At 71.4% G+C, this 226,192-nt stretch carries 201 protein-coding genes, 8 pseudogenes and 1 riboswitch (2 of these 210 running past the window's edge); of the genes and pseudogenes, 104 read left to right on the forward strand and 105 right to left on the reverse strand.

What is annotated here, in order from left to right; genetic code table 11:
* From QF037_RS05885 to QF037_RS05895, 3 genes are all read left to right on the forward strand, one after another.
* Positions 1 to 1,669, forward strand: partial view of a SpoIIE family protein phosphatase gene (locus QF037_RS05885; protein WP_307022514.1) — the 3' portion only. 788 nt of this gene lie to the left of the window's left edge; 1,669 of the gene's 2,457 nt are visible here — the last part of the coding sequence; the start codon falls outside the window, past its left edge; the stop codon is at positions 1,667 to 1,669.
* 72 nt (positions 1,670 to 1,741) lie between these two features.
* Positions 1,742 to 4,420 carry a SpoIIE family protein phosphatase/ATP-binding protein gene (locus QF037_RS05890; RefSeq protein ID WP_307022515.1) on the forward strand — a complete coding sequence of 893 codons (2,679 nt, stop codon included), beginning with the start codon at positions 1,742 to 1,744 and terminating at the stop codon, positions 4,418 to 4,420.
* A 132-nt stretch (positions 4,421 to 4,552) separates the two neighbouring features.
* Positions 4,553 to 5,371 carry a chitosanase gene (locus QF037_RS05895; RefSeq protein WP_307022518.1) on the forward strand — a complete coding sequence of 273 codons (819 nt, stop codon included), beginning with the start codon at positions 4,553 to 4,555 and terminating at the stop codon, positions 5,369 to 5,371.
* A 24-nt stretch (positions 5,372 to 5,395) separates the two neighbouring features.
* Here QF037_RS05895 and QF037_RS05900 read toward each other — a convergent pair whose 3' ends face one another.
* Together QF037_RS05900 and QF037_RS05905 are read right to left on the reverse strand one after the other, a co-directional pair.
* Entirely contained in the window at positions 5,396 to 6,394 is a 999-nt protein-coding gene (locus QF037_RS05900) for a CU044_5270 family protein (RefSeq protein ID WP_307022520.1), read from the reverse strand.
* Entirely contained in the window at positions 6,387 to 7,040 is a 654-nt protein-coding gene (locus QF037_RS05905) for an RNA polymerase sigma factor (RefSeq protein WP_307022522.1), read from the reverse strand. Before QF037_RS05905 ends, QF037_RS05900 begins: the two co-directional genes overlap by 8 nt.
* A gap of 213 nt (positions 7,041 to 7,253) precedes the next feature.
* Between QF037_RS05905 and QF037_RS05910 the strand changes: the two genes are divergently transcribed.
* The gene (locus QF037_RS05910; RefSeq protein WP_307022524.1) at positions 7,254 to 8,618 is read left to right on the forward strand and encodes an FAD-dependent oxidoreductase; all 1,365 of its coding nucleotides are present in this window, start codon (positions 7,254 to 7,256) and stop codon (positions 8,616 to 8,618) included.
* 60 nt (positions 8,619 to 8,678) lie between these two features.
* Here the strand turns inward: QF037_RS05910 and QF037_RS05915 are convergent, their stop codons facing one another.
* Both QF037_RS05915 and QF037_RS05920 read right to left on the reverse strand, forming a co-directional pair.
* Complete coding sequence (locus QF037_RS05915) at positions 8,679 to 9,674, reverse strand: zinc-dependent alcohol dehydrogenase family protein (protein ID WP_307022526.1); 996 nt, start codon at positions 9,672 to 9,674, stop codon at positions 8,679 to 8,681.
* 70 nt (positions 9,675 to 9,744) lie between these two features.
* Entirely contained in the window at positions 9,745 to 10,380 is a 636-nt protein-coding gene (locus QF037_RS05920) for a GNAT family N-acetyltransferase (protein WP_307022528.1), read from the reverse strand.
* Positions 10,381 to 10,451: 71 nt separating this feature from the next.
* Between QF037_RS05920 and QF037_RS05925 the strand changes: the two genes are divergently transcribed.
* Positions 10,452 to 11,417, forward strand: a complete 966-nt coding sequence (locus QF037_RS05925; protein WP_307022531.1) for a DUF1152 domain-containing protein — start codon at positions 10,452 to 10,454, stop codon at positions 11,415 to 11,417.
* Positions 11,418 to 11,511: 94 nt separating this feature from the next.
* Positions 11,512 to 12,006 carry a lamin tail domain-containing protein gene (locus QF037_RS05930; protein ID WP_307022533.1) on the forward strand — a complete coding sequence of 165 codons (495 nt, stop codon included), beginning with the start codon at positions 11,512 to 11,514 and terminating at the stop codon, positions 12,004 to 12,006.
* Here the strand turns inward: QF037_RS05930 and QF037_RS05935 are convergent.
* The 5 genes and pseudogenes from QF037_RS05935 to QF037_RS05955 form a co-directional block, all read right to left on the reverse strand.
* Positions 11,990 to 12,994, reverse strand: a complete 1,005-nt coding sequence (locus QF037_RS05935; RefSeq protein ID WP_307022535.1) for a hypothetical protein — start codon at positions 12,992 to 12,994, stop codon at positions 11,990 to 11,992. The genes QF037_RS05930 and QF037_RS05935 overlap by 17 nt on opposite strands.
* A complete protein-coding gene (locus QF037_RS05940; RefSeq protein WP_307037009.1) occupies positions 12,991 to 13,353 on the reverse strand; it encodes a PadR family transcriptional regulator in 363 nt (120 codons plus the stop codon). Before QF037_RS05940 ends, QF037_RS05935 begins: the two co-directional genes overlap by 4 nt.
* 111 nt (positions 13,354 to 13,464) lie before the next feature.
* Positions 13,465 to 13,728 (reverse strand): annotated as a pseudogene (locus tag QF037_RS05945) (dienelactone hydrolase family protein); the annotation flags it as partial.
* A 505-nt stretch (positions 13,729 to 14,233) separates the two neighbouring features.
* Positions 14,234 to 14,911 (reverse strand): response regulator, encoded by a 678-nt coding sequence (locus QF037_RS05950; protein WP_307022537.1) that lies wholly within the window; start codon positions 14,909 to 14,911, stop codon positions 14,234 to 14,236.
* Complete coding sequence (locus QF037_RS05955) at positions 14,908 to 16,557, reverse strand: sensor histidine kinase (RefSeq protein WP_307022539.1); 1,650 nt, start codon at positions 16,555 to 16,557, stop codon at positions 14,908 to 14,910. The genes QF037_RS05950 and QF037_RS05955 overlap by 4 nt, the downstream gene beginning before the upstream one ends.
* 97 nt (positions 16,558 to 16,654) lie before the next feature.
* Here QF037_RS05955 and QF037_RS05960 point away from each other — a divergent pair, with 97 nt between their 5' ends.
* The 5 genes from QF037_RS05960 (at position 16,655) to QF037_RS05980 (ending at position 21,417) form a co-directional block, all read left to right on the forward strand.
* Positions 16,655 to 17,659: a Bug family tripartite tricarboxylate transporter substrate binding protein gene (locus QF037_RS05960; protein ID WP_307022541.1), complete on the forward strand. Its 1,005-nt coding sequence runs from the start codon at positions 16,655 to 16,657 to the stop codon at positions 17,657 to 17,659.
* Positions 17,656 to 18,192, forward strand: a complete 537-nt coding sequence (locus QF037_RS05965) for a tripartite tricarboxylate transporter TctB family protein (protein ID WP_307022543.1) — start codon at positions 17,656 to 17,658, stop codon at positions 18,190 to 18,192. The genes QF037_RS05960 and QF037_RS05965 overlap by 4 nt, the downstream gene beginning before the upstream one ends.
* Positions 18,193 to 19,692: a tripartite tricarboxylate transporter permease gene (locus QF037_RS05970; RefSeq protein ID WP_307022545.1), complete on the forward strand. Its 1,500-nt coding sequence runs from the start codon at positions 18,193 to 18,195 to the stop codon at positions 19,690 to 19,692.
* 14 nt (positions 19,693 to 19,706) lie between these two features.
* A complete protein-coding gene (locus QF037_RS05975) occupies positions 19,707 to 20,102 on the forward strand; it encodes a universal stress protein (RefSeq protein WP_307022548.1) in 396 nt (131 codons plus the stop codon).
* 253 nt (positions 20,103 to 20,355) lie between these two features.
* Positions 20,356 to 21,417 carry a hypothetical protein gene (locus QF037_RS05980; RefSeq protein WP_307022550.1) on the forward strand — a complete coding sequence of 354 codons (1,062 nt, stop codon included), beginning with the start codon at positions 20,356 to 20,358 and terminating at the stop codon, positions 21,415 to 21,417.
* Positions 21,418 to 21,482: 65 nt separating this feature from the next.
* Here the strand turns inward: QF037_RS05980 and QF037_RS05985 are convergent, their stop codons facing one another.
* Positions 21,483 to 22,280, reverse strand: coding sequence for a hypothetical protein (locus QF037_RS05985; protein ID WP_307022552.1), 798 nt, complete (start codon positions 22,278 to 22,280; stop codon positions 21,483 to 21,485).
* Positions 22,281 to 22,601: 321 nt separating this feature from the next.
* Between QF037_RS05985 and QF037_RS05990 the strand changes: the two genes are divergently transcribed.
* The 3 genes from QF037_RS05990 (at position 22,602) to tgmB (ending at position 24,238) form a co-directional block, all read left to right on the forward strand.
* Positions 22,602 to 22,877 (forward strand): YkvA family protein, encoded by a 276-nt coding sequence (locus tag QF037_RS05990; RefSeq protein ID WP_307022554.1) that lies wholly within the window; start codon positions 22,602 to 22,604, stop codon positions 22,875 to 22,877.
* A gap of 178 nt (positions 22,878 to 23,055) precedes the next feature.
* Entirely contained in the window at positions 23,056 to 23,247 is a 192-nt protein-coding gene (tgmA, locus tag QF037_RS05995; protein ID WP_046258248.1) for a putative ATP-grasp-modified RiPP, read from the forward strand.
* A 16-nt stretch (positions 23,248 to 23,263) separates the two neighbouring features.
* Positions 23,264 to 24,238, forward strand: a complete 975-nt coding sequence (gene tgmB, locus QF037_RS06000) for an ATP-grasp ribosomal peptide maturase (RefSeq protein WP_307022557.1) — start codon at positions 23,264 to 23,266, stop codon at positions 24,236 to 24,238.
* A 3-nt stretch (positions 24,239 to 24,241) separates the two neighbouring features.
* Here tgmB and QF037_RS06005 read toward each other — a convergent pair whose 3' ends face one another.
* Together QF037_RS06005 and QF037_RS06010 are read right to left on the reverse strand one after the other, a co-directional pair.
* Entirely contained in the window at positions 24,242 to 24,460 is a 219-nt protein-coding gene (locus QF037_RS06005; RefSeq protein WP_307022559.1) for a hypothetical protein, read from the reverse strand.
* 102 nt (positions 24,461 to 24,562) lie between these two features.
* Positions 24,563 to 25,018 (reverse strand): DUF2269 family protein, encoded by a 456-nt coding sequence (locus tag QF037_RS06010; RefSeq protein WP_307022561.1) that lies wholly within the window; start codon positions 25,016 to 25,018, stop codon positions 24,563 to 24,565.
* A 178-nt stretch (positions 25,019 to 25,196) separates the two neighbouring features.
* Between QF037_RS06010 and QF037_RS06015 the strand changes: the two genes are divergently transcribed.
* A complete protein-coding gene (locus tag QF037_RS06015) occupies positions 25,197 to 26,168 on the forward strand; it encodes a GlxA family transcriptional regulator (protein WP_307022563.1) in 972 nt (323 codons plus the stop codon).
* A 27-nt stretch (positions 26,169 to 26,195) separates the two neighbouring features.
* On the opposite strand, the gene QF037_RS06020 is transcribed toward QF037_RS06015, so the two are convergent.
* The gene (locus tag QF037_RS06020) at positions 26,196 to 26,450 is read right to left on the reverse strand and encodes a DUF5133 domain-containing protein (RefSeq protein WP_307022565.1); all 255 of its coding nucleotides are present in this window, start codon (positions 26,448 to 26,450) and stop codon (positions 26,196 to 26,198) included.
* A gap of 249 nt (positions 26,451 to 26,699) precedes the next feature.
* Between QF037_RS06020 and QF037_RS06025 the strand changes: the two genes are divergently transcribed.
* On the forward strand, positions 26,700 to 27,032 hold the full coding sequence (locus tag QF037_RS06025) for a hypothetical protein (RefSeq protein ID WP_307022567.1): 333 nt from the start codon (positions 26,700 to 26,702) through the stop codon (positions 27,030 to 27,032).
* A 14-nt stretch (positions 27,033 to 27,046) separates the two neighbouring features.
* On the opposite strand, the gene QF037_RS06030 is transcribed toward QF037_RS06025, so the two are convergent.
* Both QF037_RS06030 and QF037_RS06035 read right to left on the reverse strand, forming a co-directional pair.
* Positions 27,047 to 28,819 (reverse strand): ABC transporter ATP-binding protein, encoded by a 1,773-nt coding sequence (locus QF037_RS06030; RefSeq protein ID WP_307022569.1) that lies wholly within the window; start codon positions 28,817 to 28,819, stop codon positions 27,047 to 27,049.
* 72 nt (positions 28,820 to 28,891) lie between these two features.
* A complete protein-coding gene (locus QF037_RS06035) occupies positions 28,892 to 29,749 on the reverse strand; it encodes an aldo/keto reductase (protein WP_307022571.1) in 858 nt (285 codons plus the stop codon).
* Between the two features lie 620 nt (positions 29,750 to 30,369).
* Here QF037_RS06035 and QF037_RS06040 point away from each other — a divergent pair.
* Positions 30,370 to 31,248, forward strand: a complete 879-nt coding sequence (locus QF037_RS06040; protein WP_307022572.1) for a Gfo/Idh/MocA family protein — start codon at positions 30,370 to 30,372, stop codon at positions 31,246 to 31,248.
* A 6-nt stretch (positions 31,249 to 31,254) separates the two neighbouring features.
* On the opposite strand, the gene QF037_RS06045 is transcribed toward QF037_RS06040, so the two are convergent.
* The 3 genes from QF037_RS06045 to QF037_RS06055 form a co-directional block, all read right to left on the reverse strand.
* Positions 31,255 to 32,223, reverse strand: coding sequence for a phosphotransferase enzyme family protein (locus tag QF037_RS06045; protein WP_307022574.1), 969 nt, complete (start codon positions 32,221 to 32,223; stop codon positions 31,255 to 31,257).
* 49 nt (positions 32,224 to 32,272) lie between these two features.
* The gene (locus QF037_RS06050) at positions 32,273 to 32,587 is read right to left on the reverse strand and encodes a hypothetical protein (protein ID WP_307022576.1); all 315 of its coding nucleotides are present in this window, start codon (positions 32,585 to 32,587) and stop codon (positions 32,273 to 32,275) included.
* Between the two features lie 70 nt (positions 32,588 to 32,657).
* Positions 32,658 to 33,557 (reverse strand): GNAT family N-acetyltransferase, encoded by a 900-nt coding sequence (locus tag QF037_RS06055; RefSeq protein ID WP_307022578.1) that lies wholly within the window; start codon positions 33,555 to 33,557, stop codon positions 32,658 to 32,660.
* 218 nt (positions 33,558 to 33,775) lie between these two features.
* Between QF037_RS06055 and QF037_RS06060 the strand changes: the two genes are divergently transcribed.
* Complete coding sequence (locus QF037_RS06060; protein WP_307022581.1) at positions 33,776 to 34,864, forward strand: PP2C family protein-serine/threonine phosphatase; 1,089 nt, start codon at positions 33,776 to 33,778, stop codon at positions 34,862 to 34,864.
* Here QF037_RS06060 and QF037_RS06065 read toward each other — a convergent pair.
* A complete protein-coding gene (locus QF037_RS06065) occupies positions 34,851 to 37,082 on the reverse strand; it encodes an MMPL family transporter (RefSeq protein WP_307022583.1) in 2,232 nt (743 codons plus the stop codon). The two genes, QF037_RS06060 and QF037_RS06065, sit on opposite strands and share 14 nt — an antisense overlap.
* 141 nt (positions 37,083 to 37,223) lie before the next feature.
* Here QF037_RS06065 and QF037_RS06070 point away from each other — a divergent pair, with 141 nt between their 5' ends.
* On the forward strand, positions 37,224 to 37,430 hold the full coding sequence (locus QF037_RS06070; protein WP_307022585.1) for a hypothetical protein: 207 nt from the start codon (positions 37,224 to 37,226) through the stop codon (positions 37,428 to 37,430).
* 66 nt (positions 37,431 to 37,496) lie between these two features.
* Here the strand turns inward: QF037_RS06070 and QF037_RS06075 are convergent, their stop codons facing one another.
* The 3 genes from QF037_RS06075 to QF037_RS06085 form a co-directional block, all read right to left on the reverse strand.
* Positions 37,497 to 37,622 carry a hypothetical protein gene (locus QF037_RS06075; RefSeq protein WP_307022587.1) on the reverse strand — a complete coding sequence of 42 codons (126 nt, stop codon included), beginning with the start codon at positions 37,620 to 37,622 and terminating at the stop codon, positions 37,497 to 37,499.
* Between the two features lie 120 nt (positions 37,623 to 37,742).
* Positions 37,743 to 37,955, reverse strand: a complete 213-nt coding sequence (locus QF037_RS06080) for a hypothetical protein (protein WP_307022589.1) — start codon at positions 37,953 to 37,955, stop codon at positions 37,743 to 37,745.
* A 32-nt stretch (positions 37,956 to 37,987) separates the two neighbouring features.
* Positions 37,988 to 39,118: a sulfite oxidase gene (locus QF037_RS06085; protein WP_307022591.1), complete on the reverse strand. Its 1,131-nt coding sequence runs from the start codon at positions 39,116 to 39,118 to the stop codon at positions 37,988 to 37,990.
* 91 nt (positions 39,119 to 39,209) lie between these two features.
* Between QF037_RS06085 and sthA the strand changes: the two genes are divergently transcribed.
* From sthA to QF037_RS06100, 3 genes are all read left to right on the forward strand, one after another.
* Positions 39,210 to 40,613: a Si-specific NAD(P)(+) transhydrogenase gene (sthA, locus tag QF037_RS06090; RefSeq protein WP_307022593.1), complete on the forward strand. Its 1,404-nt coding sequence runs from the start codon at positions 39,210 to 39,212 to the stop codon at positions 40,611 to 40,613.
* A gap of 360 nt (positions 40,614 to 40,973) precedes the next feature.
* Entirely contained in the window at positions 40,974 to 42,446 is a 1,473-nt protein-coding gene (locus QF037_RS06095) for an APC family permease (protein WP_307022595.1), read from the forward strand.
* Between the two features lie 11 nt (positions 42,447 to 42,457).
* On the forward strand, positions 42,458 to 43,417 hold the full coding sequence (locus QF037_RS06100; protein WP_307022596.1) for a hypothetical protein: 960 nt from the start codon (positions 42,458 to 42,460) through the stop codon (positions 43,415 to 43,417).
* A gap of 39 nt (positions 43,418 to 43,456) precedes the next feature.
* Here QF037_RS06100 and prcB read toward each other — a convergent pair whose 3' ends face one another.
* The 4 genes from prcB to QF037_RS06120 form a co-directional block, all read right to left on the reverse strand.
* Positions 43,457 to 44,311, reverse strand: a complete 855-nt coding sequence (gene prcB / locus QF037_RS06105) for a proteasome subunit beta (protein WP_307022597.1) — start codon at positions 44,309 to 44,311, stop codon at positions 43,457 to 43,459.
* A 108-nt stretch (positions 44,312 to 44,419) separates the two neighbouring features.
* The gene (locus QF037_RS06110) at positions 44,420 to 45,355 is read right to left on the reverse strand and encodes a lysylphosphatidylglycerol synthase domain-containing protein (protein WP_307022598.1); all 936 of its coding nucleotides are present in this window, start codon (positions 45,353 to 45,355) and stop codon (positions 44,420 to 44,422) included.
* Positions 45,352 to 46,827 carry a hypothetical protein gene (locus tag QF037_RS06115; protein ID WP_307022601.1) on the reverse strand — a complete coding sequence of 492 codons (1,476 nt, stop codon included), beginning with the start codon at positions 46,825 to 46,827 and terminating at the stop codon, positions 45,352 to 45,354. The genes QF037_RS06110 and QF037_RS06115 overlap by 4 nt, the downstream gene beginning before the upstream one ends.
* 166 nt (positions 46,828 to 46,993) lie before the next feature.
* A complete protein-coding gene (locus QF037_RS06120) occupies positions 46,994 to 47,389 on the reverse strand; it encodes a YybH family protein (RefSeq protein WP_307022603.1) in 396 nt (131 codons plus the stop codon).
* A gap of 84 nt (positions 47,390 to 47,473) precedes the next feature.
* Here QF037_RS06120 and QF037_RS06125 point away from each other — a divergent pair, with 84 nt between their 5' ends.
* On the forward strand, positions 47,474 to 48,142 hold the full coding sequence (locus QF037_RS06125; protein ID WP_307022605.1) for a nucleoside/nucleotide kinase family protein: 669 nt from the start codon (positions 47,474 to 47,476) through the stop codon (positions 48,140 to 48,142).
* On the opposite strand, the gene QF037_RS06130 is transcribed toward QF037_RS06125, so the two are convergent.
* Complete coding sequence (locus QF037_RS06130; protein WP_307022606.1) at positions 48,127 to 48,498, reverse strand: winged helix-turn-helix transcriptional regulator; 372 nt, start codon at positions 48,496 to 48,498, stop codon at positions 48,127 to 48,129. The two genes, QF037_RS06125 and QF037_RS06130, sit on opposite strands and share 16 nt — an antisense overlap.
* Positions 48,499 to 48,595: 97 nt before the next feature.
* Here QF037_RS06130 and QF037_RS06135 point away from each other — a divergent pair, with 97 nt between their 5' ends.
* Together QF037_RS06135 and QF037_RS06140 are read left to right on the forward strand one after the other, a co-directional pair.
* Positions 48,596 to 49,441, forward strand: coding sequence for an NAD(P)H-binding protein (locus QF037_RS06135; RefSeq protein WP_307022608.1), 846 nt, complete (start codon positions 48,596 to 48,598; stop codon positions 49,439 to 49,441).
* A 10-nt stretch (positions 49,442 to 49,451) separates the two neighbouring features.
* Positions 49,452 to 50,042 (forward strand): hypothetical protein, encoded by a 591-nt coding sequence (locus QF037_RS06140; protein ID WP_307022610.1) that lies wholly within the window; start codon positions 49,452 to 49,454, stop codon positions 50,040 to 50,042.
* A gap of 1 nt (position 50,043) precedes the next feature.
* Here QF037_RS06140 and QF037_RS06145 read toward each other — a convergent pair whose 3' ends face one another.
* The 6 genes and pseudogenes from QF037_RS06145 to QF037_RS06170 all read right to left on the reverse strand — a co-directional run bounded on the left by QF037_RS06145 (position 50,044) and on the right by QF037_RS06170 (position 58,321).
* A complete protein-coding gene (locus QF037_RS06145) occupies positions 50,044 to 51,873 on the reverse strand; it encodes a hypothetical protein (RefSeq protein ID WP_307022612.1) in 1,830 nt (609 codons plus the stop codon).
* 50 nt (positions 51,874 to 51,923) lie between these two features.
* Positions 51,924 to 53,658, reverse strand: a pseudogene (locus QF037_RS06150) (hypothetical protein).
* 2 nt (positions 53,659 to 53,660) lie between these two features.
* Positions 53,661 to 54,563, reverse strand: a complete 903-nt coding sequence (locus QF037_RS06155) for a carbohydrate ABC transporter permease (RefSeq protein WP_307022614.1) — start codon at positions 54,561 to 54,563, stop codon at positions 53,661 to 53,663.
* A complete protein-coding gene (locus QF037_RS06160; protein WP_307022616.1) occupies positions 54,560 to 55,471 on the reverse strand; it encodes a carbohydrate ABC transporter permease in 912 nt (303 codons plus the stop codon). Before QF037_RS06160 ends, QF037_RS06155 begins: the two co-directional genes overlap by 4 nt.
* A gap of 123 nt (positions 55,472 to 55,594) precedes the next feature.
* Complete coding sequence (locus QF037_RS06165; RefSeq protein WP_307022618.1) at positions 55,595 to 56,914, reverse strand: extracellular solute-binding protein; 1,320 nt, start codon at positions 56,912 to 56,914, stop codon at positions 55,595 to 55,597.
* A 276-nt stretch (positions 56,915 to 57,190) separates the two neighbouring features.
* The gene (locus QF037_RS06170; RefSeq protein WP_307022620.1) at positions 57,191 to 58,321 is read right to left on the reverse strand and encodes an ROK family transcriptional regulator; all 1,131 of its coding nucleotides are present in this window, start codon (positions 58,319 to 58,321) and stop codon (positions 57,191 to 57,193) included.
* Between the two features lie 281 nt (positions 58,322 to 58,602).
* Here QF037_RS06170 and QF037_RS06175 point away from each other — a divergent pair, with 281 nt between their 5' ends.
* The 6 genes from QF037_RS06175 (at position 58,603) to QF037_RS06200 (ending at position 67,684) form a co-directional block, all read left to right on the forward strand.
* A complete protein-coding gene (locus tag QF037_RS06175; RefSeq protein ID WP_373463671.1) occupies positions 58,603 to 59,541 on the forward strand; it encodes an N-acetylglucosamine kinase in 939 nt (312 codons plus the stop codon).
* A 168-nt stretch (positions 59,542 to 59,709) separates the two neighbouring features.
* Complete coding sequence (locus tag QF037_RS06180; protein WP_307022624.1) at positions 59,710 to 61,644, forward strand: phosphatase PAP2 family protein; 1,935 nt, start codon at positions 59,710 to 59,712, stop codon at positions 61,642 to 61,644.
* Positions 61,645 to 61,736: 92 nt separating this feature from the next.
* The gene (locus QF037_RS06185; protein ID WP_307022626.1) at positions 61,737 to 63,410 is read left to right on the forward strand and encodes a phospholipid carrier-dependent glycosyltransferase; all 1,674 of its coding nucleotides are present in this window, start codon (positions 61,737 to 61,739) and stop codon (positions 63,408 to 63,410) included.
* Between the two features lie 71 nt (positions 63,411 to 63,481).
* Positions 63,482 to 64,405 carry a MurR/RpiR family transcriptional regulator gene (locus QF037_RS06190; RefSeq protein WP_307022628.1) on the forward strand — a complete coding sequence of 308 codons (924 nt, stop codon included), beginning with the start codon at positions 63,482 to 63,484 and terminating at the stop codon, positions 64,403 to 64,405.
* A gap of 458 nt (positions 64,406 to 64,863) precedes the next feature.
* Positions 64,864 to 65,238, forward strand: coding sequence for a hypothetical protein (locus tag QF037_RS06195; RefSeq protein ID WP_307037012.1), 375 nt, complete (start codon positions 64,864 to 64,866; stop codon positions 65,236 to 65,238).
* A 163-nt stretch (positions 65,239 to 65,401) separates the two neighbouring features.
* The gene (locus QF037_RS06200; RefSeq protein ID WP_307037014.1) at positions 65,402 to 67,684 is read left to right on the forward strand and encodes a SpoIIE family protein phosphatase; all 2,283 of its coding nucleotides are present in this window, start codon (positions 65,402 to 65,404) and stop codon (positions 67,682 to 67,684) included.
* 213 nt (positions 67,685 to 67,897) lie between these two features.
* Here QF037_RS06200 and QF037_RS06205 read toward each other — a convergent pair whose 3' ends face one another.
* A complete protein-coding gene (locus tag QF037_RS06205; protein WP_307022630.1) occupies positions 67,898 to 68,527 on the reverse strand; it encodes a peptidoglycan-binding domain-containing protein in 630 nt (209 codons plus the stop codon).
* A 170-nt stretch (positions 68,528 to 68,697) separates the two neighbouring features.
* Here QF037_RS06205 and QF037_RS06210 point away from each other — a divergent pair, with 170 nt between their 5' ends.
* On the forward strand, positions 68,698 to 71,142 hold the full coding sequence (locus QF037_RS06210; RefSeq protein ID WP_307022632.1) for a polysaccharide lyase 8 family protein: 2,445 nt from the start codon (positions 68,698 to 68,700) through the stop codon (positions 71,140 to 71,142).
* 4 nt (positions 71,143 to 71,146) lie between these two features.
* Here the strand turns inward: QF037_RS06210 and QF037_RS06215 are convergent, their stop codons facing one another.
* The 7 genes from QF037_RS06215 to QF037_RS06245 form a co-directional block, all read right to left on the reverse strand.
* Positions 71,147 to 71,962 carry a hypothetical protein gene (locus QF037_RS06215; protein ID WP_307022634.1) on the reverse strand — a complete coding sequence of 272 codons (816 nt, stop codon included), beginning with the start codon at positions 71,960 to 71,962 and terminating at the stop codon, positions 71,147 to 71,149.
* Between the two features lie 106 nt (positions 71,963 to 72,068).
* Positions 72,069 to 73,514: an HAD-IA family hydrolase gene (locus tag QF037_RS06220; RefSeq protein ID WP_307022636.1), complete on the reverse strand. Its 1,446-nt coding sequence runs from the start codon at positions 73,512 to 73,514 to the stop codon at positions 72,069 to 72,071.
* Positions 73,515 to 73,540: 26 nt separating this feature from the next.
* Positions 73,541 to 74,518, reverse strand: a complete 978-nt coding sequence (locus QF037_RS06225) for a hydroxyacid dehydrogenase (RefSeq protein ID WP_307037016.1) — start codon at positions 74,516 to 74,518, stop codon at positions 73,541 to 73,543.
* 80 nt (positions 74,519 to 74,598) lie between these two features.
* A complete protein-coding gene (locus QF037_RS06230; protein ID WP_307022638.1) occupies positions 74,599 to 75,522 on the reverse strand; it encodes a carbohydrate ABC transporter permease in 924 nt (307 codons plus the stop codon).
* A complete protein-coding gene (locus tag QF037_RS06235) occupies positions 75,519 to 76,343 on the reverse strand; it encodes a carbohydrate ABC transporter permease (protein WP_373463944.1) in 825 nt (274 codons plus the stop codon). The genes QF037_RS06230 and QF037_RS06235 overlap by 4 nt, the downstream gene beginning before the upstream one ends.
* An 852-nt stretch (positions 76,344 to 77,195) precedes the next feature.
* Positions 77,196 to 78,500 carry an ABC transporter substrate-binding protein gene (locus tag QF037_RS06240; protein WP_307022642.1) on the reverse strand — a complete coding sequence of 435 codons (1,305 nt, stop codon included), beginning with the start codon at positions 78,498 to 78,500 and terminating at the stop codon, positions 77,196 to 77,198.
* A gap of 135 nt (positions 78,501 to 78,635) precedes the next feature.
* Positions 78,636 to 79,727 carry a substrate-binding domain-containing protein gene (locus QF037_RS06245; RefSeq protein ID WP_307022644.1) on the reverse strand — a complete coding sequence of 364 codons (1,092 nt, stop codon included), beginning with the start codon at positions 79,725 to 79,727 and terminating at the stop codon, positions 78,636 to 78,638.
* A gap of 198 nt (positions 79,728 to 79,925) precedes the next feature.
* Between QF037_RS06245 and QF037_RS06250 the strand changes: the two genes are divergently transcribed.
* Together QF037_RS06250 and QF037_RS06255 are read left to right on the forward strand one after the other, a co-directional pair.
* A complete protein-coding gene (locus tag QF037_RS06250; protein WP_373463672.1) occupies positions 79,926 to 80,627 on the forward strand; it encodes a TetR family transcriptional regulator in 702 nt (233 codons plus the stop codon).
* Positions 80,628 to 80,778: 151 nt separating this feature from the next.
* Positions 80,779 to 81,192: a Zn-ribbon domain-containing OB-fold protein gene (locus tag QF037_RS06255; protein WP_307022646.1), complete on the forward strand. Its 414-nt coding sequence runs from the start codon at positions 80,779 to 80,781 to the stop codon at positions 81,190 to 81,192.
* Positions 81,193 to 81,275: 83 nt separating this feature from the next.
* Here QF037_RS06255 and QF037_RS06260 read toward each other — a convergent pair whose 3' ends face one another.
* Entirely contained in the window at positions 81,276 to 82,619 is a 1,344-nt protein-coding gene (locus QF037_RS06260; protein WP_307022648.1) for a Gfo/Idh/MocA family protein, read from the reverse strand.
* Between the two features lie 188 nt (positions 82,620 to 82,807).
* Here QF037_RS06260 and QF037_RS06265 point away from each other — a divergent pair, with 188 nt between their 5' ends.
* Positions 82,808 to 85,576 (forward strand): hypothetical protein, encoded by a 2,769-nt coding sequence (locus tag QF037_RS06265; RefSeq protein ID WP_307022650.1) that lies wholly within the window; start codon positions 82,808 to 82,810, stop codon positions 85,574 to 85,576.
* Positions 85,577 to 85,645: 69 nt separating this feature from the next.
* On the opposite strand, the gene QF037_RS06270 is transcribed toward QF037_RS06265, so the two are convergent.
* Entirely contained in the window at positions 85,646 to 86,026 is a 381-nt protein-coding gene (locus QF037_RS06270; RefSeq protein WP_307022651.1) for a PPOX class F420-dependent oxidoreductase, read from the reverse strand.
* 119 nt (positions 86,027 to 86,145) lie between these two features.
* Between QF037_RS06270 and QF037_RS06275 the strand changes: the two genes are divergently transcribed.
* The 3 genes from QF037_RS06275 to QF037_RS06285 all read left to right on the forward strand — a co-directional run bounded on the left by QF037_RS06275 (position 86,146) and on the right by QF037_RS06285 (position 89,515).
* Complete coding sequence (locus QF037_RS06275) at positions 86,146 to 87,132, forward strand: hypothetical protein (protein ID WP_307022653.1); 987 nt, start codon at positions 86,146 to 86,148, stop codon at positions 87,130 to 87,132.
* Between the two features lie 84 nt (positions 87,133 to 87,216).
* Positions 87,217 to 88,035, forward strand: coding sequence for an SAM-dependent methyltransferase (locus QF037_RS06280; protein ID WP_307022654.1), 819 nt, complete (start codon positions 87,217 to 87,219; stop codon positions 88,033 to 88,035).
* A 97-nt stretch (positions 88,036 to 88,132) separates the two neighbouring features.
* On the forward strand, positions 88,133 to 89,515 hold the full coding sequence (locus QF037_RS06285; protein ID WP_307022656.1) for a S1 family peptidase: 1,383 nt from the start codon (positions 88,133 to 88,135) through the stop codon (positions 89,513 to 89,515).
* A 118-nt stretch (positions 89,516 to 89,633) separates the two neighbouring features.
* Here QF037_RS06285 and QF037_RS06290 read toward each other — a convergent pair whose 3' ends face one another.
* Positions 89,634 to 89,792, reverse strand: coding sequence for a hypothetical protein (locus QF037_RS06290; protein ID WP_266899973.1), 159 nt, complete (start codon positions 89,790 to 89,792; stop codon positions 89,634 to 89,636).
* 137 nt (positions 89,793 to 89,929) lie between these two features.
* The gene (locus QF037_RS06295) at positions 89,930 to 91,093 is read right to left on the reverse strand and encodes an ROK family transcriptional regulator (protein WP_307022658.1); all 1,164 of its coding nucleotides are present in this window, start codon (positions 91,091 to 91,093) and stop codon (positions 89,930 to 89,932) included.
* A gap of 170 nt (positions 91,094 to 91,263) precedes the next feature.
* On the opposite strand from QF037_RS06295, the gene QF037_RS06300 reads away from it, so the two are divergent.
* Genes QF037_RS06300 through QF037_RS06315 form a run of 4 tightly spaced genes read left to right on the forward strand, consistent with a single transcriptional unit; the run spans position 91,264 to position 95,746 of the window.
* Positions 91,264 to 92,229, forward strand: a complete 966-nt coding sequence (locus tag QF037_RS06300) for a carbohydrate ABC transporter permease (protein ID WP_307022660.1) — start codon at positions 91,264 to 91,266, stop codon at positions 92,227 to 92,229.
* 16 nt (positions 92,230 to 92,245) lie between these two features.
* Positions 92,246 to 93,178: a carbohydrate ABC transporter permease gene (locus QF037_RS06305; RefSeq protein WP_307022662.1), complete on the forward strand. Its 933-nt coding sequence runs from the start codon at positions 92,246 to 92,248 to the stop codon at positions 93,176 to 93,178.
* A 10-nt stretch (positions 93,179 to 93,188) separates the two neighbouring features.
* Positions 93,189 to 94,532: an ABC transporter substrate-binding protein gene (locus QF037_RS06310; protein ID WP_307022665.1), complete on the forward strand. Its 1,344-nt coding sequence runs from the start codon at positions 93,189 to 93,191 to the stop codon at positions 94,530 to 94,532.
* 14 nt (positions 94,533 to 94,546) lie between these two features.
* Complete coding sequence (locus QF037_RS06315) at positions 94,547 to 95,746, forward strand: Gfo/Idh/MocA family protein (protein ID WP_307022667.1); 1,200 nt, start codon at positions 94,547 to 94,549, stop codon at positions 95,744 to 95,746.
* Positions 95,747 to 95,775: 29 nt separating this feature from the next.
* Here the strand turns inward: QF037_RS06315 and QF037_RS06320 are convergent, their stop codons facing one another.
* Positions 95,776 to 96,474 carry a L,D-transpeptidase family protein gene (locus QF037_RS06320; protein WP_307022669.1) on the reverse strand — a complete coding sequence of 233 codons (699 nt, stop codon included), beginning with the start codon at positions 96,472 to 96,474 and terminating at the stop codon, positions 95,776 to 95,778.
* Positions 96,475 to 96,554: 80 nt separating this feature from the next.
* Positions 96,555 to 97,952 (reverse strand): aminotransferase-like domain-containing protein, encoded by a 1,398-nt coding sequence (locus QF037_RS06325; protein ID WP_307022671.1) that lies wholly within the window; start codon positions 97,950 to 97,952, stop codon positions 96,555 to 96,557.
* Between the two features lie 62 nt (positions 97,953 to 98,014).
* Here QF037_RS06325 and QF037_RS06330 point away from each other — a divergent pair, with 62 nt between their 5' ends.
* Complete coding sequence (locus QF037_RS06330; RefSeq protein WP_307022673.1) at positions 98,015 to 99,400, forward strand: pyridoxal phosphate-dependent decarboxylase family protein; 1,386 nt, start codon at positions 98,015 to 98,017, stop codon at positions 99,398 to 99,400.
* Here QF037_RS06330 and QF037_RS06335 read toward each other — a convergent pair.
* The gene (locus QF037_RS06335; RefSeq protein ID WP_307022675.1) at positions 99,372 to 100,643 is read right to left on the reverse strand and encodes an MFS transporter; all 1,272 of its coding nucleotides are present in this window, start codon (positions 100,641 to 100,643) and stop codon (positions 99,372 to 99,374) included. The genes QF037_RS06330 and QF037_RS06335 overlap by 29 nt on opposite strands.
* Positions 100,644 to 100,701: 58 nt before the next feature.
* Positions 100,702 to 101,490, reverse strand: a complete 789-nt coding sequence (locus QF037_RS06340; RefSeq protein ID WP_307022677.1) for an SDR family NAD(P)-dependent oxidoreductase — start codon at positions 101,488 to 101,490, stop codon at positions 100,702 to 100,704.
* Positions 101,491 to 101,541: 51 nt separating this feature from the next.
* Between QF037_RS06340 and QF037_RS06345 the strand changes: the two genes are divergently transcribed.
* Positions 101,542 to 102,078 (forward strand): hypothetical protein, encoded by a 537-nt coding sequence (locus QF037_RS06345; RefSeq protein WP_307022679.1) that lies wholly within the window; start codon positions 101,542 to 101,544, stop codon positions 102,076 to 102,078.
* 2 nt (positions 102,079 to 102,080) lie between these two features.
* On the opposite strand, the gene QF037_RS06350 is transcribed toward QF037_RS06345, so the two are convergent.
* From QF037_RS06350 to QF037_RS06365, 4 genes are all read right to left on the reverse strand, one after another.
* The gene (locus QF037_RS06350) at positions 102,081 to 102,995 is read right to left on the reverse strand and encodes an SDR family oxidoreductase (RefSeq protein WP_307022681.1); all 915 of its coding nucleotides are present in this window, start codon (positions 102,993 to 102,995) and stop codon (positions 102,081 to 102,083) included.
* Positions 102,996 to 103,141: 146 nt separating this feature from the next.
* A complete protein-coding gene (locus QF037_RS06355) occupies positions 103,142 to 103,771 on the reverse strand; it encodes an MBL fold metallo-hydrolase (protein WP_307022683.1) in 630 nt (209 codons plus the stop codon).
* Positions 103,771 to 104,859 carry an S-(hydroxymethyl)mycothiol dehydrogenase gene (locus tag QF037_RS06360; RefSeq protein ID WP_307022685.1) on the reverse strand — a complete coding sequence of 363 codons (1,089 nt, stop codon included), beginning with the start codon at positions 104,857 to 104,859 and terminating at the stop codon, positions 103,771 to 103,773. Before QF037_RS06360 ends, QF037_RS06355 begins: the two co-directional genes overlap by 1 nt.
* Before the next feature lie 82 nt (positions 104,860 to 104,941).
* Positions 104,942 to 105,070: a hypothetical protein gene (locus QF037_RS06365; protein ID WP_307022687.1), complete on the reverse strand. Its 129-nt coding sequence runs from the start codon at positions 105,068 to 105,070 to the stop codon at positions 104,942 to 104,944.
* On the opposite strand from QF037_RS06365, the gene QF037_RS06370 reads away from it, so the two are divergent.
* From QF037_RS06370 to QF037_RS06380, 3 genes are read left to right on the forward strand one after another with little or no spacing between them, the layout of a single operon-like run.
* Positions 105,069 to 107,708, forward strand: a complete 2,640-nt coding sequence (locus QF037_RS06370) for a TIGR00730 family Rossman fold protein (protein ID WP_307022689.1) — start codon at positions 105,069 to 105,071, stop codon at positions 107,706 to 107,708. The two genes, QF037_RS06365 and QF037_RS06370, sit on opposite strands and share 2 nt — an antisense overlap.
* 28 nt (positions 107,709 to 107,736) lie before the next feature.
* Positions 107,737 to 109,491: an ABC transporter ATP-binding protein gene (locus tag QF037_RS06375; RefSeq protein ID WP_307022690.1), complete on the forward strand. Its 1,755-nt coding sequence runs from the start codon at positions 107,737 to 107,739 to the stop codon at positions 109,489 to 109,491.
* 38 nt (positions 109,492 to 109,529) lie between these two features.
* Positions 109,530 to 110,246 (forward strand): HAD family hydrolase, encoded by a 717-nt coding sequence (locus QF037_RS06380; RefSeq protein ID WP_307022691.1) that lies wholly within the window; start codon positions 109,530 to 109,532, stop codon positions 110,244 to 110,246.
* 25 nt (positions 110,247 to 110,271) lie between these two features.
* Here the strand turns inward: QF037_RS06380 and QF037_RS06385 are convergent, their stop codons facing one another.
* Positions 110,272 to 111,108: a (2Fe-2S)-binding protein gene (locus tag QF037_RS06385; RefSeq protein WP_307022693.1), complete on the reverse strand. Its 837-nt coding sequence runs from the start codon at positions 111,106 to 111,108 to the stop codon at positions 110,272 to 110,274.
* 185 nt (positions 111,109 to 111,293) lie between these two features.
* Here QF037_RS06385 and QF037_RS06390 point away from each other — a divergent pair, with 185 nt between their 5' ends.
* The 9 genes from QF037_RS06390 (at position 111,294) to QF037_RS06430 (ending at position 122,285) form a co-directional block, all read left to right on the forward strand.
* Positions 111,294 to 112,289, forward strand: coding sequence for a FecCD family ABC transporter permease (locus QF037_RS06390; RefSeq protein WP_307022694.1), 996 nt, complete (start codon positions 111,294 to 111,296; stop codon positions 112,287 to 112,289).
* Positions 112,286 to 113,299: a FecCD family ABC transporter permease gene (locus QF037_RS06395; protein ID WP_307022696.1), complete on the forward strand. Its 1,014-nt coding sequence runs from the start codon at positions 112,286 to 112,288 to the stop codon at positions 113,297 to 113,299. The genes QF037_RS06390 and QF037_RS06395 overlap by 4 nt, the downstream gene beginning before the upstream one ends.
* Before the next feature lie 56 nt (positions 113,300 to 113,355).
* On the forward strand, positions 113,356 to 114,171 hold the full coding sequence (locus QF037_RS06400) for an ABC transporter ATP-binding protein (protein ID WP_307037021.1): 816 nt from the start codon (positions 113,356 to 113,358) through the stop codon (positions 114,169 to 114,171).
* Between the two features lie 29 nt (positions 114,172 to 114,200).
* Positions 114,201 to 115,217, forward strand: coding sequence for an ABC transporter substrate-binding protein (locus QF037_RS06405; RefSeq protein WP_307022698.1), 1,017 nt, complete (start codon positions 114,201 to 114,203; stop codon positions 115,215 to 115,217).
* Positions 115,218 to 115,302: 85 nt separating this feature from the next.
* Positions 115,303 to 116,478, forward strand: a complete 1,176-nt coding sequence (locus QF037_RS06410) for an ATP-grasp domain-containing protein (protein WP_307022700.1) — start codon at positions 115,303 to 115,305, stop codon at positions 116,476 to 116,478.
* Entirely contained in the window at positions 116,460 to 118,160 is a 1,701-nt protein-coding gene (locus QF037_RS06415; protein ID WP_373463945.1) for an IucA/IucC family protein, read from the forward strand. The genes QF037_RS06410 and QF037_RS06415 overlap by 19 nt, the downstream gene beginning before the upstream one ends.
* Positions 118,157 to 119,347 carry an MFS transporter gene (locus QF037_RS06420; protein WP_307022704.1) on the forward strand — a complete coding sequence of 397 codons (1,191 nt, stop codon included), beginning with the start codon at positions 118,157 to 118,159 and terminating at the stop codon, positions 119,345 to 119,347. The genes QF037_RS06415 and QF037_RS06420 overlap by 4 nt, the downstream gene beginning before the upstream one ends.
* Entirely contained in the window at positions 119,347 to 121,086 is a 1,740-nt protein-coding gene (locus QF037_RS06425; RefSeq protein ID WP_307022705.1) for an IucA/IucC family protein, read from the forward strand. The genes QF037_RS06420 and QF037_RS06425 overlap by 1 nt, the downstream gene beginning before the upstream one ends.
* Complete coding sequence (locus QF037_RS06430; RefSeq protein WP_307022707.1) at positions 121,083 to 122,285, forward strand: type III PLP-dependent enzyme; 1,203 nt, start codon at positions 121,083 to 121,085, stop codon at positions 122,283 to 122,285. Before QF037_RS06425 ends, QF037_RS06430 begins: the two co-directional genes overlap by 4 nt.
* Here QF037_RS06430 and QF037_RS06435 read toward each other — a convergent pair.
* Positions 122,282 to 123,742: an aldehyde dehydrogenase family protein gene (locus tag QF037_RS06435; RefSeq protein WP_307022709.1), complete on the reverse strand. Its 1,461-nt coding sequence runs from the start codon at positions 123,740 to 123,742 to the stop codon at positions 122,282 to 122,284. The two genes, QF037_RS06430 and QF037_RS06435, sit on opposite strands and share 4 nt — an antisense overlap.
* Before the next feature lie 144 nt (positions 123,743 to 123,886).
* Positions 123,887 to 124,180 carry a hypothetical protein gene (locus tag QF037_RS06440; protein WP_307022711.1) on the reverse strand — a complete coding sequence of 98 codons (294 nt, stop codon included), beginning with the start codon at positions 124,178 to 124,180 and terminating at the stop codon, positions 123,887 to 123,889.
* Positions 124,181 to 124,352: 172 nt separating this feature from the next.
* Between QF037_RS06440 and QF037_RS06445 the strand changes: the two genes are divergently transcribed.
* Entirely contained in the window at positions 124,353 to 124,706 is a 354-nt protein-coding gene (locus QF037_RS06445; protein WP_307022713.1) for a nuclear transport factor 2 family protein, read from the forward strand.
* Between the two features lie 24 nt (positions 124,707 to 124,730).
* Here the strand turns inward: QF037_RS06445 and QF037_RS06450 are convergent, their stop codons facing one another.
* Complete coding sequence (locus QF037_RS06450) at positions 124,731 to 125,306, reverse strand: MarR family winged helix-turn-helix transcriptional regulator (RefSeq protein ID WP_307022715.1); 576 nt, start codon at positions 125,304 to 125,306, stop codon at positions 124,731 to 124,733.
* A gap of 19 nt (positions 125,307 to 125,325) precedes the next feature.
* On the opposite strand from QF037_RS06450, the gene QF037_RS06455 reads away from it, so the two are divergent.
* Together QF037_RS06455 and QF037_RS06460 are read left to right on the forward strand one after the other, a co-directional pair.
* The gene (locus QF037_RS06455; RefSeq protein ID WP_307022718.1) at positions 125,326 to 126,162 is read left to right on the forward strand and encodes a hypothetical protein; all 837 of its coding nucleotides are present in this window, start codon (positions 125,326 to 125,328) and stop codon (positions 126,160 to 126,162) included.
* A gap of 51 nt (positions 126,163 to 126,213) precedes the next feature.
* Positions 126,214 to 126,298: riboswitch (ZMP/ZTP riboswitch) on the forward strand.
* 21 nt (positions 126,299 to 126,319) lie between these two features.
* Positions 126,320 to 127,168: a bifunctional 5,10-methylenetetrahydrofolate dehydrogenase/5,10-methenyltetrahydrofolate cyclohydrolase gene (locus QF037_RS06460; protein ID WP_307022720.1), complete on the forward strand. Its 849-nt coding sequence runs from the start codon at positions 126,320 to 126,322 to the stop codon at positions 127,166 to 127,168.
* Between the two features lies 1 nt (position 127,169).
* On the opposite strand, the gene QF037_RS06465 is transcribed toward QF037_RS06460, so the two are convergent.
* Together QF037_RS06465 and QF037_RS06470 are read right to left on the reverse strand one after the other, a co-directional pair.
* Positions 127,170 to 128,060: a CU044_5270 family protein gene (locus tag QF037_RS06465; RefSeq protein WP_307022722.1), complete on the reverse strand. Its 891-nt coding sequence runs from the start codon at positions 128,058 to 128,060 to the stop codon at positions 127,170 to 127,172.
* A complete protein-coding gene (locus QF037_RS06470) occupies positions 128,053 to 128,592 on the reverse strand; it encodes an RNA polymerase sigma factor (RefSeq protein ID WP_307022723.1) in 540 nt (179 codons plus the stop codon). The genes QF037_RS06465 and QF037_RS06470 overlap by 8 nt, the downstream gene beginning before the upstream one ends.
* A gap of 105 nt (positions 128,593 to 128,697) precedes the next feature.
* Here QF037_RS06470 and ctaD point away from each other — a divergent pair, with 105 nt between their 5' ends.
* The 3 genes from ctaD to QF037_RS06485 are packed head-to-tail and all read left to right on the forward strand — an operon-like array spanning position 128,698 to position 131,117.
* Positions 128,698 to 130,299 carry an aa3-type cytochrome oxidase subunit I gene (gene ctaD, locus QF037_RS06475; RefSeq protein ID WP_307022725.1) on the forward strand — a complete coding sequence of 534 codons (1,602 nt, stop codon included), beginning with the start codon at positions 128,698 to 128,700 and terminating at the stop codon, positions 130,297 to 130,299.
* Positions 130,296 to 130,625 carry a hypothetical protein gene (locus tag QF037_RS06480; protein ID WP_307022727.1) on the forward strand — a complete coding sequence of 110 codons (330 nt, stop codon included), beginning with the start codon at positions 130,296 to 130,298 and terminating at the stop codon, positions 130,623 to 130,625. The genes ctaD and QF037_RS06480 overlap by 4 nt, the downstream gene beginning before the upstream one ends.
* A gap of 33 nt (positions 130,626 to 130,658) precedes the next feature.
* Positions 130,659 to 131,117: a MarR family transcriptional regulator gene (locus QF037_RS06485; RefSeq protein WP_307022729.1), complete on the forward strand. Its 459-nt coding sequence runs from the start codon at positions 130,659 to 130,661 to the stop codon at positions 131,115 to 131,117.
* A gap of 72 nt (positions 131,118 to 131,189) precedes the next feature.
* Here the strand turns inward: QF037_RS06485 and QF037_RS06490 are convergent, their stop codons facing one another.
* Positions 131,190 to 133,142 carry a ricin-type beta-trefoil lectin domain protein gene (locus QF037_RS06490; protein WP_307022731.1) on the reverse strand — a complete coding sequence of 651 codons (1,953 nt, stop codon included), beginning with the start codon at positions 133,140 to 133,142 and terminating at the stop codon, positions 131,190 to 131,192.
* Positions 133,143 to 133,349: 207 nt separating this feature from the next.
* On the opposite strand from QF037_RS06490, the gene QF037_RS06495 reads away from it, so the two are divergent.
* Positions 133,350 to 134,579 carry a glycosyltransferase gene (locus QF037_RS06495; protein WP_307037024.1) on the forward strand — a complete coding sequence of 410 codons (1,230 nt, stop codon included), beginning with the start codon at positions 133,350 to 133,352 and terminating at the stop codon, positions 134,577 to 134,579.
* A 53-nt stretch (positions 134,580 to 134,632) separates the two neighbouring features.
* Here the strand turns inward: QF037_RS06495 and QF037_RS06500 are convergent, their stop codons facing one another.
* A complete protein-coding gene (locus QF037_RS06500) occupies positions 134,633 to 135,280 on the reverse strand; it encodes a TetR/AcrR family transcriptional regulator (protein ID WP_307022732.1) in 648 nt (215 codons plus the stop codon).
* Positions 135,281 to 135,458: 178 nt separating this feature from the next.
* Between QF037_RS06500 and QF037_RS06505 the strand changes: the two genes are divergently transcribed.
* Complete coding sequence (locus QF037_RS06505) at positions 135,459 to 136,703, forward strand: YncE family protein (protein ID WP_307022734.1); 1,245 nt, start codon at positions 135,459 to 135,461, stop codon at positions 136,701 to 136,703.
* Positions 136,704 to 136,709: 6 nt separating this feature from the next.
* On the opposite strand, the gene QF037_RS06510 is transcribed toward QF037_RS06505, so the two are convergent.
* The 4 genes from QF037_RS06510 to QF037_RS06525 form a co-directional block, all read right to left on the reverse strand.
* On the reverse strand, positions 136,710 to 137,918 hold the full coding sequence (locus QF037_RS06510; protein WP_307022736.1) for a glycosyltransferase: 1,209 nt from the start codon (positions 137,916 to 137,918) through the stop codon (positions 136,710 to 136,712).
* Positions 137,915 to 138,703, reverse strand: a complete 789-nt coding sequence (locus QF037_RS06515) for a MerR family transcriptional regulator (RefSeq protein ID WP_307022738.1) — start codon at positions 138,701 to 138,703, stop codon at positions 137,915 to 137,917. The genes QF037_RS06510 and QF037_RS06515 overlap by 4 nt, the downstream gene beginning before the upstream one ends.
* A gap of 51 nt (positions 138,704 to 138,754) precedes the next feature.
* Complete coding sequence (locus QF037_RS06520; protein WP_307022740.1) at positions 138,755 to 140,605, reverse strand: endoglycosylceramidase; 1,851 nt, start codon at positions 140,603 to 140,605, stop codon at positions 138,755 to 138,757.
* A 93-nt stretch (positions 140,606 to 140,698) separates the two neighbouring features.
* Positions 140,699 to 142,678, reverse strand: a complete 1,980-nt coding sequence (locus QF037_RS06525) for an elongation factor G (protein ID WP_307022742.1) — start codon at positions 142,676 to 142,678, stop codon at positions 140,699 to 140,701.
* 272 nt (positions 142,679 to 142,950) lie between these two features.
* Between QF037_RS06525 and QF037_RS06530 the strand changes: the two are divergent.
* From QF037_RS06530 to QF037_RS06545, 4 genes and pseudogenes are all read left to right on the forward strand, one after another.
* Positions 142,951 to 143,420, forward strand: a pseudogene (locus tag QF037_RS06530) ((2Fe-2S)-binding protein).
* 375 nt (positions 143,421 to 143,795) lie between these two features.
* A pseudogene (locus QF037_RS06535) lies at positions 143,796 to 144,599 on the forward strand (VWA domain-containing protein); the annotation flags it as partial.
* 48 nt (positions 144,600 to 144,647) lie between these two features.
* Positions 144,648 to 145,745, forward strand: a complete 1,098-nt coding sequence (locus tag QF037_RS06540) for an XdhC family protein (protein WP_307037026.1) — start codon at positions 144,648 to 144,650, stop codon at positions 145,743 to 145,745.
* 11 nt (positions 145,746 to 145,756) lie between these two features.
* Positions 145,757 to 146,345: pseudogene (locus QF037_RS06545) on the forward strand (SRPBCC family protein).
* Here QF037_RS06545 and QF037_RS06550 read toward each other — a convergent pair.
* The 3 genes from QF037_RS06550 to QF037_RS06560 all read right to left on the reverse strand — a co-directional run bounded on the left by QF037_RS06550 (position 146,342) and on the right by QF037_RS06560 (position 147,921).
* The gene (locus QF037_RS06550; protein WP_307022744.1) at positions 146,342 to 146,710 is read right to left on the reverse strand and encodes a hypothetical protein; all 369 of its coding nucleotides are present in this window, start codon (positions 146,708 to 146,710) and stop codon (positions 146,342 to 146,344) included. The pseudogene QF037_RS06545 and the gene QF037_RS06550 sit on opposite strands and share 4 nt — an antisense overlap.
* Before the next feature lie 39 nt (positions 146,711 to 146,749).
* Complete coding sequence (locus QF037_RS06555) at positions 146,750 to 147,127, reverse strand: phosphotransferase (protein ID WP_307022746.1); 378 nt, start codon at positions 147,125 to 147,127, stop codon at positions 146,750 to 146,752.
* A gap of 287 nt (positions 147,128 to 147,414) precedes the next feature.
* Positions 147,415 to 147,921, reverse strand: coding sequence for a metallophosphoesterase family protein (locus QF037_RS06560; RefSeq protein WP_307022748.1), 507 nt, complete (start codon positions 147,919 to 147,921; stop codon positions 147,415 to 147,417).
* A 159-nt stretch (positions 147,922 to 148,080) separates the two neighbouring features.
* Here QF037_RS06560 and QF037_RS06565 point away from each other — a divergent pair, with 159 nt between their 5' ends.
* Together QF037_RS06565 and rfbC are read left to right on the forward strand one after the other, a co-directional pair.
* Entirely contained in the window at positions 148,081 to 150,033 is a 1,953-nt protein-coding gene (locus tag QF037_RS06565) for a glycosyltransferase family 2 protein (protein WP_307022750.1), read from the forward strand.
* A 4-nt stretch (positions 150,034 to 150,037) separates the two neighbouring features.
* Positions 150,038 to 150,646, forward strand: coding sequence for a dTDP-4-dehydrorhamnose 3,5-epimerase (rfbC, locus tag QF037_RS06570; RefSeq protein WP_307022752.1), 609 nt, complete (start codon positions 150,038 to 150,040; stop codon positions 150,644 to 150,646).
* A 94-nt stretch (positions 150,647 to 150,740) separates the two neighbouring features.
* Here the strand turns inward: rfbC and QF037_RS06575 are convergent, their stop codons facing one another.
* From QF037_RS06575 to QF037_RS06600, 6 genes are all read right to left on the reverse strand, one after another.
* Positions 150,741 to 151,598: a class I SAM-dependent methyltransferase gene (locus QF037_RS06575; RefSeq protein WP_307022753.1), complete on the reverse strand. Its 858-nt coding sequence runs from the start codon at positions 151,596 to 151,598 to the stop codon at positions 150,741 to 150,743.
* Between the two features lie 25 nt (positions 151,599 to 151,623).
* Positions 151,624 to 152,484 (reverse strand): dTDP-4-dehydrorhamnose reductase, encoded by an 861-nt coding sequence (rfbD, locus tag QF037_RS06580; protein ID WP_307022754.1) that lies wholly within the window; start codon positions 152,482 to 152,484, stop codon positions 151,624 to 151,626.
* The gene (gene rfbB / locus QF037_RS06585; protein WP_307022756.1) at positions 152,481 to 153,461 is read right to left on the reverse strand and encodes a dTDP-glucose 4,6-dehydratase; all 981 of its coding nucleotides are present in this window, start codon (positions 153,459 to 153,461) and stop codon (positions 152,481 to 152,483) included. Before rfbB ends, rfbD begins: the two co-directional genes overlap by 4 nt.
* Positions 153,458 to 154,525, reverse strand: a complete 1,068-nt coding sequence (locus QF037_RS06590) for a glucose-1-phosphate thymidylyltransferase (protein ID WP_307022758.1) — start codon at positions 154,523 to 154,525, stop codon at positions 153,458 to 153,460. The genes rfbB and QF037_RS06590 overlap by 4 nt, the downstream gene beginning before the upstream one ends.
* Before the next feature lie 152 nt (positions 154,526 to 154,677).
* Positions 154,678 to 154,857 (reverse strand): hypothetical protein, encoded by a 180-nt coding sequence (locus QF037_RS06595; protein WP_307022760.1) that lies wholly within the window; start codon positions 154,855 to 154,857, stop codon positions 154,678 to 154,680.
* 76 nt (positions 154,858 to 154,933) lie between these two features.
* Positions 154,934 to 157,390, reverse strand: coding sequence for a SpoIIE family protein phosphatase (locus QF037_RS06600; RefSeq protein ID WP_307022763.1), 2,457 nt, complete (start codon positions 157,388 to 157,390; stop codon positions 154,934 to 154,936).
* 198 nt (positions 157,391 to 157,588) lie between these two features.
* Here QF037_RS06600 and lanKC point away from each other — a divergent pair.
* The 4 genes and pseudogenes from lanKC to QF037_RS06620 all read left to right on the forward strand — a co-directional run bounded on the left by lanKC (position 157,589) and on the right by QF037_RS06620 (position 164,049).
* Positions 157,589 to 160,172, forward strand: a pseudogene (gene lanKC / locus QF037_RS06605) (class III lanthionine synthetase LanKC).
* Positions 160,173 to 160,230: 58 nt separating this feature from the next.
* Complete coding sequence (locus QF037_RS06610; RefSeq protein ID WP_266819479.1) at positions 160,231 to 160,344, forward strand: SapB/AmfS family lanthipeptide; 114 nt, start codon at positions 160,231 to 160,233, stop codon at positions 160,342 to 160,344.
* 82 nt (positions 160,345 to 160,426) lie between these two features.
* Complete coding sequence (locus tag QF037_RS06615) at positions 160,427 to 162,115, forward strand: ABC transporter ATP-binding protein (RefSeq protein WP_307022766.1); 1,689 nt, start codon at positions 160,427 to 160,429, stop codon at positions 162,113 to 162,115.
* Complete coding sequence (locus QF037_RS06620) at positions 162,112 to 164,049, forward strand: ATP-binding cassette domain-containing protein (RefSeq protein ID WP_307022767.1); 1,938 nt, start codon at positions 162,112 to 162,114, stop codon at positions 164,047 to 164,049. The genes QF037_RS06615 and QF037_RS06620 overlap by 4 nt, the downstream gene beginning before the upstream one ends.
* Here the strand turns inward: QF037_RS06620 and QF037_RS06625 are convergent.
* A pseudogene (locus QF037_RS06625) lies at positions 163,972 to 164,556 on the reverse strand (response regulator transcription factor); the annotation flags it as partial. The gene QF037_RS06620 and the pseudogene QF037_RS06625 sit on opposite strands and share 78 nt — an antisense overlap.
* A 234-nt stretch (positions 164,557 to 164,790) precedes the next feature.
* Positions 164,791 to 166,191 (reverse strand): S1 family peptidase, encoded by a 1,401-nt coding sequence (locus QF037_RS06630; RefSeq protein ID WP_307022769.1) that lies wholly within the window; start codon positions 166,189 to 166,191, stop codon positions 164,791 to 164,793.
* Positions 166,192 to 166,380: 189 nt separating this feature from the next.
* Between QF037_RS06630 and QF037_RS06635 the strand changes: the two genes are divergently transcribed.
* The 5 genes from QF037_RS06635 to QF037_RS06655 all read left to right on the forward strand — a co-directional run bounded on the left by QF037_RS06635 (position 166,381) and on the right by QF037_RS06655 (position 173,452).
* Positions 166,381 to 166,794, forward strand: a complete 414-nt coding sequence (locus QF037_RS06635; RefSeq protein WP_307022771.1) for a PaaI family thioesterase — start codon at positions 166,381 to 166,383, stop codon at positions 166,792 to 166,794.
* Positions 166,795 to 167,239: 445 nt separating this feature from the next.
* A complete protein-coding gene (locus QF037_RS06640) occupies positions 167,240 to 167,455 on the forward strand; it encodes a type A2 lantipeptide (protein ID WP_307022774.1) in 216 nt (71 codons plus the stop codon).
* Positions 167,456 to 167,572: 117 nt separating this feature from the next.
* On the forward strand, positions 167,573 to 168,379 hold the full coding sequence (locus QF037_RS06645; RefSeq protein ID WP_307022776.1) for an HlyD family efflux transporter periplasmic adaptor subunit: 807 nt from the start codon (positions 167,573 to 167,575) through the stop codon (positions 168,377 to 168,379).
* A complete protein-coding gene (locus QF037_RS06650; protein WP_307022778.1) occupies positions 168,376 to 170,601 on the forward strand; it encodes an NHLP family bacteriocin export ABC transporter peptidase/permease/ATPase subunit in 2,226 nt (741 codons plus the stop codon). The genes QF037_RS06645 and QF037_RS06650 overlap by 4 nt, the downstream gene beginning before the upstream one ends.
* Position 170,602: 1 nt before the next feature.
* On the forward strand, positions 170,603 to 173,452 hold the full coding sequence (locus QF037_RS06655) for an NHLP bacteriocin export ABC transporter permease/ATPase subunit (RefSeq protein WP_307022780.1): 2,850 nt from the start codon (positions 170,603 to 170,605) through the stop codon (positions 173,450 to 173,452).
* A 4-nt stretch (positions 173,453 to 173,456) separates the two neighbouring features.
* Here the strand turns inward: QF037_RS06655 and QF037_RS06660 are convergent, their stop codons facing one another.
* From QF037_RS06660 to QF037_RS06670, 3 genes are read right to left on the reverse strand one after another with little or no spacing between them, the layout of a single operon-like run.
* Positions 173,457 to 173,969: an SRPBCC family protein gene (locus tag QF037_RS06660; protein WP_307022782.1), complete on the reverse strand. Its 513-nt coding sequence runs from the start codon at positions 173,967 to 173,969 to the stop codon at positions 173,457 to 173,459.
* Between the two features lie 6 nt (positions 173,970 to 173,975).
* Positions 173,976 to 174,320, reverse strand: coding sequence for an ArsR/SmtB family transcription factor (locus QF037_RS06665; RefSeq protein ID WP_307022783.1), 345 nt, complete (start codon positions 174,318 to 174,320; stop codon positions 173,976 to 173,978).
* Between the two features lie 21 nt (positions 174,321 to 174,341).
* Positions 174,342 to 174,620 (reverse strand): alpha/beta fold hydrolase, encoded by a 279-nt coding sequence (locus QF037_RS06670; protein WP_307022785.1) that lies wholly within the window; start codon positions 174,618 to 174,620, stop codon positions 174,342 to 174,344.
* Between the two features lie 124 nt (positions 174,621 to 174,744).
* On the opposite strand from QF037_RS06670, the gene QF037_RS06675 reads away from it, so the two are divergent.
* The 6 genes from QF037_RS06675 to QF037_RS06700 all read left to right on the forward strand — a co-directional run bounded on the left by QF037_RS06675 (position 174,745) and on the right by QF037_RS06700 (position 179,473).
* Positions 174,745 to 176,247 carry an MFS transporter gene (locus QF037_RS06675; protein WP_307022787.1) on the forward strand — a complete coding sequence of 501 codons (1,503 nt, stop codon included), beginning with the start codon at positions 174,745 to 174,747 and terminating at the stop codon, positions 176,245 to 176,247.
* Positions 176,248 to 176,317: 70 nt separating this feature from the next.
* Positions 176,318 to 176,812: a methyltransferase family protein gene (locus QF037_RS06680; protein ID WP_307022789.1), complete on the forward strand. Its 495-nt coding sequence runs from the start codon at positions 176,318 to 176,320 to the stop codon at positions 176,810 to 176,812.
* A 27-nt stretch (positions 176,813 to 176,839) separates the two neighbouring features.
* Positions 176,840 to 177,847: a Ppx/GppA phosphatase family protein gene (locus tag QF037_RS06685; protein WP_307022791.1), complete on the forward strand. Its 1,008-nt coding sequence runs from the start codon at positions 176,840 to 176,842 to the stop codon at positions 177,845 to 177,847.
* Between the two features lie 32 nt (positions 177,848 to 177,879).
* Entirely contained in the window at positions 177,880 to 178,056 is a 177-nt protein-coding gene (locus QF037_RS06690; protein WP_307022793.1) for a hypothetical protein, read from the forward strand.
* A gap of 135 nt (positions 178,057 to 178,191) precedes the next feature.
* Positions 178,192 to 179,205 carry an iron-containing redox enzyme family protein gene (locus QF037_RS06695; protein ID WP_307022795.1) on the forward strand — a complete coding sequence of 338 codons (1,014 nt, stop codon included), beginning with the start codon at positions 178,192 to 178,194 and terminating at the stop codon, positions 179,203 to 179,205.
* A 70-nt stretch (positions 179,206 to 179,275) separates the two neighbouring features.
* Entirely contained in the window at positions 179,276 to 179,473 is a 198-nt protein-coding gene (locus QF037_RS06700; RefSeq protein WP_307022797.1) for a CDGSH iron-sulfur domain-containing protein, read from the forward strand.
* Here QF037_RS06700 and QF037_RS06705 read toward each other — a convergent pair.
* Both QF037_RS06705 and QF037_RS06710 read right to left on the reverse strand, forming a co-directional pair.
* Positions 179,470 to 179,727, reverse strand: coding sequence for a hypothetical protein (locus QF037_RS06705; RefSeq protein WP_307022799.1), 258 nt, complete (start codon positions 179,725 to 179,727; stop codon positions 179,470 to 179,472). The genes QF037_RS06700 and QF037_RS06705 overlap by 4 nt on opposite strands.
* Positions 179,724 to 179,933: a hypothetical protein gene (locus tag QF037_RS06710; RefSeq protein ID WP_307022801.1), complete on the reverse strand. Its 210-nt coding sequence runs from the start codon at positions 179,931 to 179,933 to the stop codon at positions 179,724 to 179,726. Before QF037_RS06710 ends, QF037_RS06705 begins: the two co-directional genes overlap by 4 nt.
* Before the next feature lie 190 nt (positions 179,934 to 180,123).
* Here QF037_RS06710 and QF037_RS06715 point away from each other — a divergent pair, with 190 nt between their 5' ends.
* Positions 180,124 to 180,492: an STAS domain-containing protein gene (locus tag QF037_RS06715; RefSeq protein WP_307022803.1), complete on the forward strand. Its 369-nt coding sequence runs from the start codon at positions 180,124 to 180,126 to the stop codon at positions 180,490 to 180,492.
* Between the two features lie 131 nt (positions 180,493 to 180,623).
* Here QF037_RS06715 and QF037_RS06720 read toward each other — a convergent pair whose 3' ends face one another.
* On the reverse strand, positions 180,624 to 181,046 hold the full coding sequence (locus QF037_RS06720; protein WP_307022805.1) for a protease inhibitor: 423 nt from the start codon (positions 181,044 to 181,046) through the stop codon (positions 180,624 to 180,626).
* Between the two features lie 324 nt (positions 181,047 to 181,370).
* On the opposite strand from QF037_RS06720, the gene QF037_RS06725 reads away from it, so the two are divergent.
* The 4 genes from QF037_RS06725 to QF037_RS06740 all read left to right on the forward strand — a co-directional run bounded on the left by QF037_RS06725 (position 181,371) and on the right by QF037_RS06740 (position 185,934).
* On the forward strand, positions 181,371 to 181,922 hold the full coding sequence (locus QF037_RS06725; protein ID WP_307022807.1) for a hypothetical protein: 552 nt from the start codon (positions 181,371 to 181,373) through the stop codon (positions 181,920 to 181,922).
* Positions 181,923 to 182,125: 203 nt separating this feature from the next.
* Complete coding sequence (locus tag QF037_RS06730) at positions 182,126 to 183,709, forward strand: purine-cytosine permease family protein (RefSeq protein ID WP_307022809.1); 1,584 nt, start codon at positions 182,126 to 182,128, stop codon at positions 183,707 to 183,709.
* An 81-nt stretch (positions 183,710 to 183,790) separates the two neighbouring features.
* Positions 183,791 to 184,960 carry a lactate 2-monooxygenase gene (locus tag QF037_RS06735; RefSeq protein WP_307022811.1) on the forward strand — a complete coding sequence of 390 codons (1,170 nt, stop codon included), beginning with the start codon at positions 183,791 to 183,793 and terminating at the stop codon, positions 184,958 to 184,960.
* Positions 184,957 to 185,934, forward strand: a complete 978-nt coding sequence (locus tag QF037_RS06740) for a 2-hydroxyacid dehydrogenase (RefSeq protein WP_307022814.1) — start codon at positions 184,957 to 184,959, stop codon at positions 185,932 to 185,934. The genes QF037_RS06735 and QF037_RS06740 overlap by 4 nt, the downstream gene beginning before the upstream one ends.
* A gap of 161 nt (positions 185,935 to 186,095) precedes the next feature.
* Here QF037_RS06740 and QF037_RS06745 read toward each other — a convergent pair whose 3' ends face one another.
* The 3 genes from QF037_RS06745 to QF037_RS06755 form a co-directional block, all read right to left on the reverse strand.
* The gene (locus QF037_RS06745; RefSeq protein WP_307022816.1) at positions 186,096 to 187,697 is read right to left on the reverse strand and encodes an RICIN domain-containing protein; all 1,602 of its coding nucleotides are present in this window, start codon (positions 187,695 to 187,697) and stop codon (positions 186,096 to 186,098) included.
* Between the two features lie 512 nt (positions 187,698 to 188,209).
* On the reverse strand, positions 188,210 to 188,587 hold the full coding sequence (locus tag QF037_RS06750; RefSeq protein WP_307022818.1) for a toxin Doc: 378 nt from the start codon (positions 188,585 to 188,587) through the stop codon (positions 188,210 to 188,212).
* 3 nt (positions 188,588 to 188,590) lie between these two features.
* Positions 188,591 to 188,836, reverse strand: coding sequence for a hypothetical protein (locus tag QF037_RS06755; RefSeq protein ID WP_307022820.1), 246 nt, complete (start codon positions 188,834 to 188,836; stop codon positions 188,591 to 188,593).
* A 157-nt stretch (positions 188,837 to 188,993) separates the two neighbouring features.
* Between QF037_RS06755 and QF037_RS06760 the strand changes: the two genes are divergently transcribed.
* A complete protein-coding gene (locus QF037_RS06760; RefSeq protein WP_307022822.1) occupies positions 188,994 to 189,731 on the forward strand; it encodes a 2OG-Fe(II) oxygenase in 738 nt (245 codons plus the stop codon).
* Between the two features lie 59 nt (positions 189,732 to 189,790).
* Here QF037_RS06760 and QF037_RS06765 read toward each other — a convergent pair whose 3' ends face one another.
* Both QF037_RS06765 and QF037_RS06770 read right to left on the reverse strand, forming a co-directional pair.
* Complete coding sequence (locus QF037_RS06765) at positions 189,791 to 192,034, reverse strand: glycoside hydrolase family 9 protein (RefSeq protein WP_307022825.1); 2,244 nt, start codon at positions 192,032 to 192,034, stop codon at positions 189,791 to 189,793.
* Positions 192,035 to 192,288: 254 nt separating this feature from the next.
* Positions 192,289 to 195,387 (reverse strand): glycoside hydrolase family 2 TIM barrel-domain containing protein, encoded by a 3,099-nt coding sequence (locus QF037_RS06770; protein WP_307022827.1) that lies wholly within the window; start codon positions 195,385 to 195,387, stop codon positions 192,289 to 192,291.
* Between the two features lie 259 nt (positions 195,388 to 195,646).
* On the opposite strand from QF037_RS06770, the pseudogene QF037_RS06775 reads away from it, so the two are divergent.
* The 4 genes and pseudogenes from QF037_RS06775 to QF037_RS06790 all read left to right on the forward strand — a co-directional run bounded on the left by QF037_RS06775 (position 195,647) and on the right by QF037_RS06790 (position 201,571).
* A pseudogene (locus QF037_RS06775) lies at positions 195,647 to 198,024 on the forward strand (SpoIIE family protein phosphatase).
* A 139-nt stretch (positions 198,025 to 198,163) separates the two neighbouring features.
* Positions 198,164 to 199,516 carry a serine/threonine-protein kinase gene (locus QF037_RS06780; protein ID WP_307022829.1) on the forward strand — a complete coding sequence of 451 codons (1,353 nt, stop codon included), beginning with the start codon at positions 198,164 to 198,166 and terminating at the stop codon, positions 199,514 to 199,516.
* An 80-nt stretch (positions 199,517 to 199,596) separates the two neighbouring features.
* Positions 199,597 to 200,241: a DUF4232 domain-containing protein gene (locus QF037_RS06785; RefSeq protein WP_307022831.1), complete on the forward strand. Its 645-nt coding sequence runs from the start codon at positions 199,597 to 199,599 to the stop codon at positions 200,239 to 200,241.
* Positions 200,242 to 200,314: 73 nt separating this feature from the next.
* Complete coding sequence (locus QF037_RS06790; protein ID WP_307037028.1) at positions 200,315 to 201,571, forward strand: arsenic transporter; 1,257 nt, start codon at positions 200,315 to 200,317, stop codon at positions 201,569 to 201,571.
* 9 nt (positions 201,572 to 201,580) lie between these two features.
* Here the strand turns inward: QF037_RS06790 and QF037_RS06795 are convergent, their stop codons facing one another.
* Entirely contained in the window at positions 201,581 to 203,458 is a 1,878-nt protein-coding gene (locus QF037_RS06795; RefSeq protein WP_307022833.1) for an RICIN domain-containing protein, read from the reverse strand.
* Positions 203,459 to 203,769: 311 nt separating this feature from the next.
* Positions 203,770 to 204,684, reverse strand: coding sequence for a helix-turn-helix domain-containing protein (locus tag QF037_RS06800; protein ID WP_307022835.1), 915 nt, complete (start codon positions 204,682 to 204,684; stop codon positions 203,770 to 203,772).
* Between the two features lie 63 nt (positions 204,685 to 204,747).
* Here QF037_RS06800 and QF037_RS06805 point away from each other — a divergent pair, with 63 nt between their 5' ends.
* Positions 204,748 to 205,554 (forward strand): phytanoyl-CoA dioxygenase family protein, encoded by an 807-nt coding sequence (locus tag QF037_RS06805; protein ID WP_307022837.1) that lies wholly within the window; start codon positions 204,748 to 204,750, stop codon positions 205,552 to 205,554.
* 89 nt (positions 205,555 to 205,643) lie between these two features.
* Here the strand turns inward: QF037_RS06805 and QF037_RS06810 are convergent, their stop codons facing one another.
* From QF037_RS06810 to QF037_RS06820, 3 genes are all read right to left on the reverse strand, one after another.
* Complete coding sequence (locus tag QF037_RS06810; RefSeq protein ID WP_307037029.1) at positions 205,644 to 206,612, reverse strand: aldo/keto reductase; 969 nt, start codon at positions 206,610 to 206,612, stop codon at positions 205,644 to 205,646.
* Positions 206,613 to 206,696: 84 nt separating this feature from the next.
* Positions 206,697 to 207,212: a flavoprotein gene (locus QF037_RS06815; RefSeq protein WP_307022839.1), complete on the reverse strand. Its 516-nt coding sequence runs from the start codon at positions 207,210 to 207,212 to the stop codon at positions 206,697 to 206,699.
* A gap of 9 nt (positions 207,213 to 207,221) precedes the next feature.
* The gene (locus QF037_RS06820; RefSeq protein ID WP_307022841.1) at positions 207,222 to 207,680 is read right to left on the reverse strand and encodes a nuclear transport factor 2 family protein; all 459 of its coding nucleotides are present in this window, start codon (positions 207,678 to 207,680) and stop codon (positions 207,222 to 207,224) included.
* 95 nt (positions 207,681 to 207,775) lie between these two features.
* Here QF037_RS06820 and QF037_RS06825 point away from each other — a divergent pair, with 95 nt between their 5' ends.
* Positions 207,776 to 208,333 carry a TetR/AcrR family transcriptional regulator gene (locus QF037_RS06825; protein WP_307022843.1) on the forward strand — a complete coding sequence of 186 codons (558 nt, stop codon included), beginning with the start codon at positions 207,776 to 207,778 and terminating at the stop codon, positions 208,331 to 208,333.
* 35 nt (positions 208,334 to 208,368) lie between these two features.
* Here QF037_RS06825 and QF037_RS06830 read toward each other — a convergent pair whose 3' ends face one another.
* Together QF037_RS06830 and QF037_RS06835 are read right to left on the reverse strand one after the other, a co-directional pair.
* Positions 208,369 to 208,560 carry a ferredoxin gene (locus QF037_RS06830; protein WP_307022845.1) on the reverse strand — a complete coding sequence of 64 codons (192 nt, stop codon included), beginning with the start codon at positions 208,558 to 208,560 and terminating at the stop codon, positions 208,369 to 208,371.
* A 12-nt stretch (positions 208,561 to 208,572) separates the two neighbouring features.
* Positions 208,573 to 209,760 (reverse strand): cytochrome P450, encoded by a 1,188-nt coding sequence (locus QF037_RS06835; RefSeq protein WP_307022847.1) that lies wholly within the window; start codon positions 209,758 to 209,760, stop codon positions 208,573 to 208,575.
* A gap of 269 nt (positions 209,761 to 210,029) precedes the next feature.
* On the opposite strand from QF037_RS06835, the gene QF037_RS06840 reads away from it, so the two are divergent.
* Entirely contained in the window at positions 210,030 to 210,659 is a 630-nt protein-coding gene (locus QF037_RS06840) for a LysE family transporter (RefSeq protein WP_307037031.1), read from the forward strand.
* Between the two features lie 3 nt (positions 210,660 to 210,662).
* On the opposite strand, the gene QF037_RS06845 is transcribed toward QF037_RS06840, so the two are convergent.
* The gene (locus tag QF037_RS06845) at positions 210,663 to 211,103 is read right to left on the reverse strand and encodes a nuclear transport factor 2 family protein (protein ID WP_307022849.1); all 441 of its coding nucleotides are present in this window, start codon (positions 211,101 to 211,103) and stop codon (positions 210,663 to 210,665) included.
* A gap of 185 nt (positions 211,104 to 211,288) precedes the next feature.
* Between QF037_RS06845 and QF037_RS06850 the strand changes: the two genes are divergently transcribed.
* A complete protein-coding gene (locus tag QF037_RS06850) occupies positions 211,289 to 211,738 on the forward strand; it encodes a nitroreductase family deazaflavin-dependent oxidoreductase (protein ID WP_307022851.1) in 450 nt (149 codons plus the stop codon).
* A 78-nt stretch (positions 211,739 to 211,816) separates the two neighbouring features.
* Here the strand turns inward: QF037_RS06850 and QF037_RS06855 are convergent, their stop codons facing one another.
* Positions 211,817 to 212,737: a cation diffusion facilitator family transporter gene (locus QF037_RS06855; protein WP_373463946.1), complete on the reverse strand. Its 921-nt coding sequence runs from the start codon at positions 212,735 to 212,737 to the stop codon at positions 211,817 to 211,819.
* Positions 212,738 to 212,882: 145 nt separating this feature from the next.
* On the opposite strand from QF037_RS06855, the gene QF037_RS06860 reads away from it, so the two are divergent.
* Together QF037_RS06860 and QF037_RS06865 are read left to right on the forward strand one after the other, a co-directional pair.
* Positions 212,883 to 213,875 (forward strand): glutathione S-transferase family protein, encoded by a 993-nt coding sequence (locus tag QF037_RS06860; protein WP_307022855.1) that lies wholly within the window; start codon positions 212,883 to 212,885, stop codon positions 213,873 to 213,875.
* 44 nt (positions 213,876 to 213,919) lie between these two features.
* Complete coding sequence (locus QF037_RS06865; protein WP_307022857.1) at positions 213,920 to 214,222, forward strand: DUF4235 domain-containing protein; 303 nt, start codon at positions 213,920 to 213,922, stop codon at positions 214,220 to 214,222.
* Positions 214,223 to 214,224: 2 nt separating this feature from the next.
* On the opposite strand, the gene QF037_RS06870 is transcribed toward QF037_RS06865, so the two are convergent.
* From QF037_RS06870 to QF037_RS06880, 3 genes are all read right to left on the reverse strand, one after another.
* Positions 214,225 to 214,617, reverse strand: a complete 393-nt coding sequence (locus QF037_RS06870) for a VOC family protein (protein WP_307022859.1) — start codon at positions 214,615 to 214,617, stop codon at positions 214,225 to 214,227.
* Positions 214,618 to 214,696: 79 nt separating this feature from the next.
* Positions 214,697 to 215,161 carry a pyridoxamine 5'-phosphate oxidase family protein gene (locus QF037_RS06875; RefSeq protein WP_307022861.1) on the reverse strand — a complete coding sequence of 155 codons (465 nt, stop codon included), beginning with the start codon at positions 215,159 to 215,161 and terminating at the stop codon, positions 214,697 to 214,699.
* A 66-nt stretch (positions 215,162 to 215,227) separates the two neighbouring features.
* Positions 215,228 to 215,935: a TetR/AcrR family transcriptional regulator gene (locus QF037_RS06880; RefSeq protein WP_307022863.1), complete on the reverse strand. Its 708-nt coding sequence runs from the start codon at positions 215,933 to 215,935 to the stop codon at positions 215,228 to 215,230.
* A 137-nt stretch (positions 215,936 to 216,072) separates the two neighbouring features.
* On the opposite strand from QF037_RS06880, the gene QF037_RS06885 reads away from it, so the two are divergent.
* The 3 genes from QF037_RS06885 to QF037_RS06895 all read left to right on the forward strand — a co-directional run bounded on the left by QF037_RS06885 (position 216,073) and on the right by QF037_RS06895 (position 221,248).
* Positions 216,073 to 217,572 carry an APC family permease gene (locus QF037_RS06885; protein WP_307022865.1) on the forward strand — a complete coding sequence of 500 codons (1,500 nt, stop codon included), beginning with the start codon at positions 216,073 to 216,075 and terminating at the stop codon, positions 217,570 to 217,572.
* A 152-nt stretch (positions 217,573 to 217,724) separates the two neighbouring features.
* Complete coding sequence (locus QF037_RS06890; RefSeq protein WP_307022867.1) at positions 217,725 to 219,365, forward strand: amidohydrolase; 1,641 nt, start codon at positions 217,725 to 217,727, stop codon at positions 219,363 to 219,365.
* Between the two features lie 179 nt (positions 219,366 to 219,544).
* Positions 219,545 to 221,248 (forward strand): hypothetical protein, encoded by a 1,704-nt coding sequence (locus QF037_RS06895; protein WP_307022869.1) that lies wholly within the window; start codon positions 219,545 to 219,547, stop codon positions 221,246 to 221,248.
* 73 nt (positions 221,249 to 221,321) lie between these two features.
* Here the strand turns inward: QF037_RS06895 and QF037_RS06900 are convergent, their stop codons facing one another.
* The 6 genes from QF037_RS06900 to helR all read right to left on the reverse strand — a co-directional run.
* A complete protein-coding gene (locus QF037_RS06900) occupies positions 221,322 to 222,572 on the reverse strand; it encodes a cytochrome P450 (RefSeq protein ID WP_307022871.1) in 1,251 nt (416 codons plus the stop codon).
* Complete coding sequence (locus tag QF037_RS06905; protein WP_307022873.1) at positions 222,569 to 223,174, reverse strand: GTP-binding protein; 606 nt, start codon at positions 223,172 to 223,174, stop codon at positions 222,569 to 222,571. The genes QF037_RS06900 and QF037_RS06905 overlap by 4 nt, the downstream gene beginning before the upstream one ends.
* Positions 223,155 to 223,526 (reverse strand): DUF742 domain-containing protein, encoded by a 372-nt coding sequence (locus QF037_RS06910; protein WP_307022875.1) that lies wholly within the window; start codon positions 223,524 to 223,526, stop codon positions 223,155 to 223,157. Before QF037_RS06910 ends, QF037_RS06905 begins: the two co-directional genes overlap by 20 nt.
* Positions 223,523 to 223,942, reverse strand: a complete 420-nt coding sequence (locus QF037_RS06915; protein WP_046256912.1) for a roadblock/LC7 domain-containing protein — start codon at positions 223,940 to 223,942, stop codon at positions 223,523 to 223,525. Before QF037_RS06915 ends, QF037_RS06910 begins: the two co-directional genes overlap by 4 nt.
* Positions 223,939 to 225,594, reverse strand: a complete 1,656-nt coding sequence (locus QF037_RS06920) for an ATP-binding protein (protein WP_307022878.1) — start codon at positions 225,592 to 225,594, stop codon at positions 223,939 to 223,941. The genes QF037_RS06915 and QF037_RS06920 overlap by 4 nt, the downstream gene beginning before the upstream one ends.
* Before the next feature lie 293 nt (positions 225,595 to 225,887).
* Positions 225,888 to 226,192 carry the 3' end of an RNA polymerase recycling motor ATPase HelR gene (helR, locus tag QF037_RS06925; RefSeq protein WP_307022880.1) on the reverse strand. It continues 1,861 nt past the right edge of the window, so only the last 305 of its 2,166 coding nucleotides appear in the window; its start codon lies off the right edge, out of view; the stop codon is at positions 225,888 to 225,890.

Here is a 226,192-nt window from a genome sequence, read left to right on the forward strand (position 1 = left end):
CTGGACCCCCGAGGTCTCCTCCGCCGCGTCCGGCGCGCGGCCCGTCAGGGGTTTCGTCCTCGATCCCGGGCCCGGTTCCGCGGCCGACGCCGCCGATCTGCTGCCGGAGGGTGTGTTCTGCCTGGACCGGCTGGGGCTGGTCACCTACGCGAATCCCCGCGCCGCCCAGCTGCTGCACCGGCCGCGGGACGTACTCCTGGGCAGCCCGCTGTGGGACGGCGTGCCCTGGCTGGCCCAGCCCGACTTCGAGGACCATCTGCGCAGCGCCCTGCTGTCACCCGAGCCGGTGCATCTGCATGTGCGGCGGCCGCCCGGCGCGGACGCCGCCTACGAGGGCGACTGGCTCGCGCTGTCCGTCTACCCCGGCCCGGACGTGCTGACCTGCACGGTCCAGCCGACGAGCCGGATGCCGGACTCCGCCGACACCTCCGAGGCCGCCCAGACCGGTACGTCGTCGCTGGCGCCGCTGTACCGCCCGATCGTGCTGGCCATCGCACTGACCGAGGCGGTCACCGCCCGTCAGGTGTCGGCCGTGGTCATGAAGGAGCTGCTGCCCGTGTTCGGGGGTCGTCGGCTGGCGATCTACCTCCTCCAGGACCGGCATCTGTACCTGGCGTGGGAGTCCGGTTTCCCGCCGGGGTTCCTCGCCCCGTTCGACGGCGTGGGGCTCGACGAGCATCTGCCCGGCGTCGAGACGCTCACCAGCGGCAAGCCGCTGTTCTTCGACTCGATGCAGCAACTCACCGACGCCTACCCCGGCATCCCGCTGGACGCGACGGAGGGCGCCCGTGCCTTCCTGCCGCTGATCGCCTCGGGGCGTCCGGTCGGCTCCTGCATCCTGGGCTTCGACCGCCCCCGCACCTTCACCGGCGAGGAACGCTCGGTCCTCACCGCGCTCGCCGGGCTGATCGCCCACGCCATGGACAAGGCACGGCGCTACGAGAGCGAGGCCGCCCTCGCCCGCGGTCTCCAACAGGCTCTGCTCCCCCGCCGTCTGACGGACCATCCGCTGGTGGAGACGGCGGGCCGCTATCTGCCGGGCACCCAGGGCATGGAGGTGGGCGGGGACTGGTACGACGTCGTCGAGGCGGGCGACGGTCTGGCCCTGGTCATCGGGGACGTCCAGGGACACGGTGTGCAGGCCGCCGCGACGATGGGCCAACTGCGCAGCGCGGTGCGGGCGTTCGCGCTCGGCGACCGGCCGCCCGACGAGGTGATGAGCGGCACGAACCATCTGCTCATCGACCTCGACCCCGGCCAGTTCGCCAGTTGCTGCTACATCCGTCTGGACCCGGTCACCGGGCTCGCCCGGGTGGCCCGCGCGGGACACCCGCCGCCCCTCCTGCGCAACGCCGACGGCAGCACCCGCGTCCTCGACCTGCCCGGCGGCGTCGTGCTCGGTGTGGACCCGGGCGCCCGTTACCCGGTCACGGAGTTGCGGATCGAGCCGGGCGCCGTCCTGGCGCTCTACACCGACGGTCTGGTCGAGCGGCCGGGCATCGACATCGACGACGGCATCAGCGCGCTGCGCGTGGCCCTCGCCCGGGCCGGGGCCCCCACGGCACGTCTGGCGGGTGTGGCGGACTGGCTCACCGCGGCGGCCCGGCAGGCCGTCGACCGGCCCGACGACATCGCGCTGTTGCTCGCCACTCGCAGGCGGCAGCGGTGAGCAGCGGTAGCCGTTCTGTCACGGTGTGTGACGCCTCTCGCCTCACGGGGCCGTGCAGTGTAGACATGGCACATGGCCCGACTCTCGCAGCGTGACGCAGGCCGGTCGCGGCGCGGGCGAGTCGCCGAAGCCCGGTCGGCACTGGGCGGGCGCAGCGTAGCCGGACAGGTGTTCGTATCGCAGGTCGTGATCGTGCTGCTGCTGGTCGTGGCCGCGGTGGTGGCGCTGGTGCTGCAGGTGCGGCACGACAGCACGACCGAGGCCCGCAACCGTTCGGTCGCGGTCGCCGAGGCGTTCGCCAACGCGCCGGGCACCCGCGAAGCCCTCGACGCCCCCGATCCCACGGCGGTCCTGCAGCCGCGGGCCGAGGCGGCGCGCAAGGCTACCGGCGTGGACTTCATCGTGGTCCTGAACACCGACGGGATCCGCTACACGCATCCCAAGCCGGACCGCATCGGGAAGAAGTTCGTCGGCACCCTGGCGCCCGCACTGGCGGGGAAGGTCGTGACCGAGGAGGTCGACGGGACCATCGGCCGGCTGGTGCAGGCCGTCGTACCGATCAGGGCGCCCGACGGGAAGGTCGTGGGGCTGGTGTCGGCCGGCATCACCACCGAGCACGTGGGCGGTACCGCGGACGAGCAGATGCCGCTCCTGCTGGGCGCCGCGGCGGGCGGCCTCGCCCTGGCCACGGCGGGCACGGCCCTGGTCAGCAGGCGGCTGCGGCGCCAGACGCACGGTCTGGGACCGCACGAGATGACCAAGATGTACGAGCATCACGACGCCGTGCTGCATGCCGTGCGCGAGGGCGTGCTCATCGTGAGCGGCGAGGGCGTGCTGCTGCTCGCCAACGACGAGGCCGAGCGGCTGCTCCATCTGCCCGCCGACGCCGAGGGCCGGCATGTCCTCGAACTCGGCCTTCCGGCGGACACCGCCGACCTGCTGGCCTCGGGGCGGGTCGCCACGGACGAGGTGCACCTGGTCGGCGACCGGCTGCTGGCCGTCAACCAGCGGCTCACGGACCTGGAGGGCGGCCCGGCCGGCAGCGTGGCGACACTGCGCGACTCGACGGAACTGCGGGCCCTGTCCGGCCGGGCCGAGACGGCACGGGAGCGCCTGAACATGCTGTACGACGCCGGGGTGGGCATCGGCACCAGCCTGGACGTGACCCGGACCGCCGAGGAACTGGCCGAGCTGGCCGTGCCCCGGTTCGCGGACTTCGTCACCGTGGACCTGTTCGACGCCGTACTGAGCGGCGGGCAGCCGGACTCGGGCACCGATCTGCGCCGCACGGCGTTCAGCGGGATCCGCAAGGACGCGCCGCTCCACTCGGTGGGCGACCGGATGCGGCTGGTCGCGTCCTCGCCGCAGATCCGCGCGCTGCACTCCGGGCAGGCCGTCCTCGAAGCGCGTCTGGCCGAGTCCCCGGGCTGGCGGGCCCAGGACCTCGAACGGACCGCGCAGGTCCTGGAGTTCGGCATCCACTCGCTGATCGCGGTGCCGCTGCGCGCGGGCGCCCTGGTCCTGGGTGTGGTCAACTTCTGGCGCTCGGAGAAGCCGGAGCCCTTCGACACCGACGAACTCGCCCTGGCGGAGGAGCTGGTGGCCCGGGCCGCGGTCTCCATCGACAACGCCCGCCGCTACACCCGCGAGCACACCATGGCGGTGACGCTGCAACGCAGTCTGCTGCCGCGCAACCTGCCCGAGCAGAACGCCCTCGACATCGCCTACCGCTACCTGCCCGCGCAGGCGGGGGTGGGCGGTGACTGGTTCGACGTCCTGCCGCTGTCCGGCGCGCGCGTGGCGCTGATCGTCGGGGACGTCGTCGGCCACGGACTGTACGCGGCGGCGACGATGGGCCGGCTGCGTACCGCGGTCCACAACTTCTCCGCCCTCGACCTGCCGCCCGACGAACTGCTGGTCCTGCTGGACGAACTGGTCAGCCGCATCGACCAGGACGAGACCCAGGACGGCGACAGCGCCCCGGTCACCGGAGCGACCTGTCTGTACGCCGTCTACGACCCGGTCTCCCGGATCTGCACCGTCGCCCGCGCCGGACACCCGCCGCCCGCCCTGATCCACCCGGACGGCAGCGTGGAGTTCCCGGACGTGCCCGCGGGTCCCCCGCTGGGTCTCGGCGGCCTGCCGTTCGAGACGGCCGACCTCGAACTGGCCGAGGGCAGCCGCCTCGTGCTCTACACGGACGGGCTGGTCGAGGACCGGGAGCGGGACATCGACGTAGGTCTGGAACTCCTGCGGACCGCCCTGGAGCGGGCCGGTGACTCGCCGGAGGACACCTGCCGGACCGTGCTCGACTCCCGGCTCACCTCCCGGGCCGTCGACGACATCGCCCTGATCGTGGCCCGCACCCGGGCGCTCGGCGCGGACCAGGTCGCCGAGTGGGACGTGCCGTCCGACCCGGTGGCCGTCGCACAGGTGCGCGCCGATGTCACCCGGCAGTTGTCCCGATGGGGGCTGGAGGAGCTGGAGTTCGCCACCGAGCTGATCCTGAGCGAGCTGGTGACCAACGCGATCCGGTACGGCGGCGAGCCCATCCGCGTGCGGGTGCTGCGCGCCCGCAGCCTGATCTGCGAGGTCTTCGACAGCAGCAGCACCTCGCCCCATCTGCGGTACGCGGCGATGACGGACGAGGGCGGTCGCGGCCTGTTCCTCGTCGCGCAGCTCGCCGAGCGCTGGGGCACGCGGTACACACCCGAGGGCAAGGTCATCTGGGCGGAGCAGCCGCTGCCGTAACCGGCACACCTTGTTCATAGGTACGAACCTTTGACGCGACGGGTTCTCATTGTGTCGTGGCTCTGATAGTAAACCTTCCTATCAGTTCACGTACGGCCAACTCCCCACCCCCCACCTCCCTTTGGAGCCGCCGTGAAACACCCCACGCACGCGTCGCGCCGCACCGTCCTCACCCTGATCGGCGCGTCCCTCGCGACAGCACCCCTGCTCACCTCCCGAGCCGCCGCGGCCCGCACGACCGCGACGGGACTCGACGACCCGGCGAAGAAGGAGATCGCCATGCAGCTGGTGTCGAGCGCGGAGAACTCCTCGCTCGACTGGAAGGCGCAGTACCGGTACATCGAGGACATCGGCGACGGCCGCGGCTACACCGCCGGAATCATCGGCTTCTGCTCCGGCACCGGCGACATGCTCGACCTCGTCGAGCTCTACGCCGACCGCCGCCCCGGCAACGTCCTCGCCCCCTACCTGCCGGCGCTCCGCCGGGTCGACGGCACGGACTCGCACGCCGGACTCGACCCGAACTTCCCCCGGGACTGGCGCCGCGCCGCCCAGGACCAGGCGTTCCGGCAGGCGCAGAACGACGAGCGCGACCGCGTGTACTTCAACCCGGCCGTGCGCCAAGGCAAGGCCGACGGGCTGCGCGTGCTGGGCCAGTTCGCCTATTACGACGCCATCGTGATGCACGGCGACGGCACCGACCCGACCAGCTTCCGCAACATCCGGGGGCGCGCCCTGAATCAGGCCAGGCCCCCGGCCCAGGGCGGCGACGAGGTCACCTACCTGCACGCCTTCCTGGACGCGCGGGTGTGGGCCATGAAGCAGGAGGAGGCCCACAGCGACACCAGCCGTGTCGACACGGCCCAGCGGGTCTTCCTGCGCGCGGGCAACCTCGACCTGAACCCGCCGCTGGACTGGAAGGTGTACGGGGACAGTTACCACATCGGCTGATCGTCCCGGAGCACCGCGGTCCGGCTACGGGCGCTGACCGATGCGGTCCACGACGCCCAACTCCTCCCGGGCACGCATCTCGTGGTACCAGTCGCGATGCTTGAACTTCCCGTCGACGACGTCCGCGGTGCTCCCCTTCAGACGCAGCCCCAGGTACGTGTAGTCCGTCGCGTCGAAGATGAACGCGAAGTCGAACTCCGGGTAGGAGACGGCCACTCCCTTGCGGCCGAGGCCGTCCACCGCCTTGCGATCGATCCGGATGCCGGGGATCCGGGCGACCGCCTCGAACGTGGCCGCCTCCAGCCCGGGCGGCATGATCCGCGGGACCACGAAGAACTGGACGGCGTTGGCGAACGCCATCCTGTCGATGTCGCCCTGACTCATCGGCGCCTCGCGGGCCTTGTCCGATCCCACCGACCACTTCACCGACGTGTCGTCGGCGCCCAAGCCCATCCGCAACCTGTCCAGGAGCTTGTCCGGGTCCGTCGGCCACTTGGCCAGCTTGGCGTACTCGGTCGGCGGCCACATCACCTCGTGCTTGCCGAGCGGCGGATCGCGGTGGATCTTGCCGTACTCCTGACGCCGGGAGGGCTTGGAGCCGTCCACGGACATCCAGCTCTCGTCCGTCCAGGTCCGGTGCTTCCCGCCCTTCACATAGGTCCGGGTGATGAACATCTTGGTGTACACGTACTGGTCGTCGCGCGGAACCGGCGTCCCGGCGCTGTCGGCACGGGATCGCGCCGCGGCCTTGTGCAGCAGCTCGGCCGCGCTGAGCGTCGCCATCCGCGAGGCATCCGCGCCCCCGCCTCCGTCGTGCCGGCCGGCCACGACCACGCCACCGGCGACCGCCGCCGTGGCGGTCCCCACCACCGCGACCCTGAGCATCAGCCGCCGGGACAGCGCGCCCGGGCGGCCGTCCCGGACGATTTCGCGCCGCAGCCGGGCGCGGGCGGCGAAACGGGCGTCGTCGGTGAGCGGGGCCACATCGGCCTCGAACTCGCGCACCACAGTGAGGTCATCCACGATCGGTCTCCTCGTTCTCCTCGTGAAGGGCTGTGGGGTCCGCCCCGCCCAGTGCGTCGCGCAGCCTGGTCCGCGCCCGGTTGAGCCGTGAGCGCACCGTGCCCACGGGGATGCCGAGGGCCTCCGCGGCCTCGGCGTAGTCGAGATCGCCCCAGGCGATCACCAGCAGCACGTCCCGGTACCGCGCGGGCAACTTCGCGAGCGCACCCGCCAGTTGAGCGCGGGAGTGCTCGGCACCGACCCTCGCCACGACCCGGTCGGCCAGCGCCTCGCCGCCGTCACCGGCCCCCGTCGAGGCGACGCGCGAGAACGCCCTCAACCGCCGCGCCTCGGCGCGCCGGTGCTGGCCGACGAGGTTGGTGACGATCCCGTAGAGCCACGGGCGGGCCTGCGGCCGTGACAGGTCGTAGCGGTGGCGCTGCTGGAACGCGATGACGAAGGTCTCGGCCATCAGGTCGTCGGCCGCCTCGACGCCGAGGCGTCGGGCCGCGTAGCGGTGGATGTCGTCGGCGTATCGGTGGAAGAGGATCTCGAAGGCGTCGGGCTCCTCCTGCGAACGCTCGACGACCGAGGCGTCGGACTCGACGCCGTCGCGGGGAACGACGTCGGGAAGGTCTGCGACGCTCGGATCGCCTGTCGATTGCATGCGGTTCCCTCGAAGTCATGGGCATGGTCGACTGCTGTTGGCCGATGCCCGCGATCGAGTTCCCGTCCGGCATGGGAGAGTGCTCACACAGCCCGTCGAGGTCATAAAGTAGCCTTATGAGCTCATAGATCGGACCCGCGTACCAGCTTAGGCTTGCCTTAGTTTAGGCTTCCCGACGAGATCGCTTTGTCGCCACTCGAAGGGAACCTGATCATGCCCCGCCCCCTGCGGGTAGCCATCGTCGGCGCCGGCCCGGCCGGCATCTACGCCGCCGACGCTCTGCTCAAGTCCGACGTGGCCACCGAGCCCGGTGTTTCCATCGACATCTTCGAGCGGATGCCCGCCCCGTTCGGGCTGATCCGGTACGGCGTCGCTCCCGACCACCCCCGCATCAAGGGCATCATCAAGGCCCTGCACCAGGTTCTCGACAAGCCGCAGGTCCGTCTCTTCGGCAACGTGGACTACGGCACCGACATCCACCTGGACGACCTGCGCGCGTTCTACGACGGCGTGATCTTCTCGACCGGCGCCATGGCGGACCGCGAGCTGAGGATCCCCGGTGTCGAGCTCGACGGCTCCTACGGCGCCGCCGACTTCGCCTCCTGGTACGACGGCCACCCGGACGTGCCGCGCACCTGGCCGCTGGAGGCCGAGAAGGTCGCCGTCCTGGGCGTGGGCAACGTGGCGCTCGACATCTCCCGCATCCTCGCGAAGACGGCCGACGAGCTGCTGCCGACCGAGATCCCGCCGAACGTCTACGAGGGCCTCAAGGCGAACAAGGCCGTCGAGATCCACGTCTTCGGCCGCCGTGGCCCGGCGCAGGCGAAGTTCAGCCCGATGGAGCTGCGCGAGCTGGACCACTCCCCCAACATCGAGGTCATCGTCAACCCCGAGGACATCGACTACGACGAGGGCTCGATCGCCGAGCGGCGGGGCAACAAGCAGGTCGACATGGTCGCCAAGACCCTGGAGAACTGGGCCATCCGCGACATCGGCGACCGCCCGCACAAGCTCTTCCTGCACTTCTTCGAGTCTCCGACGGAGATACTCGGCGAGGACGGCAAGGTCGTCGGTCTGCGCACCGAGCGCACCGAGCTGGACGGCACCGGCAACGTCAAGGGCACCGGGCAGTTCACCGACTGGGACGTCAACGCGGTCTACCGCGCGGTCGGTTACCTCTCCGACAAGCTGCCCAAGCTGCCCTGGGACATCGGCTCGGGCACCGTCCCGGACGAGGGCGGCCGCGTCATCCAGGAGAGCGGCGCGCACCTTCAGTCCGTGTACGTCACCGGCTGGATCCGGCGCGGTCCGGTGGGCCTCATCGGCCACACCAAGGGCGACGCCAACGAGACCGTGGCGAACCTGCTGGACGACTTCGCGAACGACCGTCTGCAGACGCCGGCCTCTCCCGAGCCGGAGGCCGTGGAGGCGTTCCTCGCCGAGCGCGAGCTCCGTGTCACCACCTGGGAGGGCTGGTACAAGCTGGACGCCGCCGAGAAGGCGCTGGGCGAGCCGCAGGGCCGCGAGCGGGTGAAGCTCGTCGAGCGTGAGGACATGCTCAAGGCGAGCGGCGCGTAAGCGAGTTGTTCCGTACGACGTGACGGGGCCGGGGGGCGCCCCCCGGCCCCGTCACGCGTCTCAGTGCTCCACGGTGACGACGATCTTCCCGACCTGCGAGCCCGCCTCCATGTACCGGTGCGCCTCGGCGATCTCGTCCAGGGCGAAGACGCGGTCCACGACGGGTGCGAAGACACCTGTGCTCAGACCGGCGGTGACGAACGCCTCGGCGCGGCGCAGCCGTTCGGGGTCCCGTGTCGTCTCGGGGAGGGTGTAGGTGCGCATGTTCAGCGCGGGCATGCCGAGGTCGAACCCGGGATACGGCGTAGGCTCTCCGCTCAGTGCGCCGTACAGGAACAGTGTGCCGCCGGGGGCGACCACCCGGGCCAGGTCCACCACGCCCGGACCGGCGACGGCGTCGAAGACGAACTCGGCGCCGCGCCCCGCCGTCAGCTCCAGCACCCGGCCGACGACGTCGTCCTCCGCGGTCACGATCACCTCGGCCGCACCCGCCTTCAGCAGCGCCTCCCTCTTGGCCCGGGTGCGGGTGGTGGCGACGGGGACCGCGCCGACGCTGCGGGCGACCTGGATGGCGGCCAGGCCCACGCTGCTGGACGCGGCCGTCAGGACGACGGTGTCCCCGGCCCGCGCCCCGCCGACCTCGACCAGCGCGCCGTAGGCCGTCATGTACGGCATCCACACCGCGGCCCCGGCGATGGCGTCGAGCCCGTCGGGGCGGCGCAGTACCGCCCTGGCGGGGACGACGGCGCGCTCGGCGTAGACCCCGAAGTCGTTCATGGAGAACGCCGGCACCACACTGACCTGTTGGCCGATCGCGAACCCCGTCACGTCCGCGCCGACCGCCTCGACGATGCCCGCGGCCTCGATGCCGAGCCGGGCGGGGAGCCGGGCAGGTTCGATGTACTGGCCGCTGCGGAACAGCACTTCGGCCCGGTTGAGACCGATGGCGTCCACGCGGATCAGCAGCTCGCCGGCGCCGGGTTCGCCGACCGGCACATCCTCCAGCCGCAGCACCTCGGGCCCGCCGAGTTCATGGAACCGCACGGTTCTGGTCATGACGCATTCCCCCTGAAGCCTGAAGTTCGATGATTATCGTAGTTCGACAGTCACCGTACTTCAATGGCCCCTAGAGACGGTCGAGTTCTCCCGTCGTACGTCCCAGGCAGGCGACCGGGCCGCCCAGGTTGGGGACGTCGATCTCATGGAAGCCGAGGCGGTCGTAGAAGGCGCGGGCCGGGACGTTGGCCGTCGCCATCACCAGATGCACGGCCGGCACCCCGCGGTCCCGCAGGGCCCGCAGGAAGGTCCGCATCAGCTCTCGGCCGTGACCGCGGCCCTGCCACTCGGGGAGCAGGTCGATGTGCAGGTGGGCGGGGTAGGCGGCGAGTTCGGGGACGACCATGCGCTCGGGGTGGTGCAGCAGCGGGATCATCGCCTCGTCGGGGGTGGCGGGCGGGCCGCCGCGTTCCGGGTAGCGGTCGGCGACCAGAGGGAGCCACTTCTCGCGGAAGTCGTCGGCGAAGCGGGCCGTGTCGGCGGTGCCGAGGATGTAGCCGACCGCCCGCCCTTGCCCGTCGTCCAGCACGAACACGAGGTCCGGTTCCAGTTCGGCGTAGGGAGTCGCGAAGATCACCGGAAGGATTCCGGGGTCCGCGTACACGGGGCGGCTGTCCAGGCCGTTGTGCGCGGTGCGAATGCAGATGCCCTCGAGGGCGGCTCGGTCCTCGGGACGGTACGAGCGGATCACGGCTGACGAAGTCATCGCAGCATCCTGCATAGTTGGGAGCGCTCCCACAACCCCATGGACGGAAGATCACCTGTTAGCGTCCTGCGGTGTTCTCCCTCCATGAGCCTGCCCTCTTCACGCGTCTTCGTGCCGCGCGACGGGTACTCGTCGCCGGTGCGGGCGGCGGTTTCGACATCTATGCCGGTCTTCCGCTGGCCCTCGCGCTGAGGGCGGCCGGAAAGGAAGTACATCTGGCCAACCTGTCGTTCTCGGACCTGTACGGCCTCGACACGGACGTGTGGCTGGACGTGGACGTCGCCGCCGTGCGCCCCGACACCGCCGCCCGCGGCGACTACTTCCCCGAGCGCTCCCTCGCCCAGTGGCTGGACCGCCAGGGCCTGCCCGCGACGGTGTACGCCTTCCCGCGCACCGGCGTAAAGCCGCTCCGGGCCGCCTACCGCACGCTCCTCGACCACCTCGGCCCGGTGGACGCGATCGTGCTGGTGGACGGCGGGACCGACATCCTGCTGCGGGGCGACGAGCACGGGCTCGGCACCCCGGAGGAGGACATGGCGAGCCTGGCCGCGGTGGCGGGGCTGGAGGACATACCCGAACGATTCGTGGCGTGCCTCGGGTTCGGGGTGGACGCCTACCACGGCGTCAACCACTCCCTGGTCCTGGAGAACCTGGCCGCGCTGGACCGCGAGGGTGGCTATCTGGGCGCGTTCTCCCTGCCGCGCGAAAGCCGCGAAGGCGCCCTCTACCTCGACGCGGTGGCCCATGCCCAGGAGTGCACCCCGGAGCATCCGAGCATCGTCAACGGCTCCGTCGCCGCGGCCGTGCGCGGCGACTTCGGAGACGTCCGCTTCACCGACCGGACCCGCAACAGCGAGCTGTTCATCAATCCGCTCATGGCCCTGTACTTCTGCGTCGACGCCCCGGCTCTCGCCCGCCGCAACCTCTACCTGGACCGGCTCGAGGACACCGCGCTGATGCGCCAGATCAGTTCCGTCATCGCGGAGTTCCGTGACGAACTGCCACGGCAGCGGCCGCCACGCGCGTACCCGCACTGAAGGTCACGTTTCGGGGAATCCGCCGTGATCGCACGGCAAGGCTGTATACGCTCCAGGTTCTTCTTCACTGAACCTTTACAAGGGGGGCCTTGTCATGCGTATACGCCTTGCCGCCACGACCGCCGCCGCCGCGGGCACACTGATCGCGCTCACTGCCGTACCGGCCCAGGCCACCGAGTACACGTCCGCGCTGAAGATCCGCGGTGTCCAGTACGACGCGCCCGGCAGCGACTCCAACAACTGCTCCACGGGGAACACCAAGGACGAGTATCTGACCGTCAAGAACTACTCGTCGAGCAGGACCGTGAACCTGAAGGGCTACGTCGTCGAGGACGCGGTCGGCAACTTCTTCGAGTTCACCGCGAACCACTACCTCCAGCCCGGTGACTACGTGAAGCTCCGCGGCGGCAACGGCTCCGACTCCGACGCCAAGAACGTCGTGTACCGCGACAACTGCAACTTCATATGGAACAACGACAAGGACACGATCTACCTGTACAAGCCCTCCGGCAGCCGGGCCGACGTGCACTCCTACACCAAGAGCGGCTCCGACCCGGACCGGAACGGCTACATCAAGTTCCACAGCTGAGGTCGCGCCTGGCCAGCACCCCCAGCACCACGACCAGCAGAGCGAGGGCGGCCGCCTGGGCGACCGCCCCGACGAGGAACACGGCGGGCAGGGGGAAGCCGAGCCACGGGAACAGTGCCGCCACCCGCACCGCGAGGATCAGCAGGCCCAGTACGGCCAGGGCCAGGGCACTGCTCCCGGCGCCCGGTTCCGCGCGGCGGGCACCCAGCAGCAGCCAGCCCAGGACGGCGAGCACGAAGCAGGTCGCGGGCGCCCAGGCGATGTCGGCCATGGCGGGCAGGACGGCGACAGAGGCGCCCGTGACGACGCAGCAGGCCAGGAAGGCGAGGCCGGGGGCATCGCCGGGCAGCGTGGCCTGCGGCGCGTCGCGGTGGTACGCGGCGCACACGGCGAGGGCCGGCAGCCAGGCGAACAGCGCGTTGGCGGTGGCGAACCACGGGTCGGACGCCGACCAGTCGCTCACCAGCGGCGCGATCAGCGGCCACAGCGAGGGCAGCGCGGCCAGCAGAACGGCGGCCCGGGCGAGGCGCCGGCGGTCGTGGACGAGGGCGAAGAACCCGACCGTCCACAGCAACGGCAGCACCCAGCCGGCGATGGTGACGACGGTCTCCGTCGGGCCGCCACCGGTGAAGCCCGTCAGGAACATGTCCCATTCACGCGCGCCGCGGGAGGCCGACCAGGTCACCCGCAGGATCTCGTCGGAGACGACGGCGGCGGCCTGGAGCAGTACGGCGTACAGCGCGAAACGCCGGACGGCGGCGCCGAGCAGGGCGTAGCGCCGGGGCGCGCCGACGGTGGCCAGCCTGCTGCGCACGGCGAGGGCGGCGATGCTGGCCACCTCCCCGAGCGTGGGCCTGCTCTGGTCCTGGGTGTCGCGGTCGACGTCCCACAGATAGACCTCGACCATCTCCTCCTCCCGGTCCCTGCGGTAGTAGGCGGGGAGCAGCCGCAGCACGGTGCGGTAGCGCGCTTCGAGCAGGGTCGTCATGCGAGGCCTCCCGCGAGTCCCGGTCCGGTGACGGGCGGGGTGCCGGTGGCCTTGCGGCCGTCGGCGATCCGCTGCTTGGCGGCGCTGGCGCCCGCGGCCATCCGCTCCGCCTCGGCGTCGAGGGCTCGCATGCCCTCGTCGGTGAGGCGGTAGTAGCGCCGGAGGCGGCCGTCGTGGACCTCCTCGCGGTCCAGCACGATCAGAGCGTCCGCGGTCAGCCGGTCCAGCACGCCGTACAGCGTGCCGACCCGCATCTGCACCGCTCCGGCGGAGAGTTCCTCGACCTCGCGCAGGATGCCGTAACCGTGCCGCGGTTCGTCCGCCAGGGCGGTGAGGACGAAGAACGCCGCCTGTGTCATGTTCCTCGATGCCATGGAACAGAATATATCGGCTCCCGATATATTCTGCGACACGCGGACGCCCGCGGCGGTGAAGGTCTTGTCGAGGCGGGCTGTCTGGTCGGCCGGGTTGGTGGAGTCCTGGTCGGCGTGGCCGAAGTAGAGCTCGGCGGTGATGCGGTCGGCGGGGAGGTGAGGGCTGTCCGGGGCGTCGGTGGCGAGGAGCGCGCCGTGGAAGCCGGCCGCCGCGGCGACCCGGTCGGGGTGGGTGCCGGCGGTGCGCAGGGCGAGCCCCGCGCCCATGCAGTCGCCGCTGGACACCGACCTTGCCGTCGGTGGCCAGCGGTGACCGGGCGAGCCAGTCGAGATAGAAGGTCGGGTCCCGCATGGCCCCATCCGGGGTGAGGCTGAGGGCGGCGGGGCGGAGGCTCGCCATGATCTCCGACCCCCGGCACGGCCCGGCACCACCACCGGCCAGCCTCGACCCGGCGCCACCACCAGCCGTCACCCGACCGCCGTCACCGACCCCCGGCACCAGACCAGCGTCACTGACTCGCCGTGACCACCGGCCGTCACCCACACGTCGTCACCACAAGGCCCTCCCACCAGCCGTCACCCGACCGCCGTCACCAGCCGTCCCCCACCCCCGGCACCGCCCGCCATCGCCGACCCGCCGTGACCACCGACCGTCACCCACACGTCGTCACCACAAGGCCCTCCCACCAGCCGTCACCCGACCGCCGTCACCAGCCGTCCCCCACCCCCGGCACCGCCCGCCATCGCCGACCCGCCGTGACCACTGGCCGTCACCCGACCGCCGTCACCACCAGCCGTCACCCGACCAGCGTCGCCCAGGCGCCGCCCGCCGTCACCAACCACCGCCGCCCGCCCGCCCGTTCACTCACCCGCCGTGCCAGTGATACCGGCGTTCGGGGCGGCCCGCGTGGCCATAGCGCAGGGACACCGCCGCCCGGCCTGTGACGGTGAGGTGTTCGAGGTAGCGGCGGGCGCTGACCCGGGAGATGCCGACCCGTTCCGCGCACTCCGCGGCGGACAGGGTTCCGTCGACCGCGCGCAGCGCGCGTTCGACCAGCTCCGAGGTCTCCACGCTCATGCCCTTCGGCAGCGTGGGCGCCACCGTCGGCGCGGCTACCCGGCCCAGCGCCCGGTCCACGTCGGCCTGTCCGCTCACCGTCCCGGCGCACAGGTCGCCGCGCCGGGCGCTGTAGCGTTCCAGCCGGTCCTTGAGCTCCTCGGCGTCGAACGGTTTCAGCAGATAGTCCACGACGCCCTGGCGTACGGCACGGCGCACCGCCTCCGCCTCGCGGGCGGCGCTGATCACCATCACGTCGCAGTCGTGACCGGCGGTCCGCAGCCGGGGGACGACGTCCAAGCCGAAGATGTCGGGCAGATAGAGGTCGAGCAGCACCAGGTCGGGCTCCAGCTCGGCGACGGCGGTGAGAGCCTGTTCCCCGCAGTTCGCCGTGCCGACGACCCGGAAGCCCTCGACGCTGTCGACGAATCCACGGTGGATGCGCGCCACCATGAAGTCGTCCTCGACCACGAGTACGTCGATCACCGGATCTCCTCCGTCTCCCGCTCGGCCGGCCGGCCCACGGACATCCGAGCCGTGAACACCGCGCCCGTCTCCGTGTTGGTCACCGACACCTCGCCGCCCCTGCGCGTACAGACCAGCCGGGTGAGGGCCAGGCCGATGCCCCGGACACCGCCCTGCGCGGCCTTCGTGGTGAAGCCGTGGGAAAAGACCTCCTGGGCGAGCTCGGGAGCCACACCCGGGCCCGAGTCACGGACCACGATCTCCACGCAGGAGGCGTCCTGGCTCAGCTCGACCTCCACCCAGGCGCCGTCGGCACGTTCCGAGGCCGCCGCCGCGTCGAGGGCATTGTCGACGAGGTTGCCGAGCACGGTGGCCACGTCCGCGGAGTCCATCGGCTCCAACCGGTCCAGGGCCGTGCGTTCGGAGATCCGCAGCTGTACCCGGCGCTCCGCCGCCAGCGCGGACTTGGCCATCAGCAGCGCGGCGACGGCCCGGTCCCGGACCCGGCTGGTGAGGGTCAGATCGAGCGACTCGCGGTGCTTGCGCAGGGCGCGGACATACCGTACGACCTCGTCGTGCTCGCCGATCTGGATCAGCCCGGAGATGGTGTGCAGCTGGTTGGAGAACTCGTGCGCCTGGGCGCGCAGCAGCTCGGTGCTGCTGCGGAAGGACCCCAACTCCCGCTCCATCCGAGCCAGTTCGGTGCGGTCACGGAGCGTCGTCACGGAGCCGAGGCGTCGGCCGTCCTTGGTGACCTCCATACGGTTCATCACCAGCACCCGGCCCCGCCGCACGACCACCTCGTCGCGCTGCCCGGCGCCGCGGTCACCACCGGTCCCGGCCAGGACGTCGTAGAGCCTGCCCTCGATCCCCAGATCGGCCAGGCTCATCCCGACGCAGTTCTCGGGCAGGTCCAGCAGAGCGCGGCCGACCTCGTTGACCAGCGTGAGCCGCAGCCGCGGGTCGAGGGCGACCACTCCTTCGGCGAGCCCGAACAGCATGGCCTCACGATGCTCGGCGAGACCGGCGATCTCGCGGGGTTCCAGGCCGAGGGTCTGCCGTTTGATGCGGCGGGCCAGCAGCCAGGACCCGGCCACACCGAGCACGCTCGCGGTGCCGAGGTAGGCGAGCAGATAGGAGGACGCCCCGCTCAGGCGCTGCCAGACCGACGGTGAGGCCCGTCCGATCATGACCGTGCCGATGTGCTCGCCGACATGGTCGACGTGCTCGGCGAGCACCGGCGCCTGGGCGACCAGTTCTCGGCCCCCGGCCACCGCGAGCTCTCCCGACCAGCCGCGGGCCCGCGCGACGTTCGCTCCTTCGACCGGGAGCCGGGTGCCGACCAGGGTGGGGTTGGTGGCGGCCACGATCTCGCCGTCCGCGTCGGCGACGGTGACCGAGGTGACGTTCGACCGGGTCCGCGTGGTCTGCAGCAGCGGCGCCAGCACTTCACCGGGCGCGGGCAGCACGAGCTGGGTGCGCAGCAGGGGGTTGCCGGCCATCTCCTCGGCGAGTGCGGTCACCCGGCGGCCCTCGACCCGGTCGAACGTGGCCTCGGACTGCGCCAGCGAGACGGCGGCCACCGCGACCAGCACGACCACCACGATGGCGAGCTGAAGCACCAGCAGCTCACCGGCGAGCGTGGGGCGGCGCGATCTCACGACCACTATGAACTCAACCTTCAATGGTCACACAAGGCAGACGGGGTGTTCGAGAATCCGCACAATCATGGCGCCGGACCAGCCCGAGCGAAAGAGATGAGCCATGAGAACTCGCAGAGCCGCACTTCTCGGCGCTCTTGCCACTGTGTCGATGATCGCCGTGAGCGCCTGCGGTGCGACCGCGGAGAAGGAGGACTCGGGGAGCGGCGGGTCCAAGCCCGCCACCGGTCTGCGCCTGATGGTGCCCAACACCCCGGGCAGCGGGTACGACGTGACCGCCCGGACCGTCGCCCAGGTGATGCAGGACTCCGAGGTGGCCTCCGGGGTCCAGGTGTACAACCTGCCCGGCGCGGGCGGCACCGTGGGGCTCCAGCGCCTGGTCAACGAGAAGGGCAACGGCAAGCTGGCCATGCAGATGGGCCTGGGTGTCGTGGGTGCCGCGTACACCTCGAAGTCGAAGGCGACGCTCACCGACACGACACCGCTCGCCAAGCTGATCGAGGAGGCCGGCGCGATCGTCGTGTCGAAGGACTCCCCGTACAAGACGATCGACGACCTCGTGACGGCCTGGAAGAAGAACCCCAAGAAGGTGGCCGTGGGCGGCGGTTCGTCGCCGGGCGGTCCTGACCATCTGCTGCCGATGCAGCTCGCGAAGGCGGTCGGCATCGAGCCGAAGGACGTCAACTACGTCTCGTACGACGGCGGCGGCGAGCTCCTGCCCGCGATCCTCGGCAACAAGATCGCCTTCGGTGCCAGCGGGTTCGGCGAGTTCCTCGACCAGATCGAGGCCGGGCAGGTGCGGGTCCTGGCGGTCACCAGCGAGGAGCCGATCGCGGCTGTCGAGGACGCGCCCACCCTCAAGGGTTCCGGGATCGACCTGGTCTTCACCAACTGGCGCGGCTTCGTGGCCCCTCCGGGGATCACCGACGCACAGAAGACGTCCTGGATCGACGCCCTGACCACGATGCACGAGTCGAAGGAGTGGAAGGCCGAGCTGACCAAGCGCGGCTGGACCGACGCCTTCGTCACCGGTGACGAGTTCGGCACCTATCTGAAGGACCAGGACAAGTCCGTCGCCGGTCTGCTGGCAGAGCTCGGGCTGGCATGAGCTCCCAGGTGACGGACGAACACACCGTGGCGGACGCCCGTCCGCCACGGGACGGGGACCGCGCCCAGTACGGAGTGTGCGCGTTCCTCGTCCTGCTGGGCGCCGCGGTGATCGTGGACGGGCTGGGGATCCCGCACATCACCAGCGGCACCGACCCGGTCGGACCGCGCGCGGTGCCGGTGATCCTCGGCGTGCTGCTCCTGGTGGCCGCGGCGGTGTACGCGGTCGACGTGGCCCGCGGCGGTCGCGGTGAGCCGGAGGCCGGGGAGGACGTCGACCTGTCCCGGGGCAGCGACTGGCGCACGGTGCTGCTGCTGATCACCGCGTTCGTGGTGAACGCGGTGCTGATCGAGCGGCTCGGCTGGGTGATCAGCGGCGCGCTGCTGTTCTGGGGGACGGCGTTCGCGCTCGGCAACCGGCACTACGTACGCGATCTGCTGATCGCGGTGACGCTGTCCCTCACCACGTTCTACGCCTTCGCGATCGGGCTCGGTGTGAACCTCCCGGCCGGTGTGCTGCAAGGGATCCTGTAGATGGACAACCTCGACAACCTCATGCAGGGCTTCGCGGACGTCGTCGCCCCGATGAACCTGCTGCTGGCGCTCATCGGTGTCGTCATCGGCACCGCGGTGGGCGTGCTGCCGGGGATCGGCCCGGCGATGACGGTGGCCCTGCTGCTGCCGGTCACCTATGGCATGGAGCCGGTGCAGGCGTTCATCATGTTCGCCGGCATCTTCTACGGCGGGATGTACGGCGGGTCGACCACCTCGATCCTGCTCAACACCCCCGGCGAGTCGTCCTCGGTGGTGACGGCCATCGAGGGCAACAGGATGGCCAAGGCGGGGCGGGCCGCACAGGCGCTCGCGACCGCCGCGATCGGTTCCTTCGTGGCGGGCACCATCGGGACCCTGCTGCTGGTTCTGGTCACCCCGTTCGTGGTCGACTTCGCGGTCAGTCTGGGCGCGCCGGACTACTTCGCCCTGATGCTGCTGTCATTCATCGCGGTCACCTCCGTGCTGGGCGCCTCCCGGATCCGGGGGCTGATCTCGCTGCTGCTGGGTCTGACGATCGGCCTGGTCGGCATCGACGCGGTCTCCGGACAGCAGCGGCTCACCCTGGGCATCCCCCAACTCGCGGACGGCATCGACGTGGTCGTCGTCGCGGTCGGCATCTTCGCCGTCGGCGAGGCGATGTGGGTGGCCGCGCATCTGCGGCGCAAGCCCGCCGAGATCATCCCGGTCGGCACACCGTGGATGGGGAAGCAGGACTTCAAGCGGTCCTGGAAGCCCTGGCTGCGGGGCACGGCGCTCGGCTTCCCGTTCGGCGCGCTGCCGGCCGGCGGCGCGGAGATCCCGACCTTCCTGTCGTACGCGACGGAAAAGCGGCTGACCAAACACCCCGAGGAGTTCGGCAAGGGGGCCATCGAGGGGGTGGCCGGTCCGGAGGCCGCGAACAACGCCTCCGCCGCCGGCACCCTGGTCCCCATGCTGGCCATCGGCCTGCCGACGAACGCCACCGCCGCCGTCATGCTGGCCGCCTTCCAGTCGTACGGCATCCAGCCCGGCCCTCTCCTCTTCGAGCGTGAGGCGAGCCTGGTGTGGGTGCTGATCGCCAGCCTCTTCGTCGGCAACCTGCTGCTGCTCGTGCTCAACCTGCCGCTGGCGCCCGCCTGGGCGAAGCTGCTGCAGATTCCGCGCCCCTATCTGTACGCCGGGATCCTGTTCTTCGCGTCGATGGGCGCCTACGCCGTCAACGCCCAGCCCCTGGACCTGTTCCTGCTGTTGCTCCTCGGGCTCCTCGGCTTCGGGATGCGACGGTTCGGACTGCCGGTGCTGCCCCTCATCGTCGGCGTCATCCTCGGCCCGCGGGCCGAACTGCAGGGGCGGCGCTCCCTGCAACTGTCCGGCGGCGAACTGTCGGGACTGGTGGGCGGGCCGGTCTCCTACGCCGTGTACACGACGATCGTCCTGGTGCTCGCCTGGCCGCTGGTCCGGCGATTCGTCGTGCGTCCCCTGCGTGAGCGAAGTGCCTGAGAGGAAGAGCAGACATGACCGTACTGGTCGGATACGTACCCTCACCCGAGGGTGAGGCCGCGCTAGGGGCAGGGATCGACGAGGCCCGGCTGCGCGGCGAGAAGCTGATGGTGGTGAACACCTCGCGCGGTGACGCCTATGTGGACCCGCGGTTCGCGCAGGAGCCGGAGCTGGCCCATGTCCGGGAGGATCTCGCCGCGCTCGGCGTCGAGTTCGACATCCGTCAGGTGCTGGGCGGGGGCGACGCCGCCGAGGAGATCATCGAGCTGGCGGAGCAGGCGGACGTGTCCCTGGTGGTGATCGGGCTGCGGCGGCGCAGCGCGGTCGGCAAGCTGATCACGGGCTCGGCCGCACAGCAGATCCTGCTCGGCACCGACTGCCCGGTCCTCGCCGTGAAGGCCGCGGTGTAGCCGTCGCGCACGTCGGTGGGAACAGGGTCCGCCCCAATGCGGATGGTGGGCGGACCCTGTTCGTCCCAGACATTGTGGTGCGCGGCTCGCGTCGCGGACATGGGTGAACCGTGGTCACGCGAAGTGGATCGCGCACACCCCGGGTGCGCGGTTCGCACCGGGGCGGTGGCGGGATACCGACCCCGCCCGACCGCCGCGGACCGGCGGTGACGATACTGGTGGTCGCACGGAACCCCGCCCCACAGATGGACTCATGCAGACCTCCCCCGCAGCCCTTCCCCCCACCGTGTGGCCGGCCCGCGGCCGCCACGTCGGATCCGCCGCCGCGGACGTGCTCCGCGTCAACCTCCGGCAGCTCAAGGACGGCGCGGTCGTCGACGACTTCCTGGAGCTCAAGGAGGAGCAGGTCTTCGAGGCCCGCTGGCGGGTCGACGGCGAGGTGACCGTACGGGCCCGGCTGACGCTCGGGTCCGACGGGGAGTGGGTCCTGGTCGCGGAGGCGGAACAGCCGTGGAAGGTGGCGTGGGCCTCCCCGGTCGGCATGTTCTGGCCGCTGGAGCCGGACGCGGGCTGGGACCACGACACCGTCGCCGGACTGCGCTTCCGGGACGTCAACCGGCTGCCCGAGGACGACAAGGAGTTGCGGCGACTGCTGCGGGACTGCGTGCGCGACTCCTGGGCGCTGCACATCGTCGTCCACGAGGCCATGACCCCCGACGAGGGCGGTCGCCGGCCGCTGACCGGGCATCTGCCGCCGAGTCTGCGTCACCGCGTGGTGGAGCACCGGGCCGCGCCGCATCAGCTGCGGGCCGTCAACTGGGCGCTGAAGGAGTTCGACGTCCAGGTCCCGCGCGGCGGAGCCGTCGTACTGTCCCCGCTGCCGCTCGACCGCGACACCGGCGCCGACGACTTCTCCGTCCGCAGTGTCTTCCTGGACGGCACCCCGCCCACGGAACTCATCGACGCCGTGACCCGCTTCGCCGGGCTGCCGAGGCCGCTGCCGGAGGGGGCCGAGGAGGCTCTCACCGCGCTGCGCGAGCAGTGGCGGCTGACGACCGCCGAGGAGGAGCTGGTCCGCCAGCGCGAGCTGGTCGCCATGTACGCCGAGGCGCTCGAGGCGATGACGAACTCCCGCGACCTGTACCGGGAGGCCGCCGAGCGCGCCAACGAGGCGCTGGCCGCCTACCGCGAGGCGGGCGCCGAGGCGCCGAGACCACCCGCCGAACAGCCTGGCTCGCCGTTGCAGCAGCTGACCCGGACCCTGGAACGCTTCAAGCCCCGTCGGCCCCCGCGGGACGAGAACGGCGCCGGATAGCCGCCGCGGGCGCCGCGGTCACGACGGCATCCTGGTCACCGTCGGCCGCAGCGCCCGCCGCGTGATCAGTCCGCCAGCAGACGGTCCGCCGCGCTCCGCCCCGGTGTGTGCGAGGCCAGCCGGACGACCAGGGCGGCCAGTGCCGCGAGTGCCGCGCAGACGGCGGCGAGGCCGGCGATCCAGGCCGGTGCGAGCGTGAGGTCGAGGGCCGCGGACAGCCGGCCCGAGTCGAAGCGGCTCGCGTACAGCTGGGCCGCGGCCAGTACCGGCACCGCCGGACGCACGGCCACCAGCAGACCGAGCAGCAGGCACAGCCCGGCCAGGCCGAGGACGAGGCCGTAGCGGCGCAGGGACACCCCGTCCTGGTGCACCGGGACACGGGCCGCGGCGCAGAGGAGAAGGGCCACCGCGGTGAGGCGGGCGGGCCAGACGGGAGGTCGGGCGGGCCGGCGGCGCACGAGGCCGGGGCAGGCCGCCGGGTCCCGGTGCCGGCCGGCGTCGTCCACGGGCGCCACCGCTTCCTCGACGGACCGGCCGGTGGCGGCCGCCCTGACCGCCTCCTGCCCGCGGTGCGGCTCGAGCGGTGCCTGTTGCAGCAGGGCCATCAGCCGGGTCACGTCCTCGACCGGGCGGGTCTCGGCCGCGGCACGGATCGCCTCGTCCGCGCTCGCCACGTCCCGCGGCGGCCGGGTGAGCAGGACGCACAGCCGGGTGACGTCGTCCGCGGACCGGTTCACACCGACCGCGCGGAGCGCGTCGACGGTAGCCCGTGCGTACAGGGGAGAGTGTTCGAGCAGCGTGATGAGCTGGGCCACTTCTTCCAGCGGCCGGTCGGCCACGGCGGCACGCACCAGGCCGTCCACCGGACCGCCGTAGGCCGAACCGCTTCCCCCGACGGCAACGAGGCAGTGGTCATGCGCGGCTCTCCAAGCGAGGGGATACGGCCGCTGTTGCTTTCCCGACGCGCGACACGCGACCTTACGGTGACCATTACCGGGCGTCCGCGCCAAGGGCGCCCCTCGGGTGCGCCACAGGTATGACTCGCGCTTCGACGCCCTCACCCCGCCACTCCCACTGGTGTTCGAGTGCACCGGTTTGGCCCTCGCAGGCAATACCGGCGCCCCGAGCGGGAATCCGATAATTCGCGCGCGCTTCGCGGGGCGCCCCGGAACGAGGAGGGCCCGTTGGACATCACCACCCGATGGATCGCTGTCGCCGTGCTCCTCGCGGCGGCCGTCCTCGCCGTCGCCGTCGCGGTGTTCGTACGACTGGTCCGGGCCCGGCGGGGTCTGCGGCAGGCCGGACTGCCGACCGGCCCGCGGTGGGTCTTCTGGGGAGCTCTCGCGTACTTCTTCCTGCCGGCCGACCTGGTGCCCGACCCCGTGTACCTCGACGACATCGGTGTCCTGCTGCTCGCGTTGCGCACGATGCGCAGGCACTCGGGCAGTGAACCTGCCTGACTTCACCCACGTCTCCCCCATTGTCCGGACCACGAACCGCCAACAACTACGCAGCGTAAGGAAACCAATCACCCGTTCGATTCGTATAAGTCTCAGGAAGCCGACGGGAGTCGGCGGCCCGGGCGACGGCGCAAGGTGACCATCGCTGGATCGGCGCAGGACCCACGAGGGAGAGACGATGCAACCGTTCGCGCTCAACTACGCACGTCCGGCAGCGGAGTCGGAGGTCACCGCTCCGTACGCGTACGACACCGGACTGCAGTTGAACGTGCTCTCGGACGGGCGGATCGCCGCCCACGACCACGCGCTGCTGAGAGAGTTCGGGACCACGACCTCAACGGCGGGGTCGAAGACGCACTTCGACGACTGAACACGGGCCGACACTGATGACCGTGTTGATCCTGACCTGTGAAGCGGACGTCACCGCCGACATGGTGGTCGTCCACCTCCATACGACAGGCGTTCCGGTGGTCCGTCTCGACCCCGCCGACCTGACCGAGGGGGTGGCGCTGTCGGGCGAGTACATGCACGGCTCCTTCCGGGGCCATCTGTCGGCGGGGGGCCGGCTGGTGAGCATCAACGGGCTGCGGTCCGTCTGGGTGCGCCGGCCGGGCACCGCGGCCGCCCGGGCCGCGGAGCCGTCCGGGTGGCTGACCGAGGAGTCGTCACAGGCGCTGTACGGGATGCTGCGCAGTTCGGGGGCGCGCTGGATGAACCACCCCGACGCCTCCCGCCGGGCCCGGCACAAGCCCTGGCAGCTGCGGCACGCGCAGCGCTGCGGGCTGCCCGTGCCGGCCACGCTGATCACGACCTTTCCGCAGGCCGCCCGCGAGTTCTCCGCGCGCTATCCGGACCTGGTGGTCAAACCGGTCTCCGGGGCGCATCCGCAGGACCCGCCGAGGGCGGTGCCGACCAGCCGGGTCACGCCGGACACGGACTTCTCCGCCGTCGCGTTCGGCCCCACGCTGCTGCAGCGGCGGGTCGCCAAGCGGGCGGACATACGGCTCACGGTGGTGGGCGAGACGATGCTGGCCGCGCGCAAGACGACCGCGGAGGACGACGAGGTGGACGTCCGTTTCGCCTCCGCCGCCTCTCCGTGGCGTCCCACCGACGTGCCGCCACGGGTCGCCGAAGCGGTGCGCGCGTACATGCGCGACGCCGAACTGGCTTACGGCGCCTTCGATTTCGCCGAGGACGCCGACGGGACGTGGTGGTTCCTGGAGTGCAATCAGTCGGGGCAGTTCGGCTTTGTCGAGGTGGAGACCGGTCAGCCGATCGCCCGCTCGATCGCCGAGTGGCTGGCCCGGCCCGTGCCGGACGGTGCGGGGCTCGTCAACGGCAGGGACACCGTGGTCCCCTGAGCCTCACCTCTGCCCGGGTCCGGGCAGGGCCGCCCGCTGCCACTGCGGCGCGGGCGGAGCGGAGGAGGGCAGTTCTCCGTAGTGGGAGCGGTCCATGGAGCGGAGAGGCTGCATGACGAACTCCAGTTCCCTGCTGACTCGCTCGGCCTCCCTGCGAACCTGAGTGGGAACGTCGCCGCGCTCCGCGATGAGCCGGTCATAGATGGGGGAATCCTGGAACACCCGTCAACGTGCCTTTCGTGTGACGGCCCATATGTATGGGCGCAGCTGCCGAGTCTAGGCGCCCCTGCACCCTGCGGGGTGAATTCCACCGTTCGACTTGACTCAGGCTCCCGTCGTGGAACCGGGGCGGACGATCATCAGAACGGTGACCGTGGCCCACAGCAGGTTGAAGATGCCGGTGAACATGGCGAGTTGGACCGTGTGGGCGCGCTCGACCGGCTGCCGGGCGCCCAGCTCTTCGAGAAGCTCCTCCTGACGGGGCAGCACGAAGGCGACCAGGACGCCGGCGGCCACGGCGGTCAGAGTGATGGAGGTGACGAGCCAGGCGTCCCCCAGGACACCCATCGCGAGGGCGGTGGCGAGGCCGAACACGGGCACGGCCAGACCGAAGCGGGCGTAGACGCGGCAGATGCGGTGCAGCAGGGCGACGGTGTCCGCCGCCGTCCCGGAGGGATCCGCGCGGCGCACGGCGGGCGGGAACATGCTGGCCGCGACGGTCACGGGCCCAATGGCGACGATGGCGGCCAGGACATGGAGGGACAGCAGGAACTTCGTCATGGGTGGCGTCCAGGGTGATTCGGAAGTGTGCGGCCGCCCACGCTAGGGATCTCCGTACCGGACCGCCCAGAGGCTGAAACGACAGCTTCCGACGGATTCCCGCCAACCGCTCCGACCTGGTTCTCTTGCTTCGACCCCGCATAGTGGGGCTGGCGGGAATCCGCCTATCGTGTCGTTCATGCACACGGTGGCGATCCTGGCTCTCGACCAGGTGGTGCCGTTCGACATGGCGGCGCCCATGCAGGTCTTCGACTGGACGCGGCTGCCCGACGGCCGCCCTCCCTACCGGATCCGGCTGTGCGCCGCGTCACCGGAGGTACGGGCCGACGGCGGCTTCTCACTGCGCGTCGAGCACGGGCTGGAGACGCTGGCGGACGCGGACACGATCGTCGTGCCGGGCTGCTCCCCGGCGGCCGGACCCACGCCCGCGCCCGTTCTGGAGGCGCTGCGCCAGGCGGCCGCGGCGGGCACCCGGATCGCCTCGGTGTGTGTGGGTGCCTTCGTGCTGGCCGAGGCCGGGCTGCTGGACGGGCTGCGCGCCACCACGCACTGGGTTGCCGCGCAGGAGCTGGCGCGCCGCTTTCCGGACGTACGGGTGGAGCCGGACGTCCTCTATGTCGACAACGGGCAGATCCTCACCTCGGCCGGTGCCGCCGCGGGCCTCGACATGTGTCTGCACATGATCCGCCGCGACTTCGGCTCGGCGGTCGCGGCGCACTCCGCCCGGATGTCCGTCATGCCTCTCGAAAGGGAGGGCGGACAGGCCCAGTTCATCGTCCATGACCATCCGCCCGTGCCGCGCGGCTCGACCCTCGAACCGGTCCTGGAGTGGATCGAGGACAATCTGGCCCGCGAGATCACCCTGGGCGCGCTGGCGTCCCGTTCGGGGATGAGCGAGCGGACCTTCAGCCGCCGCTTCCGCGAGCAGACGGGCACCACACCGCTGCAGTGGCTGCTGCGGGCGCGGGTGCGGCGCGCCCAGTACCTGCTGGAGAACAGCGACCACACGATCGAACGGATCGCGCAGCAGGCGGGGTTCGGTTCACCGACCGCGTTCCGCGAGCGGTTCCGCCGGGTGGTCGGCACCAGCCCGCAGGGCTATCGCTCGGCTTTCCACGGGAAGCCGGGTTCCCCGGCAGCGCGCGTCTGAGCCTGCGGACCTGGTGCCGACGAGGTCTCACACGGCCAACAGGCCGCCGCGTCCCGCCGGTTCCCCCGTCGTGGACGCCGTCCGGCCTACGCCGAGGAGGAGGGCGTCCGCCTTCGCGACCGCCTCGCGGATGCCGGTGGTGCCCATCATGACGCAGAGTGTGTAGCTGACATCCTCCAACTCCCTTGTCGTCGCGGGGTTGCCCCGCTCCGCGTCGGCGATCCGCAGCGATGCGTACCGCGTCAGCAGTTCTCTGACGACCTTCGGATCCGGAACGAGCACGGAGAGCCCCTTTCTCGATTTTCCGCTGCGTATGCCCGGGCAGGGGGAGGCCAACCTCATCTCCCGCTCTCCGACTCGCGATTGACGGGATCCTGTCGCCGAGCACCCGACTGACGCTCGAATCCCGCCGGTGCGAAACCCACAGGAGTGACGTTTCGGCGGGTACGGCGCCGACCCGCTTCCCCCGGGGCCGCCGGCAGTTGAACAGGGGGCAGCCCCTCAGCACGGACGCACGAACGGTGTACACCCATGAACTGCCCCCAGCGCCTGCTCCGCGCGCTCTACGTCAGCACGAGCTCCGGACTCGCCCTGACCACGGTCCACGAGTTCCGTCACGGCCCCTGGTGGGCCGCGGGTCTCTTCGCCGCCGCGAGCCTCGTCCCCCTGGTAGCCGTCGTCCGCGAGGCCGACCCGCGTACGCCGGTGGCCGAACGGCGACTGCGGAGCCTCGGGCCCGGTACGGACGACGACGTCGTGCGCACCGAGCTCGACGCCGCGTGCTGTGAACGCTGGTGGACGAGCTGCGGGACCGAGCACGACGCGGCCTGCCCGCACCGCGTCCCACGGAGCAGCGCCGTCTGACGGGTGCGGTGCCCTCAGGCGGCCTGCCCGCTGTGCAGCGCCCTGTACGCCCCTCCCCGGCGCAGGAGTTCGTCGTGCGTGCCGATCTCCTGGATTCGGCCGTCGCCCATGACCACGATCCGGTCGGCGCCCCGCACGGTGGACAGCCGGTGCGCCACCACGAATGTGGTCCGTCCGCGCAGCAGCCGGGCGAGCGCCTGCTGCACCAGCGCCTCGGAGCGGGTGTCGAGGGCGGAGGTCGCCTCGTCGAGCACCAGCACCCTGGGGTTCCTGATCAGGGCGCGGGCGATGGCGAGGCGCTGGCGCTGCCCACCGGACAGCCGGGCGCCCCGCTCGCCGACGAGGGTGTCCAGGCCCTGCGGCAACTGCTCCACGAACTCCAGCGCGTTGGCGTCCCGCAGCGCCGCGCGCACCGCCTGCTCGTCGGCCTCGTCCTCCATGCCGTAGGCGACGTTCTCGCGGATCGTGCCGTCGAAGAGGATCGACTCCTGCGGCACGACCGAGACGAACCGCCGGTAGGTGCGCAGGTCGAGGCTGTTCATGTCGGTGCCGTCGAGCAGCAGCCGGCCCGAGGTCGGGCGGATGAAACCGATGACGAGGTTGAGGACGGTGGACTTGCCCGCCCCGGACGCGCCGACGAGGGCGATGGTCTCCCCCGGCCGCACGGAGAGGGTGAAGTCGTGCACGGCGGGCCGCTCGCCGTCCCCGTAGACGTGGCCGACCTGCTCGAAGGCCACGGCCCCGCGCACCTCGGAGACCTCCGACCTGCCCTCGTTGTCCTCCAGTTCGGGCGCCTGGAGGACCTCGCCGACCGAGCGGACGGACTCCAGGCCCTTGGTGATGACCGGGGCGAGACCCGCCAGCGTGGTCGTGGAGTTGGTGAGCGTGGTCAGGAAGGCGCTGAGCATGACGACGTCGCCGGCGGTGACACCCCAGACGTCGTAGTACGACACCAGCGCCGCACCGGCGAGGACCAGCACGCCGACCACGTTGAGCACCACCCAGGCCAGCGAGCCGAAGCGGCCGTTGACGAGGTCGAGGCGCATCCCGGAGGTGAGCAGCCGGTGCAGGGTGCCGTCCATGCGGCGCAGCGCCTTGCCCTCCAGGCCGTGGGCGCGGGTGACCGGGATGAGCCGGGTCATCTCGGTCACCCGGGAGGACAGGGTCTCGACCTCGTGCCGGAAGTGCTCGTTGTGGGTGCGCAGCCGGGCGCGGAGGCGGGCCACGACGAGGGCGGCGGCGGGCACGACGACGAGGAAGACCGGCAGGAACTCCGGTGTGCGGATGCCGATGATGACGAGGCCGCCGATGAGCACGGTGCCCGCCCCGAGCCCGGTCTCCGCGGTCTGCTGCACCATCTGCTCCACGGTCTCCACGTCCCGCACCACCTTGGCCTGGAGCACACCGGCGCTGACGCGGGAGTGGTAGCCGATGGACAGCTGCTGCATCCGGATGCAGAGCGCGGAGCGCAGGGAGGTGCCCATGCGGCGCACACTGCCGTACAGGAGACGGACGTAGAGGATGTGCAGGGGGTAGTTGACGAGCAGGATCAGCAGGATGATCCCGGTGCTGAGCCAGAGTTCGGTGATCGCCCGGTGCTCGACGACGGTGTCGATGATGGACGCGGTGATCAGCGGCAGCAGCCAGACGGGGCTGTGCTTGACCGTGAAGATGCCGACCGCTGCGGCCAGGCGCTTGCGGTCGGCACGGAACAGATAGGCGAGGGTACGGACGGGGTGCTCGCCCCGGTAGCGGTGGTCGAGCGGTCTCTCCAACGGCGAGGCCATTGGTGGCGGTTCCTTCCGGGCGGTCGGATCATGGGGCTTTCAGCAAGCGCTTTCTCCCCGGGGTGTGCCGGATTACACCGCATCCAGCACGGCGATCTCGTCCGCCGTCAGGACCAGGTCGGCCGCGGCGACCGAGTCGCGGATCGTCTCCGGGCGGCTGGCGCCCGGGATCGGTACGACGACCGGCGACTTGGCGAGCATCCAGGCCAGGCACACACGCTGCGGGCTCACCCCGTGCTCCTCGGCGATCCGGGCGAACGGCGCGTAGGCGGAGCCCAGTTCACCGGCCCGGGAGATGCCGCCGAGGGGGCTCCAGGGCAGGAACGCGATGCCGAGCTCGTCGCACAGGCGCAGCTCGGGCTCGCTGGAGCGGAAGGCCGGGGAGAACTGGTTCTGCACGGAGACGAGTCGTCCGCCGAGGATGTCCTGGGCCTGCCGGATCTGCTCCGGGTTCGCGTTGGAGATGCCCGCCAGGCGGATCTTGCCCTCGTCCAGCAGGTCCCGCACGGCGCCTACCGAGTCCTCGTACGGCACGCGCGGGTCGGGGCGGTGGAACTGGTAGAGCGCGATGGCCTCCACACCGAGCCGGCGCAGGGACGCCTCACAGGCCTCCTTGAGGTACCGCGGGCTGCCGTCCAGGGTCCAGCTCCCGTCACCGGGACGCAGATGGCCGCCCTTGGTGGCGACCAGAACATCGGCGCCCCGGTCGTGGGAGGCGAGGGCCTTGGCGATCAGGGACTCGTTGTGGCCGACCTCGTCGGCGTCGCGGTGATAGGCGTCCGCGGTGTCGATCAGCGTCACGCCCGCGTCGAGGGCGGCGTGCAGCGTGGCGAGCGAACGGGCCTCGTCCGGCCGTCCCTCGATCGACATGGGCATCCCGCCCAGACCGATCGCACTGACCTCGACATCACCGATGCGTCGCGTGTGCATGGGCTCGTGACCTCTTCCGGGCTGTCGCGGGACGATGGGCACCGGCAAGCGGTTTCACCGCACCGGTCGCACACCAGCCTGAACCCGCCCCGGCCCGCAGGTCCAATAGAAGAACCCGAACGTATTCAGCAGCGCGAGGACTGAATCACCGCAGGCGTTCCGCCTGCCCGGCGCCCCGGAACACGGCGAGGGCGGGCGCGTCGAAACCCGTGGCAAGCTGCCGCACGGCTGGTCCAAGGTCGCTCAGGCTCGCCGTTCTCCTCCGTCAGCCAGTGCTCGTACGCGGTGACCTCGTGTGGGGCGACTTCGAGGGGCAACCGGTCAGGCTGGAGGAGCTGTTGGCGGCGACCGATCCGGCCGCCCCGCCCGGACTCCCGCCACTCTGCCCGTCACCGACTGCCCCGTCCTGTGTCCGCACCCACGCCACGCCCACGCCCCCTCATGCATCGGGCGGACCCCGGCCACGCCACCGCTCGCAACCGGGCCGACTCCGACGTATCCGGACGCTCCGGTGCCAGGCCCGGACATGTCATCGATCTTTCCCCGCATTCCGGTTGCGCGGCCCTCAGGTACGTGTGGCACTCTCGGGCTGGACCTTCGGGGTGTGGAAAGGCGGGGCCATGCGCATCGGACTGCTCGGCACGGGCTCATGGGCCGAGGGGGCGCACGCGCCCGCCCTGAGCTCACACCGCGAGCTGGATTTCGTCGGGGTGTGGGGCCGCCGTCCGGAAGCGGCCAAGGAGTTGGCGGGCCGCTTCGGCACACGGGCCTACGACGACGTCGACGCGCTGTTCGCCGACGTGGACGCCGTCGCGGTGGCACTGCCGCCCGCCGTCCAGGCCGGTCTGGCGGTGCGGGCGGCGCGGGCGGGCTGCCATCTGCTGCTGGACAAGCCGCTCGCGCCGACGGTCGAGGAGGGCCGGGCCGTGGTGGCGGCGGTCCAGGAGGCGCAAGTCGCCTCGGTCGTCTTCTTCACGACCCGGTTCCAGAGCGTGACCGAGGCGTGGATCACCGAACAGGCCGCCGTCGAGGGCTGGTTCACCGCGCGGGCCGAGTGGCTCGGCGCGGTGTTCACCACGGACAGTCCGTTCGGCGCCTCGCCGTGGCGGCGGGAGAAGGGCGCGCTGTGGGACGTGGGACCCCACGCCCTGTCGGTGCTGCTGCCGGTCCTGGGCGACGTACGGCAGGTGGCCGCCGCGGTGCACGGTCCCGCGGACACCGTGCACCTGGTCCTCCACCACACCGGCGGCGCGTCCAGCACGCTGACGCTGAGCCTGACGGCGCCGCCCGCGGCGGCGGGTGCGTCGGTCGAACTGCGCGGCGAGGGCGGGGTGACGCTCCTCCCCCGCAGCCCGGACGGTGCGGTGCCCGCGCTCGAACGGGCCGCGGACGCGCTGCTCGCCGCCGCTCGCAGCGGCCGTCCGCATCCGTGTGACGCCACGTTCGGGTTGCGGGTCACGGAGATCCTGGCGACGGCGGAGGCCCTGCTGGGTGGCTGACGCCGCTCACCACTCCCCCTCGACCGCCTCCGTCAGCCGGGAGACGGCGGCCGGATCCGGCAGGCTCGCCAGCGTGTCGACGACCTTCCCGCTCGCGAACTCGCGTTGTGCGGTGGTGGCGTCCGGATCGATCGCGCCCTCGGCCTGCACCTTGACGAAGTTCAGATCCGTCGCGAACAGCATCGAGAACGCGTCCGGGCTCCTGACCGTCGCACGGCCGCCGGCGTCCACGTACGCCCGCACGAGCCGGCGCGCGGATCCGGCGGTGAAGTCGTTGCCGCCCGCCCATGCGTACAGGACACGGGCGAGTTCGCGGTCCGCCGCGATGGGTCCGGCGTTGTCCCAGTCCAGGAGGGTCGGGCCGGCCGGGCCGACCAGGACGTTCTGCGGCTGCATGTCGAGATGCGACACCACCAGGTCACCCGGGTCGGACGGGGAGACGTACCGCGCGAGTTCGGGCGCCGTGGTGTCGATGAACCGGCCGAGCTCGTCGGCCCATGGCATTCCGGCCCGGCGGACCTCCTTGTGGAGCTCCGTCCAGTCGGTGTCCCGGGGGCACTCCTCGTACCAGACGTTCGGGGTCCCGGTCGCGCCCCGGCCCGCCCGGTGGAGGAGGGCCAGGGTCCGGCCGCACCAGCTCAGGATGTCCGGGTCGGTGGGGTCCGCCTGCGTTCCGGTGACCCAGTCGTAGAGCTTCACGGCGGACCCGTCGAGCTGCGAGACGTGCGTGCCGTCGCGGTTGGGCAGGAGCCGTGGTGCGGAGATCCCCAGACCTTCGGTGGCGTCGCGCAGGGCGATCTCGTACCGGAACTGCTCCTCGCTGCCGCCGAAGATCAGTTCCTTCACCGCCCACGAGGTGCCGTTCCCGGTCAGCTTCCAGATCTGCCCCAGGGCGCCGCGGGTGACCGGCGTCATCGTCCAGGGCCCGGCACCCAGTGCGTAGGTGTCTGCGATCAAGTCCGCGGCGCTCTGCATACAGCTCTCCTCCATACGTCTCGGCCACCCAAGATCGCAGGGAGGGCACCTACTCGTCGAAGGGTTTGTCGCTCCAGCGGAACCAGGCCCGGTCGCCCTCGATGTGCAGGAGGAACTCGGGTACCGGGCCGTCCGGCGAGGTCAGGGACACGCGTCGCCGGATCTCGTCGTAGACCCGCTCCCATTCCGCTCCCAGGTCCTCGGTCAGGGCGAGTTCGCGGACGAACAGCTCCCGCAGGGCGTCGAAGGCCGGAGCGGCCGTGAAGCGGCCCGACAGCCAGGGGAAGTCGGCCTCGTCGATCAGGATCTCCCCGACCGGGACGTCGCCGCTGTGCAGATGCCACACCTGGCCGTCGAACCCCACTACGCCTCCGTCACCCGGTGCCGACTCTCGTGGACACCTTGCCATCCGGCACTGACAGCGGCGCCCTGGCCTACCGCGCGTCCGCCGGCAGATGGAAGTTGACGCGTTCGCGTGTGACCGGGTAGCCGGCCTTGGCGAAGTGCGCGGCCATCGGGACATTGCCCTGGTCCGTCGCGGCGACGATGAACTCGGCGCCCTGCGCGACGAGGTGGTGGGTGCACTCGGTCAGCAGGTCGTAGGCGTAGCCGTGTCCGCGCTGTCCGGGCACGACGCCGATGAAGCCGACGATCGGGGCCTGGTGGTTGCGGGCCGGGATGTGGATCCCCGCCAGCTCTCCTTCCGGCGTGTGCGCGACCTGCCACCACTCGCGCGGCGACGGGCACCAGCGGAAGAAGTCGAGCTCTTCCTGCGCCGCCTTGTCGACGCCGCCCTCTTCGACGGCCTTCAGCGCGTGGGCGTCCAGGGTGGCGGAGTGGATGCGGCGCAGCGCGTCGAAGAAGACGGCGTCGTCCGGTTCGGCGCTGAAGACCAGACGTCCGGGCCGTTCGGGCAACCCGCACGCGGGGGTCCAGCGGTAGTTGAAGCGTTCGACCAGAAGCTCGTATCCGGCTGCCCGTGCGGCGGTGAAGCGGGCCCCGACCGCGATGCGCAGGGCCGGGTCCTCGCGCCAGCCGGGCGGCAGGCTGAAGTCGATGTCGACCTGCCAGGGCGCCGAGCGCAGGAGTTCCGCGGCCGCCTCCGTCTCACCGTCGGCCATGTCGAGCCGGTCGACGCAGAGCGGTTCGGTGTCGTCGGGGCCGCCCCACCAGGCGGCCCTGGCGACGATCCGGCCGTCGCGCAGCGCCACGCGCTGCCAGTCGGGGCGGTGCCGGGTCAACGGGTGCGCGGCGCGCACCCCGAGCGGGTCGGGCAGGGAGTCGAACTCATGGGCGGTGCTGTCGTCGAGCTGGCGGATGACCGTTCCGGTCATGGATTCCTCCGGGATGCTGCGTGGAGCGCTCCCGGGAAGCTCAGAGACGCACGCCGGGGGCGACGGAAAGGGAGCGCGGGATGTCGGTGTACTGCACGGCACTCGCCTCCTTCCGTCGGTCTCGGGGCGTGACGCGCTCACGCTAGAAGCTCCCGCGGGCGGCGTCCAGCGAATTTCCCCGGCGTGCGCGGCGCACCGGGTCGGAGGACCGTAGAGGCGTGGGAAAGGCGCAGGTCACACGGGACCACCGGGACCGGCGCGGCTGGTTGCACGGCGCACCGCCGCCCGGCTGGGTACGTGTGCTGCCGCCCGCCCTGCTCGCGGGGGTGTGCGCGGTGACCCTGGCCAGCCCCGGCCCCCTCGACATCGGCTTCCTGCTGGGGGCCATCCCGCCGCTGGCCGTGCTGTCCTACGGCCCCGCGGGCACCGCGCTGCTCGGCGCCCTCGTCGTGAGCGTGCTGGTCGTCCCGGCGTTCCGGCTCAACGACCCCGGCACCACCGATCTGCTGACCGTCTCCTTCGTCGCCGCGCTGAGTGTGCTGGTGTCCTACGTACGGAGCAGGCGCGACGCCCAGCTGGTCACCGAACGGGCGGTCGCCGAGGCCGCCCAGCGGGCCGTGGTGCCGCCGTTGCCGGAGCGGGTGGGGCCGGTGGGGTGTGCGGGGCTGTATCGGGCGGCGCAGCGCGGCACGCTCGTCGGCGGTGACTTCTTCGACGTACGGCGAGGCCCGCACGGTGTGCGTGCGGTGATGGGCGATGTGCAGGGGCACGGGCTGTCGGCCGTCGCGACGGTCGCCTCCCTGCTGGGCGCGTTCCGGGAGGCGGTGCTGGACGAGCCGGACCCGGAATCGGTGGCGGCCCGGCTCGACCGCAGGCTGGTGGTGGACTCCGCGGACGTGCCGCACGCCGAGCTGTTCGCCACGGCCGTGGTGCTGGAGTTCTCCGCCGACGCGCGGGCCGTGCGCATCGTCGTGTGCGGGCATCCGGCGCCGCTGCTGCTGCGTGAGGGGCGGGTGGCGGAGCTGGAGGTGACGGCGGGTGTGCCGCTGGGGCTGGGGCTGTCCGGGGCCGGCCCGGCGGTGGGGGTCACGGTGCCGTTGCGCGCCGGTGACCGGCTCTTCCTCGCGTCCGACGGTGTCTCCGAGGCCAGGGGTGCCGACGGTGCCTTCTATCCGTTGCTCGACCGGCTCACCGGGTTCGCCGATGACGATCCCGCGGTCATGGTGCGGCATGTGTGGCGCGATCTGAGGGGGTACGGCGGCACCGTCCTGGACGATGTGACGATGCTCGTCCTCAGTCCTGCCTGACCGGTTCGTGCTCCCCTTCGGCGTCGATGTGCGGCAGGATCCGGTCCAGCCACCTCGGGGTCCACCAGGCGTGCCGGCCCAGCAGCGTCATGACCGCCGGAACCATGAGCAGCCGGACGATGGTCGCGTCGATCAGCACGCTCACGGCGAGCCCCAGGCCGAGCATCTTGACCACGATGTTGTCGCTGACGATGAACGCCGCGAAGACGCTCACCATGATCAGCGCCGCGCAGGTGATGACCCTCGCGGTGATCTCCAGCGCGTGGGCGACCGACGCCTTGGCGTCCCCGGTGCGCAGCCAGGCCTCGTGCACCCGGGACAGCAGGAAGATCTCGTAGTCCATGCTCAGCCCGAAGATGATCGCGAACATCATCATCGGGACATAGCTCTCGATGGGCACCTTGCCGGAGACCCCCAGCGCGGGACCGCCCCAGCCCCACTGGAAGACGGCGACGACGACCCCGTAGGAAGCGGCGATCGACAGGACGTTGAGGACGGCCGCCTTGATCGCGACGAGCAGGCCGCGGAAGACCGCGAGGATGATCAGGAAGGCCAGGGCGACCACAACGCCGATGATGAGGGGCAGCCGGCTGGAGACGATGTCGCGGAAGTCGACCTGGGCCGCGGTCGTGCCGGTGACATAGCCCTGGGCGTCGGTGCCGGACACCGCGGCGGGCAGGGTGTCGTCGATCAGGCGGTTGGTCAGGTCCGTGGTGGCGGCGCTCTGCGGGGAGGTCTTCGAGTAGACCGTGCCGATCAGGACCTCGCCGTCCTTGGTGGTCGTCAGCGGGGTGACGGTGGCCGCGCCGGCGACGCCGTCGAGGGTCTTCTGGGCCTGTGAGGTGAGGGCGGAGCGGCTGGAGTCCGATACGGAGGTCTGGTCGATGACGACGGTGAGCGGGCCGTTGGAGCCGGGGCCGAACGCGTCGGTCATCAGGTCGTAGGCGCGCCGGTCGGTGAAGGAGGTGGGGTCGGCGCCGTCGCCGATGTGGCCGAGCTGGATGGAGAACACCGGGATGGCGAGGACGGCGACGGCTGCCACGCCCGCGGCCAGATAGCGCAGCGGGTGGTGTTCCACGCGGAGCGCGTAACGGTGCCAGGTGCCGTGCGGCTCGGCGCCTTCCCCGGCGTCGGTCTCGGCGACGGGGTGGCGCACCCGGTAGCGGTCGATACGGGTGCCGATCAGCCCGAGCAGGGCCGGGACCAGGGTGAGTGCGCCGAGCACGGCGGAGACGACCGTCACAGCGGCGGCGAGACCGAGTTTGCCGATGAACGGAACACCGGAGGCGGACAGGCCCGCGAGCGCGACGATGACCGTGCAGCCGGAGACGAGCACGGCACGGCCGCTGGTCGCGGTGGCCCGGCCCGCGGCGGTGACCGGGTCGGCGCCGTTCATCAGGTGCTGGCGATGACGGGTGATCAGGAACAGGGCGTAGTCGATGCCGACGCCCAGTCCGATCATCGTGGCCAGGGTCGGCGAGACGGTCGCGAAGGTGAACGCGGCGGCCAGCAGTCCGAGGCAGGCGAGCCCGCCGATCACACTGATCAACGCGGTCAGCAGCGGCAGACCCGCGGCGATCACGCTGCCGAAGCCGACGAGCAGGACGGCGATCGCCACCGCGAAACCGATCAACTCGCTCACCCGGTCGTCGGCGGCGGGCCGCGCCAGCTCGCCGAGCGGTCCGCCGTACTCGACGTCGGCGCCGGCCGACCGCAGCGGCTGCACCGATGCGTCCACCCCGTGCAGGTACTCGTCGCCCAGGGTGGAGGGCTGTACGTCGAAGCGGACGGTGACGTACGCCGTCTTCGCGTCGGAGGAGAGCGGTCCGACGGGCGAGGCGGTGGCGGTCAGCGGGTTCTGGACGGCCAGGACGTGCGGGAGTTTCTGGAGGTCGCCGACGGACGTCGACATCTGGGAGTCCAGCGAGGTGAGGGCCTTGTCGCCGTCGTGCACGACGATCTGGCTGCTGTAGCCGCCCGCCGCCGGGTCGTGCTTCTTCAGGACGTCCAGGCCCTGTTGGGACTGCACGTCGGGCAGGGAGAAGTTGTCCTCGTACTCCCCGCCGACGGACCGGTTCAGGACCTGGAGAGCGACCAGCGCGACCAGCCAGGCCACGATGACGATCACGAAGTGCCGGGCGCACCACTGGCCCAGCCGTCGCAATGCCCCGACGGCGACGGTCCCCTCGTGCCCTGCGGTACCTCGGGTGGGTGACATGTCCTGGACCTTTGTTCGTTCCCCCCATTACACGCCCGCGCGATCTCCTCGGCATCCCGGGTGCGGCCGCTCCGGATGCACGCGGCGCTCCCGGGGTGAATGGTGATATCGGACCCGATGACGACCCGAGGAGCAGAGATCATGCCGACGTCACAGCCCGACGCGTCCGGTCCGTCCGAGGACCGCGCCACCCCGGACGCCCTGCTCCACACCCGCACCGGCACCGAGGTGTCGCCCGAGGACCTGGTGCTCGCCGCAGGCAGGGACCTCACCCCGCGCAACCTGGAGTGGGCCAGGCGCAAGCTGGAGGCCGAGGGACCGGCCGCCATGGAGAAGCTGCTGCCCTAGCGCCTGTCCGGCGGAGCGGCCCTGGCTCCGCCACCGTCAGGGGCCCGGTGCCTTCGGCCGGGCCCGTCAGGCCGGTGCGTCCACGTCCAGACAGAGCACCGGAACCCGCTGGACCAGGTTGCCGGCGAACCCGCCCCGGTTCGACGACCGGTCCAGCGGCTGGCTGTGCCCCTCGGCGTCGGTGGCCCGCACACTCAGCAGATACTCACCGGGCGTCGCCGTCCAGGCGAGACGCCAGCGCCGCCACGCCCAGCCGGTGCCCGTCGTCCGGCTGCACCACCGTCCGGGGCCCGGTGCCTTCGGCCGGGCCCGTCAGGCCGGTGCGTCCTCGTCCAGACAGAGCACCGGAACCCGCTGGACCAAGTTGCCGGCGAACCCACCCCGGTTCCACGACCGGTCCAGCGGCTGCCTGTGCCCCTCGGCGTCGGTGGCCCGCACACTCAGCAGATACTCACCGGGCGTCGCCGTCCAGGCGAGACGCCGGCGCCGCCACGCCCAGCGGTGCCCGTCGTCCGGCTGCACCACCGTCCGGGGCCCGGTGCCTTCGGCCGGGCCCGTCAGGCCGGTGCGTCCACGTCCAGACAGAGCACCGGAACCCGCTGGACCAAGTTGCCGGCGAACCCGCCCCGGTTCCACGACTGGTCCAGCGGCTGGCTGTGCCCCTCGGCGTCGGTGGCCCGCACACTCAGCAGGTGCTCGCCGGGCGTCGCCGTCCAGGCGAGACGCCAGCGGCGCCACGCCCAGCGGTGCCCGTCGTCCGGCTCCAGTACGGTCTCGTGCCAGGTGTGTCCGGCGTCCGCGCTCACCTCGACCCGGGTCACCGGCGCCCGCCCGGACCAGGCCCGCCCCTCCAGCGGGACCTCGCCCGGCCGCACCACCCGGGTCCGTGACATGAAGTCCGGGAAGCCCGGCGGCAGCAGCAGAGCGCGCGGCGCGATACGGGTGACGGGCTCGCCCGGGTCCTCGGGGCGTTCCCGCAGGCGGTAGGCGACGGTCTGCTGGAACCCGGTGAACGGCTCGTCGACGACGCTCACGTCGCGCAGCCACTTCACGTGGGCCATGCCGTACCAGCCGGGCACCACCAGCCGCAGCGGATGCCCGTGCTGCGGCGGCAGCGGGGCGCCGTTCATCGCGTACGCCACCAGCACCTCGGGCTCGCCGCCCGTGGCGTCCTCGACGGACAGGGAGCGCTGGTAGTCCTGCTCGACCCCGCGCTCCACCCCGTGATCGGCGCCGGTGAAGACCACGTCGACGGCACCGGGCTCGATGCCGGCCTCCGCCAGCAGCAGCCGCAGCGGCACGCCGGTCCACTCGGCGGTGCCGACCGCTTCGACGAGCCAGGGCTGGCTCACCGGCCGGGGCGTCAGCAGGGCCCGCCCGTTGCCGGCGCACTCCAGCGTCACGCGGGTGGTGACCTGGGGGAACGCCCGCAGGCCGGCCAGGTCCAGGCGCAGCGGGCGGCGGACCAGGCCGCCGAGAGTGAGCTGCCACGCGGTGGCGTCGGGGATGTAGGGGATGTCGTAGTGCGTCAGCACGTAGTGCAGGCCCGGCGGGGTGAGGTCATGGCGCAGGGCTTCCAGGGGCAGTCCGTGGTTGCGGGTGGCGAGGGCGAGTTCGTCCGGGCCGATGCCCTCGTCGGGGGCGGCCAGCCGGGCGGGTGCACTCACGTCACCGAGTCGATGGCCCATGACACCAGTGTCGCGCCGCGAGCCAACCCTTGCACGCTGCTTGCCGGTTCACCCTTACGAACCGGGCCCTCGAACTGCCAGACTGCGGAAGGTGCCCGACTTCGACATGCTTGTCATCGGATCAGGTCCGGGTGGCCAGAAGGCCGCCATCGCCGCGGCCAAGCTGGGCCGCCGAGTGGCCGTCATCGACCGCCCCGACATGGTCGGCGGGGTCTCCATCCACACCGGCACCATTCCCTCCAAGACGCTGCGCGAGGCGGTGCTCTACCTCACCGGTCTCACCCAGCGCGACCTGTACGGGCAGAGCTACCGGCTGAAGGAGGACATCACCGTCGCCGACCTGACCGCCCGCACCCAGCACGTGGTGGGCCGGGAGGTCGACGTCATCCGCAGCCAGCTCTCCCGCAACCACGTCGCCCTCTACGCCGGAACCGGCCGTTTCGTCGACTCCCACACCGTCGCCCTGCGCGAGGTGACCGGCCATGAACGGCTGATCAGCGCCGAGCACATCGTCATCGCCACCGGCACCCGGCCCGCCCGGCCGGACACGGTCGAGTTCGACGAGCGGACGATCCTGGATTCGGACAACGTCCTCGCCCTGGAACACGTTCCGCGGTCCATGGTCATCGTCGGCGCGGGTGTCATCGGCATGGAGTACGCGTCCATGTTCGCCGCGCTCGGCAGCAAGATCACCGTGGTCGAGAAACGGGCCGGGATGCTCGACATGTGCGACGTCGAGGTGATCGAGTCGCTCAAGTACCACCTGCGGGACCTCGCCGTGACGTTCCGGTTCGGGGAGACGGTGGCCGCGGTCGAGCGGCACCCCCGGGGCACGCTCACCATTCTGGAGAGCGGCAAGAAGATCCCCGCCGACGCGGTGATGTACTCGGCGGGACGGCAGGGGCTCACCGACGACCTCGATCTCGACAAGGCGGGGCTGGCGGCGGACCGCCGGGGCAGGATCACGGTCGACGAGCACTACCGCACCAAGGTGCCGCACATCTACGCCGTCGGCGACGTCATCGGCTTCCCGGCGCTGGCCGCGACCTCGATGGAGCAGGGCCGGTCGGCGGCCTACCACGCCTGCGGGGAGGCCGTCGGGCGGATGCACCACCTCCAGCCGATCGGCATCTACACCATCCCGGAGATCAGCTTCGTGGGCCGGACGGAGGATCAACTCACCGAGGACAGTGTCCCGTTCGAGGTCGGCATCTCCCGCTACCGCGAACTGGCCCGCGGACAGATCATCGGCGACTCGCACGGCATGCTGAAACTGCTGGTCTCCCCCGAGGACCGCACGCTGCTCGGCGTGCACTGCTTCGGCACCGGCGCCACCGAGCTCATCCACATCGGCCAGTCCGTGATGGGCTGCGGCGGCACGGTCGACTATCTCGTCGACGCGGTGTTCAACTACCCGACGCTCGCGGAGTCCTACAAGGTCGCCGCCCTCGACGCCACGAACAAACTCCGCCAGATCGACCGGATCGGGGACTGAGGGAACCCGGCGCTCAGAGGCTGTCCGTCGGTTCCGGTGGCCTGGTGCACGTCATCGGCTCCCGCACCACGGTTCTCCGTCATGGGGCCTCGTCAAGGCCCCTGACCTGCGGCGGAGTTGGAAGCGGGAGGTTACCCTCCGGTCAATCTTGAAAGGGGATCCGGTAGGGCTATCATCACTCGCACACACGGTGTGTGACCGTCTGCCGACGCGACGCTGAACGGTGTCCGCCGCCCCCCATTGTGCCGCCGCCGGCCGAAGCCATCCCTCTTCGGTCCGAGGCGGGTTCCACCCCCCACCCCCCTACGCCGTCGAGGCCTGGTCGCCCTCGCGTCGTGCACGACGGAAAGCAGCTTCAGCATGAGCAACAGCAGGGGCAGAGGGTTGCAGGCAGGCGCCCTCGGCATGTTCGACACGGTGGTGATGGCGGTCGCGGGAAGCGCCCCGGCCTACTCGATCGCCGCCACCACCGCCGTCCTCGTCGGCGCGGTGGGTCTCGCCAGCCCGGCCGCACTCCTGTACTGCGCGATCCCGATGCTGGGCATCGCGCTGGCGTTCAGCTATCTCAGCCGCATCGACGTGAACGCGGGCGCCAGTTACTCATGGGTGGGGCGAACTCTCCACCCGTTCCTGGGCTTTCTCAGCGGCTGGGCGCTGGTGGTCTCGGCGACCATCTTCATGGTGGCCGGTTCACTGCCGGCCGGTTCGATGACGCTCGCCCTGTTCGACGAGGGCCTCGCCGACGACACCGCGCTGTCCACACTCGTCGGCGCCGCCTGGTTCGTGGTCATGCTGCTGGTCGTGCTCGGTGGCGCCCGGCTCACCGTCCGCGCCCAGCTCCTCATGTCCGGCGTCGAGCTCGTGATACTGGCCCTGTTCGCGGTCCTGGCCTTCTTCCACACGGACAACGCCCGTGCCTTCGACTGGGCCTGGTTCGGCTTCGGCCAGTTCGACGGCATGGCCGGCTTCGCGTCCGGTGCGCTGATCGCCGCGTTCTACTACTGGGGCTGGGACGTGACCAGCAACCTCAGCGAGGAGACCCGCAACAGCCGCCGTACGACCGGACTCGCGGGCCTGATCGGGGTCGGCGTCGTCTTCCTGCTGTTCGAGGTGTTCACCATCGCGGTGAACGTCGTGCTGTCCTCGGCACAGGTCCGGGAGAACGAGGCCAACGTGCTCGCGGTGCTGGGCGAGGAGATCTGGCCGGGCTGGGGCGGCAAACTCCTGATCGTCGCGGTGATGCTGTCCACCATCGCCACGCTGGAGACCACGCTGATCCAGGTCACCCGCTCGCTGTTCGCGATGGGCCGCGACCGTACGATGCCGTCCGCGCTGGGCAGGGTGCACCGCGAGTGGAACACGCCCTGGGTCGCCATCGTCGTGGTCGGCGCGGTGGCGCTGGTGATGTTCATCGCCTCCAACGCGCTCGGCTCGGTGGGCGACATCCTCTCCGACGCGATCTCGGCGATCGGTCTGCAGATCGCCGTCTACTACGGTCTGGCGGGCCTCGCGGCCGTGGTCGCCTACCGCAAGATGCTGCTGAAGTCCGCCGCCAACTTCTTCTTCGGCGGCCTGTGGCCGCTGCTGGGCGCCCTGTTCATGTTCTGGATCTTCATCGAGTCGCTGGGCGAGCTCAGCCGGACCGCCGTCACGATCGGCATCGGCGGACTCGCCGCCGGGCTGGTCCCGATGCTCTGGTACTGGAGGAAGGGCAGCGACTACTACCGGCCCGCCGCACTGGACGCCACCCACACCATCGAGGCGGACTATGTCCCCGCCGGCGCCGTGCCCGCGCAGTCCCGTGCCCACGAGGGTCTCTCCACCGACTTCTGAGGGGTGTGGCGATGACGCGGGATCGCTTCGCTCCCGACTTCGACCCCGACTGCGGGGACGTACCCCTCACCACGGCCCGCCAGGACATCGTCATCGGACGCTGGCAGGGTCTGAGGGAACTGCTGCGGGCGACCGGACCCGACTGGCCGGTCCGCGGCCACCGGGTCCGGCTGCTCGCCCAGGTCTGCGCGGGCAGTTCGACGGCGGAGTCATGGCTGGCCGCCGAACCGCACAGCGCCGACGCGCTGGTGCTGCGGGCGGCGACCGAGACGGCCCGGGCGTTCAACCTGGCTATCGCCGCGGGCCGCGGGGTGCCGATCGACCAGCACCGCGTCGACACCGCGGTGATGGCGAGCCTCCAGGCCGCCGACGCGTATCCGGAGGACCCCACCCCGTGGATCTCCCTGATCTCCGTGGCACGGCTGTACCCGGCGGGTGTCCGGAGGCAGGAACTGGCACGCTGGTGGGACGAGTTGCATCAGCGCGACCCCTACAGCGTGGAGGGTCACCTCCAGGTGCTGCACTACTACTCGGCCCGCTGGCACGGCACCCACGGCCTGATGTACGACTTCGCCCGCGACGCGGCCGGAGTGGCGCCGCCGGGCTGCGCGCTGCCGGTGCTGGTGCAGTACGCCCGGGTCGAGGAGTACCGGTTCGCGCTGGACGCGGCCAAGGGCCGGCAGTCCGCGGTGGCGCTCGCCCAGCACTGGAGCAACGACGGTGCCGTCAGCGACGTACGCCGCACCGGGCAGCGCTGGATCGCCGGCCGGCCCGAGGCCCCGGTCGCCCCCGCCGAGCTGCGTGACCTCAACTACCTGACGCACGCGGCCTGTCACGCGGGCCTCGCGGAGGTCGCGGGCCCGCTGTTCCGGATGCTGGGGCGGCGGGCCACCCGCACTCCCTGGTCCTACACCGGGGAGCCGGACAAGCAGATCGCCAAGTGGCGCAAGGAGGTGGGGCTGCGCGCCTGACGCGCTCGCCCCGGGTCCGGTCGCGGCCGGGGCGGTGTGTCAGGGCGTGGCGTTCGGGCCGTCCGGACGGCTGCTGCGCCGCTCGACCATCTCCCGGGTGAGCTGCTCCGTCTCCGATTCCGGCAGCCGCTCGAAGCCGTCCTCGGTGATGACCGAGACGATCGGGAAGATCCGCCGGTTGAGGTCGGGGCCGCCGGTCGCGGAGTCGTCGTCCGCCGCGTCCCACAGAGCCTGGAGGGCGGCGAGCGCGGCGTCGCTCCGGGACATGCCCTGCTGGAACAGCTTCTTCAGCGCGCCGCGGGCGTAGGGCGAGCCGGAGCCCTCGGCGTGGAAGTCCCTCTTCTCGTACAGGCCGCCGGCGATGTCGAAGCTGAAGATGCGTCCCTTCTCGCCGTCGTCGGCCGTGTGGTCGTAGCCGGTGAGGAGGGGGACGACGGCGAGGCCCTGCATGGCCTGGCCGAGGTTCTGCCGGATCATGTTCGCCAGGCGCCGGGCCTTGGCGTTGAGGGACATCGGCGCGCCCTCGATCTTCTCGAAGTGCGTGAGCTCGACCTGGTACAGCTTCACCATGTCCAGGGCGAGACCGACGGTGCCCGCGAAGGCGACGGCGGTGTGGTCGTCGGCCGGATGCACCTTCTCCAGGTCGCGCTGGGCGATGAGGTTGCCCATCGTGGCCCTGCGGTCGCCTGCGAGCAGCACGCCGTCGCGGTAGGTGAGGGCCAGCACGGTGGTGCCGTGCGGGAACTGGCCGGGGGCGGCACGCACTCCGTCGGGGAAGGGTCTGCGGGAGGGCAGCAGGGCAGGCCGGTGGGAGCGGAGGAACTCGGTGAAGGACGCGCTTCCCGGAGTGAAGAACTCCTCCCCCAGCCGTCCGCCGTGCTCGCTCTCCGTCATGACGCCCCCCTCGTGTCCCCGGTCCGCCATCCGAGTCCTACCAGAAGCGAACGGACGGGAAACACCCGCCCGGGATCACAACTCACGCCCGGGACGCACCTGTTGTGCTCACAGGGCCTTGCTTCGCACCAGCACGCCGAGCACCACCAGGCCCGGCACCAGCGGCAGCCACACGGTCAGGAGCCGGTAGCCGAGTACGGCGGAGGCGGCCGCGGTGGCCGGGGCGCCCGCGGTGGTGAGGGCGAAGGCCAGGGCGGCGTCGAGCGAACCGAGGCCGCCGGGGGTGGGCAGCAGGGCGGCGGCACTGCTGGCGGCCAGATACAGCAGCGCCACCCGGGCCGGCGGCAGGGGGAGCGCGACGGCCTGTGTGACGGCGATCAGGACGAGGGCGTGCAGGGCGGCGAAGGCCAGCGAACCGCCCCACAGTGCGGCTGCCCGGGGCGGGTTGGCGTGCACGGCCCGGATGTCGGCGGCGACGGCGGCCAGGGCGCGTCGGCACCGCGGCCACGCCAGCACGCCGGCCACGCAGACCGCGGCGGCGAGGAGGGCGACGAGGATGGCTCCGGACAGCTGCGGGAACCGCAGTACGCCCGGGCAGGCCAGCGCGAGCGCCACGACCAGGACGACCCGCACCACCGCGGCGGCGGTGCCCTTGACGGCGAGAGCGGTCGCCGCGCGGCCGGCCGACAGCCCGCAGCGCATGAGGAAGCGCAGGTTGACCGCGCCCGCGCCGAGCCCGGCGGGCAGCAGATGGTTGGCGGCGGAGGCGGCGAACTGCGCTGCCACGAGCCGTCCTTGGGGCAGGCGCCGGACGACCGCGCCCTGCTGCGCGAGCGCCGCGCAGACCCAGGTCGCGGCGGCGGCCGTGCCGGCCACCAGCAGCCAGCCCTGGTCGGCGACGGCGAGCCGCACGGCCCCGCGCTCGAGGACCGGCCAGTGCCGCTGGGCGAGGCAGACCGTACCCACCAGGACGACGAGGGTGAGTGCGCTGTGCCAGTAGACGCGTCTTCGGCTCGGGGCGACGACGACCGGTTCGGACGTCATGGGCCTCCGTCCTCCCCCGCGGGCCCGATCCGCACCTGGAGCCCGTCGATCCGGTACGCGGTCCAGTCGCGGGCGTACCCGGCCGGGCCGCGTTGCGCCGGGACGAGGTGGGCGACCGGGATCCGGCGGGCGGTGTCCTTGATCTCCGCCGCCGTGGAGTTGGCGTTGGAGCCGCTGACCGCCGCGGAGGAGCACCCGGCGTAGTAGGCGATGGGGAGCGCCTCTTCTCCGGTGAGCAGACAGGGCGGCCGGACGCCCAGGCGGTGCAGGTCGGCCGCGGTGCGCTCCCAGGCCTGCCGGTCGGCGGTGCTGCGGCTGACGGTGTGGTCCAGGACCGCGTACTGCACGGCCAGGTGCCCGGCCAGCCCGAGCGCGATCAGAGTCGTGGCCACCGGTCGCCACTTGCCGCCCGGTGCGGTGACCAGGTGGAGCAGCCCGTCGGCGACCGGGATGGCCAGCAGCGCGTAGGCGGGCAGGAGGAAGCGGGGGGCCGCGTATCCGATCAGGAACAGATACGGGAAGGCCGCCGACGCGGCGCAGGCCAGCGTGACGAGCGTGCGTGCGGTGCGCCCGGCCCGGACGGCGACGACGAGGCCGAGGAGGGCGAGCAGCGGAAGGACGTACCACCACAGGGTGATCGCGGGGTGGGGCATCGAGCCCGTGCACGGCCGGCACAGGGTGCGCCCGACGAGGCTGCGCATCTGGTCGTCGACGGCGAAATTCCAGCCGAGTCCGCCCTGGATGCGGGAGCCGTCGTGCAGTCGCTGCTCCAGACCGCCGTAGCTGAGATAGGCCTCCACCACCCACTGGGCGGCGCCGAGGGCGGCTCCCGTGAGGAGGGCGGCGAGCGGGCGCCAGTGGCGTTGCGCCACCGTGAGGGCGAGCAGGGGCAGGGTCACCCAGACGGCGTCGGTGGGCCGCATGAGCGCCATGAGGGCGGCACCCGCCGCGACACCCCACAGGTTGGCCGGGGCGCGCAGGAAGGAGCCGACGCAGACCAGCGCGCCGATCGCCACCCAGTAGTTGGGCATGGCCTGGGGGCCGTAGTAGACCGTCACCCACAGGGAGGCGAAGAGCGCCCCGGCGCCGGCGAGGACACGGGCCGGGAAGACCCCGCGCCAGACGCGCAGGGCGAGATAGAGGCCGATGCCCGACAGCACGGCCAGGTAGACGCGCAGCAGTGAGGTGGACGTCGACCAGGAGGCGATGGGCGACACCAGCAGCGAGATGCCCCGCGCGCGTGGCGCGCTGAAGTAGGAGGGTGGCGCCTGGGCACTGACCTGGCTGACGTACACGGTCTCGTCCCAGCCGAGGCCCATCCATGGGCGTACGAGTACCAACTGGGCGAGGACGAAGGCACCGGCCACCAGGGCGAGCAGAACGTCACCGCGCCTGCGCCAGACCGTACCGGGCACGGTCGCCGTGTCGCGCCGTCGCACACCGACGAGCGTCGAGTTCGCGCCGTGCACCATCGTCCACCCCTTCACCCCTACGCGTCGCAGGGTTTCCGAGACCCCAAGACCATGCGCTGGGGAAATAGAGAAAACACGGACAAAATAACCCGAGTCCTGTCGATGCACAGCGCAAAGTTCGGCCAGGTGCCCGATATTTCGTCCGATTATCGGCGCAACCGTCGCGTCAGTCGTGCGGGAACGAGTGGTGCTCGTGGGCGACGAGCCAGCGGCCGTCCTGTTTACGCAGCCCGAACGTCAGGCGCAGGCGGAGGCCGGGGTGTTCGGCGAGTTCCTCGGGGGTCGCGCAGCGCAGGAGGGCGTGGGCGTAGGCGACCTCGGAGCCGGCGGTGACGTCGAGGGACTCGATGTCGAAGCAGGCGCCCTGGGCCTGCCAGGCGAAGAAGGGCGGCCAGGCGGCACTGTAGGCGGCCAGTCCGTGGATGCCGTGGTGGGGCGGCGGGACGTCGTACATGACGATGTCCTCGGCGTGGTCGGCCAGTACACCGCCGAGGTCGCCCCGGTGGACGGCGTCGGCCCAGTTCGTGATCAGCGTGCGGATCTGTGCGGCGTCGTCGGGCACGGTGGCGGCTCCCTCCTGTGTCCCCTCGCCATCCTCCCCGTCGCCCTGGGTCCCCGCGCGGCGATGGGTGACACACTCTGCGGTGTGCCGCTGACATTCGACGACCTGCTCATCCGCGCCCGGGCCCTCGCGCGGGGCGACCGGCGCGCGATCCTCGGCATCGCGGGCAGCCCCGGCGCGGGCAAGACGACACTCGCCCAGGCCCTGGTGCGGGAACTCGACGCGGGCGGGGAGCCCTGGGTGGCGCACGTCCCCATGGACGGCTTCCACCTCGCCGACGTGGAACTGGACCGGCTCGGACTCCGTGACCGCAAGGGCGCGCCGGACACCTTCGACGCGGCGGGATACGCGGCGCTGCTGCGGCGGCTGCGCGCGCGGGACGAGGAGGACGGTGCCGTCGTGTACGCGCCCGGCTTCGAGCGGGTGCTGGAGCAGCCGATCGCGGGCGCCGTGCCGGTTCCGCCGACGGCCCGCCTGGTGGTGACCGAGGGCAACTACCTGCTGCTGGACACGGGCGCCTGGGTGCGGGTGCGGCAGCAGCTGGACGAGGTGTGGTTCTGCGAGCTGGACGAACAGGAGCGGATCCGGCGGCTGGTCGCCCGGCACGAGGAGTTCGGCAAGGGGCACGAGGAGGCCGTGGCCTGGGTGCAGCGCACGGACCAGCGCAACGCCGAGCTGGTCGCGGCCACCCGGGACCGGGCGGATCTGATCGTGCCGGCCATGACGCCAAAGGGCCGTCAGGCGGTGTCGTAGTCCTGCCGGGCCCGCTCGACGGCGTCGAGGTGGTCGGCGGACCACTCGGCGAGGTGCGCGAAGAGCGGGGCGAGGCTGCGGCCCAGCTCGCTGATCTCGTACTCGACCCTGGGCGGAACCTCGGGGTGATACGTGCGCACGACCAGCCCGTCCCGCTCCAACTGCCGCAGCCGCTGGGTGAGGACCTTCGGGGTGATCTTCGTGATGCGCCGCTCCAGCTCGACGAAACGCTGCCGCCCGTGCGCGTGCAGACTCCACAGGATCGGGGTGGTCCAGCGGCTGAACACGATGTCCACGACCGGGCCTATGGGACAGGCGAGTGCGGGGTCGGTCGTCGTCTCGACCTTCATGCGCATCCCTCCGGGATAGCCACTTTCCTCTAGGTACCTACTATATCCACGCTGTTAGCGTCCCTTCATCGGCAACAACGCCGGTTTCACAAGGGAGTTGTTCATGATCGTGGTGACGGGGGCGACGGGCAACGTCGGCCGGGAGCTCGTTCGGGCGCTGGCGGAATCCGGTGCCGAGGCAATCGCGACATCTCGGCGGATCACGGCCGCCGACGTTCCGGACGGCGTACGACACCGGCCGGCGGACCTGGTCGACGCGGAGAGCCTGCGCCCCGTGTTCGACGGCGCGGACGCCCTGTTCCTGCAGAACGGGGGTCCCAGCGCCCATCTGCTCGACGTCCCGCACCTCTTGGACGTCGCCAAGGCCGGCGGGGTGGAGCGGGTTGTCCTGTTGTCGTCGCAGGGGGTCGTGACCCGCCCGGAGTCCGACTCGCACGGACGCGTCGGGCGGGGCCTCGAGGAGGCCGTACGGCAGTCGGGCCTGGACTGGACGTTCCTGCGCCCGGGCGGCTTCCACTCCAACGCCTTCGCCTGGGCCGGGTCCGTACGCGCACAGCGCACCGTGGCCGCGCCGTTCGGGGACGTCGGACTGCCCACGGTCGACCCGGCCGACATCGCGGCGGTGGCCGCGGTGACACTGTGCTCGGCCGAACACGCCGGGAAGGTCTACGAGTTGACCGGCCCCGCCCGTGTCACTCCCCGACAGCAGGCCGCGGCCCTCGGCAAGGCACTGGGCGAGCCGGTCGGGTTCGTCGAGTGGAGCCGGGACGAGGCCCGCGCACAGATGCTGGGGTTCATGCCCGAGCCCGTGGTGGACACCACCCTCGCCATCCTGGGCGCCCCGACCCCCGCCGAACAGCGCGTCAGTCCCGACGTCGAGCGCGTCACCGGCCGCGCGCCGGGCACGTTCGCCGACTGGGCGCGACGGCACGCCGCCATGTTCCGGTAGGACTTACCGCATGGGGTTGGACATCACCGTGCTCGCCGTCGACTGGGAGCATCTCGAAGCCACACCGTTCGAGGAACGGCTCGGGCTGCTGGAGGGCGCCGCGCTTCCCGAGGACGAGATCGACTGGCACGCGGAACCGCGGAAGGGCTGGGTGTTCCCGGCGGCGTCGGACGTGCCGTGGTGCGGCCGCTACGAGTTCCACAGCACCACCGGCTCGTACAAGCCGCACTTCTGGGCGGGACACGCCTGGGAGGACGTACGGGACTTCGCCGGCCCAGCGCTGCGGGAGCAACTGAACGGGTTCCTGAGCCCGTTGCTCTGGGACGAGGACGAGACCGGCCTCTTCCCGGCCGACCCCGAACCTTGGCGCCCCAGGCTGCTGCTCGCCTGTCCCCCGCCAGCCGTCTCCGCGCTGACCGTCCACTGGGCCCTGGCGGAACCGCTGCTGGAGAGCCTGCGCGAACCGTTCGCCGTGCACGCCGCGTCTCCGGGCCGGTGGATCGAGGACTTCGACGAGTTCTCGGTGCTGCTGCGCGAGTGGGCGGTCGTGGTGGGCGAGGCCGACCGGCGGGGCTGGGGACTGGTCGGCCTGCCCCAGTGATTCAGCGGTGCAGGGTCAGCTCCGGTTCGCCGTGGGCGTCGCCCGCGATGTCACCGATCACGGCGGTGAACGCCTCGGTCCGGACCGTCAGGCCCTCGGCGCCCTGTTCGGCCGTCACCGTGAACGTGCCGCCGGGGCCGTAGCGCACCGCGAAGACATGCAGGTCCTCGGGGGCGTCCGGGACCGGGTCGGCCTCCAGGGCCGTCGAGGAGACCAGATGGCTCCAGCCCTCGTCCGGGTTGCCGTAGCCGCGGGGGTCGGCGGCCAGCGCGAAGGCGGCCTGCTGCTGGGTGGCCTCCGAACGGGCGTCGAAGTGGACGGCGCCCTCCGACTCCGGGTGGGTGAGCCGGAGTTCGCCGACGGAGGCGACCCGGGCCTCGGCGGTCCGGCGGACCCGGTCGTCGTCGTCCGCGGCGTACGGCATCCCGGCGAGCAGATACGGCGTGCCGGGGAGGCGTTCCACTGCGACCGTCACCCACAGGCTCGTGCCGTCGGTGACGTACAGGGACCGCACGTGCCGCAGGACGTGGTCGCGGCCGACGACCGGCTTGGTGACCAGCTTGGCCACCAGACCCTCGGCACGGACGTCACGGACCCGGACCTCGCCCATCGGGCGGCAGAACACGAAGCCGTCGACGACCGGACCGTACCCGTGCTGACGGTCGACGGCGGCGGGCAGACAGTACGTGCCGTCGGCCTCGATGACCGACGGCGTCATGTGGCTGTCGAAGGCCACCGACACGGTTCCCGCCCGGAGTTGATGACGGGCGGGCGCGGCCGACGGCGTACGGTGCCAGCGCGTGGTGTCCTCGATCTGCCAGACCAGCATCCACGCGAAGTGCCCGTCGACCCCGCCGTCCGCCTTCACCGCATGCCGGGCCCAGCGGCTGTCGCCCCGGTAGCGGCCCAGGTCGGAGCCGATCCGGGCGCCGAAGTAGCGCAGGCCCAGCACCGACTCGAACGCGGAGTGCTGCTCGCTGTAGCGGGGCCCGCCGTTGTCGAAGCCGCCGTTGGTCAGGCGGGCGTCGATGTAGCGGGCGAGGGCGTCGCCGTCCTCCGCGAAGATCTCCTCGCCGCTGACCCGATGGGCCTGGGCGAGGAAGGACAGCGAGATCGGGCCGTAGTTGTTGTCGTAGGCGCCACCGTGCTCGGGGGGCAGCAGGGCGCCGCGGTCACGGACCCGGTGGGCGCGGATCCCGTCGACGTACAGCTCCACGGCGCGCCCGCGGACCGACTCCCGTTCCGGGGACGGCAGATGGCGCGACAACATCAGCCCGCCCACGACGCAGCCGATCGCCTGGTTGCCCGCCTCCTGCGGGTTGAAGAACGTCGCCTCGGTCAGCCAGCGCCAGTAGCCGCGCGCCACCTCGACCAGTTCGACGCGCTGCGCGTCGTCGACGAGACCGTCCGCCGTGTCCAGCACGTTGACCGCCTGGAGCAGCGCCCACACCGTGCTGGGCCAGTCGCCGATGGGGTGCGCGCCGACCGCGAGGGTGTAACGGGCGTACGGCAGACCGGAGTTGCGGGCCCGCAGATTCGGGTAGCCGGGGTTGTCCTCGACGTACACCCGCTCCCGCAGATGGAAGGCGAGGCTGCGGCGGACCGCCTCCGGCAGCCTCGGGTCCTTCGTGCGCTGCCAGGCGAACGCGAGGAGCGAGGTGATGCCGAGGGAGGTGTCGCCGATGTCGTCGACACAGTCGGGGTGTTCGAGGTTGCCCTCCGGCGTGAGCCGGGCCAGGGCCTGCTCGACGACGTCGGCGAGGACGGCGTCGTACGCCTCCGGGGTGTCCGGGAGGTCGTGCAGCGGGCCGCGCTGGTGGAGGAGGTGCACGGGTGGATCAGCCCTTCATGCCGGAGATGGCCATGGCGTGGGTCGCCGGGTCACACGGGAGGTGCGGGCCGGCGAGCGCGCAGTGCGACGGTCAGCGTGTGCGGGCCGAGTCCACCGATGTAGACACGGTTCCCGGTCGTCTCATCGGTGCCGCCGACCACGGTGTAGTCCTGGCCCGGGTCGTACCGTAGTACGTCGCTCCGGTCCGGCCCGGCCAAGGGTTCGCCCGCCTCGACGTCGGCCTCGACCCGGATCTCGTCGTCGCCGACCCGGTAGGTCAGCGGCCCGGTCGTCAGGCACCAGCGTCCGTCGCCGATCGGTACGGCGCCCTCGGGCACGCCACCCGGCCGGAAGGTCAGTTCAAGGGCCCAGGGCACCGGTGGGCCGCTGATGTCGATCCGCAGGTCGGCCCCGTCCTCCCGCAGGTCGACCTCGACTCGGGTCGCGTGGGAGACCTCGTCCTGAGGGCGGTCGGGGAAGGCCATCGCCGCGGAGAAGCGGCCCTCGTCCACCAGGCGGTAGGCGCCGTCGTCGCGCCTCAGGTCCTTCGGGAGCGGCTGGTAGTAGGCGGTTGTGAGGGTTTGGGTGAGCCGGTACCGGTTGTCGGCGAGCTGTTCCATGTCGGCGGCACGGAACGGGCCCAGGTCGAAGAACACCCGCGAGAGGCGGACCGCGTCGAGGACGGCGGCACCGGCGAACAGCCGCAGGAAGGTGGGGTTGCAGGCGAGGCCCGAGCGGATGCGCCGGTGCTCGGGCACGTCGGAGCCGCCCGTACACGACGGTGTGCGCGGTGGCCGAGACGTGTGCGGCGAGGCGTGCGGTGGTGAGATACCGGTCGCGCGGGAGCTTCTCCGCGTCCGGGGCCGGCAGGGCTCGGCACAGGTCAGGGGTGAGGAGGGTCTCGGCGAGCAGGTCGGGGTCGTCGATGCCGTCGGCGGCCGCCAGGCGGGCCGCGCGGGCGAAGTCGCCCCGGCCGGTGCGGATCGCCAGCAGCCGGTAGTGCGGCAGGTAGGGCCACAGCGCGAACGAAAGCCTCTGGTCCTGGCGACGCGAGTGGACGGTCTCCACCGTGCCGTCCGGTCTGATCAGGTCCAGGGTCGCGGCGAGGTTGCGTTCGACGGCGTCCAGCAGGTCGGTACGCCCGAGCACCTCGGCCAGCAACAGCAGCGCCGGGTTGGTCACGATGGACGCGTAGACGGCGCTGCGTTCCGAGTACAGGCCCTCCGCGTCGATGTCGACGCCCTCGGCGAGCCACTCCTCGACGCGGGCGAGCAGCCGGTCGTCCGGGAAGGACCGGTGCAGCCGGGCCAGCGCCGCGGACAGCTCCCAGCGGTGGTTCGGGGTGTGCACTCCACCGGTGAGGAGACTTCCGGTGGCGGCGCCGGCGATCTCGGCGAGCGCCGCCGTGACATCGCGCAGTTCCGGACCCGCGCCGGCGGCGAGGACGTGCGCGTCGCACACGTCGTTGACGGTGAAGGCGGAGTCCGGCGGTGACTGGACGTTGTCGCCGCCCGCGAAGAGGCCGGTGCTGGTCTGCGCGGCCCGCAGGGCACGGAGGTGGGTGGTCGTCGCGGCGACGGCCCAGCCGCTGCCGTGCAGTGCCGAGTCCGGGGAGCGATAGGCCGCGATCAGGGTCTTCGCCCGGCGGGCCAGGACGCGGTGGGTCACGCCGATGGGTTCCACGTCCGGGCCGGCCGCCAGCGGGCCGGCCGCCAGCGGTGCGGCCTGCCGGTCGGCCGCGCGGGCCACCGCGCGGCCGAACTCGTGGTCGAGCGAGACGGGCAAGGTCAGTCCTTCAGGCCGGCGTTGATGTCGGCGTTCATGACGTACTTCTGGAACACCAGGAAGACGACGATCAGCGGGATCATGGAGATGACCGAACCGCCCAGCAGCACCGACCAGTTGATGTTCTGCGCACCGACGAGGCTCTGGATGCCGATCTGCACGGTGAACTTATCGGGGTCGTTCAGCATCAGCAGCGGCCAGATGTAGTCGTTCCACCGCCACTGGAACGACAGGATGGCGAGCGTCAGCATGATGGGCCGGGAGAGCGGCACCATGATCCTCAGGAAGATCGACAGCTCACGCGCGCCGTCGATGCGGGCGGCCTCGATGAGCTCGTCGGGGACCGTCAGGAAGAACTGGCGGAACATGAAGCAGCCGGTCGCGGTGAGCAGGGCCGGGAGGATGATGCCGGAGAGCGAGTTGTAGAAGCCGAGGTCGCGGACCACCAGGAACAGCGGGGCGAGCATGACCTCGGCCGGCAGCATCGTGGTGGCCAGGATGCAGAGGAAGAAGGCCTTGAGCCATTTGTTGTCGTACTTGGCCAGCGCGTAGCCGGTGCAGCAGCTGACTCCCACGGTGAGGATCGTCGCGATCACACACACGAGGGTCGTGTTGATGAAGTACTGGGCGAAGTTGGCGCTTGCCCACGCTTCCTTGTAACCCGACACGGTGGGGTTGTCCGGGAACACCGTCAGCGGAAGGGAGAACAGGTCTCCCGCCGGCTTGAAGGAGCTGAGGACGAACCACAGCACCGGAATCCCGTAGAGGCCCGCCAGGACCCACAGCAGAGTCGTCGGGGCAATCGCGCGCCGAAGCCCGCCGGTTGCCGAGCCACGGGGCCTCTTCTTGGAGACGGCCCGTACGGAGTCGGCGTCGATCTTACGCGGCATGTCTGTGGTTGTCATCGGTTCTCCACCCGCCGGTTGACCATCATCTGGATGGCCGCGACGCCCATCAGGATGAGCATGAGCACGAACGACGCGGCGCTCGCGTAGCCGATCTGGCCGGACTTGAAGCCGGTCTGGTAGATGTACTGGACCAGCAGGTTGTTCGACGTTCCGGGTCCGCCGTTGTTGAGGGAGGCGAACACCGCGTATTCCTTCATCGCGTGGATCGTGTTGAGCAGGATGACGATGAAGGACGTGGGGGCGATGCTCGGCAGGGTGATACTGAAGAACTGGCGCCACGGACCGGCGCCGTCGAGCGCCGCCGCCTCGTAGTACGACGTCGGTACGTTCTTGATCGCCGCGATGAACAGCAGCATCGAGAAGCCCGTCCAGGCCCAGGCCGCCGCCACCACGACCACGATCAGCGACAGGTCCGCGTTCGACTGCCACGGAACGGCGCTTCCGCCGACCTTCTCGATGAGGTAGTTGACCAGTCCGAAGTTCTCACCGAACAGCCACCGCCACAGGACACCCACGATGATGGGCGACAGCAGCCACGGGATGAAGAAGAAGATGCGGGCGACCGACGCGCCCTTGGCGTGCTTGCTCACCAGCAGGTTGGCGATGAGCAGCGAGAGCACGAAGTTCAGTGGGACGAAGAGCACGGTGTACAGCAGCGTGCGAGTCAGCGCGTCGTAGAACGTGGAGTCCCCGGCCAGGTTCTGGTAGTTGTCCAGTCCGATGAACTGGAACGCCCCCACACCCGTGTAGTTCGTGAAGGAGTAGACCAGCCCGATCACCGCCGGCCAGACGAAGAACAGCGCGAACAGCACGACATTGGCCGCGATGAGGACGAGCGGCGCGACGGTGTACTTGCTGCGGCTCCTGGGCGGGCTCACGGACACGTCCGAGGCGCGTTTTGTCATCTTCCTGACTCCGTGCTGGTGGATTGGATTGCGGCGGGCCCATGCCATGAGCCCGGCATCAGGTGGGCGTCCAGGGCCGGGCGGCGGGATCGACACACCGCCGCCCGGCCCTGTGGCCCACGATCAGCCGCCGACCTGCTGGTTGTAACCGGCCACGATGTTCTCCAGGGCCTTGTCGGCCGACTGCTCGCCGTTGATCGCCTTGCCGAGCTCCGCCTTGGTCGGGTCGTCGGCGAGGCTCTTGCCCTTCAGCACCCAGTTCGTCTGGGCCTTGTTGAAGTAGCCGGAGATCGGGTCGTAGAGCGGGATGGACTCGTTGTAGAGCTTGAACGCCGCCTGCGCCGCCTCGGACTTGAAGGGGTACGTCGGGTTCAGACCGGTCTCGACGGGCAGGAACCCGGACGCCTCGCACAGCGCCTGGTAGTGGGCCGGCTCGTACAGCCAGGACAGGAACTTCGTCGCGGCCTTGGCCGCGTCGGCGTTGTTGTTGAAGCCCACCGTCATGCCGCCGCTGTTGACGTCACTGGCCTGCACCGGCTGGGCGGGCGTCGGGACGCTCGCCCACTCGAACTTCGTGATGCTCTCCGCGAAGGAGGCAACCTGCCACACGCCGGACCAGTAGGCGACGACGTCACCGCTCTGGAACATGGCTGACGGGTCGGCGCCGCTGGTCCACACCGACTTCGGCATGACCTTGTCGTCGTTCCATCCGACGAAGGTGTTCACGGCCTTCTTGGTCGCCGCGTCCACCGAGAACTTGCCGGAGTCGTCGGCGTGGACGTACTGCCCGCCCTTCTCGTACACCATGGCGCGCAGCCGGGACGGCGACTGGTCGAAGGTCAGGGAGTACTTGGCGTCGGTCTTCTCCCGGACCTCGTTCGCCGCCTTGATGAACTCGTCCCACGTCCAGGTCTTGTCGGGCGAGGTCGGGTAGTCGACGCCGGCCTTCTCGAAGAGCGACTTGTTGATGAACATGCCGGACGCGGTGACGTCCGAGGGGATGGACAGCACCTTCCCGGACGAGTCCTTGGCGACGAAGTTGGCGTTGATCTTGTTGGTCTTGTTGTTGGCGATGGAGCTGAGGTCGATCAGCTTGTTCGACCAGATCGGGTCCAGCGCCGGTACGGCCGCCACGTCGGGCAGCGAGTTCGCCTGCGCGGAGTTGCGCAGCTTCGTCGTGTAGCCGTCGTAGGGGATGTTGACGAGCTTGACCTTGACGCCGGTTTCCTTCTCGTACTGCGCCACCATCTTCTTCCAGCCCGCGTCCTGCCCCGGAACCGTGGAGATCCAGAACGTCAGCGACTTGGAGGTACCGCCCGAGTCGGAGCCCCCTCCGCAGGCGGAGAGCAGCAGGGCGCCGGCCGAGGCAACGGCAGCGAGGGGAACCATGCGGCGCATGCCGCGGCCGAGTCGGCTGGAGCGCCGTACACCTACATTGGTCATCTTCGATCCCTTTTTCGTCGCAGGGGACGGAGCACGGCGCCGATCATGGCGGCACGGGTGCATTTTGCAGGAGAAGTCGCTTTCCGGGGGCGCGGCCTCGCCCGGCCGCGTCATCCTGACGGGCGAGGATCCCCGGCCTTCACGGCCGTCACCGCACGGGCACGCCCTCGTGCGGTTGCCGTACGTCGAGTACGGGCGGGACGCTCGCTCCAAGTCGGCGTCCCGGCCGACTTAGAAAGCGCTTGTCCGGACATTGGCAGACCGAGCCGGAACCCGTCAATCCTTGGCCCGCGCCACATCGGTCACGGTTTGGACTCCCCGGGCCACGGCAAGCCGGGAAGCACCCACGACGGTGCCGAGATCACCCACCGTGCTGCTGACCACCTCGGTGGGCCAGCTCAGCCGCGCCATCTCCGCCCGCACCCCCGCCAGCAGCTGGGGATCGGCGCCGGTGCTGCCGCCCAGCACGATCAGTCCGGGGTCCAGTACGGCGGTCACCGCGGCGGCCAGGCGGCCGATGTCGGCGGCGTGCCGGTCCACGACCGTACGGGCCGCCGCCCGGCCCTGCTGGGCCAGTGCGAAGAGCTCGTCCGGCGTGCGCGGGCACGGCCCGTCGGCCTCCGGCCAGGCGTCGGCGGCCCGGCGTACCAGCGAGCGGGCGCCGATGTACTCCTCCAGGGCCTCCTGACGCGGCTCCACGCCCTCGTCCCAGGGGTAGGGCAGCCGGGCGAGCTCACCGGCGGCCCCGTTGGCCCCGCGCAGCACCTGGCCCCCGACGACGATGCCGAGACCGATACCGACGCCGATCCGCAGATAGCCGAAGGAGGCGCGGCCCCGGGCGGCGCCTTCGTGCAGCTCGGCCAGCGCGGCGCAATTGACGTTGTTCTCGAGATGGACCGGGACGCCCTTCGGCAGCGCGACGGCCATGGCGTCGAAGACCGGCCCGGCCTTGGCGGTGGCGGGACGGGCTCCCGCGCCGTCCTGGTCCGCGGTGACGTCACCGACGGCGACGACGATGGAGCGCAGCGGAGCACCGTCGGGCAGCGCGAAGACGGCCTCGCGCACGACATCCGCGGCCTCGTCCCGGGAGCCGGTGGCCTGGGCCAGCAGGGTGCCGTCCAGGGCGCAGCCGCGCACCCGGGTCAGGGCGGGGCCGAGGTCGACGGCGAGCACCGCTCCGGCGGCCGATCCCAGACCGTATACGGCGGCGGAGCGCCCGGTGGCGCCGGAGGCGGTGCCGGAGTGGGCGGCGAGGCGGGCGCTCTCGAGTTCCGCGACGGCGGAGGACACCGTCGGCTTCGACAGGCCCGCCAGGCTCGCGAGCTGCGGGCGGGTAGCCGTGCCGGCCTGTGCCAGCACGGCGAATACAGCGCTGGCGCTCTCGGTCAGACGGGGGGCTTCCGCCACGTCGTGTTCCACAGTTCTCCCACGGAGGTCGAGCGCCGCGCCCCCGGGTCGAAGCGTCTTCACGGGGTGCGGCGATGGGATGCCATGACGTCACGCGTTCCCGCCCCGCAGCGGCCCTGCGGTGGTCGAGTGCGCGATTTCTCTTGACGCACTGTACTTCGTTAGTTAACTTCCTAACGAACGTCACGGTACTCGCCTGCCGTGGTCCGTCAGAGGCCCGTCCCGGGGCTTCCCTAGTGCTTCAACTGCCATTCCTCCGGCACGGTTTCGCCCGCCGTCGCATGCTTCAGCGCACCGACGAAAGAGGATCCGTGCAGGACGCCACACCCTCTGGCCCGCTCGTGGTCGGTATCGACGTGGGCGGCACCAAGACGCATTTGCGCGCCTTCGCGGGCGACACCCCGGTCGCCGACCACGTCCGCTCCAGCAGCGGCTGGCGGCCGCACGACCCCGTGACCGCCGCCGACTGGCTCGCCGCGCTGGCCGCCGACGCCCTGCCGACGGGCGCCCGCCCGTCCGCTCTGGCGGTCGGCGGACATGCCTGCGAGACCCCTCGCCAGTGCGCTCAGATCCGCACCGCCCTGCAACTCCACTTCGACGCGCCCGCGCTGGTCGTGGGCGACGCCGAACTCCTCGTGCCCGCGGCGGGCCTGGACAAGGGGGTCGGCCTGGTGGCCGGTACCGGTTCGGTCGCGGTGGGCCGCTTCCCCGACGGGCGCCCGGCTCAGGTCGGCGGCTGGGGTGCGGTCCTCGGCGACGAGGGCGGCGCCGCCGGTCTCGTCCGTGAGGCCGCACGCGCCGTCTGGGCAGCCCATGACCGCGGCGAGGAGCCCGACGCGCTCGCGCGCGGCCTCGTCGCCTCCCTCGGGGTCGCCGAAGTCCCCGCGATCGGGGCGGCGATGGAAGCCGCCAAGGACATCTCCGCCGAGTGGGGCCGGCACGCCCCGGCCGTGTTCGCCGCCGCCGAGGCGGGCTCACCGCTCGCCCTCGCGGTCATCGAGGAGGGCGGCCGGTCGCTGGCCGCGCTCGTCGGACGGCTCGCCGCACGCGGAGTCACGGTGGACGACGTGGTGATCGCGGGCAGCACCGTCCTCGCCCAGCCCGTCCTCTACGACGCCTTCACCTCCGCCCTCTCGGACAGGGTGCCCGCAGCCAGGCCACAGCCCCTGCGGGTACCGCCGGTCCAGGGGGCGGTGGCGCTGGCGCGTTCACTCCTGTGACACCCGCCGGACGCCGGGCCCACCCCCGTCCGCCACGACTCGCCCGTAGATCTTCGCTCGTAAGCCTCATGGGGCACCTCGCGGCCCGCTTCTCCTCCCGCGCCCCACGGGCTGTCATCGCACGACTCCCCCGGCCGCACGGCCGAAGAACTCAAGAGAGGCAGCAGCATGCCGTCATCCGCCGGGCCCCGCTCCACGTCGTCGGTCAGTGAACTCGCCGTGAACAGAAGGGGGTTCCTTCGGACCTCCCTCGGTGTCTCGGCCGGCGTCCTGGCCGCGCCCACCTTCGCTTCGTGGCTCGGGGCCGCGGACGCGAAAGCCGCCACCGGTGCCGCCGCGTTCGTCGACGACTACAAGACCAACATCACGGCGAACCAGACCGCCGAGACCAACGCGGTGCTGCGGATCCTCGGCGGCTTCGCCGAGATCTGGAAGACCGGCGCCGCCTGGAACACCGGCACGCCGCTGCTGCCCGAGATCCTGCGCGCCAACATGCGCTACTGCGCCCGCCTCACGCAGGCGCGCACCGAGGCGCAGGCCAAGGAGGCGTTCGTCTACGACCGCCAGCACCAGAGCTACGCGATGATCGGCGCGCTCGGTCCGCTCGCCGACCTGTACCGGTCGGGCGCCAAGGCGGTCACGTCGATCACCAGCGCGCCGGACACCACACCCGCGACCACCATCAGCGACGCCGTCCCGGCCGGTGCGCCCTCGGGGTCCGCGATCGGCGCCGGCTCGTACACCTCGGACCTCGGCCTGGTCGCCAAGCTGGTCGACACCGTGCGCGGCCCGTTCGCCTCCGGCAACCCGGCCAAGTTCGCCTTCCAGTACCCGCGTCCGTGGCGCATGAACGAGGACAGCGAGGTCGTCGACACCGGGAGGACCGACGCGCTCGGCTTCCCCGTGTACGACTCGGACGTGGTCGTCGTGACCCAGCTGCTGCGTCAGCGCGGCACCAACGCGGCCGAGGACGGCGGCTTCCCCAGCGGCCACACCAACGCCTTCCACCTGGCGGCGCTGGCGTTCGCGTACGCCGTTCCCGAGCGGTTCCAGGAGCTGGTGACCCGCGCCTTCGAGCTCAGCCACACCCGGATCATGTCGGGCATGCACTCCACGGTCGACGTCCTCGGCGGCCGCGTCATGGCCACCGCCCTGGCCGCCGCCGCCCTCGCCGACCCGGCCAACGCCGACCTCAAGGCGGCAGCCCGCGCCCAGGCCCTCGCCTACTTCGAGGCGCGGACCGGCTCGACGGCGGACACGCTCTTCGCCTACGCCCACTCCGACGCCTCGGACGCGTACGCCGACCGCGACGACAACGCCTGCCTGGTCGGGCCCAAGCTGACGTACGTCCTCACCCGTCGGGGCCGCAGCACACCGCTGACCGTGCCGAAGGGCGCCGAGGTGCTGCTGGAGACGCGTCTGCCGTACCTGGACGCCGAGCAGCGGCGCGAGGTGCTGCGCACGACCGCGCTGCCCTCCGGGTACGTCCTGCTGGACGGCTTCGAGCAGTGGGGCCGGCTCAACCTGTTCGCCGCGGCGGACGGTTACGGCTCCTTCGACATCGACGTGAGCGTCGCGCTCGACGCCTCGGCCGGTGGCTTCGGCGGGGCCGACACCTGGCGCAACGACATCGACGGCGACGGCTCGCTGACCAAGCGCGGCACCGGCACCCTCACCCTGACCGGCCACAACCGGTACACGGGTGGCACCGTGGTGCGCGAGGGCGTCCTGTCCGCCGCCTCGGCGCACGCCCTCGGCCACGGCGACGTACGGGTGTCGGGCGGCACGCTGCGGGTGGCCACCAAGTCGTCGGTGCAGATCCACGGGACGTACGCCCAGGAGTCCTCGACGCTCGACGTGACGCTGCGTTCGGGCCGCGGTCCCGCCCTGGAGGTGACGCGGCGCGCGGTGCTCGGCGCGGGCAGCGTGCTGTCGCTGCGGCTCGACGCCGACAAGCCGCCGGCGGCCGGGAGCGTGGTGCGCGTGCTCGACGCCGCGGGACTGCGCGGCCGGTTCGACCAGGTGGAGCTGAACTCCGACACGCTGCGGGCCGTACCCGTCTACACGGCGGAAGGTCTGTCGGTACGACTCCTGAAGCGGTGACCCCCTGAGGGGCGGGAGCTGATGCAGAGTAGGCGCATGAGGCGTCTCCGCATCGCTCCCGCCCCCTCGCGGCCCACGTCATCGCGGGGCGGATGATGGCGCGCGAACTGCACCCGGTCCTCGAACCGCAGACGCCCCCCGACGTACCCGCCCCGCGGCCGGCGGGACGGTCCGGCAGGCCCTGGCTCGTGCCGCTCCTCGTCGTGCTGCTGCTCGCCCAGATGGCCTTCGCCATGGTGACCACCGCCGTGCAGCAGACGCCGACCATCGACGAGCCCGTGTACGTGGGCACCGCCGCCGACTCCTTGCACGCCCACGAGATCCGCTACAACCCCGAACACCCGCCTCTGGGAAAGCTCGTCATAGCGGTCGGGGTGGCCCTCGCCGATCCGCGCTACGACCCCTCCTTCAGCGGCGATCAGGGGCAGGTCGGGCGGCATCTGCTGTACGAGTCCGGCAACGACCCCTGGCAGGTGATGCTGTGGGCCCGGCTGCCGGTGATCGTGCTGACGCTGGCGTTCGGGCTGGTGGTCCTCGCCTTCGCCCGTGAACTCGCCGGCCCTGCGGGCGGGTTGGTGGCGCTCGCCCTGTACGCCTTCTCCCCCGACGTGATCGCGCACGGCTCGCTGGCCACCCTCGACGTGCCCACGGCCGGCTTCCTGCTGACGTCGGTGTGGCTGCTGTGGCGGGCGCGCCTGCGGCCGCGGCTGTACGTGCCGCTCGCCGGGCTTGCCGCCGGGGCGGCGCTGGCGACGAAGATGAGCGCACTGGCAGCCGTTCCGGTGCTGCTGGCACTGGCCGCCTGGTCGGTGTGGCGCCACGACTCCCACGACCGTCGCAGGGCGCTCGCGCGGGCGACCGCTGCGGCGGGTGTCGTGGCGGTGGCCGCGATCGCCGTCGTATGGCTCTCCTATCTGGTGGTGGATCCGCGGCTGCGCTGGAGTCCGCAGCAGCATGTGCCCGCCGTGCACGGTCTGCGGGCGCTGCTCGTCGATCTGATGCCGTTCCCGGAGGCCTACCGGGACGGGATGCGGGTGCAGTTCGGCTTCGAGAACCATCCGTGGCAGGGGTTCCTGTTCGGGCGGCTCTACACCGGCTCCCTCTGGTACTACCTGCCGGCCGCGCTGCTGGTGAAGACCCCGCTCGGCATGCTCGCCCTGTGGGCCGCCGGCGCCGTCGCCCTCGTGGCGGTACGGCGGCTGCGGCCCGCGGCGCCCTATCTGCTGGCCCCCACCGTCGTGCTGCTCGCCGCGGCCATGACCGGTTCCCGGGACTTCGGCACCCGGTACGCCCTGTTCGTGCCGATGTTCCTGGCGGTGGCGGCGGCCGGTGTGCTCGCGGTGCGACGGCGGTGGGCCGTGGTCGCGGCGGCGGCGCTGGTGCTGTTCGTCGCGGTCAGCTCGGTGCGTACGTTCCCCTACTATCTGCCGTACTCCAACGAGGCGTTCGGCGGACCGGCGAACACGCGTCTGCGGCTGCACGACTCCAACGTGGACTGGGGCCAGGATCTGGGCCGCCTCGCCGACCGGCTGCGCGAGCGGTATCCGGCGGAGACGATCTGGCTCGTCTACAAGGGCAGTGGTGTGCCGTCGTACTACGGCATCGACGCATCCGATCCGCGCCGGGTCCCCCCGGAGGACGTGCACGGACTGCTGGTGGTGTCCGACTCCTCGGTCGCCAAGGCCACGGGCCGACTGGCCGAGTTGATCGACAGCAGCCGCTCGATCGATCAAGTCGGTCACTCGATCACGATCTATCGACGGTGACCGCACAACCCCTGGTCACAACAGTGTGTGGGCTATGTTGAGGCACTGTGGAAGACAAAGGAGGCGCACCCGTGCCATCGCCGCAGCAGGCACGCGCACAGGCATCCGCGATCACCTCGGGCAAGTCGGTTCCGGAGGCCGAGGCCTCCCCGACCTCCCAGCTCAGGGCCCTCTTCGACCGGCCCCGGCTCTCCCCGGGGCAGCGCCGTATCGCCCAGTACCTGATCGAGCACATCACCGAGGCGGCCTTCCTTTCGATCACCGATCTCGCCGAGCGGGTGGGCGTGAGCCAGCCCTCGGTGACACGGTTCGCCGCGGCGGTGGGCTTCAGCGGTTACCCCGCGCTGCGGGAGAAGCTCCAGTCCATCGCCCTCGGCACCCTGGCGGGGGGTCCGGCGGCGGCCGACGAGAACAGCGGCAACGAGTTGCAGGCCGCGGTCGACGCCGAGATCGAGAACCTGGAGAACCTGCGGCGCGACTTCGCCGACCCCGACCAGCTCATCGACCTGGGCCGCAAGCTGTCGCAGTCGACCCCGCTGACCGTGCTCGGGGTGCGCATCTCGGTGTCGCTGGCGGAGTACTTCGCCTACGCCGCACGCCGCGTCCATCCCGACGTACGGCTGGTGACCCTGGGCGGCAGCGTCGCCTACGACGCGCTCCTGCAGTCGCGCGAGGCGGGCGGCACCTGGGTGCTGGCGTTCTCCATGCCCCGGCATGCGCAGGAGACCCTCACGGCCGTGCGGGTCGCGCGCAGCGCGGGGCTGCGCGTCGCCCTCATCACGGACCTGGCACTCGGCCCGGTCGCCGACGAGGCGGACATCGTCTTCGCCACCGGCACCGGCTCCCGCCTGGTCTTCGACTCCTACGCCGCCCCCGGGGTGATGGCCGCCGCACTGCTCCAGGCCATGACCGACGCCGACCCCGAGCGGACCCAGGCCCGCCTCGAGGAGTACGAGCAGATCTCCGACCAGCACCAGTTCTTCCTGCGCGACTGACACGGCGGCCCGACACCGCCCCTCCCGGCCCTCTCCGGCCACACCCGACGAACCAGATCACCAAGGGATCAATCGCCTTATTTCACGCATGAATGTTTTCATACGTCTTGCAAACCGGACGGCATATATAAATACTGCTCACGGATCGCCCCCGGCCGCTCTCGGGGCGCGTTCCGCACCCCCGTCCCCACCCTTCGCAACAGCCCGCAGAAAGCCGACGGTCCGCCCATGCGCACGCCGCACCATCCGCCGCGCAGGCGCCGTCTGCCGTCCGGGCCCCTGCGCGAACACCCGAAGCCGCCGCCACCTACCCGCGACGGCGCCTCGGGTGTTCGGACGGGCATCGCCTCGGCGAGCGCCCGCGGCGGCCCCGGCCATCCCCTAGGCCGGGGCCGCCCATACCCGTCGGACCACCCCCTCCTGACGCCGCACACCCGGAAGAGACGGCCATGACTCCCATGACTCTGACGACCACGCGCATCAGCCCGGACTGGCCCTGCCAGGTCAAGACTCCCGGCAGCTACGACTGGGAGCGCTCGGCGGCGAAGTGGCTGCGCGAACTGGTGCCGGCCCGCTACGCCAGCTATCCGGCGCTGATCCGCCACCCCGTGCTGCTGGCCCGGCACGCGCACATCCAGGTCCAGCAGGAGATCCGGGTCGCCCGCACCGCCCTCCAGACCGCCCGCGCCGACCTTCCGGGGCTCGGGCTGCCCGAGTCGGTCATCGAACACACGATCAAGCTGTACGCGGCCGAAGTCCTTCAGCTGCAGCACATCGCCCGCAGCGTACGGGCGGTTTCCCAGGCTCTCGTCGAGCACAGCGCCGGACGTTGACCAGGGCGCACTTTCGAGTGAAACCGGTCCTGACAAGGCGGCGATCGCACCGGGCTGCGTATGCGATGCTCGTCGCGTGACGAGCGAGCCCGCCAGCCCAGCGGAGTCCGGCGCCCCCGACACGGTCGCGCTGGCCAAGATCGTCGCCCGCCAGCGTGCCGAGATGGACCGGCTGCGCGACCAGGCGGCGACCTCGGCTGTCGTGGAACGGGCCAAGGGCGCCCTGATGGCACTGACCGGGTGCTCCCCGGACGCCGCCGGCGAGGAGTTGGTGCAGCGCGCGAAGGCGGCACGCCACACGCTGCTGGAGGAGTGCTGGATCACCCTCGGCGGCCTGGTCCCGCCGGACCCGACCGCCGCCGCGGACACACCGGGACAGGACGCCGTCATCCACGCCTTCCGGGACCCGGCGGCCGACGACGCCCTCGACCTCGGCCGCCTCGGCCGGGCCCTCGCCGGCATCGGCACCCCACAGGATCTCGCCCGGTGCCTGCTCGAACATCTGACGGCCGGCACGGAGTCGGACGCGGTGATGATCTTCGCCCGGCTGCCCGCCGGGGCGCTCGAACTGGTCGGGCACGCCGGCATCGACGAGACCCTGGCCGCCCAGTGGCGCCAGGTGCCGCCGCTGAGCGGGATCGCCGCGCTCGACGCGCTGCGCACCGGGGAACCGCGCTGGCTTGAGGACATCGAGACCGACCGCGAGCGGTACCTGCTCATCGGAGATCCTCCCGAACGCTGGCTCTCCTGTGCCTGGATCCCCGTGATCACCAGGGATCGGGCCGACGTCTGCATCGGGGTCCTGCGCACCCGCGGCGCAGAGTTCACCCCGGCCGTCCGGGAGCATCTGCTCGCCGTCGCGCGGCTGTGCGCCGGCCGGCTGCGCGCGTTCGAACCACGCCGGGGACCGTCCACCGACGCCGCCGTGGACGCCGTACAGACGGTGTTCGACGCGCTGCCGGGCTCGACCATGCTGCTCACCCCGCTGCGTGCCCCGTCCGGTGAGGTCGAGGACTACCGCATCGAGGCCGCGACCGAGGAGACGTTCGACGCCCTCGGCCGTACCGGGCGGGACCTGCTCGGTCTGCGACTGCTGGAGTGCTTCCCCACGCTCGCCGGTGACCCGCTGTGGGAGGGGTGCCGGCACACGCTGGCCACCGGAGAGGCGTACGACGGAGCGCCGTTCGCACAACAGGAGGTGGTGGCGGGCGTCGCGGAGTTGTCCACCTACACCGTGCGGGTCACCCGGCTGGGCGGCGGACTGGCCGTCAGCTGGCTGCGGCACGACTCCTCCGACCGGCAGGAGCAGCGGCTGGCCGACGTCCAGCGGCTGGGGAACCTCGGCTGGGCGAACTGGAACCTGATCACGCATGACGTCAGCTGGTCGTCGCAGGTCTACACCGTGCTCGACCGGGAGCCCGCGGCCGGTCCGGTGCGCCTGACCGCACTGCGCGACCTCGCGGTGCCCGAGGACGCACCCGCCCTGACCCAGGCCGTCGGCGAACTCATGCGCCGGGGCCGGCCGTGCGCCATGCCGTTCCGGATCAGGGCCGCGGACGGGATCCGGCATCTGCGGCTCGTCGCCGAGGCGGTCACCGACGTCCACGGCACGCCCGTCGAGGTGCACGGCTTCGTCCAGGACCTGACCGCACAGCGCAGCGCCGAACTGGCCCTCGTCGAGAGCGAGCAGGCGATCGTGACCCAGCACGACGTCCTGCGCGCCGAACGCACGCTGGCCGCCCGGCTCCAGCACGCCCTGCTGCCCCTGCCGACCCGGCCCGTACAGCCGGCCGGGCTGCAGGTCGAAGTCGCCTATCTGCCCGCCCAGTCCGGGATCCATGTCGGCGGCGACTGGTTCAGCGCCATAGAACTTCCCGACGGCGACGCCCTGTTCGTCGTCGGTGACGTCGCCGGACACGGCATCGACGCCGTCGCCACGATGGCCCAGCTCCGCTTCACCGCCAAGGGCATGGTCATCACGGGCTCTTCGCTGACCGGTGCGCTCACCCGGCTCAACACCCTGCTGCTGCACTCCCGCGACACCCACGGCACGGCCACCCTGATCCTGGCCCGCTACACCCCCGACCAGCACCGCCTGGTGTGGGCGCAGGCCGGGCATCCGGCGCCGCTCCTGCTGCGCGCCGGCGAGGCCCGCTATCTGGACCGGCCCGGCGGCATGCTCCTCGGGGCGAGCTCCGCACCGCACTTCCAGGAGGCCGAGTGCGTGCTCGAACCGGGCGACCGGCTGCTGCTGTACACGGACGGTCTGGTCGAGCGGCCCTCGGAGGGCATCGACCGGGGCTTCACGCGGCTCGCCGAGGCCTTGGTGACCCACCAGGGCGATGAGTCCGGCTCCCTGGGGTCGGTGCTGGCGGACCTGCTGGACGGTGATCGGCGGGACGACGTGTGTGTCGTCGACATCCGGGTGCCGTTGGCCGACCTCTAGCACCGCTTCCGTTTTCACTCGTCGCCGCGATGACGCCAGCACCACAACGCGCCCACGACGAGGGCCAGCAGGAAGACGGCGGGCAGTACGAGGCCCGGGATGCGGGAGACGCTCATCGGCATGGCTTTCGGCTCGGACGGGTGCGTCCATCGTGAGGCCCGTCGCCGCAGGGTCCCGAGCTCTTTCCCCTTGTGTTACCCGCCGTTCGAGAGGTCAGCCCGTACGAGACTCCAGTGCGAGCCGGGTGTCATCGCCGTACACGCCGGTCTCGTCGCCCCGGATGCCGTACCAGACCTGGAAGCGGGCCACGGCCTCGGTGAGGACGGCATCGTAGGTCCCGCTGGTGGAGCCGTTCTCGTAGACGTTCGGGATACGCAGCAGGCGTTGCTGAAGGTCGGTCACCTCGGGGCCGCTGGCACCTTCGCGCAGGGTGCCGGGCCCGTCGGGGTCGGTGACGGCCGGGGTGGTCGCGGCGGAGGGAGTCGGTGTGGCGGACGGCGGGGGCGCCGCGGTGGCGTCGCCGCGGCCCGGCAGCAGGAGGGCGCAGCCGAAGCCGATGAGCGCCGCCGCGCTCACGCCGACCACGATGGCGGCGCGCCGCAGGCCGGGGCCGAAGCCGAAGGGGCGGGCGCCGTCGCCGGCGGGGACGGGCGGCAGTTCCTGTGTCTCGTCCTCGGTGCCGGACAGCCGTCGCGGCATCACCACGGACTCGTAGCGGGTGCTCTCCTGCGGCGGTTCCCTGAAGAGTTCCGCCAGGGCGTCGGTGCGACGGGGGCGCAGCACCCGGATCGGTTCCAGGGGCAGGGGGTCCCGCGGCTGACCGCGCTCGGGGGGTGTCGGCATCTCGCTCTCCTTCCGTCCCGTACCCAGGGGCCGGGTCCGTCCCCTCGCGGAGTGATACGCGGCCACGGCCCGGTGAGTTCAGCGGATCCACCCACCGACAAACGATCGATACGCTCAGCTTGGTGTGAGCTATTGAGCGTTTGATCGATACTGTGCTAGAAACCGCCGTCATGACGACTCGTTGGTCACGCCGCGGCTTTCTGGCCGCAAGCACCGGTACCGCTGTCGCTGTCGGGCTCCCGGCCCAGTCGAGCGCAACCCCCGCGTCCGTCCTCCAGGCAGCGGAGGCGGACGAGTTCACGACGCTGCGGGCGAAGTGGCGCACCCTGCTCCTCGGCGAGGGGTTCAGTCCCACCGCCGAGCCGTTCAGAAGCCGGCTCACCGAACTGGGTACCACCGCGGCCCAGTTGCAGGCCTCCATGGCGCCGGTGCCCGGTTCACTGTGGCCGGATCTGGTGTACGCCGACCCGGAGCCCGACACCGACCAGGAGTCGTACGGCTACTCGGGCAACATGAACGCGAGTTACAACCGACTGAGCACGCTCGCGCAGGCGTACCGCCAGCAAGGCACGGGGCTGACCGGCGACACGACGCTGAGGACCGCCGTCCTCACCGGCCTCGACCACCTGCACTCCGACGTCTACAACGCCGGACGGACCCGCTACGGCAACTGGTACAGCTGGCAGATCGGCGCACCGCAGGCCCTGCTCGACGTGTGCGTGCTGATGTACGACCAGCTCTCGGCGACACAGATCGCCGACTACGTCGCCGCCGTGGACCACTTCGTGCCCGACTCGGCCGTCGCGAGCTACACCGGCACCAGCACCGGGGCCAACCGCGTCGACCTGTGCCGGGTGCTGGCGCTGCGCGGCATCGTCGGCGGTTCGTCCGCGAAGGTCGCGCTGGCCCGCGACGCCCTCTCCCCCGTCTTCCCGTACGTGAGCGGCGGCGACGGTCTCTACACCGACGGCTCGTTCATCCAGCACACGACCGTGCCGTACACCGGCTCGTACGGTTCGGTCATGCTCGGCGGCCTCGGGATGCTGTTCGCGCTGCTCACCGGTTCGAGCTGGGCGGTCACCGACACGAACCGGCAGATCGTGTTCGACGCCGTGGAGAACGCGTGGGCGCCCTTCCTCTACAACGGACTCGTGATGGACGGGGTGTCCGGCCGGGCGATCAGCCGGGGCCTGTCCGCGTCCGACCCGAAGCAGATACAGCAGGACGATCACCTGCGCGGTCATCCGATCCTCGCGTCGATCGTGCTCCTCGGACAGGGCGCGAGCAGCACCGAGAACGCCCGCTGGCGCGGCCTGGTCAAGGGCTGGATGCAGCGGGACTACTACAGCCCGCCGATGAGCAACCCCTCCCTCGGCCTGACGAGCCTGGCCCGGCTCAAGGACGTCCTGGACGACACGTCCGTCACCGCGCTCGCCGAGCCGACCGCCCACCGCCTGTTCACCAACATGGCGCGGGCCACCCACCGCAGACCCGGCTGGGCCGCGTCGATCAGCATGGCCGACCGGCGCATCACCCACTACGAGACCGGCAACGGCGAGAACCTGCGCGGCTGGCACACCGGTTCCGGAATGCTCTACTGGTGGGGCGACACCTACGCCAACGGCCAGTACAGCGACGCCTTCTGGCCCACCGTCGACCCGTACCGGCTGCCCGGCACGACCGCCTCGCGCCGGGTGCTCGCGGACGCGGCCGGCGGCGACTGGGGCGCCTCCCTGCCGGACGTGAACTGGGTGGGCGGCGCAACGGACGGACAGCGGGCCGCGATCGGCCAGTACCTCAAGGGACTTCAGTCCACGCTCCTGGCGAAGAAGTCGTGGTTCTGTCTGGACGACTCGATCCTGTGTCTCGGTGCCGGCATCAGGTGCACCGACGGCACGACCGTGGAGTCGACGATCGAGAACCGCAACCTCGGCCCCACCGGCGGCCACTCCTTCACCGTCGACGGCATCGTCAAGCCGGTCGCCTATCCCTGGTCCGAGACGCTCACCGGCGCGACCTGGGCGCACCTCGGCGGCATGGGCGGCTATGTCTTCCCCGGCGGCGCGACCGTCCGGGCGCTGCGCGACGCGCGCGAGGGCACCTGGAGCGCCGTCAACAAGGGCGGCTCCACGACGGTCCTCCACCGCAGGTACCTGACGGTGTACGTCGACCACGGCACCGACCCGACGAACGGCACCTACGCCTGTCTCCTCATGCCGGGCGCCACGGCCGCCCAGACCCGGGCGCGGGCCGCCGCCACGACCTGGCTCACCGTCCTCGCCAACACCGACGACCAGCAGGGCGTGTCCGTTCCCTCGCTGGGCTTCACCGGCGTCAACTTCTGGTCCGGCGGCACGGCCGGAAGCCTCGTCGCGAGCGATCCGTGCTCCGTGATGATCACCGAGAGGAGCGACGGCACCGCGGTGATCTGCGTCAGCGATCCGAAGCGGATGAACACGAGCCTGACCCTCACCTGGAACCGGGCGGTGTCCGCGGTGGTGTCGAAGCCGTCCACGGTGACCTCGGCGACCACGGGATCCGCGCTTCAGCTGGTCTTCGGGGACATGACCACGTCGGCCGGTGCCACGCAGAAGATCACCGTCAGGCTGGGGTGACTCCTCACGCCCCGAGGAACCGGTGCAGGGACGCCTTCATCGCCGCCACGAAGGCGTCCCTGCCGCCGTCGCCCAGCGCGTCCAGGGACAGATAGGGGTTCAGGTCCTCCAGCTCGACCAACAGCAGCTCGCCTCCGGGCGCACGGCAGGCGTCGACGCGCTGGATGCCGTGGCCGATGGCGTTCCAGTCGATGAACCGGCGGGCGAACACGAGGTCGTCGTCGGTGGGTTCGTACGGTTCCAGCTGCCAGCGCCGGTCAGGGTGCGGCGCGTACAACGCGTACTGGAAGTCGTGGTCGACGAAGTAGAAGGACACCTCGTAGGCGAAGTCGATGCACGGCTGGACCAGAACGCCCTCGCCGACGAGGTCGCGCACACGGTCGCCGGTCACGATCTCCAGGCCCATCGAGTCGGCACCGAGCTTCGGCTTGACGACGTACCGGTCCGTCCGCGGCAGCCGGTGCAGGTCGTCGACGTCGTCGACCGTGGGGATCACCGGGTAGCCCGCCGCGCTCAGGTCGAGCAGATACTGCTTGCCCGCCATGTCGGCCTTGCCGGACAAGGGGTTGTAGACGCGGGCCCCGGTCGCGGTCGCCCGCTCGCGGAAGGCGTCGTAGGCGTCCTGGTAGGTGAGGACGGGCCCGCTGTTGCGGACGACGACGGCGTCGAAGGCCTCCATCAACGCCGCCGCGTCCCGCGGGTCGCACAGGGCGAGCTCGAAGTCCTCGCGCAGTCGTGAGGTGAGGAAGATGTCCTCGTCGCAGTACCGGCGCCCGCGAGCCTCGTAGGCCAGGTCGGTGACGTACAGGATGCGGGGCATGCGGGTCTCCTCGGCGGTTACAGCGAGGGGTGATCGTATGCGGCACGTCTTGGTCGCACCAAATTCCGGCCTGCGGGATCCCGCGAGGTCCGTGCGCTCCGCGCGGTCACAGTCCCGCCGTCCACAGTTCCCCGGGGCCGATTCCCTTCAGGTCGGGGAGCACGGTCCGCCGGGGCGCGGGATCGATCGACGCGTACGAGGGGACGGCGAGCACCCGGCACCCCGCCGCCTCGGCCGCCCTCACGCCGGTGGGTGAGTCCTCCACCGCGAGGCAGGCCGCCGGGTCGACGCCGAGCGCACGGGCCGCCGCGCGATAGGGGTCCGAGGCGGGCTTGGTGCGGGGCGTCTCGCCTTCGGCGACCGTCGTACGGAAGCGGTGGGCGCCCAGCACGTCGAGGGCCGCGTCCACGACGGGGCGCGAGGAGGCGGAGACCAGGGCCGCGGGGATGCCGGACTCCGCGAGGAGGTCCAGGAGGTCGAGGGCTCCCGGCAGCGGGGTGGCCTCCTGCCGGACGGCCGCCAGGAAGCGCGCCTCCAGGTCGGCGGCGAGGGTCCGCGGGTCGGCGCCGGTGCGTGTGTGCAGGTGGGCGGCGGTGTCGGCGACCGAGCGGCCCAGGACGTGGGTCACGTCGACGTCGGGTGCGGTCTCGCGGACCGTGCGCAGCCACAGCGACTCGGTGTCGACGAGGGTGCCGTCCATGTCGAGGAGAACGGCGTGCGGGCGGGCGGCGAAGGGGCGGCCGTCCAGCGACCAGTGCCGGTCCGGATGACGGCCCACGGAGACCAGCGCCTGGGCCGCGACATCCACATGGCGCACGACGGGTGGCGGCGCGCCGATGCCCGGGCCGGCCGCGATCAGCCACGCCGTGCGCTCCTCGGTCGTACGGCCGCCGTGGCCGCCCGCGTCGGCATGGCCGTGGTCGGTGACGACGAGGACGGTCCAGCGCTCGTCGGCGTACGAAGGCCGGGAACGCACCGCCGCCAGCAGTCGGCCGAGGCGGTCGTCGGCCTGCCGTATCGAGGTCTCGTACTCCTCGCCGCAGCCCAGGAAGTGCGCCGTCTCGTCGGGCGCGCCGAGGTAGACGAACGACGCCCGCATGTCCTCCTCGCCGAGCACGCGCGCGGCCGCCGTGGTGATCTGCTCGTCGCACTCCTCCCAGGCCGGCGGGGTGTCCTCGGCCGGCGCGATGTAGACGGACCGGGACGGGGCCCGGAAGAGCGGGCCGCCGCTGCGGACCTGCATCAGGGGCTGCCAGCCGGCGGCCACGAACGTGCGGCTGCCGTCCTTCTCGGCGAGGCGGGTGGCGAAGTCGGGGAAGACGTCGAGCCGGTGGCCGGTGAAGTTGTTGCTCCACACCCCGTGCTTGGCCACCGACACGCCGGTGACGACGGTCGCCCAGCACGGGCCCGACATGGTCGGGGTGTCCGCGTCCACCTCGACGGGGGTCAGGAAGCCGTCGGCCGCCAGAGCGTCGAGGTGCGGGGTGGGCAGGCGCCGCAGTACGTCGAGGCGTACGCCGTCGATACCGACGACCAGAACACGATCCTGCACGGGATGTCCCTTCGGGTGTGGGGTGTTCAGGCCGAGCGCGACAGTTCCTCGGACCCGACCTCGTGGGCGAACGGCAAGCCTTGCGCGTACCGGGAGACCTCGTCGATGGCCCAGTCGGTCATCCGGTGCAGCTCGTTGCCGAGCGAGCCGGCCATGTGCGGGGTGAGCAGCACGTTGGGCAGCGTGTACAGGGGCGAGTCGGCGGGCGGCACGTCCGGTTCCGTGACGTCGAGGACGGCGTGGACCCGGCCGGTGACCAGGTGCTCGGTGAGGGCGGCGGTGTCGACGAGGGAGCCCCGCGCGGTGTTGATCAGCGTGGCGCCGTCCCTGAGCAGTGCGATGCGGCGGGAGTCGAACATGTGCCGCGTCTCGGGGAGTTGGGGCGCGTGGATGGAGACCACGTCGCTGCGGCTGACGAGTTCGTCGAGACCGACCGGCTCCACTCCGAGGGCGCGGGCCCGCTGTTCGTCGACGTACGGGTCGTGCAGGAGTACGTCGAGGTCGTGCGGGCGCAGCAGCTCGATGACCCGGCGTCCGATGCGGGAGGCGCCGACGATACCGACCGTGCGGTGGTAGTTGCCGTGACCGCTGAAGTACGGCAGCAGGTCGGGCCGGGCGCGGGCGGTGGCGTAGCCGCGGGCCACCTCCAGGACGCGCTTGTTCGCGAACAGGATGGCGGCCAGGGTGAATTCGGCCACCGGCAGGGCGTTGGCGGCGGCCGCGGAGGAGACCGCGATGCCGCGTCGCCAGACGGCGTCGGTGACGTGGTGCTTGACCGAGCCGGCCGCGTGCACGACCGCACGCAGCCGTGGCAGCCGGTGCAGGGCCTCCTCGGTGAGCTCCGGTGCGCCCCAGTGGGTGAAGAGGACCTCGGCCACGGCGAGTTGACGGGCGTCGGCGGTGGTGAGGTCGGTGACGACCGTGGCCGTGTCGACGCGGGCGACGGAGGGGAGCCGGTCGAGGCCGCCTTCGGTCAGGAGCCGCTGGTGGATGGTGGCGCCCATGGCGAGCAGGGTGAGCGGGCGGGGCAGCGCGGCCGACGGGTGGATGCTGTTCAGGAGGGTGCCTTCCGGGGCGGGCGGCCTCACTTGACGGCGCCGGCGGTCAGGCCGGAGCGCCAGAAGCGCTGCAGGCAGACGAACGCGACGATCAGCGGGGCGACGGCGACGAGGGAGCCCGTGATGACGAGCGAGTAGAACTCGGGCTGCTGCGCGGTGGTGCTGTTCCACATGAACAGACCCAGGTTGACCGGGTAGAGCTTGTCGTCGTTGAGCATGACGAGGGCACCGAAGAAGTTGTTCCAGCTCGCGGTGAACGAGAACAGGAAGATCGTCATGAAGCCCGGGGCCAGCATGGGCAGGGAGATCCGCGCGAACATGCCCAGTTCGCCGGCTCCGTCGACCCGGGCCGCCTCCAGGACCTCGTTCGGTACGTAGCCCTCCGAGAAGACGCGGGCGAGATAGACACCGAAGGGGTTGACGAGGGCGGGCAGGAGCAGCGCCCAGTACGTGTTGACGACGCCCGCCTTGGTGGCGAGGAGGTACATCGGCAGCTGGATGACCGTGGTGGGGACGAGGACGCCGCCGAGCACCAGGCCGAAGAGCTTCTCCTTGCCCTTGAAGTCGTACTTGTCGAAGGCGTAGCCGGTGGCGACGCACAGGAACGTGGAAGCGGCGGAACCGACCACGGAGTAGAGGACGCTGTTGCCGAACCAGCGCAGATAGATGCCGTCGTTGAAGGTGAAGAGGCGCTCGAGGTTCGCGAAGAGGTTGAAGTCGCCGAACGCGAAGCCGGAGGTGGCGAAGAGGTCGCGGTGGTTCTTGGTGGCGGCGAACAGCAGCCAGCTGACCGGCATGAGCGTGTAGAACGCGGCGACGAGCAGGATGCCGTTGACGGCGCCCCTGGACAGGAGGGTGCCCGCGGAGCTGCGGCGGCGAGCGTGCGCGGGGGTGCGGGGGCCGGCCTCCTGCCGGGTGGCGGGTGCGGTGTCGTGGGTGAGGGTGCTCATGACGTGGCCGCCTTCCACCGGTTACCGAGCCGGGTGACGAGGTAGGAGAGGGCCACGCCGAGCGCGGCGAGCATCAGGGACGCGGCGGCGGCCAGACCGTAGTCGTGCTGGACGAAGCCCGCCTTCCAGATGAAGAGGGTGGGCGACCACTCCGTGTCGATGGAGGGCGCGCCCCGCTGGCCCAGGAGTTTCGGCTCGGTGAAGATCTGGATCGCGCCGACGCAGGTGAACAGAACGGTCATGACGACCGCGGAGGCGATCATCGGCACCTTGATCTGGAGCGCGGTGCGGAGGGCGCCGGCTCCGTCCACGACGGCCGCCTCGATCACTTCGCGCGGAACGGCCTGGAGGGCGGCGTAGAAGATGACCATGTTGTAGCCCATCCACTGCCATGCGCACAGGTTGACCATCGACGCGAGCACATGGTCGTTGCTGTAGAAGTCCCAGGAACCACCGAGCGCGCCGATCCCGTCGATCACCGGGCTCAGACCCGGGGTGTACAGATAGATCCAGATGATCGAAGCGATCAGTCCGGGGATGGCGTGCGGCAGGAACAGGGCGAGTTGGAAGAAGCGCTTGGCGCGGGCGAGGGCGGAGTCGACGAGGAGTGCGAGGGCCAGCGAGCCGCCGATCATCACCGGGATGTAGAGGGCGCAGTAGAGCGCGATGTGCGCGAAGCCGCTCCGGAACCCGGCGTCGCCCAGGGCGTTGGCGTAGTTGGCGAAGCCGGCGAAGACGCGCTCGGTGCCGCCGAAGCCGAGTCCCGAGGACCGCTCCTGGAACAGGCTCATCCACACCGCGTAGCCGATGGGCGCCGCCATCACCGCGGCGAACAGGACGAAGAACGGAACGATGAAGAGCGCGGCGGTACGACGCTGACTCCGGCGCAGCTTCGAGACGCCCGGCGACCGGCCCGGGGGCCGACGCACGGCCGACCGGCTCGCGGTTCGGGCGGAGGAGAGTGCCACGGGGGCTCCTTGACGGCGGGGTGGGTGGGGCTTATGCGAGGGGGGCGCGGACGAGAGGCCTGGCGGAGCGAGTACGGCCGGTCGGCCGGGACCGACGGTTGACCGGAGCGGGGCTTGAGGGCGGGGCTTGCGGGCGGCGCCGGTGCTGGAGGCGGCGAGGCCGGTGGGCCGGGGTGTAGTAGGTGCCGGAGGCGACCGGGTCGGTGGAGGCAGTGCCTGGAACGACCAGGCCGGTGCCGGAGGATGTAGTCAGTGCAGAGGGCGGCGAGCCGGTACAGCTGAGTGCCTGGAGTGACCGGGCCCGTGGCCAGACGGTGTAGTCGGTGCCGGAGGCGAACGGGCCGGTGCAGCCCAGCGCCTGAAGTGGCCGGGCCCGTGGCCGGAGGCTGCGGTCGGTACTGAAGCCGACCGGGCCGGTGCAGCTGAGTGCCTGGAGTGACCGGGCCCGTGGCCAGACGGTGTAGTCGGTGCCGGAGGGGAACGGGTCGGTGCAGTCACTGCCTGGAGTGGCCGGTGGGTGCAGTCGGTGCCGTACGTGGCGGGGCCGTGGCGCGGGTTTGGGTGCGGCTCCATGCCTGATGGGGTGCGTGAGGTGGGGAGGGGCGGGCGTTTCGGTCCAGGTGGGTCCGGTCCGTCGCGCGGTGCGTCCGGTGGGCCTGTCCCGGGCGGGACGGCTGCTGACGCGGTCGCCGTCGCCCCGGTCCGCTACTTCGCGAGCTTGAGGCCGCGTTCCGTGATGCCGGACTCCGCCTTCTCCTGGCCCGCGTCGACGCCCGCCGTGAAGCCGGACTTGGCGGTGGCGTCCTGGACGGCGGTGTAGACGTCCATCTGGTTCGGGCCCCAGGTCCAGCCGGGCACGATGGTGTCGACCTGCTCGGAGGCGAGCGCGTAGAGGTCCTGGCCGTTCAGGTACGCGGTGTCGAACTTGGCGGCCGCCACCTCACGCATCTCCGGGTTGGCCGGGAGGGCGCTGCTGGGTGATTCCAGGTCGGCGAGCCGGGCCTCGACGCCGGCCTTGTCGGTGGTGAGCCAGGTGATGAACTCGGCCGCGGCCTCGGCTTGGTCGCTGCCCTTGAGGACACCGTAGGAGGTGCCGCCGTAGTTGCCGCTGGCGGCGGTGCCCCAGTTGGGCATCGGCGCGGCGGCCCACTTGCCGGAGAGGTCGGGCATCGAGGTCTTCATGCCGCCCGCGGACCAGGAGGCGCCGAGGAAGGAGAGGGTCTTGCCGGAAGCGCGGGCCTTGGTCTCCTCGGGGCTCCAGCCGGTGAAGGTCTGGACGAGGTCGTCCTTGACCAGACCGTCCCAGTAGGCGGCGACCTTCTTGGTGTCGGCGTCGTTCACGCCGGCCTTCCACGCGTCGCCCTCGGTGGCGAACCACTTGCCGCCGGCCTGCCAGGACAGCGCGGCCAGCAGTGCCGGGTCGCTCTTGGGCATGGAGGCCAGGCGGACGTTCTTGTCCTCCTCCTTGACCTTCTCCGCGACCGTCTTGAACTCGTCCCAGGTCTTGGGCACTTCGATGCCGTACTTCTCGAAGAGGTCGGTCCGGTAGTAGTACAGCTGCGGCCCCGCGTCGTACGGGACGGTCCAGGTCTTGCCGCCGAAGGTCACGAGACTCTGGATGGACTCCGGGAACTTCGACTTGACCGTTTCACCGGCGTATTCGGTCAGATCGATCAGGTTCCCCTGGCTCGCGAACTCGGGGACCATCTGGTACTCGATCGTGGCCACGTCGGGCGCGTTGCCCGCCTTCACCGCGTTGGCCATCTTGCTGTAGCCCTCGGTGCCGCTCGGTATCTCGGTGAACTTGACCCGGATGTCCTTGTGGGTCCTGTTGAACGCCTCGACGGTCGACTTGGCGCCGAGTGTCCAGGTCCAGTAGTCCAGGGTGACCGGCTTGCCGTCGGACGCGGAGTCGGACGTGTCACCGTCGCCGCCGCAGGCGGTGGCGAACAGGCCCAGGGCTGCGACGGCGGCGGCTGCGGTGCGGAACGAACGTGAAGTGCGCGTCATGTACGTCTCCTACGAGACCTCGTACGGAAAGAGGCGGTCGGAGGACATCTTTTGTGCGCACACGATCGGAGTCAAGAGCGTTCGCGCAAGACAATCAAAATGATCGCACAACGCTCATCGATCGATCAGTCAGCTTCAACCCGCCGAGGAATCGCCACCGCAAGAGGAGCGAATCCTCAACTCCGGGAGCAGATCGAGGTGTTGACGCGGACCCGGCTGCTGACCGCTCCTGCGCTCCGCGAGCCGCTGGAGCAGCAGCCGAGCGGCCAGTTCCCCCACCGAGCGCTTGGGGGGCGCGACGGCGGTGAGCGGCACGTCGGAGAGGCCGGCCACCTCGTCGTCGTAGGCGATCAGCGCCAGGTCGTCCGGGACGCGGATGCCGCACGCCTGGAGTCGGGGCACGAGCACGATCGCGTCCTCGTCGCTGTGCACCAGTGCCGCGGTGACACCGCGCTTCTTCACCGCTTCGACCAGGTAATCGACGCTCGCCTCGTAGTCGCCGTGCTCACGCACGCTCGGGGCGGCCGTGTCGACGTCGAGCCCCAGGGACTGCACCGCCGCCCGGAAGCCCGCCGAGATCTGCACGGCGTGCGGGCCGTCCTGCAACACGGCGGTGACCTTGCGGTGTCCGAGCGAGGCGAAGTGACTCACGGCGACCGCGGCCCCGTGCGCCCGGTCGGTGCGCACCCGGTCGAGCACCGCCGCCGGGTTCGCGGGCGGCGCGGAGCGCTCCACCAGAACGGCCGGTACACCGCGTTCCAGCAGCCACTTCTCCTGGCCGTCGACGGGTACCCCGCCGAACCAGCTGGGCGCGACCAGCAGCCCCTCGGCTCCGCCCGCCACCAGGTGCTCGGCCTGGACGGCGTCCTCGGCGTCGACGTATCCGGTCACCCCGAGCACGAGCCGTGCTCCCTGCGCGGCGACGGCCTCCCGGGCGCCGCGGACGATGTCGGCGAAGATGTAGTTCGTGGTCGGAACGATCATTCCGACCACGACGCCCTCAGCACCCTCCGCCCGCTCCCGTACCTCGACCGCCCCCTCCCCCGGCCACACCACCGCACCGTGCAGCCGCTGCACCCGGCCCTGCGCCGCCAGCGCCTCCACGTCGCGCCGCAGGGTGACCGCCGAGACCCCGAGTTCGGCGGCGAGTTCGGCGACCCGGAGGCTGCCCCGCTGCCGGACCAGTTCGAGTACCCGTTCATGGCGCTGGTCGACGTGCAGTCTCATGGAATCCCCCTGGGGCGAGGCCGGACGGACGATCTACGGACCCACGCGGAGCGTGATCCCGAATCGCTCACTCTACGCCCACAATCGTATCGATCACTTCTGATCAATACGGTCGATCGTCCCTGCCTTGCGGCACTCAGTTCCCCAGGAGAGTGCACTGAGTGCTGTCCATGCCGCTCCGGTGCTACGTTCCCGTCCATGAGCGAGAAGACGGAAGCGGCCCCCACCAAGCCGCCCATGCGGGACGCCCTGATCGCGGCCGCTTTCCAGCTGTTCACGGAACGGGGGTACGAGCAGACCACGGTCGACGACATCGTGACGCTCGCCGGGGTCGGGCGACGGTCGTTCTTCCGCTACTTCCCCTCCAAGGAGGACGTGGTCTTCCCCGACCACGAGGGCTGCCTGGCCGACGTGACGGCCTTCCTCGCCGCCGGCGACGACGCGGACGAGCCGGTGCAGCGGGTCTGCGACGCGGTCCGGTTGGTGCTGCGGATGTACACCGAGAACCCGGCCTTCTCGGTGCAGCGCTATCGGCTCACCAAGCAGGTCCCCGGGCTGCGCGCCTACGAGCTCTCCGTGGTGTGGCGGTACGAGCGTGCCTTCGCCGAGTACCTCCGCGGGCGGCTCGCCGGGCGGCGCGACGGGGCCCTCCAGGCCGACGTGGCCGCGGCTGCCGTCGCCGCGGCGCACAACAACGCCCTGCGTTCCTGGCTGCGCTCGGACGGCGAGGGCGATGTGGGCACGGAGATGGACCACGCGCTCGGGTACGTCCGCTCCGCGTTCGGCGCGCCACCCTCCGACGCCGAGCGCACCGAGGACGTCGTGGTCCTCGTCTCCCGGCGCGGGGCGCCCCTGTGGCGGGTCGTCCAGGAGATCGAGGCGACGCTCGGCGAGGACTGATCCCCGGCCGACCCCCCGAAGGAACCGCCGAAAAATTCAGGGTACGCAGTACCTTTACGGGTGGCACTCAGTGCCATACATTGTTGGCGTGCACGGTGGCACAGCTAACCGGGCATGTGGGATTCCGCCCGAACGCAGGGAGTTGACCAGCGTGTACCACCACTCAGCCAGCGTTGTCCGTCAGGGATCCGGCTCCGCAGCGGGCCTGCTCGAAGCCCCGGCCCCGGCATCCGACGCCATGCAGTTCCAGCGCTGCACCTGGTGCGGCACCGCGATGTACCACCGGCTGCTGTGTCCGGTCTGCCAGGGCAGCGACCTGCGCACGGAGCGCAGCGAGGGCGTCGGGATCGTCCGTCACTCCTCGGTGGTGCACCGCAACACCCCCGCCGCGCGCAATGTGTCCATGATCGAGATGGCCGAGGGGTTCGTCGTACGTGGCCGGGTCATGGGCCCGCTCATCGGCATCCACAGCGGGGACCGGGTTCGGCTGTCCGCGGCCAAGGACCCGGTGCGCGGCGAGCCCGTCTTCCAGCTGATCGACGAGCCCTACCGCGCCTGGAGCTGACGGGCCGGGCCGCTCCGCCGTTCCCGGTCGGATCTCCTGGTCAACCGACCCACCCGACCCACCAGACCACCCCGCGCAGCAGCTCAGTCGTCCCACACCCCACGGATCAGCGCCCGCACGGCCACGGGCCGCCCCGTCTCGAAGCACCGGTTGGCGGCGAGCCCGACGGCCAGTGCGAGGGCCCCGTCGCGCTCCGTGGCCGTCGGATGCGCCCCCTCCCCCGGCACCGTGTCCGCGTCCACGGGGCCGAAGAGCGCGTCCAGCATCCGCGGGTCTCCCCCACCGTGCGCCTCGTGCGCGGTGACCAGCGGTACCTCGACCGGCGGCTCCCACAGCGGCCGCAGGACGAGCCGCGCACCCCCGACGTGCTCCGCGGCCGCGTCCCCGTGCACCGCTCCGGTGCCGGAGGTGATCCGCGTCGACGGCCGCTGCCAGCGGCTCTCCTCGACCTCGAGTTCCAGCCGCCCGGCGCTGCCGTTGAACATGACCCGGTAGCCCTCCCACGGGGAGTAGGCGGTGAGGTGGTACGTCATCGTCGCGCCCCGCGTGTAGCGGATCAGGACCGCCATGTCGTCCTCGATGGTGACGGGCTCGCCGAAGACGTTGCGGTCCCGGACGTAGCCGTCGTCCTGCTCGGCGTCCAGGTAGAGGGCGCGCAGGGTGTCGTCGGCCGCCAGGTCCAGGGCGAAAGGGTCGCCGGCGGCCGGGGCGGCGCCATGGGCCCGCTCGTAGTCGCGGCGCAGCCCGTGGCGCTCGCCCGCCGCACTGCCGTAGAAGGCGAGTCGTCCGTAGCCGAAGACCTCGTGCGGTACGTCGGCGAGCCACCAGTTGACCAGGTCGAAGTGATGGCTCGACTTGTGCACCATCAGCCCGCCGCTGCTGGGCTTGTCCCGGTGCCAGCGGCGGAAGTAGTCGGCGCCGTGGCGGGTGTCGAGGAGCCACTCGAAATGGACGGAGACGACCTCGCCGATCGCGCCCTCGGCGAGCAGGGCGCGCACCTTCTCGTGCACGGGGTTGAACCGGTAGTTGAAGGCGACGGTCAGGGAGTTGCCGGTCTCCCGGACGGTGTCCAGGATGCGGGCGCAGCGGTCCGCGTCGACGGTCATCGGTTTCTCGGTGACCACGCGGCAGCCCGCTTTCAGGGCGGGGACGATGTAGTGGTCGTGGGCCGCGTCGACGGTGGTGACGACGACCTCGTCGATGTCCTCTTTCGCCAGCAGGTCGGTGAAGCGCTCGGGTTCCCACTGGGTGGCGGCGCTTTCGCCGGCCTCGGCCAGCAGCCGGTTGTGGAAGGCCATCCGGGTCGGGCTGGGATCGCACAGGGCGGCGACCCGGTGGCCCGGGCGGGCGGCGAGGCCCCGGGTGTACAGCTGGGCGCGGTGACCGGTGCCGACGACTGCCGCGCGGAGAAAGGGAGTTCGGCTCATTGTGGGGGCCTATCCCGTCGTACGGCGCGCCAGTCCTGTGTGCGCTCCGCTGGCTTGATCACATCCCTCGGCCCCCACTCGTCCCTCCTCACAGACAACCCACAGACGCTTCTCGCCCGTCCTTTGTGACGCGAGAGGCTTTCCGGGACCGACGGGACGTCTGCGCTCTGGGTTTTGAGGAGTGAACCTTGATCCGTGCCCGGCGAATATGTGTGACCGCCGTGGCGGTGCTGGCGGCCCTGGCGGGCTCGCCCGGACCGGTACAGGCTCAACAGCCGCCCGATACGGGGACGTTGAGTGCGAGTGACGAGAACGGACTGCCGCCGGGATGGCGGATCGACGGCGAAGGAGCGGCCCGCGAGCTCGTCTGGCGCGCTCCCCAGCCCGTACCCATGGGGGACGCGCGCGTCGAGTTCCGGGCCGGGGAGCGGCTGCTCGGCGTGCCGCAGCCGGCGAAGGACGGCCGGACCTTCCGGCTGAACCTCGCGGAAGCCACCACCAGCGGGCTGACGTCCCTTCAGGTGACGGCCGGGGGACGGCGATTGGACGCCTCCGACGACGACCGGGGCAAGGCCTCCCGGGTCACTCCGAAGCAGTCCGCCGCGCTGCCCGCGAACTCCGTCGACCCCGGGAAGCCCGGGTCCTACCGCACGGTCAGCGGGGAGTACGAGCTCGACCCGGTACGCCTGCCGGGCTACGAGACCCCGATCGAGATGCGCGCCGAGGTCGTGGCCCCCAAGGGCGCCACGGGCGCCCGTCCGCTCGCGCTCTTCCTGCACGGCCGCCACTCCACCTGCTACAAGCCGGGCGCCGAGGACGACGTGACCGGTGACTGGCCCTGCCCGGACGGCTACAAGTCGATCCCCAGCTACCGGGGTTACGAGCGCGACCAGCAACTCCTCGCCTCCCAGGGCTATGTGACGGTGTCGATCTCGGCGAACGGCATCAACGCCCAGGACGCGGGGGCCGATGACGCCGGCGCCCAGGCGCGCTCCTCGCTGGTGCGGCAGCACCTCGCCCACTGGGCCGACTGGACCGCCCGGCCGGGCACCGCCCCGGCCGCCGTGCGCCAGGGCGCGAAGGCCGATCTCTCCCGCGTCCTGCTCGTCGGGCACTCCCGCGGCGGCGAGGGCGTCAACCGGGCCGCCATGGACAGCCTCTATCCGCCGCCCGCGGCCCAGGACGGCTACCGGGGCCCGGTGCGCTGGAAGGTGCGCGGCACCGTGCTCATCGGACCGACGATCTTCGGCCAGAATCCGGTGGCGGACGTGCCGTCCGTGACGCTGCTGCCGGGCTGCGACGGCGATGTGTCGGACCTCCAGGGCGAGGTCTACACCGACGGGACGCGCGGGATCAGCCGGGGCGGCGCCCTGCACAGCGCGGTCTACATGGTCGGCGCCAACCACAACTACTTCAACAGCGAGTGGACCCCGGGCCAGGCCGAGGCGCCCGCCTGGGACGACTTCTGGAAGGACGAGGAGCGGCCCGACCCGGTGTGCGAGCCGGGCACCGCGACCAGGCTGACCGCCGACCAGCAGCACAAGGCGGGCGCCACCTACATCGCGACCGCCGCCCGGCTGTTCCTCTCCGGGGACGACCGGGTGCGCCCGCTGCTCGACGGCTCCGGCAAGCGGGCTCCGTCCGCCGACCCGGCCCGGGTGCTGACCCACGCGGTCGGCGGTCGGCGCGCCGGCGGCTTCCTGCCCGACGGTCCGGTGAAGGTGACCGGCGCCCGGCTGTGCGAGGCGATCGATCCCGACCCCGCCGTGTCCTGTCTGCCTCCGGAGACGGTGGGCTCCTCGCCGCACTTCGCCTGGTGGGAGACCGGACGGGAGACCGGCCGCCGCGCGGTCGACCTGAAGTGGTCGGCGCCCGGTACGGCGGCGCGGATCACCCCGGCGAAGCCGCTGTCGCTGGCCGGTTCGAAGAAGCTCGCGCTGCGGGTCTTCGTCCCGCCGAACACCACCGGCACCAAGCTCGACGTGTCCGTCACCGACACCGCCGGCCGCAGGGCCGACCTCGGCCGCGTCCAGGTGGACGGCCTGCCGGGCTCGGATCGCACCTCCTCCTACTGGGCGCGCGAGGTACGCGTGCCGCTGACCGCCGCCACCCGGGCGGGGCTCGACCTCAAGCACGTCAAGTCCCTTGAGGTCACCCCGCGTTCGGGCTCCGGACAGGCCTGGCTGATGGACGCCTGGGGCTGGGCCCCCGGCACCCCGGCGGTCAAGGCGGCGGCACTTCCGCGCGTCGACGTCGGCCGCACGGTCGTCAAGGAGGGCGACTCGGGCACGGTCACCTACCGGATCCCGGTGCGGGTCTCCGGGCACGGCAGCGGCCAGGTCCGGGTGTACGTCCTCGACCCGGACTCGGGTGCCGCCACGGAGAAGCTGGTCACGGTGAAGCCGGGCAGCAATCCCGTCGACGTGCCGGTCGAGGTCAAGGGCGACACCACCTTCGGCTACGACGTGCAGCACGACATCGCGGTGAAGGCGGTGCGGGGCGCCGTCGTGGGAGCCCACCGCGGCGGGATCACCGTCGAGAACGACGACCCCGAGCCGGTGATCACCCTGACCCCGGTCGCCGACCGGGTGCGCGAGGGCGAGACGCTCAAGTGGCGGTTGTCGCTGGCCGAGCCCGCGGCCGTGGACATCTGGCAGCCGGTGCGGGTGCTGCCGGTCACGGACGGGGCCGAGCTGTCCACGAAGGACGTGGACCCGCAGTGGCTGATGGACTACGCCGGTGACGTGCCGGATCCGGAGCGGCCGCTGTCCCGGGCGAACCTGTGGGTGTGGACCAACATCCCGGCCGGGAGCACGAGCGCCGACTTCGATGTCGTGACGATCCAGGACCAGTTGGCCGAGCCGACCGAGTCGCTGCGCCTCGCGCTCACCGACGACGACGCCGAGCCGCTGCCGGACCGTCCGGTGCTGACAGGCACGGTGCTGGACGCCTCATAGCCGACCCGCGTACAACGCCAGGGGGCACGGACCGGCCGGTCCGTGCCCCCTGGCCGTGTTCCGCGTCCGTCACAACGTGACGCGGATGCCGACCGTGCCGTTCACGCCCCGGCGCAGCCGGCTGCCGAGGAGGCTGAGCCGGCCGGTGATGCCGTACTTGCGGGCGATGAGCCTGCGGTAGTGGGCAGTGGTCTCGGCGTCGCAGATCGCGGCGGTGGCCCGCACCGGGTCGCCGGTCGGATTGCCGCGCAGGTCGCAGGGGCCGACGAGGACGTCGGCGCGGGCCCGGATCCGCTTGACCTTCCAGGAGTCGGCGACCGTCCACACGCCGAGGGCGTCCCCGTCGCGCACCACCCATACCGGGGTGGGAACCGGGCTGCCGTTCTTGCGGTAGCTCGTGATCAGCAGGTACTTCCCGGCACCGAGCCGGTCCAGCGGCGTGTCGCTCATGGCGGGGAGTCTAGGCAGAGATCATCGGGCCGGTGCTTCCCGGGGCGCGAACAATTCGGTTCACCTCTGGTTTCGTCCGGGGGATGCTGGTGGTGACGCACCGGACAGGGGGCTTCTCAGTGACCTGGAAACCTGGAGACGGCGCACGCGGCACGCTGGAGGTCGTGTGCGACGAGTCGGGGTCGGACGGGGAGAACCTCACCGGCGGCAACACCGACGTGTTCGCGCACGGCAGTGTGTCCATGCCGACGGAGGTCGCCGCCGCGTACGTCCAGGAGGTCCGGGACCGGATCCGCTCGCCCGCCACCGAGTACAAGGCCAACCATCTGCTGCGGGAGAAGCACCGGGACGTCCTGGAGTGGCTGCTCTCGCCCTCGGGCCCGCTCGACGGGCACGCCCATGTCCACCTCACCGAGAAGGCGTACTTCGTCGTGGACCGGACCGTCGACCTGCTGCTCGGCGACGAGGCGGAGGCGCTCGCCCTGTACCGGCTGGGGCGGCGGGAGTTCGGCGAGGAGCGGTGGCGGGACTTCCTCGACGCGGCCAACCGGCTGCTTCGGGTACGGGTCAACGGGGAGGCGGAGGGTCCCGTCGACGGGTTCTTCCGCACGGTGGACGACCTGCGGCGCGCGCATCCCGGCAGGGAGATCCTGGAGCGGCTCGCGGCGGCCCGGCCCCGCGCCGACGCCTACCGGGCGCGCCTGCTCGAAGGGCCGCCCGTGATCCCCGTACTCAATCCGCTGCTGCCCGCCATCGTGCACACGGTCGCGCACTGGAGCACCGGCGGGCGGACCGTGCGGGTGGTGCACGACCGGCAGAACATGCTCACCGAGCAGCGCATCGCGTGGATCGAGGAGCAGGCGGCGCGGGCCGGGATCGGGTTCGCCGGTCTGGAGCTGGCGCAGGCGCGCTGGGACCCGCGGATCCTGCTGGCCGACTTCCTCGCCGGGATCGCCCGCAAGCTGGCGTCCGACGAACTGAACGGGCGCGCGGACCCGGCGCTCATCGCGCTGCTGCGCCCCTTCGTGGGTACGACGTCGGTGTGGGGGGACGCGCGCAGCCGGGCCTCGCTCGCGGAAAACGCGGAAAGTGCCGCAGCCCTCTGACCAAACATCAACACTGCCGTCTAGATTGCTGGTTGACGTCGTAAGCCATGTACTCCACCAGGCATTCCAGGAGACCCGAGCCCTGTGACGGACGCCGAGGACCTCGCCGCGACCCTGCGCCGGCGGATCAACACGCTGCAGCCGCACACGGCGCGGATCTGGAACTACTGGCTGGGCGGCGGGGACTACTACGAGGTCGATCGCGCGGCGGGTGACCGGATCCGTGAACTGCACCCGGACATCGGCGAGTACGCGCGCGCCGACCGGTTGTTCCTGGGGCGCGCGGTGCGGCATCTGGTCGCGGAGGCCGGGATCCGCCAGTTCCTCGACATCGGCACCGGGCTCCCCACCGCGGACAATACGCACGAGGTGGCCCAGCGCCTCGCCCCGGCGTCACGGGTCGTCTACGTCGACAACGACCCGCTGGTCCTGGCCCACGCCCGTGCCCTGCTCACCAGCACTTCTCAGGGGGCGACCGACCATCTCGACGAGGACCTGCGCAATGTGGAGCAGATCCTCCAACGGGCCGCCGTCACCCTGGACTTCACGCGCCCGGTGGCCCTGCTGCTGCTCGGCGTGGTCATCTTCATCGACGACGAGGAGGACCCTTACGGCATCGTGCGCCGGCTCATGCACGCGTTGCCGTCCGGCAGCCATCTCGTGCTGTCGCACACCGTCGTCCACCCGTCGATGCCGGACGTCGACGAGGCCGTGCGGTTCTGGAACGCGCACGGCACGCCCCGGCTGACCCAGCGCCCGCCCGAGGCGGTGGCCCGGTTCTTCGACGGGCTCGACCTGCTGGAGCCGGGGGTGGTGTCGTGCTCGCGCTGGCGTCCCGAGCGCACGAACGGTGCCGAGCCGCGGCAGGTGGCTCTGTACGGCGGAGTGGGGCGCAAGAGGTGAACGCGGGCGCCCCGGGCCGCGTATGACAGGGAGGTGCTCGACTACCGGAGCGCCACGCGGTGTTGATGCCGTGCTGTTCGGGGTTCGGGAGCCATGCATGAGGCACGCACGACGACGGATGGTCCGGCGAGTGACACGGCTGGCCGCCGTCGGCGGACTCCTGCTCGGATCGGTCATGGTCACGCGCGCCATGGCGAGCGAGCCCTCGGACGCCTCCGCCCTGCCGCGTACGACCGCGCAGTCGGCCTCCGCCACCGGCTCCGACCTGGTGTCGCGGCTCGGCACGTCCCGTACGGCTGGCTCCTGGATCGACTCCGAGGGCCGGCCGGTCGTCGCCGTCACCGACAAGGACACGGCCGCCCAGGTACGCAAGGCGGGCGCCACCGCGAAGGTGGTGCGGCACAGCATGGACGACCTCAAGTCGGCGACGGGCACGCTGCGTTCGGCGCCCCGGGTGGCCGGGACGTCCTGGGCCGTGGACTACCGGACCAACGAGGTGGTGGTACGGGCCGACAGCACCGTCTCGGCCGCCGACTGGTCCCGGATGACCGAACTGGCCGAGAACATCGGCGGCTTCGTCCGCATGGAACGCACCGAGGGGACCTTCACGACCCGTGTCAACGGGGCGCAGCCGATCCTGTCGACCGGCGGGCGCTGCTCGGCGGGATTCAACGTGACCAACGGGCAGAGCGACTTCATCCTCACCGCCGGGCACTGCGGCCCCACGGGCTCCGTCTGGTTCGCGGACAACCGGGGCCGGACGCAGATCGGCAAGACCATCGAGCAGAACTTCCCCGGCGCCGACTTCTCCCTCGTCCAGTACGACGGCGGACGGGCGGGGGACGGCGCCGACGTCGTGGCGATCGGCAACGGCAACGGGGTGCGGATCACGGGCGCCGCCGATCCGACGGTGGGGCAGCGGGTGTTCCGCAGCGGCAGTACGAGCGGACTGCGCGACGGTACGGTCACGGCGCTGAACGCGACGGTGAACTACCCCGAGGGCACGGTCACCGGGCTGATCGAGACGAACGTGTGCGCCGAACCCGGGGACAGCGGTGGGCCGATGTTCTCCGAGGGGATCGCGCTCGGTGTGACGTCCGGCGGCAGCGGTGACTGCACGACGGGCGGGACGACGTTCTTCCAGCCGGTGACGAAGGCGATGAGTGACCTCGGGGTCCAGATGATCGTGTCGCAGCAGCAGGCGGGGGCCGGGCAGCAGGGTGCCTCGCCGGCGCCGTCCGCGGCGGCCACGCAGGGCGCGATCGCCCCCGGCGCGGCCTCGCCGGGTTCCTCGGCTCCCGCTTCGGGCGTCGGCACGACCACGCAGACGCTGCTGGCCCGGCTCACGGACACCCGGAACATCGGTCCGGGACTGCTGGTGATCGGGGGCAGCATGATCGCGCTGGTGGCGACGCGGTTCATCCGCGCCGAGCAGGACCGCAAGGCGTATCAGCGGTACTACTCGGCGACCTGGGGCTGAGATGACGTGAGGTGATGGCTGCCCCGGCGTCGGCCGCCGGGGCGGGGAAAGCGGGGCATGGAAAAGGCACCCGAGCGAGCGGGTGCCCTCGATGATCTGCCGAGTGGAGGCGTGAGACCTACTGCGGGGCCGCGGCGGCCCACTCCAGGACGAGCCGCCGGTACTCTTCGCGCTGCTCGCCGCTCAGTGTCCCGCCCGACCGGAGCCACAGGGCCCTGATCTCCTCGTTGACCTCGTCAGCCGTTCTATCGAAGGCGGATTCAACAGTGGTGGACATGATGTGAAGCATACGGCTCCGGAGGTGAAGGCCGCGTGAGTAAGTACGAGTAATTCGGGCATTTCGGACCGTGTTGCTGATCACGTGCATCTGGCAGGCCAGGTGGGGCAGTTCGGACACCCCGACCGTGGCGGAACTCATGCTTCCGCCGTGCCCAGCACCAGTACCTGGATCGCCAGGACGGCCGCTCCGCGGGCCCAGTCGTGAAAGTCGGACACCTTGGTCTCCAGGTCGACAGGGGCGGCCAGCGGGTGCCGTCCGGCCCGGACGGCCTCGGCCACGGACTTCCCGGCGATGTCCATCAGGCCGACCCCTTCGCCGGCGAGCAGGATCTTCTGCGGCATCGCGAAGTTGGAGATCTGCGCGACCAGGGTGCCGAGAGCGCGCGCGGCCTCGTCGATGACCCGGGCGGGCATGGGCTCGCCCGCGGCGGCGAGGGTGAGGATCTCCTCGTAGCTGTGGTCGCGGCCGGTGGCGGCGTGCACCTGGTAGCGGATATTGGGGATGGTCAGCAGCGAGACGGCACTGCCGCGTTCACCCTCGGGGGTGAGCGGGCCGTTGGGGTTGACGATCCAGTGCCGCCCGAAGCCGCGGTCCTCCTCGGCGTAGGGCACCCGGCGTCCGCCCAGCACCAGGCCGTAGCCGAGGCCGGCGCCGATGGTGAGGACGACGAAGCGCTCGAGTCCGCGGCCGGCGCCGAACCAGGTCTCGGCCTCGACCAGGGCGGCCACGTCGTTCTCCAGCACGACCGGCAGCCCCGTGCGCTCCTCGACCAGTTCGGCGAGCGGGACGTCCCGCCAGTGCAGGAACGGGGACTCCCCCACGACGGCACGCCGCCGGACCAGGCCGCCCACCCCGATGCCGATGCCGGCGAGACGTGAGCCGTGCACACGGGCGAGCTCGGCGGTCATCTCCGCGAGCAGGTCGGCGACTTCGGCCGGCTCATGGGTGGTCAGAGGGCGGTCGTGGCGGGCCACGATGTCGCTTCGGAGGGTGGTGACCACGCCGTAGACCATGTCGTCGGTGATCTTGAAGCCGATGAACGAACGGGATTCGACGACCACGTCCAGCGGCTGCGAGGGGCGACCGGTACGCACCTCGGCGGAAGCTCCCGCTTCGGGGACCTCGATCAGCAGGCCCGACTCGATGAGGGGTTTGGTGAGCCGGGTGAGGCTGCCCGCGGACAGGTCGAGGCGCCGGGCGAGCTCGGTGCGCGACAGCGGTCCGTGGACGAGCACCTCGATCGCCACCGAGCGTTCACCGGGGCTCAGTGGATGCCAGCTGGCGGCTACTGCGGTCATGCAGGTCAGTCTCCCCCATCAGGTTTCTTTCGTGATGAAACCAATATGACCACTCTACGTCACTCAAGGTGGCCTGGAAAAGATGTTTGCACGCCTCTTGACGTCTGGATTCTTTCGCCACAAAAGTAAGTGGCCCGAGGACGAGCCGCCGCAGACGAGGGAGTCTCCCGATGACCATCGCCTCCAGCAGCCCCCCGTCGCGTCTGCCCCTGGGCAGCGCCGAGGAGGCAGCGACGAAACCGAGGACGCGCAAGGCGCGGGCCCGCGAGGGCGGGGGCGACGGACGGCTCGCCGCGGTGTTCATCGCACCGGCCCTGCTGGGCTTCCTGGTCTTCCTGCTCTGGCCGACGCTGCGGGGCATCTACCTGAGCTTCACCCGCTTCAACCTGCTGACCCCCGCGGAGTGGGTGGGCCTCGACAACTACACGCGGATGGTCCACGACCCCATCTTCTGGGACTCGTTGAAGGTGACCGTCGAGTACGTGTTCATCAACATCGGCATCCAGACGGTCTCGGCACTCGCGATAGCCGTCCTCCTGCAGCGGCTCACCCAGTCGGCGATGCTGCGCGGGATCGTCCTCACGCCGTATCTGATGTCCAACGTGGTCGCGGGCATCGTCTGGCTGTGGATCCTGGACACCCAGCTCGGCATCGGCAACGAGATCATCGCGGGGCTCGGCTTCGACCGCATCCCGTTCCTGGCCGACGAGACCTGGGCGATCCCGACGATCGCCCTGATCAACGTGTGGCGGCACGTCGGGTACACCGCGCTGCTGCTGTTCGCGGGCCTCCAGGCCATTCCCAACGACATGTACGAGGCCGCCAAGGTGGACGGCGCGAGCGAGTGGCGGATGTTCTGGCGGATCACCATGCCGCTGCTGCGGCCGGTCCTGGCGGTCGTGCTGATCATGACCGTGATCGGGTCGTTCCAGGTGTTCGACACGGTCGCCGTGACGACCAACGGCGGTCCGGCGAACGCCACCAACGTGCTCCAGTTCTACATCTACGGCGCCGCGTTCGGCCGCTTCCAGTTCGGCTACGCCTCCGCGATGTCGGTGGCCCTGCTGGTCGTCCTCAGCGCGATCACCTTCCTGCAGTACCGGCTCACCCGGGCCGGCCAGACGGATCTCGGCTGAGAGAGGAGACACCGACATGGCTGCTGTGACCGCGCCGACCGCACCTGCGGCGCCCCGTACCCGTCCCGCCCGACGCCGCCCCTCCCCGGGACGGGTCGTGGCCTGGGTGGCGATGGCCGCGATGATCCTCGTGACCCTGCTGCCGTTCTACTGGATCCTGCGCACCGCGCTGTCCTCGAACACCGCCCTCGCGGCCCACCCCGGCGACCCGCTGCCGGTGGACTTCACCACCGGCGGCTTCGAGCGGGCGCTGGGCCTCCAGTCCACCGAGGAGGCGATCGCCCAGGGCGGCTCCGGCGGCGGACTGAAGTTCTGGCGCTATCTGATCAACTCGGTCGTCGTCTCGACCCTGATCACCGTCTGCCAGATCTTCTTCTCCGCCATGGCCGCCTACGCCTTCGCCCGGCTGCGGTGGCGCGGACGGGACAAGGTGTTCGGCCTGTTCCTGGCCGGCCTGATGGTCCCGGCCATCTTCACCCTGCTGCCGAACTTCGTGCTCATCAAGCAACTCGGCCTGGTCGACAACCTGTTGGGCATCGCCCTGCCGACGATGTTCATGACGCCGTTCGCGGTGTTCTTCCTGCGCCAGTTCTTCATGAACGTGCCCCGGGAGGTCGAGGAGGCCGCCCTGCTCGACGGCGCGGGCAAGATCCGGATCTTCTTCAGGGTGATGCTGCCGATGGCGTCCACACCGATCCTCACCCTCGGGGTGCTGACGTACATCACCTCCTGGAACGACTACTTCTGGCCGCTGATGGTGTCCTACAGCGACAGCTCGCGCGTGCTCACCGTGGCCCTCGCCATCTTCCGGGCGCAGACCCCGCAGACCGGCTACGACTGGTCCGGCCTGATGGCGGCCACGCTCATCGCCGCCCTCCCGATGCTGGTCCTCTTCGGTGCCTTCGCGCGCCGCATCGTCAGCACCATCAGCTTCACCGGCGTCAAGTAAGGGGACCGGAATGCGAATTCGTACCGTAGCGGCGGCGACCGGAGCCCTGGCCCTGACCCTGGTGTCCGGGTGCGCGCAGGGCGGCGCGGCCGGGTCGGGCGCGAACAGCGTGACGTACTGGCTGTGGGACGCCAACCAGCTGCCCGCCTACCAGGCCTGTGCGAAGGGCTTCGAGAAGGAGAACCCCGGCCTCGACGTCAAGATCACACAGATGGGCTGGGCCGACTACTGGACCAAGCTCACCGCGAGCTTCATCGCCGGCACGGAGCCGGACGTGTTCACCGACCACATCCAGAAGTTCGGCCAGTTCGCCGACCTCAAGGTGCTCGAACCGCTGGACGACCTCGGCATCGACGACTCCTCCTACCAGGCGGGCCTGGGCGCCAACTGGACGGGCCAGGACGGCCATCGCTACGGAGCGCCCAAGGACTGGGACACCGTGGCGCTCTTCTACAACCAGAAGATGGTCAAGGACGCCGGGCTCACGGCCGACGAGCTCAACACCCTCGCCTGGAACCCGCGGGACGGCGGCACCTTCGAGAAGACGATCGCCCACCTGACCGTCGACAAGAACGGCAAACGCGGCGACGAACCCGGCTTCGACAAGAACAACGTCAAGGTGTACGGCCTCGCCACGGGCGGCGCGGGCGACGGCGACGGGCAGACCACCTGGAGCCCGTTCGTCGAATCGGCGGGCTGGCACTACACGGACAAGGCGCGCTGGGGCACCAAGTACCGGTACGACAGCAAGACCTTCCAGTCGGTGATCGACTGGTACTTCGGCCTGGCGAAGAAGGGCTACCTCGCCCCCTTCACCGACTACACCGACGGCGCCAACCCGGCCAACGCCCAGGTCGCCTCGGGCCGGGCGGCGGCCTCCTTCGACGGCGCCTGGATGATCTCGACGTACTACGGCACCAAGGGCCTGAAGGTCGGCACCGCCCCCACGCCGACCGGCCCGAGCGGCAAGCGGGCCACGATGATGAACGGCCTCGCCGACTCGGTCACCAAGAACGCCCGCAACAAGGACGGCGCGAAGAAGTGGGTGCGGTACCTGGCCTCCGACGCCTGCCAGAAGACCGTCGGCGGCTACGGCATCGTCTTCCCGGCCACCCCGTCGGGCACCGAGGCCGCCGTGGCCGCGTACAAGAAGAAGGGCATCGACGTGTCCGCCTTCACCGAACCGGTCACCGACAAGAAGGACTCCAGGACCTTCTCCTTCCCGATCACCGACTACGCGGCGGACGTCTACGCCCTGATGCGCCCGGCCATGCAGGACGTCTTCGCCAACGGGGCCCCCGTGAGCGGCCTGACCGAAACCAATGACCAGATCAACTTCATCCTCGGCCAGTGAAAGGCACTTACTCCATGACGTTCTCCCTCGGCATCGTCGGCGCCGGGCAGTTCTCGGGCCAGTTCGCGAAACTGTTCCTGGCCCATCCCGGCGTCAGCGACGTCTACGTCACCGATCTCCTCCCGGAAAGGGCCGAGCAACTCGCCGCCGCCGAAGGCCTGTCGGGCACCTTCCCCTCGTACGAGGCGATGCTGGAGTCGAAGGCGGTCGACGCGGTCGCGATCTTCACCCAGCGCTGGACCCACGGCCCGCTCGTGGTGCAGGGCCTCGACGCCGGCAAGCACGTGTACTCCGCGGTGCCCATGGCCATCACCACGCAGGAGATCGCGGCGATCATCGACGCGGTCCGGGCGACCGGACTGACGTACATGATGGGCGAGACCAGCCAGTACAACCCGGCGACCGTGCACGCCCGCAACCAGATCGCGGAGGGCTCCTTCGGACGGCTCTTCTACGCCGAGGGCGACTACGTCCACGACATGGACCTGGGGTTCTACGAGGCGTACCAGTACAGCGGCGGCGAGAACTGGAAGGCGACCGCCAGCTATCCCCCGCTGCTGTACCCGACGCACTCGGTGGGCGGTGTGCTCGGCGCCTGGCAGACGCACGCGGTGAGCGTGTCGGCGATCGGGGTGACCGACGACCGGGGCGACGGCGTCTTCGACAAGGAGGTCAGCCAGTTCGGCAACGACATCTCCAACGCCACCGCGCTGTTCGAGGTGGCGGGCGGCGGATCGTTCCGCACCAACGAGTTCCGGCGGGTGGGCTACCCCTCCCACATCCGTGAATCCCGTTTCCGCTTCTTCGGCACGGAGGGAAGCATGGAGCAACTCGCCACCTTCGCGCTGTGGCAGGACAAGAACGGGGTGAAGGACATCAGCGAACTGCTGGAACCCAAGCCCACCCTGTCCCCTGACGACCCGTCGCTCCAGCACATCGCACCGGACCTGCGGGCCGCCTTCACCTCCGGCTCGGCCCCCGTGCACGACCGGTCCCGGCTGCCCCGGGAGTTCGACAACCTGCACAACGGGCACGAGGGCAGCCACCACTTCCTCGTGGACGACTTCGTCACCGCGGTCAACACCCGCGCCCTGCCCTCGGTGAACGCGTGGGTGGCCGCCCGCTACACCCTGCCGGGCATCGTCGCGCACGACTCCGCGCGGCAGGGCGGGACGCGGCTGGAGATCCCGGACTTCGGGGACGCGCCCCGGTGACGCGTTGACGGCGAGCCGGGCGCCGACTGTCAGGTGCCCGGCTTGCGCCCGTACACGAAGACGTCGTCGCCCTTCTTCAGCAGCGACCAGTACTTCTTGGCGGTCGTCTTGGTCATGTTGACGCAGCCGTGGGAGCCCGGCGGGTTCCACATGCTGAGGTTGACCGAGTGGAAGGCCTGGCCGCCGTCGAAGAACTGGCTGTAGGGCATGGGCACGTCATAGATGTTCGAGACGTGGTCGATGTCGCGCCAGTAGATCTTCTTCAGACCGGTGCGGGTCTCGTAGCCGTTGCGGCCGGTGCGGACGGGCACCGGACCGTACACGAGGTCGTCCCCGTCCTGGATCCAGCTCAGCTGGAGCGTCAGGTTGACGCAGGCGATACGGCCCTTGTTCACCGGGCACTTGCCGTCCTTGTTGGGCTTGTTCCCGACGGCCTTCTGCTTGTTCATCAGGTCCATCACGCCCCAGGTGACGGCGCCCGCGTAGCCGGCGTTCGGCGTGATGCCGTGCTTGGTCTGGAAGGACTGGATGGCCTTGCAGTCGGCGGCGGACTGCTTGCCGTCGACGGGGCGGCCGAGGAACTTCTCGACCTGCTTCTGGTACGGCCCGGTCTGTGTGGTGCACGCGGTGGCCGCCTGTGCGGGCGCGGTGCCCAGCGTGAGGGTGAGCGGTGCGATCAGTCCGGTGATTCCGAGGGCGATGGCCCCTCGTCTGCGTATGTCCCCCATGGCGGGCCCCTCCGTTGGGCTGTGATGTCCTGTGATCTGCCTGCTAGACAGATGCGCGGGGGCGTCGGTTGTACGCCGGGTCAGGCTGTGACGAAACGGTGAACTTCCGGATCGGCACAGCGGCGCAGCAGGTGGACCGCACGGCTGAGGACGTCCGGCGTCGCCGTGAACGGCAGGCGCAGGTGGTGGGTGAGCGTGGCGCGGTCGGCGGCGAAGTGCGGGCCGGGCGTCACGGCGAGGCCCAGCCGGGCGGCCCGGGCCGCGAGGTCCGTCGCGGACGTGGTCGGGCCGAGGTGCGGCCACAGCGACAGACCGCCCTGCGGGAGGGTGTACGTCCATCCCGTGCCGTCGAGGAGTCCGGCGAGGTGGTCGCGCTGGGCGCGCAGTCTGGCCCGGCGGTCGGCGAGCATCTCGTCCAGTCCGTCGCCGAGCAGTTCCGCGGCGATGAGCTGTTCCAGGGGTGGTGGCGACAGCTGTGCCTGGAGGGGGCTCCGGCGCAGCCGGCGTACGAGGTCGGCGGTGGCGCGGATCCAGCCGACCCGCAGCCCGCTCCACACGGTCTTGCTCGCCGAGCCGATCTGGATCACCCGGGGCCCCGCCAGATGCGGTTCGGTGCCGGGCTCGGCCCTCAGATCGAGGTCGCGCATGGTCTCGTCGGCGATGACCGTGAGCGGGAGGCCGGCGATCCCGGCGCGGGTCGCGGCGTCCATGTGGGTGCCGGTGGGGTTCTGGAAGTCGGGGATCAGATAGGCGAGCCGGAGGCCGCGGGTGCGTACGACGCTCGTGAGGTGGGCGGTGTCCCAGCCGGCGTCCGACGTCACGGGGACGGGGAGGAGACGCGCCTTGCGGGCGCGCAGGACCGCCAGGGCGCCCGGGTAGGACGGGCTCTCCACCGCGACGGGGCGTCTGCGGTCGGTGTGGAGGTGGTCGAGGAGCAGGGTGAGGGCGGCCTGGGCGCCGGAGGTGACGAGGATCTGTTCGGGACGGGTGGCGAGGCCCTCGCGGGTGTACCGGTCGGCCAGGAGTTCACGCAGGCGCGGCAACCCGGCGGTGGCGATGCCGGAGTCCACGAGGAGGGCCGCGCTGCGTTCGGCGGCCCGGGCGAGGGCGGCGAGATAGGCCTCGTGGGGTGCGGCGGTGAGGGCGAGGGTGAGGTCGAGGTCCGCGTCACCCGCTCCGCCGCGGTCCAGGGACCAGGGCGTGGTGCGTTCGGTGAGGCGGGCGGGGAGCCGGACCAGGCTGCCGCTGCCGTGCCGGGTGTGCAGCCAGCCGTCGTCCCGCAGCAGGGCGAGGGCGGCGACGACCGTGCCGCGGCTGATGTCGAGGACGCGGGCGAGTTCCCGCTCGGAGGGCAGTCTGGTCCCGGCGGGCAGCCGGCCGTCGACGACCGCCTCGCGTACGGCCGCCGCCAGCGTCCGGGCCAGTGGGCCGCGCCGGTCGCGCCAGGTGCCGAGGGCGGCGGCGAATCCCGTGGTCATCGGTCCAGTTTGCCCCAAGTGGACCAGGCCGTGGACGGCGGCTCCCTCCTACGCTGCCCCTCATGCACCGAACTCTCGCCGACGATCTCTCCCGGCTCCCCGAACTCCTCCAGTCCGCCCGCGACCTCGCCGCCCGTGAGCTGACCGGTCTGTCCGAGCGGCCGGTCGTCCACCTCGGCAAGGCGCCCGACCACGCGGCCCTGCCGACCGGGGGTGCCGGGGCCGAGGGCGCTCTCGCGCGGTTCGCCGAGCGGTGGGCGCCCGGCTTCTCGGGCTCGGCGGGGCCGCGCTACCTCGGCTTCGTCACGGGCGGCGCGACGCCCGCCTCCCTCGCCGGGGACTGGCTGACCGGCGTGTACGACCAGAACGGCTCGGGGGCGGCGGGGTCCTGGGCGACCGCCCTGGAACGGGAGACGGTGGACTGGCTGCGCGAGCTGTTCGGGCTGGGCGAGGCACACAGCGGGGCGTTCGTCACGGGGGCCACCGCGTCCAACACCGTCGGGCTCGCCATCGCCCGCGAGTGGCTGGGCGAGCGGCTCGGCGTGTCCGTGTCGCGCGACGGGGCGGCCGCCCTCGGCCCGGTCCACGTGCTGTCCGGCAGCCCGCACGCCAGCATCGGCAAGGCCCTGTCCGTGCTCGGCATCGGCCGCGACCGGCTGCGGTCCGTGCCGGTGCTGTCCGGCAACCGGGAGGCCGTCGACGTCGCCGCGCTGGACTCCGCGCTGTCCGCGCTGGACGGCCGCCCCGCGATCGTGGTGGCCAACGCCGGCACCGTGAACACCGTCGACTTCGACGATCTGCGGGCCATCGCCGCGCTCCGGGAACGGCACGACTTCTGGCTGCACGTGGACGCCGCGTTCGGCGGCTTCGCCGCGCTCTCCCCGTCGTACGCCGGTCTCGTGGACGGTCTCGACGCCGCCGACTCGGTCTGTGTCGACCTGCACAAGTGGCTCAACGTGCCCTATGACGCGGCCGTCCAGTTCACCCGCCGCCGGGATCTTCAGGTGGCGGTCTTCCACAACGCGTCGCCCTACCTCGGACTCCCGGCCGGCGAGCCCGACTTCGTGCATCTCACGCCCGAGAACTCCCGGCGGCTGCGGGCCCTTCCGGCGTGGTTCTCGCTCATGGCGTACGGCCGTGACGGGCATCGCGAGATCGTCGAGCGGAACGTGGCACTGGCCCGGGAGCTCGGCGAGCGCGTCGCCGCGACGGACGGGCTGCGGCTGCTCGCCCCGGTCCGGCTGAACGTCGTCTGCTTCACCCTGGCCGACGATCCGACCCCGGAGCGGGTCGACGCGCTGGCGCGGGCCGTGGCGGCCACCGGCGAGGCGTTCGTGACGCCGACCGTGTACGACGGGACTCCCGGGCTGCGGGCGGCGTTCAGCAACTGGCGTACGTCCGCCGCGGACGTGGACCGGATCAGCGCGGCTGTGGCGCGGGCGCTGTGACCGGGGTGTACCGCGGGAGTTCGCGCCGGGTGCGGACCGGGGAGAGGAAGACCGGCAGGAAGGCCGCCGTCATCAGCGCCCCGCCCACCCACAACGTGGCGCGTACGCCGACCAGTTCGCCGAGCACGCCCGCCACGGCGGCGCCGATCGCGAGCGCTCCGGTCAGGACGAAGCGGTAGGTGGCGTTCATACGGCCGAGGAGTCCGTCCGACGTCATCCGCTGGCGCAGGCTGACGCCGAGGACGTTGTCCGTGCCGGTCTTGAACAGGACCAGGGTCCATCCCAGGCCGGCGATCCACAGCCACGGGCCGCGGTCGATGAGCGGCACGAGCAGGGCGGCGGGCGCCAGGATCGCGCCGACCACTCCGAGGGTACGTCCGTGTCCCAGGCGGGCGGCGAGAGGGCGGGCACAGCGGGCGCCGAGCAGCAGGCCCAGTCCGCCCGCGGCCCAGAAGAGGCCCAACGCGCTGGCGGGGAGGCCGAGTTCGCGGACGAACAGGAGGGGGAGCAGCGTGTTGACGATCTGCATGCCCAGGTTGATGAGGGCGGCGGTGAGGGCGAGGGCGCGCAGTTCCGGGTTGCGGAAGACGTGCCGGAGGCCTTCGGCGATCTCCGCCGTCAGTGTGGTCTTCCGGTCCCGGCTTCGGGGTCTCTCCTCGCCCCGGATCATGGTGAGTTGGAGGGCGGAGGCCAGATAGGTGACCGCGGCGCACACGACGGCCACCGGAGCGGTCAGGAACTGGACCAGGGCGCCGCCCGCGCCGCGGCCCGCGACATTGCCCACCGCCTGCAGGCCGACCAGGGCGGCGTTGGCGGGTACGAGAGCGTCGCGGCCGACCAGGCTTGGCAGGGTGCTCTGGGAGGCGACGTCGAAGAAGACGGTCGCGGCGCCGTTCAGCAGGACGACGGCGTACAGCTGGCCGAGCGTGAGGGTGTCCGTCCACCAGGCGAGCGGGACGGAGGCGTACAGGACCGCGCGGGCCAGGTCCGCCACGATCAGCACCCGGCGGTGCCGCATCCGGTCCACCCAGGCCCCGGCGGGCAGCCCGAGGAGCAGGAACGCCAGCGTGCTGAGGGCGGCCAGCGCACCGACCTGTCCGGGCCCGGCGTCCAGTGCGGTGACGGCGAGCAGCGGGACGGCGACGTAGCTGACGTTCGTTCCGAGCTGACTGAGGGTGCTCGCGGCGAAGAGGACGCGGAAGTCGGCGGTACGCCAAGGGGAGCGAGGCAGGGTGTCGGGCACACGAGAACGCTGCCCGACACCGTCCGGGAAGGACAAGTGAAAAGATCTACAGCAAGTGTTAAGCGTTCCTACGCAGTTGACGGAAGCCGGAGTCGACCGCGGTGATCCCGCCGTCGACGGGCAGGGTGACTCCGGTGATCCAGGACGCGTCGCGGGAGGCGAGGAAGAGGATGGCGGCAGCGATGTCCTCGGGTTCGCCGACGCGGCCCAGGGGATACAGCTCGCGCGCTCTTGCCAGGTCCTCCTCGCGGCCCTCCCAGGCGGTCGTGCGGACGGTGCCGGGGGCGACGAGGTTGACGCGGACGCCACGGGGGGCGGCATGTCCGGCGAGGGTGCGGGTCAGGGAGCCGAGGCCGGCTTTGGCGGCGCTGTAGGCGTGGTTGCCGAAGTCGGTCAGGCCGTTGACGGAGCCGACGTTGACGATCGCGCCGCGTCCGGAGGCAGCCAGGTGCGGGAGGGCGGCCCGGCAGCAGCGGTAGGCGCCGGTGAGGGTGATGTCGAGGTCGCGTGTCCACTCGTCGTCCGGTTCGTCCTCGAAGAGGGGGGCGTCCGGGGTGCAGTGACAGGCGTTGTTGACCAGGACGTCCAGCGAACCGTAGACGCCGACGGCATGCTCGACGGCCGCCTCCGCGTCGGCCCGCTCCCCCACGTCGCACCCGAACGCCCTGGCCACCAGACCCTCTTCGCGCAGGGCCGCCGCCGTCTGCTCGGCCGCGGGCACGTCGATGTCGGTCACCAGCACCCGCGCCCCCTCCTGCGCGAACCGGCGCGCGGTCGCGGCGCCGATGCCGCGCGCCGCGCCGGTGATGAGAACCCCGTACCCCTCGAAGCGTGTTGTGTCCGTCATGGGTTCGCACCGTAGCGCCCTGTCGATCAACCGGGCAGATACCGTGCGCCCATGTCCGCGTTCGTACAGCAACTGCCCGCGCTCATCGGTGTCGTGATCGGAGCGCTCGGCTCCTACCTGGCGGTCGTCCGCAGCGACGGTGCCCGCTTCCGCCGTGAGCAGACGGCCCGCTGGGAGGAGCGTCGGCTCGCGGTGTACTCCGACTACGCGCGCACGCTGAAGCGGACCGTCACCCTGACCTACCGGGTGGCGGCCCACTTCGGCAACGACCCGCATCCGCATCCCCTCTCCCCCGAGGAGGCCGCGCCCCAGCTGGCCGAGGCCACACTCGCCCGGGACCCGTCCGGGGAGGCGCTGCTCATGCTGGGGAGTCCGGAGGCGGTGGAGAAGGCGCGGGTCTGGGTCTCGGTGGTGATGGAGATGGAGCGGTTCCTGCGGGACGAGACGCGTGATCCCGCGGCGTGGCAGGCGTTGATGGAGCGGCAGCGTGCAGGGCGCGCCGACTACTACACGGCCGTACGCGACGACCTGGCGCTGCCACCGGGCCACTCGGCGCGCTGGCAGCTGCCGTCGGTCCAGCAGCCCTGATCTCAGCGGTAGCCGGTGGTGTCCGCCGGCTTGCCCGCGTCCTGGACCTCGACGAGATAGCGCCAGGCGTCCGGGCGGCTGCCGTCGAGGTCGGTGAAGCCGTAGGTCCGGGCCAGGCCGCCGCTGGAGAGGGACTGGCCGTTGAAGCGGGCCACGTCGGGGTCGGCGGCGAGGGCGGCGACGGCGCGGCCCACGTAGCGCGGGGTCTCCGAGATGGCGAAGTGGGGGACGCGGTCGAGGGCGTCGCGCCAGTTGTCCTCGCCCACCCCGTAGTGCTCCAGCATCATCTCCGACCGGAGCCAGCCCGGGGTCAGCGCGACGGCGGTGGCTCCGCGCGGGCCGAGTTCATGGCCGAGGGCGAAGCCCATCCGCAGGACGGATGTCTTGGCGAGGTCGTAGAAGAAGGTGTTGCGGTAGGTCGCGCCGTTGTACTCGGCGGTGCCGTCCGTCATCTCGACGACCAGTCCCCCGGGGTTGCGCAGCAGCAGCGGCAGGGCGTGGTGGCTGGTGATCGCGTGGGTCTCGACCGCGAGCCGCAGCAGCCTGAGCCCGTTGTCGAGGTCGTGCTCCCAGACGGGGCTCTCCCACTCGAAGAGCTTCTCGCCGCCCCAGATGTTGTTGACGAGGACGTCGAGACGGCCCTCGGCGTCCGCGATCCGGTCGACGAGGGTGCGGACCTGCGCCGGGTCGAGGTGGTCGGCGGGTACGGCGATGCCCGCGCCGCCGGCCTCGTTCACCAGGTCGGCGGTGTCCTCGATGGTCTCGGGGCGGTCGTACTCCGAGCGCCGGTCCCGCGTGCTGCGCCCCGTCACATAGACGGTGGCGCCGGCCGCCCCGAGCTCCACGGCGATCCCTCGCCCGGCTCCTCGGGTCGCTCCGGCGACCAGTGCGACCTTGCCCTTCAGCGGCTGTGACATGTCCGGCCTCCCGTGTTTTCGTGGTCGATTCCACGGTGCCGGGTAAGCCGGACATCTTCTGTCACCTTTTTCGCCGGGTCACCCGGATCTTCCCGGGCGTCACCCGGCCGCGCGGCTTCACGGCGACATGCGGCGCCGCGACCTGGTCAGTGGCCGCGCGCGATCCACTCCTCCAGGTGCGGGGCCTCCGCGCCGATGGTCGTGGCGTCACCGTGGCCGGTGAGGACCTTCGTCTCCGGCGGCAGGCCGAGCAGCCGATCGCGGATCGAGTCGACGATCGTGGGGAAGTGCGAGAAGGAGCGGCCGGTGGCACCGGGGCCGCCCTGGAAGAGGGTGTCGCCGGTGAACACCGCCGCCAGGCCGGGGTCGTAGAGGCAGACCGCGCCGGGGGCGTGGCCCGGGGTGTGCAGCACCCGCAGGTCGGCGCCGGCCGCCTCGATCACCTGGCCGTCCTGGAGGTGGGCGTCGGGCTCGCGGTCGGGGTGGGTCTGCTTCCACAGCGGCAGATCGTCGGGGTGCAGCCAGATGGTGGCACCGGTGAGGTCGGCCAGGGCGGGCGCGGCGTCGATGTGGTCGTTGTGCGCGTGTGTGCACACGATGGCGGTCACCCGGCGCTCCCCCACGGCGGCGGCGATCGCCTCGGCGTCGTGCGCGGCGTCGATGACGATCACCTCGTGGTCGTCGCCGACGATCCACACGTTGTTGTCGACGTCCCAGGTACCGCCGTCGAGGCTGAACTGTCCGGACGTCACGAGGCGTTCGATGCGGGCGGTCATCAGAACACCACCACCGAACGCAGGACGTCGCCGCCGTGCATCCGCTCGAAGGCCTTCTCGACCTCGTCGAGCCGGATCGTCTCGGTCACGAACGCCCCGAGGTCCAGGCGGCCTTGCAGGTGGAGGTCGATCAGCATCGGGAAGTCGCGGGAGGGCAGGCAGTCGCCGTACCAGGAGGACTTCAGCGAACCGCCGCGGCCGAAGACATCCAGCAGTGGCAGCTCCAGCTTCATCTCCGGGGTGGGCACACCCACCAGGACGACGGTGCCGGCGAGGTCGCGGGCGTAGAAGGCCTGCTTGTACGTCTCGGAACGGCCTACCGCCTCGATGACGACGTCGGCGCCGAAGCCGCCCGTCAGCTCGCGGATCGCCTCGACCGGGTCGGAGTTCTTGGAGTTCACGGTGTGAGTGGCGCCCATCGAACGTGCCGTGTCCAGCTTGCGGTCGTCGATGTCGACGGCGATGATCCGCGCCGCACCCGCCAGCCGGGAACCGGCGATCGCCGCGTCCCCGACGCCTCCGCAGCCGATCACCGCGACGGTGTCCCCCCGGCCCACATTGCCGGTGTTGATGGCCGCGCCGATCCCGGCCATCACCCCGCACCCCAGCAGCCCGGCCACCTGCGGCGCCACGCTCGGGTCCACCTTGGTGCACTGTCCGGCCGCGACCAGCGTCTTCTCCGCGAACGCCCCGATTCCCAGCGCGGGCGAGAGCTCCTGTCCGGTCGCGGCGAGCGTCATCTTCTGCGAGGCGTTGTGGGTGTTGAAGCAGTACCACGGGCGCCCCCGCAGACAGGCCCGGCAATTCCCGCACACGGCCCGCCAGTTGAGGATGACGAAGTCACCGGGGGCGACATCGGTGACGCCCTCGCCGACCGCCTCCACGACACCCGCCGCCTCATGGCCGAGCAGGAACGGGAAGTCGTCCGAGATCCCGCCCTGCTTGTAGTGCAGGTCGGTATGACACACGCCGCAGGCCTGCACCTGGACGACCGCTTCCCCCGGGCCGGGGTCGGGCACCAGGATCGTCTCCACCCGGACCGGCTCGTCCTTGCCCGGTGCGATCACGCCGCGAACTTCCTGCGCCATGGTGGTGAACCTTTCCTTCCGCCGGTGTCCGTCCCCTCGACCCTACGTGCAACTGATCAGTAGCGGCACGGGAGCGGATCCGTCAGCGCAGGAAGCCCCGGACGGCCCGGCCCAGTGCCTCCTCGTCCCGGGCGTCCGCACCGCCCAGGGCCAGCAGCCGGTGCGGCACATGGACACAGGGCCAGGCGCACGGCGGACACGTCGTCGACATGGGCGGGCTCGACGAGGTGCGCTGTGTGCCGGGCGACCGGACGCTGGTCGCCGGGGCGGGCGCGACCTGGGGCGAGGTCGTGCGGGCCGCGCTCGCCGAGGGGCCGGCGCCGCCGGTGCTCCCCGACCATCTGGGCGCCGGCGTCGGCGGGGTGCTGAGCACGGGCGGGTTCGGCGGGTCGAGCCACCGTCGCGGGCTGGTCGCCGACTGGGTGCGGGAGCTGGAGGTGGTCACCGGCGCCGGCGAGCGGCTGACCTGTTCGCCCGAGCGGCATCCGGACCTGTTCGGCGCGGTCCTGGCGGGACTCGGCCAGTGTGCCCTGATCGTGCGGGCCACCCTCCGGCTGGTGCCCGCGCCGGTACGCGTCCGCCGCTACCGCCTCTTTCACGAGGATCCCGCCGGGTTCTTCACGGACCAGCGCAGGCTGGCCCGCGACGGCCGGTTCAGCCATGTCGCGGGCCAGGCACGCCCGGCGCTCGGCGGCACCTGGCGGTACATGATCGAGGCGGTGACTCCGCACGACGGTGGACTCCCCCGCGCCGACGGCCTGTTGACCGGAGACCACCTGCCGACCGGAGACGACCTGCTGATCGGTGACCTGGACCACGACCGGGACACCGAGGAGATCGAGGATCTGTCGTACGCCGGGTATCTGCACCGCCTCGACCGCGACGAACGGCTGCTGCGCGCCACGGGCGAGTGGGACCGCCCGCATCCCTGGCTCACGCTGCTGCTCCCTGAGACGGCGGCCGCGGCCTTCGTCCCGGCGGTGCTGGCCGAGGCCGGCCAGCAGGGTCTCAGGTGCTGCGGCGTGGTGCAGTTGCGTCCGCTCCGCGGGAGTGTGCTCCGGGCGCCGCTGCTGCGCAGGCCGCCCGGCGAACTCCTGTGCCTGCTCTCCCTGATGCGCACCGCACCGCCCACCGATCCGGGCACCGTACAGCGCATGGTGGCCGCCAATCGCGGCCTGTACGAGCGGGCCAGAGCCGTGGGCGGGGTCCTCCATCCCGTCAGCGCGCTGCCGATGACGTCCGAGGACTGGCGGGTCTATTTCGGCCCCGACTGGGGCGGGCTTCGCCCGTGTCAAGGAGCGGTACGACCCGCGACACATCCTGACCAGGGGGTACGGACTGTGGGCGTGAGTGCCGTCACCGTCTTCTGCGGTGCGTCCGCCGGACACCGCTCCGCCCCTCTGCACGCCGCTGCCGACCTGGGCCGCGCCCTGGGCAAGGCCGGGATACGACTGGTCTACGGCGGCGCCCGCACCGGTCTGATGGGCGCCGTCGCGGACGGGGCGCTGGGCGCGGGCGGCTCCGTGACCGGGGTCGTACCGCGCGCGATGCTGCCGTACGAGATCACCCACACCGGGCTCACCGAGCTCGAAGTGGTCGCGGACCTCCACGAACGCAAGGCGCGGATGGCCGAGTCGGGTGACGCGTTCGTGGCGCTGCCGGGCGGTCTGGGCACGGCGGAGGAGCTTCTCGAGGCGTTGTCCTGGGCCCAGTTGGGCCTGCACCGCAAACCGTGTCTCCTGCTCGATCCGTCCGGTTTCTACCGTCCGCTGCTGTCCTTCCTGGAGCACGCCGGGGACGAGGGGTTCCTGCGTCCCGGGGATCTGGAGCGGATCGTGGTGTGCCGGTCGGCCGAGGAGGTGCTCGCGCGGCTGGCGGACCCGCCGATGGCCGACGTCCCGGTGCGGGTGCCGCGCGGCCGGACCGCGTTCCTGTTCTCGGCGGCCGGTTCGCAGCAGCCGCGGATGGGGCGCGAACTCCACGCCACGTCACCGGTGTTCGCCGAGACCCTCGACGAGGTGTGCGGCCTGCTCACCCCCTACCTGGACCTGCCCCTGCGGGACGTGATGTTCGCCCCGGCCGGGACGCGCACCGCGGCGCTGCTGGACCGGGTCGCGTACGGCCTTCCGGCGATCTTCGCGCTCCAGGTCGCCCAGTACCGGCTGCTGGAGAGCCAGGGGCTGCGCCCCGACGTGCTGTTCGGGTACTCGACCGGGCACATGGCGGCGGCCCACGCGGCGGGGGTGTTCTCGCTGGCCGACGCCTGTCGTGCGGTCGGCACGCTGTCGCGGCTGGTGCGGACCCTGCCGGAGGGTGGCTGCATGGCCGCGGTGGAGGCGGGGCCGCAGGAGCTGCGCCTGGGGCCGGGCGCGGTGGTCGCGGCGGTCAACGGGCCCCGGTCCGTCGTCGTGGCCGGGGATCGCGAGGCGGTGACGGCGGTGTGCGCGCGGTGGTCGGCCCGCGGCCGTCGCACCCATGTGCTGCGCGTGGCCGCGGCTCCCCACTCCCCGCTCTTCGAGCCCCTGCTCGCCGACTACCACCGCGTCCTGCTCACGATGGAGCTCCATGTCCCCCGTATCCCGCTGCTGTCCGACACCACCGCCGAGCCGGTCACCAGGGCGGCCACCGAACCCGGCTACTGGGTACGCGCCCTGCGCCGACCCGTCCGCTTCGCGGACGCGGTCGCCCGGCTGCACGCCGAGGGCACGACCACCTACGTCGAGCTGGGCCCGGGCGAGGTCCTGACCGGCATGCTCGACGCCTGTCTGCCCCGCGGGGCCGGCCGTCCCCTGCTCCTCTCCGTGCCACGGAATTGGCGAGCCCTGCGCAAGGAGACGGACGTAGCCTGAAGGCTCCGCCCGACCCGCAAGGAGCGCCGTGAGCATCGCCGCGACCGAGCAATCCCCGCCCACCTGGCGGCTGCTCCTCGGATACGTCCGACCCCACCGCTGGGCCCTGCTGGCGGGCGCCCTGCTCTCGCTGGTCACGGGCGCCACCGGACTGCTGCTGCCGCTCGTGGCACGGGAGTTGATCGACGACCTCTCCCACGACCGCACCATCACGGGCGCGTTGCTCGTCATGTCCGGCCTGGTGGTGGCCAACGCGGCGGTGGGCGGGCTGGGTTCGTACGTGCTGCGGCGCACCGCCGAGTCGGTCGTGCTCGGTGCGCGGCGCTCGCTGTCGTCGTACCTGCTGCGGCTGCGCATCACGGCCGTGGACCGCAGCGAACCGGGCGACCTGATGGCCCGCATCACCTCGGACACCACGCTGCTGCGCGAGGTCACCACCGACTCCCTGGTCGGCCTCGGCACCGGCGGGCTCACGCTGGTGGCGACGGTGGTCATGATGGGGCTGGTCGATCCGGTGCTGCTGGCTGTCACCCTGGCCGTCATCGCGGGCGCGGGCACGATCCTCGGGGTGATCGTGCCGCGCATCAACAAGGCCAGCAGGCAGGCTCAGGACGCGGTCGGCGTGATGGGGGCCGCGCTGGAGCGGATACTCGGCGCGCTGCGCACGGTGAAGGCGTCCGGCGCGGAACACCGGGAGGAACGTACGCTGCACGCGGCCGCCGAGGAGTCGTGGCGGCAGAGCGTGCGGGCCGCCAAGTGGTCGGCGGCCGCGGGCAACACGGCGGGGCTGGCGATGCAGATCGCCTTCATCACGGTGCTCGCGGTGGGCGGGGCGCGGGTGGCGACCGGGTCGATCGACGTCGGCACGCTGGTGGCGTTCCTGCTGTACGTCTTCTATCTGATGTCGCCGATCCAGCAGGTCGTCGGCGCGATCACCCAGTACCAGACGGGCGCCGCGGCCCTCGCCCGGATCCAGGAGGCCCTGCGGCTGCCCGCCGAACCCGCCGGTGCGCCCGCCCCGTTGCCCGCGGCCGGCGCGGAGCCCGCCGCCGTCGGCTTCACCGAGGTACGGTTCCGCTACGCCGACGACCTCCCCTACGTCCACCACGGAGTGACCTTCTCCGTGCCCGCCCAGGGCATGACGGCGTTCGTCGGTCCGTCCGGTGCCGGGAAGACGACGGTCTTCTCCCTCATCGAGCGGTTCTACGACCCGGAGTCCGGGACGATCACGCTGGACGACCGCGACCTCGCCGACTGGGAGTTGCCGCAGCTGCGTTCGGCGATCGGCTATGTCGAGCAGGACGCGCCGGTGCTGTCGGGTTCGCTGCGCGACAATCTGCTGCTGGGCAACCCGGACGCGGACGACGCGGCATTGGCACGGGTCCTGAAGACAACCCGTCTGGACGGCCTGGTGGCCCGTCTGCCCGGCGGAGTCGACACGCTCGTCGGTCACCGCGGCACCAGGCTCTCGGGCGGCGAACGCCAGCGCGTCGCCATCGCCCGCGCCCTGCTGCGCCGGCCCCGTCTGCTCCTCCTCGACGAGGCCACCTCGCAGCTGGACGCCGTGAACGAGGCCGCGCTGCGCGACACGGTCGCCGATGTCGCCCGGACGACGACCGTGCTGGTCGTCGCCCACCGGCTGTCCACGGTGACGATGGCCGACCGGATCGTGGTCATGGACGCGGGGCGGGTGCGGGCGGTGGGGACACATCGGGAACTGGTGGCCGCGGACCCGCTGTACGCGGAGCTGGCGGCCACGCAGTTCCTGGCGACGGCGGGCTGAACGGGCCTGCCGCGCAGGGGGTCTGGCAGGATCCTCGGATGATCCCGCGCCGTCCCACGCACCTTCTGTTCGATTTCTTCGGCACGCTCGTCGACTATTCGCCGAGCCGGACGGAACAGGGCTATCAGCGCTCCCACGCGTTGCTGCGCGAGTTCGGCGGGGAGTGGGGTTACGAGCGGTTCCTCGACGCCTGGTCCGCCGCCTCCGCCCGGTTCGACCAGGACAGTGCGGTCGACGACCGCGAGTTCTCCATGACCGACGTCGCGACCGCGTTCCTGCGCGAGGCACTGCCGCAGAAACCGTCGCCCGGACAGGTGGAGGCGTTCGTCGCGGCCTACCTCGCCGAGTGGAGTGCCGCGGTGCGCCACCCCGCCGGAGTCGACGTCCTGCTCAAGGCGTTGAGCTCGGAGTTCCGGCTGGCGGTGGTGTCGAACACGCACAGCCCGACCATGGTGCCCGAGCAACTGGCCGCGATGGGAGTCCTCGACGCCATGGACGCCGTCGTCCTCTCCGTGGACGTGGGCCGGCGCAAGCCCCACCCGGACATCTATCGGGCGGCGATGCGTCACCTCGGCGTCCCCGCCCAGGACGTGTGGTTCATCGGCGATTCCTACGAGGCCGACTACGCCGGTCCGCGCCGCATGGGCATGGAGGCGCTCCTGATCGATCCGCGGGACACGGCGTCCGTCCCGCCTCGTCATCGGCTGGACACGGTCTTCGACCTGCCGGACCGCCTCGACCGTGTGGCCCGTTGACCCCTCACCGCGACAAGCCGGACGGCTATGAGGTCTCCAGTCTCCGCAGCCGCTCCGCGTCACCGGTGCGCGGGCATGTGGAGCAGGCCTCGGCCGGGCGGATCGCGTAGAACATGCAGCAGCCGGTGCGGGTGCGGGTTGCGTGGCGGGTGCCGTCGTCGCCCACCAGATGGCGGAAGTCGGCGCCGCTGGGATAGGGGGGCACGGGGATCGGCAGCACCTCGGTGGCGGCCCTGATCGCGGCGCCCTCCTGGCCCAGCATCCGGCCCAGGTACCAGAGGGCGGAGACGAGGTCGTCGGAGACCATCCCCCACAGGGCGCGTGACCGGCGGCGCGCGACAGGGCCGAGGGCGGCGAGCAGGGGGCGCATGTGCTCGGCGAGGGACATGCGCAACTGGGCGCGCAACTGGTCCTCCTGAGGGAGCATCAGGACGCCGGGGAGCGCGGCCACGGGGTCGCCGGGCAGACAGGCGAGTTCGGTGCCGGGTGTGATCTCGTACGTCCCCGAGGCGAGGTCGAGACGCAGGTCCTCGGGGCGGATGCGGGGCACCCTCCGCTCGAGGTACCAGGTGCCGCCCATGAGCACACCGACGGACCAGGCGTAGCCGTGCAGGGCGCGGGAGGCGGCGACGTCCGGGCGTACGGCGACTCCGTAGCGGTCACGGATGCGGGCCGCCTCGGCTTCGACGAACGCGTCCAGCACGGACCGGTCCGACGCCAACCGGTCGGCCGTCACGCCCACGCCGCCACTGTCGGCGACTCTCGCGTCCAGCGCTTCGCAGATGCCGGCCAGCCGTCGGTAGACGTCACCGAGGGCTCGGGAGACGGCACCGTCCGGCGTGGTCTTGAGGGCCAGGGACATCGACGTGCTCCAGGTGCGGGGGTTTTCAGGAGATGACTGGTAGGCAAGGCTTACCTTAGCTTGATCAAGGGAGCCACACGTCGAGCCAACTCAAAGGAATTGCACAGCCAGTTGAAAACTAAAGCAAGCCTCACCTAAGCTCACGCCTCGTGACTGCGACCCATCGGGGCGCACCCCCCACAGGTGTGTCCTTTCGTGCCTTCAGGCACATACCGCTCTTCCTCACCGGCCTCGCGGCCCTGACCCTCTGCACCGCCCTGAGCCTCGCCCTCGGCGCCCGCTCGATCCCCCTGTCCACCGTGACCGACGCTCTGTTCGGCCACGCCCACGGGCGCGACGCCCTCGTCGTGACCGGGCTGCGGCTCCCGCGCACCGTCATCGGCCTCGCGGTCGGTGCCGCGCTCGGTGCCGCCGGGGCCGTCGCCCAGGGCATCACCCGCAACCCGCTCGCCTCCCCCACCACCCTCGGCATCAACGCGGGCGCGGGCTTCGCGGTCGTCGTCGCGATCTACGCCCTGAAGCTCAACGACCCGGTGGAGTACGTGTGGTTCGCGTTCGCCGGAGCCGCGGCCGCCGCGGTCTTCGCACAGGCGCTGGCCCGCCGCGCCGGGGACATCGATCCCGTACGGCTCGCCCTCGGCGGCACCGTGCTCCAACTCGTGCTGCTGTCCTGGACGTCCGCGGTCATGCTGCTGAACCAGCGCACGCTCGACGAGGCCCGCTTCTGGCTCGCCGGCTCCCTGTCCGGACGCCCCCTCGACACCCTGTGGCCGGTCCTGCCGACCCTGCTGCTCGGCATCGTCATCGCGCTGGCCGTCGCCCCCGCCCTCAACGCCCTTGCCCTGGGCGACGATTCGGCGCAGGCCCTCGGCGTCCCGGTGACCCGCATCCGGTTGGCCGGCGGCATCGCGGTCGTCCTGCTCGCCGGTTCGGCGGTCGCGGTCGCCGGACCGATCGCCTTCATCGGGCTCGCGGCGCCCCATCTCGTACGCCCGCTGCTCGGCGGCGACCACCGACTGCTGGTGCCCGGCTGTCTGGTCGCCGGTCCACTGCTGCTGCTCGCCGCCGATGTGCTCGGCCGCATGGTGATCCGTCCCTCGGAACTGGAGGTCGGCATCGTGACCGCGTTCCTGGGCGCCCCCCTGCTGGCGCTGCTGGCCCGGAAGGTGGCGACCCGGTGAACCGGTCCAGGACCCGTGTGCGCGTTCTCGTCTTCGCCGTCTCCGGTCTCGTCGCGCTGTCCGTGCTGCTCACCGTCTCCCTGACGACCGGTGAGATGCGGATCCCCGCCGCCACGGCGCTGCGTGCCCTGGCCGGGTTCGGCGACGCGGGAGACGTCCTCGTGGTGCAGGAGTTCCGGGCGCCCCGGTCGGTGGCGGCCATCGTCGGCGGCGCCGGGCTCGGCGTGGCGGGCTGCGTGCTGCAACGGCTGTTCCGCAACCCCCTGGCCTCCCCGGACGTCATGGGGGTGACCGGCGGGGCCTCGCTCGGCGCGGTCGCGCTGATCGCCGCCGGGGCCTCCCAGACGCTGGTCCCGCTCGGAGCACTCGGCGGAGGTCTTCTCGCGGCCCTGCTGCTGGGCGTGTTCGCCTGGGGATCCGGGCTCGCCGTCACCCGCCTGGTGCTCACCGGGCTCGCCGTCCAGGCGGGGCTCGCCGCCGCCGTGAACCTGATGATCGTGCGCTTCCCGGCCGAACTGGCCGGATCGGCGCTGCAGTGGACCACGGGTTCGGTGTACGGGCGGACGTGGACGGAGGTGTGGGGAGCGGGCGGCGCCATGGTGCTCGCGCTCTCCGCCGCCTTCGTACTGCACCGCCGGCTGGCCGTGCTCGACCTCGGGGACGACTCCGCGGGCGCCCTGGGCCTCAACACCTCCACCGCACGCCTCCACCTGCTCGTCCTCGCGGTCGTGCTGGCCTCGCTCGCCGCCGCGCTCGCCGGTCCGGTGACGTTCGTGGCGCTCGCGGTGCCGCACATCGTGCGGTTCGTCACCGGGCCGCCCACCGCCGTCTCGCTCGCGCTGGCCGGCCTCACCGGGGCGGTGCTGCTGCTCGCCTCCGACCTGGTGGTGCAGCACCTGCTGCCGATCGAAGGGCTGCCGGTGGGCGCGGTCACCGCCACGCTCGGCGCGCCCTGGCTGCTGGTGCTGATGTTCCGGCAGAGCTCGCCCGTGAAGAGGAGCCACGCATGACCGGCGTACAGAAGACGGCCCAGGACCCGCTCAAGACCGCCGTACAGGAGCCGCGCATGACCACCGCCAACCAGCTCTCGACGCAGCGCCTCGACCTCCGGTACGGCGACCGGCTGGTCGTCGGCGGCCTCGACCTCACCCTTCCCGGCGGAGCCGTCACCGCCATCGTCGGCCCCAACGCCTGCGGCAAGTCCACCCTGTTGCGCGGACTGAGCCGGCTGCTGGCCCCGGCCGCCGGCACCGTCACCCTCGACGGCTCCGACATCCACCGCATGCCCGCGAAGTCCCTGGCCCTGCGCATGGGTCTGCTGCCGCAGCAGCCGGTCACACCCGAGGCGATCACCGTCGAGGCGCTCGTACGGCTGGGCCGCTATCCGCATCAGCGGCTGCTGAGCCCCTGGTCGGCCGCCGATCAGCAGGCGGTGGACGAGGCGCTGGAGCGCACCGGGACCACGTCCCTGCGCGATCAGCCGGTGGACCAGCTCTCCGGCGGTCAGCGGCAACGCGCCTGGATCGCCCTGGCGTTGGCCCAGGACACCGAGCTGCTGCTGCTCGACGAGCCCACGACCTTCCTCGATCTGCGGCACCAGCTCGACGTACTCGACCTGGTGGCCGCCCTGCACGCCGAGGCGGGCCGCACCGTGGTGATGGTGCTGCACGACCTCGGACAGGCCGCCCGCTACGCGGACCACATGGTGGTCCTCAAGGACGGCCGGCTCGCCGCCGCCGGAGCCCCGGCGGACGTCCTCGACGCGGAGCTGGTGAAGTCCGTGTTCGACGTGGCCTGCCGGGTCATCCCCGACCCGGAGACCGGCACCCCGCTGGTGGTCCCGAGAAGCAGCGCGGTGCGGCGCTCCGCCGCCACCGCCTGATCCACTCCTACAGGAAGAACCAACCCCCCATGTCCCACCGCTCCGCCATGCCCGGAATCCGCCGGATTCTGGCCTCCCTGCTGACCGTGACACTCGGTACCGCCGTACTGGTCGCCTGCGGCTCGGAATCCGAGGACTCCGCCTCCGCGAAGCCCGCCGCCGATGCGGGCGGCGCCTTCCCGCGCACCCTCAAGACCGCCATGGGCGACGTCAAGATCCCCTCCCAGCCGAAGCGCGTCGTCGTGCTCGACACCGGCGAGCTGGACGACGTGACGCTGCTCGGCATCGACCCGGTCGGTGCGGTCGCCCCGCACTTCAAGACGGAGGGCGGCTTCCCGACGTACCTGAAGGGCGAGTTGAAGAACACCGCCGATGTCGGCCCGCTCCTGGAGCCCAACCTGGAGAAGATCGCCTCGCTCAAGCCCGATCTGATCCTGTCCTCCAAGGTCCGGCACGAGAAGGTCTACGACAAGCTCAGCGCCATCGCCCCGACCGTCTTCACCGAGACCACGGGCGGTGTCTGGAAGGAGAACCTGAAGGTCCACGCCGAGGCGTTGGGTCTGGAGAAGGAGGCCACGGACAAGTTGACGGAATACGAGACGCGGGCCAAGGCGCTGGGTGAGGCCATCAGGAAGAAGGACGGCGGCACCATGCCGACCGCGTCCGTGGTCCGCTTCATCGCCGGTCCGACCCGTCTGTACCAGTCCAACTCCTACAGCGGTGTGGTCCTGAACGACATCGGCTTCAAGAGGCCCTCCTCGCAGGTCTCGAACGACCCCGAGGTCACCATGAAGGACGTCAGCCCCGAGCAGATCGACCAGGCCGACGCCGACCTGGTCTTCGTCACCTCCGCGGACGTGGACGACAAGACGCAGAAGAAGCAGGTCACGTCGAACCCGGTGTGGAAGTCCCTGCCCGCCGTGCAGGACGGCAAGGTCTTCGAGGTCCCGGACGAGACGTGGATGTCCGGCATCGGTGTCCAGGCCGCCGAGCAGATGCTCGCGGACGTGGCCAAGGCCACCGGTGTGCCACTTCCCGCCAAGTAACTCCCGCTGGACCGGGGCGGGCCGCAGCCATGGCCCCGGCCCGCCCCTTCAACCCCCCACCCGCTAGCGGAAGTTCACAGCACCCATGCGTCTGTACCTGCTCGCCCTCAACCCGACCGACTCCGTCACCGAAGGCTTTCTGCCCGCGGCCGCCCGCCTGGGACTGGACGTCACCGTCCTCACCGACCAGCCCGACGCCCACCGCGCGAGCTACCCGGACATCGAGATCCTTCCGTGCGACGTCCGCGACTTCCGGGCCGTCGTCACCCGTATCTCCACCCACCACCGCCCCGACGCGGTCTTCACCAACAGCGACCATCTCCAGACCCAAGCCGCCCTGGCCGCCGCCTACTTCGGGCTCCCCGGCAAGGACTGGCGGGCGACCCTGCGCTGCAAGGACAAGGCCGAGATGCGCCGCCGCCTCGCCGACGCGGGCCTGGACACGGTCTGGTCGACCGAGCTCACCGGACCGACCGCCCTGCCGGACGCCCCGTACCCCTGTGTCGTCAAGCCGCGCGAGGGTGTGGCCAGCGAGGACGTCGTCCTCGTCGACACCGCCGAGGATCTGGTGACCCGGTCCAAGGAGATCTTCGACCGGCGCCCCGGCACCGTCCTGGTCGTCGAGGAGTACCTCCCCGGCGAGCTCCACACCCTGGAGACGCTGGGCGACGGGAAGACCCGGCACGTCCTGGGCGGCTTCCACACCGAGCTGTCGCCGCCGCCGTACTTCATCGAGGAACGCCTCACCTTCGTACCGGCCCACCCCGAGCCGGTCGTCGAGCAGGTCCTCGCCCAACTGGACGCGCTCGGCGTCGGGTTCGGCGCCTGTCACACCGAGTTCGTGGTGCACGAGGGCCGGGCGAGGCTCATCGAGGTCAACTACCGTGCCATCGGCGACCAGTGCGACCTGCTGCTGGCCCGGCTGCTGGAGATCCCGCTCTTCGAGCACATCCTCCAAGCCCACCTGGGTGAGCCGCTCCCCGCGGACCTGGGCGCCCGCCGCGACGGCGCCGCCCGCCTGGACTACCCCTGCGCCGAGCGCCCCGGCTCCCTCACCGACGCCCCCACGGCCACAGAACTCACCCTCGACGGCGTCCACTTGACGTACCGACCGCTGCGCGCGACGGGCGAGCGGCACGCGCTGTACGGCACCAACCGCGACTACCTCGGCGTACTGCGCGCCACGGGCACCGACCAGCCGACGGTGGACCGGGTGGCGGCGGACTTCCTGGCCGGTCTGCGCTGGGATATCCAGCCGTGACGCCCGCGACGAGGGCGACGACCGCGACGACCGACACCTGCGAGGAGGAACTGCTCACGCGCGTGCTCAGCGCCCTGCTCCGCGAGGACGTGGTGGGGCTGCGCACCGGCAGCACGCCCCTGCACCGGCCGGACGGCCCCTGGCTGCGGCTGCCGGCCGAGGGCGACGCACTGCTCCTGCCCGTCGTCGAGGACGGCTTCCAGTGCGAGTACGCCGCCCGGCTGCCCCTGCTCGTCCGTGAGTCGGACGGCGCCGAGCTCACCTCCTACGACACCGTCCTGGCCGCCCTGCGCACACTCGCCGACCCCGAGGACCGAGGCGGGTACGACGCCTTCGCCGAGGAGTGCCGGCAGACCCTGGCCACCCTGCGACTGCACACGGCCACCCGGACCGAGGTCGAGGGGAGGCTCGGCAGTGACTCGGCGCGGTGGCCCTCGCTGGCGTACGACACCCTCGCCGCCCGGCTCGACCATCCGGTCTACCCGACCGCGCGCGGCCGCTCCGGCCTCAGCGAGCTGCAACTTCAGGCCTACGCACCGGAGTTCCACCCGCGTTTCGCGCTGCGCTGGATCGCCCTGCGCCGGGAGACCGTCACCCTGACCGGCACGCTCCCCGACTTCTGGCCCACACCCCGGCAGCTCGGTCTCGCCGGGTCGGAGGGCACGCATGTGGTCCTGCCGGTGCATCCGTTGACGGTCGACGCCCTGCTCGACGCCGGGCTCCCGGACGGAGCGGTGTTCGCCGAGCGGGCCCATCTGGAGGTCGTACCGACGCTGTCGATGCGCACGGTGGCCGTGAACCCGTCGGTGCATCTCAAACTCCCGCTGGCCACGGCGACGCTGGGACTGCGCAACAAGCGGACCGTCAAGCCCGGCACGCTCGTGGACGGCGCTGCCGGACAGCGGCTGCTGGAGGCCGTGATCGCCCGGGAGCCCCGGTTCCACGGCACGATCCTGCACGCGGACGAGGCGACGTACGCCCATGCCGGGCACGAGATGCTGGCCGTCCTGTGCCGGCGCTTCCCGGCCGACCTGGACGGCGCCGAGGTGGTACCGCTGGCCGCCCTGCTCGCCAACGCCCCGGACGGGCGGCTGGTCGTGGACCACCTGGCCGACCGGTTCTACGGCGGCGACCCGCTGGCCCTGCTGGACGCCTTCCTGACCCTGCTGTTCGACTGGCAGACCACACTGTTCGGGTACGGCATCGGTCTGGAGTCGCATCAGCAGAACATCTCGCTGGTCCTGCGGCCCGGCAGTCTGCGGCTGCTGTTCAAGGACAACGACGGGCCCCGCGTCAACACGCAGCGGCTCGGCGCGGTGCTTCCCGGCCCGTGGGGCTTCGACGACGCACGGACCTATGTCTCCGGGGACGGGCCGGTCGCCGACCTGTTCGCCACCATCACGGTCCATCTGTGCGCGGGCGCCTACGTGTTCGGCCTCCCCCGGCACCGGCGGGCTCTGCTCGATCTCGTACGCGACCGGCTGGCCGAAGCCGTGGACCGGCTCGGCGGGGACGCGGCCGCCGTCCTGCGCGAGCGGGTGCTGGACGCGCCACGGCTGCCGGTGAAGGCGATGGTCACGGCCGGCTCACTGCTGTCCAAGGAGCGGTCCGGCGCGGCCGACATCAACAAGCACTACACGACCGGACCCAACTACCTGCTGCGACAAGGGGGTTCGGCATGAGCGCCGGGGCCCTGCGGATCCCGCGGTCCACCTCCGGGCGCGGTCAGGTGCACGCGGTGGCCGCCTGCTATTTCGTGGCGTCCTTCGCGGCCCTGGGCCTGCCGCCGTACCTCACCGAGATCCTGCCGGGGCTGGGCGACCGCGACGCCCGCTGGGCGGGCGTGCTCTATGTCGTCCCGACCGTGTTCGGGGGCATCGCGGCCCCGATGTGGGGACGGCTCGCCGACCGCTACGGCCGCAAACGGCTGCTGCTGCGCGCCCAGTTGGGGCTCGCCGTGGCGTTCCTGCTCGCCGGGTGGGCCGACTCGCTGGCCACTTTCACGGTCGCGCTCGTCCTCCAGGGGGTCCTGGGCGGCACCTTCGCCGCCTCCAACGGCTATCTGGGCGCGGCCCTGGAGGGCCCGGCCCTGTCCAAGGCGCTCACCCTGATGCAGGGCAGCGCCCGGGCGGCCCTGGTCTTCGCCCCGATCGTGGTCGGCGCGCTGTCCGGCTGGCTGTCACCGCACCGCCAGTACGCGCTCCTCGCCGTACTCCCCCTCACGGCCGCGCTGCTGCTGGCCGCCCTGCCCGAACCGGCGCCGGCCGCCCGCACCACGAGCCAGACCGCCACCGCGGACCACACACCCCCGGTGATGTCGCTCAAGGCGCTCTACGCACTCGAGTTCGCCTTCGTCTTCTCCACCGTCATCTCCTTCCCCTACCTCATCGCCCTGGTCGACGACCGGCTGCCGGGCACCTCCCCGACCCTGTCCGGGGTGCTCTTCGCCCTCCCCCACCTGTGCTACCTGGTGGCGGCGCTGGCCGTGCACTCCAGGTTCCGCAGCCGTCCCAAGACCGGGATCGTGCTCGGCTTCGTCCTCATCGCCCTCGGTCTCGCCGGACACGGCGTCGTCGACTCGCTGCCCGCGCTGATCGCCGTACGGCTGCTGCTCGGTGCGGGCCTCACGCTCGGCCTGGTGTGTCTGCAGGTGCTCGCGGCGGACTGCGCCCAGGGCCGGGCGCCCGGCGGGCTGTTCGGCTCGCTGGAGTTCTTCTCCAAGGCCGGCGCGGTCGCCGCCGGTCTCGCCGCGGCCGCCGGCAGCGTCCGCTTCGGCCCCGCCGCCCCGGTGCTGACCGGTGCCGCCGCTGCCGCCGTCACCGCCGTGGCGACCCTCCTCCCCTCCATGACCCCCCGCTGGAGCCGCTGATGCCCTCCCTCGCCGTACCCCAGACTTCGTCCGGGGGTACCCCCATCTCGCTTCGCTCCCCCGCGCGCACCGACCTGCCCACCGCCGACGACGTGGTGGCCCACACGCTGCTGAACTGTCTGCTGCGCGAGGTCTCCGGGCCCGAGCACCAGAGCGTGGTCACCGACGGCCGGCTCCTCCTGCGGCTGCCCCGCCGCGGTGTGCTGCTCCGCGTGCCCCTGCGCCGCACCTCACTGCTCGGCGCGCACCGGTTCACCGGCCTCGTGCAGGAGCAGCGCGACGGCGACTGGGCGGAGCTGGACTGGCGCCGCCTCGCGCAGTACACGCACGACGAGCTGTCGCTGCGGACCGGTGTGCGCAACGAGGAGTTCCTGGAGCAGATCGCCTCCAGCCACGAGGCCGTGACGACCGCTCTCACCGCGACCGGCGCCTCGCGGAACAGCGACCCGTACCTGGCCTCCGAGCAGTCCCTGTTCTTCGGCCACCGCTTCCATCCCACCCCCAAGGCCCGCACCGGCGACCCGTGCGCCTGGTCGGCGTACGCGCCGGAGGCGGGGGCCGCTTTCCCGCTGCGGCACCTCGCGGTACGGGAACATCTGATCGCCGAGGAGGCCGCCGAGCCGTCGGCCACCGCCGCCCTGGACCGGCTGCGAGCCGATGTCCCGGCCGGATACCGTCTGCTGCCCGCCCACCCCTGGCAGTACGACACACTCCGCGACCACCCGGTGCTGAGCGCGGCGCTCGCGAGCGGCGATGTCCTCGACCTCGGTCCGGGCGGGCAGCCCTTCGCGGCGACGGCGTCCGTGCGCACGCTCTACGACGGAGCGACCTTCCTCAAGTTCAGCCTGAACGTGCGGATCACCAACTGCCTGCGTAAGAACAGCAGTTACGAGCTGTCCGGTGCCGTCGCCCTGACCCGTGTCCTGGCCCCGGCCCTGGCCGACCTCGCCGAACGCTTCCCCGGCAGCGCGGTGCTGCGCGAGCCCGCCTACCGCACGCTCGCCCTGCCAGGACCCGACGGCAGTCCGGATCAGGCGCTGTTCGAGGGCTTCGGCGTGATCGTCCGCGAAGGGCTGCCCGAGAGGCTCGCGCCCGGCACCACCGCCCTGCTGGCCGCCGCCGTCGCCGACGAGTACCCGAGCAGCGGCGCCCACATCTCCCGTCTGCTCGACGGGGCCGGCGCACCGGCGGCCCTCGACTGGTGGTCGGCGTACCTCGATCTGCTCGTCCCGCCGGTCCTGGCCGCCTACTTCGACCACGGTCTGGTCCTCGAACCCCACCTCCAGAACGTCCTGGTGTGCGTGGACGGCGACGGCATGCCCGCCCAGGTGCTCTTCCGTGATCTGGAGGGCACCAAGCTCGTCCCCGAGCACCACGCCGACACCCTCGCGGCGCTGCCGCCCGAGGTCGCGGGTCCGATGACGTACGACGCGCAGCGCGGCTGGGACCGGGTCGTCTACTGCCTCCTGGTCAACCACATCGCGGAGCTGCTCGCGGCCCTGGCCGATCTGCACCCCGAGACGGAGGCCGAGCTGTGGGGCCGGGTCCGCTCGACGCTCCGGTCGTACGCCGACCGGAGCGGCTGCCCGCCCCGCCTCTCCGCCCTGCTCGCCGGTGTACCGCTGCCCGCGAAGGCGAACCTGCTCACTCGCTGGGAGCGCAAGGCCGACCGCGAGGCCGGTTACGTCCGTCTGCCGTCCCCGCTCGCCGAGGACATCCTGACCGGGAGCACCCGATGACGCCTGCCGTCCACGACCGCTCCCTCGCCCTCACGTCGGCCGAACTACCCGCGTACCTCTACGACTTGGTGGCGCTGCGGACACACGCGGCTGCCGTTCGGTCCGCTTTCCCCGAGCGGGTCGAGCTGTACTACGCCGCCAAGGCCAACCCCGAGCCGGAGATCCTCGCCGCGCTCGGTCCGTACGTGGACGGCTACGAGGTCTCCTCGGGTGGTGAACTCGCCCATGTGGCCAAGGCGGTGCCGGGGCGTCCGCTGGCTTTCGGCGGCCCCGGCAAGACGCCGGACGAGGTGACGGCCGCTCTGGAGCAGGGGGTCGAGCGCTTCCACGTCGAGAGCGTGTACGAGCTGCGGATGCTGGGCGAGCTGGCGCGGCGGGCAGGGCGGCGGGTCGCGGTGCTGGCGCGGGTCAACCTCGCCCTGTCCGACGGTTCGCTGGCGGGCAGTTCACTGGCGATGGGCGGGCGTCCGACCCCGTTCGGCATGGACCCGGAGCAGGCGCTGGAGGTGGTCCGCGCGCTCACGGACGGCACCTACCCGAACCTCGAACTGCGGGGCGTCCACGCTCACTTGGCCAGCGGTCTCGAAGCCCCGGAGCAGCTCGCGGTGGCCGAGGCGATCGTGGCCTGGGCCACCGGGCTCGGGGTCCCGGTCGCGGAGGTCAATGTCGGCGGCGGTATGCACGTCGACTACGCGGACCCGGACCGACGCTTCGACTGGGCCGCGTACGGCGAGGGGCTCGCCCGACTCACCGCGGCGCACCCGGGGTTGACGCTGCGCATCGAGCCGGGGCGGGCGCTGACGGCGTACTGCGGCTGGTACGCCACGGAGGTGCTGGACGTGAAGCGCAGCCACGGCGAGGAGTTCGGCGTGGTCCGGGGCGGCACCCACCATCTGCGGACCCCGGCGACGAAGGGCCACGACCAGCCCTGCTCGGTGCTGACGGTGGACGGCTGGCCGCACCCGTGGCCACGACCGGCGGCAGAGGACGAACACGTCACGCTGGCAGGGCAGTTGTGCACGCCGAAGGACGTCCTCGCCCGCCGGGTCCCCGCAGCGGGGCTGCGGGCCGGCGACCGGGTGGTGTTCGCGCTGGCGGGTGCCTACGCGTGGAACATCTCCCACCACGACTTCCTGATGCACCCGCGGCCCGGCTTCCACTTCCTGGATGCCGGGCCGGAGGTCACCACAGGCCCCTAGAAGGGGTAGTGCGCCTGCTGGGTGGCGATGGTCACCCAGCGGGTGTTGGAGAAGGCCTCGATGCCCCAGCGTCCGCCGAAGCGGCCGTATCCGGAGGCCTTGAAGCCACCGAAGGGGGCCTGCGGCTCGTCGGCCACCGACTGGTCGTTGATGTGCACGATGCCGGTTCGGACACCGCGGGCGACGGCCAGTCCGTGGGTGGCGTTCTCGGTGATGATGCCGCAGGTCAGACCGTTCTCCGTGTCGTTGGCGACGGCCACGGCGGTGTCGTCGTCGGAGAACGTCTCGACCACGCACACCGGCCCGAAGGCCTCGGCGTGGTAGATCTCGGCGTCCTTCGGCACATCGGTGAGCACGGTCGCCGGGTGCACCGCTCCGTCGGGCTTCCCGCCGCCGGTGAGGACCTTCGCGCCCTTGGCGACGGCGTCCTCGACCAGAGCGGCCACGCGCTGCGCGGCGGAGGCGGCGACGAGCGGGCCGACCACGGTGTGCGGGTGGTTCGGGTCACCGGCCTGGAGCGAGGCCGTCTTGGCGGTGAACTTCCGGGTGAACTCCTCGGCCAGCGACTCGTGGACGAGGATCCGGTCGCCGGACATGCAGATCTGTCCGGCGTTCATGAACACGCTGAAGGTGACGGCGTCCACGGCGTAGTCGACGTCCGCGTCGTCGAGCACGATGACGGAGTTCTTGCCGCCCAACTCCAGTACGGCGGGCTTGAGATGACGGGCCGCGTGCTCGCCGATGATCCGGCCCACGTTGGTGGAGCCGGTGAAGTTCACCGCGCGGACGCGCTCGTCGGCGATCAGCGCCTCGGCGATCTCGGCCGCGTCCTCTCGGGCGTTGGTGACGACGTTGAGCACCCCGTCCGGCAGCCCGGCCTCGCGCAGCACGTCGGCCACGAACAGGGCGCAGGCGATCGGCGCGTCCTCGCTCGCCTTGACGACGACGGTGTTGCCGGCGGCCAGCGGCGCCGCGACCGCCCGTACGCCGAGGATGACGGGAGCGTTCCACGGCGCGAACGCCGCGACGACGCCGACCGGTTCGCGGACCGCGAGGCCCAGCGCGCCCTGCTCCTGGGCGGTGAGAACCTCGCCGCGCGGGGCCGTCACGGCGGCGGCGGCCTCGCGCAGCATGTTCGCGGCGAGGTAGACGTTGAAGTGCGCCCACGGCCGGGTTCCGCCTGCCTCGTGGGCCATCAGTTCGGCGACCTGGTCGCCCTTGCCGTCGAGGAGGTCGGCGGCCTTCAGCAGGATCGCGCGCCGGGCGAACGGGGCCAGCGCGGCCCACTCGGGGAACGCCGCCTCGGCCGCGTCCACGGCCCGCCGTACGTCCTCGGTGCCCGCGGCCGCGACGGTCGCATACACCTCGCCCGTGTAGGGGTTGACGTCCTCCGCCCTACGGCCGGAGGCGGCGGGCTCGTCCTTGCCGCCGATGAACAGTTCGCGGGTGATGGGCATGATGCGGACCTCTTTGTTCGCCACGTGAACCAAGATTCATTTCTAAGCGCATGCTCTGTTCACCCGGCAACAATGTCAAGGGCCGCCCGGCTGTGCTGGCTTTCTGTGGCCGGGCGGCCCTCGGTGCGGTCGTACGCGTGTCGATCAGTACTGGATGCCTGGCAGCAGCTGGGTGACGGGGGCGGCCAGGTCGGTCACCTGGGTCAGCTCCTGGAGGTCGTTGAGCTTGTTCAGCTCCGCCGGCTGCGCGGAGGGCCGCGGGAGCGCGTCCTTGTACTCGGCGGGCAGGTCGCTCACGGTGAGCGAGTCGAGCGTGGCCATCGGGCTCAGGGGGGCGGCGCCCTTGTCCTCGGGGGCCGCGCTAGCCAGCGGGGCGGCGAGACCGGTGACACCGACGGCGAGACCGACGACGGCGGCGATACGCCGAGTGGAGATCATGTTTTCAGCAACGTCGGCGGTGCCCGCGCCGGGCACGGGCACCGGGCGTCGCTCGCCCGTCAGGCGGAGTGTCGCCGTTGCGCTTGCCGAGCCCGGCGGGGCGGAGGAGTCTCGAAGGAGAGGCCCTCGCGGCCCGCTCCCGTTCGACCGCGGGCCTCACCGGAGGTCAATCATGGGCACCGCGTTCAACACCGAGACACTGCGCCGGAGCATCGAAGGAAACACGGCGGCGAATCTGCTGTCGCTCTACGCGGACGACGCGGAACTGCGCGTCGTGGACCGCAACACCCAGCCCAGCAGCCCGAGGGTCCTGCACGGCCGTGACGAGATCGGCGAACTCCTCGAGGACGTCTACAGCCGCGACATGACGCACAAGCTGGAGCACTGCGTCATGGACGGCGAAACCGCCGCCTTCAGCGAGTCCTGCCGCTACTCGGACGGGGTGCGTGTCCTGTCCGAGTCGATGATCACGCTGCGCGACGGCAAGATCGCCGAACAGATCATGATCCAGGCATGGGACGAGTAAGGAGACGCCTGCCGAAGGTCCAGATCACGACTCGGCTGACCTGGACCTTCGCGGTGCGTGCCCGTCCGGTCCGCTCTCCGCGGCCACGACCAGTTTCCGCAACAGGTCGGCTAGCGTCCGTTGCTCTTCTGCGGTCAGTGCTGCGAGCAGCGCGACCTCGTCCGCTTCCTCCGCCGCCGCATGCTGTTCGAAGGCGGCGTATCCGGCGTCGGTGAGCCGGACCAGCACCCTTCGCCGGTCGGCACTCTCGTGCGTGCGGCCGATCAGCCCGGCCTCCTCCAGCGGCGCCAGCCGCGCCGACAGGGCGCCCCGGGTCAGCCCGAGCCGGTCGGCGAGCTCCGAGGGGCTCGCTGTGTAGGGCGGACCGTGCCGGCGCAGCGTCAGCAGCACCTTGTACTGCCAGTGCCGCAGCCCGTCGGAGTCGAGGGCGTCGCGACGCGCCTGGGACGCGTGCCGGGCGAGTTTCGCCAGCCGCACATAGATCGCTTCCTTGACCGGGTCCATCCAGGCGAGTTCCTTCGACCACTGCGCGACGTGCCGGTCGACCGAGTCCTGCGTCAACTGCTCCGCGCAGTGATTTTCTTGTGGATGGTTTTCCATCTCACTACCTTCCCCTGTCATGACGAACACCACGAGCACATTCGTCGAACTCGACGAACTCCTCGCCTCCGCACGGGACTTGTCGCTGGCGGGACGGTGGGACCGGGCGCTGCGCCTGTTGGACGCGACGACGTGCGACGCTCCCGAGGACCGCGCCCGCCTCGCCCTGGCGGCGGCCGAAGTCGCCCTGGAGAGCGACTGGTTCGGCGGTACGCGGCTCACCTCCGCCCGCATCGAGCAGGCGGAGAAGGAATCACCGGGCGACGACTGGGACCTGGACTTCGTACGGCTGCGCCATGACTATCTGCGGCTGTTCCGCCCCGACGGCACGTCCCGGCACGGCGCCGAGGGCAAGGACCCGGCGGCACTCGTGGCGATCCGGCGCCGCGGGCACGACCTGCGCGAGGCCGCCCCCGACGAGGTGCGGCGGGGCTGGGCCTCGATGTACCTGGGGCTGATCGCCGACAACCTCTTCGGCGAGCGCGGCGCGGCGCCCGCCCACTACGAGGCCGCCCTGCGAGCCGGGGGCTCGGGCGACGACCTGCTGGTCCGCGAGGCGCTGCGGCACCTCGGTGACCACGACCACGACGCCGGCGACCACGAGCGGGCCCTGGAGCGCTGGGAGCGGGCCACCGCACTGGGCGCACGCGCGGGCATGATCCCCGGGGTGCTCACCCAGCAGATGCTGCTGGCGGTGCTGGCCCGCGACACGGGTGACGAGGGCGGCGCGACCGCGCTGGCGAAGGAGATCGCCCGCTGGGCCGAGGCGATCGGCGCCGGCCACCTTCACGCCCAGGCGACCGGGTTCCTCGCCGGAGCCGACCCGACGGCGCCACCGCAGGAGAGCGGGTCCTGACCGTCGTAGGGCGTAAGGGGCCCCGGCCGAAGCACCGGCTCGGTTAGGCTGCTGGCGGGCCGTGACTGGCGCTGAGGTGGAGCACCACCGGGGAGCGGTCCCGCAGAACCTGATGCCGTGCGCCTGGGCGAACCGACTACCAGCCCAGGAGTGGATCATGTCTCAGGCCCGGCTCATTGACGGCACGGCGCTCGCCCGGCGGATCGTGGAGGAGACCGGCAAGCGCGCCGCCGACCTCACCGAACGCACCGGCGGCACACCGTGTCTCGCGACCGTACTGGTCGGCGAGGACCCCGCCTCCGTGACGTACGTCCGGATGAAGCAGAACCGCTGCCGCAAGGCCGGTATCGCCTCCCGGCATGTGGAGCTGCCCGCGGCGACCACGACCGGGGAACTGGTGGGCACGCTCGAGGCGCTCTCCGCCGATCCCGCCGTGCACGGCATCCTGCTCCAGCATCCGATGGGCGAGCACATCGACGAGCGGGCCGCGTTCGAAGCGATCGCGCCCGAGAAGGACGTCGACGGCGTCACCTTCGCCTCGTTCGCGTCGATGAGCTTCGGCCTGCCGGGCTTTGTGTCGTGCACGCCCGGCGGGATCATGCGGCTGCTCGACGAGTACGGCGTCGACCCGTCCGGCAAGCGGGCCGTGGTCGTCGGCCGCAGCGCGATCCTCGGCAAGCCGGCCGGGATGCTGCTGCTCGCGCGCGACGCGACGGTGACGTACTGCCACTCACGGACGGCGGACCTGTCCGCGGCCGTCCGCGAGGCGGACATCGTCGTCGCCGCCGTGGGCCGGGCGCGGCTCATCAAGGGCCAGGACATCAAGCCCGGCGCCGTCGTGCTCGACGCCGGCTACAACGAGGGGAACGTCGGCGACGTCGACTTCGACTCCGCCGTGGAGCGGGCCTCGCTGATCACCCCGGTGCCGGGCGGCGTCGGTCCGATGACGATCGCCACGCTGCTGGAGCAGACGGTCGACGCGGCGGCCCGGCAGCTCGGGGTCTGAATCAGCGCGTCCAGGCGCTGTAGTCCATGACGTCTCCGGCCTTGACGCCGTACTCGGGATCCGCCTTCGTGAAGGTGGTCTCCAGGCCGAGTACGGCGCCGGTGGCCGGGTCCATGATCAGCATCCGGCGGGTGGCCGACTGCTGGTACACATACGCCTGTCCGCGCCGCCCGAGCCGGTCGGTGACCTGTCCGACTGGCTTGAGCCCCTTGGCGTCCGCCAGCGTCTCGGCCACCGTCGCGGACTCACGGGCACCGAGGTGCCAGGTGTCGAGGAGCACCCGGACGCCGTCGAGGAGCTGCCCGGTGTCCAGTGCGGTGTCGGTGTACGTGGCTTCCTGGAGGTAGGCGCGCAGGCGGGCGACGTCGTGCGGGGGCCGCGACTGCGGCGGGGCGTCGCTCCAACTGGGCGGATAGGTCTGCGTGGTGCGGTCGTGGCCGTCGTCGACGATCACCGTGTGACTGTCGTCGGCGTTCCACCGCACGATGCGCTCCTCCGGGTAGGTGATCGGAGGCTTGTCCTCGCTCATGCCGAGGCTCCACGACTTCACATGAGTGCCCTTGCGGAGCCCGGGCGAACTGTCGGCCGCCCGCGCCCGCGCCGCCAGGGTCTGAAGGGATACGGGAGTGGAGTCGGCCCGCACCACGAGCGGCCGGGGCGCGGCGACCGCCGGCGCGGTGGTCTGGTCGGTGAACAGCAGGGCCGCGACCAGCGCGCCGACGACGGCCGTGGCCGCCAGGCCCCAGAGCAGCCGGGGGCGGCGGGAGGTCCGTTGCTGCATGAGCCGGTTCAGCCGCCGCTCGGCGTGGTGGTCGAGAGGGCCGTCGCCGAAGTGGGGGCCGTCGGTCGGCACCGGGTTGGCGCGGCGCAGGAGGTCGAGTTCGTCAGCCATGGCCGTTCTCCTTCAGGGCGGCGGCGGTCGTGGGGCCCAGGCGGTCGATCTCGGCTCTCAGCCGGCGCCGGGCGCGGTGCAGCCGCATCGACGCGGCCCGCCGACCGCAGCCGAGGGCGACCGCCACCTCGTCGGTGTCCAGTTCCTCCCAGGCCGTGAGCCGCAGCACCTCCTGGTCGGCCGGGGAGAGCCGGTCCAGCGCGTCGTGCACCCAGGCGCCGGGGCTCTCCGCGTCGGGGCCGGCCTCGATGTGCCGCCCGTGTGCCGTGTCGTCGTTGCCCAGCCGGTCCACCAGTCGCCGTCGGCGCCCCTGTCCGCGCACCGCGTTGGCCAGGCAGTTCCGTGCCACTCCGTACAGCCAGGGCAGGGGGGAGTCCGGGAGGTCGGTCCGGCGGCGCCAGGCGACGGTGAAGACCTCCGCCACCACTTCCTCCACGTCACTCATGCGCCCGTCCAGTCGCCGCGCGACATAGCGGCTGACCGCCCAGTAGTGCTCGCGATAGGCAGCGGCGAAGTTGTCGTCGTCGCTCATGTTCCGTTCGTGTCCGGCACCCTCGGGATCGTCACAGCCGTTTCCGTGATTCTCGTCGCGTCCCTGAAGTGTGACGTCCGGGCCGGGCGCGGACACAGGCGGGGCATGAGGCACCTGAAGTGGCTGACGACCACGGATCACAAGACGATCGGGACGCTGTATCTGGTCACGTCGTTCGCGTTCTTCTGCATCGGTGGTCTGCTGGCGCTGTTCATGCGCGCCGAGCTGGCCCGTCCCGGTCTGCAGATCATGTCGAACGAGCAGTTCAACCAGGCGTTCACGATGCACGGCACGATCATGCTGCTGATGTTCGCGACGCCGCTGTTCGCCGGCTTCGCGAACTGGATCATGCCGCTGCAGATCGGCGCGCCGGACGTGGCCTTCCCCCGGCTGAACATGTTCGCCTACTGGCTGTACCTGTTCGGCTCGCTCATCGCGGTCGGTGGCTTCCTCACCCCGCAGGGCGCGGCCGACTTCGGCTGGTTCGCCTACAGCCCGCTGTCCGACGCGGTCCGCAGCCCCGGCATCGGCGCCGACCTGTGGATCATGGGTCTGGCCTTCTCCGGCTTCGGCACCATCCTCGGCTCGGTCAACTTCATCACCACGATCATCTGCATGCGCGCACCCGGCATGACCATGTTCCGCATGCCGATCTTCGTGTGGAACGTGCTGCTGACCGCGGTGCTGGTCCTGCTGGCCTTCCCGGTCCTGGCGGCCGCGCTGTTCGCCCTGGAGGCGGACCGCAAGTTCGGTGCGCATGTCTTCGACTCCGCCAACGGCGGGGCCTTGCTGTGGCAACACCTCTTCTGGTTCTTCGGCCATCCAGAGGTGTACATCATCGCGTTGCCGTTCTTCGGCATCATCTCCGAGGTCATCCCGGTCTTCTCCCGTAAGCCGATGTTCGGCTACATGGGTCTGGTGGCCGCGACGATCTCGATCGCCGGTCTGTCCGTGACGGTGTGGGCGCACCACATGTACGTCACCGGCGGCGTGCTCCTGCCGTTCTTCTCCTTCATGACGTTCCTCATCGCCGTGCCAACGGGCGTGAAGTTCTTCAACTGGATCGGAACGATGTGGAAGGGCTCGCTGTCCTTCGAGACACCGATGCTCTGGGCGACGGGTTTCCTGGTCACCTTCGTCTTCGGCGGCCTGACCGGCGTGATGCTCGCCTCGCCACCGATCGACTTCGCGGTCTCCGACTCCTATTTCGTGGTGGCGCACTTCCACTACGTGGTGTTCGGCACCGTCGTCTTCGCGATGTTCTCCGGCTTTCACTTCTGGTGGCCCAAGTTCACCGGCAAGATGCTCGACGAGCGCCTCGGCAAGATCACCTTCTGGACGCTGTTCATCGGCTTCCATGGCACCTTCCTGGTCCAGCACTGGCTGGGCGTGAACGGTATGCAGCGCCGGATTCCGGACTATCTCGCGGTCGAGGGACTCACCCCGCTCAACACACTGTCGAGCATCTTCTCCTTCGTGCTCGGCGCCTCGCTGCTCCCCTTCTTCTACAACGTGTGGAAGACGGCCAAGTACGGCAGGAAGGTCGAGAGCGACGACCCGTGGGGCTACGGCCGCTCGCTCGAGTGGGCGACGTCCTGCCCGCCCCCGCGGCACAACTTCCTCACCCTGCCGCGGATCCGCAGCGAATCCCCGGCGTTCGACCTGCACCACACCACCGAGCAGCAGAGGGAGTTGACCGCTCTGTGAGCAAGTTCCTGGCCGACGTCGAGGGCCATCTGCTGCTCGCCGCCACCCGCGAGGAGGGCCGCACGGCCGCCCAGCGCTTCACCGCCCCACTGCCCTGGCTCACGGACACCCAACGGGCCGAGGTGGAGCGGCGGTTCGAGGCCGAGTACCTGGCACTCGCCCGTGACTCCTGGCAGCACACCGCGGTGCGCGCCGAAAGGCTCCGGGACGAGTACGAGGCGAAGTACCGCGAGCTGCGGCGCAGACTGCTGGCGGGCTGGCTGCTGGGTTGTGCCGGGCTCGTCGGTGTCCTGGCGCTGTGTGCCGTTCCGCAGCTCCGGCCTTGACCTCGAGCAAAGTTGAGGTTCTACGGTCGTCACATGGCGATCAAGGAGTACTCGCAGGAGGAACTGGCCGCTCAGCCGATCGGGGCGTGGAGCGGTGAGGTGTACCGCCGGGTGGTGGGAGGAATCCGCGCACAGCTGGCCGTGGAGAACCTGACGCAGCCCCACTGGTGGACGCTCAACCACGCCGCCGGGGATCCCGGACGGTGGACCCGTGCGGCGCTCGTCGAGCGGCTGGCTCCGTACGACGACCAGGGCATCGACTTCGACGGCGTCTTCGACGACCTGGTCGCCCGCGGCTGGCTCACGGAGGAGCCGGACGGCATGCGGCTGACCGAGGCGGGTGAAGCGGGGCGCGTCCGTGCCCGGGAGCGCAACCTGCGGGTCCACGAGAGGACGCACGACGGGATCGACCCGGCCGACTACGCGGTGACGGTCGATGTCCTGCGCCGGATGGTCGCGAACCTCGGCGGCGAGGGGAACCTCCCTGACTGACCGGCTCGCGCCATTGAGTGGAGGGCGAGGCCGTGCCGGACACGGCCTCGCCCAGGCGTGGGTTCGCCTCCGCTAGTTCAGCGTCCACTTCTGGTTGTCACCGGTGCCGCAGGACCACAGCACCAGCTGGCTGCCGTTGGCCGTCTGGTTGTTGTAGGCGTCCAGGCAGAGTCCGGAGTGGACATTGGTGAGGGTGCCGTCGGTGTTGACGTTCCACTTCTGGTTGTTCTGACCGTTGCAGTCCCAGATCACGGCCTTGGTGCCATTGGCCGTGCCCTGGTTGTAGGCGTCCAGGCACTTGTTGCCGTACACCACGAGTTCCTTGCGGGAGGTGTACGTCCAGGCCTGGTTCTGGCCGCCGTTGCAGTCCCAGAGCTGGGCCTGGGTGCCGTTGGTGAGGGTGTTGTCGTTGATGTCGGCGCAGCGGCCCGACTGGGTGCCGACGACCAGGCTGCCGTTGGCGCCGGGCAGCGGTCTGACCGTGATGTCGGCGAGGGTCGGGGCGCCGGTGAAGGTCAGCGTGTTCGAGGAGCCCTTGGAGAGGGCGACCTGGACGCTGATGGTGCCCTGGCTGGAGCCCGTGGGCGGGAAGGAGACCGCCGTCGGACCCTGGCCGTTGACCTTGAGGGTGGCCTTGCGGGCGGTCGAGGTGGTGTTGGTGTAGGCGACGTCGACGGTCTTCAGGCCGGTGTTCCCGGCGACCACGCCGGAGAAGCTCGACGTGCCGGTGTAGGTGCTGCCCGCGGCCTCGGTGCCGCCCTTGACGGTGAGCATCACCGAGCCGCCCGCCGGGACGCTGGTGGTGTAGCTCGTGCCGTACGAGCCCATGTTCTGCTGCGTCCACAGATCACGGACGGTCGCGTTGGCGTTGGTCAGGCCGAGGTCGGACCAGCGGACGGTGATGTTCTGGGCGGTGGAGGTGCGGTTGAGCAGGACGGCCGCGCGGTTGCCGGCGCCGGACAGGACCTTGCCGTACACCTGCAGTCCGCTGGTGTCCTCGGCGACCTTGACGCCCTGGAGGCCGCGCGCGTCCTGGTCGACGGCGATGACCTCGGGGTTCTTGAGGATGTTCGCGGTCTCGGTGGTCATGGTGGCGAGGTTGTTGCCGGCGAGGAGCGGGGCGCCGGAGATCGCCCACAGGTTCATGTGGGTGCGGTTCTGGGCGGCGGTGAAGCCGTCCATGCCGACCATCAGCATGTCGGGGTCGTTGTAGTAGCCGGTGTGCTGGGCCGTGGGGTGCAGGTTCCGGTCGTAGTTGGTCAGCAGGTTGGTCATGGACGGCTTGTTGCCGTACAGGATGATGTCGTCGTTCGTCCGCCACATCGCGCCCTGGCCCGGAGCCCAGTTCCACGGGTTCTGCCGGCCCCAGTTGCACAGCGACAGGGTCATCGGGCGGCCGGTCGTGGCCGTGGCCTTCGTGATCGCGTCGCTGATGGCCTGGTACGTCGTCTTCGCGTCGAGACCCTCGGCGTCGCCGCCGCACCAGTCGACCTTCACGAAGTCGAAGCCCCACTGCGAGAACTGGAGCATGTCCTGCTCGTAGTGGCCCTCACTGCCGGAGCCGGGCGCGGCGGGGCGGCCGGTCGGGTAGTAGTAGCCGCAGCCGTCCTTGCCGGCGTCGGTGTAGATGCCGGCCTTGAGGCCCTTGCTGTGGATGTAGTCGGCGATGGCCTTCATGCCACCGGGCCACTCCGCCTCGTCGATGGTGATGTTGCCGGCGCTGTCACGGGTGCCCTGCCACCAGCCCTCGTCGATGTTGATGTACTGGTAGCCCGCCGCCGGCAGCCCCGAGGCGACGAACGCGTCGACCTGCTGCTTGATCACGCTGTAGTCGATCTTCGCGGCGAAGCTGTTCCAGGAGGCCCAGCCCATCGGGGCGGCGGGCACGGATATCTGCCGGCTGGTCGCCGCCCGCGCCTGGTCCGGCTGCGCGAACAGCAGGGCGGCGGTGGCGGTCAGGGCGAGGACGAGGGCGCGTACGGCGGCGGCTCTGAGGCGGCGTACGGAACACGGTGGGGGGTACATGCGGCTCCTTCGTGCGGGGAAACACTCAAGGGTGACAACGATATTTCGAACAGAGATCGATGTTTCGAACGTGTCGCGCGCCGAAAGTAGAGCCACGGGAGGGGGAAGTCAACGGATGTGGCAGGCGTGAAGTAGCCGGTCCCCTTGGGTCGTTCACCCGTCGGGGCAAGCCGCCGCGCCATACTGACCGTTGTGCGCGTAGCGATCATGACGGCGGGATCCCGGGGCGACGTCGCCCCCTTCACCGGACTGGGGCACGGCCTCGTGCGGGCCGGACACGAGGTCACCCTGGTCACGCACGGCTCCTTCGAGCCGTTGGTGGCGGGGTCGGGGGTCGGATTCCATGCCCTGCCGCTCGATCCCCGGGCGGAGCTGGAGTCCTCACGCGGGCGGGCGCTGCACGACAGTGCGACGGGCACCGGGAAGCTGCTGCGGGTGGTGCGCATGGCGCGGACCCTGGCCCAGGAGGTGGCCGACGACGTGCTGGCGGCCGCGCGGGGCAGCGACGTGCTGCTGCTGTCCGGCTCGCTCGCACCGCTGGGGCACACCGTCGCCGAGGGTCTGTCGCTGCCCAGCATGGGCGTCTATCTCCAACCCATCGCCCCCACCCGCGAGTTCGGCCCTCCCCTCCTCGGCGGCCGCTCCTGGGGAGCCGCCGGCAACCGGCTCGCCGGGCACGGCGTGGGCCTGGCCGTGGAGCAGGTCTTCGCCGCGACCGTCCCGGCGGTGCGCGAACGGCTGGGGATGCCCCGCGTCCGCACCACGGCGGCGCTGCGGGCCCGGGAGCGGCAGGCGTGGCCGGTGCACCACGGCTTCAGCCCGCTGGTGGTGGCCAGGCCACGCGACTGGCGGGCGGGGCTGGACGTGACCGGCTACTGGTGGCCGTACGACGTGCGCAGCGAACTTCCGCCCGAGGTGCGGGACTTCCTCGACGCGGGCGAACCTCCGGTGTTCGTCGGTCTGGGCAGCGCGACGGTCCCGGACCCCGGACGGCTCAGCGCCGACATCGTGCGCGCGCTGCGCCGGGCCGGGCTGCGCGGGGTGATCCAGCAGGGCTGGGGCGGGCTCGCGGCCGACGGCGATGACATGCTGACCGTCGGCGAGGTCGCCCACTCGGCGCTCTTCCCGCACATGGCGGCGCTCGTCCACCACGCGGGCGCGGGCACGACCGCCGCGGGGCTGCGGGCCGGGGTGCCCGCCGTACCGGTGCCGGTCCAGTTCGACGCGGGTTTCTGGTCCGCGCGGCTGGTCGCGCTGGGCGTGGCACCGCGTGCGGTACCGCTGCGGGGACTGAACACGGACACGCTGGCCTCGGCGCTGACGCGGGTCACCCGTGATCCGGGCTACCGGGAGCGGGCGCGGGCGCTGGGGGCGCGGATTCGCGAGGAGGACGGGGTCGGGCCGGTGGTGGAAGCGGTCAACAGACTCACGCGCTGAACGGCGGTGTGACTACGCCGCGCGGGCGCGACCAGCCGTCACCGGCCCGCGGATCACCACTCGACCGGCCGCAGAATCGCCAACAACTGCCGCACCAGCTCCGCCACCACCTCGTCCAGCGTCGCGTCCACCCATCCGGCACTCCAGTCGTGCAACAGACCGTTGACCGCGCCGATGAACGCCGCGGCCGGAATCCGATAGTCCCGCGGCACCGCCTCACCCCGCGCGACGGCCGCGTTCGCCTCGGCACACAGCAGGTCGATCCACCCGGCGCGGCGGGCGAGGCGCTGCTCCTCCAGACGCGGACTGACGCCGATGATCTCGACGAACGTGATGCGGACACGGCGAGGATCACCGGTGACGTTCGCGGCGTACGCACGGAAGATCGCCGCCACTCGTTCGGCGAGCGGCAGCGACTCCGCGTCGGCCACCGCCGTCAGGACCGCCTCCTCAGCCCAGCCGTTGACCTGGAGGTGGAGGGCGGCGAGGACATCCTCGAGGGCGCGGAACTCCTCGTAGAACTGCCGGGTCGACAGGCCCGCGGCCTCGCTGAGCGCGGCGACCGTGGTGTTGCGGTAGCCGGGGGTGTCGCCGAACAACTGCAGGGCCGCGTCCAGAAAACGCCCGCGCCGCAGCGCCTGCCGTTCTTCGGCCGTCTTGCCGCCGTAGCGGCCGGTCGGCGCCTTGAGCCTGCCCGCCACGGTCACCTCCGTTGATCGTCCTTCGACGCGCCAATTTTTATCGTGTCCGCGGTCTTGTGGACAGGGCGCCCCTTCCTTACTTTTCAGTAAGTTGATTCTGAAAGCGTCTGTGTTCAGATTCACCAGCTTCGCCTTGGCATGTCCTACTCATGAACCCCACTCAGAGGAGAGAGCCGTCATGCCCGCTTTCAGAGCCAGGCACCTTGGCGCTCTGGCCGCCGCCGTCGCCCTGACCGTCACCGCCCCGGCGACCGCCGCCACCGCCGCGGACGCCGCCGCCCTGCGCGAGGTGCTGTTCGTCGGCAACAACTGGGACGGCACCGCCGACGTCCTCCGGTCCACGGGCGATCTCGCGAAGATCGGCCGCATCAACGTCATCCCCGACAAGGACGCGCGGATGGCGGAGATCACCGCCGATCCGATCAAGTGGATCTACTTCATGGCGATCCGCAACGGTGTCGGCGAGGGCCACGACCAGTTTGTCGACGACATGTACACCACACCGGACGGCGCGTCGGTCGTCGTCTCCCGGCCGAGCTTCGCCGACGTGGTGTCGATCAACCTGTCCACCGGGGCCATCAACTGGCGGTTCCCCGTGTCGGGTTACCGCTCGGACCACATGGCGGTCTCCCCCGACGGCACCCGGGTGGCGGTGTCCGCCTCGACCTCGAACACCGTGCACGTGCTCGACATCAACACCGGCAAGCAGCTCGGCAAGTTCACCACCGGCGACAAGCCGCACGAGAACATCTTCACCAAGGACGGCAAGTACATCTACAACATGGCGATCGGTGACGTGAACACCAGCACCGACGCCGCGTGGCTGGACTGGACGAAGGGCGACCGGCGCATCACGGTCGTCGACGCCACGACGTACCAGCAGGTCAAGGTCATCGACATGCGGCCGAAGCTGGACGCGATCGGTCTCACCGACTACTCCGACGCGGTCCGCCCGGCCGTGTTCTCCCCGGACGAGTCCAAGCTGTACTTCCAGGTGTCGTTCTTCAACGGCTTCTTCGAGTACGACCTCGCCACCGACAAGATCACCCGGACCAAGACCCTCCCGAAGAACCCGGCGACCAGCGACGACCGCACCACGTTCGTCAACGACTCCCGCCACCACGGCATGTCGATGAGCCCCGACGGCACCAAGCTGTGCATCGCCGGGACCATGGACGACTACGCGACCGTCGTCAACCGCACGACGCTCCAGGAGGGCCCGCTCGTCACCGCTTCCAAGCCCTACTGGGCCACGGTCAGCGGCGACGGCAAGCTCTGCGTGGTCTCCGAGAGCGGCACCGACCAGGTCACGGCCATCGACTTCGCCACCGGCCAAAAGACGGTGTCCGTTCCGGTCGGCGACCACCCCCAACGCGTCCGTCTGGGCCATGTCGCGCCGAACTGGACGAGCCCGGCCTCCTGATGAGGCTCAGCCCGTCGCCCGTTCCACGGCCTTGACCACCGCGCCCGCCCCGTCCTCGGCGGCCATGAGCCGCGCGGCGGTCACGGCCGCACGGCTGTAGGACTGCTGCCGTACGACACGGCCGAGCGCGTCGGCGAGCGTCTCGGCCGTGAGCGACCTGAACGGGATCGGGTCGCCGGCGGCCCCGAGTGCGGCCAGCCGACCCGCCCAGAACGGCTGGTCCGCCGCCACCGGCACGGGCACCGCGGGTACCCCGGCGCGCAGTCCGGCCGCCGACGTGCCCGCTCCGGCGTGGTGGACCACGGCGGCGACCCGGGGGAACAGCAGCGCGTGCGGTACGTCCCCGACGGTCAGGACGTCGTCGCCGTCGGCCGCGAGTCCGGCCGCGCCGGTCTGCAGGATCCCGCGCAGCCCGGCCCGCCGCAGGGCCCGTACGGCGATGTCGCCGAGCCGCTCCCCCTGCCCGGCCGCCATGCTGCCGAACCCGATGAACACCGGCCGCGCTCCGGCCGCGAGGAAATCCTCCACTTCCGCGGTCAGCCGCCGGGCCTCGTCGACGTACGGCCACCAGGTGCCCACGACCTCCAGCCCCGGCCGCCAGTCGGAGGGGCGCGGCACGAGTGCCGTGCTGAAGCCGTGCAGGACGGGCCAGTCCGCCTGCTCCTGTCGGCGGCGCATCGCCCGCGGCGTGAGCGGGGGCAGGCCGAGGCTCCGGCGGAGGTCCGCGACCGCTCCCGTGTAGAGACGGTCGGCCATGCGCAGCGCGAAGCGCCCGGCCGTACGGTTGCCGGGGCGGCCCAGTGAGCGGGCCGCGGTGACCACGGGTGGGAAGTCGCCGGTCGGGGCGGCGGGCACGAGGTACGCGCCGATCGCCGGGGTGCCGGTGGCCTCGGCCAGGTGCCAGCCGAGGGGAGCCGTGGTCGTCGACAGCAGGAGCAGATCCGTCCCCCGGTCCATCGCGGTGGCGAATCCCTGACCGAGTTCGGTGACGAACTCGGCCGCCGTGCGCATCAGTTCACGCTTGGTCGCCGCCCCACCGCCCTCCGCGCGGGCGGGAAGACCACGGAACTCCAGCCCCGCCTCCCGCGCCAGGGGCGCGAAGGCGTCCGGTGCGGCGAGGGCGACCTCGTGCCCGGCTCTCAGGAGCGCGTTGCCGAGTCCCGTGTACGGCGCCACGTCACCGCGCGATCCGGCCGCGGCGATCAGGATCCTCATCTCTCTTCCTCCGGGGAGTCGTTGCGGGCCGCGTTGGCGTGCACGGCCTTGCCCAGGTAGGGGGCGAGGCCGGGCCGTTGCTGCGACGGGGGCACGACGAGGGCGAAGGCGCGCGGGTCGGCCACGAAGTCGTCCGCGATCCGCCGGTGCATGGCGGGCGGACAGGTGGTGAACCAGCGGGTGATGTGCCGGCGGTGCTCCTCGGCGAGGTCCATGGCCGCCTCGCCGTCGCTGGGCTCCCCCGCGTCGAAGGCCGCGAGCAGCCGCGTGCGCCACTCGCCGGCCTCCGCCATGAGCTGCCGCCAGTCCTCCTTGGTGTGCGCGGCCGCCCGTGCCATCGACTCGCGCTGCCCCTGCGAGTCGCCCCACTTCAGCTGCCGTTCGGTGGCATAGCTGAGGTCGAAGCCGATCTCGCCGAAGACCTCGAAGCGTTCCTGCGGGGTGAGGGTCACGCCGGTCTGCTGGACCTCGATGGCCCGCTCGGCGACCTCGCAGAGCCGCTGGAGCCGGGCGATCTCCTCGCTCAACTGCCGTTGCCGGGCCCGAAGCCGGTCCAGGGCGTTGGCCTGCGGATCCTTGAGGATGGCGGCGATCTCGTCGAGGGAGAAACCGAGTTCGCGGTAGAAGAGGATCTGCTGGAGCCGGGCCAGGTCCGTCTCGTCGTAGAGGCGGTACCCGGCCCGGCTGCGGCTGCTGGGCGTGAGCAGGCCGGTCCGGTCGTAGTGATGGAGCGTGCGCACCGTCACCGCGGCCCAGGACGCGACCTGCCGCACGGAGTAGCTCATTCACCTGCCCTTTCGTCGGGGTCCAGCCTCAACCCTGACGTAAGGAGAGGGTCAAGCGAACTTCGACGCCATCCAGGCCGCCAGCTCGGACTTGGCCGCGTTCAGCACGGTGGCGGAGGGCGAGGCGGCCCCGTTGGTGACGAGCGCGTAGTGCGGGGTGGCGCTGTCGGTGTCGGTGAGCAGGAGGCGGCGGCTTCCGGTGCCGCCCGGTTCGGCGGTCGTGCCGACCGGGGTGGCCGAGGTGTACGCCGGCGGGGCGTACGCCGTACCGAGGTCGGAGACCACGGTGGTGGAGGCGTTCGGGAAGGACGCCGGGAGGTGCAGTTCGGTCGGTGCCGAGCCGCTGCCCGAGCGCCACACCAGCAGGGAGTACTGGCCGGAGCCGACCAGCGAGGACACGTTCGGCAGGCTGCTCGGGACCGGGTTCCAGGTCAGGGTCGTGGAGCCGTCGCGGGAACGGTCCTCGTAGGTGAAGGCGAGGGTGCTGCCCGAAGTGGCGCTCGGGTAGACGCGGTCGAGGAGCCGGGCGTCCTGTCGCAGGACCGCCTTGCCGGAGTCGTCGAGGCGTACGGCGGACAGGTCCTCGTCGTTCCAGGCGTCCCCGGTGGTGAGCACCTTGTCGGGGTTGCCGTTCATGAGCTCGCTGTGGCGGCCGTTGTGGATGTCCCACTGCCACTGCGAGCCGGACAGCACCGGGCCGGACGTGGCGGGCGTGGTCCACCAGTTGGCGCCCTTCACCCGGGAGTCCAGGGCCTGGTACATCGCCTTGAGGACGGTCGGGGCCTTGCCGGCGGTGGAGCCGTTCAGGGGGTGGCCGAACTCGCTGACGATGGCCGTGGTGCCGAGCGCCGAGGCCCGGTCGCGGACCGTGGCGAAGTCGCTCACGTACTGGCCGTCCGAGGCGTTGCCCCACATGAGGACGCCGGAGATGGCCTTCTGGTCGTAGAAGTGGGTGTTGAAGACGTACCGGGAGCCGATGGCGCCCGCGTCGAGCAGGCCGCCCTCCTCCTTGCTGACGTTGCCGTTCCAGAACAGGTTCGGCTCGACGAAGGCGGGCTTGTCCGTCCAGCCGGCCGCGTCCATCCGGGCCCGGAACTTCACGTAGAAGGGCCACAGCAGATCGCGTTCCCAGGTGCGGCTGGCCTGGCCGGAGTCGTAGGTGCCGGCGTAGGGCTCGTTGTAGGGGTCGAAGCCGAGGACGCCCGTGAACTGCTCCGCGGACAGGTTCTGCTTGATGTACGCCATGGTCTTCTGGGCCGTGGTGAGGAAGGAGTCCTGAAGGCCGTGGGCGTTGTGCCAGAAGTCGTACTGGGCGGCCTTCACCGCGCCGTTCTGGGTGATGTTCTGGCCCCAGAGGAAGCAGATCCCGCAGGATTCGTCCGGGTAGTTGCCGAGGTCCACCGCCCATTGCGGGGCGCCGTCGCCCGTGTACCAGCTGTCCGAGTCGAAGAGGTAGCGGGAGTAGAGGTCCTGGTGGAAGTCCGGGTAGACACGGATGCCCGCGTCCAGGAAGGCGCCCAGCTGTGCGGTGGCGGCGGCCAGGTAGGCCGTGTCCAGCTGACCGCGCACGGGCTCGGCGTAGGCCCAGGAGAGCAGGAAGCGGACCGAGTTGCCGCCGCCGAGGGCTCTCAGCGCGGTCGCCGACTTCTTTGCGTCGGCCACGGAGGCGAAGGGCAGGCCGTGGTTCTCGTCGAGCTTGGTCTCGCCGGAGACGTTGTAACCGCGGAGAACCACCTCGCGGCCTTGGCCGTCGACGAAGCGGCCGTTCGACACGGTGAGCGCCGTGCCGTCGAACCAGAGGGAATTGGGGACGGCGGCGGTGGCGGGCCCGGCGCCCGCCACCGTCAGGGATCCGAAGAGGACAACCAGAACCGTCAGCAAACGCAACCGGATATTCGGCATGTTCACTACAGTCGGGTGATTTCCGGACACCGTCAACACTTCTGACTAATGAGTAAGTGTCAGCTTTTCTTCACACGTTCCTTCTCAGCCACCTCAACCGCCGACTCGACGCGTCACGTTCAACAGGTACTCCTTGCGGTTCAGCGGGTTGTGATCGGTGCGCGGACGGCTCGGTACGTCACCGCGCACGACGGGCGCGTAGTGGTCGAACCCGCTCTCCAACTCGCCTTCTCCCCGCGTGAGTCCGGGCAGCCGCTGCTCCAGCGCGTGCACACGGGCGGCCGGCACCGCACCCTCCAGGACGCAGCTCTCCCCGCGCGTCTCGGTGGTCTGCGGCACGGCCTGGAGCGCGGCCAGCACCGGCAGCAGGGCGCCCAGGGTGCCGGCCGGGGCCTCGATCCGGAAGCGGTGCATCGGCTCGTACACCTGGCTCCCGGCCCTGCGCAGCGCCTCGGTCAGCACCAGCGGTGTCAGGCCCCGGAAGTCGGCCCCGGTGGTGGACATGCTCTTGTCGAAGCCCTGGTGGGCGTGGCTCTGGCGGGGCCAGTAGCCGGAGTGGGTCATCGTGACCGTGCAGTCGGTGACCTGCCAGCCGTTGAGGCCCTGGCCGAGGGTCTCGCGGACCGTGTCCTCGACGGCCTTGAAGAAGGCGTACGGCATGGCACCCAGCTCCACCTCCAGCCGGAAGGCGATGCCGGTTCCGGGCGGGGCGGGGTCGACGCGCAGGCCGACGGTCGCGAGGAACGGGTTGGCGTCCTTCTTGATGAACTCGGCGGCGGCCCCCGTGCCCGTCGGCCTCTCGATGCAGAGCGGCGTGGTCTCCCGGAAGCCGACCGCGAGCCCGAACTCCTCCGCCAGAGTGGCTTGAATGACCTCTTTCTGGACCTCCCCGTACAGGGAGACGGAGGTCTCCTGGCGTACCTCGTCGTGGCGCAGCCCGATCAACGGGTCCTGTTCGGCGAGTTGACCGAGCGCGAGGTGCAGGGCCCTGCGGTCCGTGTCCGGGCCCGGCACGACCACGGTCTCCAGGGTCGGCGGGGCGAAGAAGTGCCCGTGCGCCTTGCGGGGTTCGCCGATGGCGTCGCCGATCCGCACCTCGGCGAGACCCCAGAGTCTCGCGATCCGCCCCGCGGGGACGGCGTCCCCACGGATGTCCGTGCCGTGGTCGAAGACGCTCACCGCGGTGACCCGGCCCTCGTCGCGGGCGTCGCCGGTCCGGGTGTCGCCGAAGGGGACCCGGTCGCGGGTGCGCAGCGTTCCGGAGAACATCCGCGCGTAGGCGACCTTCTCCCCCGCCGGGCCCCGCTCGACCTTGAACACGGTGCCGGAGACCGGACCCTCGGGGTCGCCGTCGGCGCGGGGCAGCAACTCCTTGATCCCCGCGATGAGTTCGGGGACGCCCGCACCGGTGGCCGCCGAGCCGAAGAACACCGGGTGGACGAGGGCCTCGCGGGTCCGTGCGACGAGGGTCGCGCGCACCCGGTCCTCGGAGAGCGTCCCCTCGACATAGGCCGCGAGCAGCTCGTCGTCGTGGTCCGCGAGGACGTCGACGGGAACCCGGCCCGGGGCGAACGCGGCCTTGCGGGTGCCGAGCCCGACGGCCCGCCCCATCGGTACGACCGCGGGCGTGAGCCGCTCGCGGAGCGCGCGCAGGACACCGTCGTACCGCGCGCCGCGACGGTCGATCTTGTTGACGAAGATCAGCGCGGGGATCCTCAGCCGCTGGAGGGTGCGCATCAGGACGCGGGTCTGCGCCTGGACGCCCTCGACGGCCGAGACCACCAGCACGGCGCCGTCGAGGACGCCGAGCACCCGTTCCACCTCGGCGATGAAGTCCGGGTGGCCGGGGGTGTCGATGAGATTGACGGTGACGTCGTCGACCGCGAACGAGACGACGGCGGACTTGATGGTGATGCCGCGCTGCCGCTCCAGCGCGAGGGAGTCGGTGCGGGTGCTGCCGGCGTCGACGCTGCCGATCTCGTCGATGACTCCGACGGAGTGCAGCAGCCGCTCGGTGAGGCTGGTCTTACCGGCGTCTACGTGGGCGAGGATCCCGAGGTTGAGCAAGTGCACGGAGCGTCATGTCCTTCGAAGAGGGGGTCATTCCTTCTTGGGTGGACATGCGTGCTCCTCGCATTACCGCGCTCCTCCATTGATCGCCTACCGGTCCCTCGCAGTGCAGCAGATCCGCGCACCGGGCGCCAACGAATTAACGGTCAACAAAGCCGCGTCCCAGCCCTCGCCCCCTCCCCCGGCCGGTCCTAGAGTGACGCCCATCACGGTCAGGTGGCCGATTTCCCCCGCCACCCCCTGCTATCCCCTCGCACGGTTCCCTGGGAGGGCACATGACCCGTATCTCGGTGAAGGTGGACGGCACGAACTACCAGGACGAGGTCGAACCCCGTCTCCTGCTGATCCACTACCTGCGTGACCGACTGGGCCTGACCGGCACCCCGTGGGCTGCGACACCTCCAACTGCGGGGCCTGCACGGTCGACCTGGACGGTGCGAGCGTCAAGAGCTGCTCGGTCCTCGCCGTCCAGGCGGACGGGAGCGAAGTGACCACCGTCGAGGGCCTGACGTCGAACGGGGAGTGGACCGGGCTCCAGCGGGCCTTCCACGAGCGGCACGCACTCCAGTGCGGCTACTGCACTCCGGGCATGCTCATGGCGGCGCGGGATCTGCTGCGGGACAACCCGCACCCCACCTCCGACGAGGTGCGCCACGCCCTGGAGGGCAATCTCTGCCGCTGCACCGGCTACCAGAACATCGTGCGCGCCGTGCTCGACGCCTCCGAACAGGAGGTACGGACATGAGCGAGACCGCAGAGCGCGAGGTCGGCCGCTCGCGCCCCCGCAAGGAGGACGCACGCCTGCTCACCGGGCAGACCAACTGGACCGACAACATCAAGCGGCTCGCTCGCCATCGACGCCGCGCTGCTCGGCTTCGCCCGTGCCCTGCGCGCGGCGGGCGTCGACGCGAGCGCCGACCGGCTGCACGCCTTTGTGCGGGCGGTGGACGAGGTGGGCCCCCCGCTGCGGGTGGACGTGTACTGGGCGGGCCGGCTGACTCTGTGCGGGGACCCGGACGACCTGGAGCGCTACGAGCGGGCGTTCGCCGCGTACTTCGGCACCGGTGAGACGGACCGGAGGGCGGTGTCCGTACCTCCGCCGTCCCGTCCGCGTCTGATCGTGCGGGATGCCCGGGAACCTCGTACGGCCGCTTCGGACGAGCGCGAAGGACCGCCCACCGCCTCCCTCGCCGGCTCCGCCGAGGTCCTGCGCCACCGCGATGTCGCGGAACTGACCGGCGCCGATCATGCGCAACTGCGCCGCCTGCTGGCCGCGTTCGCCCTGCACGGCGAGTCCCGGCGCAGTGCGCGGCGGCGGCCGGCCCGGCGCGGCGAGGTCGATCCGCACCGGACGGTGCGGGAGCTGCTGCGCCGCGGCGGAGAGCCCGGGCGGCTGCGCCGGCACGCGCGGACCGAGCGGCCTCGGCGGGTCGTGCTGCTGGTGGACGTCAGCGGCTCCATGGCGCCGTACGCCGACGCGCTGCTGCGGTTCGCGCACGCGGCGGCCCGGGGTCCGCGCACCGAGGTGTTCACGATCGGCACCCGGCTGACCCGGGTGACCCGGGTGACCCGGGTGACCCGGGTGACCCGGGAACTCTCCCACCGCGACCCCGACCTGGCGATGAGGGCGGTCGCGGCGGCCGTGCCCGACTGGCGCGGGGGTACCCGGCTGGGGGTGCTGCTGCGCGAGTTCCTGAACCGCTGGGGGCAGCGCGGGATGGCACGCGGCGCGGTCGTGGTGGTGCTGTCGGACGGCTGGGAGCGTGGCGATCCGGAGGTGCTGGCGGCACAGATGCGACGCTTGCGGCGGCTGGCCCACCGGGTGATCTGGGCCGATCCGCGCAAGGCACGCCCTGGGTACGCGCCTCTGGCGGCCGGTATGGCGGCGGCGCTGCCGAACGTGGACGCGTTCGCCGACGGGCACAGCCTGGCCGCGCTGGAGAGCCTGGCGGCGGTGGTGAGAGGAGCGGTCGTGCGTGAGATTCTCCCGGCGCTGAGCGCCTGGTACGCGGCGGGAGTGCCGTTCGGCCTGGCGACCGTCGTCGCCGTGAGCCGCAGCGCGCCGCGCGACCCCGGTGCGGCGATGGCCGTGGGGCCCGGGGACGAGGTCGTCGGCAGCGTGTCCGGCGGCTGTGTGGAGGGGGCGGTGTTCGAGCTCGCGCAGGAGGTGGTGGCGAGCGGCGAGGCGCGGTTGCAGACCTTCGGGTACAGCGACGAGGACGCGTTCGCGGTGGGGCTGACCTGCGGCGGGGAGATCACCCTGCTGGTGCGTCCCGTCCGCCGGGCCACCGACCCGGCCTTCGGCGAGGTCGCCGAGTCGGTGGCGGCGGGCCGCCCGGTGACCGTGGCGACGGTGACCGACGGACCGGCGCCGCGCGGGGCGACCCTCGCGGTGTGGCCGGACCGGGTCGCCGGGAGCCTCGGCACCGACGGCCTGGACGTGGCGGTCACCGCCGACGCACGCGGCGAACTCGCCCTGGGAGCAACAGGGTTGCGTCATTACGGCCCGCGCGGCGAGCGCCGCGAGGACGCGGTCACCGTCTTCCTGCACTCCTTCGCGCCTCCCCCACGCATGCTGGTCTTCGGCGCGATCGACTACGCCGCCGCGGTCGCTCGTATCGGTGACTTCCTCGGCTACCGGGTCACCGTGTGCGACGCCCGCCCGGTCTTCGCCACCCCCAAACGCTTCCCGCAGGGCGTGGAAGTGGTCGTGGACTGGCCGCACCGCTATCTCCGGGGCACGGACACCGACGGGCGCACGGTGATCTGCGTCCTCACCCACGACCCCAAGTTCGACGTCCCGCTCCTGGAGGAGGCGCTGCGCCGGCCCGCCGCCTACATCGGGGCGATGGGCAGCCGCCGTACGCACGACGACCGGATGAAGCGGCTGGTCGAGGCCGGGCTCACGGACCGTGAACTGGCCCGCCTCCGCTCCCCGGTCGGGCTCGACCTCGGCGCCCGCACACCGGAGGAGGTGGCCGTGTCCGTCGCCGCCGAGATCGTCGCACTGAGGTGGGGCGGCACGGGAGCCCCGCTGACCGCGACCGCGGGAGCCATCCATCCCCATTGACGGAGGAAGTCATGGAACTGCACCACGAATTCACCGTGCCCGTCCCGGTCGAGGAGGCCTGGGGGGGCGCTCCTGGACATCGAGCGCGTCGCGCCGTGCATGCCGGGGGCGACCGTGCAGGACTACGACGGCAAGACGGTGAACGGCTCGGTGAGGGTCAAGGTCGGCCCGATCACGGTGACGTACCAGGGCACCGCCGTCTTCGAGGAACAGGACGAGGACGCCCGTCGCATCGTCCTCATCGCGAGTGGCCGCGAGACCCGCGGCCAGGGCACCGCCCGCGCGACCGTCACCGGCACGCTCACGGAACAGGACGGCGGTACGGCCGTGTCGGTGCGCACCGATCTGACGGTCACCGGGCGTCCGGCGCAGTTCGGACGCGGGGTGATGGCGGAGGTGGGCGACCGGATCATCGGCCGGTTCACACAGAACCTGGCCGAGCAACTGGGCGACGAGCCGCAGGAGACACCGCCGGTGGCGGACGAACCACTGGACCTGTTCCGCACGGCCGGGGTGCCGGTAGCCAAGCGCGCGGCGGCCGCCGCCGCCGCCGTGGTGGTCGCGCTGGTGGTGGTGCTACGGCGGTGGCGGCGCCGCTAGGCCTGGTCCCGGCGGTGGTCCGCGATCACCTGTTCAAGGTGGCCGAGGGCCCTGGTGACGCGGGCCGGGTCCTGCTGGAAGTACGGGTCGTCGGGCACCGGGAGCGAGCCCGCGACGGCCCAGCCGCGCGCGCGGGCCCACGTGGCGTCATCGGCGCCGACCTTCTCACGGAAGGCGTCCCGGGCCTGCGGGGACAGGAAGTTGTAGGCGGGCAGCAGGTCGACCGCCGGGTCGGCGACGGCCAGTGTCCCGAAGTCGTCCCCCAGTTCTCGGCTTCGCTCGAACCGGGAGGTGCCCCCATCGGCACTCAGCCTGCCGTCCCGGCTCAGCAGATTGCCGATCGCGAGGTCGCCGTGGATCCACACCGGCTCCTTCTCCCAGGCGGGCGCCGCGAGAGCCGCCTCTCACACCCGCGTCACCGCGTCCACGTCGACGAGCCCCGTGCCGCGCAGGGCCTTGAGCTTGGGCCGCACCCGCGCCTCGGCGGCGATCGAGTCACGCGGATCGCCCAGGGGCACCCCGCGGAAGGCGTTGTTCTGCTCGGGTCCGGGTCCGCCCGTCGGGTCGATGTCCTGGAGGGCGTTGACGAACCCGGCGAGGTCGAGGGCGGCCCGGACCGGGTCGGTCAGTCCCTCGGTGGTCACGGTCTCGCCGTCCAGCCAGCGGTACACCGACCACGGGTACGGGTAGCCCTCGCCGGGCGCGCCCATCGCGAGCGGTTCGGACACGGCCAGCGGGAGCCGCGGGGCCAGCCGGGGCAGCCGGCGGTGCTCGCGGTGCACCTGGCCCGCCTGGGGTCCCCCGCTCGAAAGAAGAAGTTGAGAGTGGGGGAGGGCGTAGCGGGCAGCCGTACCGACAGGTCGTCGCCGAGCCGGAAGGTCGCGTTGTCCATGCCGGACTGCTGAACCGGGGCGAGGGGGAGGTCGGCCCATTGCGGGAACTGCGTGGTGAGCAGACGGCGTACGAGCGCGGTGTCGATCAGCACGTCCTCCATCTCAGCGGGGCGACGCCTCCGGCGTCCGACGAATCAGGGGGTTGGGACCGGCGCCGACGGGTAGCCGCTGTCTTCTCAGGCCGTCCGCGGCGGCAGTTCGTGCAGTCGTACGTCCATGAGCCGGCCGTCGTCGACGGTCGCCGTCATGTACGTGCAGTGCGGCTGACGGCGGCGGTCCGTCGGGGAGCCCGGGTTGAGCAGGCGCAGACCGGTGGGGGCGGTGGTGTCCCAGGGGATGTGACTGTGCCCGAAGACGAGCACGTCGAGGTCGGGGAAGCGCGCGGCACAGCGTGCCTCGCGGCCCTGGGCGGGGCCGGTCTCGTGGACCACCCCCCAGCGCAGACCGCCCAGTTCGGCGTACGCGACCTCCGGCAGCCGGGCGCGCAACTGCGGTCCGTCGTTGTTGCCGTACACACCGACCAGGCGCCTGCTGAGGCGCTCCAGCAGATCGAGGGTCGCGGTGTCGACCCAGTCGCCGGCGTGCAACACGACGTCGGCGCACGGGAGTTCGGCCAGCAGGGGGGCCGGCAGCACCTTCGCCCGCTTCGGGAGATGCGTGTCGGACATGAGGAGCAGACGCACGCGGTCAGACTATCGGTGGGAGATCGTCAACGTTCACCTGATCGGTATGCGATCCAGGCGGTGGCCGAAGCGAGAACCGTGGTGTCGTCGGGTTAGCATCTGGCCACAAGCACCGCACCATGACAGAAACGACAAGCGACCCAAGGGGGACCGAGCCTCATGCCGGTCAAGGTCAGCGTCGTCGTCCCCGTGTACAACCCCGGGGTGTACATCGAGGACTGCATCGCATCTCTGAAGAGGCAGTCGCTGCCTCCCGACGAGTTCGAAGTGGTCTTCGTCGACGACGGTTCCACCGACGGAACACCAGCCCGGCTCGATGAGCTCGCTGCCGAGGATACCCGCGTACATGTCATCCACCAGGAGAACTCCGGGTGGTCGGGCAAGCCCCGCAATGTGGGGATCGAGGCGTCCCGGGGCGAGTACGTCATGTTCGTCGACAACGACGACTACCTCGGCGACGAGGCCCTCGAGCGGATGTACGACTACGGCGTGGCCAACGGCGCCGATGTGATCGTGGGGAAGATGGCCGGCAAGGGACGTCCCGTCCCCGTCGAGCTGTTCCGCCGCAACCACCCGCGCGCGTCCGTCGAGAACGCTCCGCTCATCGACAGCCTCACCCCGCACAAGATGTTCCGCCGGGCCTTCCTCGACGACATCGGACTGCGCTTCCCCGAGGGCCGGCGGCGCCTCGAGGACCACGTCTTCATCGCCGAGGCGTATCTGCGCGCGGACAACGTCTCCGTGCTCAGTGACTACGTGTGCTACTACCACGTGCGCCGCGACGACGCCTCCAACGCCGGCTTCCAGCAGTTCGAACCGGCGGGGTACTTCAAGAACCTGCGCGAGGCCCTCGACGTCGTCGAGACGTACACCAAGCCGGGAGACCTGCGGGACCGTCTCTTCCGCCGCTGGCTGCGCAACGAGATGGTCGAGCGGATGCGCGGCAAGCGCCTGCTGGCGGTGCCCGAGGACTACCGCCGGGCTCTGTTCACGGAGATCCACGCCACCGTCACCGAGCGCTTCGGTCCCGGCGTCGCGGCGGGGCTCCCGCCGACACAGCGGGTCGTGGCCGAACTGATCGCCGCGGACCGCTACGCCGATGTCGTCGCCTTCGCCGAGTGGGAGGCCGGCATCGCCCTCCGGGCCGTCCCGGAGGGCGTCGAGTGGCAGGACGGCACGCTGCGGGTCGCTCTGCGCACCGAGTTCACCTCGGGCGGCGAGCCGATGCTCTTCCCCGCCCAGGGCGTCCCCGCGACGGGCGGTCCGCCGCTGGACGCCGCCGAGGCCATCGCGTGGGTGTCCGCCGACTCCGTCGCGCGTTTCGGCACGGCGAGCGGCGACCTGCTGCTGCGCGAGCGCGCCAGCTCCGCGCAGCACTTCCAGTCGGTGCAGGTCACCCGGGAGACGGTGCCGGAAGGCGACGGCGAGCGGGTGCGGCTGGTGCTGCGGGCGACGGCGACGGTCGACCCGGCCACCGCGGCGGGCGGCGCGCCCCCGGCCGGCGGACTGTGGGACGCCTTCGTCCGCGTCCGCCTCGGCGGCTGGACCAAGGAGTGCCGGCTGGGCCCCGCCCCGGCGCACGACCGGCCCGCACCGCAGGCGGCCCTCGCGGGCGGCCGTACGGTCCTGCCGTACTGGACCAACCCCCACGGCAACCTCGCCCTCGCCGTGGACCGCGCGCCCGAACGGCTCGGCCTGGACCGTGCCACGCCCGGAACCGTCACCGTCTCCGACGACCACATCCAGGTGCCTCTGCCGCTGCATGTGCCCGGTGAGCGCAAGGTCGTGCTGCGGCTCGGCTCCGGGAGCATCGTGGACGTGCCCGGCACCCTCTCCCCCGCCGCGGACGGCTCGGGATCGGTGCTGGAGGCCGAGCTGCCCCTGGCCGAACTCAGGGCCTCCACCTGGCGGGTCGCGCTGAGTCCCGTCCCGGAGGCGGCCGAACCGCGTTTCCTCGTCCTGCCGTTCGCCCTGCGCGTCACCGGCGAGACGGTCCGCGCGGTGCGCGCGCCCAACCCCGGTGGCCTGGAGCGGCTGGCCCGCCGCGTCCGCCGCAAGCTCGGCAGGGTGCTGCGCGGTGCGACATCCCGGATCAAGAACGGCAGGAGGTAGCGGCGTGCGACCGCTGGGCATAGAGGGCGCCTGGGTACTGGAGCCCAAGGTCTTCCCGGACGAGCGGGGCAGTTTCCACGAGTGGTACCGCGGCGAGGAGTTCCGCGAGGCCACCGGGTACGACCTGTCGCTGGCACAGGCGAACTGCTCGGTCTCCAAGCGGGGTGTGCTGCGCGGAGTGCACTTCGCGGACGTGCCGCCCGGTCAGGCCAAGTACGTCACCTGCGTGCGCGGCGCCGTCCTGGACGTGGTGGTGGACATCCGCGTCGGCTCGCCCACCTTCGGCAGCTGGGAGGCGGTGCGGCTCGACGACGACACGCGGCACGCCGTGTTCCTCGCGGAGGGGCTCGGGCACGCGTTCATGGCACTGACCGACGACGCCACCGTGGTGTACCTGTGCTCGACGGGATATGCGCCGGGGCGTGAGCACGGGGTGCACCCGCTGGACCCGCAGCTGGCCATCGCCTGGCCCGAGGGGATCGCGCCGGTGCTGTCGGAGAAGGACGACCAAGCGCCGTCGCTGGCCGAGGCGGAGCGGTCCGGACTGCTTCCGTCGTACGAGGAGTGCTCCGCCTACTACGAGCGGCTGCGCGCGGGGCGGCCCGGCGACTGACGGCGCTTCGCCGAGGCATGACAGCAGTGGACCCCGTCCTTCGGATCGAAGGACGGGGTCCACTGCTGTCATGCCTCGGGCACGGCCTCGCGTCCTACGAGGTCTTCGTCGCCTTGGGAGCGGTGGGGGTGCCGTAGCGGGCCTTGAGGGCCTGGCGCTTGTTGCTGCCCTCCGCGTTCACGCCCTTCTCGATGATCACGAGGTTGTGGAAGAAGTGCACGCCCACGATGTTGCGGTCGGTGTAGGTGGGCTTGTAGTCCTCGTCCACGAACTCCTCGTAGTTCAGCCCGTCCGTCAGCCGCTTGAGCAGGCCCATGCTGGTGTCCGGGGAGTCGAGGTCCTCGCTGCCCATCCACTCGGGCCAGTAAGAGCTCTGGGTGTCCTCGACCACGTAGATGCCGCCGTCGGCGAGCAGCGGGAACAGGGTCTTGAACGTGGTGATGACATGCGGGCTGCGGTGGCTGCCGTCGTCGATGATGACGTCGAGCTTGCCGATCTTCCCGGCGATGGACAGCAGCGAGTCGGGGTCGGACTGGTCGCCGATGTAGGTCGTGATCCGGTCCTCGTCGACGAACGACTTGTCCTGGATGTCCACGCCGTGGATCTGCGCGTTGGGGAAGAAGGCCTTCCACATCCGCAGCGACGCACCGCCCTGACCGGCTCGGGCGTAGCCGCCGATGCCGATCTCCAGGAGGTTGAACTCCTTGTTCTTCAGGTGCTGGAGGTAGCGCTGGTAGTGCTTCGCGTACTTGTGGGCGCCCCACTTGTCGGTCTTGTAGTGCGCGGCCAGCTTGCACAGGTCGTCGGAGATCGCGGCGACACCCGTGAGGGCCTTCGGCTTGGGCTTCGGCTGAGGGCCGACCGTCCGCTGCTTGACCTTGCGCAGCGTCTCCCAGCCACGCTCACCGACGACGGGTTTGACGGCCTTCTTCACGGCCGACTTGATCGACATGCTCCGGAATCTCCCTCTGTGATGGTCACGCCAGGGACGGAAAGGCCGCTGCCAGCGCCTCCCGCCAGTCTCGGATGGGGGTGAGGCCGGCCTGCTCCCAGCGCGCATGACCCAGCGCGCTGTACGCGGGGCGGGGTGCGGGCCTCGGGTAGGCGGCACTGCCCACCGGCCGCACCCGGCCGGGGTCGGCACCGAGGTGCCGGAACACCTCTTGGGCCAGTCCGTACCAGGTGGTCTCGCCGGAGCTGGTGGCGTGGAAGACACCGCTCGCGTTCTGGCCGATGCGGGGGCCGAGGTCGGCGATGCGGGTCGCCACGTCAGCGCTCCACGTGGGCTGCCCGCGCTGGTCGTCGACGACGTCGACGGTGTCGCGGGAGGCCTCCAGCGCGATCATGGTGCTGACGAAGTTGCGGCCGTGGGCGCCGTAGAGCCAGGCGGTGCGCAGCACGGCGCCGGACTCGGGGAGCTCCTCCAGCACGGCCTGTTCCCCGGCCAGTTTGGTGCGGCCGTAGGCGGTGCGCGGAGCGGTCGGATGGTCCTCGGGGTACGGGGCGCTGCGGGCGTCGCCGGCGAAGACGTAGTCGGTGGAGACGTGAACCAGGCGCGCTCCCCGGGCGGCGCAGGCGCGGGCGAGGTTCCGCGGCCCATCGCCGTTGATCAGCAGCGCCTGCTTCTCGTCGGTCTCGGCGTCGTCGACGGCGGTGTAGGCGGCGCAGTTGACCACGAGGTCGGGGCGCTGCCCGGCGAGGACGGCGTCGACGGCGTCGGGGTCGGTGATGTCGAGCCCGGCGTGGTCCAGGGCCGTCACCTGCTCGCCGCGGCGCGTCAGTTCGTCGACCGTGTCCTGGCCGAGCATCCCGCCGGCCCCGGTGACCAGCCACTTCATGCGTGCTCCTGGGCGACGCGCCGCTTCAGCGGCTCCCACCAGGAACGGTTCTCCCGGTACCAGGCGACGGTCTCGGCGAGGCCGGTGGCGAAGTCGTGGCGCGGCTGGTAGCCGAGCTCGGTGTGGATCTTGGTCCAGTCGACGGAGTAGCGCAGGTCGTGGCCCTTGCGGTCCTCGACGTACTCGACCATGTCCCAGTCGGCGCCGCTCGCTTCGAGGAGCAGTCCGGTCAGTTCCTTGTTGCTGAGTTCGGTGCCGCCGCCGATGTTGTAGACCTCGCCGGCCCGGCCCCCGGTGCGCACCAGGTCGACGCCCTGACAGTGGTCGTCGACGTGCAGCCAGTCGCGGACGTTGCGGCCGTCGCCGTAGAGGGGGACCTTCAGGCCGTCGAGAAGGTTGGTGATGAAGAGCGGGATGACCTTCTCGGGGAACTGGTGGTGACCGTAGTTGTTGGAGCAGCGGGTGACGCGGACGTCCATGCCGTGGGTGCGGTGGTAGGCCAGGGCGAGCAGGTCGGAGGAGGCCTTGGAGGCCGAGTACGGCGAGTTGGGCTGCAGCGGGTGGGTCTCGGGCCAGGAGCCGTGCTCGATGGAGCCGTAGACCTCGTCGGTGGAGACATGCACGAACGGGCCGGTGCCGTGCCGCAGGGCCGCGTCCAGCAGGGTCTGGGTGCCGACCACGTTGGTCATCACGAAGTCGGTCGCCCCGGCGATCGAGCGGTCCACATGGGACTCCGCCGCGAAGTGCACGACCTGGTCCGCGTCGGCCATGAGCTTGTCGACCAGCTCGGCGTCACGGATGTCGCCCTGGACGAACTCCAGGCGCGGATGGTCCAGTTCGAGGTTGTCCAGGGTGCCCGCGTAGGTCAGCTTGTCCAGCACGGTGATCCGCGGCGCGTCGGGGGTCTCCGAGGCGAGGAGTCTGCGCACGTACTGGGAGCCGATGAAGCCGGCGGCGCCGGTGACGAGGAGATTCATGAATGGATCTGCACCTTGCTGTGGTCTCCGAGCACGAGGCGGTGGGCAGTGGGCATACCGGCCGTCGGGGTCACCTCGACATGACGGCCGATGAGGGAGGACTCTATACGCCCGACGCCCTGGATCGAGGAGTCCCGCAGCACGATCGAGAACTCCAACTCACTGTCCTCGATCCGGCAGTTCTCGGAGACGGAGGTGAAGGGGCCCACGTAGGAGTCGCTGACGACCGTCCCGGCGCCGATGATCACGGGTCCCACGACACGGGAGCCGGTGACCCGCGCGCCCTCCTCGACGACCACCCGGCCGACGAGCTCGGACCGTTCGTCGACCTCGCCGTCGATGCGGTGCTCGATGGTCTCCAGGACCGTCCGGTTCACCTCCAGCATGTCGACGACGTTGCCGGTGTCCTTCCAGTAGCCCTTGATGACCGTGGAATGGACGTCGGCGTGGAGGTCGATCAGGTGCTGGATGGCGTGGGTGATCTCCAACTCGCCGCGCCAGGAGGGTTCGATGGCGCGGACCGCCTCGTGGATCGCGGGCGTGAAGAGGTAGACGCCGACCAGGGCGAGGTCGCTCTTGGGGCTTTCGGGCTTCTCCTCCAGGCCGATCACCTGACCCGCGGAGTCGAGTTCGGCGACGCCGAAGGAGCGCGGGTCGGGCACATGGGTGAGGAGGATCTGGGCGGCGGGCCGGTTGACGCGGAACTCGTCGACCAGTTCGGAGATGCCGCCGACGATGAAGTTGTCGCCGAGGTACATCACGAAGTCGTCGTCACCGAGGAAGTCCCGCGCGATCAGCACCGCGTGGGCCAGCCCGAGCGGGCGGTCCTGGGGGATGTAGGTGATCTCCAGGCCGAACTTCGAGCCGTCTCCGACGGCTTCCTCGATCTCCGCGGCGGTGTCGCCGACGATCACCCCGACTTCGGTGATCCCGGCGGCCGCGATCGACTCCAGGCCGTAGAAGAGGACGGGTTTGTTGGCCACGGGAACGAGTTGCTTGGCCGATGTGTGGGTGATCGGCCGCAATCGCGTACCGGCGCCACCAGACAGGACAAGAGCCTTCATTTGGTTCACCTTAGTCTGGTTCGCCGGTAACGGACCGTTCGCGCTGTGGCTTGGGTGTGCCGAAAGCCCGTGGTGACACGGGTGTATTCGATCAACTCGCCATGTGTTCGATCAGTTCCCGGTGCACTCGTACGAGTGGTCAGCCCCAGGCGTCAGTCCTCACCCCTGACGATGTTGCCGTCCGCGGCCGGGCGCACGGGGTACGTGCCGTCGGAATCCACGACGGCCGGCACCCAGGTCCGCACGACGGTCCGGCCTCGCAGCCGGCGGGCCCTGGCCCAGCCCGTCTCGGGCCGGCGGGCGACGGGTTTCTCAAGAATGTGCGCGGTCACGGCGGTTCATCTTCCTTCTGCTGTACGGCTGCACGGCGTTGTCGGCCACCGGGTACCCGTCGGCGCCGGCCGGCACTCACCGTTCCAGTGAGATCTCGCTCCACACCTGCTTGCCCCCGCTGACCGGCAGCGTCCCCCAGACGTCCGACACGGCCTCGACGAGGAGGATGCCGCGCCCGCCGGTGGCCTCCCAGCCGATACGCGTCGCCCTCGCGGGGGTCCGCGGCGAGGAGTCGGCGACGGCGACGCGCAGCCGGTCGTTGACGAGGGTGAGTTCGAGACGGACCTGGCCGTCGGTGTGCACGAGGGCGTTGGTGACGAGCTCGGACACGACGAGCAGCACGGTGTCCAGGGCGTCGTCGGACACGCCCCAGGTACGCATGGTGCGCCGGGTGAAGCGCCGGGCGTGTCCGACGGCCTGAGGGACGCGCCACACCGTCCAGCTCTCGCGCTGCGGACGGGTGGCCATGCCGTCGTAGCGCATGAGGAGCAGGGCGACGTCGTCGCTGCGGCGGGCGTTGCCGAGCAGGGCGTCGGCGACGAGGCCCAGGTGGGCGGGGTCGGAGGCGGACAGTCCCTGGGCGAAGCGGTCCATGCCCTCGTCGATGTCGGAGTCGACGGACTCCACGAGGCCGTCGGTGGTCAGGGCGATCAGGGTGCCGGGCCGGAGTCTGAGCGGGGTCATCGGGAAGTCCGCCTGCATGACCACACCCAGGGGCGGGCCCCCTTCGGCCTCGACGATCTCGGTACCGCCGTCCGGGTGACGCAGCACCGGCGGCAGGTGTCCGGCGCGCACGTACCAGGCGGAGCCCTCCTCCAGGTCGACGTCGACATAGCAGCAGGTGGCGAAGAGGTCGGTCTCCATGTCCATGAGGAGCCGGTTGGCATGGGAGACGACGACGTCCGGGGGGTGTCCCTCGACGGCGTAGGCCCGCAGGGCGGTGCGCATCTGGCCCATCAGGGTGGCGGCGGCGGCGCTGTGGCCCTGGACGTCGCCGATGACGAGGGCGACGTGGTTGTCGGGCAGCGGGATCACGTCGTACCAGTCGCCGCCCAGCTCGAGCCCCGCGGTGCTGGGCAGATAGCGGGCGACGGCGACCGCGCCGGGCAGTTTGGGCAGGCGGCGCGGCAGCAGCTGGCGCTGGAGCATGCCGACGAGTTCGTGTTCGGCGTCGAAGGCGTGGGCGCGCATCAGCGCCTGGCCCGCGAGGCCGGCGGAGGCGGTGAGCAGGGCGCGTTCGTCGGGGCCGAAGTCGTGCGGGGTGTCCCAGCCGATCAGACAGGCCCCGACCATGCGGCCCCCGCCGGGCAGCGGCAGCACGGCGAGGCCGCCGGGGCCGACCTCGGCGAGGGCGGGTTCCAGGGCCGTGCCGGCGGGCCAGATGTGGGCGCGGCCCTCGCTCAGGGCCGCGGCGAGGGTGGGCATGGCGCGTACCGGCGCGTCGGGCCACTCGGTGCGCCACTCCAGGCGCCACAGCTCGGGCCAGGACTCCGCCTCGGGCGGGTCCAGGACGGTGACGATGAGCCGGTCGCCCTCCAGCTCGGCGAGCGCGATGCGGTCGGCCTGGAGGGGCTTGCGCAGGGCGGCGACCACGGCCTGGCTGACGTCACGGACGGTGCCGGCGGCGGCCAGGGCGGCGGCCAGGCGCTGGACGCGGGCCACGTCGGTGACGTCGGAACGCAGCGTGGAGGCGTCGGCGACGGTGCCCACCAGACGGGCGGGCCGGCCCTCGCCGCCCGGCAGGAGGCGGCCGCGCAGTCTGAGCCACTTGGGTGGGCCGGTGGGCTGGAGGACCCGGAACTCCAGCTCGCGCTCGCCGATGGACATGTGGTCGGCCTCGACGACCGACATCAGGGAGGGCAGGTCCTCGGGCACGGTCAGCGCCAGCAGGGTCTCGACCCGGCCGTCGAAGTCCTCGCGGCCCATGCGGAACAGTTCCAGGATGTCGACGCCGACCTCGACGCGTCCGGTGTCCATGGCGAGGGTGAAGGCGTTGGCGGGCAGCTCCTCGCCCTCGGCGGGCCGGGCCGGAGCGGAGTAGGCCACCGCGTCGGCGATGAGTTCCAGGCATGCGCGGTCGTCGGCGTCGAAGCCTTCGGGGTGCTCGCTCACCGCGACCAGACAGCCCCCGCCGCCGTCCCCGCGGGCGGGCAGGGCCGCGAGGCAGAAGTCCCCCGCCGGGGTGCGCCGCGACTCGGCGGCCTCGGCGAGCTCTTCGGGGCCGAGCCAGGCGGCCTTGCCGGTGCGGTGGACGTCGGCCACCGGGGACCTTCCGGAGGCGGGATAGCCGTCGCGCACGCCGTACAGGGTCCGCGGCACTCCGACCGACTCCGCCAGGCACAGCAGCTCGCCGTCCAGGCTCGGCCTGTACACGCCGGCGAAGGAGGCCCTGGCGAAGACGAGCACCTGCTCCAGGACGCGCCGCAGCCGCTCGGGTGAGCCCGGATCGGCCGTGACCGCTTTGAGGGCGATTTCGGCACGCGGGGTTCCCGTTCTGCGTCCCGCAGCGCCCTCACTGACCACGTCCGCCATTACAGCGCTTATGAGACACCCGCGCAGCCCCTGTGACCGTTCCGCGGAGTTCCCGCGGTGGCTCTGGCGTGGTCACGCTCGAAACCCACCGAACAAGTCTTGACCCATGCGTTTCGCACGGTGAGCTCGTGACAGGCATGACTGTCCGTGCCCGCCGTCCCCGCAGGAAGCTCGATGCCGGGCCACGGAGGGGGTCGTATGGACAAGCGGTACGAGGTGTACGCGCTCGCCGACCGGCACTTCTACGAGACACCGGACCGGCTGTCCGCGGGGGTGACCGAGGCGGCGCCCCAGTACGAGACGGCGCGCCGCGAGGTGCCCGGCGGCTGGGACGCCTCGCGGATCGGCGACTGGCTGGCGCTGACACCGCTCGGCCCGGACGGCGCCCCCGCGCCGGGGCCGGCCCAGGGCTGGAAGATCCACGCCTCGGCCACCCGGGCGAACGCCGAGCGGATCGCGGCGATCGTGTGGGACTACTGCGTGCCGCGGCGGATCGCATTCAAGTTCGTCCCGGGACCGCATCTGCTGCACCTGCGCAACACCAAGTACGCGGGCCGCGACACCAGCGGCAAGTTCGTCACGATCTACCCGGCCGACGAGGAGCAGCTGCACACCGTCCTGCGTGAGCTGGGCAAGCTCCTCGAAGGCTTCGAGGGGCCCTACATCCTCACCGATCTGCGCTGGTACGACGGCCCGCTCTATGTCCGCTACGGCGCGTTCGCCCGCACCTTCGTGGTCGACGAGCGGGGTTCGCTGGTGCCCGCGGTGCGGGACGGTGCGGGGAAGCTGATCCCCGACCGGCGGGCGCCGTCCTTCCAGGTGCCCGAGTGGGTGACGTTGCCGGCGTTCCTGGAGCCGCATCTGGCGGCGCGGAACACGACGACGGTCGGCGACCTGCCGTACCGGATCGAGAAGGCGCTGCACTTCTCGAACGGCGGCGGGGTGTACGCGGGCACCGACACCCGGGACGGCAGCAAGGTCGTCCTCAAGGAGGGGCGGCCGCACGCGGGGCTGGCCGCGGACGGGGCGGACGCGATCTCGAGGCTGGAGCGGGAGAAGTACGCCCTGGAACAGGTGGCGGGGACGGGTGTGGTGCCGGAGGTGCGGGACTGGTTCACGCTCGGCGACCACCGGTTCCTCGTCATGGACTTCCTGGAAGGGCGCCCGCTGAACTCGTTCTTCGCGGAGCGGCACCCGCTGCTCACCCCGGATCCGGATCCGAAGGCCGTGGCGGACTACACGGCGTGGGCGGTGCGCGTCCACGGGGCCGTGGAGCGGGCGGTGGCGGCGGTGCACGCGCGCGGGATCGTCTTCAACGACCTGCACGTCTTCAACATCATGGTCGGCCCGGACGAGGAGTCGGTGTCCCTGCTCGACTTCGAGGCGGCCGCGCCCGTCAGCGAGAACGGCCGCCAGGTGGTCGCCCACCCCGGATTCTTCGCTCCGCCGGACCGTACCGGCATCGACGTCGACCGGTACGCGCTGGCGTGTCTGCGGCTCGCGCTGTTCCTGCCGGTCACCACGCTGTTCGTGGTCGACCGCGGCAAGGCGGCCCATCTGGCGGAGGTGATCTCCCGTCAGTTCCCGGACGTACCGCGCGAGTTCCTCGACGAGGCGGTCGCGGAGATCACCCGGGAGACGCCGGTGCCCGCCCCGTCCTACGTGGAGCCCGGCGACTGGCCGTTCAGCCGCGACTCGATGGTCAAGGCGATCCTCGCCTCGGCCACCCCAGAGCGCGAGGACCGGCTCTTTCCCCGGCGACATCGCGCAGTTCTCCGACGGCGGCGGCCTGGGCCTCGCGCACGGCGCGGCCGGGGTGCTGTACGCGCTCGACGCGATCGGCGCCGAGCGGTACGAGGAGGGCGAACGCTGGCTCCTGGCCCGCACCGCGCCGCCGCCCAGGGGCACACCGCTGGGCCTCTACGACGGGCTCGCGGGCGTCGCCCACGTCCTGGACCGGCTCGGGCACCGGCAGCGCGCCCTCGACCTGACCGACTCGATCCTCGCCGAGCGCTGGCAGAACCTCTCCTCCGACCTGCACGGCGGGCTGGCCGGACTCGGCCTGGTGCTGGGCGAGTTGGCCCGCACGACCGGCGAGGCGGAGCTGCGGGACCGGGCCGCGGAGACCGCCGACATCCTCGTACGTCGTCTCGCGGAGCCGCCCCCGGACACGCCCCGGCGGCGACGGGCCGGGCTGCTGCGGGGTGCGAGCGGCGCCGCGCTGTTCCTGCTGCGGCAGTACGAACGCACCGGTGAGCAGCGGTTGTTGGCGGCAGCCGAGGTGGCGCTGCGGCGTGACCTGGAGTGCTGCGCGACCCGCGAGGGCGGTGCGATGGAGGTCGACGAGGGCTGGCGCACGCTGCCGTATCTCGGCGACGGCAGTGCGGGCATCGGGATGGTCCTGGACGACTACCTCGCCCACGCCGACGGCCCCGGCGAGGAGTTCGTCCACGCCCGGGACGGCATCCTGACGGCCGCCACCTGCCGCTTCTATGTGCAACCCGGCCTCTTCCAGGGCCGTGCCGGACTGATCCTGCACCTCGCCCGCACCGGCGACACTCGGCTCGCCGGGCAGATCGCCGGGCTCGGCTGGTTCGCGATGGACTACCAGGGCCAACTGGCCTTCCCCGGACACCAGATGATGCGGCTGTCGATGGACCTGGGCACCGGAACGGCAGGGTGCCTGCTCGCGCTCGGCGCGGCCCTCGACAGCGGTACGCACACGCACCTGCCGTTCCTGCCGCCGCTCGGGCGGCCCCCACAGCACGGTCCCGCGAACTGACGGAGCCGTGACCCAACCCCGTCCCCACGGGTGGACGACACCGATGGAAGGAAGCGACATGGCACTTCTCGACCTGCAGACGATGGAGTCCGACGAGCTCACCGGCGGCGGCAACAGCACCCTCAGCCTGCTGTCCTGCGTCAGCGCCGCGAGCATCACGCTCTGTCTCTGACGAGCACCCTGCGTATCCAGGCTCCGGGCGGCCGCTCCCGCGAGGGAGAGGCCGCCCGGAGCCCCGCACATCGAGGGGTGACATGGCTGAGAACGTCGGCACGCTGCACGGGCCGTTCGGTCCGGCCCCCGCCCGCTGGCTGGCCCTGTGCCTGGCGAGCACGGCGGCGACCGGCGCCGCTCTGCTGCTGCCCGCCGCACTGGGCCGCACCCTGGACCTGCTCCTCGCGCACGACCCGGCGACCCGCTGGGTGCTGTACTGCGCCGCACTCGTCCTGCTGATCGCTCTCCTCGACGCCTGCGAGACCGTGCTCGGCGGCACGGTCGACGCCCGCACCACCGCCTGGCTGCGCCGGCGCCTCACCGCTCATGTCCTGGCCGTCGGACCGCGCGCCGCCGCCCGCTTCGGGCCCGGCGATCTCGTCGCCCGGCTCGTCGGCAACGCCGCGCAGGCCGGTACCGCGCCGACTTCCCGCGCCGCCCTGTTCTCCGCGCTGGCCGGACCGGTCGGCGGCCTGGTCACCCTCGCTCTGATCGATCCGTGGCTCGCGGCCGTATGGCTGGCCGGAGCACCGGTCCTGGCGCTGCTGCTGCGCGCCTTCGCCCGCGACACCCGGGAATGCGTGACGCGCTACCAGGAGGCGCAGGGGCGGATCGCGGCGGCGCTCTCCGAGGCCGTCGGCGGACACCGCACGATCGCGGCGGCCGGGACGGCGGACCGCGAGACGGCGCGGATCCTGCGACCGCTGCCCGAACTCTCCTCGGCCGGGCATCGCATGTGGCGGGTGCAGGGCCGGGCGGCCGGCCAGTCCGTCGCCGTGGCACCGCTGCTCCAGCTCGGCGTCGTCGCGGTGGCCGGTGTCCTGCTCGCCCGGCACCGGCTGACGGTGGGCGAGGTGCTGGCGGCCTCGCGCTACGCGGTGCTCGCGACCGGCGTCGGCGCCCTGGTGGGACAGCTCGCGAGCCTGGCCCGCGCCCGGGCCGCCGCCGGACGGCTCACCGAGGTACTCGCGGAGCCCGCCGCCGTGCACGGCGAACGCCGACTGCCCTCCGGACCCGGCCGGTTGGAGTTGCGCGGTGTCACCGCCCGGCGCGGCGGACGGGCCGTGCTCGACGGCGTGGACCTCGTCGTGCCCGGCGGCACGACCCTCGCCGTGGTCGGCCGGTCCGGCGCGGGCAAGTCGCTGCTGGCGGCGCTCGCCGGACGCCTCGCCGACCCGGACGCCGGGGAGGTCCTGCTCGACGGGGTGCCGCTGCGCGAGCTGACCCGTGACGAGCTGCGCCGGGCGATCGGCCACGCCTTCGAACGACCCGCCCTCTTGGGCGGCACCCTGGCGCAGGAGATCGGCCTCGGCCTCACCTCCCCCTCCCCCGCCCGGATCCGGGAAGCGGCCCGCGCGGCCCACGCCGACGACTTCGTGAGCCGGCTGCCCGCCGGGTACGCGACCCGCTGCGCCGACGCCCCGCGCTCCGGCGGCGAGTCCCAACGCCTGGGCCTCGCCCGGGCGTTCGCCCACGGCGGCCGCCTCCTCGTCCTCGACGACGCCCTGTCCAGCCTCGACACGGTGACGGAGGCCCGGATCACCGAGTCCCTGGTGGGCGCCGGCACGGACGGCACCCGGCTGCTGATCGCCCACCGAGCGTCGACGGCGGCCCGCGCGGACGCGGTGGCCTGGCTGGACGCGGGACGGATCCGGGCGGTCGGACCGCACGAGGAGTTGTGGCGGATGCCGGGGTACCGGGCGGTGTTCGCGGGCGGGGAGGGGGCGTGACGGGCGGGGGCGCCGGAGCGCCGCCGGCACAGAGGGTTCTCCGTCCCGGTCTGCGTTTCCTGGGGGAGCGGTGGCGGGTCGTGCTGCGGCTCGGGGCCTGGTCCGTGCTGGAGACCGGGCAGACCTTCCTCACCGGGTACGCGCCCGCCCGCGCCCTGGACGAGGGGTTCCTGGCGGGACGGGTGGGCACGGGACTCGTGTGGCTGGGCGTGGCCGGGATCGGTGTCCTCGTCGGGGCGTACGGCACGGTGCGGGTGTACGCCGCGGTCGCCGCGCTCGTCGAACCGCTCAGGGACCGGCTGGTGGCGCGGGTCGTCGCGCGCGGGGTCCGGGAGGGGGATGCCGGGGCGCTGTCCGGGCTCACCCAGCAGGCCGAGATCGCGCGGGACACGTTCGCCGGCCTGGTGATGGTGTCGCGTTCGTTCGTGTTCACCGCGGTGGGCGCCCTCGTCGGCCTGTTCTCGCTCGCCCCGCTGCTCCTCGTGGTCGTCGGGATGCCGCTTCTCGCCGGGGTGGCGCTGTTCGCGGCGACGCTGCGGCCGCTGGCCCGCCGTCAGGAGGCGTTCCTCGTCGCCGACGAGGCGTTGGCGGAGCGGCTCGGTGCCGTCTGCCCGGGGCTGCGGGACATCACGGCGGCCGGTGCGGAGGAGCAGGTCGCCGACGGCACCGGGGACCGGGTCGACGCCGAACTGCGGGCCGCGAGTTCCCTGGCCCGCTGGAGCGTGCTGCGCGTGGTGTCCCTCGCGATCGGCGGCCAGTTGCCGATCGTGCTGCTGCTCGCCACCGCGCCCTGGCTGCTCCGCAACGGCGTCACCACGGGCGCCCTGGTCGGCGCCCTCGCCTACGTCACCCAGTCGCTGCTGCCCGCTCTGAGCAACCTGGTGCACGGGCTGGGGACGAGCGGATCGCGGCTGGTGGTCGTGGTGCGGCGGCTGGTCCGCAACAGCACGCGGGAGACCGGTGCGACGGCGGGCAGTGCGCGCGAGCCGTCCGAGGGGCCGCCGCGGACCGGCGGCGCGCTGCCCGCCCGGCTCCCCCGCCCCTCCGGCAACCCGCCCGAAGCCCCCGCCCTCTCCGTCACCTCGCTCACCTTCGCCTACGGCCCCGCCGCCGCCCCCGTCGTCCAGGACCTCCACCTCACCCTCGCCCCCGGCACCCACCTCGCCGTCGTGGGCCCGAGCGGCATCGGGAAGTCCACGCTCACCGCACTGGTCGCCGGGCTGCTGGAGCCCGCAAAGGGCTCGGTCCGGGTGTGCGGGCACCCCGTGCCCGGGGCGGAGGCGGCCGCGTGCCGGGTGCTCATCCCGCAGCAGGCGTACGTCCACACCGGCACCCTCGCCGAGAATCTCGGGCACCTGCGACCGGACCCCGTGCCCGAGGAGGAACTGCTCGCCGCGGCCGGGGCGGTGGGACTCCTGCCGTTGCTCGAGACGCTCGGCGGACCGCGGGCGACGGTCGACCCGACCGCGCTCTCCGCGGGCGAGCGGCAGCTCGTGGCGCTGACCCGCGCCTATCTGTCGTACGCCCCGCTCGTCCTGCTCGACGAGGCGACCTGCCATCTGGACCCGGAGGCCGAGGAGCGTACGGAGCGGGCCTTCGCCGAGCGGCCCGGCGGCACCCTGGTGGTCGTGGCGCACCGCATGAGTTCGGCCCGTCGCGCGGACCGGGTCCTGGTCATGGACGGGCGGGAGACGGCGTACGGGACGCATGACGAGCTCATGCGGTGCTCGGCGCTCTACCGGGATCTCGTCGGCAGTTGGACGCCCGTGCCGTCAGAGCCAGCCCTCGCCCTGGGAGATCCGGATCGCGTCGACGCGGTTGCGGGCCCCGGTCTTGCGGGTGATGGCCGCCATGTAGTTGCGCACCGTCCCGTGGGACAGATGCAGGCTCCCCGCGATCTCCGCGATGGAGGCCCCCTCGGCGGCCAGCCCTAACACGCTCAACTCCCGTCTGGTCAGCGGCATTTCGGCGGCCCTGAAGAAGCCGAAGCCCAGCGAGTCGTCGACGAATCGTTTCCCTTCGGCAACGCGCCGGATACCGCGCACCAGGTGTTCCGGTGAGCCCTCCTTGTCGACATAGCCGAGCGCTCCGGCCTCGGCCGCGCGTTTCAGCAGCCCCGGCCGGTTGGCGCTGGCCAGGACCAGGAGGCGGGGCGGCGGCGCCTCGGACTGGCGGGCGCCCAGGTCGCGCAGTGGGGGTATGCCGTAGCTGTCCGAGCACTCCAGGTCGGCCGCGCACACGTCCGGCGCCACGGTTCGCAGCCGGCTCGGTGCGCTGCGCCACGGGGCGTCGAACACCCCGAGGTCCGGCTCCCGGCGCAGCCACTCCGCCAGAACCGATCTGACCAGACACTCGTCGTGCACCAGAAGAACCCGGATCAACTGACGGTCCCTTCGACTCACTGTGCGCCGGTTCCATGGGGTGAGGAGCGCGTGCCCCATTGTTCGCGCCCCGCACCTTTCCCGGGCGCGAAGAACCGGCCAACAGGGTGCGTGGGGGCGCACTCCTGGAGCCCGTACGCCGCCGCGCGCTTCGGCTGTGGGGGCATGGGAAGGGGCCGAGGGGGTAGATGCCGGCGTTCGCCGTCGTGCCGGGACGCACGAACGGTCCGACCCTCCCGCCGGAGGGCCGGACCGTGTCCGTGGAGTGCTGGTCGGGCGTTGTGGGGCGGTGGGTCAGTGGGTCTCGGTCAGACCGGAGGAGCCGTCCTCCGCACCCGCGCCGGCTTCCTCGCCGCCGACCTCCTGGCCGCCGACCTCTTCGCCGCCGACCTCTTCGCCGCCCGCCTCTTCGCCACCGGCCTCCTGGCCGCCGACCGCTTCGCCGCCGACCTCTTCACCGGCACCGGCTTCCTCGCCCGCGCCCGCGCCCGCGCCCGCTTCCTCGCCCGCACCGGCCTCGTCACCGGCACCGGCACCGGCCTCGTCACCCGCGCCGGCCTCGCCGCCGCCCGCCGCGTCGCCCGCGCCGAGGGTCGCGCCGACCGCCTCCAGGGCGGTGGTGACCGGCTGGAAGAAGGTCTCGCCGCCGACCGTGCAGTCGCCGCTGCCGCCGGAGGTCAGGCCGATGGCCAGGCCGTCCTGGGTGAACAGCGAGCCGCCGCTGTCGCCGGGTTCGGCGCAGACGTTGGTCTGGATGAGCCCGGTGACGGTGCCCTCCGGGTAGTTCACGGTGGCGTCGAGTCCGAGGACCTGGCCGTCGTTGAGCCCGGTGGTGCTGCCCATCCGGAACACCTGGAGGCCGACCTCGGCGTCCGCGGCCTGGGAGATCGCGACGGTCTGGTCACCGACGTTGACCTCGCTCGGCGCAACGGTCGCCGGGTCGTCGTACTTGACGAGTGCGAAGTCGCCGTCACCGGGGAACGTGGCCTGGTCGACGGTGGCGATCGGCGCGCCGCCGTCCGCGTCGGACCACTCCGCCGCCGCGACCCCGCAGTGACCGGCGGTCAGGAAGGCCGGGGTGCCGTCGCCCGCGGTGACGTTGAACCCCGCCGAGCAGCGGGCGCCGCCGGCGAAGATGGCGTCGCCGCCGGAGAGGAACGTCTTGAAGGTGCCGGCCGACTTCTTGATGGTCGCCATGCCGGAGCCGAGGGTCTGGACGGTCGACTCCAGCTGGTCCCACTTGCCGCCGGTGACCGTGCTGTCGGCGGTGACGAGGATCTTGTTCGTCCGGGGGTCCACGGCCCAGGCCGTGCCCGGGATGGTCGCGTCGGACTTCAGCGTCTGCGCGCCGGCGGCCAGTTCGGCGAGGCTGTTGTCGACCTCGCGTATCTCCGCGCCGGCCTTCTTCGCCTGGACGATCACATTGTTGTTGTCGCCCGGGATGACGTTGACGACGAGCTGCTGCTGGTCCGTGTCGTAGTACGAACCGGCGAACGACTCGCCGAGCAGGTCGGCGAGCTGCGAGGCGAGATCCGAGGCGTCCGATGCCTTGAGGGTCTGGGGTGCTGCGGTCTGGCCCGAGGAGCCGTCCTGGTTGGCGTTCGCCTGCGGCAGGAGTATTGCGGCTGCTCCGAGCGCCACCACGCCGCCCGCTGCTATCGCGGCCTTGCGCTTCGGAATTCGCTTGTGACTCAAACTACTCGACCTCCTGAAGGACGGGGTCAGTGCCGCCGGTCGTCGGCGGCTTGTCGGGGCGCCTGGATGGCAGTGGGTACGCAGGAGTCACGTGGGGCGTTCAATTCCGTTTGCAGGCAATCTCTTTACACAATCGCGAATCGGCCAGGGTCCGCGTCCGGCGGGCGGGGAGCGGGAACAATCCCTTATATGACGATGACCACCGCCGAAGCCGACAAGATCCTCGCCGACAACTTCGCCCCCTGGGTCCTTGAGCTGGGCCTGTCGGTCGAGGCCCTGGACGACCACCGCGCCACCCTGCGTCTGCCCTGGTCGGACCGTCTGTCGCGGGAGGGCGGGGCCCTGTCGGGACAGGCGCTGATGGCCGCCGCCGACACGGCCACGGTGATCGCGATCTCGGGGGCGCGCGGCGCCTACGGACCGATGACGACGGTGCAGCAGTCGACGTCGTTCCAGCGTGCGGTGGCCGGTTCGGATGTCCTGATCGAGGCGGTCGTCACCAAGCTGGGCCGGCGTATGGCGTTCGCCGACATCACGATGACCGACGCGGAGTCGGGCGAACTCGCGGCCCGTGCGAGCACGGTGTACGCACTGCTGGGCTGACACGGTCCGCGACGGGTCGGCGACGGTCCGTTCCGAACTCCGCGCTGAATCCTGGCTTCAGGGAATCTGCACATCCCATACTCACCGAAGTCACCGGGCGCGGTGGTTCTGCACAAGCCCGCGCGGCCCCGTACGTCATTGGGGCGGGAGTGTCGGATTCGCTTCCCGGGCCGCAAGGACGCGTATGAACGGAACGCACGCCAGGTGTGAAGAAGTCGCCACCGCGCCGTGCGCACTCCTGCACGGTTCGGTGCTTGTGGGGCTCAAGTTGCCTGGTGAGGCCATGGGTTGATTGGAAGGGCACGGCCGCCGCGTGCTTTGATCCATCGCACCGCAGGAGCCGCACAGGGCTTCGGAAACGGGCGCTGGGCGCCTGCGGTCGCGGCCGTCCCCAGAGGGGTCACCGCTCCCCCTTGTGAATATCCATATGAAGGGAAGTTCCATCATGAACTCCACCCCCCAGGTTGAGACCGTCGAGATCTCCGACGCCGAGCTCGACAACGTCTCCGGCGGCCTGCAGCTGAACGCCCTGGGCACCGTCACCGGCCTGGTGGACGGCGTCGCCCCGGTTTCCGGCCTGGTCGACACGGGCGTCGGCACCGTCGAGGGTGTCACCGGCCTCTCCGTGGCCCCGGTCACGAACCTGGTCGCCGGTCTCTGATCGCACCTTGTGTCGTGAGTCCCGGAGCCGTTTCCCGGTTCCGGGACTCACGGATGCCATAAAGCAACCGGCTCCCAGGGGCCGGTCCCCTGTTGTTTTCAGGTGAGGGAAAGTTCCGTGCAGTTCCGCCAACAGGCCCTCGCCAAGCTCCAGTCACCGGAGGAGCTCGACCTCCCGGTGCGTTTCGCCCGCCCCCAGGGCTGGCTCGCGCTCTCCGTGACCGTGGTCGTCATGGCCGCCGCGTCCGTGTGGGCGGTGACCGGATCGGTCGCCTCCACCGTGAGCGCGTCCGCGATCCTCACCCACGGGCAGGGCAGTTACATCCTGCAAAGCCCTGTCGCGGGCCAGGTCACCGCGGTCCTCGCCAAGGAGGGCGAGCAGCTGCCGGCCAACTCCCCCGTGCTGAAGGTCCGTACGTCCCAGGGCGACTCCGTCGTCCGCTCGGTCGCCGCGGGGCGGGTCACCGCGCTGGCCGCGACCATCGGGCAGATCATCCAGACAGGGGCGAACGTCGCCGCGGTGGAGAAGGTCGCGCACTCCAAGGACCCCCTCTACGCCACCGTGTACGTGCCCGCCGAGAACGCGGCCTCCATCCCCGCGCACGCCGCCGTGGACCTGACCGTCTCCTCGGTGCCCACTCAGGAGTACGGCGTGCTGCGCGGCCATGTGAAGTCGGTGGACCGCTCCGCGCAGTCGGCGCAGCAGATCTCCGCGTTCCTCGGGGACAGCCAGCTCGGCGAGCAGTTCACCAAGGACGGCAGGCCGGTGGCCGTCCTGGTGAAGCTGGACAAGGCCTCCGGCACCAAGAGCGGCTACAAGTGGTCCTCCAAGGACGGGCCGCCCTTCACCCTGACCTCCATGACCGTGGCCACGGGTTCGATCCGGCTGGCCGACCAGCGCCCCGTCGATTGGCTGCTGCCGTGAGCACCGCACAGGACACCCGCAGCAGACGCCGCGCCACCCCGCCGCCCAAACGGCCCATCCCCAAGGGCAGGGCGAAGACCGTCCGCACGCCCACCGTCCTCCAGATGGAGGCCGTGGAGTGCGGTGCCGCCTCGCTGGCGATGGTGCTGGGCCACTTCGGCAAGCATGTCCCGCTGGAGGAGCTGCGCATCGCGTGCGGTGTCTCGCGCGACGGCTCCCGCGCGAGCAACCTCCTCAAGGCGGCCCGCAGTTACGGTCTGACCGCCAAGGGCATGCAGATGGACACGGCCGCCCTCGCCGAGGTGAGGACGCCGGCCGTGCTGTTCTGGGAGTTCAACCACTACGTCGTCTACGACGGCATGGGCCGCCGCTTCGGCCGCCGCGGGGTGTTCATCAACGACCCCGGCAAGGGCCGTCGGTTCGTGCCCATGGAGGACTTCGACTCCAGCTTCACCGGTGTCGTCCTGGTGATGGAGCCGGGCGACGACTTCACCAGGGGCGGGCGCAAACCGGGGGTGCTCGGCGCGATGCCGGCCCGGCTGCGCGGCACCGCGGGCACGATGCCCGCCGCGGTGCTGTCCAGCCTGCTCCTGGTGCTGGTCGGCGCGGCGGTGCCCGCGCTGAGCCGTACCTATATCGACATGTTCCTGATCGGGGGGCAGGCCTCCCTGCTCGGCGTGCTGTTCGCGTCGATGGGGACGTGTGTGCTGCTCACCCTCGTGCTCACCTGGCTGCAACAGGCGAACCTGCTGCGCGGCCGCATCATCTCCTCCACGCTCTCCAGCGCCCGCTTCCTGCGCCATCTGCTGCGGCTGCCGGTGACGTTCTTCTCCCAGCGCAGCCCGGCCGACCTGGTGCAGCGCCTCCAGTCCAACGACGCCGTGTCCGAGACGCTGGCCCGCGATCTCGCGGCGGCGGGCGTGGACGCGGTGGTGGTCGTGCTCTACGCCCTGCTGCTCTACACCTACGATCCGCAGCTCACGTTCGTCGGCATCGGCGTCGCCCTGCTGAACATCGTCGCCATGCGGGTCGTCATCCGGCTGCGGGCCACCCGTACGGCGAAACTCCGCGCGGACAGCGCCCGGCTCACCAACACCGCCTACACCGGCCTGCAGTTGATCGAGACGATGAAGGCGACCGGCGGCGAGGACGGCTACTTCCGCAAGTGGGCCGGGCAGCACGCCACCACGCTGGAGGAGCAGCAGCGGCTCGGCGTGCCGAGCGCCTGGCTGGGTGTGGTCGCCCCGACGCTGGCCTCGCTCAACAGCGCGCTGATCCTGTGGATCGGCGGCATGCGCGCGGTGGAGGGCGGTATCTCGGTCGGTCTGCTGGTGGCGTTCCAGGCGCTGGTCACCCGCTTCACCGCCCCGATCACCCGGCTCAACGGAGTGGCCGGGCGCATCCAGGACTTCGCGGCGGACGTGGCCCGTCTGAAGGACGTGGAGAACTTCCAGGCGGACCCGCTCTACGGCCGCCAGGGCGCCGGCGACTCCACGCGCCGCCTGCACGGCCATGTCGAGCTGCAGAACATCACCTTCGGCTACAACCCGCTCGACAAACCCCTGCTGACCGGCTTCGACCTGACCGTCGGCCCGGGCCAGCAGGTCGCCCTCGTCGGCGGTTCGGGCAGCGGCAAGTCCACGGTCTCCCGGCTGATATCGGGCCTCTACACGGCCTGGGAGGGTGTCATCCGCATCGACGGACAGCGCCTGGAGGACATCCCGCGCGGGGCGCTCGCCTCCTCCGTCTCCTTCGTCGACCAGGACGTCTTCCTCTTCGAGGGCTCGATCCGCGACAACGTGGCGCTGTGGGACCCGTCCATCCCGGACGAGGCGGTGGTGGACGCGCTGCGGGACGCGGCGCTGTACGACGTGGTGATGCGCCGCCCCGGCGGCATCCAGAGCCGGGTCGAGCAGGACGGGCGCAACTTCTCCGGCGGCCAGCGCCAACGCCTGGAGATCGCCAGGGCGTTGGTCCGCCGCCCCAGCATTCTGGTGCTGGACGAGGTGACGAGCGCGCTGGACGCGGAGACCGAACAGATCGTGATGGACAACCTCCGCAGGCGCGGCTGTGCGTGTGTGGTGATCGCCCACCGGCTCAGCACCGTGCGCGACAGCGACGAGATCGTCGTGCTCCAGCACGGCACGATCGTGGAACGCGGGCGGCACGAGGAGCTGGTGGCGCGCGGCGGTGCGTACGCGGCGCTGGTCAGGGAGCGATGAGATGACGACCGCACACGAAGGGGACGTCGTCCTCACCGCGCTCGGCGCCATGGGCACCCCCATCGACTGCTCGGGGTTCAACCGCCTCGACCTCGAAGGCCCGCAGGTGCTGTGGCTGGTCGCGTCCGGAGCCGTGGACCTGTTCGCGGTGGACGTCGAACAGCAGGGCCACTGGCACCACTTGGGCCGCCTGGAGGCGGGCTCCCTGATCCTCGGCCCCGGCCCCGGTCCTCAGCACACCTTGGTCGCCCGCCCGCTCAGGGACTGCGTGGTCCACCGCATCGGACTGCGGGAGCTGTACCAGCCCGCGAACACCCAGACCTGGTCCTACGACGAGTACGGCAACCCCCAGTACGTACCGCCGACGACGAGCCCGCTGGAGTACGCCCTGGCCCTCGGCGTCGGCCGCAGCCTCTCGATCCTCTTCCAGGCGCCGATGGCCAACGAGCGGGCCGCCGAAGATGGGGGTGCCCCCGTGCGAGCGTATTCGAGCATGGGTGACGACGACGTGTTCTGGATGCAGGTGCCGCCGGGCAGCGTGCAGTACGGATCGCTCTACGGCGCCGACGCGGCCGCCGATCTGCTGATGGATCCCGCCGTCTGGCAGAGCATGGTCGACCAGCAGTACCGGCTGCTGACCACGCTGGACCGCTGGATCGAGCAGCTGGAACGCACCCACGAGAACCGGACGGCCGAGGGCATCAAGGCCGGTGAGGCGGTCCGCGCCCAGGCCGACCGGACCCTGCTCGCGTCGATCGGCAAGTCCTCGGGCCGGCGCACGACGCCCGCCGACGCGGACGCCTCCTACGCGGCGTGCAGACTGGTCGCCCAGGCCGCCGGGATCACGCTCGCCGACCCGGCGCAGAGCGGTACCGGCAGCGACCGTCTCGACCCGGTCGAACAGATCGCGCTCGCCTCCCGCATACGGGCCCGGGCCGTGCGTCTGGACGGCAGCTGGTGGCGGGACAACGTCGGCCCGCTGGTGGGCCATCGCGCGCTGTCCGGCGCGCCGGTCGCGCTGCTGTGGCGGCGCGGCGGCTATGTGGCGGTGCATCCGGCGACGGGCCGTGAGACGCCGGTCGAGAAGGCCAACGCGGAGGAGTTCGAGCCGCGGGCCGTCATGTTCTACCGGTCGCTGCCCGAGCGGCGGCTCACTCCGCTCAGACTGTTGCGGTTCAGCATGCAGGGCATGAGCGGGGACCTGACGAACCTCCTGCTCAGCGGGCTCGTCACGGTCGCGATCGGGGCGATCGTGCCGATCGCCACCGGCAAGATCCTGGGCGAGTTCGTACCGAAGGCGCAGACGAACCTGATCGTGCAGGTCTGTCTCGCGGTGATGATCAGCAGCTTCGTCGCGGCCGCGTTCATGCTGCTGCAGAACCTGACCATCCTGCGTCTGGAGGGCCGTATCGAGGCGACCCTCCAACCGGCGGTCTGGGACCGGCTGCTGCGACTGCCGACGAAGTTCTTCACCGAGCGGTCCACCGGTGAGCTGGCGAGCGCGGCGATGGGGATCAGCTCGATCCGCCGGCTGCTGGCGGGGGTGGGGCCGGTCGTCGCCCAGTCGGTGACCGTGGGTGCGATGAACCTGGGGCTGCTGTTCTGGTACAGCGCCTCGATGGCGATGGCGGCGATCGGCATGCTCGTGGTGATCGCCGGGGTGTTCCTGGGGCTCGGGCTGTGGCAGGTGCGCTGGCAGCGACGCCTGGTGGTGCTCGGCAACAAGCTGAACAACCAGGCCTTCCAGACCCTGCGCGGTCTGCCCAAGCTGCGGGTCGCGGCCGCCGAGAACTACGCGTACGCGGCCTGGGCCTCGCAGTTCGCGCGCAGCCGGGAGCTCCAGCAGAAGGTGGGGCGGATCAAGAACCTCACCACGGTGATGGGCGCCGTCTATCTGCCCGTCTGCACCCTGCTGATGTTCATGCTGCTCGCCGGACCGGCGCGCGGCTCGATGTCGGCGGCGGCGTTCCTCACCTTCAACACCTCGGTGACGATGGTGCTGACCTCCGTCACCCAGCTGACCGGCTCCTTCGTCTCGGCGGTGGGCGCGCTGCCGCTGTTCGAGGAGATCAAGCCGGTCCTCGACGCCGCCCCCGAGGTGCGCACGGCCACCACCCGGCCGGGTCCGCTGTCCGGCGGGATCGAGGCGCGCAGGCTGTCCTTCCGCTACTCCGACGACGGCCCGCTCGTGCTGGACGACGTGTCGTTCGAGGTGCGCCCCGGCGAGTTCGTGGCGGTCGTCGGCCCCAGCGGCTGCGGCAAGTCGACGCTGCTCCGGCTGCTGATCGGCTTCGATCCGCCGGTCTCGGGCAGTGTGCTGTACGACGGTCAGGACCTGGCGGCGCTCGATCAGTCGGCGGTGCGCCGGCAGTGCGGGGTGGTGCTTCAGCACGCCCAGCCGTTCAACGGCTCGATCATGGACGTCATCTGCGGGACCGAGCCGTTCACGCCGGAGGAAGTCATGGTGGCGGCCGAGATGGCGGGGCTCGCGGAGGACATCAAGCGGATGCCGATGGGGCTCCACACGATCGTCTCCGGCAGCGGTGCGGTCTCCGGCGGCCAGCGCCAACGGCTCATGATCGCGCAGGCGTTGATCCGCCGGCCGCGCATCCTGTTCTTCGACGAGGCGACCAGCGCCCTCGACAACGAGACACAGCGCAGGGTGATCGAGTCCACCAAGGCCCTCAACGCCACCCGGATCGTCATCGCGCACCGCCTCTCGACGGTGCTGGACGCCGACCGTGTGATCGTGATGGAGGACGGGAAGGTCGCCCAGCAGGGGCCGCCCGCGCAGTTGCTCGCGGACACGGGCGGGCGACTGCACGAGCTGGTGCGCCGGCAGCTGGCGTGAGGGGTCAGTCCAGGCCCGGGACGGGGGCGCCGGAGGGGACACCGGCGGCCACATAGCCGTCGTAGAACTCCTTCCAGGGGGCCTGACCCCTGGTGGGCGACCCGTTGGCGTATGTCTCCAGGGCGGCCAGGCAGACCTCCCACCCGGCGCCGTTGCGGGCCGCGGTGTTCGCCTCGCTCAGCACGTTGGTGAGCGTGAAGCGGGTGCGCTCGCCGTCCAACGCCTCCAGGTCGAAGTGGAGTTCGTCGCCGCCCCACTCGAAGGACAGGTGCCGGGGCGCGTCGACGGCCAGGACCCGGCCCTTGGAGTCCGCCATGTTCGGGTCGCCGCTGAAGGTGATCTCCCCGCCGGGGCGCGGGTCGATCTCGGCGCGGGACGGGAACCAGTGGGCGAGTTCGTCGGCGTCGGTCACGAACTGCCAGACGCGCTCGACGGGGTGGTCGTATGTGCGGCTGAAGCGGACGGCCGGGCGACCGTCGTCCAGGGTCAGATAGGTGCCGGTGAGGTCTGCGGACATGGGGGATCAGTCCTTCGGAGAGGGTTCCTCGGGGTCGTCCGGCGCGGTCTCGTCGAGGCGGCGGCCCAGGGTGTCCAGGCTGGTGTTCCACAGCCTGCGGTAGGGGGCCAGCCAGGCGTCGAGTGCGGCGATCGGGGCCGGGTCGAGGGCGTAGACACGGCGTTGCGCGTCCTGGCGGACCCGGACCAGGCCCGCTTGCCTGAGCACCTTCAGATGCTTCGAGGTGCTCGGCTGGCTCAGACCGCATTCCTCCACGATCTCCCCGACGGGCCGCGGCCGCTCCAGGAGCAGCGCGACGATGGTCCGCCGGTGGGGGTCGGCGAGGGCGGCCCAGAGCGCGGCGTCGGACATGGCTCCAATATGCCTCTGCGGTTATATGCCAGTCAAGGCATACTGGGCTCGGGTGACCGGTCGTCCGTACACACCCAGATGGCCAGTGCCCGCGGCGTTCCGTCGCGAACCGGCGGCCCGCAGGGAGTCGGGGTGCAGTGCGGCGAGAGTCAGCCCGATGATCGCGCCCCCGCTGCTTCCGAACACCAGCGCCTGCCCGCCGGCCAGGCCGTCGATCAGGGCGCGGGCGCCGGACGCCTGCCGCGCGAGATCCATCGGCACGCCGGGGCGACCGTCGACCTCGAATGTGGCGCTGATCACAATCAACCGCCCCCCTCATCGAAACTTTGCCGTTTCGCTAAAAGTGCTCTAGCCTCAAGGTGTACGAAACAGTTTCGTTTACGACCTCGTAAAGTCCGAACGACTTCCCTGGAGTGGTTCCGCCATGTCCCAGAAGACCCTGACCGAGAACGCCGCGGCAGGCGGTCTCGACGCGTCGCCCGAGGCCTCCTCCAAGCGGTGGTGGATCCTCGCGGTCGTCGCCCTCGCGCAGCTGATGGTGGTCCTCGACGCGACCATCGTGAACATCGCCCTTCCCTCGGCCCAGGCCGACCTCGGATTCTCCGACGGCAACCGGCAGTGGATCGTCACCGCGTACGCGCTCGCCTTCGCCTCCCTCCTGCTGCTCGGCGGCCGAATCGCCGACCTCTTCGGCCGCAAGCCGGCCTTCCTGATCGGTGTCGTCGGTTTCGCCGCGGTCTCCGCGCTCGGCGGTGCCGCCACCAACTTCGAGATGCTGGTCACCGCCCGTGCCCTCCAGGGCGCCTTCGGCGCACTGCTCGCGCCCGCCGCGCTCTCGCTCCTGAACACGACGTTCACCGACGCCAAGGAGCGCGCCAAGGCGTTCAGCGTCTACGGCGCCATCGCCGGCGCGGGTGGCGCGGTGGGTCTGCTGCTCGGCGGCATCCTGACCGACGCCCTCGACTGGCGCTGGACCCTCTACGTCAACGTCGTCATCGCCGTGGTCGCCTTCGTCGGCGGCTGGTTCCTGCTCAGCAACCACCGTGACGCCGCCAACTCCAAGCTGGACGTGCCCGGCACGATCCTCGTCGCCGCCGGTCTGTTCGCCGTGGTCTACGGCTTCTCCAACGCCGAGACGCACGACTGGAGCTCGCCCGAGACCTGGGGCTTCCTGATCGCCGGCGGTGTGCTGCTGGCTGCCTTCACCTGGTGGCAGACCAAGGCCGCGCACCCGCTGCTGCCGCTGCGCATCCTGCTCGACCGCAACCGCGCGGCCTCCTTCTTCGCGGTGCTGATCTCCGGCGCGGGCATGTTCGGCGTCTTCCTCTTCCTCACCTACTACCTCCAGCTCAACCTGGGATTCAGCCCGACCAAGACCGGTGTGGCGTTCCTGCCCATGGTCGCCGCGCTGATGGTGATGGCTCAGCTCGGCACGACCGTGCTGGTGCCGCGGATCGGCCCGAAGACCGTCGTCCCGCTGGGCTTCGCGATCTCCGTGGTCGGCATGGCCTGGCTGACCGGGATCGGCAACGACACCGCCTACCTCACCGCCGTGCTGCCCCAGCTGATCATCATCGGCGCCGGTCTCGGCCTGGTCATGCCGGCGGCGATGCAGCTGGCCACCGGCGGAGTGGCGGCCGAGGACGCGGGCGTCGCCTCCGCCACGGTCAACGCCATGCAGCAGGTGGGCGGTTCGATCGGTACGGCGCTGCTGAACACGCTGGCCGCGAGCGCCGCGACCGACTACCTGGCCGGCAAGGACGCGAGCAGCAAGCTGGTCCAGGCGCAGGCGACGATCGAGAGCTACACCACCGCCTTCTGGTGGTCGGCGGGCTTCTTCGCCGCCGGTGCGCTGATCGCCTTCCTGCTCTACCGGCGCGGGGTTCCGGAGCAGGACGCGGACGCCGCACCCGTCGTCCACATGTGACCGCCACCTGAACCGAGGGGCCGCCGTCTGCAGGGAGACGGCGGCCCCTCCTCGCTGTCATGGTGGCGGCATGCGCACACCGGCGGCGGCCCTCGGCAGCACGGTCTTCTTCGCGCTCGCGCCCGGCACGGTGGCCGGGCTGCTGCCGTGGTGGCTGACCGACTGGCGGTCCGGCGACTGGTGGCTGCCCGTCCGTCTGCTCGGTCTGCTCCCGCTCCTCGCGGGCGCGGCCGTTCTCTCGGCCGCCTTCGTGCGGTTCGTGCGCGAGGGCCTGGGCACTCCGGCGCCGGTCGCGCCGACCGAGCACCTGGTCGTGGGCGGGCTGTACCGGCATGTGCGCAATCCGATGTACGTCGCCGTGGTCGCGGCGATCGGCGGCCAGGGTCTGCTGCTCGCCCGGCCGGTGCTGTTCGGCTACGGCGCCGGTGCCTGGGCGCTGATGTGGGCGTTCGCACGGTGGTACGAGGAGCCCGCGCTCGCCGGCCGGTTCGGCGCACAGTACGCGCGTTACCGCGGTGCCGTGCCTGGCTGGTTGCCCCGGCTCACACCCTGGCACGGTGAGTGACGCCCTCAAACGGGTACTCAGGCACTCATGCGACTCAGCGTGATGGATGTGGGCTCGAACACGGTCCGGTTGGTGGTGGCCGACGCGGAGGGCGGGGTGCCACTGCCTGTGCACACCGCGAAGTGGCGCCTGAGACTCTCCGAACAGGTCAGTCCCGGTGGCCCGTTGCCCGAGGAGGCCGTCGAACGGCTCGTGGTGGCGGTGGCCGAGGCGAGCAGGACCGCGGCGAAGTGGGGCGCGGCGCCCCCGCAGGCCTTCGCGACCGCCGTGGTACGCAATGCCTCCAACCGCAGTGAGGTACTGCGCGAGGTGCGCTCGCGCACCGGAGTCGGGCTCTACACCCTGCCGGGCGAGGTGGAGGCCGAGCTCACGTTCCTCGGGGCGCGGCGCTGGATGGGCTGGCGTTCGGGTCCGCTGGCCCTGCTCGACATCGGCGGCGGCTCGCTCGAAGTGGCCTTCGGGCGAGGCCGGTTGCCGGACTTCGTGGCCTCGCTGCCGCTGGGCGCGGGACGGCTGACCCATGAGTTCTTCGAGGGCCAGGACCAGCCGACGCCGGACCTGGTGCGGGCGCTGCGCCGCCGGGTCCGCCACCAGCTGCGGGACGTCGCGGCCCGGATCCGCTGGGAGGGGCCGCACACCGCGGTGGTCACCTCCCGCACCTTCCAGCAGCTGGGGCGACTGTGCGGGGCCCCGCCCGGACGGCACGGGCCCTTCACGGAACGCCGGTTGCACCGCTCGGACCTGCGGGAGGCGATCGTCCGCCTCGCCGCACTCCCCGCCACCGAACGCTCCCGGCTGCCCGGCATCTCCGCGCCGCGCGCCGCCCAGAGCCTCGCCGGCGCGGTGGTCGGGCACACGGCGATGAAGCTGACCGGCATCAAGACGGTCACCCTGTGTCCATGGGCGATCCGTGAGGGCGTCCTGCTGCGCCGTATCGAGGACGGCCCCTCCTGGTGGACGGAGGTCAGCCGCCTCGAGGAGGAGGGCGCACCCCAGGGACCCATGCCCCTGCGCATCGCAGCCGCGCGGAACTGACCAAGGCGAAGACCGCCGCGAAAGGAGACACCATGTCCGAGTCCGACGACAGGAAGCGCCCCGAGACCGCTCTGGAGGAAGTCCTCCAGGAAGCCGAGAAGGCCGAGCGGCGCACCTCGGACTCCGAGGAGCAGCGACGGCGCCGGGGTGAGGCGGGCGACGCCATCACGCCCAACACCCGCGCCCAGGAGGAGTCCACCGGCGACTGACGGCACCGCACGGACGGCGGGCCCGACGGGACTCACGGTGCCCGCGCCACGCCGTACGGGAGAGCGGCCGCGACACAACCCCAGGCCAGCTCCCCACGGACGGATGACCTCGTGCCGCCCGGGTACCCGGGGCGCATGGCACAGGACCCCCAAGGACCACGGCTGCCCCCCGCCCGCGGGCCGGTGTCCGCAGCCGTGTCGGAGTATCTGCTGGACGCCGGACCCCTGCCGGGCGACGCCGACGTGGCCCGCGCGCCCGTCTACGGCGACGACCTCCAGCTCGCCCTCTACCTCTGCTACGAGCTGCACTACCGGGGCTTCGCGGGCGTCTGCCCGGACTCCGAGTGGGATCCGGCCCTGCTGCGCACCCGGGCCGCACTGGAACACCGCTTCCTGACGGCACTGCGCGCCGACACGCCGGTGCACGACAGCGTCGAGGACGCCCTGGGGGAACTCCTCGTCGAGCCCGTCGACGGCACGGGCACCAGTCACTACCTGCGCGACGAGGGCGAACTGTGGCAGCTGCGCGAGTACGCGGCCCAGCGCTCCCTGTACCACCTCAAGGAGGCCGACCCCCATGCCTGGGTGCTGCCGCGGCTGTGGGGACGGGCCAAGGCGGGCATGGCGGCGGTGGAGTTCGACGAGTACGGCGGCGGCCGCCCCGACCGGGTGCACGCACAGCTGTTCGCGGATCTGATGACGGACCTGGGCCTGGCGACGGCGTACGGGCACTACCTGGACGCCGCCTGCGCGGAGGTCCTGGCGACGGTGAACCTCATGTCCCTCTTCGGTCTGCACCGAGCCCTGCGGGGCGCCCTCGTGGGCCACTTCGCGGCGGTGGAGGTCTCCTCCTCGCCGGGTTCCCGGCGACTGGCCGAGGCCATGCACCGCACGGGCGCCGGGGCGGCCGCCGAGCACTTCTACGACGAGCATGTCGAGGCCGACGCGGTCCACGAGCAGGTCGTCCGCCACGAGGTCATCGGCGGGCTGCTCGCCGAGGAGCCGCATCTGGCGTCCGACGTGGCCTTCGGCGTCGACGCCACCGGGCACCTCGAGGACCGTTTCGCCGGCCACCTCCTGGCCGCCTGGCACTCGGGCCGGTCGTCCCTGCGGGCACCACTCGATTCCGAAACCTCCCGTATCTCCTGAATGCTGGGGTACCCGAGCCGCATGACGCCGGTTCCACGGGGTGTCGACGACGAGGAAATGGTGATGGTCCGTGCCGAAGTCACCCGCTGACCCGCCCTGCCGCGTCCGGCTGGAACGCCGTGGTCCGCTACTGATGGACGGCCCCGTCGAGGTGGAGCTGGAGGACGGGACCACGGTCTCCTCCGACCGTTTCCGCGTCGCCCTGTGCACCTGCCGCCGCAGCCGTCGCTATCCCTGGTGCGACACCAGCCACCGTGAGCGGTCCTAGGCTCCGCCCCGCGGGTCACCGGCCGGGCACCAATGCCCTTGCCACACCACCCAGGTCCGCCCCTCGGAGCCGCGATGGATCCGCAGTCCGTCGACCACGCCCAGCAGAGGCAGCCTCGTCGCTCCGTCGTGGCGGACCCGGTCCGGGGGGATCAGCACGTCGTCCGTGCCCGCCACCCTGAGGCCGCCGCTGTCCGCCGTCAGGAGGATCCGGCAGACGTCCGCCGTCGTCCGGGCCAGCAGACAGCTGCTCACCCGCCGGCCGGCGTCGAGCAGGGAGGCCAGGAACCACGCCGGTGCCTCGACGACCCGGTGACCGCGGCCGTCGCCGCCCCTGCCGCCACCTCGCCGCCACGACGGGCGAAGTGCGCCGTGAACTCCATCTCCAGCGCGGGTTCCGGCAGCCCGAACCGGGTGAGCAGCGGAGGCTCGCCGGAGGACGTGTGTACCGGCGAACCCACGTTACGGCCGGCGACAACCGCTTGAACAGGGCACCGATTTGCAGAAAAGTCGACTGAAAGTCAATGACCACTCGCGAAATTCACCATGTCGAGTGAACCAGATCTCGTGCCGGGTTTCTCAGGGATGTCCCGCACCCCACCGGGGTAGCTACCGAGATCGAATACCCGCCCCTGCCGAGGTGGAGCCGACATGACACCGGAGTCCGGCGGATCCGGGCCCCCGGCCGCGAACCCGTACGCCCGCACCTACCGTCGCGACCCCTTCACGGTGGTCGAGGCCGCGGGCGAGATCGACATGGCGACCGCGGGTTCCCTGGCCGAGCATCTGGACGCGGCGACCGCGGGCACGCGACCGGACGTCCTGGTCGACCTGCGCACGGTCGACTTCTTCGACTGTTCCGGCCTGCGGGTTCTGTGCCGGGCGGACTCCCGGGCGCGGGAGCACGGCGGGCGACTGCGCATCGTCTCGCGGAGTGAGCGCATCCGGCGACTCCTGCGCGCCTCGGGGTTACTGGGCCGCTTTCCGCCGCTGCCGGAGCTGCCGGAGCGGCGGGGCTGATCCGAAGGCCGACCGGGCGGCCCCACTCCGCCCGGCCGGCCCCCGTACGAGATCGCGAGGGATCCCCGCGTCAGGACTCGCGCTCCCCAGCCACGAGCCGCTGTCGGTGCGGGTCCCTGCGACCCCGGTCTCTAGAACGCGAAGAGGCTGGTCCCGTGGGTGCTCTTCACGCACTCGTTGGCGAAGGTCCGCTCGTAGGAGACGCGCTTGCCCTGCCAGACACCGTCGACGGTGACGACCACCGGGTCGTACTGCTTGGTGCACAGCACGTCGCCCCGGCCCGTCAGTGCGTCGAAGTCCCCGTCGGCGCCGCGCAGTTCGGCACAGGCGAGGGCTGCCGCGGGATGGCTTCCGGAGGGCGTGGGGGCGCAGGTCAGGGTGACCGCGCGGGCCGGGGTGGCGAGGGCGGCGCTCTCACCGTGTCCGACGGTGAGCACCAGGGCCGAGGGGGCGTAGAGCGAGGCGGGGGCGGCGAGCGAGGTCCCGGTGAGGGGGCCGCAGACGGCGGTGGCCGTCAGAGCGAGGGTCGCTGCCCAGCGCGCGGTGTTCCGCATTGTGTGCATCCTTCCGCTGATACGGGGGTGGTACCGGGCCCGGCGCGATCGGTGCCGGACCGGCGAGCGGGAGTCTGCCGAGTCCGCGCCCGAATCTCACATCGACCCCACGGGTTTCAGTAACCTTGCGTGTTGAATCAGTGGCGTGAAGTCACGTAATTCGAACGCGCCGGCGCCGGAACCATGGGGTTCTTGATCGTCTCGACCGACCGAATGGCCGGTTCACCCCGCCTCCGCAATAGGCCTGAAACATTCCGGTTGAGCTCTCGGCGGACCCTCCGCACACCCCTTGCGTTCACGTTCCAGTCGCGTAATCGTCATTACATGATTACGACAGAGCAGCGAGAGAAGCTGCGCGGCTGGTTCGCCGGCCGCCTGCCCGACGACCTCTTCGAGGAACTGGCCGAGCTGACGGTCGACCGCGAGGAGATCACCGTGATCGGCCGCATCCCCGCGCCCCGGCTCGCCGAGGGCGCCTCGGCCACCGAACGGGAGGCCGCCGTGCAGAGCCGCGTACAGGAGTTCCGGGAGCGCACCCGGCAGGCCCGGATCGAGGTGGCCGTCGAGGCCGAGCACCGGTTCCGCAGGAAGGTCTCCTGGGGTGTGGAGTGCGACGGGGAGCGCACCCTGTTCACCCATGTGTCCGCACCCGTCATGACCCGGCTGCGCCAGCCCGAGCGCCAGGTCCTCGACACCCTCATCGCGGGCGGGGTGGCGCGCAGCCGCAGCGACGCGCTCGCCTGGTGCGTGCGCCTGGTCCAGAAGCACACCGACGACTGGCTCGCCGAACTGCGGGACTCACTCGAACACGTCCAGCGAGTACGGGCCCAGGGCCCCGACGCCGAAGCGGAGGACACGCCCCCGGACACCGAGTGATGGATGTTTCGTACAGTCACGGGACGAAAGATGGATGAACCGTCCTCTGGTGTGGCTCCTGACCCCGGCCTTACCGTCGGCAGACCCCCGAGAGGACGGCATCCCCTCGCCCGCCCACCCCCGCCGAGGCGAGCGCCGGCCCCTCACCCCGACCCGCTCGCGTCACGACGCGCTCCACCGCCGGTCCCCTCGCTGGAGCCCCCTTGTCCCCGCAGCCCGACCCCTCCCCCGCGCCGTCCCTGACCGAGGTCGAGACCCACGGCGTCGACCGCATTCCCGACGCCGAGCGCACCGCGACCCCGCTGGACCTGTTCCGGCTCGCCTTCGGCGGCGCCAACACGTTCTCCACCTGTGTGCTGGGCGCCTTCCCGATCCTGTTCGGCCTCTCCTTCTGGCAGGGCCTGGCGGCCACGCTGCTCGGGGTCGTGGCGGGTGCGCTGATCCTGTGCCCGATGGCGGTGTTCGGTCCGGTCAACGGCACCAACAACGCCGTGTCCTCGTCCGCGCACCTCGGTGTGCACGGCCGGGTGATCGGCTCGTTCCTGTCGCTGCTGACCGCGGTCGCGTTCTTCTCCATCTCGGTGTGGAGCTCCGGGGACGCCCTGGTCGGCGGCGCCCACCGGCTCTTCGGCCTGCCGCGCGGCGACCTGTCGTACGTCGTGGCGTACGCGCTGTTCGCCTCTCTGGTCCTCGCGGTGTGCGTGTACGGCTTCCGGTTCATGCTGTTCGTCAACAAGGTCGCGGTGGCCGCGGCGAGCCTGCTGTTCCTGCTCGGCGCGATCGCGTTCGCCGGCGACTTCGACCCGTCGTACGCGGGCGTCTTCACGGACTCGGCGGACGCGGCCACCGACGCGCTGTTCTGGCCGTCCTTCATCGGCGCGGCGCTGATCGTGCTCTCGAACCCCGTGTCGTTCGGCGCGTTCCTCGGCGACTGGTCGCGCTACATCCCGGCGAGCACCCCACGCCGCAAGGTCATCGGCGCCGCCTTCCTGTCGCAGATCGCCACGCTGCTGCCGTTCCTCTTCGGCCTGTCGACCGCCAGCATCATCGCCGCCAAGGCGCCGGACTACGTCGACCCCGCGGCCCCCGACTTCGTGGGCGGCCTGCTGGCGATCTCGCCGGGCTGGTTCTTCCTGCCGGTGTGTCTGATCGCGCTGATCGGCGGCATGTCGACGGGCACGACCGCGCTGTACGGGACCGGCCTGGACTTCTCCTCCGTGTTCCCCCGGCTGAGCCGCGTGCAGGCGACGCTCTTCGTCGGCGTGCTGTCGATCGCGTTCATCTTCATCGGCCGGTTCGGCCTGGACCTCGTGCAGTCGATCTCGACCTTCGCCACGATGATCATCACCTGCACCACACCGTGGATGGTCGTGATGATGCTGGGCTTCTGGACCCGCCGCGGCTGGTACGACCCCGACGCCCTCCAGGTCTTCAACCGCCGCCAGCGCGGCGGCCGCTACTGGTTCGCGCACGGCTGGAACTGGCGGGGCATGACCGCCTGGTGGGTGGCGGCGGTGATCGGGGTGCTGTTCACCAACATCCCGGGCCAGTTCGTCGGTCCGCTGGGCGAGCTCGCGGGCGGCGTCGACATCGGTCTGCCGCTGTCCCTGGTCGTGGCCGCGGCGCTGTTCCTGTCGCTGCTGCGGCTCTTCCCCGAGCCCCGGGCGGTGTACGGGCCCGAGGGCGCGCGGCTGGCCCGCACCGTCGACGTGCCGGTGCCGCCGATCACGGGACCGGGCGCGGAGTCCGGCGAGCCGGAGCCCGTCGCGGTGGCGAACGGCGGCTGACCCCGGTGTTCTGACCGGCGTTTACTCGCCAGTATCGTCGGAGCGCAACCCGTTCTCAGCGACGAGAGGCGGAACGTACGGATGGCGAAGCACTGGGCCGACTTCCAGTACGAGATCTATCTGAACGGCATGTCGGGCGCCGTACCCCGGTTGCCCACCGATCTGACCCGGCTGGAGGAGCTCACCGAGCAGCGCCTCGGCCCCGGTCCGGTCGGGTACGTGGCGGGCAGCGCCGGCGACGGGAGCACCGCCCGGGCCAACCGGGCCGCGCTCCAGCGGCGCCGGATCGTGCCGCGGATGCTGCGGGACGTGCACGAACGGGATCTGTCGGTCGAGGTGCTGGGCCGCGCCCTGCCCGCCCCGCTGGCCCTGGCACCGGTCGGCGTGCTGTCGATCATGCACCCGGGCGCCGAGTCCGCCGCCGCCCGGGCCGCCGCGGCACAGGGCGTGCCGTACATCCTGTCCTCGGCGTCCAGCACCCCGATGGAGCAGGTCGCCGAGGCGATGGGGGACGCCGAGCGCTGGTTCCAGCTGTACTGGCCGAAGGACCCCCAGGTGGCCCTCAGCTTCCTCGACCGGGCGAGGGCCGCCGGGTTCACCGCGCTCGTCGTCACGCTGGACACCCCGCTGCTGGCCTGGCGGCCGCGCGACCTCGACCAGGCCTATCTGCCGTTCCTGCACGGGGTGGGCACCGCCAACTACTTCTCCGACCCGGCATTCCAGGCGGGCCTGGCCAAGCCGGTGGCCGAGGATCCGAACGCGGCCGTGATGCACTTCGTCGGCATGTTCGCGGACCCCGGCAAGACCTGGCCGGACCTGGCCCTCCTGCGGGAGCACTGGGACGGGCCGATCGTCCTCAAGGGCGTCCTGCACCCGGACGACGCACGGGCGGCCGCGGACGCCGGGATGGACGGGGTGGTGGTGTCCAACCACGGCGGCCGGCAGGTGGCCGGTTCCGTGGCGGCGGCCGATGCGCTGCCACGGGTCGCGGAGGCGGTCGGCGACCGGCTGACGGTGCTCTTCGACAGCGGGATCCGCACCGGCGACGACGTCTTCAAGGCGCTCGCGCTGGGGGCGCAGGCGGTGCTCGTCGGGCGGCCGTACGTGTACGGCCTGGGCCTGGACGGACAGCCCGGCGTGGAGCACGTGATCCGCTGTCTGCTCGCCGAGCTGGACCTCACCCTCGCCCTGTCCGGGCACGCCTCTCCCAGCACCGTGGGACCCGCCGACCTGATCGAGGACCCCGTATGACGACCCCGAAGAACGTGCTCGCCGTCGTCGCGCCCCATGTCGGCGGGCGCACCTCCGGCGCCGGGCTCGCCACGCTCTTCCCGGGCGAGGCGAACGTGACCGTCGTGGAGAGGACCGCCGAGAACCCGCGGGCGCTGCGCGCGGCGCATGTGATCATCACGGCGCTCTCCCCCGTGACGGCCGAACACCTCGCCGCCGCGCCCGAGCTGGAGCTGGTGCAGTGCGCCAGCCACGGCTTCGACTACGTCGACGTGGAGGCGGCGCGGGCCCGCGCGGTGGACGTCTGCACCATCGGCTCCAGCGGCGCCGAGGCGCAGAACGTGGCCGAGCAGACCTTCGCCCTCATGCTCGCGCTCGCCAAGCAACTCGTCCCGGCGCACACCGCGCTCGTCGAGGCCGACTGGGCGCTGCCCCGGCTGCAGCGGTCCCTGACCGAACTGTCCGGGAAGACCCTCGGCATCGTGGGGCTGGGGCAGATCGGGCGGGAGGTCGCGCGGCGCGCGGTCGCGTTCGACATGAGCGTCGTCTACGCCGGGCGGCGCCGACTTCCGCAGGAGACCGAGGCACAGCTGGGCGGGGCCCGTCATGTCCCCCTCGACGAACTGCTGCGCACGTCGGACTACGTCTCCCTGCACGTGGCGCTGACCGAGGAGACCCGGCAGCTCCTCGACGCAGGCCGGCTCGCGCTCCTGAAGCCCACCGCGTTCGTGATCAACACGGCGCGGGGCGCCCTGATCGACCAGGACGCCCTCGCCGACGCCCTGGAGAAGGGCGCCCTGGCCGGGGCGGGCATCGACGTCTTCGACCCCGAACCGCCCACGCCGGCGCTGCGGTTGCTGCGGGCCCCGGGCGTGGTGCTGTCGCCGCACGTCGGGGGTGTCACCCGGGAGACGCTGGTGCGGATCGCCCTGGCCGCCGTCCAGAACGTGGCCGGCCATCTGGCGGGCGACCCGCCCCGCGACGTCGTGAACTAGTGCCGCGGCAGGCAACGTTTGCCCGTCAAGGAGCGGCGTCCGGTGCGTGCTCTCGGCGTGCCGGCCGGAAGCCCTCGTACTGGACGTACTTGGGCTTTCGGCCGGTGCGGCGAGAGTGCGTGCCGGGCGTCGCGACGGGGCAAACGTTGCCTGCCGCGGCACTAGACGGGTCCCCCGACCGCCCGGGCGGAGGGGGTGCCGGTGCCCGGGACCGAGAGCGCCCCGGCGGTCGGCGCCACCGGGTCGGTCACCCAGCGCTGCCCGCCGGAACCGTCACGCACCTTGACGACGATGTCGGCGTCCGCCGTCCCGGTGGTGGAGGTGAGGGCGAGCTGTTCGTCCCAGCGAGTGAGCAACTCGCCCTGCACGGTGATGTCGTAGCGCACGTCGTCCGCGCGCTCGCTCTTCTCGTCCGCGCACGTCCCGAGGATCACCACACCGGCGTCCACGTGCGAGTCGAGGCAGAGGTCGGGGTTCGCGGCGCTGTGCAGCAGTCCGTCGTCGTCGTACGTCCACTTCTGGCTCTCCGCGTCCGAACAGGTCTCCAGCTCGGTGGCCGCGCCCTTCTTCACCTCGCCCCGGATGTCGAGGCAGAGGTCGGCGGCGACGTTGCGCAGTCTGGACTGCTGCGGAATCAGGGGGAGTTGGGCCGTGCCCGGCGGGGAGGAGGACACTCCGCCCGAGGCCGACGCGCGGCCCCCGGAGGCGCTGGTGGAAGCGGCCGGCTCGGCGCCGCCGTCGTCCGACCACAGGTTCGCGGCCAGCACGCTGGCGAGCAGTCCGGCGGAGGCCAGGCCCACCCCGGTGAGCAGCACCCGTGAGGGCCGCGGCCCTTCCGGGGGGCGGCGGCCGGGAGACGGGACCCGGGACAGGAGGCCACGGCGTCCACCACCGTGCCGGGCGCCGCCACGACCGCGCGGGCCGGGATCGGTACGTCCCGGGCGGGACTCGAGGTAGCGGCGGGCGCCCCAGCCGAGCACCGCCTCGGCGAGCAGCGTGCCCAGGCCGCCCTCGAAATGGCTCAGTTGCTCGGCGGCGAAACGGCAGTAGCGGCACTCGATCAGATGCTGCTGGACATCCGGCAGCAAGGCTCCGCCCCGGCGTATCGGGACGTCGAGGAGACGGTTGTAGAACCGGCAGTCCTTGGTCGGCGCGAGTTCCCGATGGGCATGTACACAACCCTCGCGGAATTTGTCCCGCGCCTGTTCGAGAGCGGCCGACGCGGTGGTGATGTCCATGCCGAGCAGACCGGCGGGGACGGCAATCGGTTCGGCCTCGACCTCGGTGTGCCAGAGCAGACAGCGGGCGAGTCCGGGCAGAACCTGGAAAGAACGCTCGGCCAGTTTCCGGTTTTCGGGCGTCATGGACTTCGCCGCCCGCATACCGCGGCCGCCGGCCGGTTTCCCGAGGTCCGGCAGAACACCGGATATCCGGTCCTCGGCCGACCACTCACGGACGGTGTCGCGGACGCGCACCAGAAGCCTCGGGCGCAGGGCGGCGGCCTGCTCGCCGAGTGCCAGCCGGTCCAGGACCTGGTGGAAGGCGGCCGCGGTCACCATGGAGGCGACGTCCGACCGGGAGGCGAGACAGATGACGGCGTATTCGTGGGCGGCCGGCCAGTGCCGCGCCATCAACAGCGCGGCCGACTGGGCCGCCTCGCCGTCCGGACGACCCCTGAGCAGGGAGGCGAGGTCGTCGTCGGATTCCCCCGTAACGCCGCCTGGCGGCGGGTAAGGAGGGCGAGAGGGGTGGGGGGTGGGCACTGAGCGGATTCCTTCCCACGCGCGGGTGACTCTGAGAAGTTCTGCTCGCCGAAAAAGTCGGGGATTGGTGCATACCTTTTTGGCGAGGCGCGGGGAGTGCGAATTCACCAACGACCCGTCCGCCCGGGTTCCCCACCGGACGAAAGAAGACCCGGCCATTACCCCCCGCACGGGTAGTTCACCCTTGCACAACACTGTCCTGACCAACAAGGCACTCGGGCAACATACGTACCGTTGAAGGAAAGTCAGAAACGGCCGCCACGCTGGTCGTCCTTGTGAGTTCACGGCATTTCAGGCGCCCCGTGTGAAACACGCGCACGCGCCGGAGCGACGCGCACGCTCCCGGCGCGCGCCACCCCGTAGTGCACTGGTACCGGCCCCTCGGAGGCCACGCGCAAGACGGCGGCTCTCCTGCGCGAAACGGCCGCCGACCCCGATCCTCCCGCCCTCGGTCGGCGGCCCCGAGGGCGGGCCGGGTCGGTCCCGCCCAGGGCGCGGGCGCCGGCCGGGCCCTATATCTGCCAGGAGCGCAGCCGGTCGGCCGCGCCGTACACATCGGTCTTGCCGGAGATCAGGTCGCGGGCGAGGTCGACGAGGGCGCCGTAGGGCGGGTCGATGCCGGCGCCGCTGACGAACATGTAGGCCACCGCCGTCGCACAGGCGAAACGGGCGTTGGCCGACGGCAGGGGCTTGAGCAGGGCGAGCGTGTGCAGCAGGGCGGCGGCCCGCCAGGCAGGGTCGGAGTCCACGCCGAGGCGGGGCGGGTCGACACGGTGGCGGGCGACGGCTGCCACCAGGGCCGAGAAGTCGTTGACCGTGGGCTGGTCGGGCAGGACCTCTTCGTGACGCTGGAGCAGCCAGGGCACGTCGATGTGGATGACAGGAGCCATCGGTCAGACGACCCGTCCCTCGCCCGTGACCGCCGGTTCGTCGTCGGGGAACGCCGCGGCGAACTCGTCCGCGTGGGACGCGAAGAACCGCCGGAAGGCCTCCGCACCCTCCTGGAGCGCGCGATGCCGTGCGATGTCGGCCGCGGCCGCCTCCCGTACGAGGGCCTTCATCGACGTACCGCGCTCCTTGGCGATCTGCCGCAGGTCCTCTAGCTCACGGTCACTGAACTCCACGTTGAGAGCTGGCATGTCCTTCACGGTACCGCTGCGGTACTTACTCGTAAATACTCCCTGCTCAGAGCAAGCACACAGGGGTACCGCGAGCCTCGAGCTCCCTGTCCGATTCCCGCCGGCGCCCTCGCCGGTCGCGCAGCAGACTCGTAGCGGAAGGGAAGGGAACGGACCCATGACGACGTACACGACGACCCCGACGCTCACACAGGCCCGCCGGCGCGTCGCCCGGACCGACTGGGACGCGCTGGCCGCCGCACTGGACGAGCACGGCAGCGCACCCACGGAGCAGTTGCTGACGCCCGCCGAGTGCTCCGAACTGGCCGCGCTGTACGAGAAGCCGGAGCTGTTCCGCACCACCGTCGACCTGGCCCGGCATCGCTTCGGTTCGGGCGAGTACCGGTACTTCACCCACGACCTGCCCGCCCCGGTGGCCGCCCTGCGGGCCGCGCTCTATCCGCGCCTGCTGCCCGTCGCCCGCGACTGGGCGGCCCGGCTCGGCCGCCCGGCACCGTGGCCGGACTCCCTGGAGGAGTGGCTGGAGCGGTGTCACGCGGCCGGGCAGGACCGGGCGGCGCAGATCCTGCTGCGCTACGGGGAGGGCGACTGGAACGCCCTGCACCGTGATGTGTTCGGTGAGCTGGTCTTCCCGCTCCAGGTGGTGGTCGGACTCGACGCTTACGGCACGGACTACACGGGCGGTGAGTTCCTGATGGTCGAGCAGCGGCCCAGGGCCCAGTCACGGGGCACGGCCGGCGTGCTGCGGCAGGGCCACGGTCTGGTGTTCACCACCCGGGACCGTCCGGTACGCACCCGGCGCGGCTGGTCGGCCGGGGCGATGCGGCACGGCGTGAGCACGGTGCGCTCGGGCCGGCGCCACGCGCTGGGGCTCGTCTTCCACGACGCGTCCTGAACGCAAGGGGCTCCATGACCTCGTGAGAGTGTCATGGAGCCCGGCGAGCTGTTTCCGCGCTACGTCTGGTCGGCCACGAAGGACGCCATCCGGGTCAGGGCGGAGTTCCAGTTGATGGTGTGCTCATTGGTCGACCAGGACTGGATGTCGTCGATGTAGCAGAACTGACCGACGCAGCCCTGGAGTTTGCTCGATGCGTAGGGGTCCTGGATGCTCGAGTTCGGTCCGCCGGCCAGGGTTCCCCTCGGCGGGTTCGGCTGGCTCGGGTCGAGCTGGTGGGCGTACCAACGGGCGTGCTGGTTGTGGGAGTTCACCTCTCCGTAGCCCGTCACGTACGACATGTTCAGCGCGTTGCGGCCGAAGATGTAGTCCATGGACTGCACGGCGCCGTCACGGTACTTGGAGCCGCCGGTGATGTCGTACGCGGTGGCGATGACGATGCCGTTGTGCAGGATCTGGTGGTTGGAGCCCCAGTCGTAGAGGTTGTCCGCGGGGGCGTACGGCATGCCGTACGGCTGTGCCTTGAGCGTCGCGAGGTAACCGTCCGCACCCTTGACCACCGACTGGCGCACCTTGTCCCGGCCGGGCAGCTTGTTCGGCACGGTGGCCAGGTCCAGGCGGGCGGCCGCGCCGGTGCGGGCCCAGTCGTAGCCGAGGGGGCCGAAGAGGTCGGCGGTGTGGACGGGCGAGGCCAGCACGTGGTCCGCGAAGGTCTTCTCCCCCGTGGTGAGATACAGCTCGGCCGCCGCCCAGTAGAACTCGTCGGTCACGTCGCTGTCGGGGTAGGCGCCGCCACCGGTGCCGTCATTGGGGTCGGCGTAGATGTCCGGGTGCGCGAGGGCCGCGGTCCAGGCCTTGCGGGCGGCGGTGAGGGCCTTGGACGCGAACGCCTTGTCGTAGGGCCGGTAGAGGCGGGCCGCCTGTGCGGCCGTCGCCGCCAGGTTCAGGGTCGCCGCGGTGTTCGCCTGGTGCAGTTCGCGCTTCTGCGGGTCCTCGCTCGGCAGCAGCGGCAGGCCCGTCCACGCCTCGTCGTGGACCTTGTGATGGGCCATCCCGGCCAGCGGCTGACCGGCGGGCACCTGCATCTTCAGCAGGAACTCCAGCTCCCAGCGGCTCTCGTCGAGGATGTCCGGCACCTTGTTGCCGCTCTCCGGGATGGCGAGCGTGCCGTCGCCGAGCTTCGCGGGCTGTCCGGTGCGGGCGTGCAGGGAACGCTCGTAGGTGCTCAGCAGCTCCCAGGTGGAGATGCCGCCGTTGACGACGTACTTGCCGTGGTCGCCGGCGTCGTACCAGCCGCCGGTGACGTCGAGGGTGTAGTCGCAGACGCCCGGCTGGCAGGGCACGTTGCCGTCGCCCTGGTTGGGCGCGACGTCGACGTGGCCGGCCGCGCGGCCGTAGCCCGGGCGCAGGTCGTCACGGATCGCGATGCCGCTGCGCTGGGTGTAGTAGTACTTCGCAGCGTCCGTGCGGAGCTGCTCGTAGGCGCTCGTGCCGATGTCGAAGGGGCGGCTGGTCTCGCCGTCGGCGACCAGGGTGAAGTCCTTGCCCTGCTTCTTGTAGGAACCGAAGTCGATGGAGTGGACGTTCTGGGCGGACGAGGCGTCCGTACCGCGAGGCGTGGTGGATCCCTGGGCGACCACACGGCCCGCGGCGTTCTTCAGCTGCCAGGGCAGCTTCGCGGTCGCGTCGGTGACCAGCGTGGCGTTCTTCGGACCGGAGGGCAGATAGGCGACCTGGTTGACGCGCACCCGTGGCCCGGTGTCCGGCTCGTACACCTCGGGCGGCACGCCGCCCAGGAGTGAGGCGTTGTCGACGCAGAACCGCCAGGGGTCCGCGCTGCCGCCGAGCTGGAAGCCGACCTGGGCCTGGGTGGCATCGACGGGTGAGGTGAAGGTGTACGCGTAGGAGTCGCCCGACACGCTCAGCTGGGGGCTGACCTCGAAGTAGGTGTCGTACGGGGCGACCTGGAGGCCCACGATCGCGCGGACGACGTGGTCCGCGGGCGAACCGTTCGCGGTGAAACTGAACTTGTACGACTCCCCCTTCACCAGGGTGACGTCGTTCTGGCCGACGGCCGCGTCCCAGCGGTTGGTGGTGCCGCCCGGCACGTCCGCGCACAGCTGTCCGTCGGACAGGCCGGCGGTGACGTTGCTGGACGCCCACCACGGCTCGGTGGTGGTGTCGAAAGTGCCGTTCTTGAGCTGCTCGACCTCCTCGGCGGCGGCCGTGGACACCGGGGAGGCGACAAGTGCCGCTCCCAGCAGGGCCGTCAGGGACAACAGGGCGGTGCTGCGTCTTTTCACGTCCGGGCTCCTCGGTGAGCTGCGGGTGCGGTCGATATGGGAGCGCTCCCAAAAGACGGTCGACGGTCATGCTTGTTGCAGGCATGACACCGCGTCAACGGTCTGGACAGCACCGAAACGATCCGCTGGGGCGGTGATTTCCGCTGCGGCGCCATCGTGGCTGGTCGCGCCCGCGCGGCGGAGCCACATGGTCGATACGGCCCCGCGCCCCTCGGGGTGTTGCCGGAACCGCCTGTCCAGACCGTGACGTGGGCTCAGGTGGCGGGTATCTCCAGCTTGCTGATGCGCATCGCTCCGCGGGCCTCCCCCGGGTGGGTGCTGGTCAGGGTCAGCCTAAGCCTGGAGCCCTGGATCGCCGCGAAGGTGATCAGCGTGGGTTCGTCCGAGGTCGTGGCCCACCCCATGGCCGCACCCTCGGCCCTCACATAGCGCTCACCGTCCCACACCTCGACCTCGATGGAGGCGGGCAGGGCGTGCGTGGCGCTCAAGGTGAAGGAGACCTCGACGCGGTCGAAGGTCCGGGTGCGGCCGAAGTCCACGGAGACCCAGTCCTCGGCCCTGGCCCCGTTGAAGAGCGGCAGAAGGGCCGTGGCGGCCTTGCTGAAGGCGTTGGACCAGCCGGTGGCCGCGTCGCCGTCGAGCATGGCGGCGGGCAGGGTGTCGGGGCGGCCGGAGTAACTGGCGTCCGCGTAGGGGTAGTTCGGCGGTGCCGGGTGGTCGGGGGCGAACTCGGCCGCCGGGGTGGCCGAGGCCGACCGGGCCGGCCTGGCGCGCAGGTTCGCGGTGCCCGCCTTGAGGCCCTCCGCGCGGGCGGTCACCTTCAGCGCGCCCGGCTCCGTGCCCGCCCGCACGATCGCGAGCGCCTTGCCGCAGAAGGCGGTCCGGGTGCTGGCCTGGTAGCGCTCGGCGCTCTCCTCGCGCCCGTTGTCGAGTCCGGCGAGGGAGCCGCCTTTCACCTCGAAGGTGATCAGGTTCTCCGCGTCGGGTACGACCACTCCGCGGGCGTCGACGATCTCCGCGGTCACGAAGACCAGCGACCGCCCGTCCGCCGAAAGCGTCTTGCGGTCCGCTGTCAGCCGTACGGCACGCGCCGGGCCCGCCGTGCGCAGCACATCGGTGGCGACGACCTTGCCGCCGCGGCGGGCCACCGCCTTCAACTCCCCCGGCCGGTACGGCACTTTCCAGGTCAGATGGAGCTTGCCCGCGCTGCCGTCGGGGCTCGTGTAACTGCCGGGGTAGGGGCCGTCGGTGAAGGTCTTGTCGTCGCCGGTGGCCTCGGTGGTCTCCAGGTACTCCCGGCCGTCGACGGTCTTCTTGGTGTCGAAGGTCCGGGTGCCGAGGGACTTCCCGTTGAGGAACAGCTCGACGGTGGCGATGTTGGAGTACGCCCACACCTCGACCGTGTCACCCTCCGCGTGGTTCCAGGTCATCGGCAGCAGATGGACCATCGGTTCACTGGTCCACTGGCTCCGGAAGAGGTAGTACATGTCCTTCGGGAAGCCGGCCGTGTCGACCGCTCCGAAGAAGGAGGCCTTGACCGGGAACACGTCGTACGGCGTGGGTTCGCCGATGTAGTCGATGCCCGACCACAGGAACTGCCCCGCGAACCACTTGCGGTCCCGGTCCTTCTTGTGCCCGTACTCGCCGCTCATGGTCCAGGAGGCGAGGTTGTTGTCGTACGAGGAGACGGCCCGTCTGCCCGGGGTGTGGTTCTCGCCGGTGTTGAGGTGTTCGGGCTCCTGGTAGACGCCGCGGGTCGAGGTCTCGGAGGACGACTCGGACTCGAAGAGGAACAGATGCGGGTACGCCTCGTGCAACTGGTCCACCGACTTGGCCGTGTTGTAGTTGAGGCCGAGGCCGTCCAGCTTGGCCAGCATCAGATCGGCCGCCGAGCCCTTGGCGGGCAGCCGCCGGTACTTGTCGGAGCCGATGATCAGCGGGCGGGTGTCGTCGACGGCCCTGATGGCGTCGATGATCCGGTCGGCCATGGCGAGTCCGGCGGTGGAGGTGGAGTCGGGGATCTCGTTGCCGATCGACCACAGCAGCACGGCGGGCGAGTTGCGGGCCGCGAGCACCATCTCGGTCGCGTCCTTCTCGCACCACTCGTCGAAGAACCGGCCGTAGTCGTAGCGCGTCTTGCCGGTCTTCCAGCAGTCGAACGCCTCCACCAGCATCACGATGCCGAGCTCCTCGCAGACCCGGATCATCTCCGGCGAGGGCGGGTTGTGGGAGGTGCGGAACGCGTTGACGCCCATCGACTTCATGAGGGTCATCTGCCGTCGGATCGCGTCGATGCTGACGGCGGCGCCGAGTGCGCCGAGGTCGTGGTGGAGGTCGACGCCCTTGAACTTGGCGTGGGTGCCGTTGAGGTGGAAGCCCTCGTCGGGGTCGATGCGGAAGGTGCGGATGCCGAAGGGTGTGCGGTAGGTGTCGACGGTCCGGCCGGCCACACGGAGTTCGGTCAGCAGGGTGTAGCGGTGGGGGTCGCCGAAGTCCCACAGCCTGGGCTCGGGGACGGTGAGTTCATGGATCTCCGTCGCCTGCTCGGTGATGTCCGCCGTGGTCGCCCTGCGGGCCACCGTCCGGCCGCGCGCGTCCTTGACCGTCGACCTGATCTCGACCTGCCTCGCGGCGCCCGACTCGTTCGCCACGGAGGTCTCCACCCGGACCACCGCCCGTTCCCCGGTGACGTCCGGCGTGGTGACGTAGGTGCCCCAGCGCTTCACATGCACCGGCTCGGTCACCACGAGGCGGGCCTCGCGGTAGATGCCGCTGCCCGAGTACCAGCGGCTGCTGGGCAGCCGGTTCTGCACCTTGACCGCGATCACGTTCTCGGTGGTGCCGTCGGTGTGCAGCAGGTCGGTGACGTCGAAGGCGAAGCCGGTGTAGCCGTAGGGGTGGCGACCGGCCTCGGTGCCGTTGCAGTAGACGTACGCGTCCATGTAGACGCCGTCGAACTCCACCGAGATCCGCTTACCGGCGTAGGCGGGCGGCAGGGTGAAGGCGAGGCGGTACCAGCCGAGGCCGCCCGGGAAGAAGCCGGTGCCGCTGGTGGTGCCGTTCTGTGTGGTGGGGGCGAGTTCGATGCTCCAGTCGTGCGGCACGGCGACCTGGCGCCAGGCCGAGTCGTCGTAGGCGGGGTCGGCGGCGCCGGCGTAGGCGCCGGTCGGATCGGTGATCCCGCCCGGGTTGACCAGCGCGAAGCGCCAGCCGTCGCGCAGGGCGACCGTGCCGCGGCCCGAGGCGCCCCCGGCGGCGGCCTCGGCGACCAGTGCCGCCGAGGGGCTCAGGAACGCTCCGGCCGCGGGCGCGGCGGCGGAGGCGATCAGGACAGATCTGCGAGTGACCGTCATGGCGTGCGGCTCTCCCTCATCAGGGCCCAGAAGTACTCACAACTGATCGTGAACACACAGATTCTGACGCCGCGCCACACGGGACCGTCAAGGGTGCGCCCACACACGGCTGCCCCGCGCGTCACAACGGCCGGATGTCCGCCTTGCCCGCGCCCCCGGGTACGCAGGGGGTTCCCGTCCGCGCGCGAGCGTGACGGACTAGTCTGGAACTCAAGTGACGCACCTGTTCACTGTGAGTGTCCGCGATGGAGTGGCGACGATGAGCCCGGACTACCCGTTCGACGATGCCGCGACGGCACGGGCTGTCATCGACGACCTCGGCACGGTCCGGGAGTGGAACGGCGGCGCCGAGCGACTGCTGGGCCGCCCCGCTTCCGAGGTCGTAGGTCACCCCGCCGCGAATCTGCTGGTCAGCGACGGTCCGGACACGATGTTCACGCCCGGGGGCCCCCGCTGGGACGGCACCGTCACGCTCCGCCACCGCGACGGCGGCACCGTGTCGGTGTGGCTGCTCGCCCACCACAGCCGCTCGCGGGACGGCAGCCCGGGTCACTGGCTCGTGGTCACCCCGCTGGAGGTCACCGCCTCCCCGGACGGCCCTCTCGCCACGGCGGCGCTCGTCCAGTCGCCCTGTGCCGTCGCGGTCTACGACGAGCGGCGCGGCTGCGCCGGGTCAACGACGCCATGGCCGAGGTGATCGGACTGCCCGAGGAGCGCATCCGGGGCCTCAGACTGTCGGAGATCGGCGGCAAACCGGAGAGCGCGGAGCTCGAGCGGCATCTGCTGCGGGTGCTCGCCTCGGGCCGCGCCGAGGACGTCCAGACGTACATGCGGACCGGCGGGGAGCGGTCCGCGCACGCGTGGCTGGCCCGGATGGCCCCGGTCACCGACGCCGAGGGGCGGGTGCGGGGGGTGTGCCTGGCGGCGCACGACTTCACCGAGAACTACCTCGCCCGGGAGCGGCTCCAGCTGGTCAACGAGGCGAGCGTGCGCATCGGCTCCACTCTCGACGTCACCCGGACCGCGCAGGAGCTCGCCGACGTCTGTGTGCCCGCGCTCGCCGACTTCGTCAGCATCGACCTGCTGGACCCGCAGGAGAACGGCGATCCGCCGCCAGTGCTCACCGCACCGGTCGGGCTGCGCCGCGCCGCGCACCAGTCGGTCAACCCCGGCACCCCCGAGGCCGTCGTCAAGCCCGGACAGCTGGAGTCCTATCCGGCCACCTCACCGCAGGCCGACTCGCTGGTGGCGGGCGGCACCAGCGTCGCCACCGTGGCGTCCGGGGAGCTCGACCAGTGGCTGTCCTGGGACCCGGCGCGCAGTGAGCGGGTCCAGGAGTACGGCATTCACTCGACGATGTCCGTGCCGATCCAGGCCCGCGGGCTGACCCTCGGAGTCGCGGTGCTGACACGGTTCCGGCGGCCGGACCCGTTCACGCCCGACGACGTGCTGCTGGCCGAGGAGGTGACGGCCCGCGCGGCCGTCTGCATCGACAACGCCCGCCGTTTCTCCCGCGAGCGGGAGACCACCCTCGCCCTGCAGCGCAGTCTGCTGCCCCGCAAGCTGCCGCGCACCGCCGCCGTGGACGCGGCCTCGCGCTATCTCCCGGCGGCGCGGGCCGGGGTCGGCGGCGACTGGTTCGACGTGATCCCGCTGTCCGGGATGCGGGTCGCGATGGTCGTCGGGGACGTGGTCGGCCACGGCATCCAGGCCTCGGCCACGATGGGCCGGCTGCGCACCGCCGTACGCACGCTGGCCGACATCGACCTCGCCCCCGACGAACTGCTCACCCACCTCGACGACCTCGTCGTCCGACTGTCCGCGGAGGCCGGCGGCGAGGGCAGCCCCGGCGAGGTCGGCGCCACCTGTCTGTACGCGGTCTACGACCCGGTGTCGCGGCGCTGCACACTGGCCCGCGCCGGACATCCCGCGCCGGTGATGATCACGCCGGGCGGTGCACCTCGGCTGGTCGACCTGCCCTCCGGCCCGCCGCTGGGCGTGGGCGGGCTGCCCTTCGAGTCCGCCGAGCTGGAGTTGCGCGAGGGCACGGTGCTGTCGTTCTTCACCGACGGCCTGATCGAGTCCCGTGAGCGGGACGCCGACGCCGGTCACGCACTGCTGCGCGAGGCCCTGTCGGTGTCCTCGGAGTCACTGGAGGAGACCTGCGACCGGGTTCTGCACACCCTGCTCCCGGCGGGCGGCTCCGCCGACGACGTGGCGCTGCTGCTGGCCCGCACCCGAGGGCTGCCCGCCGCCCAGGTCGCGACCTGGCACATCCCCGCCGACCCGGCGCTCGTCGGCCCGATCCGCAAGCAGGTCGTCGACCAGCTGGGCACCTGGGACCTCCTGGAGGCGTCGTTCACCGCGGAGCTGGTCGTGAGCGAGCTCGTCACCAACGCCATCCGCTACGGCGCGCGCCCCATCCGGCTGCGGCTCATCCACGACGAGACCACGCTGATCTGCGAGGTGTCGGACACCAACCACACGGCCCCGCATCTGCGGCGCGCCAAGACCTGGGACGAGGGCGGCCGCGGACTGCTCCTGGTCGCCCAGCTCACCCAGCGCTGGGGCAGCCGGCACACCACCGAGGGCAAGACCATCTGGGCCGAGATCGCTCGGCTCGACGAGGACGGCTGACGGACGCCCGCGCAACCCTCAGCCCCCGTCCGTCAAACAGCTGCGACCCTCGAACGTGCCGATTTCTCAGGCCAGTTGGAGCAGCACATCCTGCACCGGCTCCTCGGCGTCCGCACGGCAGGGCAGGCATGATGGTCGTATGCACTCCGTCGAGCGCATCGGCCGCTACCGGATCCAACGCCCCCTGGGCACCGGCGCGTTCGGGACCGTGTGGCTCGCGCACGACGACACACTCGACGTGCCGGTCGCCGTGAAGATCCTCGCCGACAACTGGTCGCACCGACCGGACATCCGCGAGCGCTTCCTGTCCGAGGCCCGGTTGCTGCGCCGGGCCGGTTCGCCGCGGGTGGTGCAGGTCTACGACATCGGCGAACTGCCCGACGACAGACCGTACTTGGTGATGGAGTACGCCGACGGCGGCACCCTCGCCGACCTGCTCCACGACGGTCCGCTCCCCGTGCCCGAGGCGCTGCGGTTCACCGCGCTGGCGGCCCGTGCCGCGGCCACGCTGCACGAGGTGGGGATCGTGCACCAGGACATCAAGCCGACCAACCTGCTGCTGCGCACCGGCCCGGACGGCGTCCTGGAGGTCGTGCTCGCCGACCTCGGGCCGGCCAGGACGCTCGCCGAGGCGTCCGGGCTCACCACGGCCGCCGGTGCGGCGGGCTACCGGCCGCCCGAGCAGGCCGAGCCGGGTGCGGGCATCGACGCGCGGGCCGACGTGTACAGCCTGGGCGCGGTCGGCTACCACCTGGTCACCGGCAGCGTGCCGGGCCCGCCGGGGAAGGTCGTACGGCCGGACCGGCTGCGTCCGGGCCTGGATCCCGGCGTGCGGCGGGCCCTGATGCGGGCGCTGCGGACCGACCGGAAGCGCCGCCGGCCCGACGCGCGGGCCTTCGCCGAGGAACTGGAGCGGCTGGCGACGGGCCCGAAGCCCCGGCGGCGGCGCCACCGGCTGCTCGGTCTGGCGGCCGGGGCGGCCGTGGCCGGTATGGCCTTCACACAGATGGACCACGGGCCGGCGCCGACCGAGCTGCGGATCGAGGACACCACCGGCCGGGTCGCGGCCGTGGTGCCCGCCACGTGGGCCGGTCAGGTGCGTGGCTGGGGATGGGATCCGCGCGTGCTGGGGCTGCCCGCCGGTCATCAGCCGGGTTTCGCCGTCGCGGACGATCTGGCGCGGTGGCAGGATCTCGGCGCGGACGTCGACGGAATGTTCGTCGGCAGGGTCGGGCGGGGCGAGATCACGGCCCTGGTGAACGCCCTCGCCCATCCCGCCTGTCACTACGACGGGGCCCGCGACCACACCCTGCCCGTGTGGCACGGCCGGGTCCGCACATGGAGCGACTGTCCGGGCGGCGGCTCCGTCGTCGAGGCCGGGCTGACTCCCCCGGACGGCAGCGGGCAGCCGCAGCTGTACGTGCAGATCCGGCAGCAGGGCGAGCCGAAGGGCATCCGGCGTGTCCTCGGCTCGGTCCGGGTCGGGGGCTGAACGCGCGAACTTTTCCGGCCGCGGCCGCATCGGACCTTCATGACGGGGCACACCGCGCCATACGAGGAGTGTGAAGAGTCATGGTGAACACCTACCGGTCGGTTCTGTTCGTGAGTGCGGCCGCGCTGCTGGGCCTGCTGACCGCCTGTGGTGACGGCGGCGACTCCGCGTCCGCGCCGCGGACACTGCCGGGCACGGCCGCCCCGGCCACCACCGACGGAACGACGGCCGCGTCCTCGGCGGAGCCGACCACCACAGCCGCGACACCCTCCCCCGTCGGCAGCACGCCAGGCAAGCCCGGCAAAAGTGCCCGCTGTCACACCTACGAGCTGGAGGCCACGCTCGGCCGCAACGACCCGGGGGCGGGGCAGGAGAACTTCCCCGTGATCCTGACGAACACCTCGTCCCGTACCTGCACCCTCCACGGCTATCCGGGTGCCGCGTTCGTCGACGCCTCCGGCAGGCAGCTGGGGCCGGACCCGAAGCGCACCCCCGGCACACCGGCCACCGTGAAGCTGGCGCCGGGGCAGAACGCGTGGTCGGGGATCACGTTCTCCAACCCGGAGATCAGCGGGGCCCGTACCGCCGACCCGGACGCGCTGCTGGTGACCCCGCCGGACGAGCGGGACCCGCTGAAGGTGTCGTGGTCGGCCGGTGAGGTGCCGGTGTCCGGCAACGAGTCCACGGTGTCCATCACGGCGTTCGACCGGGGGCCCGGCACCTGACCCGGTAAGGGGGCTCTTACCCGGGCCTGTTCTCATGGACGGGCACGGCTCGACCACGCTCTAAGGATCACCGCTGAACACCCCGCTCGCCGAAACCCTGTCCATAGCGCTGCTCGTCGCCGTACTCGCCTGGGCCGTCGTTCGCCCAAAAGGCCTGCCGGAGGCGGTGCTCGCGGTCCCGGCGGCAGGCCTGGTGATCGCCACCGGGGCGATCTCCCCGGACCACGCGTGGGCGGAGGTCGAGCGGCTCGGACCGGTGGTCGGCTTCCTGGCCGCGGTGCTGGTCCTCGCCCACTTCTGCGATGTCGAGGGGCTCTTCCGGGCCTGCGGGGCGTGGATGGCCCGCAGCTCCGCGGGGCGCCCGGGCCGGCTGCTGACCGCGGTGTTCGCGCTCGCGTCGGCGATCACGGCCGTGCTCAGTCTGGACGCCACGGTGGTGCTGCTGACGCCGGTCGTGCTGGCCACCGCGGCCCGCAGCGGTGTCCGGGCCAAACCGCACCTCTATGCCTGCGCGCACCTGTCGAACACGGCGTCGCTGCTGCTGCCGGTGTCCAACCTGACCAACCTGTTGGCGTTCGCGGCGAGCGGCCTGAGTTTCACCCGGTTCGCGGCGCTGATGGCGCTGCCCTGGCTGGTTGCGATCGGCGCCGAGTATCTGGTGTTCCGGCGCTTCTTCGAGGACGACCTCAAGGCCCCCGCGGCCCGCTCCGACACCGCGGAGACGCCCGCGCTGCCGGTGTTCGCGCTCGTCACCGTGGGCTGCACGCTGGCGGGGTTCGTCGTGGCGTCGGCGATCGGCATCGACCCGGCGTGGGTGGCCCTGGTGGGCGCGCTGGTGCTGGCGGGGCGTGCGCTCGTCCGTCGGCAGGCCACCCCGCTCACGGTGATGCGGTCCGCCGCTCCGGGGTTCCTGGCGTTCGTGCTGGCGCTCGGCGTCGTCGTGCGCGCGGTCGTCGACAACGGGCTCGCCGACGCGCTGCGGCACGTCCTGCCCGAGGGCTCGGGACTGGTGGCGCTGCTCGGGATCGCCGCCCTGGCCGCCGTCCTGGCGAACCTGATCAACAACCTGCCCGCGGTCCTGGTCCTGCTGCCGCTGACCGCCACGGCCGGTCCCGGGGCGGTACTCGCGGTGCTGATCGGGGTGAACATCGGCCCGAACCTGACGTACGCCGGATCGCTCGCCACCCTGCTGTGGCGGCGGATCGTGCAGCGGCACGGGCACGAGGTCGGACTCGGGGAGTTCACCCGGCTCGGTCTGCTCGCCGTCCCGGCCGCGCTGGTGCCGGCCACGCTGGCCCTGTGGGTGTCGCTCCAGGTCGTCGGGGTGTGAGCCGGGCGGTCAGCGCGGGCCGCCGTACCCGCCGTACCCGTAGCCGTACCCGTAGCCGTACCCGTAGCCGCCGCCGTATCCGCTGCCGTACTGGCCGTCCCAGGAGCAGTAGTACCCGTAGCAGGGCATGCCGCTGGGGTACGACGGGCTCGTCGGGGTCGGCTGTGCGGTCGACGGGCTCGGGGACGGTGTCGGTGAGGCCTTCTTCTTCGTCGGCGTGGGTGTGGGGGTGGGGATCGCGACGGGGGTCTTCCGAGCGATGTCGCTCTGCGCGTCCCAGTTGACCACCTCCATCTGGGGGTCGGTCTTGGAGGTGTCGAACACCCAGCGCTGAACGGCGAGGTCGGCACGGGACTTGAGGACCACGGCGCCCGTGCCGTCGGTGGCGGCGGGTGTCAGGGCCAGGTCCTGGTCCCAGCGCGGCACCAGGTTGCCCTGGAGGGTGAAGTCGTAGCGGATGTTCTTGGACTCCGCCTTGTCGGTGCCGGAGCACGGGGCCAGCCGCACCGAGTAGCCGAGGTGGGAGTCCAGGCACAGGTCCGGGTCCGCGACGCTGCTCAGCGTGCCGTCCGTCTCGTACGTCCACTGCTGGTCGGTCTTCGAGGAGCACTTGGTGACCTCGGTCTCCGCGTCCTTGACGGCCTTCTTGCCGACGACGCCGATGCACAGTCCGGAGTCGACGTTGTGCAGCCTGCCGCGCAGTGTGCCCTCCACGTCCTTGCCGGAGCCGACCCACGAGGAGTCGGAGGAGGACTTGCCCGCTCCGGTGCCGGGCGTCTCGGAGGCCTGGGTGCCGCCGGCCGAGGTGGTGCCGTCCCCGCCACTGAGGACCGACCACAGGACCAGGGGCAGGACGACCAGCCCGCTGACGGTGAGGACCGCGGCGGCGAGGTTGCGGCGCCGGGCGGCGGCGCGGCGGGCTTCCTTGCGTGCCGTGCGCGAGGGGCAGGCTCCGCGGACCGCGCGCGGGCCGGCGGGGGCCACGTCGAAGAAGGGCTCGCCCGGCACTACGGGCGGGGCCTGCGGCCGCTCGGGCGCTTGAGCCGGCGCGTCCCGCACGGCGGTGCGGGATTCCGCGTAGGCGCGGCCGCCCCACCCGAGGACCGCTTCCGCCAGGACGACGCCGAGGCCGTTGTTGAACTGCTGGAGCTGGTCGGCGGTGTCGCGGCAGTGCTTGCAGCGGTCCAGGTGTGCGCGCAGATCGGGGTCGACGTCGACACCACCGCGCCGGTAGGTGACGTCCAGCATCCTGACGTAGCTGCGGCACTCCTGTTCCGGGGCGAGTTCGCGGTGCACATGGAGGCACTCCTCGCGCAACCGCTCCTGGGCCCGGCGCAGTTCGACGCCGGCGTCCTCCTCGTCCAGCCCCAGCAGGGAGGCCGGAACGGACAGCGGCTCGGCCTCGACCTCGCTGTGCCACAGCAGGCAGCGGGCCGACTGGGGCAGCCGCTGGAACGCGCCGGACAGCAGCCGTCGCTCCGCGGGCGGCAGCAGACGGGCCGCGGCGCGGTCCCCGTCCCCGGTCCCGGAGCGCAGTTCGGGGTGGAGCTGTTCGCGTCGGTGGTCGCCGTCCCACTCCGCGGCGATCCGGCGCACGGTGACGAGCAGTTGGGGACGCCAGGCGGCCGTCGGCCCGTTCTGCCGCAGGGTTTCACCGAAGAGCCGGGTGAAAGCCGCGGTCGTGAGCATTCCGGCGGACCGCGCACTGTCGGTGCACAGCCGGGCATAGGCGAAGGCCGCCTCCCAGTGGCGGTCGAGGAGTTCACCGACGGGATGGAGCGCGGGCGCGGCCCCGGTCCACTTCTTCAGCTCAGCGCTGAGTTGTTCGTCCGTGGCGTCGGCATTCACGGCTGCATTCCTCTCGGGGGCATACAAAACTAAGTCCATACCAAGGGGTATGCGGTCCCGACGACGACAGCTCTTGTGAAGCGTGGGGGACGTACGGGAGCGGTCAAGGCGGGCGGATTCTAATGTCTGCACGCCGACAAGGCATAACCTTTGCACAGGTCAGCGAGATGTAACAAGAGATCATTCAGTTTTGTGCATTGTGTGCGCGACCAGCCCTATTGACGGCTCGTCAATACTTGGAACCGATCCATGACGCCGTATCGACGCCGTTATGGAGAACGATTTTCACCAGGCGTCGGCCCAAACCATTGAACGGCCACCCCACCCCGCGTACGGCCGGTCTACGCACGTCACGCTCCAACCATTGGGCCGCCCGCCCGGTACGTGCCGGGCGTCATACCGAATCGCTCCCGAAAGACCCGGTGGAAATGGAAGGGGCTCACGAAGCCCGATGCCGCCGCGACCCGTTCGACGGGCAGGCCGGTGCCTTCGAGGAGCCGCGCGGCGTGCCGCAGCCGTGCCTCGCGCAGCGCTCGCATCGGGGACTCGCCGACCTGGCGGGTGAACAGGTGCGCCAGCCGGGAGGGCGACAGCGAGACGTGCGCGGCCAGCGAGTCCACGGTGTGCGCGGCACCCGGGTCGGCGGCGAGGAGCTCCTGGACCCGGCGGACCCGGGGGTCGAGGCCTGGTGCGGGCGTCGGCTCCCGCGCGCCGGCGGCCATGAGCAGGACGACCTCCTCCAGGGCGCACAGCGCGAGCTCACGGGCGGCGGTGTCGTGCGCCACGGCGATCCGGTCGTCCGGCACGGCCGCCGGCTTCACCGCACCCGGCCGGCGGGCGTCGACGAACATCCGGCGGAACGCCGCCTCGACCCGGTCCCGCGGCGTGGCCGGGGTCGAGGTGACGACATACACCCCGTCGCCGGCGCCGTACGGGATCAGCCAGGGCAGCCACGACGGCCGGGCCTGGCAGTGCACCCACCAGAACCGCCAGTGCCGCGCGCCCGGTCCGACGCCGTAGCCGTGCGGCACACCCGGCGCGAGCACGACCAGGTCCCCTGCCGCGGCCTGTGCGGTGGTCACGCCCTGCCGCAGCCTCCCCTGGCCTCCCGTGGTCCAGGTGAACAGCCAACTGGCCGATCCCCGCGGCCGGTTGATGTCATAGCCCCGCGCCTCGTCGAAACGGCCGAGCATCACGAGGCCCGGCGGCGGCGCGGGGACGTCCGGCGCAGCAGTCTCAGGCAGTCCGTCGGCGGTCACGGGCATCCTCCCGGGATGTGGGCCGACCTAGCGTGACATGCGGAGGACACCCGAGCGAGGAGTGGACGCATGACCGTCACAGGCAGCACCCCCGTCCTGACCGAGGCCGGACTGCGGCAGTTCCGGGAGGACGGGTTCACCGTCGTACGGGGACTGTTCGGATACGACGAGATCGACCGGCTGTGCGGCGAGTTCGCGGCGCTGCACGCGGCCGGGGCGGTGCCGGGGCACTTCGAACCGCGGGGCGGCACGGATCCGCTGGGTGTGTACCCGCGGGTGATGCAGCCGCACGAGATCAACGCGCGCGCCCGGGACGTGCTGCTCGACGCGCGGTTGCGGGAGGTCCTGGAGACGCTGTTCGACGAGGAGGTGCTGGCCGCGCAGAGCATGTTCTACTTCAAGCCGCCGGGGGCACGGGGGCAGGCGCTGCACCAGGACAACTTCTATCTGCGGGTCGAGCCGGGGACGTGTGTCGCGGCGTGGGTGGCGTGCGATGTCATCGACCGGGAGAACGGGGGGCTCGAAGTCGTGCCCGGAACGCACCGGATGGACCTGTTCTGCCCCGAGGAGGCGGACGAGGGGGTGTCGTTCGCGCGCGAGTACGTGCCGCCGCCGGCGGGACTGGCGGCGGTGCCGGTCGACATGGCGCCGGGGGATGTTCTGTTCTTCAACGGGAGCCTGGTGCACGGGTCGCAGCCGAATCGCAGTGACGGGCGTTTTCGGCGGTCGTTCATCGGCCACTACGTGGGGCGGTCGGCCGAGCGGATCGGGGGGTACTACCGGACGCTGTCGATGCGGGGTGACCGCGTCGCTTTGGCGGAGAGTGAGGGTGCGGGCCCTTGCGGTACGGAGTTCGCACCGCAGGGGCCGCACTAGGTCATATCGCGGCTGCGGGTCGTGTGGGCTGGTCGCGCCCACGCGGCGGTAGCCGCACATCGTTACAGCCCCGCGCCCCTTGGGTGCGTTCAGTGGCCGGAGATCGGACGGGCCGTGTAGGGGCTCTCCAGTTCCTCTATCTCCTTCTCGCTCAGTTCCAGTTCCACCGCCGCCACCGCGTCCTCGATGTGGTGCGGTTTGGCGGCGCCCACGATCGGTGCCGCCACCGTGTTCTGGTGCAGGAGCCAGGAGAGGGCCACCTGGGCGCGGGGGACGCCTCGGTCGGTCGCGATGCGGGTGACCGCCTCGACGATGGTGCGGTCGCCCTCCAGGTAGAGGCGGCCGCCGAAGTTGTCGCCCGCGCTGCGTTCGGTGACGGTGCCCCAGTCGCGGGTCAGCCGACCGCGGGCGAGGGGGCTCCAGGGCAGCGCGCTCACACCCTGATCCGCGCACAGGGGCAGCATCTCGCGCTCCTCCTCGCGGTAGAGGAGGTTGTAGTGGTTCTGCATGGACACGAATGTGGTCCAGCCGTGCCGCTCGGCCGTGTACTGCATCTTGGAGAATTGCCAGGCGTACATCGAACTCGCCCCGATGTAGCGCACCTTGCCCGCCTTGACCAGGTCGTGCAGGGCCTCCATCGTCTCCTCGACGGGGGTGTGGGGGTCGTAGCGGTGGATCTGGTAGAGGTCGACGTAGTCGGTGCCGAGACGGCTCAGACTGTGGTCGATCTCCGCCATGATCGCCTTACGGGACAGTCCGGCGGCGTTCGGCCCCGTGCGCATCGGGCCGTTCACCTTGGTCGCCAGGACGATCTCGTCACGGTTCGCGAAGTCCCGCAGCGCCCTGCCGACGATCTCCTCGCTGGTGCCGTCGGAGTACACGTTGGCCGTGTCGAAGAAGTTGATGCCGGCTTCCAGCGCCTGGCGGATCAGCGGCCTCGACGCCTCCTCGTCGAGGGTCCACTCGTGGACGCCGCGGTCGGGCAGGCCGTAGGTCATGCACCCCAGACAGATCCGCGACACGTCCAGGCCGGTCGAACCGAGCTTCACGTACTGCATCGTTGCTGCTCCCGCCTTCCGGATGGTCATGAAGGGGAGCGTACGACGTGAGGTGCGCGCGGGGCCCGGGCGTCAGCCGACGGCTCACCGTCTGAGCAGATCCAGCGCCTGCTTCCACGGGAACTCCGCTCCCGGCTCCCCCGCGAAGGGCGGGCCGAACCGCACGCCCATCCCCCGCAGCCGTATCAGGCTGTCCCGGTAGGCGGGATGGGCGGCCAACGCGTCGGCCACGCACGGCAGTACGGCGATGGGGACGCCGAGGCCCGACGCCTCGCACAGGGTGCCCACGGCGAGGGTGTCGCCCAGTCCCGCCGCCCATTTGTTGACGGTGTTGAAGGTGGCGGGCGCGACCACCACGGCGTCCGGCGGCGGGAAGGGGCGCGGGCCGGCGGGGCTGCGCCAGGCGGAGCGGATCGGACGGCCGGCCTGGGCCTCGACGGCGGCGGTGTCGAAGAAGCCGTTCATCGCGACGGGGGTGGCGATGACTCCGACCTCCCAGCCCTCTTCCTGGGCGGCGGTGATGAGTTCGCCGACGCCCGCGGCGATCCCGGCGGCGCAGACGACGACGTAGAGGAAGGGTTTCTCGGCCTGTTCGGTCACCCGCCGACCCTACTGAAGCGGGAAGGTCTCCCCGCGCTCGGTCTCGGGCCGCGGTCCGAGGACGCGGCGGTCCTTCTCCTCGATCGGTACGTCGTTGATGCTGGCCTCGCGCCGGGTCATCAGCCCGTGGTCGTCGAACTCCCAGAGCTCGTTGCCGTACGCGCGCCACCACTGGCCCTCGGCGTCCCGGCACTCGTACTGGAAGCGGACGGCGATGCGGTTGCCGTCGAAGGCCCACAGGTCCTTGCGCAGTGCGTAGTCCCGCTCGCGCGCCCACTTCGCGGTGAGGAACTCGACGATCTCCGCGCGGCCGGTGACGAAGGTGTCGCGGTTGCGCCACACCGAGTCCTCGGAGTACGCGAGCGCAACCTTGTGCGGGTCCCGGGTGTTCCAGGCGTCCTCGGCGGCCTGCACCTTCCGCGCCGCGCTCTCACGGGTGAAGGGCGGCAGGGGTGGACGGTCGGTCATGTCATCCTCCGTGGCCGAAAAGGGAGAACGTGCGTTCTCCCGCATGGCTGCTACCGTAGGAGAACGCACGTTCTCACGTCAAGGAGTGACCCGGCATGGACAGCGCGACCGCCCGGGAGCAGGCACTGGACGCCGCCGAGGAGCTGTTCTACGGCCGGGGCATCCAGTCCGTCGGCATGGACGACATCCGCGGCGCGTCGGGGGTCTCGCTCAAGCGGCTGTACCAACTCTTCCCCGCGAAGGAGCAGTTGGTGGAGGCGTACCTGGAACGCCGTGACGTGCGGTGGCGGGGGCGGCTCGCGCGGTACGTGGAGCGCGCCGAGGACCGCCGGGAACGGGTCCTCGCCGTCTTCGACTGGCTGGAGCGGTGGTTCGGGGAGGACGGGTTCCGCGGGTGCGCGTGGATCAATTCCTACGGAGAACTGGGCGCGACGTCGAGCCGGGTGACGGCCCAGGTGCGGGCGCACAAAGGGGCGTTCCGCGCCTACCTCGCCGCTCTCGTGGCGGACGCCGGGCTCCCGGACGCCCTGACAGGCCAGCTGTTCCTGCTGGCCGAGGGGGCGATGGTCACGGCCGGCATCACCCGGAGCACCGAGCCGGCCAGGGAGGCGCGGGAGGCGGCCCGGTCACTGATGGACCTCGCCCGGCCGTGACGGTCGCCTCCGCGGGGATCCCCCGTTGCGGGTGATCAGTCGGACGTCGTGATGGCCCCGACGGGGCAGGCCCTGGCCGCCTCGCGCACCATCGGGTCGCCGGCGCCGTCCTCCCGGCCGGGCAGCAGTTCGCTGAATCCGTCGTCGTCCTGGGTGAACACGCCCGGGGCGGCCAGGGCGCACTGGCCGGCCCCGATGCAGACGTCCTTGTCGATGTCGATGTGCATGGGCGGAGCCTCTTACCAGGTCACGGGGAGTTCCAGCATCCCCTGGATGGTGTCGCCGGGCTTGAAGGGGATCTCGTCCGCCGGGGCGGCCAGGCGCAGCGTGGGCAGCCGCTCCAGGAGGGTGCGCAGGGCGATCTCCATCTCCGCGCGGGCCAGGTTCTGCCCCAGGCACTGGTGGATGCCGAAGCCGAACCCGATGTGATGGCGGGCGGAACGGTGCCAGTCGAGGCTGTCCGGTGCGGGATAGACGTTCTCGTCGCGGTTGATGACCGAGGTCGAGAACACCACTCCGTCGCCGGACCGGATCGTCACCCCGTCGAGTTCGATGTCCTCGACCGCCATGCGCAGGAGGCCGTCCGCGATCGACAGCAGTCGCATCAACTCCTCGACAGCGGCGGGCAGGAGAGCCGGATCGGCCCGCAACTCGGTCAGCCGGTCGCGGTGTTGCAGGAGGGTGTAGGTGCCGAGCGAGATCATGTTCGCGGTGGTCTCGTGCCCGGCGACGAGCAGGATGGTCGCCAGGGCGATCAGTTCCCCCCGGTCCACGGCGCCCTCGTGGACGAGTTCGTCCAGCACGCCGTCGCCGGGCTCGCGGTCCCGCCGCTTGCGGTCGATCAGCTCCTCGAAGTACGCGTCCAGCCGGTCGCGCGCGTCCCGGGTGTCGGCGGCCGTCGGTCCGCGCAGCAGCCGGCGCGACTGCCCCTCGAAGAAGTCGTGATCGGCGTACGGGACACCGAGGAGGGCGCAGATCACCGTCGAGGGCACGGGCAGTGCGAAGGCACTCACCAGCTCGGCGGGCGGCCCCTGTTCGATCATCGCGTCGAGTCGCTCGTCCACGATCCGCTGGATCTGCGGACGCAGTCCCGCGGCGCGTTTGAGCGTGAAGCTGGGGATCATCCTGCGGCGCTGGGCCTGGTGTTCGGGATCGTCGTAGCCCAGCAGCGCGGCCTTCCGGTCCTTGACCGCCGCGAAGCGTTCGGTGGGGGCCGGGAAGTCGGGGTGGGTGCGGTCGGTGGACAGCCGCCGGTCGGCGAGCAGGTCGCGGGCGAGTGCGTGTCCGGTCACCAACCAGGCGGGACGGCCGTCGTAGAGCCGGATCCGGGTCAGTGGGCGGGAAGCGCGCAGAGGGGCGTAGGCGGCGGGCGGGTGGTAGGGGCACGTCCGGTCCTGGGGGAAGGCGACGGGTTCCGTTTCCGTCATGGAAGACCTCGCAGACGAAGGGTGCCTTGCACGTCCTCTCATTGGATGCCCCAGGCATCTAGTTGTGGGACGGCAAGTTCGGCCAGATCCCCCGGATGCGCGATCTGGCCGGGGATCGCCCTCGTAATTCGGTTGTCGCCGGCCCCCGACCGCCCGCAGACTCCGGCCATGCCCACCTTCGATGTCCTTCTGCCGCTGACCGCCGCCGTTCCTCCGGTGCGGTTCCAGCAGCAGTCCGGCCGACCGTGGGGACCGACGCTTCCCACGTCGTGACCGCCGCGCTCGTCGCGGGGCTGCTCGCGGGATACGGCATCGCCGTGCCCGTCGGCGCGGTCGCGACCTACCTCGTCTCCCTCACCGCCCGTACCTCGCTGCGCACCGGGGTCTGTGCCGCTCTCGGCGTCGCGACCGCCGACGGGCTCTACGCCCTGCTGGCCACGGTCGGGGGCGCCGCCCTCGCCGCCGCCCTGCGCCCGGCGCTCGGGCCGCTGCGCTGGGCCTCCGCCCTGCTGCTGCTCGCGTTGGCGGTACGGGGTGCGGTCATCGCCGTACGGCAGTACCGCGGCCGTCGGCTCACCACGCGCACCGACCCGGCTCCCCCGAGCCCCGCGCGGGCGTATCTGGCGCTGCTCGGGATCACCCTGCTCAACCCGACCACCGTGATCTACTTCGCGGCCCTGGTCCTCGGCACCCCCACCACCGACGCGGTCCGCCCCCTGGAACAGGGCGTGTTCGTCGCGGCGGCCTTCCTCGCCTCCGCGAGCTGGCAGCTGCTGCTGGCCGGGGGTGGCGCACTGCTCGGCAGGGTGCTGACCGGCAGACGGGGGCGGCTGGTGACGGCCGTGGTCTCGAGCGGCGTGATCATGGGGCTGGCCGTGCGGATGATGCTGCCGTCGTGACCGTCACGCTGCGAAGGCGCGGGCGACGGCGAGGCTGTCCTCGTAGACATGGTGACGGACGATCAGCCCGTCCTCGACGGTCAGGTGCAGGGCGAACCTGGCGCGATAGGGACGCCCCGTCGCCCGGGCGGTCTGCCGGATCTCGCCGAGGACCACCGCGTCGGCGCCGTCGACGAGGATGCGCTCGATCTCGGTGGCCGCCTGAGCCGGGAGGTGATGGGTCGCCAGTTCGCGGTAGTGGGCGGCGGCGTCCGCCCGGCTGGAGCGGGGCCGGATCCACGGGGTGGCGGGGCTGCCGTGCTCGTCCTGCGGCCAGTTCAGCTTCCAGTCGCCCTGATCGGCGTAGAGCTCGGCGATCCGCTCCGGGTCGCCCGCGCCGATGCGCCGCAGCAGTTCCTCGGTCACGGCACGGGTCGTCGTCGCGGTGGTGGCGGTGGTGGTCATCGGTGTTCCTCTCCTTCGTCCGGGTCTCACTGTGCCCGCGGGGACCGGCCGTGCGCGATTACCTCCGAGGTCATGAAGCCCGATCGAACCCGAATCTCCGGAACGGATGAATCCCCGGGGCTCCGGTGTTGAGGCACGATGGCAGTCAGCAAGCCGTAGGACACGACGACGATGGGACGGATGCCATGCCTCTCGAGGGCGAGTACGAACCCAGTCCTACCGGGTGGGTGCGCGAGCAGGTGGAGCTGTACGAAAGCTCCGGCGGCACCAAGGGCACCACTCTGCAGGACACGGGAATGCCCGTCATCATCCTCACCACCCTGGGTGCCAGGAGCGGCAAGATCCGCAAGACTCCGCTGATGCGGGTCGAGCACGACGGGCGGTACGCCGCCGTCGCCTCCCTGGGCGGGGCACCCAAGCACCCGGTCTGGTACCACAACGTCAAGGCCGATCCCCGGGTGGAGCTCCAGGACGGGCCGGAGAAGCGGGACATGACCGCCCGCGAGGTCACCGGCGCCGAGAAGGCCGAGTGGTGGGAGCGCGCGGTGGCGGCCTATCCGCCGTACGCCGACTACCAGAAGAACACGGACCGGGAGATCCCGGTCTTCGTGCTCGAACCGGCCGACACGGACTGATCCGGACGTGCGTCCCCGCCCTCGGACAAAAATCTTGCGCGGGTACGCATGAAGCTCCACCCGCCGGGCACCTGAGCCTCAGGCCCCGCCGCGTTCCCCCGTCGCGGCGGGGCTTTCTCGTGCCTCCCGGGCGGGCCGGTCGGTGATGTCCAGGAAGATCTGGTCCGTCTCGGGGAAGGTCGCGGCGACCGACCGCTTGATACGGACGGCGACCTCCTCGACCCGTTCGCTGTCGAGCCCCGGCATCAGGTCGACCCGGGCGGCCACCAGGCAGGACTCCAGCCCCGTCTGCATCGTGAACAGCGCTTCCACGCTGTCGATCTCGGGCTGCGCGGCCAGCAGGGACCGGATCCGGTCGCTGGTCCGCGGGTCGGCGGCGGCGCCGATCAGCTGGTCGCGTGCGTCGCGGCCGAGCCGGTAGGCGACGAAGACGAGCAGCGCCCCGATCGCCAGCGACGCGGACGCCTCCCACACGACCTCACCGGTGATCATGTGCAGGGCCATGCCCGCCATGGCGAGAGTGACGCCGAGCACCGCCGTGCCGTCCTCGGCGATCACCGTGCGCAGGGCCGGGTCGCGCAGGCCGCCCCCGGTGCCGCCCTGCCGGTGCACCTGATACAGGGCCCGCACCAGGGAGGCGCCTTCGGCGAGGAGGGCGACCCCGAGCACGATCAGGCCCGCGACGTAGCCGCTGAGCTCCTCCTCGGCGCCGCCGCGCAGGGCCTCGAAGCCCTGGAAGAAGGAGAAGCAGCCGCCCATGACGAAGATGCCGACGGCGGCGAGCAGCGACCAGAAGTAGCGCTCCTTGCCGTAGCCGAAGGGGTGGCGCCGGTCGGCGGGGCGGCGGCTGCGGCGCAGCGCGGCGAGGAGGAAGACCTCGTTGAGGCTGTCGGCCACGGAGTGGGCCGCCTCCGACAGCAGGGCCGGCGAGTGCGCGATCAGGCCGCCGACGGCCTTGGCGACCGCGATCACCAGGTTGGCGAGCAGCGCGACCAGCACGGTGACCCGTGTCCGCCGGTCGGCCTTGGTTGCGGAGTTTTCGGTGGATGTCCCGCTCACCTTCGCCGACTGCCCCCGGCAGGGCGGCTCACACGCCGAAATCTGGGAACGCGGTGGGAGGAGTGCCCGCAAGGCAGGAGGCAGCATGAGCGGCAACCGCGCGTACGGCAGCAAGACGTTCAAGCGGTCCAAGGCCCATTTCACCGACCGCGTCACCGCGGACGGCCGTGACGGATGGCCCGTGGAGGCGGGCCGCTACCGGCTGGTCGTCAGCCGGGCCTGTCCGTGGGCGAGCCGGTCCCTGGTGGCGCGGCGGCTGCTCGGTCTGGAGGACGCCCTGTCACTGGCCGTCGCGGACCCGATCCAGGACGACCGCAGCTGGCGCTTCACCCTCGATCCGGACGACCGCGACCCGGTCCTCGGCATCCGCTTCCTGAGCGAGGCCTACGACCGGCGTGAGCCCGGCCACCCCGGCGGGGTGAGCGTGCCCGCGATCGTGGACGTGCCGAGCGGCAAGCTGGTCACCAACGACTACCAGCAGATCACCCTGGACCTCGCCACCGAGTGGACGGCCCTGCACCGCGACGGTGCTCCGGACCTGTACCCGAGGGCGCTGCGCGACGAGATCGACAGCGTGATGGCGGACGTCTACGAGGACGTGAACAACGGTGTGTACCGGGCGGGGTTCGCCACGGAACAGAAGGAGTACGAGGAAGCCTGCGCGGGCGTCTTCAGGCGCCTGGAGCTGCTGACGCCGCGGCTGGCCCGGCAGCGCTATCTGGTCGGTGACACGATCACGGAGGCGGACATCCGGCTGTTCACCACGCTGGTCCGTTTCGACGCCGTCTATCACGGTCACTTCAAGTGCAACCGCTGGAAGCTGACGGAGAACCAGGTGTTGTGGGGTTACGTCCGCGACCTCTACCAGACGCCGGGCTTCGGTGACACGGTCGACTTCGACCACATCAAACGGCACTACTACCAGGTGCACTCCGGAATCAACCCGACCGGCATCGTGCCGCTCGGGCCGGACACGGAGGGCTGGCTGACCGCGCATCACCGCGAGGAGTTGGGCGGCCGGCCGTTCGGCGACGGGACACCGCCGGACCCGGTGCCGGACGACACTGACCGGCCCTGACCGGCACTGACCGGCACTGACCGACACGAACGCAGGAGACATACATGGCCAAGAAGAAGAAGTTGAAGCTCCCCCTCTTCTACAAGCCCGTCGGGTTCGCGCTGGGCTGGTCGAGCGGTGCGCTGGCGGGCCTCGCCTTCCAGAAGACGTGGAAGGCGATACGCCACGAGGACGACGCTCCCGACGCGCTGGACCGGGATCGGGGCTGGGGAGAGATCCTGGTGGCCGCGGCCGTCCAGGGCGCCATCTTCGCGGTGGTGCGCAGCGCGGTGGACCGCACGGGAGCGAAGGCCATCGAGCGGTCCACCGGGGTCTGGCCGACCGACGACAAGGGCGGCCGGGACTGACGTCAGCCTGATTTGGGCGCCGTCGGCGGGACACAGCGCAGGGTGAAGGAGTGTCCCGCCGGGTCGGCGTACCCGCGCTCCTCATGCGGGCCGGAGGCGTCCTTCGTTTCCAGGGGCCGCCCGCCGAGCCCGACGATCTTGCGCTCGGCCTCGTCCAGGTCCTCGACGACGAAGTCGAGGTGGACCTGGAGGGAGTTCTCGGGGCGCGGCCAGCTCGGCGGCGTCGCGTTCATGTCCCGGCGGAACGCCAGCCGGGTCCCTCCGGCGCCCAGGATCTCCACGCGGTTGGCGCTCTCGTGGGTCTCCTCGGCCTCCAGCAGTTCCTTGTAGAACCCGGCGAGCTTCTCCGGTTCGGCGCAGTCGAGCACCACGAGGCCTGCTTTGACCAGTGCCATGTCTCCTCCGAACGGTCCGGGGCGCGAAACGTTCCTGTCCCGCCGCCCTCCACCTCCCGGATATCCCGAACCGCCCGGTTCAGTCGGCGACCAGCCACTTGCCGTCCCGCATCAGCTCGCGTCCGGCGAGCTCGTTGACCTCGCGCCAGGCCTGCACCCTGGTCGGCCGGACCCTGAAGTACAGGTAGGGCGTGGCGAGTTCCCGCGGCTCGAAGCCGGTGGCGGCCGCGAAGCGGTCGGCTTCCTCCTCACCCAGCTCGGCGGCGGTGAACGTCTCGACCGTCCCCTCGATCATCACGACGTCCCGGGTCGGCCCGAGGCCGAGGCGGGTCCTGCCCGTCGCCTTCAGGTTCCGGCCGGTGGGACTGGTGGCCGGAGTGGCCAGGAGCAGGGTCGAACCGTCCCAGCAGAAGGACAGCGGCACGAGGAACGGCACTCCCCCTTCGGCGTTCGCGGTGGCGACCCACACGTCCTCGTCGTGCTCCAGGCGGTTCAGGGTGTCCTGCTTGCGCTGCTCGGCGGGGCGCGCGGGCGGGTTCGTCATGGGTGAACGCTCTCCTGTCGGGGCGGTGTTGACGGACGTACCCAGTGTGGCTCGAGGGGCCTCGCGCTAGTCGCCGATCTCCGCGAGTCGGGCCGCCGCCGCGCTCAGCAGCATGTCCAGTGCGGCCGGGTAGGAGCTGCGCGGCATGTCGGTCACGAGGTGGCGGGCGGTCGCGGCGATGTGCGGGTGGGTGTCGGGGGGCAGCTTGGCGTACGTCGTCCGCCACACGGTCGCTTCCGCGTCCCGGGCCGGCTTCGGCAGCGCGGTGCTCGCCGAGTCGAGGGCGGCGAAGGCGAGGGACTGGTCGACGAAGGCGTGGTAGATCCGCACCGCGTCGGCGTCGGGGAAGCCCGCGTCGCGCAGCACGCCGAGGATGGTCTCCACCGCCTGGATCTCGTGACCGCGGCCGGTGACCCGGTGCGAGCTGAGCACCGCCGCGCGGGGGTGGGCGAGCGCGCCCGCGTGCATACGCAGGCCGAGGTCGCGCAGGTCGGCGCGCCAGTCGCCGGTCGGGCGCCAGATGCGCAGGGTCCGGCCGATGAGTTCGTCGGCGACGGCGAGCATCAGGTCGTCGGTGTGCCGGAAGTAGCGGTACAGCGAGCTGGGGTCGGCGCCGAGGGCGTGGCCGAGGCGGCGCACCGAGAGGGCGTCGGCGCCGTGCTCCTCGATCAGCCTGAGCGCCGTCTCGACGATCAGCTCCTCGGACAGGACGACGCCCTGTTTGGTGGGGCGCCTTCGCCGCCGGGCGGTGGGCGGGACGACGCGGTCGCTCATGGGTGCCTCCGTGGGCCGTGGTCGCCGGCTCGTGGCCGCACCTTATGACAACACCGTTGACCTGTTAAGCCCCGGGACAGTTTCATGTCGGCTCACCGGGGCCTGTCAGGCCCCCCGGTGCGAGCGGAGAACCGGCCATGCCCGACCACGCCCCCTCCACAGGGCCCACCCTGCGCAAGTCCCTCGGCGTCCTCGACGGCGTCGCCATCGCCGCCTCCAGCACGGCCGCGACCACCAGCATCGGCATCGGGCTCGGTGTCACGGCCGGGGTCGTCGGACTGCATCTGCCGGCGATCATGCTGCTGGCGTTCCTGCCGGTCCTCGGTATCGCCGGCGCCTACTCCCGGCTCAACCGTGTCGAGCCCAACGCGGGCAACGGCTATGTGTGGGTGGGCCGTTCGCTCAGCCCCTGGCTCGGCTTCATGGTCGGCTGGGTGAACATCGTGGCGACGGTGGCCTTCCTCGCCTACACCACCGCCGTCACCGGCTCGGCACTGATCCAACTGGCGGGCGACGCCGGACTGCACCGCCTGGGCGGCCTCGCACTGGACCCGGGTTCGACCGCGCAGACGACCGCGCTGGGCGTGTTCGTCCTGGTCGCGGTCACCCTGACCGCCGTCACGGGGGTGCGGACGGCCGCCCGGCTGCAGGGCGGACTGCTGGTCTTCGAGTACGTCGTCCTGCTGGGCTTCTGCGGATACGGCATCGTCACCGGCCCGCACCCCTTCAGCCTGAGCTGGTTCGACCCGTTCGCGATCCCGTCGGCGACCGCGCTGGCCCAGGGCATGCTGCTGTCGGTGTTCTGCTACTGGGGCTTCGAGAGCGCGTTCAGTGTGTCGGAGGAGGTGCGCGACCCACGGGACGCGTCCCGCGCCGGCCTCACCACCCTGGGGACCATGCTGGTGCTGTTCCTGCTCGGTTCGGTCGCTTTCCAACGGGTGCTGTCCGAACAGGAGTTGGCTGGGCACGGGGCCGAGGGGCTGGCGTACTTCGGCGACCGGCTCGCCTCGCAGCCGCTGGCCGCGCTGCCCCTGGTGGCGCTCATGTTCTCGGCGGTGGCCTCGCTTCAGGCCGGGGTGATCCCGACGGCTCGGGGGATGTTCGCGATGAGCCGGGACCGTACCCTCGGCCCGGTGTGGTCCAAGGTCAGCTCCCGGTACGGCACTCCGGCCACCGGGACCGTGCTGATCGGCGCCCTGGCGGCGGGGGTCGCGGCCCTCGCCCTGGTCATCCCGCGGCTCGCGGACATGATCATGGCGACGGTGAGCGCGGTCGGCATCGTGGTCGCCCTGTCGTACGCCCTGACGGCCCTCGCGGCGGCGGTGCGCTTCCGCTCGCTGCTGCGCGAGGACTGGAAGCAGGGCGTCCGGGCCGTGGTGCTGCCCACCCTGAGCGCGCTGGCCCTGCTCGGCCTCGGCGGCTATCTCGGCTGGTCCTTCTACACCTCCACCGATCACTTCGAACTCAGCGCGGACAACGGCTGGTTCCTGCTCAGCACTCCCCTGGCGATGATCGCGTCGGGCTTCGTGGCCGCCGCGTGGGCCAGGTGGGTGCGGCGCTCGCCGTACTTCCGTACGGGCTCAGGTACGGATGCGGATGCGCCGCAGCTGCTGAGCACTTCGCTGGAGGCGCGGTGACTCGTCTGCGGGCCGGTGGGGGCTTGCCGCGCCCACGCGGCGGAGCCGCATATCGATACAGCCCAGCGCCCCTGCAAGGGCGCTGCCGTACCCGGCATCGGACTCCGCCCGGTCCGCTCGGTCACACCCAACCGACCTCACAGGAACGGAACATGCACGCAGACCTCATCTTCACCGGCGGCCCCGTCCTCACCCCCGAGGGCCGCACCGCGACCGCCGTGGCCGTCACCGGCGACCGCATCACCGCCGTAGGACACGACGAAGTCCTGGAGCTCAGCGGGCCCCGCACCGAAGTGGTCGATCTGGCGGGGCGGTTGCTGCTGCCCGGCTTCCAGGACGCGCACATCCACCCGGTCCCGGCCGGCCTCGAACTCACCCAGTGCGACCTGACCCGGGCAAAGACGGCGAAGGAGACCGTGGCCGCCGTGCGCGCGTACGCCTCCGCGCATCCGGAGCGGGAGTGGATCACCGGCGGCGGCTGGTCGATGGAGGCCTTCGAGGGCGGTACGCCGACGAAGGAACTGCTGGACTCCGTCGTCCCCGACCGGCCGGTCTATCTGCCCAACCGGGACCATCACGGCGCCTGGGTCAACAGCCGCGCCCTCGAACTCGCCGGCATCACGCGGGACACGCCCGATCCCGCCGACGGACGGATCGAGCGGGACGCCTCGGGCTCGGGCGAGCCGAGCGGCACGCTCCAGGAAGGCGCGATGCAGCTCGTCGGGCGCCTCACTCCCCAGGCCACACCGGCCGACCGGCTCGCCGCCCTGCTGCACGCCCAGCGCCATCTGCACTCCCTCGGCATCACGGCCTGGCAGGACGCGCTCGTCGGAACCTTCCTCGGCATGGACGACCCCTCCGACGCGTATCTGACGGCCGCCCGGGACGGTTCGCTCACCGCGCGTGTCGTCGGCTCCCTGTGGTGGGACCGCGAGCGCGGGGCCGAGCAGATCCCCGAACTCGTGGAGCTGCGGGCCGCGTTGAGCCACGGCCGGTTCCGGGTGGGCACGGTCAAGCTGATGCTGGACGGGGTCGCCGAGACCGGGACGGCCGCGCTGCTCGACCCGTATCTGGACAAGTGCGGCTGCGCCACCGCCAACCGGGGCACGAGCTTCATCGACCCCGCACAACTGCCCAAGTACGTCACCGAGTTGGACGCCCTCGGCTTCCAGTGCCATTTCCACGCCCTGGGCGACCGGGCCGTACGCGACGCCCTGGACGCGATCGAGGCCGCCCGCACCACCAACGGACCGAGCGACACCCGCCCCCACCTGGCACACCTTCAGGTCGTGCACCCCGACGACGTGCCGCGTTTCGCCCGGCTCGGCGCCACCGCCAACATCCAGCCCCTGTGGGCGGCCCACGAACCCCAGATGGACGAGCTCACCATTCCCTTCCTGGGTCCCGAACGGGCCTCGTGGCAGTACCCGTTCGGCGCGCTGCTGCGCTCCGGTGCCCGGCTCGCCGCGGGCAGCGACTGGCCGGTCAGCAGCCCCGATCCGCTGGAGGGGATCCATGTCGCGGTCAACCGCGTGGCCCCGGACGGCGAAGGCGCTCGGGTGTTCCTGCCCGCCGAACGCATCGGTCTCACCGAGGCGTTGACCGCCTACACCGCGGGCTCGGCGTATGTGAACCACCTCGACGAATCCGGCCGGGTGCGGGCGGGGGCGCTGGCGGATCTGGTGGTCCTGGACCGGGACCCGTTCGATCGTCCGCTTGAGGAGGTCGCGGGGACGAGGGTGGCGCTCACCTTTGTGGGAGGGGTGGGAGTGTACGCAGCTCAAGAGGCCTGAGCAGTAACGGAGATCACCGCCGGGTCATGGCGTAGATCATTTACTCTCTGGGGAGCCTCGTTCCGCTTCTCGGTTCAACTTCCGTACCGGGAGGCCCAGTTCGAGCGCGTGGGCGGTTCCCCTGCCGCCCACGTCCGCAGGGGCGGGGGCTCTGCGCGCCGTCTCCCGAAAGGAACCGCATGCCTCAGGACGCCACCCTCGGTCTCCCCTTCGACACCCCCGCCCAGGTCCGGTCCGCGGAGGCGGGCGACACCCTGGCCCGCCTCCTGGAGAAGTGGATCAAGGGGAGTACGGAACAGTCCCGGAAGTCCCAGAACGCCGCACGGCAGCGGCTCGACGCACTCGGGTCCCGCCACTTGGGCACCACGCTCCACCTGGAGGGAGCCCTCCAGCAGGCGCAGCCCGCGTTCCTTCCGCCCGACGAGGAGGGCCACCTCAGGCTGAGGCGCCTCGACACCGGCCTGCGCGTGATCGAAGCGGCCTTCCCCCAGGTCGGCACCGACATCGAACTCTGCCGACTGACCTGCGCGATGCTGGAAGGGGCCTGGCGGAGCCGGGCGCTCACCCCGCCGCGCGAGGAGGAGCGGACGGCCGTCTGCACCTGCCCGCTGTGCCGTCGGATACCCACGCCCCCCGCCCGCACGCTGGACGACTACCGCTGGCGGCAGAGCGCCGGCCGGCCCCTCACCGTGAAGACCTGGCCACACCGCCGGGAACTCGACAGCGTCCTCACCGGTGGCTGGTCCTGGACCCGGCAGCTGAACGACCTCGAACGAGACCTCGGCCACCGCCACCGCTTCGAGGACGACATCCTCGTCTTCCACGAGTACAAACGCGTGATCGACACCATCGACACCACGCGCCTCACCCGACACGTCGAAGGCCGCCTGGCCGAGAACTTCAGCACCAACAGCGCACGAGCCCTGGTCAGCGGAGTCTTCTCGGCCCACAAACGATCCGTCGACGAGTACTGGCTCCAGCAGCACGCCTTGGGCCGCGTCACGCTCCCCCAGACCAACCCACTGACCCAGAGCGCCTACTCGGTCCTGCAGATGCTGGACTGCCTGTTCTGGCACGTCGCACCCGACAGCGAACTCTGGCAGGAGGAGAACCTCGCCTCCCTGCTGCTGTGCCGCGTCATCGACGACATGACCGACGTACGGGCCGACGCCCTCACCGGCGAGATCAGCAACTTCTGGCTCGCCGACATGCCCGCCCACACCAAGGCCCTCTACGCGGCCTGCGCCATCGCCCTCGTCAAGTACGGCTGCATGCCCGAGGCGCATGAACCGATGTGGAACACCTGGCTGATGACCACCACCATCGTCTGGATGGGACTCACCGGCCGCCACGCCCTGTGGTTCGACGGCATCACCCAGGGCCTCCCCCCGGCCGAGGCGTGCCCCCTGTGCGACCTGCAGCCCAACGCGTGCACCGGCATCCTCACCGACGGCACCACCCTCACCCTGGCCCCGCGGCCCACCGCACCGGCACTGAGCACCCGGACCGCCGAGCTCTCCGCACGCTGCCGAGACCGGTACCCCGGTACCTGGCCCCTCTTCGACGCCGAGCTCCATGCCTTCGAAGCGCTGCACGGCCCCTGGTACGGCGACGTCGACAGCACCTGGGAGATCTTGCGCCGCACCTACATCGCCGCCGTGGAGGCATCCAGAGCAGCACCGTCCACGGCCCGCGCCCGTGAAGTCCAGCAGGACTCCGGCGTGGTCGGATCGGAGAGGTTCCACACCCTGCACGACCCTCGGACCGGGAGGGAGGACACCGCACTGCTCGCCTACATGTTCGCCGGCGCCCACCCGCATTTCCTCTGGAACGCCACCGGATACCGTCCCACCGGCGTCGAGGGCGACTGGCTCGACGGCTGACGCCTCGATCCTGTTCCTCCAGACGCGGTACTGCCCGGCCGGAAACCGGCCGGGCAGCGGTCCCCGGTGGGCCCTAGACGGCGAACTCGACCGGCAGACTGTCCAGCCGGAACTCCCAAGTGGAGGCGGTCGAGCTGAGCTCCTCCGGCGCCACGGCCAGGCACAGGCCCGTCAGCCGGTGCAGCAGGACGTTCACGCCGACCTCGATGATGGACTGGCCGATGCTCTGCCCGGGGCACTCGTGCGGACCGGCGCTGAAGGCCAGGTGCGACTGGTTGCCCTGGACCGCCACGCCCTCGTCGGGCCGGATCTCGGGGTCGGCGTTGCCCGGGGCGAGGCCGAGGAGCAGCAGGTCGCCCTCCTGGATGCCGTGCCCGCCGAGCTCCAGCTCAGTGGTGGCGAACCGCCCCGGCAGGACGGCCAGCGGTGGGCTGTTCCACATGACCTCCTCCACCACGGCGGACACGTTCAGCTGACCGCTGATCAGCCCGGACAGCCGCGCCGTGTCCGTCAGGACCAGCTGCAGCACCCGGGCCAGCAGGTTGCTGGTCGTGGTGTGGGCGGCGATCAGCACCAACCGCAGATGGCTGACGACCTCGTCCTCGTCCAGCGCCGCCGGATGCTCCAGCAGGGCGGTGGTGAAGTCAGCGCCCGGTTCGGACCGCTTGCGCCGGGCGAGTTCGCCCAGGATCTGCATGATGCGCTCGTTGTGCACGAGGGCGCCCTCGCCGCCCTTGAAGACCTGGGCGCACGACTCGATCAGGCGGAGCCCGTCCGCCTTGGGCAGCCCCAGGATCCGGGTGAGCACGAGCATCGGCAGGTGCTCGGCGTAGTCGGCCACCAGGTCGGCGCGCCCGGCGGCGGCGAACATGTCGATCTGTCTGTTCGCGAAGTACGTGGCATGCCGCCGGATGCCACGGCTCGAGGCGGCCAGCAGTCCGTCGGTGACCGCGCCGCGCAGCCTGCGGTGCGGCTCTCCGTCCTGGGAGACACAGTCGGGCCGCCAGCCCAGCATCGGCACCAGCGGAGAGGTCTCCGCTATCCGGCCCTCCCGCCAGTCCCGCCAGATGCGGGCGTCCCGGCTGAACTGACGAGGGTTGTCCAGCACCCGCCGGTTGTCGCGGTAACCGAGCACCAGCCAGGCGGGGACATCGCCCTCCAGCAGCACCGGTGCGACGGAGCCGTGCTCCTTGCGCAGCCGCTCGTAGACGGCCTGCGGGTCGGTGGCCGTGTCCGGACCGTACAGCCGCGTGAGTTCTGCCCCGCCGTGCGCGACGGGGCACCCGCGGGGCGCGTCGGGACCGGGTGGAGTCTGCTCGTTCATCGGGGCTCCAGGGCGACGGCGAAGCGGTCCTTCACATGACGTATCAGGGCGACCAGGACATCACGGCTGGAGCCCCGGTCCCGGGCGTCGCAGGCCACGACCGGGATGTGCGGGGGGATGTCCAGGGCGTCCCGGATCTCCTCGACCGGATAGTGCCGGGAGTCCGGGAAGACGTTCAGGGCGACGACGAAGGGGACGTTCTGCCGCTCCATCTCCTCGATCGCCCGGAAGCTGGAGGACAGACGCCGGGTGTCGACCAGGACGACCGCGCCGAGCGCTCCCTTGAACAGGCCGTTCCACAGGAACCAGAACCGCTCCTGGCCCGGGGTGCCGAACAGGTACAGCATCAGGCTGTCGTTGAGGCGGATCTTGCCGAAGTCCAGGCTGACGGTGGTCTCCGTCTTGTCGGCGACCCCGACGAGGCGGTCGTCGCCGGCGCTGGCCTCGGTGAGGGTCTCCTCGGTGGTCAGTGGCCTGATGTCGCTCACCGAGCCGACCAGCGTGGTCTTCCCGGTGCCGAAGCCACCGGCGATCATCACCTTGACCGAGCGGGTCTCCCCGTCGTCCGGCCGGCCGAGCCGGTCAAAGCCGTTCAAGTCCACTGAGTACCTCCTCAAGGAGCGCGAGGTCGGGCCCGCGACGGGCGTCGTGCGCCGGGACGGGGTCACGGGCTTCCACGCGGTCCGCCTCGAGCAGGTCCGTCAGCAGCACCGCGAGAATGTTGAAGGGCAGTCCCAGGTGGGCGCCGAGTTCCGCCACCGACAGCGGCTCGCGGCAGCGCCGGAGGATCTCCTCGTGTTCGTGCTGCAGCCCCGGAACAGGGGCGGTGCGGGAGACGATGAGGGTCGCCACGTCAAGGCTCGACGCCAACCCGGCCGGCCCGCTGCGTCCCCCGGTGAGGACGTAGTAACGCTCGAGACCGGACGGGTCCGTGGGCCCGGAACGAGCACTCATCCAGAGTGCTCCTCCAGGCGCGGAGAGGTGCCGAGGAGCTCGCCCATCCTGCGGGCCAGGTCCCTCATCTGGTGCCCGAGCAGTCCCTGGTCGAGGCCTTCACGGGCGAGCACACCGAGATACGTCTCCACCCCCGCGCGGACAACGAAGAGGTGACCGCCGTCGACCTCGATCATCGCCAGCCGCAACTGTCCCCGCTGTCCGCCGGGCCGGACGAACTGCTCCGCGACCGGCTGGGCCAGCGCCTGCAGACCCGCCACCACCGCCGCGAAGCGGTCCACGTCGTCGGGGTCCTCGGCGCCGAAGGAGGTGATGGCCTTGCCGTCGCTGGAGGCCACCAGGGCGAAGCGGATCTCCGGGATGGACTCCACGAGGTCCCGGAGCGCCCAGCTCACGTCGGTTCCCTGTTGCGTCATGTGGACTTGTCGCTCTCTTCAGTGCGGTGCTCGGTGGACTCGCGGCCGTCGGGCCGGCCGGCCGCCTCCTGGGACTCCCGTCCGGCGGTGGCGAACGCGGCGAGGCCGACGAACGACGCGTCCGGAGGGACGGCGAAGACGCCCGCCCCCGTGGTCGCCTCGGTGCGCTCGGCCGTCGGCTGCCGCTGTTCCTCACCGCGCCTGCTGCGGCGCCGGGGCAGTCCGCCCGGTGTGGTGTCCGCCGCTTCCTCGGCCGGTGCCTGCGGGGCCGCTGCCCTGGCGGGGGCGGCGGGCTGCGCCACCGGTGCCGCCGCGGGCAGCGGGCTGAAGTACTTGTGCGGGACCACGACGACCACCGAGGTGCCGAGCCAGGGCGAGTCCGCGAAGGTGACGCGGATGCCGTAGCGGCGGGCCAGGATGCCGACGACCCTGAGGCCGATGGTGGCGTCCTCGGTGATGCCGCCGAGACCCGGTCCGGCCCCGGTGCCGGTCAGCGCCTGCTCGGCCTCGAGCTTCTTCTGCTCGCTCAGCCCCTTGCCGGAGTCCTGGATCTCGATGCCGACGCCGTTGGGCACTTCCTTGCCGGAGACGATCACCGGTTCGGTGGGCGGCGAGTAGCGGGCCGCGTTGTCCAGGAGGTGCGCGAAGATCAGCGTGAGGTGGTCCACCAGACCGCCGTCGACGCCGAGTTCGGGCAGATGGCGTACGTCGACCCGCTGGAACTCCTTGATCCGGCCGATGCCGCCGCGGACCACACTGAGCAGCCGCTGGGGCTCCTGCCACTGCCGGCCGGGCCGGTCCGAGCCGCCCAGCACACCGATGCTGGCGGCGAGACAGTCGGCGGGGCCGATCTCCTGGTCCAGCTCCATCAGACCGCGTGCCACGGAGGGCAGTCGGCCGTGCTCGCCCTGCATCTCGTGCAGACGGCCACGGAGCTTGCTGGTCAGCACATGGATACGGTTGCCGATGCTGATCACGGCCTGCTCGGCGGAGGTCGAGCGGTCGAACTCCCGCTCGACACCGATCAGCGAGGTCCTCATGACCTTGCGGAGCTCGGCCTGGAGCTCGGCGCTCACCTTGGCGCACTGTTCGGTGGCCGGCAGCAGATCGTCGATGGCGTCGCCGGCCCGCAACTGCGCGAGCGCCTGCGGGAGTTGCTCGTCGGCGAGCCGGGCGACCGCGGACAGCTGGTGCGCCAGCTGCTCCTCCCAGATCTCGGCCCGGTCGGCGAGCTGGGACTCGTACGAGGCCGCCTGGTCGGTCAGCCGCTGCTCGTAGGCACGCGCCTGCTCGGCGAGCTGGGACTCATAGACGGCGGACTGCTCGGCCAGCCGGTGGTCCTGGGCGGTGTACTCGGCGGCGAACTTCCGCTCCAGGGCGGCCACATGCTGCTGCCACTGCTGGGAGTGCTCGGCCTGCGAGGTGCGGAAGGATCCCTCGGCCCGCCGCAACTCCTCGCGGGTGCGGACCAGGAGGCGGACGCACACGGAGCTCGCCGCCGTCGCCGCGGCCCCGGCGACGGCCGCGGTGATGCCCTCCGAGCTCATGAACGTGGCGGCAACCGTCCCGCCTCCCAAGGCCAGCGGCATCAGCCACCAGCCGTACCAGGCGACAGGGGCCCGCGCCGCCGGTGGCGGAGTGGCGAGTTCCATCTGCATCCTTCGAAGCAACACAATCGAACAACGGGGGGGTGTGCAAGGGGAATCGCACCGAGTGGGACGCGTCGCGCGACGACCGATGGTGAGCTGGTCAACTCGCGGCGTCAGAGGGGAGCTTATCGGGTTTGGACCCGAAAAGATCAACCTCACGACCCGGGCGGAGGTGAGGGTTCCGTCACGCTCAGCCAGCAACCACACATCGACAAATGCCCATACTGACCAGCACAGTTGTGAATCGGACGGGGGTCGGCGGCGCCGCGCCCTCCGGAGGAGGGCGCGGCAGCGGGTCAGCCGGTGAGGACGACGAGCTGCTGGGTGGCCCGGGTCATCGCCACGTAGTGGTCGACCGCACCCTCGACGCCCTGGCCGAACTTCTCCGGGTCGACCAGGACGACCAGGTCGAACTCGAGCCCCTTCGACAGCTCCGGGGTCAGCGACCGCACCCTCGACGTCGCGCGGAACGCGGGGTCCCCGATGACACAGGCGATGCCGTCGGCGTGCGCGGCGAGCCAGGTGTCCAGGACCGACTCCAGCTCCGTGACCGCTCCGTGGACGACCGGGACACCGCTGCTGCGGATGGAGGTCGGCACGT

It is taken from the genome of Streptomyces canus (assembly GCF_030815415.1).
GTDB classification, from domain to species: domain Bacteria; phylum Actinomycetota; class Actinomycetes; order Streptomycetales; family Streptomycetaceae; genus Streptomyces; species Streptomyces canus_F.

Excerpts from the sequence above, each read along its gene's own strand:
- QF037_RS06180 (WP_307022624.1), top strand. The coding sequence starts at position 59,710 with ATGCCGTCATCCGCCGGGCCCCGCTCCACGTCGTCGGTCAGTGAACTC.
- QF037_RS06810 (WP_307037029.1), bottom strand. The coding sequence starts at position 206,612 with ATGCAGTACGTGAAGCTCGGTTCGACCGGCCTGGACGTGTCGCGGATC.
- QF037_RS06800 (WP_307022835.1), bottom strand. The coding sequence starts at position 204,684 with ATGCCCGTGACCGCCGACGGACTGCCTGAGACTGCTGCGCCGGACGTC.
- QF037_RS06045 (WP_307022574.1), bottom strand. The coding sequence starts at position 32,223 with ATGCAGAGCGCCGCGGACTTGATCGCAGACACCTACGCACTGGGTGCC.
- QF037_RS06410 (WP_307022700.1), top strand. The coding sequence starts at position 115,303 with ATGCGTCTGTACCTGCTCGCCCTCAACCCGACCGACTCCGTCACCGAA.
- QF037_RS06520 (WP_307022740.1), bottom strand. The coding sequence starts at position 140,605 with ATGCCGAATATCCGGTTGCGTTTGCTGACGGTTCTGGTTGTCCTCTTC.
- QF037_RS06165 (WP_307022618.1), bottom strand. The coding sequence starts at position 56,914 with ATGACCAATGTAGGTGTACGGCGCTCCAGCCGACTCGGCCGCGGCATG.
- QF037_RS06315 (WP_307022667.1), top strand. The coding sequence starts at position 94,547 with ATGACGTTCTCCCTCGGCATCGTCGGCGCCGGGCAGTTCTCGGGCCAG.
- QF037_RS06865 (WP_307022857.1), top strand. The coding sequence starts at position 213,920 with ATGGCCAAGAAGAAGAAGTTGAAGCTCCCCCTCTTCTACAAGCCCGTC.
- QF037_RS06030 (WP_307022569.1), bottom strand. The coding sequence starts at position 28,819 with ATGGCCTCGCCGTTGGAGAGACCGCTCGACCACCGCTACCGGGGCGAG.
- QF037_RS06250 (WP_373463672.1), top strand. The coding sequence starts at position 79,926 with ATGAGCGAGAAGACGGAAGCGGCCCCCACCAAGCCGCCCATGCGGGAC.
- QF037_RS06175 (WP_373463671.1), top strand. The coding sequence starts at position 58,603 with ATGCTTCAGCGCACCGACGAAAGAGGATCCGTGCAGGACGCCACACCC.
- QF037_RS06760 (WP_307022822.1), top strand. The coding sequence starts at position 188,994 with ATGACGACGTACACGACGACCCCGACGCTCACACAGGCCCGCCGGCGC.
- QF037_RS06035 (WP_307022571.1), bottom strand. The coding sequence starts at position 29,749 with ATGCACACGCGACGCATCGGTGATGTCGAGGTCAGTGCGATCGGTCTG.
- QF037_RS06490 (WP_307022731.1), bottom strand. The coding sequence starts at position 133,142 with ATGTACCCCCCACCGTGTTCCGTACGCCGCCTCAGAGCCGCCGCCGTA.
- QF037_RS06515 (WP_307022738.1), bottom strand. The coding sequence starts at position 138,703 with ATGAGCTACTCCGTGCGGCAGGTCGCGTCCTGGGCCGCGGTGACGGTG.
- QF037_RS06295 (WP_307022658.1), bottom strand. The coding sequence starts at position 91,093 with ATGACCGCAGTAGCCGCCAGCTGGCATCCACTGAGCCCCGGTGAACGC.
- QF037_RS06135 (WP_307022608.1), top strand. The coding sequence starts at position 48,596 with ATGATCGTGGTGACGGGGGCGACGGGCAACGTCGGCCGGGAGCTCGTT.
- QF037_RS06140 (WP_307022610.1), top strand. The coding sequence starts at position 49,452 with ATGGGGTTGGACATCACCGTGCTCGCCGTCGACTGGGAGCATCTCGAA.
- QF037_RS06300 (WP_307022660.1), top strand. The coding sequence starts at position 91,264 with ATGACCATCGCCTCCAGCAGCCCCCCGTCGCGTCTGCCCCTGGGCAGC.
- QF037_RS06285 (WP_307022656.1), top strand. The coding sequence starts at position 88,133 with ATGAGGCACGCACGACGACGGATGGTCCGGCGAGTGACACGGCTGGCC.
- QF037_RS06015 (WP_307022563.1), top strand. The coding sequence starts at position 25,197 with ATGCACACGGTGGCGATCCTGGCTCTCGACCAGGTGGTGCCGTTCGAC.
- QF037_RS06345 (WP_307022679.1), top strand. The coding sequence starts at position 101,542 with ATGTCCGCGTTCGTACAGCAACTGCCCGCGCTCATCGGTGTCGTGATC.
- QF037_RS05915 (WP_307022526.1), bottom strand. The coding sequence starts at position 9,674 with ATGACCAGAACCGTGCGGTTCCATGAACTCGGCGGGCCCGAGGTGCTG.
- QF037_RS06830 (WP_307022845.1), bottom strand. The coding sequence starts at position 208,560 with ATGCACATCGACATCGACAAGGACGTCTGCATCGGGGCCGGCCAGTGC.
- QF037_RS05965 (WP_307022543.1), top strand. The coding sequence starts at position 17,656 with ATGAGCTCCCAGGTGACGGACGAACACACCGTGGCGGACGCCCGTCCG.
- QF037_RS06340 (WP_307022677.1), bottom strand. The coding sequence starts at position 101,490 with ATGACGGACACAACACGCTTCGAGGGGTACGGGGTTCTCATCACCGGC.
- QF037_RS06320 (WP_307022669.1), bottom strand. The coding sequence starts at position 96,474 with ATGGGGGACATACGCAGACGAGGGGCCATCGCCCTCGGAATCACCGGA.
- QF037_RS06615 (WP_307022766.1), top strand. The coding sequence starts at position 160,427 with ATGGCTGAGAACGTCGGCACGCTGCACGGGCCGTTCGGTCCGGCCCCC.
- QF037_RS06445 (WP_307022713.1), top strand. The coding sequence starts at position 124,353 with ATGGGCACCGCGTTCAACACCGAGACACTGCGCCGGAGCATCGAAGGA.
- QF037_RS06565 (WP_307022750.1), top strand. The coding sequence starts at position 148,081 with ATGCCGGTCAAGGTCAGCGTCGTCGTCCCCGTGTACAACCCCGGGGTG.
- QF037_RS06195 (WP_307037012.1), top strand. The coding sequence starts at position 64,864 with ATGACTCTGACGACCACGCGCATCAGCCCGGACTGGCCCTGCCAGGTC.
- QF037_RS06780 (WP_307022829.1), top strand. The coding sequence starts at position 198,164 with ATGCACTCCGTCGAGCGCATCGGCCGCTACCGGATCCAACGCCCCCTG.
- QF037_RS06380 (WP_307022691.1), top strand. The coding sequence starts at position 109,530 with ATGATCCCGCGCCGTCCCACGCACCTTCTGTTCGATTTCTTCGGCACG.
- QF037_RS06225 (WP_307037016.1), bottom strand. The coding sequence starts at position 74,518 with ATGGGCGCCACCATCCACCAGCGGCTCCTGACCGAAGGCGGCCTCGAC.
- QF037_RS06735 (WP_307022811.1), top strand. The coding sequence starts at position 183,791 with ATGGCGAAGCACTGGGCCGACTTCCAGTACGAGATCTATCTGAACGGC.
- QF037_RS06870 (WP_307022859.1), bottom strand. The coding sequence starts at position 214,617 with ATGGCACTGGTCAAAGCAGGCCTCGTGGTGCTCGACTGCGCCGAACCG.
- QF037_RS06470 (WP_307022723.1), bottom strand. The coding sequence starts at position 128,592 with ATGAGCGACGACGACAACTTCGCCGCTGCCTATCGCGAGCACTACTGG.
- rfbB (WP_307022756.1), bottom strand. The coding sequence starts at position 153,461 with ATGAATCTCCTCGTCACCGGCGCCGCCGGCTTCATCGGCTCCCAGTAC.
- QF037_RS06310 (WP_307022665.1), top strand. The coding sequence starts at position 93,189 with ATGCGAATTCGTACCGTAGCGGCGGCGACCGGAGCCCTGGCCCTGACC.
- QF037_RS06820 (WP_307022841.1), bottom strand. The coding sequence starts at position 207,680 with ATGACCGACCGTCCACCCCTGCCGCCCTTCACCCGTGAGAGCGCGGCG.
- QF037_RS06440 (WP_307022711.1), bottom strand. The coding sequence starts at position 124,180 with ATGATCTCCACTCGGCGTATCGCCGCCGTCGTCGGTCTCGCCGTCGGT.
- QF037_RS06355 (WP_307022683.1), bottom strand. The coding sequence starts at position 103,771 with ATGACCGCCCGCATCGAACGCCTCGTGACGTCCGGACAGTTCAGCCTC.
- QF037_RS06695 (WP_307022795.1), top strand. The coding sequence starts at position 178,192 with ATGGCACAGGACCCCCAAGGACCACGGCTGCCCCCCGCCCGCGGGCCG.
- QF037_RS06185 (WP_307022626.1), top strand. The coding sequence starts at position 61,737 with ATGATGGCGCGCGAACTGCACCCGGTCCTCGAACCGCAGACGCCCCCC.
- QF037_RS06040 (WP_307022572.1), top strand. The coding sequence starts at position 30,370 with ATGCGCATCGGACTGCTCGGCACGGGCTCATGGGCCGAGGGGGCGCAC.
- QF037_RS06895 (WP_307022869.1), top strand. The coding sequence starts at position 219,545 with ATGCCTCAGGACGCCACCCTCGGTCTCCCCTTCGACACCCCCGCCCAG.
- QF037_RS06495 (WP_307037024.1), top strand. The coding sequence starts at position 133,350 with ATGACGGCGGGATCCCGGGGCGACGTCGCCCCCTTCACCGGACTGGGG.
- QF037_RS06405 (WP_307022698.1), top strand. The coding sequence starts at position 114,201 with ATGTCCCACCGCTCCGCCATGCCCGGAATCCGCCGGATTCTGGCCTCC.
- QF037_RS06210 (WP_307022632.1), top strand. The coding sequence starts at position 68,698 with ATGACGACTCGTTGGTCACGCCGCGGCTTTCTGGCCGCAAGCACCGGT.
- QF037_RS06100 (WP_307022596.1), top strand. The coding sequence starts at position 42,458 with ATGACGCGGGATCGCTTCGCTCCCGACTTCGACCCCGACTGCGGGGAC.
- QF037_RS06910 (WP_307022875.1), bottom strand. The coding sequence starts at position 223,526 with ATGAGTGCTCGTTCCGGGCCCACGGACCCGTCCGGTCTCGAGCGTTAC.
- QF037_RS06655 (WP_307022780.1), top strand. The coding sequence starts at position 170,603 with ATGACGACCGCACACGAAGGGGACGTCGTCCTCACCGCGCTCGGCGCC.
- QF037_RS06755 (WP_307022820.1), bottom strand. The coding sequence starts at position 188,836 with ATGCCAGCTCTCAACGTGGAGTTCAGTGACCGTGAGCTAGAGGACCTG.
- QF037_RS06465 (WP_307022722.1), bottom strand. The coding sequence starts at position 128,060 with ATGGCTGACGAACTCGACCTCCTGCGCCGCGCCAACCCGGTGCCGACC.
- tgmB (WP_307022557.1), top strand. The coding sequence starts at position 23,264 with ATGACCGTGTTGATCCTGACCTGTGAAGCGGACGTCACCGCCGACATG.
- QF037_RS06750 (WP_307022818.1), bottom strand. The coding sequence starts at position 188,587 with ATGGCTCCTGTCATCCACATCGACGTGCCCTGGCTGCTCCAGCGTCAC.
- QF037_RS06850 (WP_307022851.1), top strand. The coding sequence starts at position 211,289 with ATGCCTCTCGAGGGCGAGTACGAACCCAGTCCTACCGGGTGGGTGCGC.
- QF037_RS06680 (WP_307022789.1), top strand. The coding sequence starts at position 176,318 with ATGCGCACACCGGCGGCGGCCCTCGGCAGCACGGTCTTCTTCGCGCTC.
- QF037_RS06505 (WP_307022734.1), top strand. The coding sequence starts at position 135,459 with ATGCCCGCTTTCAGAGCCAGGCACCTTGGCGCTCTGGCCGCCGCCGTC.
- tgmA (WP_046258248.1), top strand. The coding sequence starts at position 23,056 with ATGCAACCGTTCGCGCTCAACTACGCACGTCCGGCAGCGGAGTCGGAG.
- QF037_RS05930 (WP_307022533.1), top strand. The coding sequence starts at position 11,512 with ATGCGTATACGCCTTGCCGCCACGACCGCCGCCGCCGCGGGCACACTG.
- QF037_RS05910 (WP_307022524.1), top strand. The coding sequence starts at position 7,254 with ATGCCCCGCCCCCTGCGGGTAGCCATCGTCGGCGCCGGCCCGGCCGGC.
- QF037_RS06290 (WP_266899973.1), bottom strand. The coding sequence starts at position 89,792 with ATGTCCACCACTGTTGAATCCGCCTTCGATAGAACGGCTGACGAGGTC.
- QF037_RS05920 (WP_307022528.1), bottom strand. The coding sequence starts at position 10,380 with ATGACTTCGTCAGCCGTGATCCGCTCGTACCGTCCCGAGGACCGAGCC.
- QF037_RS06270 (WP_307022651.1), bottom strand. The coding sequence starts at position 86,026 with ATGAGCGACACGCCGCTGGACCGGCTCGGTGCCGGGAAGTACCTGCTG.
- QF037_RS06400 (WP_307037021.1), top strand. The coding sequence starts at position 113,356 with ATGACCACCGCCAACCAGCTCTCGACGCAGCGCCTCGACCTCCGGTAC.
- QF037_RS06875 (WP_307022861.1), bottom strand. The coding sequence starts at position 215,161 with ATGACGAACCCGCCCGCGCGCCCCGCCGAGCAGCGCAAGCAGGACACC.
- QF037_RS06385 (WP_307022693.1), bottom strand. The coding sequence starts at position 111,108 with ATGTCCCTGGCCCTCAAGACCACGCCGGACGGTGCCGTCTCCCGAGCC.
- QF037_RS06805 (WP_307022837.1), top strand. The coding sequence starts at position 204,748 with ATGACCGTCACAGGCAGCACCCCCGTCCTGACCGAGGCCGGACTGCGG.
- QF037_RS06715 (WP_307022803.1), top strand. The coding sequence starts at position 180,124 with ATGACACCGGAGTCCGGCGGATCCGGGCCCCCGGCCGCGAACCCGTAC.
- QF037_RS06880 (WP_307022863.1), bottom strand. The coding sequence starts at position 215,935 with ATGAGCGACCGCGTCGTCCCGCCCACCGCCCGGCGGCGAAGGCGCCCC.
- QF037_RS06065 (WP_307022583.1), bottom strand. The coding sequence starts at position 37,082 with ATGTCACCCACCCGAGGTACCGCAGGGCACGAGGGGACCGTCGCCGTC.
- QF037_RS06770 (WP_307022827.1), bottom strand. The coding sequence starts at position 195,387 with ATGACGGTCACTCGCAGATCTGTCCTGATCGCCTCCGCCGCCGCGCCC.
- QF037_RS06725 (WP_307022807.1), top strand. The coding sequence starts at position 181,371 with ATGATTACGACAGAGCAGCGAGAGAAGCTGCGCGGCTGGTTCGCCGGC.
- QF037_RS05905 (WP_307022522.1), bottom strand. The coding sequence starts at position 7,040 with ATGCAATCGACAGGCGATCCGAGCGTCGCAGACCTTCCCGACGTCGTT.
- QF037_RS06660 (WP_307022782.1), bottom strand. The coding sequence starts at position 173,969 with ATGTCCGCAGACCTCACCGGCACCTATCTGACCCTGGACGACGGTCGC.
- QF037_RS05940 (WP_307037009.1), bottom strand. The coding sequence starts at position 13,353 with ATGACACAGGCGGCGTTCTTCGTCCTCACCGCCCTGGCGGACGAACCG.
- QF037_RS06205 (WP_307022630.1), bottom strand. The coding sequence starts at position 68,527 with ATGCCGACACCCCCCGAGCGCGGTCAGCCGCGGGACCCCCTGCCCCTG.
- QF037_RS06215 (WP_307022634.1), bottom strand. The coding sequence starts at position 71,962 with ATGCCCCGCATCCTGTACGTCACCGACCTGGCCTACGAGGCTCGCGGG.
- QF037_RS06675 (WP_307022787.1), top strand. The coding sequence starts at position 174,745 with ATGTCCCAGAAGACCCTGACCGAGAACGCCGCGGCAGGCGGTCTCGAC.
- QF037_RS06720 (WP_307022805.1), bottom strand. The coding sequence starts at position 181,046 with ATGCGGAACACCGCGCGCTGGGCAGCGACCCTCGCTCTGACGGCCACC.
- QF037_RS06450 (WP_307022715.1), bottom strand. The coding sequence starts at position 125,306 with ATGGAAAACCATCCACAAGAAAATCACTGCGCGGAGCAGTTGACGCAG.
- QF037_RS06370 (WP_307022689.1), top strand. The coding sequence starts at position 105,069 with ATGGGCGGGCTCGACGAGGTGCGCTGTGTGCCGGGCGACCGGACGCTG.
- QF037_RS06740 (WP_307022814.1), top strand. The coding sequence starts at position 184,957 with ATGACGACCCCGAAGAACGTGCTCGCCGTCGTCGCGCCCCATGTCGGC.
- QF037_RS05960 (WP_307022541.1), top strand. The coding sequence starts at position 16,655 with ATGAGAACTCGCAGAGCCGCACTTCTCGGCGCTCTTGCCACTGTGTCG.
- QF037_RS06025 (WP_307022567.1), top strand. The coding sequence starts at position 26,700 with ATGAACTGCCCCCAGCGCCTGCTCCGCGCGCTCTACGTCAGCACGAGC.
- QF037_RS06070 (WP_307022585.1), top strand. The coding sequence starts at position 37,224 with ATGCCGACGTCACAGCCCGACGCGTCCGGTCCGTCCGAGGACCGCGCC.
- QF037_RS06160 (WP_307022616.1), bottom strand. The coding sequence starts at position 55,471 with ATGACAAAACGCGCCTCGGACGTGTCCGTGAGCCCGCCCAGGAGCCGC.
- QF037_RS06130 (WP_307022606.1), bottom strand. The coding sequence starts at position 48,498 with ATGCGCATGAAGGTCGAGACGACGACCGACCCCGCACTCGCCTGTCCC.
- QF037_RS06685 (WP_307022791.1), top strand. The coding sequence starts at position 176,840 with ATGCGACTCAGCGTGATGGATGTGGGCTCGAACACGGTCCGGTTGGTG.
- QF037_RS06460 (WP_307022720.1), top strand. The coding sequence starts at position 126,320 with ATGTCTCAGGCCCGGCTCATTGACGGCACGGCGCTCGCCCGGCGGATC.
- QF037_RS06420 (WP_307022704.1), top strand. The coding sequence starts at position 118,157 with ATGAGCGCCGGGGCCCTGCGGATCCCGCGGTCCACCTCCGGGCGCGGT.
- QF037_RS06920 (WP_307022878.1), bottom strand. The coding sequence starts at position 225,594 with ATGGAACTCGCCACTCCGCCACCGGCGGCGCGGGCCCCTGTCGCCTGG.
- QF037_RS06455 (WP_307022718.1), top strand. The coding sequence starts at position 125,326 with ATGACGAACACCACGAGCACATTCGTCGAACTCGACGAACTCCTCGCC.
- QF037_RS06435 (WP_307022709.1), bottom strand. The coding sequence starts at position 123,742 with ATGCCCATCACCCGCGAACTGTTCATCGGCGGCAAGGACGAGCCCGCC.
- QF037_RS06095 (WP_307022595.1), top strand. The coding sequence starts at position 40,974 with ATGAGCAACAGCAGGGGCAGAGGGTTGCAGGCAGGCGCCCTCGGCATG.
- QF037_RS06305 (WP_307022662.1), top strand. The coding sequence starts at position 92,246 with ATGGCTGCTGTGACCGCGCCGACCGCACCTGCGGCGCCCCGTACCCGT.
- QF037_RS06915 (WP_046256912.1), bottom strand. The coding sequence starts at position 223,942 with ATGACGCAACAGGGAACCGACGTGAGCTGGGCGCTCCGGGACCTCGTG.
- QF037_RS06350 (WP_307022681.1), bottom strand. The coding sequence starts at position 102,995 with ATGTCACAGCCGCTGAAGGGCAAGGTCGCACTGGTCGCCGGAGCGACC.
- QF037_RS06640 (WP_307022774.1), top strand. The coding sequence starts at position 167,240 with ATGAACTCCACCCCCCAGGTTGAGACCGTCGAGATCTCCGACGCCGAG.
- prcB (WP_307022597.1), bottom strand. The coding sequence starts at position 44,311 with ATGACGGAGAGCGAGCACGGCGGACGGCTGGGGGAGGAGTTCTTCACT.
- QF037_RS06330 (WP_307022673.1), top strand. The coding sequence starts at position 98,015 with ATGCACCGAACTCTCGCCGACGATCTCTCCCGGCTCCCCGAACTCCTC.
- QF037_RS06795 (WP_307022833.1), bottom strand. The coding sequence starts at position 203,458 with ATGGACTTAGTTTTGTATGCCCCCGAGAGGAATGCAGCCGTGAATGCC.
- QF037_RS06200 (WP_307037014.1), top strand. The coding sequence starts at position 65,402 with ATGGACCGGCTGCGCGACCAGGCGGCGACCTCGGCTGTCGTGGAACGG.
- QF037_RS05890 (WP_307022515.1), top strand. The coding sequence starts at position 1,742 with ATGGCCCGACTCTCGCAGCGTGACGCAGGCCGGTCGCGGCGCGGGCGA.
- QF037_RS06115 (WP_307022601.1), bottom strand. The coding sequence starts at position 46,827 with ATGGTGCACGGCGCGAACTCGACGCTCGTCGGTGTGCGACGGCGCGAC.
- QF037_RS06055 (WP_307022578.1), bottom strand. The coding sequence starts at position 33,557 with ATGACCGGAACGGTCATCCGCCAGCTCGACGACAGCACCGCCCATGAG.
- QF037_RS06510 (WP_307022736.1), bottom strand. The coding sequence starts at position 137,918 with ATGAGGATCCTGATCGCCGCGGCCGGATCGCGCGGTGACGTGGCGCCG.
- QF037_RS06245 (WP_307022644.1), bottom strand. The coding sequence starts at position 79,727 with ATGAGACTGCACGTCGACCAGCGCCATGAACGGGTACTCGAACTGGTC.
- QF037_RS06610 (WP_266819479.1), top strand. The coding sequence starts at position 160,231 with ATGGCACTTCTCGACCTGCAGACGATGGAGTCCGACGAGCTCACCGGC.
- QF037_RS06785 (WP_307022831.1), top strand. The coding sequence starts at position 199,597 with ATGGTGAACACCTACCGGTCGGTTCTGTTCGTGAGTGCGGCCGCGCTG.
- QF037_RS06325 (WP_307022671.1), bottom strand. The coding sequence starts at position 97,952 with ATGACCACGGGATTCGCCGCCGCCCTCGGCACCTGGCGCGACCGGCGC.
- QF037_RS05980 (WP_307022550.1), top strand. The coding sequence starts at position 20,356 with ATGCAGACCTCCCCCGCAGCCCTTCCCCCCACCGTGTGGCCGGCCCGC.
- QF037_RS06885 (WP_307022865.1), top strand. The coding sequence starts at position 216,073 with ATGCCCGACCACGCCCCCTCCACAGGGCCCACCCTGCGCAAGTCCCTC.
- QF037_RS06890 (WP_307022867.1), top strand. The coding sequence starts at position 217,725 with ATGCACGCAGACCTCATCTTCACCGGCGGCCCCGTCCTCACCCCCGAG.
- QF037_RS06240 (WP_307022642.1), bottom strand. The coding sequence starts at position 78,500 with ATGACGCGCACTTCACGTTCGTTCCGCACCGCAGCCGCCGCCGTCGCA.
- QF037_RS06860 (WP_307022855.1), top strand. The coding sequence starts at position 212,883 with ATGAGCGGCAACCGCGCGTACGGCAGCAAGACGTTCAAGCGGTCCAAG.
- QF037_RS06590 (WP_307022758.1), bottom strand. The coding sequence starts at position 154,525 with ATGAAGGCTCTTGTCCTGTCTGGTGGCGCCGGTACGCGATTGCGGCCG.
- QF037_RS06430 (WP_307022707.1), top strand. The coding sequence starts at position 121,083 with ATGACGCCTGCCGTCCACGACCGCTCCCTCGCCCTCACGTCGGCCGAA.
- QF037_RS05935 (WP_307022535.1), bottom strand. The coding sequence starts at position 12,994 with ATGACGACCCTGCTCGAAGCGCGCTACCGCACCGTGCTGCGGCTGCTC.
- QF037_RS06600 (WP_307022763.1), bottom strand. The coding sequence starts at position 157,390 with ATGGCGGACGTGGTCAGTGAGGGCGCTGCGGGACGCAGAACGGGAACC.
- QF037_RS06155 (WP_307022614.1), bottom strand. The coding sequence starts at position 54,563 with ATGACAACCACAGACATGCCGCGTAAGATCGACGCCGACTCCGTACGG.
- QF037_RS06235 (WP_373463944.1), bottom strand. The coding sequence starts at position 76,343 with ATGGCGGCGCCCATCGGCTACGCGGTGTGGATGAGCCTGTTCCAGGAG.
- QF037_RS06110 (WP_307022598.1), bottom strand. The coding sequence starts at position 45,355 with ATGACGTCCGAACCGGTCGTCGTCGCCCCGAGCCGAAGACGCGTCTAC.
- QF037_RS06260 (WP_307022648.1), bottom strand. The coding sequence starts at position 82,619 with ATGAGCCGAACTCCCTTTCTCCGCGCGGCAGTCGTCGGCACCGGTCAC.
- QF037_RS06485 (WP_307022729.1), top strand. The coding sequence starts at position 130,659 with ATGGCGATCAAGGAGTACTCGCAGGAGGAACTGGCCGCTCAGCCGATC.
- QF037_RS06845 (WP_307022849.1), bottom strand. The coding sequence starts at position 211,103 with ATGACCACCACCGCCACCACCGCGACGACGACCCGTGCCGTGACCGAG.
- QF037_RS06825 (WP_307022843.1), top strand. The coding sequence starts at position 207,776 with ATGGACAGCGCGACCGCCCGGGAGCAGGCACTGGACGCCGCCGAGGAG.
- ctaD (WP_307022725.1), top strand. The coding sequence starts at position 128,698 with ATGAGGCACCTGAAGTGGCTGACGACCACGGATCACAAGACGATCGGG.
- QF037_RS06230 (WP_307022638.1), bottom strand. The coding sequence starts at position 75,522 with ATGAGCACCCTCACCCACGACACCGCACCCGCCACCCGGCAGGAGGCC.
- QF037_RS06425 (WP_307022705.1), top strand. The coding sequence starts at position 119,347 with ATGCCCTCCCTCGCCGTACCCCAGACTTCGTCCGGGGGTACCCCCATC.
- QF037_RS06635 (WP_307022771.1), top strand. The coding sequence starts at position 166,381 with ATGACGATGACCACCGCCGAAGCCGACAAGATCCTCGCCGACAACTTC.
- QF037_RS06665 (WP_307022783.1), bottom strand. The coding sequence starts at position 174,320 with ATGTCCGACGCCGCGCTCTGGGCCGCCCTCGCCGACCCCCACCGGCGG.
- QF037_RS06575 (WP_307022753.1), bottom strand. The coding sequence starts at position 151,598 with ATGTCGATCAAGTCGGCCGTGAAGAAGGCCGTCAAACCCGTCGTCGGT.
- QF037_RS06900 (WP_307022871.1), bottom strand. The coding sequence starts at position 222,572 with ATGAACGAGCAGACTCCACCCGGTCCCGACGCGCCCCGCGGGTGCCCC.
- QF037_RS06360 (WP_307022685.1), bottom strand. The coding sequence starts at position 104,859 with ATGGCGCAGGAAGTTCGCGGCGTGATCGCACCGGGCAAGGACGAGCCG.
- QF037_RS05970 (WP_307022545.1), top strand. The coding sequence starts at position 18,193 with ATGGACAACCTCGACAACCTCATGCAGGGCTTCGCGGACGTCGTCGCC.
- QF037_RS06690 (WP_307022793.1), top strand. The coding sequence starts at position 177,880 with ATGTCCGAGTCCGACGACAGGAAGCGCCCCGAGACCGCTCTGGAGGAA.
- QF037_RS06010 (WP_307022561.1), bottom strand. The coding sequence starts at position 25,018 with ATGACGAAGTTCCTGCTGTCCCTCCATGTCCTGGCCGCCATCGTCGCC.
- QF037_RS06835 (WP_307022847.1), bottom strand. The coding sequence starts at position 209,760 with ATGACGGAAACGGAACCCGTCGCCTTCCCCCAGGACCGGACGTGCCCC.
- QF037_RS06085 (WP_307022591.1), bottom strand. The coding sequence starts at position 39,118 with ATGGGCCATCGACTCGGTGACGTGAGTGCACCCGCCCGGCTGGCCGCC.
- rfbD (WP_307022754.1), bottom strand. The coding sequence starts at position 152,484 with ATGAAGTGGCTGGTCACCGGGGCCGGCGGGATGCTCGGCCAGGACACG.
- QF037_RS06365 (WP_307022687.1), bottom strand. The coding sequence starts at position 105,070 with ATGTCGACGACGTGTCCGCCGTGCGCCTGGCCCTGTGTCCATGTGCCG.
- QF037_RS05975 (WP_307022548.1), top strand. The coding sequence starts at position 19,707 with ATGACCGTACTGGTCGGATACGTACCCTCACCCGAGGGTGAGGCCGCG.